Annotated in this window: 221 protein-coding genes, 2 tRNA genes and 3 pseudogenes (2 of these 226 running past the window's edge); 120 read left to right on the plus strand and 106 right to left on the minus strand. The window is 60.6% G+C overall.

Features of this window, described 5'->3' with window-relative positions; genetic code table 11:
* From pcaF to pcaC, 7 genes are all read left to right on the plus strand, one after another.
* A protein-coding gene (gene pcaF, locus LOY52_RS06370) for a 3-oxoadipyl-CoA thiolase (RefSeq protein ID WP_258678757.1) crosses the window boundary here: on the plus strand, positions 1-1,138 show its 3' portion. 68 nt of this gene lie to the left of the window's left edge; 1,138 of the gene's 1,206 nt are visible here — the last part of the coding sequence; its start codon lies beyond the left edge, outside the window; its stop codon occupies positions 1,136-1,138.
* Between the two features lie 37 nt (positions 1,139-1,175).
* Positions 1,176-1,880, plus strand: a complete 705-nt coding sequence (gene pcaH, locus LOY52_RS06375) for a protocatechuate 3,4-dioxygenase subunit beta (protein ID WP_258678760.1) — start codon at positions 1,176-1,178, stop codon at positions 1,878-1,880.
* Position 1,881: 1 nt separating this feature from the next.
* A complete protein-coding gene (gene pcaG, locus LOY52_RS06380; protein ID WP_007963164.1) occupies positions 1,882-2,448 on the plus strand; it encodes a protocatechuate 3,4-dioxygenase subunit alpha in 567 nt (188 codons plus the stop codon).
* Between the two features lie 196 nt (positions 2,449-2,644).
* A complete protein-coding gene (locus tag LOY52_RS06385; protein WP_258678763.1) occupies positions 2,645-3,940 on the plus strand; it encodes an MFS family transporter in 1,296 nt (431 codons plus the stop codon).
* Between the two features lie 46 nt (positions 3,941-3,986).
* Positions 3,987-5,351: a 3-carboxy-cis,cis-muconate cycloisomerase gene (locus tag LOY52_RS06390; RefSeq protein ID WP_258678764.1), complete on the plus strand. Its 1,365-nt coding sequence runs from the start codon at positions 3,987-3,989 to the stop codon at positions 5,349-5,351.
* Positions 5,352-5,363: 12 nt separating this feature from the next.
* Positions 5,364-6,155, plus strand: coding sequence for a 3-oxoadipate enol-lactonase (gene pcaD, locus LOY52_RS06395; protein ID WP_258678766.1), 792 nt, complete (start codon positions 5,364-5,366; stop codon positions 6,153-6,155).
* Between the two features lie 10 nt (positions 6,156-6,165).
* Positions 6,166-6,558 (plus strand): 4-carboxymuconolactone decarboxylase, encoded by a 393-nt coding sequence (gene pcaC / locus LOY52_RS06400; protein WP_003222417.1) that lies wholly within the window; start codon positions 6,166-6,168, stop codon positions 6,556-6,558.
* Positions 6,559-6,664: 106 nt separating this feature from the next.
* Here pcaC and LOY52_RS06405 read toward each other — a convergent pair whose 3' ends face one another.
* From LOY52_RS06405 to emhA, 7 genes are all read right to left on the minus strand, one after another.
* Positions 6,665-7,483, minus strand: coding sequence for a methyltransferase domain-containing protein (locus LOY52_RS06405; RefSeq protein WP_258678768.1), 819 nt, complete (start codon positions 7,481-7,483; stop codon positions 6,665-6,667).
* 22 nt (positions 7,484-7,505) lie between these two features.
* Positions 7,506-7,862 carry a hypothetical protein gene (locus tag LOY52_RS06410; RefSeq protein ID WP_258678773.1) on the minus strand — a complete coding sequence of 119 codons (357 nt, stop codon included), beginning with the start codon at positions 7,860-7,862 and terminating at the stop codon, positions 7,506-7,508.
* A gap of 26 nt (positions 7,863-7,888) precedes the next feature.
* Complete coding sequence (locus tag LOY52_RS06415; protein ID WP_258678775.1) at positions 7,889-9,079, minus strand: FAD/NAD(P)-binding oxidoreductase; 1,191 nt, start codon at positions 9,077-9,079, stop codon at positions 7,889-7,891.
* 188 nt (positions 9,080-9,267) lie between these two features.
* Positions 9,268-10,527 (minus strand): OprD family porin, encoded by a 1,260-nt coding sequence (locus LOY52_RS06420; protein WP_258678776.1) that lies wholly within the window; start codon positions 10,525-10,527, stop codon positions 9,268-9,270.
* Positions 10,528-10,817: 290 nt separating this feature from the next.
* Positions 10,818-12,278, minus strand: a complete 1,461-nt coding sequence (gene emhC, locus LOY52_RS06425; RefSeq protein WP_027614404.1) for an efflux RND transporter outer membrane subunit EmhC — start codon at positions 12,276-12,278, stop codon at positions 10,818-10,820.
* Positions 12,275-15,424, minus strand: a complete 3,150-nt coding sequence (emhB, locus tag LOY52_RS06430) for an efflux RND transporter permease subunit EmhB (protein ID WP_103369022.1) — start codon at positions 15,422-15,424, stop codon at positions 12,275-12,277. Before emhB ends, emhC begins: the two co-directional genes overlap by 4 nt.
* Positions 15,425-15,427: 3 nt before the next feature.
* Entirely contained in the window at positions 15,428-16,582 is a 1,155-nt protein-coding gene (gene emhA, locus LOY52_RS06435; protein ID WP_115988058.1) for an efflux RND transporter periplasmic adaptor subunit EmhA, read from the minus strand.
* A gap of 267 nt (positions 16,583-16,849) precedes the next feature.
* Between emhA and emhR the strand changes: the two genes are divergently transcribed.
* Positions 16,850-17,482: an efflux system transcriptional repressor EmhR gene (gene emhR, locus LOY52_RS06440; RefSeq protein ID WP_202369468.1), complete on the plus strand. Its 633-nt coding sequence runs from the start codon at positions 16,850-16,852 to the stop codon at positions 17,480-17,482.
* A 215-nt stretch (positions 17,483-17,697) separates the two neighbouring features.
* Here the strand turns inward: emhR and LOY52_RS06445 are convergent, their stop codons facing one another.
* Genes LOY52_RS06445 through LOY52_RS06455 form a run of 3 tightly spaced genes read right to left on the minus strand, consistent with a single transcriptional unit; the run spans position 17,698 to position 20,270 of the window.
* Positions 17,698-18,747, minus strand: a complete 1,050-nt coding sequence (locus tag LOY52_RS06445) for an alkene reductase (protein WP_108590686.1) — start codon at positions 18,745-18,747, stop codon at positions 17,698-17,700.
* 30 nt (positions 18,748-18,777) lie between these two features.
* The gene (locus LOY52_RS06450) at positions 18,778-19,944 is read right to left on the minus strand and encodes an MFS transporter (RefSeq protein ID WP_003222434.1); all 1,167 of its coding nucleotides are present in this window, start codon (positions 19,942-19,944) and stop codon (positions 18,778-18,780) included.
* A 5-nt stretch (positions 19,945-19,949) separates the two neighbouring features.
* Positions 19,950-20,270, minus strand: a complete 321-nt coding sequence (locus tag LOY52_RS06455) for a helix-turn-helix transcriptional regulator (RefSeq protein WP_003222436.1) — start codon at positions 20,268-20,270, stop codon at positions 19,950-19,952.
* Positions 20,271-20,439: 169 nt separating this feature from the next.
* On the opposite strand from LOY52_RS06455, the gene LOY52_RS06460 reads away from it, so the two are divergent.
* The gene (locus LOY52_RS06460; RefSeq protein ID WP_258678780.1) at positions 20,440-21,012 is read left to right on the plus strand and encodes an ACP phosphodiesterase; all 573 of its coding nucleotides are present in this window, start codon (positions 20,440-20,442) and stop codon (positions 21,010-21,012) included.
* A gap of 82 nt (positions 21,013-21,094) precedes the next feature.
* Here LOY52_RS06460 and LOY52_RS06465 read toward each other — a convergent pair whose 3' ends face one another.
* Both LOY52_RS06465 and olsB read right to left on the minus strand, forming a co-directional pair.
* Positions 21,095-21,889, minus strand: a complete 795-nt coding sequence (locus LOY52_RS06465; RefSeq protein WP_258678783.1) for a 1-acyl-sn-glycerol-3-phosphate acyltransferase — start codon at positions 21,887-21,889, stop codon at positions 21,095-21,097.
* On the minus strand, positions 21,889-22,644 hold the full coding sequence (gene olsB, locus LOY52_RS06470) for an L-ornithine N(alpha)-acyltransferase (RefSeq protein WP_007963187.1): 756 nt from the start codon (positions 22,642-22,644) through the stop codon (positions 21,889-21,891). The genes LOY52_RS06465 and olsB overlap by 1 nt, the downstream gene beginning before the upstream one ends.
* 153 nt (positions 22,645-22,797) lie before the next feature.
* Between olsB and LOY52_RS06475 the strand changes: the two genes are divergently transcribed.
* The 5 genes from LOY52_RS06475 (at position 22,798) to LOY52_RS06495 (ending at position 27,091) form a co-directional block, all read left to right on the plus strand.
* A complete protein-coding gene (locus LOY52_RS06475; RefSeq protein ID WP_258678784.1) occupies positions 22,798-23,679 on the plus strand; it encodes an acyl-CoA dehydrogenase family protein in 882 nt (293 codons plus the stop codon).
* A 138-nt stretch (positions 23,680-23,817) separates the two neighbouring features.
* On the plus strand, positions 23,818-24,897 hold the full coding sequence (locus LOY52_RS06480) for a serine hydrolase (protein ID WP_258678786.1): 1,080 nt from the start codon (positions 23,818-23,820) through the stop codon (positions 24,895-24,897).
* Positions 24,894-25,199: an amidase gene (locus tag LOY52_RS06485; protein WP_258678788.1), complete on the plus strand. Its 306-nt coding sequence runs from the start codon at positions 24,894-24,896 to the stop codon at positions 25,197-25,199. The genes LOY52_RS06480 and LOY52_RS06485 overlap by 4 nt, the downstream gene beginning before the upstream one ends.
* A 142-nt stretch (positions 25,200-25,341) precedes the next feature.
* Entirely contained in the window at positions 25,342-25,932 is a 591-nt protein-coding gene (locus LOY52_RS06490) for a YceI family protein (RefSeq protein WP_258678790.1), read from the plus strand.
* Between the two features lies 1 nt (position 25,933).
* On the plus strand, positions 25,934-27,091 hold the full coding sequence (locus LOY52_RS06495) for a phosphatidylserine/phosphatidylglycerophosphate/cardiolipin synthase family protein (protein ID WP_258678793.1): 1,158 nt from the start codon (positions 25,934-25,936) through the stop codon (positions 27,089-27,091).
* 104 nt (positions 27,092-27,195) lie between these two features.
* Here LOY52_RS06495 and bglX read toward each other — a convergent pair whose 3' ends face one another.
* Entirely contained in the window at positions 27,196-29,487 is a 2,292-nt protein-coding gene (gene bglX / locus LOY52_RS06500; protein ID WP_258678795.1) for a beta-glucosidase BglX, read from the minus strand.
* Between the two features lie 258 nt (positions 29,488-29,745).
* Between bglX and LOY52_RS06505 the strand changes: the two genes are divergently transcribed.
* The 4 genes from LOY52_RS06505 (at position 29,746) to LOY52_RS06520 (ending at position 33,350) form a co-directional block, all read left to right on the plus strand.
* Positions 29,746-30,354, plus strand: a complete 609-nt coding sequence (locus LOY52_RS06505) for a LemA family protein (protein WP_007963199.1) — start codon at positions 29,746-29,748, stop codon at positions 30,352-30,354.
* A 103-nt stretch (positions 30,355-30,457) separates the two neighbouring features.
* Entirely contained in the window at positions 30,458-31,210 is a 753-nt protein-coding gene (locus LOY52_RS06510; protein ID WP_258678797.1) for a YgcG family protein, read from the plus strand.
* A 33-nt stretch (positions 31,211-31,243) separates the two neighbouring features.
* The gene (locus LOY52_RS06515; protein WP_027614420.1) at positions 31,244-31,861 is read left to right on the plus strand and encodes a TPM domain-containing protein; all 618 of its coding nucleotides are present in this window, start codon (positions 31,244-31,246) and stop codon (positions 31,859-31,861) included.
* 271 nt (positions 31,862-32,132) lie between these two features.
* Positions 32,133-33,350 (plus strand): SAM-dependent methyltransferase, encoded by a 1,218-nt coding sequence (locus LOY52_RS06520; RefSeq protein ID WP_258678798.1) that lies wholly within the window; start codon positions 32,133-32,135, stop codon positions 33,348-33,350.
* A 122-nt stretch (positions 33,351-33,472) separates the two neighbouring features.
* Here LOY52_RS06520 and LOY52_RS06525 read toward each other — a convergent pair whose 3' ends face one another.
* Complete coding sequence (locus tag LOY52_RS06525) at positions 33,473-34,363, minus strand: DMT family transporter (RefSeq protein WP_258678802.1); 891 nt, start codon at positions 34,361-34,363, stop codon at positions 33,473-33,475.
* Positions 34,364-34,688: 325 nt separating this feature from the next.
* Between LOY52_RS06525 and LOY52_RS06530 the strand changes: the two genes are divergently transcribed.
* From LOY52_RS06530 to LOY52_RS06540, 3 genes are all read left to right on the plus strand, one after another.
* Positions 34,689-35,270: a DJ-1/PfpI family protein gene (locus tag LOY52_RS06530; RefSeq protein ID WP_258678804.1), complete on the plus strand. Its 582-nt coding sequence runs from the start codon at positions 34,689-34,691 to the stop codon at positions 35,268-35,270.
* A 13-nt stretch (positions 35,271-35,283) separates the two neighbouring features.
* A complete protein-coding gene (locus tag LOY52_RS06535; protein WP_150370430.1) occupies positions 35,284-35,589 on the plus strand; it encodes a ribbon-helix-helix domain-containing protein in 306 nt (101 codons plus the stop codon).
* Positions 35,590-35,784: 195 nt separating this feature from the next.
* Positions 35,785-36,129 carry a YegP family protein gene (locus LOY52_RS06540; RefSeq protein WP_041070456.1) on the plus strand — a complete coding sequence of 115 codons (345 nt, stop codon included), beginning with the start codon at positions 35,785-35,787 and terminating at the stop codon, positions 36,127-36,129.
* 131 nt (positions 36,130-36,260) lie between these two features.
* Here the strand turns inward: LOY52_RS06540 and LOY52_RS06545 are convergent, their stop codons facing one another.
* Both LOY52_RS06545 and LOY52_RS06550 read right to left on the minus strand, forming a co-directional pair.
* Positions 36,261-37,145, minus strand: coding sequence for a dihydrodipicolinate synthase family protein (locus LOY52_RS06545; RefSeq protein WP_258679830.1), 885 nt, complete (start codon positions 37,143-37,145; stop codon positions 36,261-36,263).
* Positions 37,146-37,167: 22 nt separating this feature from the next.
* Positions 37,168-37,950 carry an aldolase gene (locus tag LOY52_RS06550; protein WP_258678808.1) on the minus strand — a complete coding sequence of 261 codons (783 nt, stop codon included), beginning with the start codon at positions 37,948-37,950 and terminating at the stop codon, positions 37,168-37,170.
* A 106-nt stretch (positions 37,951-38,056) separates the two neighbouring features.
* On the opposite strand from LOY52_RS06550, the gene LOY52_RS06555 reads away from it, so the two are divergent.
* Positions 38,057-38,599: a helix-turn-helix domain-containing protein gene (locus tag LOY52_RS06555; protein WP_258678809.1), complete on the plus strand. Its 543-nt coding sequence runs from the start codon at positions 38,057-38,059 to the stop codon at positions 38,597-38,599.
* A gap of 88 nt (positions 38,600-38,687) precedes the next feature.
* On the opposite strand, the gene LOY52_RS06560 is transcribed toward LOY52_RS06555, so the two are convergent.
* Positions 38,688-39,707: a DUF4917 family protein gene (locus LOY52_RS06560; protein WP_258678812.1), complete on the minus strand. Its 1,020-nt coding sequence runs from the start codon at positions 39,705-39,707 to the stop codon at positions 38,688-38,690.
* Between the two features lie 153 nt (positions 39,708-39,860).
* On the opposite strand from LOY52_RS06560, the gene yiaY reads away from it, so the two are divergent.
* Positions 39,861-41,009, plus strand: a complete 1,149-nt coding sequence (gene yiaY, locus LOY52_RS06565; protein WP_258678813.1) for an L-threonine dehydrogenase — start codon at positions 39,861-39,863, stop codon at positions 41,007-41,009.
* Positions 41,010-41,153: 144 nt separating this feature from the next.
* Here yiaY and LOY52_RS06570 read toward each other — a convergent pair whose 3' ends face one another.
* On the minus strand, positions 41,154-41,642 hold the full coding sequence (locus LOY52_RS06570; RefSeq protein ID WP_258678815.1) for a DMT family transporter: 489 nt from the start codon (positions 41,640-41,642) through the stop codon (positions 41,154-41,156).
* 77 nt (positions 41,643-41,719) lie between these two features.
* On the opposite strand from LOY52_RS06570, the gene LOY52_RS06575 reads away from it, so the two are divergent.
* The 8 genes from LOY52_RS06575 (at position 41,720) to LOY52_RS06610 (ending at position 47,546) form a co-directional block, all read left to right on the plus strand.
* Positions 41,720-42,631: a LysR substrate-binding domain-containing protein gene (locus LOY52_RS06575; RefSeq protein WP_258678818.1), complete on the plus strand. Its 912-nt coding sequence runs from the start codon at positions 41,720-41,722 to the stop codon at positions 42,629-42,631.
* 21 nt (positions 42,632-42,652) lie between these two features.
* On the plus strand, positions 42,653-43,387 hold the full coding sequence (locus tag LOY52_RS06580; protein ID WP_258678822.1) for a hypothetical protein: 735 nt from the start codon (positions 42,653-42,655) through the stop codon (positions 43,385-43,387).
* 37 nt (positions 43,388-43,424) lie between these two features.
* The gene (locus LOY52_RS06585; protein WP_258678824.1) at positions 43,425-44,141 is read left to right on the plus strand and encodes a hypothetical protein; all 717 of its coding nucleotides are present in this window, start codon (positions 43,425-43,427) and stop codon (positions 44,139-44,141) included.
* 4 nt (positions 44,142-44,145) lie between these two features.
* Complete coding sequence (gene fos, locus LOY52_RS06590) at positions 44,146-44,562, plus strand: fosfomycin resistance glutathione transferase (protein ID WP_258678825.1); 417 nt, start codon at positions 44,146-44,148, stop codon at positions 44,560-44,562.
* Positions 44,563-44,622: 60 nt separating this feature from the next.
* Positions 44,623-45,261, plus strand: a complete 639-nt coding sequence (locus tag LOY52_RS06595; protein ID WP_258678827.1) for a LysE family translocator — start codon at positions 44,623-44,625, stop codon at positions 45,259-45,261.
* A 79-nt stretch (positions 45,262-45,340) separates the two neighbouring features.
* Positions 45,341-46,690, plus strand: coding sequence for a bifunctional diguanylate cyclase/phosphodiesterase (locus LOY52_RS06600; protein ID WP_258678831.1), 1,350 nt, complete (start codon positions 45,341-45,343; stop codon positions 46,688-46,690).
* 118 nt (positions 46,691-46,808) lie between these two features.
* Positions 46,809-46,967, plus strand: a complete 159-nt coding sequence (locus LOY52_RS06605; protein WP_003222499.1) for a KGG domain-containing protein — start codon at positions 46,809-46,811, stop codon at positions 46,965-46,967.
* Positions 46,968-47,042: 75 nt separating this feature from the next.
* Positions 47,043-47,546 carry a DUF4142 domain-containing protein gene (locus LOY52_RS06610; protein WP_027614439.1) on the plus strand — a complete coding sequence of 168 codons (504 nt, stop codon included), beginning with the start codon at positions 47,043-47,045 and terminating at the stop codon, positions 47,544-47,546.
* 101 nt (positions 47,547-47,647) lie between these two features.
* Here the strand turns inward: LOY52_RS06610 and LOY52_RS06615 are convergent, their stop codons facing one another.
* Positions 47,648-48,058, minus strand: a complete 411-nt coding sequence (locus LOY52_RS06615; RefSeq protein WP_047598058.1) for a low affinity iron permease family protein — start codon at positions 48,056-48,058, stop codon at positions 47,648-47,650.
* Positions 48,059-48,245: 187 nt separating this feature from the next.
* Between LOY52_RS06615 and tam the strand changes: the two genes are divergently transcribed.
* Positions 48,246-49,016, plus strand: coding sequence for a trans-aconitate 2-methyltransferase (gene tam / locus LOY52_RS06620; protein ID WP_258678833.1), 771 nt, complete (start codon positions 48,246-48,248; stop codon positions 49,014-49,016).
* 126 nt (positions 49,017-49,142) lie between these two features.
* Here the strand turns inward: tam and LOY52_RS06625 are convergent, their stop codons facing one another.
* From LOY52_RS06625 to LOY52_RS27300, 8 genes and pseudogenes are all read right to left on the minus strand, one after another.
* Positions 49,143-49,871 (minus strand): bifunctional 2-polyprenyl-6-hydroxyphenol methylase/3-demethylubiquinol 3-O-methyltransferase UbiG, encoded by a 729-nt coding sequence (locus LOY52_RS06625; protein WP_258678835.1) that lies wholly within the window; start codon positions 49,869-49,871, stop codon positions 49,143-49,145.
* 156 nt (positions 49,872-50,027) lie between these two features.
* A complete protein-coding gene (locus LOY52_RS06630; protein ID WP_247267806.1) occupies positions 50,028-50,435 on the minus strand; it encodes a type II toxin-antitoxin system HicB family antitoxin in 408 nt (135 codons plus the stop codon).
* Between the two features lie 36 nt (positions 50,436-50,471).
* Positions 50,472-50,651 carry a type II toxin-antitoxin system HicA family toxin gene (locus LOY52_RS06635; protein ID WP_007963251.1) on the minus strand — a complete coding sequence of 60 codons (180 nt, stop codon included), beginning with the start codon at positions 50,649-50,651 and terminating at the stop codon, positions 50,472-50,474.
* Positions 50,652-50,915: 264 nt separating this feature from the next.
* Positions 50,916-50,989: transfer RNA gene (locus LOY52_RS06640), tRNA-Gly, on the minus strand.
* 159 nt (positions 50,990-51,148) lie between these two features.
* Positions 51,149-52,033 carry an alpha/beta fold hydrolase gene (locus LOY52_RS06645; RefSeq protein ID WP_258678838.1) on the minus strand — a complete coding sequence of 295 codons (885 nt, stop codon included), beginning with the start codon at positions 52,031-52,033 and terminating at the stop codon, positions 51,149-51,151.
* 316 nt (positions 52,034-52,349) lie between these two features.
* Positions 52,350-53,042 (minus strand): pseudouridine synthase, encoded by a 693-nt coding sequence (locus LOY52_RS06650; protein WP_258678840.1) that lies wholly within the window; start codon positions 53,040-53,042, stop codon positions 52,350-52,352.
* 33 nt (positions 53,043-53,075) lie between these two features.
* Complete coding sequence (locus tag LOY52_RS06655; protein WP_258678841.1) at positions 53,076-53,306, minus strand: cysteine-rich CWC family protein; 231 nt, start codon at positions 53,304-53,306, stop codon at positions 53,076-53,078.
* Positions 53,299-53,421: pseudogene (locus LOY52_RS27300) on the minus strand (GGDEF domain-containing protein); the annotation flags it as partial. The gene LOY52_RS06655 and the pseudogene LOY52_RS27300, both read right to left, overlap by 8 nt.
* 259 nt (positions 53,422-53,680) lie before the next feature.
* Between LOY52_RS27300 and LOY52_RS06660 the strand changes: the two are divergent.
* Both LOY52_RS06660 and LOY52_RS06665 read left to right on the plus strand, forming a co-directional pair.
* Complete coding sequence (locus tag LOY52_RS06660; protein WP_258678843.1) at positions 53,681-53,953, plus strand: hypothetical protein; 273 nt, start codon at positions 53,681-53,683, stop codon at positions 53,951-53,953.
* A gap of 168 nt (positions 53,954-54,121) precedes the next feature.
* A complete protein-coding gene (locus LOY52_RS06665; RefSeq protein WP_007963255.1) occupies positions 54,122-54,520 on the plus strand; it encodes a hypothetical protein in 399 nt (132 codons plus the stop codon).
* 66 nt (positions 54,521-54,586) lie between these two features.
* On the opposite strand, the gene LOY52_RS06670 is transcribed toward LOY52_RS06665, so the two are convergent.
* Positions 54,587-55,699, minus strand: coding sequence for an enoyl-CoA hydratase/isomerase family protein (locus LOY52_RS06670; RefSeq protein ID WP_258678844.1), 1,113 nt, complete (start codon positions 55,697-55,699; stop codon positions 54,587-54,589).
* 132 nt (positions 55,700-55,831) lie between these two features.
* Between LOY52_RS06670 and ung the strand changes: the two genes are divergently transcribed.
* The gene (gene ung / locus LOY52_RS06675) at positions 55,832-56,524 is read left to right on the plus strand and encodes a uracil-DNA glycosylase (RefSeq protein WP_202369438.1); all 693 of its coding nucleotides are present in this window, start codon (positions 55,832-55,834) and stop codon (positions 56,522-56,524) included.
* Positions 56,525-56,651: 127 nt separating this feature from the next.
* Here ung and LOY52_RS06680 read toward each other — a convergent pair whose 3' ends face one another.
* From LOY52_RS06680 to LOY52_RS06700, 5 genes are all read right to left on the minus strand, one after another.
* Positions 56,652-57,686: an AbrB family transcriptional regulator gene (locus LOY52_RS06680; protein WP_007963258.1), complete on the minus strand. Its 1,035-nt coding sequence runs from the start codon at positions 57,684-57,686 to the stop codon at positions 56,652-56,654.
* Positions 57,679-59,193 carry a tripartite tricarboxylate transporter permease gene (locus LOY52_RS06685; RefSeq protein ID WP_258678845.1) on the minus strand — a complete coding sequence of 505 codons (1,515 nt, stop codon included), beginning with the start codon at positions 59,191-59,193 and terminating at the stop codon, positions 57,679-57,681. The genes LOY52_RS06680 and LOY52_RS06685 overlap by 8 nt, the downstream gene beginning before the upstream one ends.
* 1 nt (position 59,194) lies before the next feature.
* Positions 59,195-59,653, minus strand: coding sequence for a tripartite tricarboxylate transporter TctB family protein (locus tag LOY52_RS06690; RefSeq protein ID WP_134785621.1), 459 nt, complete (start codon positions 59,651-59,653; stop codon positions 59,195-59,197).
* A 58-nt stretch (positions 59,654-59,711) separates the two neighbouring features.
* Positions 59,712-60,689 carry a tripartite tricarboxylate transporter substrate binding protein gene (locus tag LOY52_RS06695; protein ID WP_027614454.1) on the minus strand — a complete coding sequence of 326 codons (978 nt, stop codon included), beginning with the start codon at positions 60,687-60,689 and terminating at the stop codon, positions 59,712-59,714.
* A gap of 94 nt (positions 60,690-60,783) precedes the next feature.
* Positions 60,784-62,076 (minus strand): OprD family porin, encoded by a 1,293-nt coding sequence (locus LOY52_RS06700; protein ID WP_258678849.1) that lies wholly within the window; start codon positions 62,074-62,076, stop codon positions 60,784-60,786.
* Positions 62,077-62,312: 236 nt separating this feature from the next.
* Between LOY52_RS06700 and LOY52_RS06705 the strand changes: the two genes are divergently transcribed.
* Together LOY52_RS06705 and LOY52_RS06710 are read left to right on the plus strand one after the other, a co-directional pair.
* Entirely contained in the window at positions 62,313-62,984 is a 672-nt protein-coding gene (locus LOY52_RS06705) for a response regulator (protein ID WP_003222545.1), read from the plus strand.
* On the plus strand, positions 62,977-64,362 hold the full coding sequence (locus LOY52_RS06710; protein ID WP_258678851.1) for a sensor histidine kinase: 1,386 nt from the start codon (positions 62,977-62,979) through the stop codon (positions 64,360-64,362). Before LOY52_RS06705 ends, LOY52_RS06710 begins: the two co-directional genes overlap by 8 nt.
* A 152-nt stretch (positions 64,363-64,514) precedes the next feature.
* Here the strand turns inward: LOY52_RS06710 and LOY52_RS06715 are convergent, their stop codons facing one another.
* Both LOY52_RS06715 and LOY52_RS06720 read right to left on the minus strand, forming a co-directional pair.
* Positions 64,515-65,336 carry an HDOD domain-containing protein gene (locus tag LOY52_RS06715; protein ID WP_258678853.1) on the minus strand — a complete coding sequence of 274 codons (822 nt, stop codon included), beginning with the start codon at positions 65,334-65,336 and terminating at the stop codon, positions 64,515-64,517.
* A 35-nt stretch (positions 65,337-65,371) separates the two neighbouring features.
* Positions 65,372-66,313: a folate-binding protein YgfZ gene (locus LOY52_RS06720; RefSeq protein WP_258678854.1), complete on the minus strand. Its 942-nt coding sequence runs from the start codon at positions 66,311-66,313 to the stop codon at positions 65,372-65,374.
* Positions 66,314-66,462: 149 nt separating this feature from the next.
* Here LOY52_RS06720 and LOY52_RS06725 point away from each other — a divergent pair, with 149 nt between their 5' ends.
* Positions 66,463-66,717, plus strand: coding sequence for a succinate dehydrogenase assembly factor 2 (locus LOY52_RS06725; protein WP_003222550.1), 255 nt, complete (start codon positions 66,463-66,465; stop codon positions 66,715-66,717).
* A complete protein-coding gene (locus tag LOY52_RS06730) occupies positions 66,701-67,153 on the plus strand; it encodes a protein YgfX (protein WP_258678855.1) in 453 nt (150 codons plus the stop codon). The genes LOY52_RS06725 and LOY52_RS06730 overlap by 17 nt, the downstream gene beginning before the upstream one ends.
* On the opposite strand, the gene nadB is transcribed toward LOY52_RS06730, so the two are convergent.
* Positions 67,122-68,738 carry an L-aspartate oxidase gene (nadB, locus tag LOY52_RS06735; RefSeq protein WP_258678857.1) on the minus strand — a complete coding sequence of 539 codons (1,617 nt, stop codon included), beginning with the start codon at positions 68,736-68,738 and terminating at the stop codon, positions 67,122-67,124. The two genes, LOY52_RS06730 and nadB, sit on opposite strands and share 32 nt — an antisense overlap.
* A gap of 558 nt (positions 68,739-69,296) precedes the next feature.
* Here nadB and rpoE point away from each other — a divergent pair.
* The 4 genes from rpoE (at position 69,297) to LOY52_RS06755 (ending at position 73,108) form a co-directional block, all read left to right on the plus strand.
* Positions 69,297-69,878 carry an RNA polymerase sigma factor RpoE gene (gene rpoE / locus LOY52_RS06740; protein ID WP_003172477.1) on the plus strand — a complete coding sequence of 194 codons (582 nt, stop codon included), beginning with the start codon at positions 69,297-69,299 and terminating at the stop codon, positions 69,876-69,878.
* A gap of 30 nt (positions 69,879-69,908) precedes the next feature.
* Positions 69,909-70,496, plus strand: coding sequence for a sigma-E factor negative regulatory protein (locus LOY52_RS06745; protein WP_258678864.1), 588 nt, complete (start codon positions 69,909-69,911; stop codon positions 70,494-70,496).
* Between the two features lie 8 nt (positions 70,497-70,504).
* Positions 70,505-71,467, plus strand: a complete 963-nt coding sequence (locus LOY52_RS06750) for a MucB/RseB C-terminal domain-containing protein (RefSeq protein WP_258678865.1) — start codon at positions 70,505-70,507, stop codon at positions 71,465-71,467.
* 210 nt (positions 71,468-71,677) lie between these two features.
* On the plus strand, positions 71,678-73,108 hold the full coding sequence (locus LOY52_RS06755; protein WP_202369428.1) for a DegQ family serine endoprotease: 1,431 nt from the start codon (positions 71,678-71,680) through the stop codon (positions 73,106-73,108).
* Positions 73,109-73,189: 81 nt separating this feature from the next.
* Here the strand turns inward: LOY52_RS06755 and LOY52_RS06760 are convergent, their stop codons facing one another.
* Positions 73,190-74,623 (minus strand): M48 family metalloprotease, encoded by a 1,434-nt coding sequence (locus LOY52_RS06760; protein WP_258678866.1) that lies wholly within the window; start codon positions 74,621-74,623, stop codon positions 73,190-73,192.
* Between the two features lie 98 nt (positions 74,624-74,721).
* Between LOY52_RS06760 and LOY52_RS06765 the strand changes: the two genes are divergently transcribed.
* Both LOY52_RS06765 and LOY52_RS06770 read left to right on the plus strand, forming a co-directional pair.
* Positions 74,722-74,961: a sulfurtransferase TusA family protein gene (locus tag LOY52_RS06765; protein WP_258678867.1), complete on the plus strand. Its 240-nt coding sequence runs from the start codon at positions 74,722-74,724 to the stop codon at positions 74,959-74,961.
* A 32-nt stretch (positions 74,962-74,993) separates the two neighbouring features.
* Positions 74,994-76,064, plus strand: coding sequence for an AI-2E family transporter (locus tag LOY52_RS06770; protein WP_027614463.1), 1,071 nt, complete (start codon positions 74,994-74,996; stop codon positions 76,062-76,064).
* A gap of 94 nt (positions 76,065-76,158) precedes the next feature.
* Here the strand turns inward: LOY52_RS06770 and LOY52_RS06775 are convergent, their stop codons facing one another.
* Together LOY52_RS06775 and LOY52_RS06780 are read right to left on the minus strand one after the other, a co-directional pair.
* Positions 76,159-76,632, minus strand: a complete 474-nt coding sequence (locus LOY52_RS06775; RefSeq protein ID WP_003222570.1) for a peroxiredoxin — start codon at positions 76,630-76,632, stop codon at positions 76,159-76,161.
* Between the two features lie 10 nt (positions 76,633-76,642).
* Entirely contained in the window at positions 76,643-77,203 is a 561-nt protein-coding gene (locus LOY52_RS06780; RefSeq protein WP_007963284.1) for a glycine cleavage system protein R, read from the minus strand.
* A gap of 325 nt (positions 77,204-77,528) precedes the next feature.
* Here LOY52_RS06780 and dapA point away from each other — a divergent pair, with 325 nt between their 5' ends.
* The 6 genes from dapA to LOY52_RS06810 all read left to right on the plus strand — a co-directional run bounded on the left by dapA (position 77,529) and on the right by LOY52_RS06810 (position 81,984).
* Positions 77,529-78,407 (plus strand): 4-hydroxy-tetrahydrodipicolinate synthase, encoded by an 879-nt coding sequence (gene dapA / locus LOY52_RS06785; RefSeq protein ID WP_007963285.1) that lies wholly within the window; start codon positions 77,529-77,531, stop codon positions 78,405-78,407.
* 17 nt (positions 78,408-78,424) lie between these two features.
* Positions 78,425-79,540: an outer membrane protein assembly factor BamC gene (bamC, locus tag LOY52_RS06790; RefSeq protein WP_258678869.1), complete on the plus strand. Its 1,116-nt coding sequence runs from the start codon at positions 78,425-78,427 to the stop codon at positions 79,538-79,540.
* Between the two features lie 4 nt (positions 79,541-79,544).
* Positions 79,545-80,306 (plus strand): MBL fold metallo-hydrolase, encoded by a 762-nt coding sequence (locus LOY52_RS06795; RefSeq protein WP_047598088.1) that lies wholly within the window; start codon positions 79,545-79,547, stop codon positions 80,304-80,306.
* 28 nt (positions 80,307-80,334) lie between these two features.
* Entirely contained in the window at positions 80,335-81,048 is a 714-nt protein-coding gene (gene purC, locus LOY52_RS06800) for a phosphoribosylaminoimidazolesuccinocarboxamide synthase (protein ID WP_007963288.1), read from the plus strand.
* An 84-nt stretch (positions 81,049-81,132) separates the two neighbouring features.
* A tRNA-Ser gene (locus LOY52_RS06805) sits at positions 81,133-81,222 on the plus strand.
* 498 nt (positions 81,223-81,720) lie between these two features.
* Positions 81,721-81,984, plus strand: coding sequence for a hypothetical protein (locus LOY52_RS06810; protein ID WP_258678870.1), 264 nt, complete (start codon positions 81,721-81,723; stop codon positions 81,982-81,984).
* A 135-nt stretch (positions 81,985-82,119) separates the two neighbouring features.
* On the opposite strand, the pseudogene LOY52_RS06815 reads toward LOY52_RS06810, so the two are convergent.
* A pseudogene (locus LOY52_RS06815) lies at positions 82,120-82,403 on the minus strand (DUF3077 domain-containing protein).
* Between the two features lie 448 nt (positions 82,404-82,851).
* Here LOY52_RS06815 and LOY52_RS06820 point away from each other — a divergent pair.
* A complete protein-coding gene (locus LOY52_RS06820; protein WP_258678871.1) occupies positions 82,852-83,058 on the plus strand; it encodes a type II toxin-antitoxin system HicB family antitoxin in 207 nt (68 codons plus the stop codon).
* Between the two features lie 87 nt (positions 83,059-83,145).
* On the opposite strand, the gene LOY52_RS06825 is transcribed toward LOY52_RS06820, so the two are convergent.
* The gene (locus tag LOY52_RS06825; RefSeq protein WP_258678872.1) at positions 83,146-83,352 is read right to left on the minus strand and encodes a hypothetical protein; all 207 of its coding nucleotides are present in this window, start codon (positions 83,350-83,352) and stop codon (positions 83,146-83,148) included.
* Between the two features lie 153 nt (positions 83,353-83,505).
* A complete protein-coding gene (locus LOY52_RS06830; RefSeq protein ID WP_007963291.1) occupies positions 83,506-83,697 on the minus strand; it encodes a DUF1508 domain-containing protein in 192 nt (63 codons plus the stop codon).
* 277 nt (positions 83,698-83,974) lie between these two features.
* Between LOY52_RS06830 and LOY52_RS06835 the strand changes: the two genes are divergently transcribed.
* From LOY52_RS06835 to LOY52_RS06865, 7 genes are all read left to right on the plus strand, one after another.
* Positions 83,975-84,940: a glycosyltransferase family 2 protein gene (locus LOY52_RS06835; RefSeq protein WP_258678873.1), complete on the plus strand. Its 966-nt coding sequence runs from the start codon at positions 83,975-83,977 to the stop codon at positions 84,938-84,940.
* A 3-nt stretch (positions 84,941-84,943) separates the two neighbouring features.
* The gene (locus LOY52_RS06840; protein WP_258678874.1) at positions 84,944-85,654 is read left to right on the plus strand and encodes a bifunctional 2-polyprenyl-6-hydroxyphenol methylase/3-demethylubiquinol 3-O-methyltransferase UbiG; all 711 of its coding nucleotides are present in this window, start codon (positions 84,944-84,946) and stop codon (positions 85,652-85,654) included.
* On the plus strand, positions 85,651-86,037 hold the full coding sequence (locus tag LOY52_RS06845) for a GtrA family protein (protein WP_258678875.1): 387 nt from the start codon (positions 85,651-85,653) through the stop codon (positions 86,035-86,037). The genes LOY52_RS06840 and LOY52_RS06845 overlap by 4 nt, the downstream gene beginning before the upstream one ends.
* Positions 86,034-88,118: a DUF6311 domain-containing protein gene (locus LOY52_RS06850; protein ID WP_258678877.1), complete on the plus strand. Its 2,085-nt coding sequence runs from the start codon at positions 86,034-86,036 to the stop codon at positions 88,116-88,118. The genes LOY52_RS06845 and LOY52_RS06850 overlap by 4 nt, the downstream gene beginning before the upstream one ends.
* A gap of 88 nt (positions 88,119-88,206) precedes the next feature.
* Positions 88,207-89,127 (plus strand): LysR substrate-binding domain-containing protein, encoded by a 921-nt coding sequence (locus LOY52_RS06855; protein ID WP_027614510.1) that lies wholly within the window; start codon positions 88,207-88,209, stop codon positions 89,125-89,127.
* A gap of 176 nt (positions 89,128-89,303) precedes the next feature.
* Positions 89,304-90,512 (plus strand): low temperature requirement protein A, encoded by a 1,209-nt coding sequence (locus LOY52_RS06860; RefSeq protein ID WP_258678878.1) that lies wholly within the window; start codon positions 89,304-89,306, stop codon positions 90,510-90,512.
* Positions 90,513-90,564: 52 nt separating this feature from the next.
* A complete protein-coding gene (locus LOY52_RS06865; protein ID WP_095138550.1) occupies positions 90,565-90,930 on the plus strand; it encodes a 5-carboxymethyl-2-hydroxymuconate Delta-isomerase in 366 nt (121 codons plus the stop codon).
* A gap of 3 nt (positions 90,931-90,933) precedes the next feature.
* On the opposite strand, the gene LOY52_RS06870 is transcribed toward LOY52_RS06865, so the two are convergent.
* Positions 90,934-91,869 carry a LysR family transcriptional regulator gene (locus tag LOY52_RS06870; RefSeq protein WP_258678879.1) on the minus strand — a complete coding sequence of 312 codons (936 nt, stop codon included), beginning with the start codon at positions 91,867-91,869 and terminating at the stop codon, positions 90,934-90,936.
* A gap of 200 nt (positions 91,870-92,069) precedes the next feature.
* Positions 92,070-93,251: a cyanate transporter gene (locus LOY52_RS06875; protein WP_258678881.1), complete on the minus strand. Its 1,182-nt coding sequence runs from the start codon at positions 93,249-93,251 to the stop codon at positions 92,070-92,072.
* 346 nt (positions 93,252-93,597) lie between these two features.
* Here LOY52_RS06875 and rnd point away from each other — a divergent pair, with 346 nt between their 5' ends.
* The 3 genes from rnd to LOY52_RS06890 all read left to right on the plus strand — a co-directional run bounded on the left by rnd (position 93,598) and on the right by LOY52_RS06890 (position 96,072).
* A complete protein-coding gene (gene rnd / locus LOY52_RS06880) occupies positions 93,598-94,731 on the plus strand; it encodes a ribonuclease D (protein ID WP_258678882.1) in 1,134 nt (377 codons plus the stop codon).
* A complete protein-coding gene (locus tag LOY52_RS06885; protein ID WP_047598109.1) occupies positions 94,728-95,021 on the plus strand; it encodes a YcgL domain-containing protein in 294 nt (97 codons plus the stop codon). The genes rnd and LOY52_RS06885 overlap by 4 nt, the downstream gene beginning before the upstream one ends.
* A gap of 118 nt (positions 95,022-95,139) precedes the next feature.
* The gene (locus LOY52_RS06890; protein WP_003222601.1) at positions 95,140-96,072 is read left to right on the plus strand and encodes a D-2-hydroxyacid dehydrogenase; all 933 of its coding nucleotides are present in this window, start codon (positions 95,140-95,142) and stop codon (positions 96,070-96,072) included.
* A gap of 124 nt (positions 96,073-96,196) precedes the next feature.
* On the opposite strand, the gene LOY52_RS06895 is transcribed toward LOY52_RS06890, so the two are convergent.
* Positions 96,197-96,790 carry a nitroreductase family protein gene (locus tag LOY52_RS06895; RefSeq protein ID WP_041070340.1) on the minus strand — a complete coding sequence of 198 codons (594 nt, stop codon included), beginning with the start codon at positions 96,788-96,790 and terminating at the stop codon, positions 96,197-96,199.
* A 165-nt stretch (positions 96,791-96,955) separates the two neighbouring features.
* On the opposite strand from LOY52_RS06895, the gene LOY52_RS06900 reads away from it, so the two are divergent.
* Both LOY52_RS06900 and LOY52_RS06905 read left to right on the plus strand, forming a co-directional pair.
* A complete protein-coding gene (locus tag LOY52_RS06900) occupies positions 96,956-97,405 on the plus strand; it encodes a YcgN family cysteine cluster protein (RefSeq protein ID WP_027614519.1) in 450 nt (149 codons plus the stop codon).
* 36 nt (positions 97,406-97,441) lie between these two features.
* Complete coding sequence (locus LOY52_RS06905; RefSeq protein WP_258678883.1) at positions 97,442-98,671, plus strand: hypothetical protein; 1,230 nt, start codon at positions 97,442-97,444, stop codon at positions 98,669-98,671.
* Between the two features lie 87 nt (positions 98,672-98,758).
* Here LOY52_RS06905 and LOY52_RS06910 read toward each other — a convergent pair whose 3' ends face one another.
* The 4 genes from LOY52_RS06910 to LOY52_RS06925 form a co-directional block, all read right to left on the minus strand.
* A complete protein-coding gene (locus tag LOY52_RS06910) occupies positions 98,759-99,136 on the minus strand; it encodes a DUF2892 domain-containing protein (protein ID WP_047598116.1) in 378 nt (125 codons plus the stop codon).
* Positions 99,137-99,218: 82 nt separating this feature from the next.
* Positions 99,219-99,689 (minus strand): RNA methyltransferase, encoded by a 471-nt coding sequence (locus LOY52_RS06915; protein ID WP_007911337.1) that lies wholly within the window; start codon positions 99,687-99,689, stop codon positions 99,219-99,221.
* Between the two features lie 131 nt (positions 99,690-99,820).
* Complete coding sequence (locus tag LOY52_RS06920) at positions 99,821-100,192, minus strand: YajD family HNH nuclease (protein ID WP_003222612.1); 372 nt, start codon at positions 100,190-100,192, stop codon at positions 99,821-99,823.
* Between the two features lie 49 nt (positions 100,193-100,241).
* Positions 100,242-100,928 (minus strand): spermidine synthase, encoded by a 687-nt coding sequence (locus tag LOY52_RS06925; protein ID WP_258678884.1) that lies wholly within the window; start codon positions 100,926-100,928, stop codon positions 100,242-100,244.
* An 80-nt stretch (positions 100,929-101,008) separates the two neighbouring features.
* Between LOY52_RS06925 and LOY52_RS06930 the strand changes: the two genes are divergently transcribed.
* Complete coding sequence (locus LOY52_RS06930; protein ID WP_003222617.1) at positions 101,009-101,293, plus strand: hypothetical protein; 285 nt, start codon at positions 101,009-101,011, stop codon at positions 101,291-101,293.
* Here LOY52_RS06930 and LOY52_RS06935 read toward each other — a convergent pair.
* Positions 101,290-101,763: a cyclic nucleotide-binding domain-containing protein gene (locus LOY52_RS06935; RefSeq protein WP_258678885.1), complete on the minus strand. Its 474-nt coding sequence runs from the start codon at positions 101,761-101,763 to the stop codon at positions 101,290-101,292. The genes LOY52_RS06930 and LOY52_RS06935 overlap by 4 nt on opposite strands.
* A gap of 192 nt (positions 101,764-101,955) precedes the next feature.
* Positions 101,956-104,010 carry a S9 family peptidase gene (locus tag LOY52_RS06940; RefSeq protein WP_258678886.1) on the minus strand — a complete coding sequence of 685 codons (2,055 nt, stop codon included), beginning with the start codon at positions 104,008-104,010 and terminating at the stop codon, positions 101,956-101,958.
* Positions 104,011-104,246: 236 nt separating this feature from the next.
* On the opposite strand from LOY52_RS06940, the gene LOY52_RS06945 reads away from it, so the two are divergent.
* From LOY52_RS06945 to LOY52_RS06955, 3 genes are read left to right on the plus strand one after another with little or no spacing between them, the layout of a single operon-like run.
* Positions 104,247-104,744, plus strand: coding sequence for a hypothetical protein (locus LOY52_RS06945; protein WP_064586450.1), 498 nt, complete (start codon positions 104,247-104,249; stop codon positions 104,742-104,744).
* Positions 104,745-104,760: 16 nt separating this feature from the next.
* Positions 104,761-105,537 (plus strand): class II glutamine amidotransferase, encoded by a 777-nt coding sequence (locus tag LOY52_RS06950; RefSeq protein WP_007969599.1) that lies wholly within the window; start codon positions 104,761-104,763, stop codon positions 105,535-105,537.
* A gap of 14 nt (positions 105,538-105,551) precedes the next feature.
* Positions 105,552-106,094 (plus strand): DUF2937 family protein, encoded by a 543-nt coding sequence (locus LOY52_RS06955; RefSeq protein WP_258678887.1) that lies wholly within the window; start codon positions 105,552-105,554, stop codon positions 106,092-106,094.
* A gap of 152 nt (positions 106,095-106,246) precedes the next feature.
* Here the strand turns inward: LOY52_RS06955 and LOY52_RS06960 are convergent, their stop codons facing one another.
* Positions 106,247-107,161 (minus strand): LysR family transcriptional regulator, encoded by a 915-nt coding sequence (locus tag LOY52_RS06960; RefSeq protein ID WP_202369410.1) that lies wholly within the window; start codon positions 107,159-107,161, stop codon positions 106,247-106,249.
* A gap of 158 nt (positions 107,162-107,319) precedes the next feature.
* On the opposite strand from LOY52_RS06960, the gene LOY52_RS06965 reads away from it, so the two are divergent.
* The 4 genes from LOY52_RS06965 (at position 107,320) to LOY52_RS06980 (ending at position 111,037) form a co-directional block, all read left to right on the plus strand.
* Positions 107,320-108,606, plus strand: a complete 1,287-nt coding sequence (locus LOY52_RS06965; RefSeq protein ID WP_007969604.1) for an MFS transporter — start codon at positions 107,320-107,322, stop codon at positions 108,604-108,606.
* Positions 108,607-108,669: 63 nt separating this feature from the next.
* The gene (locus LOY52_RS06970) at positions 108,670-109,422 is read left to right on the plus strand and encodes a 5-oxoprolinase subunit PxpA (RefSeq protein ID WP_258678888.1); all 753 of its coding nucleotides are present in this window, start codon (positions 108,670-108,672) and stop codon (positions 109,420-109,422) included.
* On the plus strand, positions 109,419-110,123 hold the full coding sequence (pxpB, locus tag LOY52_RS06975) for a 5-oxoprolinase subunit PxpB (RefSeq protein WP_258678889.1): 705 nt from the start codon (positions 109,419-109,421) through the stop codon (positions 110,121-110,123). Before LOY52_RS06970 ends, pxpB begins: the two co-directional genes overlap by 4 nt.
* Positions 110,120-111,037: a biotin-dependent carboxyltransferase family protein gene (locus tag LOY52_RS06980; protein ID WP_258678890.1), complete on the plus strand. Its 918-nt coding sequence runs from the start codon at positions 110,120-110,122 to the stop codon at positions 111,035-111,037. The genes pxpB and LOY52_RS06980 overlap by 4 nt, the downstream gene beginning before the upstream one ends.
* An 88-nt stretch (positions 111,038-111,125) precedes the next feature.
* Here LOY52_RS06980 and LOY52_RS06985 read toward each other — a convergent pair.
* Both LOY52_RS06985 and LOY52_RS06990 read right to left on the minus strand, forming a co-directional pair.
* A pseudogene (locus tag LOY52_RS06985) lies at positions 111,126-112,303 on the minus strand (vWA domain-containing protein).
* 12 nt (positions 112,304-112,315) lie between these two features.
* Positions 112,316-113,161 (minus strand): MoxR family ATPase, encoded by an 846-nt coding sequence (locus tag LOY52_RS06990; protein WP_003222636.1) that lies wholly within the window; start codon positions 113,159-113,161, stop codon positions 112,316-112,318.
* A 202-nt stretch (positions 113,162-113,363) separates the two neighbouring features.
* Here LOY52_RS06990 and LOY52_RS06995 point away from each other — a divergent pair, with 202 nt between their 5' ends.
* Both LOY52_RS06995 and LOY52_RS07000 read left to right on the plus strand, forming a co-directional pair.
* Entirely contained in the window at positions 113,364-113,594 is a 231-nt protein-coding gene (locus LOY52_RS06995) for a DUF4160 domain-containing protein (RefSeq protein ID WP_097086717.1), read from the plus strand.
* Positions 113,582-114,079, plus strand: coding sequence for a helix-turn-helix domain-containing protein (locus LOY52_RS07000; RefSeq protein WP_041070304.1), 498 nt, complete (start codon positions 113,582-113,584; stop codon positions 114,077-114,079). The genes LOY52_RS06995 and LOY52_RS07000 overlap by 13 nt, the downstream gene beginning before the upstream one ends.
* On the opposite strand, the gene LOY52_RS07005 is transcribed toward LOY52_RS07000, so the two are convergent.
* Positions 114,076-115,152, minus strand: a complete 1,077-nt coding sequence (locus LOY52_RS07005; protein WP_258678891.1) for a DUF748 domain-containing protein — start codon at positions 115,150-115,152, stop codon at positions 114,076-114,078. The genes LOY52_RS07000 and LOY52_RS07005 overlap by 4 nt on opposite strands.
* A gap of 127 nt (positions 115,153-115,279) precedes the next feature.
* On the opposite strand from LOY52_RS07005, the gene cysK reads away from it, so the two are divergent.
* Positions 115,280-116,254: a cysteine synthase A gene (gene cysK / locus LOY52_RS07010; protein ID WP_041070300.1), complete on the plus strand. Its 975-nt coding sequence runs from the start codon at positions 115,280-115,282 to the stop codon at positions 116,252-116,254.
* Between the two features lie 184 nt (positions 116,255-116,438).
* Complete coding sequence (locus LOY52_RS07015) at positions 116,439-117,377, plus strand: aspartyl/asparaginyl beta-hydroxylase domain-containing protein (RefSeq protein WP_007969614.1); 939 nt, start codon at positions 116,439-116,441, stop codon at positions 117,375-117,377.
* 260 nt (positions 117,378-117,637) lie between these two features.
* Here LOY52_RS07015 and LOY52_RS07020 read toward each other — a convergent pair whose 3' ends face one another.
* A complete protein-coding gene (locus LOY52_RS07020) occupies positions 117,638-118,162 on the minus strand; it encodes a hypothetical protein (RefSeq protein WP_309474939.1) in 525 nt (174 codons plus the stop codon).
* A gap of 472 nt (positions 118,163-118,634) precedes the next feature.
* Between LOY52_RS07020 and LOY52_RS07025 the strand changes: the two genes are divergently transcribed.
* A complete protein-coding gene (locus LOY52_RS07025; protein ID WP_258678893.1) occupies positions 118,635-119,498 on the plus strand; it encodes a DMT family transporter in 864 nt (287 codons plus the stop codon).
* 130 nt (positions 119,499-119,628) lie between these two features.
* On the opposite strand, the gene LOY52_RS07030 is transcribed toward LOY52_RS07025, so the two are convergent.
* A complete protein-coding gene (locus LOY52_RS07030; RefSeq protein ID WP_115988002.1) occupies positions 119,629-120,537 on the minus strand; it encodes a DMT family transporter in 909 nt (302 codons plus the stop codon).
* A gap of 85 nt (positions 120,538-120,622) precedes the next feature.
* Positions 120,623-122,248, minus strand: coding sequence for a methyl-accepting chemotaxis protein (locus LOY52_RS07035; protein WP_258678894.1), 1,626 nt, complete (start codon positions 122,246-122,248; stop codon positions 120,623-120,625).
* A 409-nt stretch (positions 122,249-122,657) separates the two neighbouring features.
* Here LOY52_RS07035 and aceK point away from each other — a divergent pair, with 409 nt between their 5' ends.
* From aceK to LOY52_RS07060, 5 genes are all read left to right on the plus strand, one after another.
* Positions 122,658-124,379 carry a bifunctional isocitrate dehydrogenase kinase/phosphatase gene (gene aceK / locus LOY52_RS07040; protein WP_095138571.1) on the plus strand — a complete coding sequence of 574 codons (1,722 nt, stop codon included), beginning with the start codon at positions 122,658-122,660 and terminating at the stop codon, positions 124,377-124,379.
* A 171-nt stretch (positions 124,380-124,550) separates the two neighbouring features.
* Positions 124,551-128,462 (plus strand): ATP-dependent RNA helicase HrpA, encoded by a 3,912-nt coding sequence (gene hrpA / locus LOY52_RS07045; protein WP_258678895.1) that lies wholly within the window; start codon positions 124,551-124,553, stop codon positions 128,460-128,462.
* A gap of 333 nt (positions 128,463-128,795) precedes the next feature.
* Entirely contained in the window at positions 128,796-129,917 is a 1,122-nt protein-coding gene (locus tag LOY52_RS07050) for a beta-ketoacyl-ACP synthase III (protein ID WP_258678896.1), read from the plus strand.
* A 106-nt stretch (positions 129,918-130,023) separates the two neighbouring features.
* Positions 130,024-130,638 (plus strand): RNA polymerase sigma factor, encoded by a 615-nt coding sequence (locus tag LOY52_RS07055; RefSeq protein WP_258678897.1) that lies wholly within the window; start codon positions 130,024-130,026, stop codon positions 130,636-130,638.
* Positions 130,632-130,871: an anti-sigma factor gene (locus LOY52_RS07060; RefSeq protein ID WP_123586865.1), complete on the plus strand. Its 240-nt coding sequence runs from the start codon at positions 130,632-130,634 to the stop codon at positions 130,869-130,871. The genes LOY52_RS07055 and LOY52_RS07060 overlap by 7 nt, the downstream gene beginning before the upstream one ends.
* A 168-nt stretch (positions 130,872-131,039) precedes the next feature.
* Here LOY52_RS07060 and LOY52_RS07065 read toward each other — a convergent pair whose 3' ends face one another.
* Complete coding sequence (locus tag LOY52_RS07065; protein WP_007966005.1) at positions 131,040-132,362, minus strand: putative porin; 1,323 nt, start codon at positions 132,360-132,362, stop codon at positions 131,040-131,042.
* A 279-nt stretch (positions 132,363-132,641) separates the two neighbouring features.
* Here LOY52_RS07065 and LOY52_RS07070 point away from each other — a divergent pair, with 279 nt between their 5' ends.
* Positions 132,642-133,766, plus strand: coding sequence for a GNAT family N-acetyltransferase (locus tag LOY52_RS07070; protein WP_258678898.1), 1,125 nt, complete (start codon positions 132,642-132,644; stop codon positions 133,764-133,766).
* A 119-nt stretch (positions 133,767-133,885) separates the two neighbouring features.
* On the opposite strand, the gene LOY52_RS07075 is transcribed toward LOY52_RS07070, so the two are convergent.
* The 7 genes from LOY52_RS07075 to LOY52_RS07105 form a co-directional block, all read right to left on the minus strand.
* Positions 133,886-134,224: a hypothetical protein gene (locus tag LOY52_RS07075; protein ID WP_258678899.1), complete on the minus strand. Its 339-nt coding sequence runs from the start codon at positions 134,222-134,224 to the stop codon at positions 133,886-133,888.
* A gap of 164 nt (positions 134,225-134,388) precedes the next feature.
* Positions 134,389-134,661: a hypothetical protein gene (locus LOY52_RS07080; RefSeq protein ID WP_258678900.1), complete on the minus strand. Its 273-nt coding sequence runs from the start codon at positions 134,659-134,661 to the stop codon at positions 134,389-134,391.
* 188 nt (positions 134,662-134,849) lie between these two features.
* Positions 134,850-135,545, minus strand: a complete 696-nt coding sequence (gene aqpZ, locus LOY52_RS07085) for an aquaporin Z (RefSeq protein ID WP_258678901.1) — start codon at positions 135,543-135,545, stop codon at positions 134,850-134,852.
* A gap of 348 nt (positions 135,546-135,893) precedes the next feature.
* On the minus strand, positions 135,894-137,726 hold the full coding sequence (locus tag LOY52_RS07090; RefSeq protein ID WP_258678902.1) for an ABC transporter ATP-binding protein: 1,833 nt from the start codon (positions 137,724-137,726) through the stop codon (positions 135,894-135,896).
* Between the two features lie 88 nt (positions 137,727-137,814).
* Positions 137,815-138,378 carry a peptidylprolyl isomerase gene (locus LOY52_RS07095; protein ID WP_007966001.1) on the minus strand — a complete coding sequence of 188 codons (564 nt, stop codon included), beginning with the start codon at positions 138,376-138,378 and terminating at the stop codon, positions 137,815-137,817.
* A 3-nt stretch (positions 138,379-138,381) separates the two neighbouring features.
* Positions 138,382-139,185 (minus strand): alpha/beta fold hydrolase, encoded by an 804-nt coding sequence (locus LOY52_RS07100; protein ID WP_258678903.1) that lies wholly within the window; start codon positions 139,183-139,185, stop codon positions 138,382-138,384.
* Positions 139,186-139,199: 14 nt separating this feature from the next.
* Positions 139,200-140,123, minus strand: coding sequence for a LysR family transcriptional regulator (locus tag LOY52_RS07105; RefSeq protein ID WP_027614550.1), 924 nt, complete (start codon positions 140,121-140,123; stop codon positions 139,200-139,202).
* A gap of 49 nt (positions 140,124-140,172) precedes the next feature.
* Here LOY52_RS07105 and LOY52_RS07110 point away from each other — a divergent pair, with 49 nt between their 5' ends.
* The 3 genes from LOY52_RS07110 (at position 140,173) to LOY52_RS07120 (ending at position 142,521) form a co-directional block, all read left to right on the plus strand.
* Positions 140,173-140,487, plus strand: coding sequence for a 3-phosphoglycerate kinase (locus LOY52_RS07110; protein WP_258678904.1), 315 nt, complete (start codon positions 140,173-140,175; stop codon positions 140,485-140,487).
* 229 nt (positions 140,488-140,716) lie between these two features.
* Positions 140,717-141,316 (plus strand): FMN-dependent NADH-azoreductase, encoded by a 600-nt coding sequence (locus LOY52_RS07115; RefSeq protein ID WP_096796629.1) that lies wholly within the window; start codon positions 140,717-140,719, stop codon positions 141,314-141,316.
* A gap of 347 nt (positions 141,317-141,663) precedes the next feature.
* Positions 141,664-142,521 (plus strand): carboxylate/amino acid/amine transporter, encoded by an 858-nt coding sequence (locus tag LOY52_RS07120; protein ID WP_258678905.1) that lies wholly within the window; start codon positions 141,664-141,666, stop codon positions 142,519-142,521.
* 110 nt (positions 142,522-142,631) lie between these two features.
* Here LOY52_RS07120 and LOY52_RS07125 read toward each other — a convergent pair whose 3' ends face one another.
* The gene (locus tag LOY52_RS07125) at positions 142,632-143,930 is read right to left on the minus strand and encodes a mechanosensitive ion channel family protein (RefSeq protein ID WP_258678906.1); all 1,299 of its coding nucleotides are present in this window, start codon (positions 143,928-143,930) and stop codon (positions 142,632-142,634) included.
* 191 nt (positions 143,931-144,121) lie between these two features.
* Between LOY52_RS07125 and LOY52_RS07130 the strand changes: the two genes are divergently transcribed.
* Positions 144,122-145,462, plus strand: coding sequence for a DEAD/DEAH box helicase (locus LOY52_RS07130; protein WP_007962527.1), 1,341 nt, complete (start codon positions 144,122-144,124; stop codon positions 145,460-145,462).
* 62 nt (positions 145,463-145,524) lie between these two features.
* Here the strand turns inward: LOY52_RS07130 and LOY52_RS07135 are convergent, their stop codons facing one another.
* The 4 genes from LOY52_RS07135 to LOY52_RS07150 form a co-directional block, all read right to left on the minus strand.
* The gene (locus LOY52_RS07135; RefSeq protein ID WP_258678907.1) at positions 145,525-146,124 is read right to left on the minus strand and encodes a hypothetical protein; all 600 of its coding nucleotides are present in this window, start codon (positions 146,122-146,124) and stop codon (positions 145,525-145,527) included.
* Between the two features lie 12 nt (positions 146,125-146,136).
* The gene (locus LOY52_RS07140) at positions 146,137-146,721 is read right to left on the minus strand and encodes a papain-like cysteine protease family protein (protein ID WP_258678908.1); all 585 of its coding nucleotides are present in this window, start codon (positions 146,719-146,721) and stop codon (positions 146,137-146,139) included.
* 262 nt (positions 146,722-146,983) lie between these two features.
* A complete protein-coding gene (locus LOY52_RS07145; protein WP_041070242.1) occupies positions 146,984-147,259 on the minus strand; it encodes a hypothetical protein in 276 nt (91 codons plus the stop codon).
* Positions 147,260-147,364: 105 nt separating this feature from the next.
* Complete coding sequence (locus tag LOY52_RS07150; RefSeq protein ID WP_258678909.1) at positions 147,365-148,099, minus strand: thioredoxin family protein; 735 nt, start codon at positions 148,097-148,099, stop codon at positions 147,365-147,367.
* Positions 148,100-148,275: 176 nt separating this feature from the next.
* Here LOY52_RS07150 and LOY52_RS07155 point away from each other — a divergent pair, with 176 nt between their 5' ends.
* Complete coding sequence (locus tag LOY52_RS07155; protein ID WP_258678910.1) at positions 148,276-148,668, plus strand: transcriptional regulator; 393 nt, start codon at positions 148,276-148,278, stop codon at positions 148,666-148,668.
* A gap of 78 nt (positions 148,669-148,746) precedes the next feature.
* On the opposite strand, the gene LOY52_RS07160 is transcribed toward LOY52_RS07155, so the two are convergent.
* From LOY52_RS07160 to LOY52_RS07170, 3 genes are all read right to left on the minus strand, one after another.
* Complete coding sequence (locus LOY52_RS07160; RefSeq protein WP_258678911.1) at positions 148,747-149,616, minus strand: DUF6279 family lipoprotein; 870 nt, start codon at positions 149,614-149,616, stop codon at positions 148,747-148,749.
* 71 nt (positions 149,617-149,687) lie between these two features.
* Positions 149,688-150,404 carry a TorF family putative porin gene (locus LOY52_RS07165; RefSeq protein WP_258678912.1) on the minus strand — a complete coding sequence of 239 codons (717 nt, stop codon included), beginning with the start codon at positions 150,402-150,404 and terminating at the stop codon, positions 149,688-149,690.
* Positions 150,405-150,610: 206 nt separating this feature from the next.
* The gene (locus tag LOY52_RS07170; RefSeq protein WP_016985943.1) at positions 150,611-150,799 is read right to left on the minus strand and encodes a hypothetical protein; all 189 of its coding nucleotides are present in this window, start codon (positions 150,797-150,799) and stop codon (positions 150,611-150,613) included.
* A gap of 350 nt (positions 150,800-151,149) precedes the next feature.
* Here LOY52_RS07170 and LOY52_RS07175 point away from each other — a divergent pair, with 350 nt between their 5' ends.
* The 3 genes from LOY52_RS07175 (at position 151,150) to LOY52_RS07185 (ending at position 153,668) form a co-directional block, all read left to right on the plus strand.
* Positions 151,150-151,986, plus strand: a complete 837-nt coding sequence (locus tag LOY52_RS07175) for a S1 RNA-binding domain-containing protein (protein ID WP_258678913.1) — start codon at positions 151,150-151,152, stop codon at positions 151,984-151,986.
* Positions 151,987-152,089: 103 nt separating this feature from the next.
* Complete coding sequence (locus tag LOY52_RS07180) at positions 152,090-152,488, plus strand: DUF2177 family protein (RefSeq protein WP_258678914.1); 399 nt, start codon at positions 152,090-152,092, stop codon at positions 152,486-152,488.
* Between the two features lie 247 nt (positions 152,489-152,735).
* Positions 152,736-153,668 (plus strand): DMT family transporter, encoded by a 933-nt coding sequence (locus LOY52_RS07185; RefSeq protein WP_139056010.1) that lies wholly within the window; start codon positions 152,736-152,738, stop codon positions 153,666-153,668.
* On the opposite strand, the gene LOY52_RS07190 is transcribed toward LOY52_RS07185, so the two are convergent.
* Positions 153,613-154,794 carry an MFS transporter gene (locus LOY52_RS07190; protein WP_258678915.1) on the minus strand — a complete coding sequence of 394 codons (1,182 nt, stop codon included), beginning with the start codon at positions 154,792-154,794 and terminating at the stop codon, positions 153,613-153,615. The genes LOY52_RS07185 and LOY52_RS07190 overlap by 56 nt on opposite strands.
* A 104-nt stretch (positions 154,795-154,898) precedes the next feature.
* Between LOY52_RS07190 and ptrR the strand changes: the two genes are divergently transcribed.
* The gene (gene ptrR, locus LOY52_RS07195; RefSeq protein ID WP_027614570.1) at positions 154,899-155,792 is read left to right on the plus strand and encodes a putrescine utilization regulator PtrR; all 894 of its coding nucleotides are present in this window, start codon (positions 154,899-154,901) and stop codon (positions 155,790-155,792) included.
* A gap of 142 nt (positions 155,793-155,934) precedes the next feature.
* Entirely contained in the window at positions 155,935-156,063 is a 129-nt protein-coding gene (locus LOY52_RS27305; RefSeq protein ID WP_309474940.1) for a PA1414 family protein, read from the plus strand.
* Between the two features lie 96 nt (positions 156,064-156,159).
* Here LOY52_RS27305 and LOY52_RS07200 read toward each other — a convergent pair whose 3' ends face one another.
* From LOY52_RS07200 to speB, 6 genes are all read right to left on the minus strand, one after another.
* Complete coding sequence (locus LOY52_RS07200; RefSeq protein WP_258678916.1) at positions 156,160-156,408, minus strand: acyl carrier protein; 249 nt, start codon at positions 156,406-156,408, stop codon at positions 156,160-156,162.
* A gap of 42 nt (positions 156,409-156,450) precedes the next feature.
* The gene (locus LOY52_RS07205; RefSeq protein ID WP_258678917.1) at positions 156,451-157,176 is read right to left on the minus strand and encodes an MBL fold metallo-hydrolase; all 726 of its coding nucleotides are present in this window, start codon (positions 157,174-157,176) and stop codon (positions 156,451-156,453) included.
* An 85-nt stretch (positions 157,177-157,261) separates the two neighbouring features.
* Positions 157,262-158,641, minus strand: coding sequence for a sodium:solute symporter (locus LOY52_RS07210; RefSeq protein WP_047598203.1), 1,380 nt, complete (start codon positions 158,639-158,641; stop codon positions 157,262-157,264).
* A gap of 162 nt (positions 158,642-158,803) precedes the next feature.
* Positions 158,804-160,306 carry a cytosine permease gene (locus LOY52_RS07215; protein WP_258678918.1) on the minus strand — a complete coding sequence of 501 codons (1,503 nt, stop codon included), beginning with the start codon at positions 160,304-160,306 and terminating at the stop codon, positions 158,804-158,806.
* Between the two features lie 55 nt (positions 160,307-160,361).
* The gene (locus LOY52_RS07220) at positions 160,362-160,784 is read right to left on the minus strand and encodes a nuclear transport factor 2 family protein (protein ID WP_027614575.1); all 423 of its coding nucleotides are present in this window, start codon (positions 160,782-160,784) and stop codon (positions 160,362-160,364) included.
* 10 nt (positions 160,785-160,794) lie between these two features.
* The gene (gene speB, locus LOY52_RS07225) at positions 160,795-161,745 is read right to left on the minus strand and encodes an agmatinase (RefSeq protein WP_003222717.1); all 951 of its coding nucleotides are present in this window, start codon (positions 161,743-161,745) and stop codon (positions 160,795-160,797) included.
* A gap of 304 nt (positions 161,746-162,049) precedes the next feature.
* On the opposite strand from speB, the gene LOY52_RS07230 reads away from it, so the two are divergent.
* Both LOY52_RS07230 and LOY52_RS07235 read left to right on the plus strand, forming a co-directional pair.
* The gene (locus LOY52_RS07230; RefSeq protein ID WP_007956593.1) at positions 162,050-162,943 is read left to right on the plus strand and encodes a LysR family transcriptional regulator; all 894 of its coding nucleotides are present in this window, start codon (positions 162,050-162,052) and stop codon (positions 162,941-162,943) included.
* A gap of 5 nt (positions 162,944-162,948) precedes the next feature.
* Entirely contained in the window at positions 162,949-163,542 is a 594-nt protein-coding gene (locus LOY52_RS07235; RefSeq protein WP_258678919.1) for a tRNA-uridine aminocarboxypropyltransferase, read from the plus strand.
* Between the two features lie 148 nt (positions 163,543-163,690).
* On the opposite strand, the gene LOY52_RS07240 is transcribed toward LOY52_RS07235, so the two are convergent.
* The 3 genes from LOY52_RS07240 to LOY52_RS07250 form a co-directional block, all read right to left on the minus strand.
* The gene (locus LOY52_RS07240) at positions 163,691-165,052 is read right to left on the minus strand and encodes an HlyD family type I secretion periplasmic adaptor subunit (RefSeq protein ID WP_134785702.1); all 1,362 of its coding nucleotides are present in this window, start codon (positions 165,050-165,052) and stop codon (positions 163,691-163,693) included.
* 173 nt (positions 165,053-165,225) lie between these two features.
* Complete coding sequence (locus LOY52_RS07245) at positions 165,226-167,388, minus strand: type I secretion system permease/ATPase (protein WP_258678920.1); 2,163 nt, start codon at positions 167,386-167,388, stop codon at positions 165,226-165,228.
* Positions 167,389-167,528: 140 nt separating this feature from the next.
* Positions 167,529-168,887, minus strand: coding sequence for a TolC family outer membrane protein (locus LOY52_RS07250; protein WP_007962570.1), 1,359 nt, complete (start codon positions 168,885-168,887; stop codon positions 167,529-167,531).
* A 532-nt stretch (positions 168,888-169,419) separates the two neighbouring features.
* On the opposite strand from LOY52_RS07250, the gene LOY52_RS07255 reads away from it, so the two are divergent.
* A complete protein-coding gene (locus LOY52_RS07255) occupies positions 169,420-178,026 on the plus strand; it encodes a retention module-containing protein (protein ID WP_258678921.1) in 8,607 nt (2,868 codons plus the stop codon).
* Positions 178,027-178,409: 383 nt separating this feature from the next.
* On the opposite strand, the gene LOY52_RS07260 is transcribed toward LOY52_RS07255, so the two are convergent.
* Positions 178,410-178,805 (minus strand): YbaN family protein, encoded by a 396-nt coding sequence (locus tag LOY52_RS07260; RefSeq protein WP_258678922.1) that lies wholly within the window; start codon positions 178,803-178,805, stop codon positions 178,410-178,412.
* A gap of 10 nt (positions 178,806-178,815) precedes the next feature.
* Positions 178,816-179,403: a YecA family protein gene (locus LOY52_RS07265; RefSeq protein ID WP_007962155.1), complete on the minus strand. Its 588-nt coding sequence runs from the start codon at positions 179,401-179,403 to the stop codon at positions 178,816-178,818.
* A gap of 390 nt (positions 179,404-179,793) precedes the next feature.
* Here LOY52_RS07265 and recQ point away from each other — a divergent pair, with 390 nt between their 5' ends.
* From recQ to LOY52_RS07280, 3 genes are all read left to right on the plus strand, one after another.
* Positions 179,794-181,923, plus strand: a complete 2,130-nt coding sequence (gene recQ / locus LOY52_RS07270) for a DNA helicase RecQ (RefSeq protein WP_258678923.1) — start codon at positions 179,794-179,796, stop codon at positions 181,921-181,923.
* Positions 181,924-182,056: 133 nt separating this feature from the next.
* The gene (locus tag LOY52_RS07275) at positions 182,057-182,491 is read left to right on the plus strand and encodes a MarR family transcriptional regulator (RefSeq protein ID WP_027613988.1); all 435 of its coding nucleotides are present in this window, start codon (positions 182,057-182,059) and stop codon (positions 182,489-182,491) included.
* A 128-nt stretch (positions 182,492-182,619) separates the two neighbouring features.
* Entirely contained in the window at positions 182,620-184,386 is a 1,767-nt protein-coding gene (locus LOY52_RS07280; protein WP_258678924.1) for a FimV/HubP family polar landmark protein, read from the plus strand.
* A 142-nt stretch (positions 184,387-184,528) separates the two neighbouring features.
* Here the strand turns inward: LOY52_RS07280 and LOY52_RS07285 are convergent, their stop codons facing one another.
* Positions 184,529-186,730, minus strand: a complete 2,202-nt coding sequence (locus LOY52_RS07285; protein WP_258678925.1) for a patatin-like phospholipase family protein — start codon at positions 186,728-186,730, stop codon at positions 184,529-184,531.
* Positions 186,731-186,801: 71 nt separating this feature from the next.
* On the opposite strand from LOY52_RS07285, the gene LOY52_RS07290 reads away from it, so the two are divergent.
* A complete protein-coding gene (locus LOY52_RS07290) occupies positions 186,802-187,089 on the plus strand; it encodes a SelT/SelW/SelH family protein (RefSeq protein WP_258678926.1) in 288 nt (95 codons plus the stop codon).
* Here the strand turns inward: LOY52_RS07290 and LOY52_RS07295 are convergent.
* Together LOY52_RS07295 and LOY52_RS07300 are read right to left on the minus strand one after the other, a co-directional pair.
* On the minus strand, positions 187,083-187,976 hold the full coding sequence (locus tag LOY52_RS07295; RefSeq protein ID WP_258678927.1) for a DMT family transporter: 894 nt from the start codon (positions 187,974-187,976) through the stop codon (positions 187,083-187,085). The two genes, LOY52_RS07290 and LOY52_RS07295, sit on opposite strands and share 7 nt — an antisense overlap.
* Before the next feature lie 150 nt (positions 187,977-188,126).
* Positions 188,127-188,891 (minus strand): AraC family transcriptional regulator, encoded by a 765-nt coding sequence (locus LOY52_RS07300; protein ID WP_258678928.1) that lies wholly within the window; start codon positions 188,889-188,891, stop codon positions 188,127-188,129.
* 136 nt (positions 188,892-189,027) lie between these two features.
* Between LOY52_RS07300 and LOY52_RS07305 the strand changes: the two genes are divergently transcribed.
* Positions 189,028-189,843, plus strand: coding sequence for a UDP-2,3-diacylglucosamine diphosphatase (locus tag LOY52_RS07305; protein ID WP_007966031.1), 816 nt, complete (start codon positions 189,028-189,030; stop codon positions 189,841-189,843).
* Positions 189,844-189,965: 122 nt separating this feature from the next.
* Here LOY52_RS07305 and LOY52_RS07310 read toward each other — a convergent pair whose 3' ends face one another.
* Positions 189,966-190,556 (minus strand): HD domain-containing protein, encoded by a 591-nt coding sequence (locus LOY52_RS07310; protein WP_258678929.1) that lies wholly within the window; start codon positions 190,554-190,556, stop codon positions 189,966-189,968.
* Between the two features lie 26 nt (positions 190,557-190,582).
* Complete coding sequence (locus LOY52_RS07315) at positions 190,583-190,894, minus strand: DUF962 domain-containing protein (RefSeq protein ID WP_003222750.1); 312 nt, start codon at positions 190,892-190,894, stop codon at positions 190,583-190,585.
* A gap of 164 nt (positions 190,895-191,058) precedes the next feature.
* On the opposite strand from LOY52_RS07315, the gene LOY52_RS07320 reads away from it, so the two are divergent.
* Positions 191,059-192,114, plus strand: a complete 1,056-nt coding sequence (locus LOY52_RS07320) for an AraC family transcriptional regulator (protein WP_258678930.1) — start codon at positions 191,059-191,061, stop codon at positions 192,112-192,114.
* Here the strand turns inward: LOY52_RS07320 and LOY52_RS07325 are convergent.
* A complete protein-coding gene (locus LOY52_RS07325; RefSeq protein WP_123589074.1) occupies positions 192,071-193,525 on the minus strand; it encodes a TrkH family potassium uptake protein in 1,455 nt (484 codons plus the stop codon). The two genes, LOY52_RS07320 and LOY52_RS07325, sit on opposite strands and share 44 nt — an antisense overlap.
* A gap of 121 nt (positions 193,526-193,646) precedes the next feature.
* Between LOY52_RS07325 and LOY52_RS07330 the strand changes: the two genes are divergently transcribed.
* On the plus strand, positions 193,647-194,213 hold the full coding sequence (locus LOY52_RS07330; protein WP_258678931.1) for a nitroreductase family protein: 567 nt from the start codon (positions 193,647-193,649) through the stop codon (positions 194,211-194,213).
* 110 nt (positions 194,214-194,323) lie between these two features.
* Here LOY52_RS07330 and LOY52_RS07335 read toward each other — a convergent pair whose 3' ends face one another.
* The 6 genes from LOY52_RS07335 to LOY52_RS07360 form a co-directional block, all read right to left on the minus strand.
* Positions 194,324-195,664, minus strand: coding sequence for a cell wall metabolism sensor histidine kinase WalK (locus LOY52_RS07335; RefSeq protein WP_258678932.1), 1,341 nt, complete (start codon positions 195,662-195,664; stop codon positions 194,324-194,326).
* A gap of 168 nt (positions 195,665-195,832) precedes the next feature.
* Positions 195,833-196,282, minus strand: coding sequence for a Spy/CpxP family protein refolding chaperone (locus tag LOY52_RS07340; RefSeq protein WP_041073072.1), 450 nt, complete (start codon positions 196,280-196,282; stop codon positions 195,833-195,835).
* A gap of 245 nt (positions 196,283-196,527) precedes the next feature.
* On the minus strand, positions 196,528-197,205 hold the full coding sequence (locus tag LOY52_RS07345; protein ID WP_007966021.1) for a response regulator transcription factor: 678 nt from the start codon (positions 197,203-197,205) through the stop codon (positions 196,528-196,530).
* A gap of 7 nt (positions 197,206-197,212) precedes the next feature.
* Positions 197,213-197,623 (minus strand): translation initiation factor 2, encoded by a 411-nt coding sequence (locus LOY52_RS07350; RefSeq protein ID WP_027613976.1) that lies wholly within the window; start codon positions 197,621-197,623, stop codon positions 197,213-197,215.
* Positions 197,624-197,879: 256 nt separating this feature from the next.
* The gene (locus LOY52_RS07355; protein WP_007966019.1) at positions 197,880-198,179 is read right to left on the minus strand and encodes a YciI family protein; all 300 of its coding nucleotides are present in this window, start codon (positions 198,177-198,179) and stop codon (positions 197,880-197,882) included.
* Position 198,180: 1 nt separating this feature from the next.
* Entirely contained in the window at positions 198,181-198,777 is a 597-nt protein-coding gene (locus LOY52_RS07360) for a septation protein A (protein ID WP_258678933.1), read from the minus strand.
* A gap of 87 nt (positions 198,778-198,864) precedes the next feature.
* Between LOY52_RS07360 and LOY52_RS07365 the strand changes: the two genes are divergently transcribed.
* From LOY52_RS07365 to rluB, 6 genes are all read left to right on the plus strand, one after another.
* Positions 198,865-199,728: a PHP domain-containing protein gene (locus LOY52_RS07365; protein ID WP_003222765.1), complete on the plus strand. Its 864-nt coding sequence runs from the start codon at positions 198,865-198,867 to the stop codon at positions 199,726-199,728.
* Positions 199,729-199,741: 13 nt separating this feature from the next.
* The gene (locus tag LOY52_RS07370) at positions 199,742-200,371 is read left to right on the plus strand and encodes an L-threonylcarbamoyladenylate synthase (RefSeq protein ID WP_007966016.1); all 630 of its coding nucleotides are present in this window, start codon (positions 199,742-199,744) and stop codon (positions 200,369-200,371) included.
* A gap of 123 nt (positions 200,372-200,494) precedes the next feature.
* On the plus strand, positions 200,495-201,193 hold the full coding sequence (locus LOY52_RS07375) for a ScpA family protein (RefSeq protein ID WP_171061841.1): 699 nt from the start codon (positions 200,495-200,497) through the stop codon (positions 201,191-201,193).
* An 11-nt stretch (positions 201,194-201,204) separates the two neighbouring features.
* The gene (scpB, locus tag LOY52_RS07380; RefSeq protein WP_258678934.1) at positions 201,205-202,182 is read left to right on the plus strand and encodes an SMC-Scp complex subunit ScpB; all 978 of its coding nucleotides are present in this window, start codon (positions 201,205-201,207) and stop codon (positions 202,180-202,182) included.
* A gap of 103 nt (positions 202,183-202,285) precedes the next feature.
* Complete coding sequence (locus LOY52_RS07385) at positions 202,286-202,477, plus strand: DUF1289 domain-containing protein (RefSeq protein WP_047292462.1); 192 nt, start codon at positions 202,286-202,288, stop codon at positions 202,475-202,477.
* 142 nt (positions 202,478-202,619) lie between these two features.
* Positions 202,620-203,840, plus strand: a complete 1,221-nt coding sequence (gene rluB / locus LOY52_RS07390; RefSeq protein ID WP_258678935.1) for a 23S rRNA pseudouridine(2605) synthase RluB — start codon at positions 202,620-202,622, stop codon at positions 203,838-203,840.
* A 347-nt stretch (positions 203,841-204,187) separates the two neighbouring features.
* Here the strand turns inward: rluB and LOY52_RS07395 are convergent, their stop codons facing one another.
* Both LOY52_RS07395 and LOY52_RS07400 read right to left on the minus strand, forming a co-directional pair.
* Positions 204,188-205,153 carry a leucyl aminopeptidase gene (locus tag LOY52_RS07395; protein WP_258678936.1) on the minus strand — a complete coding sequence of 322 codons (966 nt, stop codon included), beginning with the start codon at positions 205,151-205,153 and terminating at the stop codon, positions 204,188-204,190.
* 71 nt (positions 205,154-205,224) lie between these two features.
* Positions 205,225-205,362 (minus strand): hypothetical protein, encoded by a 138-nt coding sequence (locus LOY52_RS07400; RefSeq protein ID WP_003222780.1) that lies wholly within the window; start codon positions 205,360-205,362, stop codon positions 205,225-205,227.
* An 893-nt stretch (positions 205,363-206,255) separates the two neighbouring features.
* Between LOY52_RS07400 and LOY52_RS07405 the strand changes: the two genes are divergently transcribed.
* On the plus strand, positions 206,256-207,674 hold the full coding sequence (locus tag LOY52_RS07405; protein ID WP_258678937.1) for an amino acid permease: 1,419 nt from the start codon (positions 206,256-206,258) through the stop codon (positions 207,672-207,674).
* Positions 207,675-207,856: 182 nt separating this feature from the next.
* Positions 207,857-208,270, plus strand: a complete 414-nt coding sequence (arfB, locus tag LOY52_RS07410; RefSeq protein WP_258678938.1) for an alternative ribosome rescue aminoacyl-tRNA hydrolase ArfB — start codon at positions 207,857-207,859, stop codon at positions 208,268-208,270.
* Here the strand turns inward: arfB and LOY52_RS07415 are convergent.
* The 6 genes from LOY52_RS07415 to phhA all read right to left on the minus strand — a co-directional run bounded on the left by LOY52_RS07415 (position 208,267) and on the right by phhA (position 212,686).
* Complete coding sequence (locus tag LOY52_RS07415; protein ID WP_258678939.1) at positions 208,267-209,454, minus strand: MFS transporter; 1,188 nt, start codon at positions 209,452-209,454, stop codon at positions 208,267-208,269. The two genes, arfB and LOY52_RS07415, sit on opposite strands and share 4 nt — an antisense overlap.
* A 115-nt stretch (positions 209,455-209,569) precedes the next feature.
* Entirely contained in the window at positions 209,570-209,752 is a 183-nt protein-coding gene (locus LOY52_RS07420; RefSeq protein WP_003222790.1) for a hypothetical protein, read from the minus strand.
* A gap of 69 nt (positions 209,753-209,821) precedes the next feature.
* Complete coding sequence (locus LOY52_RS07425; protein ID WP_258678940.1) at positions 209,822-209,953, minus strand: hypothetical protein; 132 nt, start codon at positions 209,951-209,953, stop codon at positions 209,822-209,824.
* A gap of 273 nt (positions 209,954-210,226) precedes the next feature.
* A complete protein-coding gene (locus LOY52_RS07430; protein WP_258678941.1) occupies positions 210,227-211,420 on the minus strand; it encodes an amino acid aminotransferase in 1,194 nt (397 codons plus the stop codon).
* On the minus strand, positions 211,420-211,776 hold the full coding sequence (locus LOY52_RS07435; RefSeq protein WP_003222798.1) for a 4a-hydroxytetrahydrobiopterin dehydratase: 357 nt from the start codon (positions 211,774-211,776) through the stop codon (positions 211,420-211,422). The genes LOY52_RS07430 and LOY52_RS07435 overlap by 1 nt, the downstream gene beginning before the upstream one ends.
* Positions 211,777-211,894: 118 nt before the next feature.
* Entirely contained in the window at positions 211,895-212,686 is a 792-nt protein-coding gene (gene phhA / locus LOY52_RS07440) for a phenylalanine 4-monooxygenase (protein WP_007965510.1), read from the minus strand.
* Between the two features lie 384 nt (positions 212,687-213,070).
* Between phhA and LOY52_RS07445 the strand changes: the two genes are divergently transcribed.
* From LOY52_RS07445 to LOY52_RS07485, 9 genes are all read left to right on the plus strand, one after another.
* The gene (locus LOY52_RS07445; protein ID WP_258678942.1) at positions 213,071-214,633 is read left to right on the plus strand and encodes a sigma-54-dependent transcriptional regulator; all 1,563 of its coding nucleotides are present in this window, start codon (positions 213,071-213,073) and stop codon (positions 214,631-214,633) included.
* Between the two features lie 271 nt (positions 214,634-214,904).
* A complete protein-coding gene (locus tag LOY52_RS07450; protein WP_007965507.1) occupies positions 214,905-215,645 on the plus strand; it encodes a flagellar basal body rod protein FlgF in 741 nt (246 codons plus the stop codon).
* A gap of 45 nt (positions 215,646-215,690) precedes the next feature.
* A complete protein-coding gene (gene flgG / locus LOY52_RS07455) occupies positions 215,691-216,476 on the plus strand; it encodes a flagellar basal-body rod protein FlgG (RefSeq protein WP_003222804.1) in 786 nt (261 codons plus the stop codon).
* A 52-nt stretch (positions 216,477-216,528) separates the two neighbouring features.
* Positions 216,529-217,224 (plus strand): flagellar basal body L-ring protein FlgH, encoded by a 696-nt coding sequence (gene flgH / locus LOY52_RS07460; RefSeq protein ID WP_007965503.1) that lies wholly within the window; start codon positions 216,529-216,531, stop codon positions 217,222-217,224.
* A 27-nt stretch (positions 217,225-217,251) separates the two neighbouring features.
* Complete coding sequence (locus LOY52_RS07465) at positions 217,252-218,340, plus strand: flagellar basal body P-ring protein FlgI (protein ID WP_150113624.1); 1,089 nt, start codon at positions 217,252-217,254, stop codon at positions 218,338-218,340.
* Between the two features lie 11 nt (positions 218,341-218,351).
* Positions 218,352-219,635 carry a flagellar assembly peptidoglycan hydrolase FlgJ gene (gene flgJ, locus LOY52_RS07470; RefSeq protein ID WP_258678943.1) on the plus strand — a complete coding sequence of 428 codons (1,284 nt, stop codon included), beginning with the start codon at positions 218,352-218,354 and terminating at the stop codon, positions 219,633-219,635.
* 21 nt (positions 219,636-219,656) lie between these two features.
* Positions 219,657-221,702, plus strand: coding sequence for a flagellar hook-associated protein FlgK (flgK, locus tag LOY52_RS07475; protein WP_258678944.1), 2,046 nt, complete (start codon positions 219,657-219,659; stop codon positions 221,700-221,702).
* 13 nt (positions 221,703-221,715) lie between these two features.
* Entirely contained in the window at positions 221,716-223,287 is a 1,572-nt protein-coding gene (locus LOY52_RS07480; RefSeq protein ID WP_145593092.1) for a flagellar hook-associated protein 3, read from the plus strand.
* A gap of 108 nt (positions 223,288-223,395) precedes the next feature.
* Positions 223,396-224,412: the 5' end (the start) of a glycosyltransferase gene (locus tag LOY52_RS07485; protein ID WP_258678945.1), read on the plus strand. 2,586 nt of this gene lie beyond the right edge of the window; 1,017 of the gene's 3,603 nt are visible here — the first part of the coding sequence; it begins with the start codon at positions 223,396-223,398; the stop codon falls past the right edge of the window.

A 224,412-nucleotide genomic window follows, 5' to 3' on the forward strand; every position in this document is an offset into this window, starting at 1 on the left:
CGCCGTGCGCGCCGACGATCTGGCCGCCGTGCCGATCAAGGCATTGATGGAACGCAATCCCTCGGTGGACTGGAACGCGATCGACGAAGTGTTCCTCGGCTGCGCCAACCAGGCTGGCGAAGACAACCGCAACGTGGCGCGCATGGCGCTGCTGCTGGCGGGCTTGCCGGACAGCGTGCCGGGCGTGACCCTCAACCGTCTCTGTGCCTCGGGCATGGACGCGATCGGCACTGCGTTCCGTGCCATTGCCAGTGGCGAGATGGAGCTGGCGATTGCCGGCGGTGTCGAGTCGATGTCCCGCGCGCCGTTCGTGATGGGCAAGGCGGACGCAGCGTTCTCGCGCAACATGAAGCTGGAAGACACCACCATCGGCTGGCGTTTCATCAACCCGTTGATGAAAGCTCAGTACGGCGTCGACGCGATGCCGCAAACCGCCGACAACGTCGCTGACGACTATAAAGTGTCGCGCGCCGATCAGGACGCTTTCGCCCTGCGCAGTCAGCAACGCACGGCCGCCGCGCAGGCTGCGGGTTACTTCGCCGAAGAAATCGTCGAAGTGCGGATTGCCCACAAGAAGGGCGAAACCGTGATCAGCCAGGACGAGCATCCACGCGCCGACACCACGCTTGAAGCGCTGACCAAACTCAAACCGGTCAACGGCCCGGACAAGACCGTCACCGCCGGCAACGCGTCCGGCGTCAACGACGGTGCTGCCGCGCTGATTCTCGCGTCGGCGGAAGCGGTGAAAAAACACGGCCTGACAGCACGGGCCAAAGTGCTGGGTATGGCCAGCGCCGGCGTTGCGCCACGGGTGATGGGCATCGGCCCGGTGCCGGCGGTGCGCAAACTGATCGAGCGTCTCGGCGTGGCGGTCAGCGATTTCGATGTGATCGAACTCAACGAAGCCTTCGCCAGCCAGGGCCTGGCAGTGCTGCGTGAATTGGGTCTGGCCGACGATGCGTCGCAGGTCAACCCGAACGGTGGCGCGATTGCCTTGGGTCACCCGTTGGGCATGAGCGGGGCGCGGTTGGTACTGACTGCGTTGCATCAGCTGGAAAAGACCGGCGGCAAGAAAGGTCTGGCGACCATGTGCGTCGGCGTCGGGCAGGGTCTGGCCCTGGCCATCGAACGCGTCTGACGCAGCGCGTCGACTGATAAGAACAGAGGAAAGCGAAATGACTGACAAGCCTGGCTACCGTCGTCCGCAGGAAGGCACCCAGCCTGAATACCTGCACCCGACGTATCAATCCACCAACCTGCGCTCGCCGTCCAAGCCGTTGGTGTTTCTGCCGCATTCGTTGTCGGAGATCACCGGCCCGACCATCGGTGCCGAACGCGTCGCCGAGAAAGACAACGACCTGACTGCTCAGCACGACGGCGAGCCGTTGGGCGAGCGCATCATCATTCACGGCCGTGTGCTCGACGAAAACGGTTTGCCGGTGCCGGGGATTCTGGTGGAGATCTGGCAGGCCAACGCCGCCGGCCGCTACAACCACAAGCGCGACCTGCACGACGCACCGCTGGACCCGAACTTCACTGGCACCGGCCGCACCGTGACCGACGCCGACGGCTGGTATCAGTTCCAGACCATCAAGCCCGGCGCCTATCCGTGGGGCAACCACCACAACGCGTGGCGCCCGGCGCACATCCATTTCTCGCTGTTCGGGCCGAGCATTCTCACCCGTCTGGTGACGCAGATGTATTTCCCCGGCGACCCGCTGCTGGCCTACGACCCGATCTACAACTGCGTGCCGGACACCACCGCCAAGGAACGTCTGATCGCCGCTTTCGATCTGGAAAAAACCATTCCGTCCTACGCCCTCGGCTATCGCTGGGACATCGTCTTGCGCGGCCGCGACGCCACGCCGATGGAGAAATAAGATGACGCTGACTGCCACCACGTCCCATACCGTCGGGCCGTACTACCACATCGGCCTGACCTGGCTGAACCGCGAAAACCTCACCGTCGAACAAACCCTCGGCGAGCGCGTGGCGATCACCGGCCAAGTCGTTGACGGCAACGGCGATGTGGTCAACGACGCGATGCTCGAAGTCTGGCAGGCCAACGCCGCCGGCAAGTACGCGCACCCGGAAGACGAGCAGGACAAACCGCTGGACCCGCATTTCGAAGGTTTTGGCCGGGTGCCGGTGGACGCCGAAGGGCGCTTCCGTTTCACCACGATTAAACCGGGCACGGTCGAAGGCCTGAAGGGCTCGACCCAGGCGCCGCATCTGGTGGTGCTGGTGTTTGCCCGTGGTCTGGTCAAGCACTTGCTGACACGCATCTACTTCGAAGGCGATCCGGCGAACGTCAATGATCCGCTGCTGGAATGTGTGCCGGCCGAGCGCCGCGGGACGTTGCTGGCGAAGCCGGATGCGGCGGGTGTTTATCAGTGGAATGTGATTTTGCAGGGCACTGAGGCGGAGACGGTGTTCTTCGATTACTGAAGTTCGCCCCAATCCCCTGTGGGAGCGAGCCTGATCGCGAAAGCGGTGGGTCAGCCAACGTAAATGTCGTCTGGCACTCCCTCTTCGCGAGCAGGCTCGCTCCCACAGGGGAGAACTATGTTGCAGATGGAACTGTGGAACGGGACTGTTGCGAAGTGTGTCTAGACTCTCACCTGTCCCTTCAGAGTAAAAAACAATGACAACTACCACCGCTCATTACACCGGCGAGGAGCGCAGCAAGCGTATCTTCGCCATTGTCGGTGCCTCGTCCGGCAACCTGGTCGAATGGTTCGACTTCTACGTCTACGCCTTCTGCGCGATCTATTTCGCCCCGGCGTTTTTCCCCTCCGACAACCCCACGGTGCAACTGGTCAACACGGCCGGGGTGTTCGCTGCCGGGTTCCTGATGCGCCCGATTGGCGGCTGGATTTTCGGGCGGCTGGCGGACAAGAAGGGCCGCAAGACCTCGATGATGATCTCGGTGCTGATGATGTGTTTCGGCTCCCTGCTCATCGCCTGTCTGCCGACTTACGCCAGCATCGGCGTCTGGGCACCGCTGCTGTTGCTGTTCGCGCGGCTGTTGCAAGGCCTGTCAGTGGGCGGCGAGTACGGCACCACCGCCACCTACATGAGTGAAGTCGCGCTCAAGGGCCAGCGCGGCTTTTTCGCCTCGTTCCAGTACGTGACGCTTATTGGCGGGCAACTGCTGGCGGTGTCGCTGGTGGTGATCCTGCAACAGTTCCTCAGTGAAGATGAACTGCGTGCTTACGGCTGGCGGATTCCGTTTGTGGTCGGTGCGGTGGCGGCGGTGATTTCGCTGTTCCTGCGTCGCTCCCTGAAAGAAACCACCAGCAAGGAAATGCGCGAGAACAAGGACGCCGGCAGCATCCGCGCGCTGTTCCGTGATCACAAAGCCGCGTTCATCACCGTACTCGGTTACACCGCCGGTGGCTCGCTGATTTTCTACACCTTCACCACGTACATGCAGAAGTACCTGGTGAACACCGCCGGCATGCACGCCAAGACCGCCAGCTACATCATGACCGGCGCGCTGTTCCTGTATATGTGCATGCAGCCGCTGTTCGGCATGCTCGCCGACAAGATCGGCCGGCGTAATTCGATGCTCTGGTTCGGCGCGCTCGGCACGCTGTTCACGGTGCCGATCCTGCTGAGCCTGAAAAGCGTCAGCAGCCCGATTCTGGCCTTTGTGCTGATCACTGTGGCGCTGGCGATTGTCAGTTTCTACACCTCGATCAGCGGCCTGGTGAAAGCCGAGATGTTCCCGCCGGAAGTCCGCGCCCTCGGCGTCGGTCTGGCCTATGCAGTGGCCAACGCGATCTTCGGCGGTTCGGCGGAATACGTGGCCCTGAGCCTCAAGGCCGGGGGTATGGAAAACGCGTTCTACTGGTACGTCACGGTGATGATGGCGGTGGCGTTCCTGTTCAGCCTGCGCCTGCCGAAACAGGCGGCGTACTTGCACCACGATCTGTAAACCGATGAGCGCGAGCCGCGATGGCCCGCGCCGGCAAGGACTGTTTATGACTCAGCGACCGGGCAATCAATTGTTCGATGCCTACTTCACGGCCCGCGACATGCGCGAGGTGTTCTGCGATCAGGGCCGGGTGCAGGCGATGCTCGATTTCGAAGCGGCGCTGGCCCGGGCCGAAGCGCGGGTCGGGGTGATTCCGGCGTCCGCCGTCGCGCCGATTGCCGCCGCTTGTAATGCCGGTCTGTATGACTTCGCGGCGCTGGGCGAGGCGATTGCCACGGCCGGTAACTCGGCGATTCCACTGGTCAAGGCGTTGGGCAAGCAGATCGCCGCAAGCAGTGCCGAGGCCGAGCGCTATGTGCATCTGGGCGCTACCAGTCAGGACGTGATGGATTCCGGGCTGGTCCTGCAATTGCGGCAGGCGCTGGAGCTGATTGAATGCGATCTGGCAGCGCTTGCCGACTCGCTCGCCACCCAGGCCAGACGTCATGCGGCGACGCCATTGGCCGGGCGCACCTGGCTGCAGCACGCCACGCCCGTCACCCTCGGGATGAAGATCGCCGGTTGGCTCGGCGCGGTGAGCCGCAGCCGTCAGCGTCTGCGCGAACTCAAGCCGCGGCTGCTGGTGCTGCAATTCGGCGGTGCTTCCGGCACCCTCGCGGCGCTCGGCGAGCAAGCGCTGCCGATCGCGCAGGCGTTGGCCGAAGAGCTGCAACTGACTTTGCCTGAGCAACCGTGGCACACCCAGCGTGATCGCATCGTCGAGTTCGGCGCGGTACTCGGTTTGATCGCCGGCAGCCTTGGCAAGCTCGGGCGCGACGTCAGTCTGTTGATGCAGACCGAAGCGGCGGAAGTGTTCGAGCCGTCGGCGCCGGGCAAGGGCGGTTCGTCGACCATGCCGCACAAGCGCAATCCGGTCGGCGCGGCGGTGTTGATCGGCGCGGCGACGCGGGTGCCGGGGCTGGTTTCGACGTTGTTCAGCGCCATGCCTCAGGAGCATGAACGCAGCCTCGGGCTGTGGCATGCCGAATGGGAAACCCTGCCGGACATCTGCTGCCTGGTGTCCGGTACGCTGCAACAGGCGCGCCTGCTGGCCGATGGTCTGGAAGTCGACGCCGAGCGCATGGCGCGCAATCTGCAATTGACTCAAGGGCTGGTGCTGGCCGAAGCGGTGAGCATCGTCCTCGCGCAACGGGTCGGCCGCGACACCGCGCATCACTTGCTTGAACAGTGCTGCAAACGCGCGGTGGCCGAACAGCGCCACCTGCGTGCGGTACTCGGCGACGAGCCGCAAGTGACTGCCGAACTGAGCAGCACCGAACTCGATCATCTGCTCGACCCCGCGCATTACCTCGGCCAGGCGCAAGTCTGGGTCGAGCGCGCAGTGGCCGAACATAACGCATTGTCTGTCTGATAGGAGAGGGCTGTGGCTTTCGTTCAACTCGCCGATGGCGAACTGCATTACGTTATTGAAGGCCCGGTCGACGCACCGGTGCTGGTGCTGTCCAACTCGCTGGGCACCGACCTGCACATGTGGGACGCGCAGATGCCGGCGTTCACCGAGCACTTCCGGGTGCTGCGTTTCGACACCCGTGGTCACGGCCAGTCATTGGTGACACCGGGGCCATACAGCATCGAGCAACTGGGCCGCGACGTGCTCGGCTTGCTCGATGCGCTGCACATCGAGCGTGCGCATTTTTGCGGACTGTCGATGGGTGGCTTGATCGGCCAGTGGCTGGGGATCAATGCCGGTCATCATCTGCACAAACTGATTGTGTGCAACACCGCCGCGAAGATCGGCGATCCGTCGGTGTGGAACCCGCGTATTGAAACCGTGCTGCGTGACGGTCCGGCAGCGATGGTCGCCCTGCGTGATGCGTCGATTGCCCGTTGGTTTACCCCGGACTTTTCCGCGGCCAATCCGGCCGCGGCGAAGAAGATCACCGACATGCTCGCGGCGACGTCGCCTGAAGGTTATGCGGCCAATTGCGCGGCGGTGCGTGATGCCGACTTCCGTGAACAACTGGCCTCGATCAACCTGCCGCTGCTGGTCATCGCGGGTACCGAAGATGCGGTAACGCCACCGTCTGGTGGGCATTTCATTCAGGAGCATGTGCGCGGCGCCGAGTACGCCGAGTTCTATGCCGCGCACCTGTCCAACGTGCAGGCCGGTGCCGCTTTCAGTGATCGTGTGTTGGCGTTTCTGAACGCTCAGTGAGGGAAAGTTTGTGGACGAGAAACAACGTTACGACGAAGGCCTGCAAGTCCGCCGTGCAGTATTGGGCGATGCTCACGTCGATCGCAGCCTGAATGCGCTGACCGAGTTCAACTCGGAATTCCAGGAGATGATCACGCGTCACGCCTGGGGGGATATCTGGACCCGCCCGGGCCTGCCACGGCACACGCGCAGCCTGATCACCATCGCCATGCTGATCGGGATGAACCGCGAGGCCGAACTGAAATTGCATCTGCGTGCGGCGGCCAACAACGGTGTGAGCCGGGGCGAGATCAAGGAAGTGATCATGCAGAGTGCGATTTATTGCGGGATCCCGGCGGCGAATGCGACGTTTCATCTGGCGGAGTCGGTGTGGGATGAGCTTGGGGTTGAATCCCGGGAGTAAGCATCAGAATCAAAAGATCGCAGCCTGCGGCAGCTCCTACAGAGAAATGCATTCCAAAGTAGGAGCTGCCGAAGGCTCGGGCCGCGATCGGACGATCTTTTGATCTTCAAACCTTGGCCACAATGAAAATCCGCTTGAACGGAAACAGTGTCTGCCCGTTTTTCTCCGGCGGATAATGCTTATGCACCCGCATCAGGTAGTGGTAGATAAACCGCGCCTGCTCCTGTGACGTCAGTGCCTGCATCACCGGCCGCAGCGCCGAGACCTTCACCCAGTCGTACACCGGCGACTTGCCGTCAACCACTTGCAGTTGCTCGGTTTCCCAGATATCCAGCGACGTGGTCAGCGGCGCCAGCACGCGGTAGTAGTCCTCCAATGCCAACAACGGCCGCGCCGCCATGCGCCGGCGCAGTTCTGCTGTGCCGATGGGGGCGTGTCCCGGGCCGGCATCGTCGAGGGTGTCGAGCATCAGTCGATACCACAAGGCATCGCGCCAGTCCGGCATGTGCGCCGCCAGACAGCCACCGGGGTTCAGATGCCCCAGCAGGCGCGGCAGCAGGTGTTGATGATCGCCAATGAAATGCAGCACCGCTGCGGCGAGCAGCAGGTCGGCCGGTTGTCCGGGTTGCCAGTCGAGCAGGTCGCATTCTTGCCAGCGGGCGTTGATCGGCAGACATCGAGCCTGATCAAGCATCTGCCGCGAGCTGTCGACACCGAGCAACTGCGCACGCGGCCAGCGCTCGGCCAGCAACTGCGTGGCAATGCCGGTGCCGCAGCCCAGGTCATAAATGTGTTTGGGGTCGTGCAGATCGACGCGGTCGAGCAATTCGTTGACCGGGCGCTGCCTGAGACGGGAAAACTGCTGGTACGCCTTGGCGTCCCAGTGGGTGCAGGCGTTCCCTGCCGTTTCGAGTTTGGCGCTCATGAGGAGGTCCTCTCTGGCGGATTTACAGTTGTCGTCCAATGACGTTGAGGGTTTTCAGGACAACGGCCACGCCTTTGCGTGTGTCCTCTTCATTCATCAGTTTGAGCAACGCCAGAGTGCCCGGCGCCGCTGACTGTGCCGATACTTCGGCTTTGGCTACGCGCACTGCATTACTGACTGTCCAGGTGGCGGCAGTGCCGCTCTCGAACAATTGCGCGAGTTTTTCCACCATGGCCGCGTCGAGCAGATCGGCGATGTCGGAAACCAGGGAAAGCAGGTCGACAATATTCTCCAGGCGTCCGCCATCGATTAACGGCTGCAGTTTCGCCATCAGCGCAGTGAACCCGGGCGTGGCTGACATTTCCTCGGGCATGTTCATGAGCAATCACTCCTCCCTGTGCAGGGTCAAAGCATTCCCCGGGCCACCGCCCAGTAAAGACCGCGATTGAAACCGTTTCTGAGCAGACCGCCCAATTTGGTCGGGGGTGTCGGCAATACATCGTGGGCGTAGTCGTACCACAGTGGCATCCCGGCATTCAGGCCCATTTGGGCTACCGCCTGTACCCGACCGTCGTATACCGAGTTGGGTGCGCCAAGACGGATCTGGGCCGTGATGTTGTTGGCGATCACCGGCGCCTGGTTATGACAGGCGCCACCGGCCTTGCTGACCGGCAGGTCGACGGTGTCGCCGATCACGTAGACATTCTCCAGGCCGTAGACCTGCAGCGTTTCGTGATTGGTCGGCAGCCATCCTTCATCATTGGCGGCTTGTGAGAGGCCGCATTCACGCACCACCCCGACGGCCTGGATTGGCGGAGTAGCCATCAGGATATCGAAGGGTTGCGCGTCGCCCTCGGCTGAGTGGGCGACTTTTGCATCGGGATCCACATGGCTCAAGGTGAAGCCGCGCTGAAAATGAATGTTTTTCCGGGCAAAAATGCTCGGCAGGATTTCACCCGTGGGACGCTGCAAGAACAGACAGTTGCGCAATAGCTGGGCAACCGTCGGGTAGGTGTAGATGATTTCCACTTGCTCGCGAACACCCCGGCGACGCAACAGATCATCCAGCATCAATGTCGTTTCCACGGGCGCGATTCCGCATTGGTGCGGGACGTTCGGTGTCTGCGGGAAGGACACGGTAATGAAAATCCGGCCTTTTACGATGGTGTTCAGGCGTTGCGCCAGCTGCCGGGCAGGAAGGTATTGATAGAAGTGGTCGCCAGCTTCTTGCAGACCCTCGATGCGTTCCGGCGCCGGCACGCAGCCGGTGGCGATCACCAGAAAATCATAGTCGAAGCGCTTGCCGGTACGGGTGCGCAATTGCTGCCCGGAAAAGTCGAAACGGGTGACTTCTTCGACATGGAAACTGATTTCCGGACGCAACAGTGAGCGTTCCGGACGTTTGAGTTCCTCTTCGAAGAACTGGCTGAACGCCACGTACATGAACGCAGGTTTGTAGTAATGATCGGGGGAACTGGACAGTAATGTGATCGAGACGTCGCCGCGTAGAACTTCGGGATACAGCTTGCCGACCAGTTGATTGGCCAGCATGGTTCCACCTACACCGCCACCGACGATAACTATTCGCTTGCTCATACCTGACCTCCGTGGCCAAGGCAGCTTCGCGTACAGCATCCGGAGATAACGGAAGAAAACTAAGGGCTCCTACAGCAGGCTGGAGAATTTACACACTCTGTTGACTGTATCTGCGCCTCGACAAATCGCCAGTCCGGGCTGACCAGTGGTTGATGCCGGCGCCGCTTGTGCAGCGCCGGCGTACGGGTTCAGAGCAGGCTGATCGGATAACTGATGATCAGGCGGTTCTCGTCAAACTCGTTGTTGCTGAAGTCGCGGCGCATGGTCGAGTTGCGCCAGCGCACGTTGAGGTCGCGCAGGGTGCCGCTCTGCACGGTGTAGCCCAGTTCCGATTCGCGGCCCCACTCCTTGCCGTCGGTGATGGTTCCGGTGTGCACGTTGTCGCCGCTGATGTAGCGGTTCATCAGGGTCAGGCCGGGGATGCCCAGGGCGGCGAAGTTGTAGTCGTGACGCACCTGCCAGGAGCGTTCCTGAGCGTTGTCGTAGCTGGAGTTGTAACTGTCGTTGGCCAGCGTGCCGCCGCTGGTGCCGTTGACGCGCATCCAGGCGCTGTCGCCGGTGAGTTTCTGCAGGCCGACGTAGAAGGTGTTGCCGCCGTAGCGGGCCGAGAACATCGCCGACCAGGTCTTGTTGTCGAGTTCGCCGGCGCGGGCGCTACCGTCGTCCTTGCCGTAGAAGAAGCCGAGGTTGGCGCCCAGCGTCCAGTCACCGAGTGGCTGGCTGTGAATCAGGTTGACGTATTGCTGGCTGTAGATGTCCTTGAGTTCGGCGTTCCACAGACCGATCTGCGTGCGTTTTTCGTTGAACTGGTATTCACCGCCCTGAAAGTTGAAGCGATCGGAGGTGAACGCCGCTTTGCCGAACATCGACATGTCGCTCATGCTGCTGTCGTCGCGCGGGCTGTTGGCGCGGAACTGGCCACCGTAGAGGGTCAGCCCGTTGATTTCCTTCGAAGTGATCTGCCCGCCACGGAAGGTTTGCGGCAGCGAACGGCCGTCATCCGAGCGCAGGATCGGCAGCACCGGCATCCATTCGCCAACCTTGATTTCGGTCTGCGACAGCTTGGCCTTGAACGCGACGTTGGTGCGGCCGAAGTTGTCCGCCGGACGGCCGTCGTGATCCAGCGGCAGCAGTTGCGTGCCACCGGTGCCTTTGCCGCCATCGAGCTTTACCGAGTACAGGCCGAGCACGTCCATGCCGAAGCCGACGGTGCCCTGGGTAAAGCCGGATTTGGCGTCGAGAATGAAGTTCTGCGTCCACTCTTCAGCCTTGCCCTGAGCCTTGGTCGGATTGGTGAAGTTGCGGTTGATGTAGAAGTTGCGCAGGTTCAGGTTGGCGCTGGCGCCTTCGATAAAACCGGCTTCTTCGGCTGCGGCGGGGAGGGCGGCGCCGGTCAGGGCCAGGGCGATCAGGCCGGGAAGGGCGTACGGCGCAGTTGGATGAGTCATCGCAGGGTCTCTTGTTATTTTTTTAGGTCGAACGGAGCCGTTGCCGCCATTTTCGGGGCGGGCACGAGCTTGCAGAATCAGGGATGAAGCGGCGGCGATCAGCCGGACGGGACAGGGCGCGGGAGCATGGTGTCGAACCTGTTGTTATTGGTTTTGTGGAGCGAATGGTGCGGGGGGCGATGTGCGGGATTCAATCGGGGAAAGCAGGTTTTGGGCGATTATCGAACAGCAAAAGATCGCAGGCAACAAAAAGCCCGCCAAATGGCGGGCTCCTTGTGTTCACCGGATGATCAGAACAGCTTCATCTTCGGTGCTTCTTCTTTCAGCGGTTCGTTCTGCGCGGTCTGCGCATTCCAGCCACCACCCAGGGCCTTGTACAGGTTGACCGCACTGGTCAGCTGCGCGAGGCGGTCGGTGATCAGCGCCTGTTGCGCACTGAACAGCTGACGCTGGGCGTCGAGGAAGGTCAGGTTGCTGTCGACACCGATGCGGTAACGACGCTCGGCCAGGCGGTAGTAATCCTGGTTGGCCGCGACGAAGTCACGCTGCGCCTGCAGCTGCTCGGTGTAGGTCTGGCGCGCGGCCAGGCCGTCGGCGACTTCCTGGAAGGCGGTTTGAATCGACTTCTCGTAGTTCGCCACGCCAATGTCCTTCTGGATCTTGGCGTAGTCGAGGCTGGCGCGCAGGCTGCCGGCGTTGAAGATCGGCAGGTTGATCTGCGGCTGGAACAGCCAGGTACCCGAGCCGCCCTTGAACAGACCGGACAGGTCCGGGCTCAGGCTGCCCGCGTTGGCGGTCAGGCTGATGCTCGGGAAGAACGCTGCACGGGCGGCGCCGATGTTGGCGTTGGCCGCTTTCAGGTTGTACTCGGCTTGCAGGATGTCCGGACGACGCTGCAGCAGGTCCGAAGGCAGACCGGCCGGTACATCGCTGAGCAGGTCATCCGACAGCGGTTTGGCCGCTTGCAGATTGGCCGGGATGCCGGTGCCGAGCAGCAGCGTCAGGCTGTTTTCGTCCTGAGCCACCTGACGGGTGTACTTGGCCAGTTGCGCCCGGGCGTTTTCCACCGAGGTGCGCGACTGCGCCAGGTCCAGCGCCGAGGCCACACCGACTTCGTTGCTGCGGCTGGTCAGCTTGTAGCTTTCTTCAAAGGCACCGAGGGTGTCTTGCGTCAGCTTGAGCAGTTCCTTGTCGGCCTGCCAGGTCATGTAGGCGTTGGCCACACTGGCCACCAGACTGATCTGGGTGCTGCGGCGCGCTTCTTCGGTGGCGAAATATTGTTGCAGCGCTTGTTCGCTCAGGCTGCGCACCCGACCGAACAGGTCGAGTTCGTAGGCGCTGATGCCGACGGTCGCGGTATAGGAGCTGCTGATGTTCGCTTCACCGGTCTGCGACGCACGGGCCGGAACCCGCTGACGGCTGCCGCTGGCATTGGCCGAAACCGCCGGGAACAGGTCGGCACGCTGGATGCGGTATTGAGCCGCATAAGCGTCGATGTTCAGCGCCGCGACACGCAGGTCGCGGTTGTTTTCCAGCGACACCTGGATCAGCTGTTGCAGGGCCGGGTCATGGAAAAACTGCTTCCAGCCCTGCTCGGCAGCGGCTTGCGCCGGAGCCTGGGCCGGCGAGTACGCCGGGCCCTGCGGGTACTGGCCCGCGACCGGTGCTTCAGGCTGCTGATAATCGGGGATCAGCGAGCAACCGCTCAGCACGAAGGCGGCGACTGCGATGGAGAGTAGCGACTTGCTCATTGGCCAGCCTCTTTAGGAGTTTCAGTCGTCTCGTCCGGGTCGGCGATTTTACGCTGGCCGATGGACGAAACCGTGACGAAGAACAGTGGGACCCAGAAGATCGCCAGGATCGTGGCCGTGAGCATACCGCCAATCACGCCAGTACCGATCGCGTGCTGGCTACCCGAACCGGCACCAGTGGAGATTGCCAAAGGTACTACACCGAGGACGAACGCCAGCGAGGTCATGATGATCGGTCGCAGACGCATGCGGCACGCTTCGATCGCCGCATCGCGCAGACTGCGCCCTTGTTCATGCAGCTCTTTGGCGAACTCGACGATCAGAATGGCGTTTTTAGCCGCAAGACCGATGGTCGTCAACAGGCCCACCTGGAAGTACACGTCGTTGGACAGACCGCGCAGGCTGGTGGCCATCAACGCACCGATGATCCCCAGCGGTACCACGAGCATGACCGCGATCGGAATCGACCAGCTTTCATACAGCGCCGCCAGACACAGGAACACCATCAGCAGCGACAGGGCGTACAGCGCTGGCGCCTGCGAACCCGACAGACGTTCCTCGTAGGACAGACCGGTCCAGGAGATACCGACACCGGCCGGCAGCTTCTTGGCAATCGCTTCGACTTCGGCCATCGCTTCACCGGTGGAGTAACCCGGCGCCGGAGAACCGAGCACTTCCATCGCTTCGACGCCGTTGTAACGGGCCAGTTTCGGCGAACCGTAGATCCACTCGCCCTTGGCGAACGCGGAGAACGGCACCATGGTCCCGGCGCTGTTGCGCACGTACCACTTCTTCAGGTCTTCCGGGCTCATGCGCGCCCCGGCCTGACCTTGCACGTAAACCTTCTTCACCCGACCACGGTCGATGAAGTCGTTGACGTAGCTACTACCGAAGGAGATCGACAGGGTGCTGTTGATATCGGAGAGGCTCAGACCCAAGGCCTGGGCTTTCTCATCGTCGATTTCCAGATGGTATTGCGGCTCGTCGTTCAGACCGTTCGGACGCACCTGGTAGAGCACCTTGCTCTGCGCGGCCATGCCGAGGAACTGGTTACGGGCTTCCATCAGTTTTTCGTGACCGATGCCGGCGCGATCCTGCAGGAACACGTCGAAACCGGTGGCGTTACCCAGCTCCAGTACCGCCGGCGGGGCGAATGCAAACACCATCGCATCGCGGAAACTGAAGAAGTGTTGCTGCGCACGCTGTGCCAGGGCAAACACGCTGTTGCCCGCATCACGCTCGTGCCATGGCTTGAGCATGATGAACGCCAGACCCGAGCTCTGACCACGACCGGCGAAGTTGAAGCCGTTCACGGTGAACACCGAGGACACCGCGCCCGCTTCTTTATCCAGCAGGTAGGTACGCATCTCGTCGATCACGACTTGAGTACGTTCGGCACTGGAACCGGCCGGGGTTTGCACCTGGGCGAACAGTACGCCCTGGTCTTCTTCCGGCAGGAACGCGGTTGGAATGCGGGTGAACAGCCAGATCATGCCGACGACGATCAGCAGGTACGCCAGCAGGTAAGGGGCTTTGCGCGACAGCATGTTGCCGACACCGCGCTCGTAACTCCTGACACCGCGATCGAAATTGCGGTTGAACCAGCCGAAGAAACCTTTTTTCGGCGTGCCATGGTCACCCTTGGCAATCGGCTTGAGCATGGTTGCGCAGAGCGCCGGGGTGAAGATCAGTGCAACCATTACCGACAGGGCCATGGCCGAGACGATGGTGATCGAGAACTGCTTGTAGATCACACCGGTGGAGCCGCTGAAGAACGCCATCGGCAACAGTACCGCCGACAGCACCAGGGCGATACCGACCAGGGCACCCTGGATCTGGCCCATGGACTTCTTGGTCGCTTCCTTCGGTGACAGGCCTTCTTCGGCCATCACCCGCTCGACGTTTTCCACCACGACGATGGCGTCGTCCACCAGCAAGCCGATGGCCAACACCATACCGAACATGGTCAGGGTGTTGATGCTGAAACCGGCGGCGGCAAGGATGCCGAACGTGCCGAGCAATACCACCGGCACGGTCATCGTGGTGATGACGGTGGCGCGGAAGTTCTGCAGGAACAGGAACATCACCAGGAACACCAGCACGATCGCTTCGACCAGGGTTTCAACCACACCCTTGATCGACTCGGTCACAACCGGAGTGGTGTCATACGGGAACACCACTTCCATGCCTTGCGGGAAGAACGGCTTGAGGTCGTCAATCGTCTTGCGCAGCGCTTTGGCGGTGTCGAGGGCGTTGGCACCGTTGGCCAGTTTTACCGCCAGACCGGACGCCGGGCTACCGTTGAACTGCGCAGAAATACTCGAGTTTTCACCGCCCAGACCCACATCGGCCACGTCGCCGACACGGACCTGGGAACCGTCCTGATTGACCTTCAGCAGGATCGCCTTGAACTGCTCGGCAGTCTGCAGACGGGTCTTGCCGATGATCGTGGCGTTCAGTTGCTGGCCAGGCAGCGCCGGCAAACCGCCGAGCTGACCGGAAGACACCTGAACGTTCTGCGCCGAGATCGCGGCGCTGACATCAGACGGCGTCAGGTTGTACTTGTTCAGCTTGGCCGGATCGAGCCAGATGCGCATCGCGTACTGGGCACCGAAGACCTGGAAGTCACCGACACCGGCGGTCCGCGAGATCGGGTCCTGCATGTTCGACACGATGTAGTTGGACAGGTCGTCCTTGGTCATGCTGCCGTCACGCGACACCACGCCGATCACCAACAGGAAGTTCTTCACTGCCTTGGTGACGCGGATACCCTGTTGCTGCACTTCCTGCGGCAGCAGCGGGGTGGCCAGGTTCAGCTTGTTCTGAACCTGAACCTGCGCGGTGTCGGAGTTGGTGCCTTGCTCGAAGGTCGCGGTGATGGTCATGCTGCCGTCGGAGTTACTTTCCGAGGACACATAACGCAGGTTGTCGATCCCGTTGAGTTGCTGTTCGATCACCTGGACCACGGTGTCCTGCACGGTTTGCGCCGAAGCGCCCGGGTAGGTCACGGAGATCGCGATGGCCGGCGGTGCAATGCTCGGGTACTGGTTGATCGGCAATTTCAGGATCGAGAGTGCCCCGACCAACATGATCACCAGGGCAATTACCCAGGCGAAAATCGGACGGTCGATAAAAAATTTCGACATGAGTTACTCCCCTTTGCCGCCAGCGGCTTTGTCAGCTGCTTGAGCGGGGGCCGGGTTCTTGGCTACGTTGGTCGCTTCGGTCGGGTTGACCTGGGCACCTGGGCGAACGTATTGCAGACCTTCGGTGATCAGACGATCGCCGGCTTTCAGGCCATCTTCGATCAGCCACTGGCTGCCGACGGTACGGCTGGCCTTGAGCTGACGCAGTTCAACCTTGTTGTCCGGGCCGACGACCAGTGCGGTCGGGGTGCCCTTGAGGTCACGGGTCACGCCTTGTTGCGGCGCCAGAATGGCCGCGGCGTTTACCCCGGCCTGCAACTGGGCGCGGACGAACATGCCGGGCAGCAGGGTGTGATCCGGGTTCGGGAACACGGCGCGCAAGGTCACGGAACCGGTAGTCGGATCAACCGATACTTCGGAGAATTCCAGCTTACCGTCGAGCTTGTACTGGCTGCCGTCCTCAAGGGTCAGCTTGACCGCTGCCGAGTTGTCACCGGCCTTCTGCAGACGACCGCTTTCCAGCTCGCGACGCAGTTCCAGCAGCTCAACCGAGGACTGGGTAACGTCGACGTAGATCGGGTCCAGTTGCTGGATCGTCGCCATCGCGTCAGCCTGACCATTGCTGACCAGTGCGCCTTCGGTCACCGAGGAACGGCCGATACGGCCGGAGATCGGCGCGTAGACCTTGGTGTATTTCACGTTGATCTGCGCGCTCTGCAAAGACGCTTCCGATTCCATGCGATTGGCCACGGCGGTGTCGTATTCCTGGCGGCTCACAGCCTGCTCGTCGACCAGTTGCTTGTAGCGGTCGGAGATCGACTTGGTCGAACGCAGGCTGGCTTCGGCGCTTTTCAGGGTCGCTTCATAGACTGCCGGATCGATCTGATACAGCTGCTGGCCGGCTTTGACGTCGCCGCCTTCCTTGAACAGACGCTTGAGAATGATGCCGTTGACCTGCGGTCGAACTTCAGCGATGCGGTACGCACTGGTGCGCCCCGGCAATTCCGACGTGAGGGTGAACGCTTGTGGTTGCAGGGTGACGACGCCGACCTGAGGAGGCGGAGCGGCTGGGGCCGCTTCTTCCTTTTTACATCCGCTGAGCAGCGATGCCAGGGCGACGGCAGTGACCAGAGCGGTAACAGCTGGCTTGAATTGCATGAAGATCCTCGGGTCAGGCGCGCACATTGCGCACAAGAAGTGTGAAAGGGTAAAAAAATCGGGTCGAGTGGATAAGTAGCTTGCTAAGGAATATACTTACGTTCATGGTTGTTTGTAAATAGCTTGGCGTCGTACCCACCCTGTTACAAAATGCGTCGCAAGGTTTGAAATTGTAGGCCGGGGAGCCGATTCGTGAGAGATCAGCCCCCTCTTTATTCAGCGGATATTCAGCCATCCCTGAAACATCCCGTTTGAGGTTTTACTGCCATGGTCCGTCGTACCAAAGAGGAAGCTCAGGAAACGCGCAGCCAGATTCTCGAAGCGGCCGAGAAAGCGTTTTATGAAAGGGGCGTGGCCCGCACGACCCTGGCGGATATCGCGACGCTGGCCGGTGTCACGCGCGGTGCCATCTATTGGCATTTCAGCAACAAGGCCGATCTGGTGCAGGCGATGCTCGACAGCTTGCAAGAACCGCTGGACGAATTGGCCAAGGCCAGCGAGAGCGAGGACGAACTCGACCCGTTGGGGTGCATGCGCAAGCTGTTGATCCATCTGTTCCATCAGGTTGCCCTGGATCCGAAGACCCGTCGCATTAACGAGATTCTGTTTCACAAGTGCGAATTCACCGATGAAATGTGCGATCTGCGCCAGCAGCGCCGCACGGCCAGTCTCGATTGCAACCTGCGCATCGGCCTGACCTTGCGTAATGCGGTAAATCGCGGCCAGTTGCCGGAAGATCTCGACACTGCCCGGGCGGCCATCAGCATTCATGCGTATATCGATGGCCTCCTGTATGGATGGCTATTGGCGCCAGACAGCTTCGAACTGCATGCCGAAGCCGAGCGCTGGGTCGAGACGGGGCTGGATATGCTGCGCCTGAGCCCCAGCCTGCGCAAATGAAACAAAATGCGTAATTGGCACAGGTTATGTCAATCGGCCTGCTTTTTTATACACCCGAATCGCGAGTTTAAACGTAGCGAGCTACGGATTTTGTAGGGATTTTGTGTCTTCCCTGTGAACGAATGTTAGCGGCCCCATACCGGGTGCCCAAGAAAAAGCCCCGGCTCTTGCGAGTCGGGGCTTTTGCGTTTCTGCTGCTTCGTACTGAATAACGCTTACAGCGTCGGGTAGTCGATGTAACCGACCGGGCCCTTGCCGTAGAACAGCTCAGGACGTGCATCGTTCAGCGGCGCATCGGCCTTCAGACGTGCTGGCAGATCCGGGTTGGCAATGAACGGTACGCCGAACGCCACCGCGTCAGCCTTGCCCTCTGCCAGCCAGGCGTTCGCGCTGTCCTTGGTGAAACGTTCGTTGGCGATGTACGCGCCGCCGAAGGCTTCTTTCAGCTGTGGGCCGAGGCTGTCGGCGCCTTCTTTCTCGCGGGAGCAGATGAAGGCGATGCCGCGCTTGCCCAGCTCGCGAGCCACATAAGTGAAAGTCTCGGCCAGATTGTCGTCGCCCATGTCGTGGGAATCGGCGCGCGGTGCCAGGTGCACGCCGACACGGCCGGCGCCCCAGACGTCGATCGCTGCGTCAGTCACTTCCAGCAGCAGACGTGCACGGTTCTCCAGGGAGCCGCCGTAGTTGTCGGTGCGCTGGTTGGTGCTGCTTTGCAGGAACTGGTCGAGCAGGTAGCCGTTGGCGCCGTGGATTTCCACGCCGTCGAAACCGGCGGCTTTGGCGTTTTCGGCACCGGTGCGGTAGGCCTCGACGATCTCGGCGATTTCAGCGGTTTCCAGAGCACGTGGGGTCGGATAGTCGGCCAGTGGACGAACCAGGCTGACGTGACCCTTAGGCTGGATGGCGCTCGGGGCGACCGGGGTTTCGCCGTTCAGGTACGACGGGTGCGAGATGCGGCCGACGTGCCACAGTTGCAGGACAATCTTGCCGCCGGCAGCGTGCACGGCCTTGGTCACGTTGGTCCAGCCGCGAACCTGGTCGTTGGACCAGATGCCCGGGGTGTCCGGGTAGCCGACGCCCATCGGCGTCACCGAAGTGGCTTCGGACAGAATCAGGCCGGCGGAGGCACGTTGCACGTAGTACTCGGCCATCAGCGCGTTCGGTACGCGGCCTTCATCGGCGCGGCAGCGGGTCAGCGGGGCCATGATGATGCGGTTGGACAGCTCGAGGTCGCCCAGTTTGATCGGATCGAAAATAGTTGCCATGTGTACAACCCTCGTCAGTTAAGTGGTTAATCAGTGGGTAGCAGGGGCCAGGCCGGCATCGCCGTTCTGACGGAAAGTGATCAGGGTCACCAGCAGCGCGAGCACGGCCAGCGCGGCGGCGGCCAGGGGCACACTGGTCAGGCCGAAACCGTGGGCGATGACGCTGCCGCCGACCCAGGCGCCCAGGGCGTTGCCGATGTTGAAGGCGCCGATGTTCAGGGTCGACACCAGGTTCGGGGCCGCCTTGCCGAAGGTCACCACGTTGACTTGCAGCGCCGGGACGGCGGCAAAGGAGGCGGTGGCCCAGAGGAACAGGGTGATTTCCGTCGGGATCAGCGCAACGCTGGTCCAGCTCAGCACGGTGGAAACCACCGCCATCGCCACGAACACGCCGATCAGGGTGGCGCCGAGACGCTTGTCCGCCAGCTTGCCGCCGATGATGTTGCCCACCGTCAGACCGAGGCCAATCAGCAGCAGGGTCCAGGTCACGCCTTTTGGCGAGACACCGGTGACATCGCCGAGCAGCGGCGCGACATAGGTGAAGAGGGTGAACATCGACGCGGCGAACAGCGCGGTCATGCTCAGCGACAGCCAGATGCCGGCGCCTTTGAGGGCGGCGAGTTCGGCTCGCATGTCGAGTTTTTCCTCGTCACGCTTGGCGGGCAGGAAGCGGATCAGACCGATCAGCGCCACTACACCAATCACGGTCACCGCCCAGAAGGTCGAGCGCCAGCCGGCTTCCTGACCCAGCGCCGTGCCCAGCGGTACACCGAGCACGTTGGCCAGGGTCAGGCCGGTGAACATCAGCGCCACGGCCGACGCCCGTTTGTTCGGCGCCACCAGCCCGGCAGCTACCACAGAACCGATACCGAAGAACGCACCATGGCACAGCGCCGTGACGACACGGGCAAACATCAGCACGTTGTAGTCACTGGCGATGGCACACAGCAGGTTACCGACGATAAAAATGCCCATCAGCGCTACCAGTGCGGCCTTGCGCGGCAGTCTGGCGGTGGCCAGAGCCATGAATGGCGCACCGATGGCCACGCCCAGGGCGTAACCGGTCACCAGCCAGCCGGCGCCGGGAATCGACACACCGAGGTCGGCCGCCACATCGGGCAGCAGGCCCATGATGACGAACTCGGTGGTGCCGATGGCGAAGGCGCTCAAGGCCAGGATGAGTAGCGAGAGGGGCATTTGAATCAATTCCTTGTGGGAGCGCTGAGCTCTTTGACGATGGCGTCGAGGAACGCCTGGATCACGTCCTCGTTGCGTTTGAAGAAGTGCCACTGGCCGGCTTTCTGGCTGCTGATCAGACCTGCGCGTTGCAGGGTCGCCAGGTGGGCGGAGACGGTCGACTGCGACAGGCCGCAGCGTTGATCGATCTGCCCGGCGCAGATGCCGTACTCGTGGTTGTGAATCTGCTCAGGAAACTGGGCTTTGGGGTCTTTCAGCCAGATGAGAATGTCTCGCCGTACTGGGTGTGCCAGGGCTTTTATTATTTCGTCGAGGTCGAGGTTCATGGCTTTATGCTCGTGATGTGTAGCGCTATATCGCGATGAGGCGAACTTTAAATCGGTATTTCGCGATATACAAATATGAATTTGATCTGACGACCGCATAAATCGGTATATCGGGTTATAACGATACGTGTGCTGTAACGATGAAAGCGCGCAGTGCTAAGCTGCGCCCATGAACTATCTCGCACATTTACACCTCGGAGGCCAGCGCCCCGAGCAATTACTCGGCAGTCTGTATGGCGATTTCGTCAAAGGACGCCTGCAAGGGCAGTTTGCACCGCAGATTGAAGCGGCGATTCAGCTGCATCGGCGGATTGATGTATTCACCGATCGCCACCCCTTGGTGGACATCGCGCTCGGGCGTTTCACCGAGACCCGGCGGCGTTACGCGGGGATTGTCCTTGATGTGTTTTTCGACCATTGCCTGGCCCGCGACTGGACGCTGTACGCCGATCAACCGCTGCAGCAGTTCACCCGTGAGGTATACCGGGTGCTGTCGACAGAGCAGCAATTGCCCGAGCGCCTGGCGAAAATTGCACCGCACATGGTTGCCAATGACTGGCTGGGGTCGTATCAGGAGTTTGAAGTGCTGGAGCAGGTGCTGCGCGGGATCTCGCGGCGTCTGACAAGGCCTGAGGAGTTGGCGGGGGCGATGCACGAATTGCGGCGGTTGTATGAGCCGCTGAGTGAGGACTTCCGTTTGTTCTACCCCCAGCTTCAGGATTATGCGGCTTCACAGGGATAGGCAAGATCAAAAGATCGCAGCCTTCGGCAGCTCCTACAGGGGATCGGTGTAGGAGCTGCCGAAGGCTGCGATCTTTTGCTATTCAGGCAGCGATCAATTCGCCGGCGCGACGTGGTTCGGCTGGTTTGGCGATATCACCAAACAACGCCTTCTGCACCGCCTGCTGCGCTTCGAACGCCAGCGCCGCACGTTCGCGGCCCTGACAGGCGATCGGCTTGAGCAGATGCACTTCGACATCGCCGCAATCATTGCTGAACAGACGCATCAGATGCGACAGCAGATCATCGTCACCAATGAACGGCGCCAACGCGTCGATTTCGCCATTGCGCAGATAACGGATCGCCACCGGTTGCAGCATCACCTGCGAATCGATGGCCGCCGACAGCAGGCGACCATGAAAGGTGCGCAGCGAGCGGCCATCGGTGGTGGTGCCTTCCGGGAACATCAGCAACGGATGTTGCGTTTGCAAGTGACGGGTCATCTGTTTGCGGATCAACTGGCTGTCGCCTGAACCGCGACGGATGAACAGACTGCCAGCCTTGGCCGCCAGCCAACCGGCTACCGGCCAGGTGCGCACTTCGGCCTTGGACAGAAACGACAGCGGCGTGAGCATGCCCAGCAGCGGAATGTCAGTCCATGACACATGATTGCTGACCCACAGCATCGGCTGCTTCGGCAGGTCGCCGTGCACGGTCACGCGAAAGGGCAGGGCATTGCTCAAACGCGCCATGAAAAACCGCGACCAGCGCTGCCGACGTTGCATCGAGTGCGCCAGGCCCAGACGTTCGAACACGCCGAAGACGCTGGCCATGGTCAAGCCCAGCGCCACCACCAGCAGCACCCGCGCGATCCGCGCGTACACGCGCAACCGGCTCATCACACGGCCGCCTTGAAGTGCTTGGCGTAGCGCGGGCAGAGTTCGTCGCGCTTGAGCAGGATGAACACGTCGGCGACCTGGAAATCTTCGTCCCAGCAAGGCTCGCCGCAGATCTTAGCGCCCAGGCGCATGTAGGCCTTGAGCAGCGGTGGCATTTCGGCGATCACGTTCGATGGAATATCCAGCGACGGCAGTGGATTTTTCGGCTCGGCGCGCAGGTGTTCGGTGCACAGATAACGTTCGCGCAGACGCTGCATGATTGCGTGGGCCTGTACGCCGCCGTCCTGCATCGGAATGCTTGCGCAACCCATCAGATAGCTGTAGCCGCCCTGATTCAACACTTCGGCCAGTTCACCCCAGAGCACGGCGATGGTGCCGCCGTTGCGGTAGGCCGGGTCGACGCAGGTGCGGCCGATTTCGAGGATCGGGCCTTGCAGATGGGCGAGGCCGTGCAGGCTGAATTCTTCTTCGCTGTAGAACTTGCCCAAGCTGCTGGCGGCGGTGTGATCGAGCAAACGAGTAGTGGCGACCAGACGTCCGGTGTTCAGGTCACGCACGCCGATGTGGCTGCAGTGAACATCATAGTCATCCATGTCCAGACCCAGTTCCGCGCCTTTCAGCTTGGCGTTGAACTCGCCGCTGAATACGCTGAAGCGCAAGGCCTGGGCTTGCTGCAAGGCCTCGGCGCCGATCAGGCGTTCGGCTTGCAGGCGGCGTTCATTGCCGGTGTCGCTGATGCGGGCGATCTGAGTCATTTGAATCTCCGTACGGGCCTTGAACCCGTCGTGGGTTGCAGCCGATCGACTTTCTTTATGCAGCCATGTTGTGCAAAGTCAGGCTATGTAGCCCCGGTGTCATCACCGTGAACGTTTGGTGATGCTTGTATGACAGCCCACAAGGAGCCTCTTATGCCCTGGCCCAGCTTGCTCGAAAGCCATGAACGCCTGCCCGCCGTGACTGATCTGGCGGAAGGTTTCGCCACCTTGCTGCATCAACTGGGCAACGTGACGCCGTTCGAACTGGCGGTGGCCGGAGGGCGGCGGATGGCGACGCCGGGGCTGGCATTTCTGGTGGGGTATCAGGCGGCGTTGCGCATGCTCTGGCCGAGCGCGCCGCCGAGTCTTGGCGCGTTGTGTGCGACCGAGCAGCGCAGCCTGCGCCCGGCGGACATGCAGACGCGTCTCAGTGATTTGCGCTTGAGCGGGCGCAAGGATTTCGTCACCGCCGGGGATGCAGCGGACTGGCTGCTCATCGCCGCGCGCAGTGAAGAACCCGGTGAAACGCCGCGCCTGAGTCTGGCGGTGGTCTATCCCGGTGAGCCCGGCGTGCGCGTGGAAAAACTCCCGGCACTGCCGCTGATGCCGGACATCAGTCACGGTCGGCTGCATCTGGACGGCGCATTGTGCGAGTTGCTCGCGGGGGATGGCTGGGACGCTTATGTAAAGCCGTTTCGCACCCTGGAGGATGTCTACGTGCTGAGCGCGATGACCGCGTGGTTGTATGGCGTCGGTCAGGACAGCGGCTGGTCGCAGCCGCTGCTGTTGCGCTTGCTGGCGCTGTTGGCCGGATGCGCGGAAGCGAGTCGCCAACCGCCGAACAATCCGGCCGGGCATGTGCTGTTGGGCGGGTTGTTTGAGCAGTTTGATGCGTTCAAGCCCGAGATCGATCAAGCGTTGAGCGCGGGTAATCCGGAGTGGGCGCAGATGTGGCAGCGTGATCAGGGAGTGATGCAGTTGGCAGCCGGCGCGCGGGCCAAGCGCCTGGCCAAAGCCCTGCACATTTCCCTGTAGGAGCTGCCGTAGGCTGCGATCTTTTTGATCTTTAAAAGCACAAGCAAAAGATCGCAGCCTGCGGCAGCTCCTACAGTGATCGGCATATTGTCATTTGTCTGGGCCATGATTTTTGCATCCTTCGGTTGAGACTTTTCCATGTGCAAAGGCCTGTCCCTGTTTCTGCTGCTGATCAGCTTCACGGTCCAGGCCGGGCAATGGCCCGGTGAGCAATGGCCGACTGGCGCAAAAATCAGCGGCGCAGCGGTCGAGGCATTAGAGACCTACGCCTTCCCACCCCGCGACGACAGCACCCGCCAAGGCATCCGCACTGATGCGCTGCTGATCATCCGCGACGGTCAGTTGATCTACGAACGCTACGCCGGCCCGACCCGTGCCGAGACCCCGCACCTGACCTGGTCGATCAGCAAAAGCCTGATGGCCACGGTACTCGGCGTGGCGTATGGCGAAGGCCTGTTCAAACTGGATGATCCGGTTTCGAAGTTTTATCCGGCGCTGGAAAAACATCCGGCGATCACCGTGGCGGATCTGCTGCACTGGGCTTCCGGGCTGGACTGGCAGGAAGACTACGAATACGCCCCGCTGAAATCCTCGGTGGTGGCGATGCTCTACACCCGTGGGCATCGCGACATGCCTGGGTTCACCGCCGATCACGATGCCTACGCGCCACCGGGGCAGGCGTTCCGTTACTCCAGTGGCGACAGCAATCTGCTGGCGGCGGCGCTGAAAAACATGGTTGGCCCGCAGCGTTATCCCAACTATCCATGGACCGCGTTGTTCGAGCCGCTGGGCATCCGCCACGCCGTGTGGGAAACCGATGCCGGCGGCACCTTTGTCGCGTCCTCTTATGCCTATCTCACGGCGCGGGATCTGGCGCGGGTCGGCCTGCTGATGGCCCGCGACGGGCGCTGGAATGATCGACAGTTGTTACCCAAGGATTGGGTCGCCTTCAACCGCGAGCCTTTTGCCGGCTATAAGGCGCATCAGGACGAAGCGGTACCCGGCGGCCAGTGGTGGCTCAATCGTCCGGCGGATGGCGCCGCCGCGCCGTGGCCCGACGCGCCGCCCGACACCTTCGCCGCCCTCGGCCACTGGGGCCAGGCGCTGTATGTGATCCCCAGCGAAAAACTGGTGATCGTGCGCTACGCCGATGATCGCGACGGCAGCTATCGCCATAACGAACTGCTCAAACGCGTGATCCAGGCGGTGCAGCCATGAGGTTGTTCAAGCGGGTGTTGCTGCTGGCGCTGATCGTGCTGCTGGGCTGGATCTGGCTCGAACGGGAAAACCTGTGGGCGTTCCCCGACATCATCAGCGCGTACACGGCCAAGGAATATTGTTCGTGTCGCTACGTGATGAATAACGATGCCGAATACTGCCGGGGTTATGTGAAACAGTGGCTGCCGACCAGCGAATTCAGCGATGACAGCGCGAGCAAAACCATCACCGTCAGCGGCATGGGCCGCAGTAATCGTGCGCAGTGGTTGAGCGAACGGCAGGGCTGCCGTTTACAGCCTTGAAAGATCGCAGCCTGCGGCAGCTCCTACAGGTTTTGCATTCCATGTAGGAGCTGCCGAAGGCTGCGATCTTTTGATCTTGATGTTGCAATAACTTTGTGGGCGGTTAAGGTTCGTGCAGGTTTATCGCCCGCACGAGTGTTCAATGTTCAACCGCTCCCTCTATAAAGCCTTCGCCAGTCTGCTGCTGGCCGCGGCCGCGTTGCCGGCGCAGGCCAACTGGTATCTGGATGGCGAGTCGTCGCGGCTGTCGTTCGTCAGCACGAAAAATGCCCACGTTTCCGAGGTGCAGCGCTTCCTGGTGTTGCACGGCAAGGTCGATCCGGATGGCCGCGCTGAAGTCGAAGTTGAGCTGGATTCGATCAACAGCGGCATCCCGCTGCGCGACGAGCGCATGCGCAAGGAGCTGTTCCAGATCGAGCAATTCCCCGAGGCGACCATCAGCACCCAAATCGACCTGCGCCCGATCAACGATCTGGCCCCCGGTGCGCAGCTGGAATTGCGGCTGCCGCTGACCGTCAACCTGCACGGCAAGCAACATGAATACCCGGCAGAGTTGCTGGCCACCCGTCTCGATGACCGACGTTTTCAAGTGGTGACCCTGGAACCGCTGGTGATCAACGCCGAGGATTTCGACCTGGTGCCGGGCCTGGAAACTCTGCGTAATCTGGCCGGCTTGTCGGCCATCAGTCTGTCGGTGCCGGTGGGTGCGGTGCTGATTTTCACGGCGCGCTGACATGCGCGGCGCGGTGTTTCCGTGGCGTGACGGCAACCGGTTCGAACTGTTGATCGACGGCCCGCAATTCTTCCCGCGCATGCTGGTGGAGATTGCCCGCGCCGAGGAGCAGGTCGAACTGGAACTGTATCTGGTGGAGGCGGGCGCTTGTGCCGAGGCCGTGGTTCAGGCGCTGGTCCAGGCTGCCGAGCGCGGCGTGCGGGTACGCTGCCTGTTCGATGACTACGGCAGTCTCGCGTTTACCCTGCACCTGCGTCAGCGCCTGACCAAAGCCGGGGTCGAACTGCGTTTCTACAATCGCCTGAACTGGCGGCGCTGGGTCGGCAACTTCTATCGCGATCACCGCAAATTGCTGCTGGTCGATCAGCGTCTGGCGGTGGTCGGTGGCACCGGTGTCACCGATGAGTTCTGGACGCCGGGGCAGGACAGCAGCGAATGGCACGAAGTGATGGTGGAAATCAGCGGCCCGCTGGTGCTCGACTGGCAAGTGCTGTTCGACCGCCAATGGATCGCCAACCGCCATCGCCGGGCGTGGAAACCGTCGGCGCATGTCGGCCTGCCACGCTTGCCCAAGGTTCCGGACATGGGCGAGGGCATGGGCCGTGTGGCCTATGCCGATGCCCGTCAGCATCGCGACATTCTGCAGTCGCTGTTTCGTGCACTGAACAGCGGGCAGAAACGCATCTGGATGGCCACCCCGTATTTCCTGCCGACCTGGAACATCCGCCGCTCGCTGCGCAAGGCCGCTGCCCGTGGTGTCGACGTGCGGTTATTGCTGACCGGGCCGCGCACCGATCACCCGTCGGTACGTTACGCCGGCCATCGTTACTACCCGCGCCTGCTCAAGGCCGGGGTGCAGATCTTCGAATATCAGCCGTGCTTCCTGCACCTGAAAATGGTCCTGGTGGACGAGTGGGTGAGCATCGGTTCGTGCAACTTCGATCACTGGAACCTGCGCTTCAATCTGGAGGCGAACCTGGAAGCGCTGGACCCGTCGTTGACGGCAGCGGTGGTGCAGAGTTTCGAGAAGGATTTCGGCCTGAGTCAGCAGGTCAGTCTGGAAGAGTGGCAGCGCCGGCCGTTGTGGCGGCGAGTGAAGCAGCGGATCTGGGGGTGGGTGGATCGGCTGGTGGTCAACATTCTCGACAGACGCGGATAAGGCAAAAGCAAGATCAAAAGATCGCAGCCTGCGGCAGCTCCTACAGGGTGCACACCCTCCCAATGTAGGAGCTGCCGCAGGCTGCGATCTTTTGCTTTTAACGGTTACAGCAACTCAAAGCTCTGCTGCGTCACATCCTGCGAATCCAGGCCGATCTGCACGTTGAACTTGCCAGGCTCGGCCGCGTACTTGAGCTGGGCGTTGTAGAACTTCAGGTCATCCTCGGTGATGGTGAAGTGCACGACTTTCTGTTCGCCGGCCTTGAGCATGACTTTCTGGAAGTTCTTCAGTTCTTTCACCGGGCGAATCATCGAACCGGCGACGTCCTGGATGTACAGCTGCACCACGGTTTCGCCGTCACGTTTGCCGGTATTTTTCAGGGTGACACTGGCATCGAGCTTGCCGGTCTTGTTCAGCGTGGTTGACGACAGCGCCATGTCGCTCAGCGTGAACCGGGTGTAGCTCAGGCCGTAACCGAACGGGAACAGGGGACCGGTGGTGTCATCGAAATACTGCGAGGTGTAGTTGCCCGGTTTGCCCGGCGTGAACGGCCGGCCAATGCTCAGGTGGTTGTAGTAGGTCGGGATCTGGCCCACGGAACGCGGGAAGGTCACCGGCAGTTTGCCCGAAGGGTTGTAGTCGCCGAACAGCACGTCGGCGATGGCGTTACCGCCCTCGGTGCCGCTGAACCAGGTTTCCAGAATCGCATCAGCCGACTGGTTCTCTTCGAGGATGGTCAGCGGACGGCCGTTCATCAGTACCAGTACCAGTGGTTTGCCGGTGGCTTTCAGGGCACGGATCAGCTCGCGCTGATTTTCCGGGATGTTCAGGTCGGTGCGGCTGGAGGATTCGTGGGACATGCCACGGGACTCGCCAACGGCGGCGACGATCACGTCAGCGTCCTTGGCTGCTTTCACCGCTTCGTCGATCAGCACGTTGGCCGGGCGCGGATCATCGACCACTTCCGGGGCGTCGAAGTTGAGGAAGTTCAGGTAATCCAGAACCTTCTTGTCGCTGGTGATGTTCGCGCCACGGGCGTAGATCAGATTCGCCTTGTCGCCGATCACTGAGCTCATACCGTCGAACAGCGTCACCGACTGCGCAGGTTTACCCGCAGCGGCCCAACTGCCCATCATGTCGATCGGAGCCTTGGCCAATGGGCCGACCAGCGCGACTTTCGCGTCTTTCTTCAGCGGCAGGGTGTCGTTCTGATTCTTCAGCAGCACCAGGCTGCGCCGCGCGACGTCACGCGCTTCGGCGCGGTGCAGACGGCTTTCGGCGTAGGTGTCGGCCGGATCATCCTCGGCCTTGCCGATGCGCAGGTACGGATCCTTGAACAGGCCCATGTCGTACTTGGCGGCGAGCACTTCGCGCACCGCGTTGTCGATGTCTTTCTGTTCAATTTCGCCGGACTTGAGCAGCCCCGGCAGCTCTTTGCCGTACAGGGTGTCGTTCATGCTCATGTCGATGCCGGCCTTGATCGCCAGCTTCGCCGCTTCGCGACCGTCGGCGGCCACGCCATGCTTGATCAGTTCGAAGATCGCCCCGTGGTCGCTGACCGCCAGGCCCTTGAAGCCCCAGTCCTTGCGCAACAGGTCGTTCATCAGCCAGGTGTTGGCGGTGGCCGGAATGCCGTTGATCGAGTTCAACGCCACCATCACCCCACCGGCACCGGCGTCGATCGCCGCGCGGTACGGTGGCAGATAGTCCTGGTACATCTTCACCGGGCTCATGTCGACGACGTTATAGTCGCGACCGCCCTCGACCGCGCCATACAGGGCGAAGTGCTTGACGCTGGCCATGATGCTGTCAGCCGCGCTCGGCGTGTCGCCCTGATAGGCCTTGACCATCACTTTGGCAATGCGCGAGGTCAGGTAGGTGTCTTCACCGAAGCCTTCGGAACTGCGGCCCCAGCGCGGATCGCGGGAGATATCGACCATCGGCGCGAAGGTGATGTCGAGGCTGTCGGCCGCAGCTTCCTTGGCGGCAACGCGCCCGGACTGGCCGATGGCGTCCATGTCCCAGCTCGACGCCAGGGCCAGCGGAATCGGGAAAATCGTACGGTGACCATGGATCACGTCGTACGCGAAAAACATCGGAATCTTCAGGCGACTGCGCATCGCCGCGTCCTGCATCGGACGGTTTTCCGGGCGGGTGATCGAGTTGAACGTACCGCCAATGTTGCCGGCGGCGATCTCTTTGCGGATCAACTCACGGGGCATTTCCGGGCCGATGCTGATCAGGCGCAACTGGCCGATCTTTTCATCGAGGGTCATTTGTTTCATCAGATTGCTGATGAACGCGTCCTTGTTTTCCAGGGGTACCGGGGTCGTGGCGGCCAATACTTGATGACTGGCCAGGCTGACGAACAGGCCCAGCAAACACAGCTTCTTCATGAATATTTTTCTCAAGGGCCCAAGCGGCAATGCAATGCCGGCCAGCCAAAAGTTAGGGAGCGACTATTGTTGTTCGGGTGCAGGCTCAAAATGACCGAGCCAAAAACGCCCGCCGACACTCGGCTGCGTTTGCGCAGGGCCTCTTTTTAGCCCATCGGCCCGTTGCAATCCAGTGGCGCGGCCGATTATGCCCCAACCGCTGATGCAGAAGGTTTCACGGTCGGTTTTTTATGAAATACGCCAGGGAGCATCACTTTGATGAATGTCAGTCCAACCTACCGCTCGCGTCTGCAGGTCGCCACGCTGCTGGTGCTTGCCACGTTGTTGACCGCGTGCGGCATCAACAATATCCCGACCCTCGACGAACAGGCCAAGGCGGCGTGGGGCCAGGTCCAGAACCAGTACCAGCGCCGTGCCGACCTGATCCCCAATCTGGTGGAGACCGTCAGAGGCTACGCCAAACATGAAGAGGCGACCCTGACCGCAGTGGTCGAGGCCCGGGCCAAGGCGACGTCGATCCAGGTCGATGCCAGCACCCTCGACAACCCGGAAAAACTCAAGCAGTTTCAGCAGGCACAGGATCAGTTGAGCGGCGCGCTCAGCCGTTTGATGGTGGTCTCCGAGCGCTACCCGGACCTCAAGGCCAACCAGAACTTTCTGGCCCTGCAATCGCAGCTCGAAGGCACGGAAAACCGGATTGCCGTGGCGCGGCGCGATTTCATTCTGGCGGTGCAGAAGTACAACACCGAGATCCGCACCTTCCCCGGTCGCCTCTGGCACAGCGTGATGTACAGCGACCTGCCGATCCGCGAAACCTTCGAAGCCACCACCCCCGGCGCGGAAAAGGCCCCGGAAGTGAAGTTCTGACAACCCCCTGTAGGAGCTGCCGCAGGCTGCGATCTTTTGCTTTTAAAGATCAATAGATCGCAGCCTGCGGCAGCTCCTGCACAGGGAACGGTGGAGGGTTTTCATGCGTGTGTTGAAGATAGGCCTGGTGCTGATGCTGTGGCTGTTCGCCCTCAGCGCCCGGGCCGAGTTGACGTTCCCGGCGCTGAGCGGGCGGGTGGTGGACGAGGCGCAGATGCTCGAGTCGTCGGTGCGCGCCCAGTTGAGCCAGCAATTGCAGGCTCACGAGCAGGCCACCGGCGAGCAGTTGGTGGTGGTCACGGTGCCTGATCTGCAGGGCACCACCATCGAGGATTACGGCGTGCAACTGGGCCGGCACTGGGGCATCGGCCAGAAAGACAAGAACAACGGCGCGCTGCTGATCGTTGCCCGGGACGAGCGCAAACTGCGCATCGAAGTCGGTTACGGGCTGGAGGATCGGCTGACCGATGCACAGACCTCGGTGATCATCCATCAAGTGATCACTCCGGCGTTCAAGTCCGGCAATTTCAGCAAGGGCATCAGCGACGGCGTGGCGGCGATGCTGGTGGTGCTCGGCGGCAATCCGCTGGACGAACCGTCGACGGTGTATGAGTCGAGCGGCGATCCGCAGAGCGATTTTGTCTCGCGTCATCCGCTGTTGTTCGTTTTTCTGGTGGTGTTGTTCATCCTGACCGTGTTTGTCTGCCAGATGCTCGGTATCCTTCCCGCCGGCCGTGGTGGCTCCGGCGGCGGGGGCGGTTTCGGCGGCGGTGGATTTGGCGGCGGCGGTGGAGGCGGGGGCTTCAGCGGCGGCGGGGGCAGTTTCGGCGGCGGTGGTTCGTCCGGCGGCTGGTGAACACACAACAATAATGATCAGGCACTTTTCGACATGGCATTACTGACTGAACACGAACAACGCAAAGTCGCCGAGGCGATTGCCCGGGTCGAGCGCGACACCGACGCCGAACTGGTCACCGTGCTGGCGGCCCGCGCCGACGACTACGCGTACATCCCTCTGCTGTGGGCCAGCCTGCTGGCGCTGCTGGTACCGGGTATCGTTCATTACCTGACTGGCTGGCTGACGATGCACAGCCTGTTGCTGGTGCAGTGGGGACTGTTCATCGTCCTGTGCCTGCTGTTTCGCTTGCCGAAAATCACCACCCACCTGATCCCGCGCCGCGTGCGCCACTGGCGCGCATCGAACCTGGCGCGGCGGCAGTTCCTCGAACAGAACCTGCACCACACCGTCGGCAGCACCGGGATGCTGATCTTTGTCTGCGAGGCCGAGCGCTACGTGGAGATTCTGGTGGACGAGGGGATTTCCCGGCGGCTGGATAACAAGAGCTGGGACGCGATTGTCGCCGCGTTCACCGAGCAGGTGCGGCAGGGGCGCACGCTTGAGGGCTTTGTGACCTGCATCGAGGCCTGCGGTGAATTGCTCAAGGTGCACGTGCCGGTGACACAGGTGAGGAATGAATTGCCCAATCGGTTGATTGTGTTGGGTTGAGTCTCTGGGCGCAGTCATTCCCTGTGGCGAGGGAGCTTGCTCCCGCTGGGGCGCAAAGCGGCCCTGAAACCGGTAAACGCGGTCTGTCTGGTTCAAGTAATCGCCTGTTTTAACGACTGCTGCGCAGCCGAGCGGGAGCAAGCTCCCTCGCCACAAAAGACCCAGTGCATTAGGTTCTTGTGCCGTTGGGTAAATAAGAGCGTGTCCCCAACCGCCATCCCCCCTAAAATACCGGCCATTCCCGATTTCGCCTGCCCGAGGCCGCTTGTCCATGTCCGTTACTGCCCCTTCCACCAAACCCACGCCAGACCACCACGCCCAGTTCATCGAGCTGCTGCAAACCAGCCTCGAACACAACGGGTTCATCAAACTGGTGCTGGCCAAGTACGTGGGTGAAGAGGCGGATCTGCAGCGGATCATCATCAAAGCGGTGACGGTCAAGGCGCAGCCCAACCTGTCGTTCGTCTATCGCTACAAGACCCGTGACATCACCAAGAATCTGCCGCTGAGCGAAGGCGTGGCGGTGATTGCCGAGCTGTTGCCGGCCGCGTTCAAGAATGCGCATTTGCTGACCGTGACCGACGAAGCCCAGCTCGAATACAGCAAAAAGGGCAAGAGTTCGCTGTTCAAGAGCAAACCTCAGCAATTACGTGAAGCACCGTCCGCCGAGCACAACCGTGAGAAAAACCGTTTTCTGGACTTGAGCCGGCCGTTCCTCAAGGACCTGGGCGTGACCAACGCGCAGCACGAGCTGATCCCGGCGATGTCGCGCAAGTGGAAGCAGATCAACAAGTTCATCGAAGTCTTCAGCCACGCCCTGACCTCGTCACCGCTGGCGCTGGACAAACCGGTGCGGGTGGCGGATTTCGGTTCGGGCAAGGGCTACCTGACGTTCGCCATCCACGATTACCTGCGCAACACGCTCAAGGCCGAAGGCGAAGTCACCGGCGTCGAGCTGCGCGAAGAAATGGTCAACCTGTGCAACGCCGCCGCGGCGAAACTGGAGCACCCGGGCCTGGTGTTCAAGTGCGGTGACGTGCGCAGCGTGGCGCCGAGCGAACTGGACGTGATGATCGCCCTGCATGCCTGCGACATCGCCACCGACTACGCGATTCACACCGGCATCCGCTCGGGCGCGTCGATCATCATGTGCTCGCCGTGCTGCCACAAACAGATCCGCCTGCAGATCCAGAGCCCGGCGTTGCTCAAGCCGATGCTGCAATACGGCCTGCACCTGGGCCAACAGGCGGAAATGGTCACCGACAGCCTGCGCGCGCTGTTCCTCGAAGCCTGCGGTTACGAGACCAAAGTGTTCGAGTTCATCTCGCTGGAGCACACCAACAAGAACAAGATGATTCTCGCGGTGAAACGCGCCGAGCCGGCGGAGCCGGCTCAGTTGCTGGTGAAGATTCAGGAGCTCAAGGATTTCTACAACATCAGCGAGCACTGTCTGGAAACCCTGCTGCGCGCCGACGGCTTCCTTGCCTGATACCCTGATACTGATCCAGCACGAAACCCTGTAGGAGCTGCGGCACGCTGCGATCTTTTGATCTTTGAAGACAACATCAAAAGATCGCAGCGTGCCGCAGCTCCTACAGAGCTATGCGTGCGTCATGCAGTGGCTGGCTGGGCAGGGCGCACGGCGGTCTTGCGCCCGAGCATCACCGTCGCGATCACCCCGCAGGCAAACACCCAGGTGATCGGCTCGACATGTTCACCAAAGAACAGCGCCGAGAACGCGATGGTGAAAAAGATCTGCAGCAACTGGATCTGACTGACCCGCGCAATCCCGCCCATCGCCAGCCCGGCGTACCAGGCGAAGAAGCCGAGAAACTGCGAGAACAGCGCCACGTAGCCGAACGCCCACCAGGTTTTGGCTGACACCGCGCCGTGATGTTGCAGCGCCAGGTACAGCACCGGGCCGATCAGCAGCGGCGTCGACAGCACCAGCGCCCAGCAGATCACCTGCCAGCCGCCCATTTCCTTGGCCAACCGGCCCCCCTCGGCATAACCCAGACCACCGACGGCAATCGCGCCGAGCATCAGCAAGTCCCCGGCCTGAATGCTCCCGGCTCCGGTGTACAACGCGTAGCCGAGCACCAGCGCACTGCCCAGCGCGGCGCAGACCCAGAAGGCTTTTGACGGGCGTTCATGGGACAACCAGGCGGCATACAGCGCCACGCACAGCGGCTGCAAACCGTTGACCAGGGCGCCGTGGGACGCCGGCAAGGTCTGCATGGCCCACGCCGACAGCACCGGGAAGCCAAGAATCACCCCGGCGATCACCAGGCTCAGGCCTTTGATCTGCTGCCAGCTCGGCCACTTCTCGCGCCGCCACAGCAACAGCGCCGCCGCTGGAATTGCTGCGAACAGCGCCCGGCCAAGGCCGTTGAGCAACGGATGCAGTTCCTGCACCACGATCCGGGTGAAGGGCAGGGTCAGGCTGAAAATCACAACCCCGAGCAGGCCGAGGGCCATGCCGGTGTTTTCGCGCGAGGACATGATGAGAACCAGAATAGAAGGTGGCAGGGGATTGCCTTAATCAAGCCATAAACCGGGGCGCTCGGGCTGGTACAGCCAGGCACAGAGTTATCCATACAGTTGGATCTCCTGTGGCGAGGGAGCTTGCTCCCGCTGGGCAGCGAAGCGGCCCCCGCTTTTTTCAGGAAAACTGTGCAAACAGGTTTTGCGCCTGCTGCGCAGTCGAGCGGGAGCAAGCTCCCTCGCCACAATGGCGGGGAGGCGTAGTAGCCGGTTGTTACCCGCCCGAAACAATAAGGTCTACCTTGAATACTCCTGCAAGCCCATTCCCAGAGGAGTCCTCCCCATGGCCGCGAAAAAAATCCTGATGCTGGTCGGCGATTACGTCGAAGACTACGAAGTGATGGTGCCGTTCCAGGCCCTGCAAATGGTCGGTCACACTGTGCACGCGGTGTGCCCGGACAAGGCTGCGGGCAAGACTGTGCGCACCGCGATCCATGACTTCGAAGGCGACCAGACTTACAGCGAGAAACCGGGTCACCTGTTCGCCCTTAACTTTGATTTCGCCAAGGTTGCCGAGGCCGATTACGACGCGCTGCTGATCCCCGGCGGACGAGCGCCGGAATATCTGCGCCTGAACCAGAAAGTCCTGGAACTGGTGCGCGCCTTCGACAAGGCCGGCAAGCCGATTGCCGCGGTCTGCCACGGCGCGCAATTGCTGGCAGCAGCGGGCGTTCTCGAAGGGCGCGAATGCAGCGCCTATCCGGCCTGCGCCCCGGAAGTGCGACTGGCCGGTGGCACGTTCATCGATATCCCGGTGACCGACGGCCACGTTCAAGGCAATCTGGCGACTGCGCCAGCCTGGCCGGCGCATCCGAACTGGCTGGCCGGTTTCCTCGGCCTGCTCGGCACCAAGATCACCCTGTAACGAGGATCCGCCGATGTGCGAGCTCTACGTCAAGGCCGACCCGATTCTCTACGAATCCCGCTCGCGCTCGCTGCGCATCTGCGGCGTGGTGACGACGCTGCGCCTGGAAAACCAGTTCTGGGACATCCTCAGCGAAATCGCCGAAGTCGATGGCATGACCACCAATCAACTGATTGCCAAGCTGTATGAAGAGGTGATGGATTATCGCGGGGAGGTGGTGAATTTTGCCTCGTTCCTGCGGGTGAGTTGCACGCGGTATCTGAGTCAGCGGCGGGTGAGTGCGCCGGAGTTGTCGGTGGTGCGGGCGGGGGTGAAATAGCCAACACCGCGGTGACGCCTCCGCGAGCAGGCTCGCTCCCACATTGGTTACCGAGTGCTCACCTATTTTTGTGATCACTGGAGATCTACTGTGGGAGCGAGCTTGCTCGCGAAGAGGCCATTACAGGCGACAGAAATCCTTGGCTGGTCTTTACTCACTGGCGCAAAACCTTTCAACCGCCAAGGAGAAACGAGCATGTCCGGATGGTACGAAGTGAGCAAAAGCAGCAACGGCCAGTTCAGGTTTGTACTGAAGGCCGCCAACGCTGAAACCATTCTCACCAGCGAGCTCTACACCACCCGCGCGGCTGCCGACAGCGGCATTGCTTCGGTGCAGACCAATAGCCCGCTGGATGAACGCTATGAGAAAAAGACCACCAAGGATGGTCATCCTTACTTCAACCTCAAGGCCGCCAACCACCAGATCATCGGCAGCAGCGAGTCCTATTCCAACGACGCCGCGTGTGCCAAAGGCATCGCCAGCGTCAAGGCCAACGGGCCGAGCAAAGTGATCAAGGACAAGACCTTGCCGGTGCTCTGAACCCGGCACATCCCTCTGCAGGAGCTGCGGCACGCTGCGATCTTTTGATCTTGATGGTAAAGATCAGGATCAAAAGATCGCAGCCTCGTTTCACTCGACAGCTCCTACAGGGTTTTTTGTGTTGCCTGAGATCAGCGCAGGGTTTTCAGGAGGGTTTGCAGCTGCGTTTGAGCCGTCTCGCTCAGTGGGAATACCGGTAGTCGTGGAGCGCCGACTTCCAGCCCGGTTTCACGCAATCCAGCCTTGATCGTCGCCGGCAAACCGCCCTTGAGGATGAAGTCCAGCAGCGGCAACTGGCGATAGAACAGTTCGCGCGCCCGTTCCAGATCACCGGCCAGCGACGCCGCGTACAGATCCAGATTCAGCTGCGGGATCAGGTTCGGCGCGGCGGTGCACCAACCCTTCGCCCCGGCGGCAAACGCTTCCAGCGCCAGCGGATTGCAGCCGTTGTAGAACGGCACCTGACCGTCGCCCAACAGTTGCAGCTTGTGCATGCGCTGAATGTCGCCGGTGCTCTCCTTGACCATGGTCACGTTTTCCACGCCGTTGACGATGCGCAGAATCAGTTCGACCGACATGTCAGTACCGCTGGTGGCCGGGTTGTTGTAGAGCATGATCGGCACGCCGATGTTGTCGCCGATGGCGCGGTAGTGCGCGAGGATTTCCGCTTCAGTCAGCTTCCAGTACGACGCCGGCAGCACCATCACCACGTCAGCGCCGTGGGCTTCAGCGAAGCGTGCGCGACGCACGGCTTTGGCGGTGGTCAGATCGGAGACGCTGACGATGGTCGGCACCCGTTTGGCCACGTGTTTGATGCTGAACTCGGCGACCTGATCCCATTCGGCGTCGCTCAGATAGGCGCCTTCGCCGGTGCTGCCCAGCGGGGCGATGGCATGGACGCCGCTGTCGATCAGGCGATCGATCGATTGGCCGAGGGCCGGCAGATCCAGGCCTTCGCCGTGGGTGCCGAACGGGGTGATGGTGTAGCCGATGATGCCGTGAATATTGGACATGATGAGTCTCCGGGAAAAGCTGAAATCAGTTCAGGCAATCGGCGTGTTGCCGCAGGTTCTGCCGGGCGTAGTAGTTGAAGGCGGCGGCGTGGCGTTTGGGTTTCGATACCCAGTCATGGGCCTCGCGCCCCAGTTCCGGGATGATCGGCTTGATCGTCCCGGCGGCCATCGCCAGCAGCTGCAGTTTGGCGGCGCGCTCGATCAGTTGGGCGATGACACAGGCCTCTTCGATCGTGCTGCCGGTCGACAGCTGACCGTGGTGCGAGAGCAGAATTGCGCGCTTGTCGCCCAGCGCACCGGCGATCAGTTCACCTTCTTCGTTGCCCACCGGCACGCCCGGCCAGCCTTCGAGAAACGCGCAGTCGTCGTACAGCGGGCACAGGTCCATGTGGGAAATTTCCAACGGCACTTCCAGCATCGACAGCGCCGCAATGTGCGTCGGGTGGGTGTGGATGATGCAGTTCACGTCCGGCCGGACGCGGTACACCCAGCTGTGGAAACGGTTGGCCGGGTTGGCCATGCCGTGGCCTTCGAGCACTTCCAGGTCTTCGTTGACCAGCAGCAGATTGCTCGCGGTGATTTCATCGAAACCCAGGCCCAGTTGCTGAGTGTAATAGGTCCCCGGTTGTGGGCCGCGAGCGGTGATCTGTCCGGCCAGACCGGAGTCATGACCGCTCTCGAACAGGATCCGGCAGGTCAGCGCCAGCTTTTGCCGGTCAGTCCACGTATTATCCGCCAGGGTGTTTTGCATCCGGGTCAACGCTTGCTTGACCAGTTGCTCTTTGGGTAGTGCTAATGTCTTGGCCATGTCGGTGTCCTTTGGGTGATTGCAAATGACACGAAAGAGCCTATATGACACAAAGTGTCATAAGCAAGTATAAATCGTCGTTTCCTTGATGGAATAACTGCTGCGCATGTCTATCCGTTTGAAATTGTTGAGAAAAAAACTTGGCGTAACGCTTGAGGCGCTGGCGGAAAAATCCGGCATGACCAAGAGTTATCTGTCGAAGGTCGAGCGCGGGCTGAACACCCCGTCGATTGCGGCCGCGCTGAAATTGGCGAAGGCGCTGAATGTGAAGGTCGAGGAATTGTTCTCCGAAGACAACGTCAGCCTCGACAGCTACAGCCTGGTGCGCAGCCACGAACGCCAGTCACTGGCGGCCAACGATCAGAGCCCGGGGTATGCGGTGCTGGCGCATCAGGTCAGCGAACGCAACCTGCTGCCGTTCATCATCTACCCGCCGTGCGAATTCACCGACAAGACCTTCAAGGAGCATTTGGGCGAGGAGTTTCTGTTCGTCCACGAAGGGCAGGTGGAAGTGGATTTCATGAACGAGCGGGTGCTGCTCGAACGTGGTGATGCGCTGCACTTCAACGCGCAGAAGCCGCACCGGATCAGGTCGGTGGGCGAGGTGCAGGCGCAGTTGCTGGTGGTGGTGCACAGCAGCGAAGAATGAACCTGGAAATCAAAAGATCGCAGCCTGCGGCAGCTCCTACACTGATCTCTGTAGGAGCTGCCGCAGGCTGCGATCTTTTGATCTTGCTTCAAACCTCGACGGGCACCGACAACTTCGGATTACCCAACGCATGCGTCCTCGCATCAAAAAACCGCAACGCAATCCCGGTGCCCTCGAACACCTTGGCGTAATGCCGTTTCTGATGCTGAATGAACGCCGCACTGCGCGGATAAATCGAGATCGCCACGCTCGCCGGTTTCGCCAGACGCAGCGCCCTGACGATGTGAGCATCCTGCTCGCCCAAGGCATGACCGAAGATGCACAGGTTCTGCGCGTGTCCCAATAACTGCTCATAACAGAACGACAGATAATCCGAACTGCGGATGGTCTTGAGCTTGTCTGCGCTCGGCCCTTCGTTGACGAACAGCGGCACGTCGTCGAGGGTCTTGATCGTGTTGTTGATCGCAAAACTGCCGAGCAGGGTGCCCTCGGTCGAGGTCAGTTTGCGCGCGGTGCCGTCCTGATTGCGCACCAGGTGCAGACCGCCGTGCAGGTACAGCAGACGCGGTTTGGCGCTGCTGCTTGCGCTCAGATCGAAACTGGCATCGGGACCGTTGAACAGGTCGTCGATCGCCTCGCTGCGGTGCTGGATCGCCCAGTAGCTGAGCAGGTCGTAATTGGTGGTGAACACCGTGCGATAACGCGCCAGTTCTTCATTGAGCGTGGCCAGAGTCGAGGCCTGCACCAGGCGCCAGGGAATGTGCACGGCGTGTACGGTGTTGATCAGCGCTTCCTTGATCGCGTAGTAGCGATTGCGCGGTGCCGCCGAGCTGACCGCCAGCGCCTTGTTGACCCGGCTGGTGGTTTTCAGCGCACCGAGCACCTGCTCGAAGCTGCGCGTCTGCATCGCGTCGAACACGCTCAGTTCCGACGGGCTCAGCGGTTTCTCCTCCACGGTGCGCGCGTTTTCGAACAGCGAGTCGTAGCCGAAATCGTCCCACACCGCGCGGCTGGCGCCATTGCCCACCAGCAGACCGTTGAAGTCGGCGGTGGCGCGCAGGGCGCTCCAGTCTTCGAGGGTGGCATCGACGTCCAGAAAATCGGTCATTGCGTGGGCAGTCTCAAAACAAGGGGCGGATGGACGGCGACTTTATCACGAGCGGGCATTGAGCCAGATCAACATCGGTGGTGACCGATCGGTCGATCCTGTGCACATCCGCCGGATCGGAGCAGTCGATTCGGCCCCAGTCAGGAGACGCGCATGAGCAGCACCTTTTTCATTCCGGCGGTAAACATCATGGGCAACGGATGCCTCGACGAAGCCATGGTCGCGATTCGCAACTACGGCTTTCGCAAGGCGCTGATCGTCACCGACGCGGGGCTGGCCAAAGCCGGCGTGGCGACCATGCTTGCCGAAAAACTGGCGATGCAGGACATCGATTCGGTGATCTTCGATGGCGCCAAACCGAACCCGAACATTGCCAACGTCGAGTCCGGGTTGGCGTTGCTCAAGGACAGTCGCTGCGATTTCGTGGTGTCGCTGGGCGGCGGTTCGCCCCATGACTGCGCCAAGGGCATTGCCCTCTGTGCGACCAACGGCGGGCAGATCCGCGACTACGAAGGCGTCGATCAATCGAGCAAGCCGCAACTGCCGCTGATCGCCATTAACACCACCGCCGGCACCGCCAGCGAGATGACCCGTTTCTGCATCATCACCGACGAGTCGCGCCACGTGAAAATGGCCATCGTCGACCGCAACGTCACGCCGCTGCTGTCGGTCAACGACCCGGCCCTGATGGTCGCCATGCCGAAAAGCCTGACTGCCGCCACCGGCATGGACGCGCTGACCCACGCCATCGAGGCCTATGTGTCGACCGCGGCCAACCCGATCACCGACGCCTGCGCGCTGAAGGCCATGACCCTGATCAGCAACAACCTGCGCCTGGCCGTGCGTGACGGCAGCGATCTCGCCGCGCGGGAGGACATGGCTTACGCGCAGTTCCTCGCCGGCATGGCGTTCAACAACGCATCGCTCGGCTACGTGCATGCGATGGCCCACCAGTTGGGCGGTTTCTACGACTTGCCCCATGGCGTGTGCAACGCCGTGCTGCTGCCGCATGTGCAGACCTTCAACGCGTTGATCTGTGCCGAACGCCTGACTGACGTCGCTCACGCCATGGGTGCGGACATCCGTGGTTTCAGCCCGGAAGAGGGCGCTCAGGCGGCGATCAACGCGATCCGTTGTCTGGCCAAAGACGTCGAGATTCCGGGTGGCCTGCGTGAACTCGGCGCCAAGCTCAGTGACATCCCGGTGCTTGCCACCAACGCGCTGAAAGATGCATGCGGCCTGACCAACCCACGGGCGGCGGATCAGCGGCAGATCGAGGAGATTTTCCGTAACGCGTTTTGAGATGCGCCGTCCTGGTATTTTCAGCAGAGCTCACTGGCCCCTTCGCGAGCAGGCTCGCTCCCACAGTTGAAATGCGATCATTGTGGGAGCGAGCCTGCTCGCGAAGACGGACTCGTCAACACCACAAAACCATGAGCTCTCAGATCAGCCAACCGCTGCTACATTCCGCTCAAACACCCCACCAAACTGAATCAACACCACCCCGCCAATCAGCAACAACGCCCCCAGCGCGCGCGATAACGTCAGCTGTTTCTCCACCAGTCCGAACAGCCCGAAGTGATCGAGCAGCATCGACGCAATCACCTGCCCGGCCAACGCCAGCGCCACAAATCCCGACGCGCCGAGCTTCGGCAGCAACATCACCGCCAGCGCCACAAAACACACGCCGAACGCACCGCCAGCCCACATCCACAACGGTGCCTTGCTGATAAACCCCAGCGACGGCAGCGGCAGGCGCAACGCCAGAATCACCGGCAACAGCACCAACACACTCACCAGCAACGAGGCAAAAGTTGCCCATAGCGGATGGCCGAGCCCCCGCGCCAGGTTGCTGTTGATCGCACTTTGAAACGGCACCACCGCCCCGGCAAACGCGGCCAGCAGCAACAAACCGGCCCACTGCAACGTACTCATGATCACTCTCCAACAGGTTTTGCTGGACTCTACGGTATTCGTCGCGCAGATTTAAATTCCGTTTTGTCATCCAGAACATGCACAAGATGAATGAACTGCGCCGTATCGATCTCAACCTGCTGGTGGTCCTAGACGCCTTGCTCAGCGAGCAACACGTCACCCGCGCCGCCGAGCGGCTACACCTGAGTCAACCGGCGGTCAGCCATGCGCTGGCGCGTCTGCGCGACTTGCTCGGCGATCCGCTGCTGGTGCGCGCCGGTTCGACGCTGGTGCCCACGGCGCGGGCGCTGGAGCTGGTTGCGCCACTGGCCGAAGCGTTGGCCCAGGTGCAATCGCTGTTGGCGCCGAACACTTTCGATCCGGCCACTGCGCGGCGGACCTTTCGCGTGGCGATGTCCGACTACGGCGCGGCCATCATCCTGCCCGGGCTGATCCGCACCTTGCGCCGAGAGGCGCCGGGCATCGACCTGCAAATCAGCCATGCCAGCCGCGAAGGCATGCTGGAGGGTGTGCTCAACGGTGACATCGATTTGGCCGCCGGGGTGTTTCCGGAAATGCCCAACGAGTTGCGTAGCAGCGTGCTGTTCGAAGAGCGCTATGTCTGCCTGCTGGATCGCCGCAGCTTGCCGGCCGACGGCGTACTGGATTTGCCGACCTACCTGTCGCGCCCGCACGTTCTGTTGGAAATGCGCGGCAGCGGCACCCCGGAAATCGAACGGGCGCTGACCTCATTGCGCGAACGCCGCCGCGTCGCCATCAGCCTGCCGCACTGGAACGTCGCGCCGCAGTTGATCAGCGGTACGGATCTGATTCTCACGGTGTCGTCGCGCAGCGTGCGCGAGATTGATCAACAGGAGCTGATTGTGCTGCCGCCACCGTTCGAGATTGCGCCGTTCACGTTTGTGCTGGCGTGGCATAAGCGCCGGGGTGGGGATCAGGCGTTGAACTGGTTGAATCGCCGGATTGAGGAGGGGATAGTGCGCGGCTGAAACGTTATCAAGGAGTGGGATGTGACAGTGAAGTCTGGATGGATCGGGTGGGTGGCCCTGAGTGGGTGGTTGATGGCGGGGCAGGTGTTGGCCGAGTGCACGCCGCCAGCGGTGACAGGACAGTGGGATTTTTCGGTCTGCAAGGATTGGCCTGTCGATCCGCCCCTGACGATCAATGCGATAGCAAAGTTTGATCCGGATCCGGTGTACGCCCATGGCGACAGAATTGGCACTTACGATCTGGATTTATCCCTCTCGTCAGCCGACAACTTGAAACCGCTCGCTACTCATCATCGATCGTCCGCATTCCAGACTGACGCCTTCGCGCTGGAGAGCCTGGAACTGGACACTGCGCGCTACAAACTCACTTCTAACCTTCGTGCCTTTGGCGTCCGGGCAATTTTCAAAGGATCTTCGCGCGTCAATCCTCTGGATGAAACCCAGCTGTCGCTCTATGTGAAAGAAGGCGGCAAACTGCGTTCGGTACTGGATCGGCTGCTGGTTTACAGCTTCAGCGGCGAGTGGGATGGCAATTGCGCAGGCGAACGTGCGACCACTGTCAGCACGATCGAGATAGGTAAAACCAGCTCTCACGGATTTGCCGATCTGATCGTCAAATCGGTCACCACCAGCGTGAGTGGCGAGGGGTCGCCGGACAATTGCGAAATGAAGACCACGAGCAATAAACCGGTGCTGACCACTCTGCACTACGACGGACAATCCTACGTTTTGCCAAACGGTTTCCAAGGCACATAACCCGCCAGCCAGACACGACACTTATCAAGGAAGAACCATGCTTAACCCCACCAGACTCCTGATCGCCCTCGGTTTCCTGGCCATCACCACCCAAGCCCACGCCGCCTGCACCACCAAGCGTTTCGACGGCAAATCCATGTCACGCTGCAACGTCTGGCCGGCGTTCCCGAGTCAGGCGATTTCGGTCAAATCCACCTATCTGGCCGATTCTGGCGGCGACGATGCCGGGGCGTTCGATCTGGAGCTGGCGCTGCTCAATGCGAGCAACGCCAAACCGATCGCCACCTACCGTAAGCCGGGGGCCTACAACTCCGATGCCGTGCGTCTGGATGATGTACGCATCGATACGGCGCGCTACCGATTGACGCCGGATATCCGCGCTTTTGGTCTGCGCGCGAAGTTCGTCCACAGTTTCCAGGCCATTCCCTACGAGAAAACCGATTTGGCGCTGTATGTGCGCGAGGGCGACGAGTTGCGTCCGGTGCTTGAAGGCCTGGTGGTCTTCAAGGACAACGGTGAGTTCGTGAATGACTGCGAGGGCTACAGCAAGAAAATCCGCCGGACGCTCGAGATCGCTCCGACGAGCCACAATGGTTTCGCCGATCTGATCGTCACCACCAGCGGCAGCAAGATGAAAAACACCCGGTCCGGCAGTCAGTGCGTTTCGACAAACACCGACCTGAAGAAAAAACAGATCACCCTGACGTACGATGGCCAGCAGTACAACGTTCCTGAAGACCTCAGAGGTTACTGACCCCATGCTTACCGGCCTCAACCACCTGACCCTCGCTGTCAGCGATTTGCCCCGCAGCCTGGCGTTCTATCGCGATGTATTGAGTCTGCGCGTCGAAGCCACATGGGATGCCGGTGCCTACCTGACGCTGCCGGGGCTGTGGTTGTGTCTGTCGCTGGATGCGCAACGCACTTCTGAGCCGTCCGTCGACTACACCCATTACGCTTTCAGCCTCGCTGAAGCGGATTTCCCGTTATTCGTGCAGAAGCTAAAAGCGGCGAATGTGCGGGAGTGGCGTGACAACCGCAGCGAAGGTGCGTCGTTCTACTTTCTCGATCCCGATGGCCACAAGCTTGAGGCTCACGTCGGCGATCTGGCTTCGCGACTGACAGCCTGTCGGTTGAAACCGTACTCGGGCATGCGTTTTTACGACGCGTCGTGATCAGACACATTGGGCTGATATAGACTGGCCATCATTTGTACTGGCGCCAGCAGGTTTTTCATGACTCCATCGCTGCTAATGGCCGTTCTGGCCTCGGGTTTCATCTACGGCATCACGCCTGGGCCGGGCGTTCTGGCAGTGTTCGGCATTGGCGCGGCGCATGGGCGACGGGCCGGGGCGGGATTTCTCTGCGGGCATTTGCTTGGCGATGTGGTCTGGTGCAGCACCGCGCTGATCGCCATCGTCGGCGCCCGGGAAATCGGCAGCACCGCGTTCGATGTCCTCGGCGTGCTCAGCGGCTTGTACCTGTTCTGGCTCGGCTGGCGTGCAGTGCGGACCAAACGGCGCAGCGATGATCAGCCGCAAGGCGCAGCGCGTCAGCCGTTCTGGCACGGCATCCTGTTCGGCCTGACCAATCCCAAGGCGTACCCGGTGGCGGTGGCGACGTTTACCGCGCTGCTGTCGAGTCGCGCCGAACTGCTCAACTGGTCGATGCTGCCGGCGCTGATCGCCCTGAGCTTCTTCGGCGGGTTGCTGGCTTACGCTATCTTGATCGGCGTTGTCGGCGCCCGACGGGTACGCACGCTGTATCAGCGTCACGAGCTGATGATCACTCGATTGTGCGGGGTGATGTTCATCGGTTTTGCCATCAATGCGCTGGTGCATGCGCTGCCGGGATTGCTGCCGAACAAGGCTTGAAGTTGTGTGCAGGGATGCGTGAACAAAGGGTCAGGGATGGTTGAACAGTGCTGCATTGTCCGGACACCCACGCTGAACCATGGAAAGCCGAAATTCCGCGCCGTTGACGAGTTATATGGACCTGTTGCTCGATGCCGTCTGTGCGGTGGACAGGCAGGGCCGTTTCGTTTTTGTCAGCGCCGCCTGCGAGCGTATTTTCGGTTATACGCCTGACGAGTTGATCGGCCGGTCGATGATCGAGCTGGTGCATCCCGCAGACCGCCAGCGCACCCTCGCCGCCGCCCGCGACATCATGGGCGGCGAACCCAAGCACAATTTCGAAAACCGTTACGTGCGCAAGGATGGCCGCATCGTCAACATCCTCTGGTCGGCACGCTGGTCGGAGGTCGATCAGCTGCGCATCGCCGTGGCCCGCGACATCACCGAGCGCAAGCAGGCGGAATCGCGTCAGGCTGCGCTGTATGCGATTTCCGAAGCGGCGCATGTCGCCGAAGACTTGCTGGCGCTGTTCAAACGCATCCACCTGATCATCGGCGAATGGTTGCCGGCGCTGAATTTCTCCGTGGCGCTGTACGACGAGCACTGTGCGCAGCTGAGTTTTCCTTATCACGTCGATGACCACGAATTGCAGCCCGAGCAACCGGGCACCGTCACCGGGCGTTTGTGTGCGGAGGTCATCCGCAGCGGTCAGCCTATTCTGCTGACGCCGGACAGCCCCGACGCCTCGCCCGACTTCGCGGCGCTGGTGGCGGGGCAGGATTCACCGTGCTGGCTCGGTGTGCCGCTGAATTCGAAGAACGGCACCATCGGTGCGCTGATTGTCAAAAGCCTGCCGGGCGGCGAGCGTTACACCGAGCAGGACAAGGAACTGCTGCAATACGTCTGCGCCCAGGTCGCCACCGCTATCGAGCGCCAGCAGCTGCACGCGCGGCTCAAACGCATGGCGCAGTACGATCAACTGACCCAGTTGCCCAATCGCGGGTTGCTCAAAGACCGTCTCAAGGCTGCGCTGGCCGCTGCCCGCGAAACCTCGGGAAATATGGCGCTGCTGTACGTCGATCTGGATCGCTTCAAACAGGTCAACGACACCTTTGGCCATGCGGTCGGCGACATGCTGCTGCAAACGGTGGCGAGTCGGCTCAAGGGCTGCGTACGCGACACTGATACCGTGGCGCGCATCGGTGGCGACGAATTCGTGGTGCTGTTGCACAGCGTTCACGCCGCTGAAGACGCCGACAGCGTGGCCGGAAAAATTCGCCAGGTGCTGATGCAGCCGATGCGGCTGGACGGTCACAACCTGTGCATCGAGCCGAGCATCGGCGTGGCCCGTTATCCCGAACATGGCCGCGAAGAGCAACAACTGTTCCGGCACGCCGACCAGGCGATGTACGCCGCCAAGCGCCTCAATCATCGGGTAGTGGATAGCTGAACCAGTGCGCGCCGTTCGTCGCGGCGCGGGCAACTTTTCTAAACCTTTGGCAGTCCGGCAATTCTCAATCTAGGCGGGCATCTGCTCGCCAACGATCAACACCAAGAGGAAGAGAATCATGCCTAATTCAAGAAACTCGAACTCGGGAAACTTCGCCAACGATCGAACCAAGGCGTCTGAAGCCGGTCGCAAAGGTGGGAAAACCACCACCACGACAGTCGACAAAGAGCCTGCGAAAACCGAAATGGGCCGCAAGCCAGCTCAGAAGTCGAAGTAGTCGGTGAGGTAGTTTTGATTGAGAGGCGGGGGCGCAAGCCCCCGCTTGAATTTGCAGAGATAGGAGGGCGCGACCATGAGCCGGATGGCCACCCAGATACGTCGTTTCAGTTTTGCCACACTGTTGGGATTGTTCGCGGGCACAGCATTCGCCCAGTCGCCTGCCGACTTCATCAACGATGCGTCCGCCAAAGGCATGGCCGACATTGAAGCCAGCCGGCTGGCGCACCAGAAATCCGAATCCAAAGAGGTCAAGGATTACACCATCGTCGTGATCAATGACCGCACCACGGCCAACCAGCATCTGGCGAAGATCGCGAAGAAACTCGATCTGCCGGTCGCACCCCGTGAAGAAATCGCCGACAAGGCCAAGACCATGATCCCTCAGGTCAAGGACGGTGAAACCTTCGACCAGGCCTACGCCGCGAGCCAGGTGAAGGCGACCGAAGAGGCCATCCAGCAGATCCAGCAGGAAGCGCAGTCGACCGACGTGCCGGAAATCAAGGCATTTGCCGACGAGACGCTGCCAAAACTGCAAAGCCATCTGGAAATGGCGCGGGCGCTGCAAGCCAGCCGCTGATACCACCTGCAAATCAAAAGATCGCAGCCTGCGGCAGCTCCTTACATAGAACGGTGTAGGAGCTGCCGCAGGCTGCGATCTTTTGCTTTGTTCAACTTTACTTAGCAGTCATTCAAATCCTGCTTCGGCTTGCTCTTCTCTCCCAGCCCCTCAAGGTTGAACACCTCGCTTTCCCCCAGGCTGCGGTAATGCTTGCGCAGCGCCTCGAGTTGTTTGAGATCCAGCGACTCCAGCCCGAGCATCGCGTTCTGCGCTTCCTTATTCACCCGCAACAACTCATCGAGCTTCAGATGCAGGATGTCGGTATCACGGTTCTGCGTGTTCTGAATCAGGAACACCATCAGAAAAGTGATGATCGTGGTCGAGGTATTGATGATCAGTTGCCAGGTGTCATTGAAATCAAAAATCGGCCCACTCAACCCCCACAGAAAAATCAGGATCAATGCGCCCATGAAGGTTTTCGGGCTACCGGCCCAGAGGGCCAGGGTCTGGGAGATTTTGGCGAATTTCATTGCGGTGTTCCTTATTGGGAGAGCTTGAAATTCAGACATCCGGGGCGTGATGAAAATTCTACTTACAAATGACTCCTGCCAATAATTGTGAAAGCGGAGACATCCCTTGCAATAAGCCTCTCTGGAACTGCGCGCAGCGCTGCCTGTATTGTGACGAACCGCAAGAATGTCCCGACAGGAGAACGCAATGAGTTGGTCCGCCAGACAATACGTCGCTTTCGAAGATGAACGCACCCGCCCGGCCCGTGATCTGCTGGCGGCGATTCCCATGGTTCAGGCGCGATCGGTGGTTGATATCGGTTGTGGCCCGGGTAACTCCACCGAACTGCTGGTGCAGCGTTTTGAGCAGGCGCAGGTCCGAGGGCTGGACAGCTCGGCGGACATGATTGACGCGGCGCGCAAGCGGCTGCCGCAGTTACAGTTCGAAGTCGCGCAAATCGATAGTTGGGCGGATCAAGGCCCGTTCGATGTGATCTTCGCCAATGCAGTGCTGCAATGGGTGCCGGATCACGCGACGTTGCTGCCGGCGTTGGCGGGTAAGCTTTCGGACGGTGGCAGTCTGGCGATCCAGATGCCGGACAACCTCAACGAGCCTTCCCATCGACTGATGCGCGAAGTCGCCGCCAATGGCCCATGGGCCGCGAAACTCGCCGGCGCCGCCGGGCAGCGCACCGACATGGCGAGTGCCAGCGAATACTTCTCGATGTTGCGTCCGCACTGTTCGCGGGTCGATGTGTGGCGTACTACCTATCACCATCAATTGTCAGGTGGAGCGGCGGGGGTGGTGGAGTGGTTCAAGGGCAGTGGCTTGATTCCGTTTTTGAATCCGCTGACTGAAGAGGAGCGGGCGCAATATCTGACGCAGTATCTGGCGGCGGTTGCCGAGGCTTATCCGGCGTTGTCGGATGGTTCGGTGCTGTTGCCGTTTCCTCGGCTGTTCATCGTCGCGACTCGGTAACGGCAAACACCAATTCTGTGGCGAGGGAGCTTGCTCCCGCTGGACTGCGAAGCAGGCCCAGGTTCTTCGGGGCGCTTCGCGTCCCAGCGGGAGCAAGCTCCCTCGCCACAATGTATATGCCGCGAGCTAGCGCTGCACCGCCACCAACATCATCATCGGCCGCTCCCGCTCTTCAGCCAGCGCTGGTTGCGCGGCCACCTCTGCATCGCTCGGGCCCCATTCGTTGACATGGCGAATGGCAAAGCCCGCCGCGATCAACGAATTCAACAGGGTGCCAATCGTGCGGTGCTGCTTGATCACCCCGTCGGCCAGCCAGTGGGTCACTCGCTCGCCTTCCATCTGATAACTGTCCAGCGGCCAGCGCTTGCGACCGTCGCTGTCGACCAGCCAGCCCGGATTGCGCGGTGCCATGAAGATCGGGTGCTCGATGGAGAACACAAAATGCGAGCCCGGTTTCAACGCCGCGTACAGACGAGCGAACAGCCCTGGCAGATCCTTGATGTAATGCAGCGCCAGTGAACTGTAGGCGAGATCGAAACTGCAGGCCGGCAAGTCGAGATGTTCAAGGTCGGTGCGTTCATAACTGATGTTCACCGCCGCAGTGGTTTCGCGCGCGCGCTCCAGCATCTTTTCCGAGACATCCAGCCCCAGCACATTGGCGGCGCCATGTTCACTGGCCCAACGGCTGAACCAGCCATAGCCGCAGCCGAGGTCGACCACATTCAAGTCGTGCATTGATGGCAGCAATGCCTTGAGCGCCGGCCACTCCGGCGCGGCATCGAGGCCACCGATGGAGCGGTTCATCTGGCTGTAACCCTGGAAAAACTCCGGGTCGTCGTAAATGTTTTGCGTCATGCGTGAGTTGCTCTTTTGAGTTTGGTCATCAGCGGCACGGCGGCCGCGCCATGGAGTCCCTCGAAAGTCAAAACGCGTATTCGTCGATGGCCGCGCATGGGGAGGGTTGTGGATGATGGGTGATGGGGAAATCCTGGCGGAGAGCCGGGTTTGCATTCAACCTTGCTGCAAGACCTTCAACGCTGCCGAAGCCAGAAACCCCGAACGACTTTTCTCTTCCGGGTGATGAAGCACATATTCATCAATGCGGTTGAGCAGATGGCCGGGCAGCGTGATGTTGAGTTTCTGCGCCTTGCCCAGGTATTTGGTAACGTCGATATCAACCACAGCCCAGGCACAACCGGCATACTGCGGGTTCACTACGTGCACGCCAAGCTTGCTGGCTGGCGGGATCGGCGAACCGTCCTCTGCCAGAATTTCGAAATGACCCTCAATGGCTTCGCGAGCCATTGCGACGGCATCATCCAGATCATCGCCGGCAGAAAAACAGCCGGGAATATCCGGCACTTCCACTCCCCAAGCGTGTTCTTCATCACCTATTGAAATTGCGATCGGGTAAAGCATGTTCGTGGTCCTCCTGGGCGCTGTTGGCGGAGTAAGTCAGAGCAGCGCCTGTTTCAAAATGCTGATGGCCGTTTTCTTTAGCAGGTCTTTCTTCGGGTGCGGCACCGTCACCAGTCCAGGCTTGATGGGATGTTTAAAGTGATGATGACTGCCTTTGACCCGCACCAGATACCAGCCGTCTGCGACGAGTTGACCGATTAAAAAGCGGCTATTCACCACACCTCCTTGTGGTGTGCTTGGTGGGTACTATAACTACTGATTTTTTTTGATCAACACCATAACCACCGAGCGGTCATCGTCTTTTAATTGGCTCGCTGGCAAGGTCCAGTCTAGGCTGGGCTTCGCGTTGGGATGATGGGTGTGTTGCAGGCCTTTACGGGGCAATGGGGACAAATCCCGGACACAAAAAAACCGGCCCTGTAGGCCGGTTTTTTCTGTTCCTGCATCCCCCGTGATAACACGACGTGGGACCTGATTGAGTGGAGCGGGTAGAGGGAATCGAACCCTCAACTAAAGCTTGGGAAGCTTTCGTTTTGCCACTAAACTATACCCGCTCAGAGCGGCTGACTTTGTACCAGAGTCGGGCGCAGATTTGAAGTTTTTCTTTTGCTCGCAGCGCGTTACAGCATTGAAAACGGTCATTCGCGGGCGAATCTGCAGGACAGTCCATGCTGGTTTTTCAGCCCCACAGACTCGCTCGCGACGACGCTTTTTCAAATGGCCAATGCATGGTGATCCTGGACGAACGCGTAACGCGTTCGGCTCGACTGCGTTGAGGGTTTCAGGAAACCAAGCAAGGCGTTCTGGCTATCGCGGCACGCAGCCTTGTGTTCCATGTCGAGGAAGTGGCCGGTGGCCTGCAGCGTGGTGAAGGTGCTGTGCGCCACGTGGTTGCCGAATATCCGGGCGTCTTTAGCGGCGGTGTATTCATCCCATTCGCCGTTGAGAAACAGCACCGGCACGTTGATCTTCTTCGCCGCATTCAAATAGCACTGGCGATCGCTGTGCAGCACGTCACTGATGTGGAAGTGCATCTGCCCGTATTCGTGCTCGGCCAGGCTGCTGACGTGGCGATAGTTGAAGCGCTTGAACAGTGACGGCAGGTGTTTGCCGATAGTGCTGTTGACCAGGTGCCCGACGCGATCGCCGTCGCGCTGGCCGAGGTAATCGACACCGCGCTCCAGGTAATCAAGCATGTGTGCGTTGATCACCGGCGAGAACGAGCTGATCACGGCTTTCTCGATACGCCGCGGCTGGTGTGACAGGGCAACCAGTGTCGCCGCACCACCCCAGGAAAACGACAGCACGTGTTCGGCGCCGAAGTGGTCGATCAGCTCCAGCAGGATCTGCCCTTCGACTTCCTTGGTCAGATGTTTCTCGTGACGGTTGTGGATTTTCGATTTGCCCGCGTAGGGCTGGTCGTAGCAAACCACGTTGAATTGCGGGTGCAGGTTTTTCACAGTCTGTGCAAACGACGCAGTCGTGGCCATCGAGCCGTTGACCAGGATGATGGTCTTTTCTGCGGCGTCTGCGCGATAGAACTCCGTGTAAACCCGATACTGACCCTGTATATCCAGCACAGCGATTTCTGGCCTCATGTCATAAGACTCCTGGCAAGCAAGCGGGTATGCGCGCAAATAGAGATTGCACGAGCTTTGTGACAGGTAGGCATACGCCTGGAATTTGCTTGGCCCATGTCGATCCATGACTGCGGTCGACGGGTGTTGTTATTGGCGGGCAGTCTGCCGGCTGAGGCGCAACCCAAGGGGCTGACGACCGGCAAAAAGTTTCTTGGATGTATGGTGTGACTAATCGGTCACAATTTGGCCGACGTCCTGATTCAAGCAGTGGGAGAGGGATCGCGCAAGTGCCGTTGGTAAATTGTTCGACAACTTCTGCTGAGCGGTCGCCGGCTTAGAACAAATGGATCTCTTCGGTGCGCAAAGCGCGGTACTCGCCCGGTTTTAGCGCGTTATCCAGCGACAGCGGGCCGATGGATTCGCGATGCAGGCGCAAGACTTTGTTGTTGAAGTGACCAAACATGCGCTTCACCTGATGGTAGCGACCCTCGACGATGCTCAGACGCGCCGCTCTTGGGCCGAGCACTTCGAGTTGCGCCGGTTGCGTGGTCAGGTTTTCGAAGGCGAAGTAGATGCCATCGGCAAATGTGAGCGCGTATTGCGGCCCGATCTCCTGTTCGGTCTCGACGTAATAGACCTTCGGCAGTTTGGTCTGCGGTTGGGTCAGGCGTCGCGACCAGCTGCCATCGTTGGTGATCAACATCAGTCCGGTGGTGTTGAAGTCGAGGCGACCGGCGATGTGCAGGTCGTCCTTGTCCGGTTCATCGATCAGGTCAAGCACCGTCGGGTGCTGCGGATCGCGAGTGGCGCTGACGCACCCCGGCGGCTTGTGCAGCATGAAGTAGCGTGCCGGTTTGCCGAGTTGCAGGACTTCTTCGTCGACTTCGACGCGGCTGAACTCCAGCACTTCGCTGTGCGGGTCGCTGACGACTTTTCCGTCGATCCGCACGCGCTTTTCCACCAGCAACAGGCGAACCTGCTGACGGTTATAGCGGGGCAGGTTGCTGAGGAAACGGTCGACGCGCATGGTCTGGAATCGGCGGATAAAGGGCCGCGTATCTTACGGGATCGGTCGCGCCGCTGCTTGCAGTTGCGCTTCGACCTGAGCGCAGCGCGGGCATAGGCAGGATTGATTGCGCAGTTCGGCCGGCAGGGCTTCGAGCACTGAGGGGTCGATGCTCACGCCAAAGCACCAGCAGGCCTGGTCGGCAGTGCGCGGGTCGGCCAGGGTGCAGTCGTTGCGCGCGCCACAGGCCGGGCAGAGGTCGGGTTTAGTGTCGGATTCAGGCATAGGACGAGTAAGGCATTTCCACGCAATTGCGGTTACGGCCAGTTTGTCTGGCCTGCTACTTCGCATGATCGGCCCGAGACAGCAGGGTATGCAAGGTGTCATCAGCATGTACGGTGATGGGCACCGATGTATTCCTGGACATTACGCAGGCTAACTGTGGGAGCGAGCCTGCTCGCGAAAGCGGTGGGTCAGCCAACGTAAATGTCGTCTGACACTCCTTCTTCGCGAGCAGGCTCGCTCCCACAGGGGGGCAGTGTGACTGACACCGCTGATCTGAAGCTTTTGCGCGCTCGGCACTTGCCCCGGAGCTGACAGTCAAAAACTGTGTCGGCTGCGCTGTCCTGCTGCGGCCGCAGGTCTTTCAGGAGGCCGTCATGATTACTTCCAAACGGTTGCGCCGGGTGCTGCTGGGAGCGGTGCTCGGCCTGGGTCTGTCCGGATGTTATTACTACGCCGGTCCTTACGATGCTTACCCTGCCACTTATTACTATCCAGGCTACTACTCGCCTTATTACTACGGCGGATATTACGGACCGCGTTACTACGGCGGTGCTCATTATTACTACGGCGGCTACGGCTATCGCGGCGGCTACGGACGCGGTTATCACAGCGGCGGCTCACGGTGGGCACCACTGATCGGCGGCTGAATGACAGTGTTTTCCAAATGAACAGGATTTCATCAATCACATGTTTCAACTTGTTACGGAAGCGCACCAGATTCGGAAAACGCTGTCAGATGTTTCGTCAGTCACCGAATAAACGACTGATGCCTGCCAGCGTCGCTGGTGCGGCTACCCGCGGTCCAGGAGGCCGCCATGTATCGACGAATTCTTCTACTTGCTGCGATGATGTTTTCCGTTGCCGGTTGCGCTCCCTACTCCTACGCAGACAGTTATTACAGCTCAGAGGTCTACACCTCACCCGCTCCGGCGTACTACAACACTGGCGGCACCTATTACAGCGGCGGCAGCACCTACTACTCGGCCCCGCGCTACTACCAGGCGGCCCCGCGTTACTACCAACCGGCTCCGCGTTACTACTCGGCGCCGCGTTACTACCAGCCAGCGCCACGCTACTACGAGAGCCGCCGCTGGCACGACAACGATCGCGGGCGCTGGGACGGGCACCGCGGTGGTGGTTGGGATCGTGACCGGGGTGGCCGTGATCATCACGGTAACCGGGGTGACCACGGCGGGCGAGGCGGTCGCTGGTAATCATCCGCAAACAAAAAAGCGGCGCATTGAGCGCCGCTTTTTTTGTGCCTGCGATTTGCCGGGCATTCAGTATTGCGTCAGATCCGCCAACGGATGCCGACCTTCCCAGACCTTGTGAAAATGCGCCTCGACCACCGCGTCCGGGACGTTATTGATGTCCGGCCAATGCCAGTGCGGTTTCTGATCCTTGTCGATCAGCCGTGCCCGCACCCCTTCGCTGAATTCCGGGTGCCGGCAGCAATTGAGGCTCAGGGTGTATTCCATCTGAAACACTTCGGCCAGCGACAGATAGCGGGCGCGGAGGATCTGTTCCCAGACCAGATGCGCGGTCAGCGGCGAGCCTTCGCTCATGGTTTTCGCGGCGCGAGCGAGCAGCGGATCACTGCTGTCGCGTTGCAGGCTGATGGCCTTCCAGGCGCAGGTGACGTCGCTGACGTCGAGCAGTTCATCGATCTGCTGGCGGCGCGGCAGCCATTGCGCCTCGGGCATCTGCCCGACGGCTTCCTGTTGCAGGGCCTTGAGCAGACTATTGAGTTGCATGTCGGTCTGTTCCTGCCAGTTGAGTTGCAGCAGGCCTTCGATCAGTTGCGGTTGCTGCTCTTCAAGCAGAAAGCGGTCGGCCAGATCCAGATCGATGGCATCACGACCGTTCATGTGCGCGCCGGTCAGTCCAAGAAACAAGCCGAGCTTGCCCGGCAACCGTGAGAGAAACCAACTGGCGCCGACGTCCGGATACAGACCGATGGTGATCTCCGGCATCGCCAGGCGACTGCTCGGCGTGACGATCCGCATGCTCGCGCCTTGCAACAGGCCCATGCCGCCGCCGAGCACGTAACCGTGGCCCCAGCAAATCAGCGGTTTGGGGTAGGTGTGCAGACTGTAGTCCAATCGATACTCGGCGGCGAAAAACTGCGCCGCCAGTGGCGGGACTTCACCGGGGTGGGCCCGGCAGGCCTCCACCAGACTGCGCACTTCGCCGCCGGCGCAGAACGCCTTGGCGCCATTGCCGCGCAGCAGCACGCAGACAATTTGTGGGTCCTTGGCCCAGGCGTTCAGTTTGTCGCTCAGCGCATTGATCATCGGCAAGGACAGCGCGTTGAGCGACTTTTCAGCATCCAGGCTGGCGATCCCGAGGCGGGCGCCGTCGGTGCCGGTGAGTTCTTCGAAGTGCAGATTCATCGTGACCTCGATCGGGAAATTGAGCGTTCAGTATGATCGCTGTGTGGGAAAGTGCCGGATCTGTGTCAGATCAATTGACAAGCGTGGTCGGCTTTCCTAGGGTTCGCCCCATTGTTTTTGCCGGGTATGACCATGACTGCTGACGACCGTATCAAACTCGAACCGAGCTGGAAGGAGGCACTGCGTGCTGAATTCGACCAGCCTTACATGGCAGAGTTGCGCAATTTTCTGCAGCAGGAGCGGGCGGCCGGCAAGGAAATCTACCCGCCGGGCCCGCTGATTTTCAACGCGCTGAATTCGACGCCGCTGGATAAAGTCAAAGTGGTGATTCTCGGCCAGGACCCGTATCACGGCCCGGGCCAGGCCCATGGCTTGTGCTTCTCGGTGCAACCGGGCGTGCCGGCGCCGCCGTCGCTGGTCAACATCTACAAAGAGTTGAAGCGCGACCTGAACATCGACATTCCCGACCACGGCTACCTGCAGAGCTGGGCCGATCAGGGCGTGTTGATGCTCAACACCACCATGACTGTCGAGCGCGCCAATGCCAACGCGCACAAGGATAAGGGCTGGCAGTTCTTCACCGACCGGATCATTGAGGTGGTCAGCGAACGGCAGCCGCATCTGGTGTTCATGCTGTGGGGTGCGCACGCGCAGAGTAAGCAGAAACTGATCGATGCGACCAAGCACCTGGTGCTGACGTCGGTGCATCCATCGCCGTTGTCGGCTTATCGTGGATTCCTCGGCTGCGGGCATTTCAGCCGGACCAACAAGTTTCTCGAGCAGAATGGTGAGGCGCCGATCGAGTGGCGTCTGCCGCCGGTTTGATGAGTTGAATGGGCGGGCCCCTTCGCGAGCAGGCTCGCTCCCACAGGTTCCTGTGGTTGCCACAGATTGTGTGAACACCTCAAAACCCTGTGGGAGCGAGCCTGCTCGCGAAAAGGGCGGCGCGGTATTACTCGGGATTACGGTTCCAATACTTGAACAACGGCTCTGCCAGAAACAGTACAAACAGCAGTCGCATCACCTGCATCGCCGTCACCAGCGGCACCGACAGTTGCAGGGTCTCCGCCGTCAGGCTCATCTCGGCAATGCCGCCCGGCATCATGCCCAATGTCAGCGAGCGCAGATCCAGATGGGTCAGTGCACTCAAACCCAAAGCCGCCAATGTCGCGATCAACATGGTCAGCGCCGTGCCGATCAGCGTACGACCCATGAATGACGGCGCGCGACGAAAGAACTGTCGATTGAAGTGACAGCCCAGCCCGCTGCCGATCAGCCACTGGCCGATCTGACTGCCACCGTCCGGCAGACCGATGTGCAAATCCCAGGCAATGCTCACCGTGGCACTGACCAGCAACGGTCCGAACAGCCACGGATTGGGTTGACGTAAACGCTGCCAGAGCCAGGCGAGCAGGGCGCCCGTAGGAAACAGAATCGCCAGCCAGCGCCAATCGACGTTGCCGGCGTGGGAAATCGGTGTGCCATCGCCCAGCAGATACTTGAACGCGGCCGGCACGCACAGCACCACCACCAGCACCCGCAGACTCTGCCCCGCCGCGACATGGCTGAGCAGCGCGCCATTGCGCGCGCCGAGGTTGACCATCTCCCCGGAGCCGCCGGGCATGCTTGAGAAAAACGCCGTGGCGCGATCTTCGCCAGTGCGGCGCATCAACCATACGCCGACCACCGCCGACAGGCTGGTGACCAGTGCGCCGAAGAAAATCAGGCCGAAGTGACTCAGCACCTGCTCCATCACCACCGGGGTGAAGTGCAGGCCGATGCCGATGCCGACAATCCATTGGCCGCATTTGCGCCCGCCGGGGATTTCCGTGAGTTGCCACGGGGTCAGGCAGCGCACGAGGATGATCGCCAGTAACGAGCCGACCATCCATGGCAGTGGCCAGCCGATCTGGCTGGCGATAAAACCGCCAAGCAGACCGACCAGCGGGGTCGCCCACCAGCTTCGGAGGGAAGACCGATCAGACATCGGCGATGGCGCGTTGCGCCGCCGAACGCTTGCGCCAGATGCGCAGCAGCGGCAGCAGCAACATGATTGCAGTCAGGATCCACACGCCGAAGGTGATCGGGCTCGACCAGAGGATTTCCAGCGCACCGTTGGAGATCGACAGCGCACGACGCAGGTTCTGCTCCATCAGCCCGCCGAGAATGAAGCCCAGCAGCACCGGCGACAACGGGAAATCCAGTTTGCGCAGGATGTAGCCGAAGATGCCGATGCCGACCATCAGGAACAGGTCGAAGGTGGTCGCATGCACGGCGTAGACGCCGATCCCGGTGATGATCGCGATCACCGGCACCAGTGCCCAGTTCGGCACGGCGAGGATGCGGGTGAAGATGCGGATCATCGGGATGTTGAGGATCACCAGCATGATGTTGGCGATGAACAGCGAAGCGATCAGGCCCCAGACGATGTCCGGTTGCTGTTGGAACAACAGCGGCCCCGGGGTGATGTTGTACAGCGACAGCGCGCCGATCATCACGGCGGTGGTGCCCGAACCGGGTACGCCGAGGGTCAGCATCGGCACCAGCGCGCCACACGCCGAAGCACCGATCGCGGTCTCCGGAGCAGCGAGGCCACGGGCGTCACCCTGACCGAATTTGCCGCCGGTACCGGCGATGCGTTTTTCGGTCATGTAGGCCACGGCACTGGCGAGCGTTGCGCCGGCACCCGGCAACACGCCCATGATGAAACCCAGCAGGCCGCAACGGATGTTCACCACGACCACCGACGCCGCTTCCTTGAAGTTGAACATCATGCGCCCGGTGGCTTTCACCGCTTCCTGGCCGCGATGGGTTTTTTCCAGCAGCAGGAGGATTTCACTGACCGAGAACAGACCCAGCACCAACACCACGAACTGAATGCCGTCGGTCAGGTGAATGTTGTCGCCGGTGAAGCGATAAACACCGCTGTTGGCGTCGATGCCGACGGTCGACAGAAACAGGCCGATCAGCGCCGCAATAAACGTCTTCAGCGGTCGATCGCCGGCCATGCCGCCGAGGCAGACAATCGCGAACACCATCAACACGAAGTATTCCGCCGGGCCGAAGGCAATCGCCCATTTCGCCAGCAGCGGGGCGAACAGCACCATGCCGCAGGTGGCGATGAACGCACCGATGAACGAACTCCATGCCGACAGCGACAGCGCCACACCGGCCAGACCCTGGCGCGCCATCGGATAACCGTCGAGGGTGGTCATCACGGTGGAGGCTTCGCCCGGAATGTTCAGCAGGATCGAGCTGATCCGCCCGCCGTATTCGCAGCCCAGATACACCGCCGCCAGCAGAATCAATGCCGACTCCGGCGGCAGGCCGAGGGCGAAGGCGATCGGAATCAGCAGGGCCACGCCATTGATCGGACCCAGGCCCGGCAACAGCCCGACCACGGTGCCGATCAGCGTGCCGGTCAGGGCCGTGACCAGGTTGTACGGGCTCAGCGCGACGCCGAAGCCCTGACCCAAATAACCGAGAGTATCCATATCAGTTCTCCAGAACGTCGAGCAGGCCCAGAGGCAGTGGAACGTCCATCAGACGGTCGAACAGCAGGTACAGACCGATGGCCATCAACGTTGTCACCACAATGCTCGGCAGCCAGCGACCGCCATACAGGCGCGCCATCGGAATGCCGATCAGGATGCTGCTGAGGATGAAGCCCAGCGGTTCGAACAGGCCGGCGAAGACCAGCAGCAACAGCACGCAGATGCCGATCTTGGTCAGGGTTTGGCGATCCAGCGGTGGCTCGTCTTCGCTGTGTTTGATCGGTGCCGGGCGGAACACCATGTACAGCAGCGCCAGGCCCATCAGGCCGAGCATCAGCAGGGGAAAGGCGCGCGGGCCGACCGGTTCGTAAGAAAAAGCCGCTTGATACGGCCACGCCATCAGCGCCAGGCCGACGCAGGCCAGCAATAGCACCGAGGCGAAAATGCGTTGTAAGAGCATGGGAAACTCCTGTGCCGAGGCCTCGATGCGCGAGGCCGCAGCCGCTAGACAGAGGCGATCACTGAATCAGGCCGAACTCTTTGGCCAGCACTTTGTAGTCCGCGACCTGCTTCTTCACGTAGGTGTCCAGCTCCGGGCCGGTCATGGCGAACGGAAACAGTTCACGCTGATCGCGCAGCTTGGCGAACTCATCGGAGGCCAGCAGTTTGTCGAAGGCGTCTTTCCACCAGGCGTAGTCTTCGTCGCTGACTTTTGGCCCAAGGTAGAAACCACGCACCACCGGCCAGACGATGTCGTAGCCCTGTTCGCGAGCGGTCGGGATGTCTTTCATTTCCGGCTCGTCGATGCGCTTGTCGGCGAACACCGCCAGCAGACGCATGTCACCGCTCTGGATGTGCGGCATGGAGTCGGAGATGTCGGTGCTGCCGACCTGGATGTGACCGCCGAGCAGCGCCGTGGCGATTTCGCCGCCGCCTTCTAGGGCGACGTAACGCAGGTCACGCGGGTTGATCCCGGCAGCCTTGGCGATCAGTGCGGTCTGCATCCAGTCCTGGCTGCCGACGGTGCCGCCGGAGCCGATGACCACGGAGCTCGGATCTTTCTTCAGGGCTTTGACCAGATCGTCGAGGGTCTTGTAAGGCGAGTCGCTTTTCACCGCGATGGCGCCATAGCTGGTGCCGACGGCGGCCAACCAGCGCACATTGGTTTCATCGAAACGGCCGAACTTGCCTTGCGCCAGGTTCAACAACGAACCGCTGGACCATGCCACCAGCGTACCGGCATCGGCCGGGCGCTGGGCGACGACCGCGTTGTACGCCACCGCGCCGACACCGCCGGGCATGTAGGTCACGCGCATCGGTTTGGTCAGCAGTTTTTCGTTGACCAGCGCGCTCTGCGCCAGTTTGCAGGTCAGGTCGAAACCACCGCCGGGGGAGGCCGGGGCGATGCATTCCGGACGTTTCGGTTCGGCCATCAATTGGCCGGCGAACAGCATGACGCCAGCGGCCAGAGCAACTTTACGCAGTGACAAATTCATTGGTTTCTCCACGGTTTCTTGTTGTAGGGCTTTTTTGTAGGAGCTGCCGCAGGCTGCGATCTTTTGAACTTCAGCACTCCGGCATTTCAATCAATTACCAAAGGGCAACGCTATAGCTCACCAGCAGACGCACTTCATCGGCATCGCGAGCGGAGTAGTTGGAACGGTAAGTGGCATTACGCAAACGCACCGCAACGTCCTTCAGGGCGCCGCTTTGTACTACATATTTGATCTCGGTGTTGCGCTCCCACTCCTTGCCTTTTTCGCCATTCTTGAGCTTGATGTTGTCACCGCTCAGGTAACGACTCATGAACGACAGGCCAGGAATGCCGAGGCGCGCGAAGTCGAAATCGTAACGCGCTTGCCAGGAGCGTTCTTCGGCACCGGCGAAGTCGTTGATCTGCACGAAGTTGACCAGGTACGGGTCGCTGCCATCGACATACGGGAACGCGCTGTCGCCGGACATGTGCTGATAACCGGCGCTGAACTTGTGGCCGCTCAGGGCGTAGCTGACCAGACCGTTGAGCGAGCGGTTGTCGATCTCGCCACCACGGGCCGCGCCCTGATCGTCACTGACCGCAAAGCGCAGGTCGGTGGCGAAGGTGCCCGGGCCCATCGGCCGCGAGGCGACCAGACCGAAGAAGTGCTGGTTATAGACTTCGTCGAGCTGGGCGAAGTGGTAACTGCCGGTGATCTTGTCGGTGAACTTGTAGTCCACGCCGGCAAAATCGAAATGCTTGCCGGCCACGGTGCCCGCGAAGCGGCTGTTCTTGTTGTTGAGGGCAATGTCCTCGAAATCGGTGCTGTCGCGATCCTTGGCTTTCTCCAGACGCCCACCGGTGAAGGTCAGGTTCTTGATTTCTTTGGAGGTCAGCAACCCCCCCTCAAACGTCTGCGGCAGGATGCGCCCGTCGTTGGGTTTGAGGATCGGCAGTTCGGGAATCAGACTGCCGATTTTCAGTTCGGTGGCGGAGATTTTCACTTTGCCGGTCAGGCCGACTTTCGAGTATTCGTTGGCGGCGCGCCCGTCATCGTGGGTCGGCAACAGGCCGGTGCCGGTACGATCCGGGCTCGAGTCAAGTTTGACGCCCAACATGCCCAGCGCATCGACACCGAACCCCACGGTGCCGTCGGTGTAACCCGATTGCAGGTTGAGCATGAAACCCTGCGCCCATTCATCACGCTTGCTTTGCTGGGCACTGGTGCCGTCGCGAAAGTCGCGGTTGAAGTACATGTTGCGGGTTTCGAAGGTGGCGGAACTGTCTTTGATGAAGTCGGCGTAGCTCAGCGGCGAGAAACCGGCGAGGGCAGCGGTGCTGGCGAGGGTGGCGTGGCGCAAACGAGAAGGACGAACAGGCGTAGAAGCCTTGGTCTGCAAGGACGGCATGCGGGTGTACTCCGTTTATTGTTCTTATTGGTCGAAAACGCTTCGAGGCGTTTTTCGTATCGCTGTGTGGCAGCAGCGACGGCAGTCGAAACTGTCCGAGACCGGACTCTAACGGGCTAACCTTTCACTAACCTTTCAGCTGGATTTCGCGGGTTTCGGGCTTCACAGCGGCGGTTGCGGCTGTAAACTCCGCGGCAAAGAGTGGCGTCGGCCATCCCTGAATGAGGTAGAGATCCATGCGTGTTCTGCTCGTCGAAGACCATTTGCAACTGGCCGAAAGCGTCGCCCAGGCGCTCAAGAGCACCGGTCTGACCGTGGACGTGTTGCACGATGGCGTGGCCGCCGACCTGGCGCTGGGCAGCGAGGAATACGCGATGGCGATCCTCGATGTCGGCCTGCCGCGCATGGACGGTTTCGAGGTGCTGGCGCGCCTGCGCGCACGCGGCAAGAATCTGCCGGTGTTGATGCTGACGGCGCGCAGCGATGTGAAGGACCGTGTACACGGCTTGAATCTCGGCGCTGACGATTACCTGGCCAAACCGTTCGAACTGACCGAGCTCGAAGCACGGGTCAAAGCCCTGTTGCGGCGCAGTGTGCTCGGTGGTGAGCGTCAGCAGCGCTGCGGCGTGCTGGCCTACGATCTCGACACCCGGCGCTTCAGCCTCGGCGAAGAATTACTCACTTTGACCTCCCGTGAGCAAGCGGTGCTCGAAGCGTTGATCGCCCGCCCGGGCCGGGTGATGAGCAAGGAGCAACTCGCCGCACAGGTGTTCGGTCTCGACGAAGAAGCCAGCCCCGATGCCATCGAAATCTACGTGCATCGCCTGCGCAAAAAACTCGACGGCCAACCGGTGGCGATCGTGACCTTCCGCGGCCTCGGCTACTTGCTGGAAAGCCGCGATGCATAAGCCCAGCAGCCTGCGCTGGCGGTTGCTGTGGAACCTCGCGTTGTTGCTGGTGGTGTTGATGCTCGCCAGTGGTCTGAGCGCGTACTGGAACGGGCGCGAAGCTGCCGACACGGCTTATGACCGAACCCTGCTGGCCTCGGCGCGAACCATTGCCGCCGGCCTGTCTCAGCGCGACGGCACGCTCAGCGCCGACGTGCCCTACGTGGCGCTGGACACCTTCGCTTACGACAGCGCCGGGCGGATTTACTACCAGGTCAACGACATCCACCAGAAGCTGATTTCCGGCTACGAAAACCTGCCTGGACCACCAGCCGGTACGCCAAGAACTGACGATTATCCAGCGCTCGCGCGCTTTTATAACGCGACCTATCGCGGGCAGAACGTGCGCGTGGTCAGCCTGCTCAAAGCGGTCACCGAGCCGAACATGAATGGCATGGCGGAAATCCGCGTCGCCGAAACCGACGAGGCGCGGGTCAGCATGGCCCGCAGTCTGGCGGCCGACACGCTGCTGCGTCTGGGCATGCTCGCGATCGGCGCCTTGTTGTTGGTGTGGTTTGCGGTGAGTGCCGCGCTGCGCCCGCTGGAGCGTTTGCGCACGGCGGTGGAGGAGCGTCAGCCCGATGATTTGCGGCCACTGCCGCTGGTGGAAGTGCAACATGAATTGTGGCCGCTGGTGCGCGCACTCAATCACTTCACCGAACGCTTGCGCGGGCAGTTCGAGCGGCAAGCGCAGTTCATCGCCGATGCTGCACACGAACTGCGCACGCCATTGGCGGCGTTGAAGGCGCGGCTGGAACTGGGGCTGCGTTCGACTGAAGCGGAAACCTGGCGCAGCACGCTGGAATCCTCTGCGCAAAGCACCGACCGGCTGACCCATCTGGCCAATCAACTGCTGTCGATGGCACGGGTGGAAAACGGTGCCCGGGCGATAGCCGAGGGTGGTGCGCAGTTGCTCGATCTGAGTCAGTTGGCCCGCGAACTGGGCATGGCCATGGCGCCCTTGGCCCATGCGCGCGGAGTCGCGCTGGCTCTGGAGGCGGATGAGCCGGTGTGGCTGCGCGGTGAGCCGACGTTGCTCAATGAGCTGCTGAGCAATCTGGTGGACAACGCACTCGCGCATACGCCACCGGGCGGCAACGTGATTCTGCGGGTCGCGGCGCCCGCAGTGCTTGAGGTCGAAGATGACGGGCCGGGGATTCCGCTGGAAGAGCGTGATCGGGTGTTTGAACGCTTTTATCGGCGCAATCAGCAGGTCGCGGGGTCAGGGTTGGGTCTGGCGATTGTCGGAGAGATCTGCCGGGCGCATCTGGCGCAGATCACCTTGCACGATGGTGAGCAGGCCGGTTTGAAGGTTCGGGTGAGTTTTATTGCCGGATAGCAGCCGAGATGGCTTTTGTGGCGAGGGAGCTTGCTCCCGCTCGGCTGCGCAGCAGTCGTGATCCCTGAGTGCACGGCTTGCCTGATGAAGGGAGGCCGCCTGGTTTTGGGGCCGCTTCGCAGCCCAGCGGGAGCAAGCTCCCTCGCCACAGGTCAGTAAAACATCGTCCGCGATTCTTCCAGATCCGCGCACAACTCCTTGTTCTCCGGATCGATCCCAAGCTTTCTGAACGCCGGCACGCTGAGCGGATCAATCCGCGCAAACGGATGCTCGGTGTCCTTGTGGCAATACAGGCTCGCCACCTGCACCAGATCGACGTAATCGAGGTGCGCCGAGTCGCGTTTGAAATCCAGGTACAGCCCCGGTAACGCCACCAGTTGCTCGGGAAATTCCCAGACCCGCAACAGCTTGTCGCCCAGCAGCGGATGAATGTGGTCGATCACATGGTTGAGGCTGACCGGGTCTGACAGCAGTTCGTAGTGATCTTCGGCGTATGTGAGGATCGGCAATACGCCGATCTGATGCACCAGCCCGCCCAACGCCGCCTGATCAGGTTTGAGTTGGGTGTGACGGCGGCACAGGGCGTAGCTTACGCCAGCGATCTCCAGGCTCTTGCGCCAGACTTCGCGCATCTTCTGTTCGACCACCTCGGAGCGGGCGTGGAAGATCTGCTCCATCACCAGCCCAATCGCCAGGTTACTGCTGTAGTTCACCCCCAGCCGGGTGATCGCGGTGTGCAGGTCGGTAACTTCCTGGGTCGCGCGCAGCAACGGGCTGTTAACCACTTTGATCAGGCGCGCCGACAGCGCCGTGTCGCGGCCAATCACTTTGCTCAGGTCGCTTACGCTGATCTCCGGGTCTTCGGCGGCCTTGCGAATTTGCAGGGCCACTTCCGGTAACGTTGGCAGAACCAGGTCATCGTTATCGATGGCCTCAACCAAATCCTGTTGGACCTTATCCGCCAGCTCGCTCATGTAGATTCTCTAGGGTGTTGCAACAAAAGCTGCGATCAGCGCTGGATTTCGCGGTCGCGATCCAGTTCGTAGGGCAGGTCGAGCAAATGCAGGGCTGGCCCTTCGAGGGCGCCCAGGTGCAGATCACCCGCTTCGGCAGCTTCGGCCTGCAACACCGCCAGCAGTTCAATCTTTTCTGCGGCGCGGGCGGCAATCACCACTTCGCCGATGGCGCTGCTGTGGCTTGGGGCGAACAGCGGGGTGCCCGGCTCCGGCAGTTCGCTCGCGTCCAGTTGCACGCGATAGAGACGACGCTTGAGCTTGCCCAAGTACTGCATGCGCGCGACGATTTCCTGGCCGGTGTAGCAACCTTTCTTGAAACTCACGCCACCGACGGCCTGCAGGTTGAGCATCTGCGGGATGAACAACTCGCGGGTGGTCGGCATGACCTGACCGATACCGGCGCGAATCTGCCCCAGCAGCCATTGGTTCAATTCGCCTTCAGGCAGGGCGGCGGACAGTTTGGCCTTGATGGCATCGGCTTGATCGGCCGGTACCCAGAGTTCGGCGCGATCCGGCGAGACGCGAATCGCGATCAGGCCTGCGTTGCGCACCACGCTGTCGGTTTCGCCTGGCAGGTTCAGACCCAGGCTGGCCAACGCGGCGTCGTCGTGCTCCAGGCCAAAACGCACCCAGGCGGCGCTTTCGTCGGTCAATTTGGATTTGGAGAACACCGCGTACTTTTTCAGGTCCGCCAGTTGTGGCTCCAGCAGTTCGCTGGCCATCGCCAGCAGCACGCCGTCACCTTCGAGCAGAATGCGGAAGCTCGACTGCATCCGGCCTTTTTGCGTGCAGCGCGCGCCCAGGCTGGCCTGGCTGTCGCTGAGGTAATTGATGTTGCAGGTCAATTGGCCTTGCAGGAATTTGCCGGCATCCACGCCGCGAACCGCGAGTACGCCTTCATGAGACAGGGTGCAGAAAAAAGCAGAATCGGCCATGGGTCATCGCAGGGTAAAAAGTCTGGGGCACATCATAAGGGCGCGTTGTTGAAATGGGTAGTTGATAAAGGATCGGTGGTGCCCGACCAAAGCCGACTGTGCGACCCGCGCCGGGGCTGTATACTGCGCGCCTATTTGAGGAGGGCTCCATGGTCGAACAAGTTGAACTCAATCGCCTCTTCTGGCACAGCCGCCGCGGCATGCTGGAACTTGACGTGCTGCTGGTGCCGTTCGTGAAAGAGGTCTATCCGCACCTCAACCAGGTCGATCGCGATTTGTATGTCCGTCTGCTGACCTGTGAGGATCAGGACATGTTCGGCTGGTTCATGGAGCGCAGCGAATCCGAAGACCCGGAGCTGCAGCGCATGGTCCGAATGATTCTGGACCGTGTTCAGCCCAAGTAACACGTTCGAATGCCGCTGGCATGCCTCACGGCAGTTGCTGGCGGCGTATCTGTTGACCCAGGCGTTCGCGCTGGGTGTTTTGTTTCTCCTGTCGATTCCACTCTGGGCCTGTCTGCTGGGGGCTTTCGCCTGTCTGCTGCACGCCGCGTGGGTATTGCCACGGCAGGTTCTGCTGAAGCATCCGCAGGCTTTTTGCCGATTGCGCCGCGACGCCGATGGCTGGCAATTGTGGAATCAGGCGGGCGGCTGGCAAGCAGTCCAGCTGCGCCCTGACAGCCTGGCGTTGCCGTTGATCGTGGTGCTGCGCTTTCGTCTGCGCGGGGAGCGGCGGGTGCGCTCGATCTGTGTGCCGCGAGACTCGCAGGCAGCGGATGTACACCGACGCCTGCGAGTGCGGCTCAAGTTCAGCCGGCGTAGGTGGGCGGCACCAGAATAGTGTCGAGCGCCTCGGGCAGCAGGTTCGGGTAGTCGAGGGTGTAATGCAGACCGCGACTTTCCTTGCGCTCCATGGCTGAGCAGATCATCAGTTCGGCGACTTGCGCCAGATTACGCAGCTCGATCAGGTCGCGGCTGACTTTATAGTTGCTGTAGAACTCGTCGATCTCGTCCAGCAACAGGCGCACGCGGTGCTGCGCTCGTTGCAGGCGCTTGTTGGTGCGCACGATGCCGACGTAGTCCCACATGAAGCGGCGCAGCTCGTCCCAGTTGTGGGCGATGATCACGTCTTCGTCGGAATCGGTGACCTGGCTGGCGTCCCACTCGGGCAGGGCGGTTGGCGCGGTGACGTCATCCAGTTGCGCAAGAATGTCCGCTGCCGCCGAGCGGGCATAGACGAAGCATTCGAGCAGCGAGTTGCTGGCCATGCGGTTGGCGCCGTGCAGGCCGGTGAAGCTGGTTTCGCCGATGGCGTACAGCCCCGGCACGTCGGTGCGACCGTGCTGGTCAACCATCACCCCGCCACAGGTGTAGTGCGCCGCCGGTACGACCGGGATCGGCTGCTTGGTGATGTCGATGCCGAAGCCCAGACAGCGCTCGTAAACCGTCGGAAAGTGGCTTTTGATGAAGGCTTCAGGCTTGTGGCTGATGTCGAGATACACGCAGTCGACGCCCAGCCGCTTCATTTCATGGTCGATGGCGCGGGCGACGATGTCGCGTGGCGCCAGTTCGGCACGTTTGTCGAAGCGCGGCATGAACCGCTCGCCGTTGGGCAGCTTCAGGTGCGCGCCTTCACCACGCAGGGCTTCTGTGATCAGGAAGCTCTTGGCCTGCGGGTGATACAGGCACGTAGGGTGGAACTGGTTGAATTCCAGGTTCGCCACCCGGCAGCCCGAGCGCCAGGCCATGGCGATGCCGTCACCGCAGGCACCGTCGGGGTTGCTGGTATAGAGGTAGACCTTGGCCGCGCCGCCAGACGCGAGGATCACGAAGCGTGCGCCGTAGGTGTCGACTTCGCCGGTCGCGCGATTCAGCACATAGGCGCCGAGGCAGCGCTCGCCATTCATGCCGAGACGGCGTTCGGTGATCAGATCAACGGCAACTCGCTGCTCCAGCAGTTCGATGTTGCTGCGTTCTTTGGCTTGGGCGAGGAGGGTGGTGAAAATCGCTGCGCCGGTCGCGTCAGCGGCGTGGATGATGCGCCGATGGCTGTGCCCGCCTTCGCGGGTCAGGTGGAATTCGAAACCGCCGTCTTCGGTGCCGGACTGTTCGTCGCGGGTGAACGGCACGCCCTGGTCGATCAGCCACTGGATGGCTTCGCGGCTGTGCTCGACGGTGAAGCGCACCGCGTCTTCATGGCACAGACCGCCGCCGGCGTTCAGGGTGTCGTCGACGTGGGATTCGACAGTATCGGTATCGTCCAGCACGGCAGCGACGCCGCCCTGGGCCCAATAAGTCGAGCCGTTGGCCAGATCACCTTTGCTCAATACGGCAATGCGCAAATGACCCGGCAGGGTCAGCGCGAGACTCAAACCGGCAGCGCCGCTGCCAATCACCAGAACATCGTGTTGAAACTGTTGGCTCATTTCAGGATTCCGCTCAAAGCGACCCGGATCGGGGTTGGCGCAAGACAGCTGGATCGGCGAGTCAAGACAGCCACACAGCCCACTAGTATATAGAGGGGGGGAGCGGCACAATAGCCGGGCTCGTATGGCATTGTGAAACTACTGTGACGACAAAAGCTTGACGCCTCGTCGGACGTTTTTTTCTGTCGTTTTGGGAAAAGGCGACTGTATCGAGGATGAAACAGGCTTTTTCAGCACACGGTTGATCAATGTCGCTTCAGCGCGGCTATAAATAATTGGAACTTTTGCCAGAGGCCCAAGATCAATAGTCAGTTGCCAGAAGCACGGGACAGTGTCGGCTTCAATGCGGAACCTGCGATTGGGTTTTTGCCGGCGAACCGATGACAAGATTATTCGCGCAGCCGGTTTATCCCGCGCTGCGTTTTTCGTGCGTGCCAAATCAGAGCCCGCAGGAAACTTGCCTGGAGGGGGAGAACTTTTGCGAAAAGCCCGAGTCTATGTTTGCAAGTCTGGTCGTTTAGTTATGCAAGCCTCCTCCATGCTTATCGAGGAGTGTTCATGCTAACCCAGGAAGAGGATCAGCAGCTGGTCGAGCGCGTTCAGCGTGGCGACAAGCGAGCTTTCGATCTGCTGGTGCTGAAATATCAGCACAAAATTCTCGGGTTGATCGTGCGTTTCGTGCACGACACCCATGAAGCCCAGGATGTGGCTCAGGAAGCCTTTATCAAGGCCTACCGAGCGCTAGGAAACTTTCGCGGAGACAGCGCGTTCTATACGTGGCTTTACCGCATTGCCATCAACACGGCAAAGAACTATCTGGTTTCACGCGGCCGCCGGCCGCCGGATAGCGATGTAAGTTCTGAAGATGCAGAGTTCTACGATGGCGATCACGGCCTGAAGGATCTCGAATCACCGGAACGCGCATTGCTGCGGGATGAGATCGAAGGCACCGTCCATCGAACCATTCAGCAACTGCCAGAGGATTTACGTACGGCTTTAACTTTACGTGAATTCGATGGTCTGAGTTACGAGGACATTGCGAGCGTCATGCAGTGTCCGGTGGGTACCGTGCGCTCCCGGATTTTCCGCGCCCGGGAGGCCATCGATAAAGCCCTGCAGCCGTTGTTGCAGGAAAACTGAGACAGCGGCGACAGCCAAGAGAGGAACGCCATGAGTCGTGAAGCCCTGCAGGAATCGCTGTCCGCAGTGATGGATAACGAAGCGGACGAACTGGAATTGCGTCGAGTGATCAATGCACTGGACGATGTTGAAACCCGTGAGACCTGGGCTCGTTATCAGATCGCTCGGGCAGCCATGCACAAGGATCTGCTGCTTCCGCGTCTGGACATTGCTGCGGCAGTTTCTGCTGCGCTGGAAGACGAAACGGCTCCAGCCAAAGTATCCCGCGGCCCTTGGCGCAATCTCGGTCGTCTGGCCGTTGCGGCTTCGGTGACCGTTGCAGTACTGGCCGGTGTGCGCCTGTACAACCAGGACGAAATCGCTGGCGTCGAGCTGGCCCAGCAGTCCAATCAGCCTTCGCTGGTTGCGCCGCAGGTCAAAGGCCCGGCTGTATTGGCTGGCTACAAGGAAAGCTCGGAAACCACTGGCCCGATGGCCAATGGCGTCCTGCAGGGTCAGCCAGGCTGGCACGATCAGCGTCTGCCAGGTTATCTGCGTCAGCATGCCCAGCAGGCTGCATTGAAAGGTAGTGAAAGCGCTCTGCCTTATGCGCGTGCAGCAAGCATGGAAAACCGTTAAGGAGGATCATGCGCGCCATACCTCTACTTTCGCTTCTGCTTGGCGGCTGGTTCATTGTTCCAGCCCATGCCGACGAGGCCCAGGACTGGCTGATCCGCCTAGGTCAGGCCGAGCAGCAGCAAAGCTTCCAAGGCACTTTCGTATACGAGCGTAACGGTAGTTTTTCTACCCACAATATCTGGCATCGTGTCCAGAACGGTCAGGTCCGCGAGCGTTTGCTTCAGCTCGACGGCTCGGCTCAGGAAGTCGTGCGTGTTGATGGGCATACTCAATGCGTCAGCGGCACTCTGATTGCGGGGTTGGGAGATTCTCCCAACTCGACCGCTCGTTCGCTTGATCCCCAAAAGCTGAAAAACTGGTATGAGCTTGCCGTCATCGGCAAGTCGCGCGTGGCTGGGCGTGATGCAGTTATTGTATCTCTGACGCCTCGCGACCAGCATCGCTATGGTTTCGAACTGCATCTGGATAAACAGACCGGGTTGCCACTGAAGTCCTTGTTGCTCAACGACAAGGGGCAGCTACTTGAACGTTTCCAGTTCACCAGCCTCGACACCGCTGATGTCCCCTCGGACAAAGACCTGCAAGCTGGCGCCGAGTGCAAGGCCGTTACTATTGATAGTGACAAGGCGTCTGCCGAGAAAACGGCTCAGGTCTGGCATTCCGACTGGCTGCCTCCGGGTTTCGTGCTGACCAGCAGTACTTCACACAAGGATTCGGAAACCAAGACTCAAGTCAGCAGCCTGATGTATGGCGACGGGCTGGCGCGGTTTTCGGTATTTCTTGAGCCGTTGAACGGTGCAACAGTGACCGATACCCGCACGCAGTTGGGGCCGACTGTCGCTGTTTCCCGCCGCCTCACCACGCCTGAGGGCGAGATGATGGTGACGGTGGTCGGCGAGATTCCAATCGGCACGGCCGAGAGGATTGCCCTTTCGATGCGCAACGATGGCGCTGCAACCAGCAAGCAGTGAGCTGATTTCAGTCATTTCCACTTCTTCTTCGAGACGTAGATGAAATGTTTGCTCAGCATTTTCATTTGCAAATCACCCGAAAGTTTTTTATAGGTCAGAGCCTCACGGCTCTGGCCTTGTCTGTTGTTCCCGGAACAAAAATACCGGCCCGCGGTTCCCGGTGTTCCTTGCTCCATATCGCTTAACCCTGCTCGTCGTAACGGGAGCTGTATGTCGATACTTAGCTTGAAGTCTTATCTCTCCATTTTCGCCACCGTACTGGTGCTGGGTCAGGCGGTTCCCGCTGCCCAGGCGGCCGACCTGCCGGATTTCACCCAACTGGTTGAACAGGCCTCGCCTGCAGTGGTGAACATCAGTACCACGCAGAAGCTGCCGGACCGCAAGGTGAACCAGCAGATGCCTGACCTGGAAGGCTTGCCGCCGATGTTGCGCGAGTTCTTCGAGCGCGGCATGCCGCCTCAGCAGCGCTCGCCGCGCGGCGATCGTCAGCGTGAAGCGCAATCGCTGGGTTCGGGCTTCATCATTTCCTCGGATGGCTACATCCTGACCAATAACCATGTGATTGCCGATGCCGACGAAATCCTTGTGCGTCTGGCTGATCGCAGTGAAATGAAAGCCAAGCTGATCGGTACCGACCCTCGCTCCGACGTGGCCCTGCTGAAAATCGATGGCAAGGATCTGCCGGTGCTCAAGCTTGGCAAGTCCCAGGACCTGAAGGCGGGTCAGTGGGTTGTGGCGATCGGTTCGCCGTTCGGCTTTGACCACACCGTGACCCAAGGCATTGTCAGCGCCGTCGGCCGTAGCCTGCCCAACGAAAACTACGTGCCGTTTATCCAGACCGACGTGCCCATCAACCCGGGTAACTCCGGTGGCCCGCTGTTCAACCTGAACGGTGAAGTGGTCGGGATCAACTCGCAGATCTACACCCGCTCCGGTGGCTTCATGGGCGTGTCGTTCGCCATCCCGATCGATGTGGCGATGGACGTTTCCAATCAGCTGAAAAGCGGTGGCAAAGTCAGCCGCGGCTGGCTGGGCGTGGTCATCCAGGAAGTGAACAAGGATCTGGCAGAGTCGTTCGGTCTTGATAAGCCGGCCGGTGCGCTGGTTGCACAGATTCAGGATGACGGTCCGGCAGCCAAGGGCGGCCTGCAAGTGGGTGACGTGATCTTGAGCATGAACGGTCAGCCGATCGTCATGTCCGCCGACCTGCCACATCTGGTGGGTGCGCTGAAAGCGGGCGCCAAGGCCAACCTCGAAGTGATCCGTGACGGCAAGCGCAAGAATGTCGAGCTGACCGTCGGCGCGATTCCGGACGAGGACAAAGAGCTGGCAGCACTGCCGAAATCCGGTGCAGAAAGCAGCAGCAACCGCCTCGGTGTGTCGGTGATCGAGCTGACCGCCGAGCAGAAGAAAACCTATGATCTCAAGGGGGGGGTGGTCATCAAGGATGTTCAGGATGGTCCTGCCGCACTGATCGGTCTACAGCCGGGTGACGTGATCACTCACCTGAACAATCAGGCCATCGGCTCCACCAAGGAGTTCGCCGAGATCGCCAAGGCGCTGCCAAAGAATCGTTCGGTGTCGATGCGCGTTCTGCGTGAAGGTCGCGCGAGCTTCATCACCTTCAAACTGGCTGAATAATCCGCTAGCGGTGAAATGAAAAAACCGCCTCGAATGAGGCGGTTTTTTTGTGCCTGAAACATTTGCCTCGTTGAGGAACACTCAGCCCATCATGTCCTTGATCATGCGCTCCTGCTCCATCAGCTCGCGCTGGCGCGCATCGATCCGCGAGGACAGCGGGAAGTTGCTGCCCGCCTTGCGCTTGGCAAAATCGAGCTGCTGGATTGCCTGACGATAATCGCCCACCAGCGCGAAGTATTCGGCACGAGCCTGATGCAGACCGATGATATTGCCGGACAGGCCGCGAGTTTCAGCGACCTGATACCACACGTCCGGATCGTTCGGACGGGATTTAAGCAAGCTGTCGAGGGCTTTCTCGGCGTCGGCGGTGCGATTCTGTTTCAGCAACAGATCGACCCGAACCTGATTCAGTGGGTAGTTGCCCGGATACTGGGTGAGCATCCGGTCAACCCGGGTTTGCGCATCCGGCAGGCGGTTGTTGGTGATATCCAGGTCGATCTGTGCAAGGTTGTAGATGATCTCGTTGGGTGACTTGGCCAGCAGCTGTTTGAGATTCTCTCTGGCGTCATTGAGCTGGCCGCCCTTGATCTGGGCGATCGCCAGGCCGTAGCGCGCCACGTCGTTTTTCGGATTCTCATCCAGTTGTGCGCGGAAGCGTTTGGCGCCCAGTCCCGGGGTTTCTTCGTAGATCAGCTGAACGCGGGCGCGGATCAGTTGATAGCGCATGCTGTCTTCGATGCCGCCCGCTGGCGCTTGTTCTGCACGGTTACGGGTGTCGGCGATACGCGATTCGGTCACCGGGTGAGTCAGCAGAAATTCTGGTGGCTTGGCGTCGAAGCGATACTGGCGCATCAGGCGTTCGAACATGGTCGGCATCGAGCGTGGGTCGTATCCGGCCTTTTCCAGGTTGAGGATGCCGATACGGTCGGCTTCCTGCTCGTTCTGGCGCGAGAAGGTACGCTGCGACTGAATGGCTGCGGCCTGAGTACCGGCGATGGTCGCGATCCCGGCATCACCGCCACCGGCAGCGGCAATCACGATCCCCGCCAGCAGCGCCGCCATCATTGGCACCTGCATCCGCTGCGAAGCTTCTACCCCGCGCGCGAAGTGGCGCTGTGACAAGTGCGCCAGTTCGTGGGCCAGTACCGAGGCGTATTCGCCTTCGGTCTGCGCGTTGAGGAACAGGCCGCCGTTGACCCCGACCACGCCACCCGGCGCCGCGAAGGCGTTGAGTTGCGGGCTGTTGATCAGGATGAATTCCAGGCGACGATCGGTGACCTGGCTGGTTTCCACCAGCTTGTAGACGCTGGATTCGACGTAGTCTTTGAGCTGCGGATCGTTGAGCTGTGCAACCTGACTGCGCAACATGGCCAGCCAGGCGCGGCCCAACTGGTATTCCTGTTGCGGAGAGACAATGGCAGAACTGGCGTCGCCAAGTGACGGCAGATCGTCGGCAAAGCCCGGTGAGGCGAGCAGGCAAGCGAGCGTCAGCAGGGTAGGGCGCAGAAATGTCATGCACAAAGCCTTAGAAGACAAAGACCTTACTGTAGCCGGACACCGGGCTTGCGACCAGATATTCTAGGCGCCTCAACCACCTGAACCGGAGTGACGCAATGACTGACGCTGTAGCCCATGACTGTGAATTGGACGCCAGTGGCCTGAATTGCCCGTTGCCGTTGCTCAAGGCCAAGATGGAACTCAACAGGCTGCCTAGCGGCGCGGTGCTCAAGGTGATCGCCACGGACGCGGGGTCGCAGCGCGACTTCCGCACCTTTGCCCGTCTGGCCGGTCATACGCTGCTGCGCGAAGAAGACGAAGCAGGCGTCTACCGTTACTGGTTGAAAAAAGCCTGAAGCCGACAGCGTAAAAGACCTAAGGATTATTGATGTTCAAAGTGTTACGCGACTGGATTCAGCGCTATTTTTCCGATGAAGAAGCGGTGGTGCTGGCGGTGCTGCTGTTTCTCGCCTTCACCGCAGTGCTCACGCTCGGTGGCATGCTCGCTCCGGTATTGGCCGGGATGGTGCTGGCGTATCTGATGCAGGGGCTGGTACTCGCCCTGGAGCGTATGCGCGTGCCTGGCGCGGCGGCGGTGGGGCTGGTGTTTGCGCTGTTCATGGGCGTGTTGCTGGTGTTCATCGTGGTGGTGCTGCCGCTGCTGTGGCATCAGTTGATCACACTGTTCAACGAGCTGCCGGGGATGCTCGCCAAATGGCAGTCGCTGCTGCTGTTGCTGCCCGAGCGTTATCCGCATCTGGTTTCTGACGAGCAGGTACTGCAGGCCATCGAAGCGGCGCGTGGCGAAATCGGCAAGTTCGGGCAATGGGCGCTGACCTTCTCGCTGTCGAGCCTGCCGCTGCTGGTCAACATCATGATCTATCTGGTGCTGGTACCGATTCTGGTGTTTTTCTTCCTCAAGGATCGGGCCATGATCGGCGAGTGGGTGCGCGGCTATCTGCCCCGTGAGCGAGCGCTGATCACCCGCGTGGCGCAGGAAATGAACCGGCAGATCGCCAACTACATTCGTGGCAAGGTCATCGAGATCGTGATCTGTGGGGGGGTGACCTACATCGCGTTCGTCGCGCTCGGCCTCAACTATGCGGCGCTGTTGGCATTGCTGGTCGGGGTGTCGGTGGTGGTGCCATACGTCGGCGCGGTGGTGGTGACCGTGCCGGTGTTGCTGATTGCGTTGTTCCAGTGGGGCTGGAGCGATCAGTTCATCTATCTGATGGCGGTCTACGGGATCATTCAGACCCTGGATGGCAACGTGCTGGTGCCGCTGCTGTTTTCCGAGGCGGTCAACCTGCACCCGGTGGCCATCATCTGCGCGGTGCTGTTGTTTGGCGGATTGTGGGGCTTCTGGGGCGTGTTCTTCGCGATTCCGCTGGCGACGCTGTTCAAGGCCGTGCTGGATGCGTGGCCGCGCAAGGAGCCCGTTGTGGCTCCGTTGCTATAAAAGCAAAAGATCGCAGCCTGCGGCAGCTCCTACAGGGAAACGCATTCCAATTGTAGGAGCTGCCGCAGGCTGCGATCTTTTGATCTTTTGATCTTCAGGCCTTGTTCAGCGCCTGAGCCGCAGCCAGCACCGCATCCACATGCCCCGGCACTTTCACGCCGCGCCATTCCTGGCGCAGTACACCGTTCTTGTCGATCAGGAACGTGCTGCGATCAACGCCCAGATATTCCTTGCCATACAGTTTCTTCAGCTTGATCACGTCGAACAGCTGGCAGACGGCTTCGTCCTTGTCGCTGATCAGCTCGAAAGGGAATTCCTGCTTGCACTTGAAGTTCTCGTGGGATTTCAGGCTGTCGCGGGAAATACCGAAGATTTCCGTGTTGGCAGCCTGGAACGCCGCGTACTGGTCGCGAAAACCCTGGCCTTCGGTGGTGCAGCCGGGGGTGCTGTCCTTCGGATAGAAGTAGATCACCACTTGCTTGCCCTTCAGGGCGGACAAGCTGACGGTCTGCCCGCTGGTGGCAGGTGCTTCGAAATCCGCAACCGGTTGGTCGATGACAACGGCCATGAAAGCTTCCTTACATTGGGTTTTGTGGGCGCCAAGGTTCGATCAGCGCGTCCAGGTTCATTGCGTCGGCGAAGTCCAGGAACTGGTCGCGCAGCCAACTGATCTGGGTGCCGGCCGGCAGCGTTACGGTGAACGTGGCGTTGAGCATGGTGCCGCCAGTCTGCGGGGCCTGATAGGTATCGCAGGTCAGGTTTTCCAGCTCGACGTTGTGATCCATGAAGAACTGGCACAGCTCGTTGATGATGTCCGGGCGATACGCCGAGCTGACATAAGCCACGTACGGCAGGGCCTGTGGACGATTTTCCAGGGCCGCACTGCGCACCACGTTGACGGTAAATGCGTGGCGCTTGGCTAGGGTCGGCAGGCTGCCTTCGAGGCGGGCCAGGGCGTCCCAGCTGCCGGAGATTTCCAGCACCAGGGCGCTGCATTCGCCATGGCGAGTCAGGCGGGAGGTGACGACGGCGCAGCGATTTTCATGGCTGGCGCGGCACAGGACGTTAGTCAGCTCCATGGGGTTGGCGCCAAGGGCACTGATGACAAGGAATTGTTCGCGAACTGTGGGGGTGGACATGCAGCATTCCTAAAGCGATGAGCGGTCGGTAGGTCGATGGGCGTTGGCCGTCGGGATGCGTCTGCGCGTGCCGATTCAGAAAGCCCCGGGCCACGGCTCGCAATTCGCTCCAATAATAGTGGAGCGTGCAGCAGCGACGCTGGAACGGGACCTGGGAGGCCGAAAAGGGAGGCTGGAACCCGGCGTACAAGCTGATCTGTACCGATCAAAGTCTGAAGGGTAGCGAAAACCGACGCCAAGGGGAATGGCGGCGCAGTACTTCGCTTGTGCAAGCATCTTGGCGCCAGTACCATTACCGCTCTCTTTTTCCGGCAGGAGCGTTTTCATGATTCGGGGCAGTATGGTGGCACTGGTCACACCCATGGATGCACAAGGGCGTCTTGACTGGGACAGCCTCCGAAAACTCGTGGACTTCCACCTTGAAAACGGTACCCACGCCATTGTCGCGGTCGGTACTACCGGCGAATCGGCGACCCTTGATGTAGAAGAGCACATCGCCGTCATCAAAGCAGTGGTCAAGCAGGTTGCAGGCCGCATCCCGGTGATCGCCGGTACCGGCGCCAACTCGACCCGCGAAGCCGTCGAGCTGACCCGCAATGCCAAGGAAGCCGGCGCCGACGCCTGCCTGCTGGTTGTGCCGTACTACAACAAGCCGACCCAGGAAGGCCTGTACCAGCACTTCAAGCACATTGCCGAAGCCGTCGACATTCCACAGATTCTCTACAACGTTCCCGGCCGCACCTCCTGCGACATGCAGGCCGAGACCGTGATTCGCCTGTCCACCGTGCCGAACATCATCGGCATCAAGGAAGCCACCGGCGACCTGAAACGCGCCAAAGCCATCATCGACGGCGTGAGCAAGGACTTCATCGTGCTGTCCGGCGATGATCCGACCGCGGTCGAGCTGATCCTGCTGGGTGGCAAAGGCAACATCTCCGTAACGGCCAACGTCGCCCCGCGCGAAATGGCTGACCTGTGCGAGGCTGCGCTGAATGGCGACGCCGAGACCGCACGGGCGATCAACGAAAAATTGATGCCGCTGCACAAGGACCTGTTCATCGAAGCCAACCCGATACCGGTGAAGTGGGCTTTGGTTGAAATGGGCCTGATGCACGAAGGCATCCGCCTGCCGCTGACCTGGCTGAGCGCTCCTTGTCATGAAACGCTTCGCACGGCCCTGCGCCAGTGCAGCGTCCTGGTTTAATTGAGGAAGTACAACGCATGAAGCGAATGGCCGGACTTTCCGCACTTGCCTTGATTATCTCCAGCACCAGTGGCTGCGGATGGGTCTGGGGCCCGGAAGGTTATTTCCGTGACCGTGGTAGCGATTACCTGGAAGCGCAACAGACTGCACCGATGCAACTGCCACCGAATGTCAGCACCTCCAAGCGTCTGGATCCGCTGTTGCCGATCCCGCGCAACGTGGCTGATGACACGGCGAAGGGCGAATACGTGGTGCCGCGCCCGCAACCGCTGACGGCGGTTGCCGAGGCGACCGACTACTCGCTGCAGAAGAGCGGCGACTCGCGTTGGGTCGTGGCCCAGCACCCACCGGCCGAAGTCTGGCCAGTGGCGGTGCAGTTCTTCCAGGACAACGGTTTCCGTCTGGATGAACAGCGTCCGCAAACCGGCGAATTCACCACCACCTGGCAGCACTCCGACGAACTGTCCGCTGCTGTGGCCAAGCGCCTGAGCGCCGCCGGCGTCGGTACCGACAGCGAAACCCGCGTGCGGGTGCGTATCGAGCCAGGCGTGCAGCGCAACACCAGTGAAATCTACGTGGTCAGCGCCGAGCGTCCTGCCGGCAGCACCGCCGACGTCGACTTCACCAACCGTTCGGTCAACACTGGCCTGGACGCAGCGCTGGTCGACGACATGCTCGCGAGCATGAGCCGGATCTCCGAGAAGGGTGGTTCGGTGTCGATGCTGGCTTCGCGTGACTTCGATACCCCGAGCCGTGTCAGCCTCAGCGAAGACGGCAGCGGCAACCCGGTATTGAACGTCGGTCCCGACCTGGATCGTGCCTGGTCGAGCGTCGGTCGTGCACTGGAGCAAGGTCAGTGGCGCGTTGAGGACATCAACCGCAGCCTGGGCCTGTACTACATCAACCTGGCCGAAAAAGCCGAGAAGAAAGACGACAAGCCCGGTTTCTTCAGCAGCCTGTTCGGCAGTGCGCCGACCAAGGAAGAAGTTGAAGCCCGTGCCGAGCGTTATCAGGTTCGCCTGAGCAAGGTCGGTGAGAACGTTCAGGTGACCGTCGAGAAGAACATCAACACCGTAGCGCCTGCCGATGTGGCGCGCAAAGTGTTGAGCGTGATTCAGGACAACCTGGGCTGATCACATGCGCTTTGCCGTTCTCGGCAGCGGTAGCCAAGGGAACGGCACGCTGATCGCCAGCGCTGATACGTATGTGCTGGTGGATTGTGGTTTTTCCCTGCGGGAAACCGAAAAACGCCTGTTGCGCCTGGGTGTTCACCCGGCGCAACTGAGCGCGATACTCGTAACCCACGAACATGCCGACCACGTGCATGGCGTGGGTTTGCTGTCTCGGCGCTACAATCTACCGGTCTACCTCAGTCGCGGCACACTGCGCGGGATGCGCAAACCGATCGAACCGGCAGGTTTTCTGGCCGGCGGCGAGCAGCTGCAGATCGGCGCTCTGAACATCGGGGTCATTGCCGTGGCCCATGATGCGCAAGAGCCGACCCAGTACGTATTCAGTGATAACGAGCAGCGGCGCTTCGGCCTGCTGACCGACCTGGGTTCCTACTGCGAGCGGGTGCTGGACGGCTATCGGGATCTCGATGCGTTGATGATCGAGTCCAACCACTGCCGCGACATGCTGGCCCGTGGTCACTATCCGTACTTTCTCAAGCAACGGGTGGGCGGCGAGCTGGGACATTTGAACAACCATCAGGCGGCATTCCTGGTGGCCGAGTTGGGGTGGCAGGGCTTGCAGCATCTGGTTCTCGCCCACCTGAGCAGCAAGAACAACCTGCCGCAGCTGGCCCGGCAATGTTTTGTCGACACCCTCGGGTGCGACCCGGACTGGCTGCAACTGGCCGATCAAGATTCAGGGCTCGACTGGCGCCATATCGCCTAGCCCATCTACTTAGCAAGCGGAGCCCATCATGGAAAAACGTGAAGAACTCTACCGCGGCAAAGCCAAATCGGTTTACAAGACCGACGACGCTGACCGCTTGATCCTGCTGTTTCGCAACGACACCTCGGCGTTCGACGGCAAGCGCATCGAGCAGCTCGACCGCAAAGGCATGGTGAACAACAAGTTCAACGCTTTCATCATGCAGAAACTCGAAGCGGCCGGCATTCCGACCCAATTCGACAAACTGCTGGGCGACAACGAGTGCCTGGTGAAGAAGCTGGACATGATCCCGGTCGAGTGCGTCGTACGTAACTACGCCGCTGGCAGCCTGGTAAAACGTCTGGGCGTCGAAGAGGGCATGAAGCTCAATCCGTACACCTTCGAACTGTTCCTGAAGGACGACGCCAAGGGCGACCCGTTCATCAACGAATCCCACGTCGTGGCATTCGGCTGGGGCACCGCCGAGCAACTGGCGCGCATGAAAGAACTGTCGCTCAAGGTCAACGAAGTCTTGAGCAAACTGTTCGACGACGCAGGCCTGCTGCTGGTGGACTTCAAGCTTGAATTCGGCGTGTTCAGCGACGGCTCGATCGTCCTCGGCGACGAGTTCAGCCCGGACGGCTGCCGTCTGTGGGACAAGGACACCAAGAAGAAGATGGACAAAGACCGCTTCCGTCAGGGCCTCGGTGACGTCATCGAAGCCTACGAAGAAGTCGCCAATCGTCTGGGTGTACCGCTTTAATCGACGCAAGCATCTGATAGCACGAAGAAATTTTGCGAAAGAGGGTTTGCTTTCGGCAAAAGTGTTGTTATGATGCGCGCCGTTGGAGAGATGCCAGAGTGGCCGAATGGGACGGATTCGAAATCCGTTGTACCTTCACCGGTACCTAGGGTTCGAATCCCTATCTCTCCGCCATTACATAGAAAAAGCCCCGTAGCTGAAGAGCTACGGGGCTTTTTTGTTTTTCAGATTTATTAATCTGTGCCTATTTTTACCAGAGATTGGTTCAGATCGCCCTTAGAAAACTTTGTCAGCTAAGCTTTTGAAGTGATGTTGTCGGGCTATTACAACGTGACAATCGGAGGGGAGCATGAGAAGGGTGCTGGCGGTAGCAGCTGTAGCATTAGGGGTGGCAATGTCAGGGAATGTGCTTGCGCGTGGTAGCAGTCATGGTGGGCAGTCGTACAAATCCAGTTATTCTTTCGGGAGTCGTTCCGATCATTCCGTAACTGGTTACACACGACGCAATGGGACATATGTCCAGCCTTCCCATGCTAAAAATCCAGACTCCACGAAAAACAATAACTACAGTACGAAGGGAAATGTGAATCCCTACACTGGTAAATATGGCACTAAACCTCGTGACGGCGAGTAAACGAGAGATATTGTCTGGCATTAGTTATGAGGCTGGCTATGAAAGCATTTTCTACTGTCGTAATGCTCGTTTCGATGCTGGGTAGCGCGTTTGTTTTCGCTGATACATTTGACGACTACGCGTGCACAGATGACTGCTCAGGGCATCAGGCGGGATATAACTGGGCCGAAGAAAATGAAATTGACGATGAGTACTCCTGCAATACACCGTCACAATCCTTCAATGAGGGTTGTCAGTCATTTGTCGAAGGTGGCAGCGGAGTTATATCTTCCTCTTCTGATGATGAAGACGAAGCATATTGAATGCTGTGATGGTGTTTTTAGCAAACTATGGTCCCAATAGAAGTCCAGGCTTGGGTTTTAGGCGTGCGCTAATATCTTTCGGTTTGAGAGCCCAGCCCCGTCGTTGCTGGGCTTTTTCGTATAGGTCGTCAACCACTATTTTTCAGCGTTGGCCGTCGCCCACCCTGGCCTTGGCATGACCGTTTCCACCACATCATCAATCAGTGCCTTGCTCATGGCGGTCAGGTAATAGGCTGCCCAAGCATAACGGTCAGAATCCCTTATGCTTCTGCAAAGGACTTGGCGAGCGCTAATAAATCAGAGGCTTGTGACAGAGCTTCGCTGATTGGGACGCCAGCGCTGACGTGGAACAGTGGGTTGTCTGAACAGAAGATGAAAGGGGTCAGACCGATGGTTTTTTCTTCTGGGATTTCGGTCATTTTCCATCTCCGTTGATTGAGATGATCAAATCTTTTTTGTATCGGGAAACAGCTGCATTGTGAAACTCCTTGACGTGAGGGAGCTGCCACTTTCGTTTCCAAGCGAATGGTGGCAGCTGTACGCAGGTTGGAAACCGGGAGTCAAGGAGACCGGCACGCCCGACCCGAGGGCGTGCCACGCACAGCTGCCATAGCACAAACTTGCGTTCGAAAAAGAACACTAGCGTTTGTGAGAGGTGATTGCGTGACTCGTCGGGTTTCCAAGCCCGATCGCTGGCTGTGCAGCGATGCTTGGAGACTATCCCGCCGAAATGCATGCCAACAGAGGCCGAACGAAAAATGCACGTAGTGTATGTTCGCACGCAAGTCGCGGATTTTGCCTACAACCTCGCTCAGAGTCACTCGATTATTCTGGCGACCGTTCTGGTTGTACAAGCAGGAATATGTCATGAGATTGATGAGCTACAACGGCTATGTCGCCCGGTATGAGTACAGCAACGCAGACGGCTTGTTCGTTGGTCATATCTCAGGAATAAAGGGCATAGTGGGATTTCATGGCGATTCGGTTAACGAGCTTCTTGCAGCATTTGAAGAAGCTGTCACTGATTATCTCAATACTCTTGAGGCATGTAGCGGGATGGAATCTCAATCCTGAGCTTCATTCATAGAAAAAGCCCTGCAGGAGTCAGCCTACAGGGCTTTTTTGTATCTGCGGGCTCTACCAAACATCCGCCTCAGTCACTCACGGCTGCGGATGCCCGAGCTTCTGTTTGATCAGGTCATACACTTCCTTGTGCGTCGAGTTGCGCAGGGTGTTGTCCTGGCAAGCCGAGGCCAGGAAGGTTTTCACTTCGTCCTTGGCGTGCGGATAGAGGCTGGCGACGTAGTCGGCTTCATGCGCCTGGGTACAGTTGAAGTGCTTGTCGTCTTTCGCTTTGTCTCTAGCCATGATGCGGCTCCTTTTGAGTTTGAACGTCATTTGGCGAAACAGGGCTGGATGGCCCCGTACGCTGAAGAGCGTAGGGGCGCAAAAGTGCTTTGCCAGTGCTTCAGACGAAAAAGGAAGAGGCTGTAGGACGCGGCGCCATGCCTGGTGGCGCGGTCAGATTTCCTTCACCGGCGTCTCCCCCTGCACACCCTTGATCAACTCGATCACATGTAAACAGTCGGCCTTGTTTACATAGGATTCGCCACTGGCAATCGTCTCGTGGTTCCCCGCCCGCAGCCTCCAGCGCCATTGGCCTTTGCCGGTGCTCGGGGTGCCTCGGGATTGCCTGTAGATCTCGAAATACATTCAGTTCGCTCCTTGCGATGGTGTTTGCGCCAACCTGCGTGGCGCATCGTCGCAAGCCTAGCGGAGCGAGTTTTTTTCGCTATCGGGCATTTGTTTCCAATCGTTGGCAGATGTTTCTGAAGAGCGCGGGCTAGAGCGCACGCATCGGCGTCTGGATTGGCCAAAATGGCGTCATTTGCACCTTGCAAGGCTATCGACGCTACTGCTTAATACGGGACGGCTCATGGCGTTGAAAATGTTTCGACGACCGACAAACATTATAAAAAAGAGCATTCCCTTGACTGAGCATGGAACGGCACAGGCCACACGGGTCACGTTATCGCTGGTTGTCCCGGTTTTTAACGAGGAAGACAGTCTTGAAGCGTTCATTCAGCGCATCGATGAAGTCTTCCAGCACCAGGCGTCGATTGTTCTGGAGCTGGTGTTCATCAATGACGGCAGTACGGATGCCACACTTGAGCGGCTGCTGGATCGTCAGCGGCACGACTCGCGGCTGCGCATCGTCGATCTGAGCCGCAACTTCGGCAAAGAGGCGGCGTTATCCGCCGGCTTGCAGATCGCCACCGGGCAGATTGTGGTGCCTATCGATGCCGATCTGCAGGACCCGCCCGAAGTCATTCTGCAAATGATCGAGCGTTGGCGCGAAGGGTATGAGGTGGTGCTCGGTCACCGCATCAGCCGCCGTAGCGACACCTGGGCCAAACAGACGTCGGCGCATTGGTTCTACCGTCTGCACAACAAGATCGCCGAGCAACCGCTGCCGGAAAACGTCGGCGATTTCCGCTTGATGGACCGTTGTGTGGTCGATGCCTTGCTGACCTTGCCCGAGTCCCGGCGCTTCATGAAGGGCCTGTTCGCCTGGGTCGGATTTCGTACCACCCATGTTGATTACGAGCGGCCCGAGCGTGTGGCGGGGCAGAGCAAGTTCAACGGCTGGCGGCTGTGGAATTTTGCCCTGGAGGGCATCACCAGTTTCAGTACCGAACCGCTGCGGATCTGGACTTACATCGGCGCGGTGGTTTCGCTGGTATCTTTTGCCTTTGCCATTTTTATCGTGGTGCGCACGCTGATCCACGGCGTCGACATGCCCGGTTATGCCTCGCTGATGGTGGCCGTGACGTTCCTCGGTGGCCTGCAATTGATTGGCATCGGCGTACTCGGCGAGTACCTCGGCCGCACTTATATCGAATCCAAACGCCGGCCGGTTTTTCTGGTGCGTCGCGTCTACGATCCCAAGGACTGAAACATGGATCTCAAGGAAACCGACATCCTCGGCGACAGCATCGGCGAGCATTGGTATTACTGCTCCAAAGCGGCGGCGACTCGTCGTCTGCTCGGTGATGCGCCGATCACACGGATTCTCGACGTGGGCGCCGGGTCGGGGTTTTTCTCGCACCATTTATTGACCCAAACCGCGGCGCAGGAAGCGTGGTGCGTCGACATCAGTTACCCCGCCGATTCCCATGCGAGCACTGCCGGCAAACCGGTGCATTATCGCCGTGATATCGACGCCATCGATGCGGACCTGGTGCTGCTCATGGACGTGCTGGAGCATGTCGACGACGACCTCGGTCTGCTCAAGGCTTACGTTGACAAGGTACCGTCCGGCAGCCGTTTCCTGATGACCGTACCGGCGTTTCAGTTCCTGTGGAGCGGTCACGACGACTTCCTCGAACACAAGCGCCGCTACACCCTGCCGCAGTTTGAAACCCTGGCCCGTGACGCCGGTTTGACGGTGCAGCGCGGTGCCTACTATTTCGGAGCGGTGTTTCCGATCGCCGCGGCGTTGCGTTTGCTGCCCAAAGGGCCGCAGGCCGCAGCACCGCAGTCGCAGCTCAAGCGTCATCATCCGCTGGTCAACGGCGTGCTCAAGACCCTCTGCAGCCTTGAACTGCCGCTGATGGGCATCAATCGTCTGGCCGGTCTGAGCGTGTTTGTGCTGGCGCGTAAACCGTGACCTCTGCCGACAGATCGGCGTTGATCCAGCGCGGCTTGCGGTTTGCCGTGACCGGTCTGTTCGTCACCGCGCTGCATGCACTGGTGGCGGTGCTGTTCATCAATTTCGTCGCGCCGCACCCGCCACTCGCCAACGGTGTGGCGTTTGCCGTGGCGACGGTTGTGTCCTATGTGATCAACACCACCTGGAGTTTTTCGGCCCGTTTGCATGGCAAAACCCTGCTGCGCTTCATGCTGGTGTCCTGCGGCGGCTTTTTCCTGGCGATGTTCGTCGCGTGGGCCGCGCAGATCGCCGGGCTTCATTACTTGCTGGGTATCGGCGCCGTAGCGCTGATCATTCCGGCGTTCACCTTTGTGTTGCATAACTTCTGGACGTATCGATGAGGGGCTTGAACAAGCACCCGGCCTTGGCGCTGTTGCCGATCCTGCTGGGTGCGCTGGCGTTTTTTCTGGTGATCGGCCCGCGTGCCGTCGACCCGCAAAACATTGCCTGGCTCCGGGACGGTGATCCGGCGACGCATTACCTGGGCTGGGTATTTTTTCGCCATTCACCCTGGACTTTTCCCCTCGGGCTGAACCCGTCCTATGGGATGGAACTGGGCAGCTCGATCATTTTTTCCGATTCCAATCCGCTGCTGGCGCTGCTGTTCAAACCATTCAATGGCTGGTTGCCGGAGACGTTCCAGTATTTCGGTTTATGGCTGCTGGCGTGTTTCATTCTGCAGGCCTGGTTTGCCTGGAAGCTGCTCGGCTTGATCACCGACAACCCCGTATTGCGCCTGCTCGGCGCCGGGCTCCTGGTGTTTTCGCCGCCAATGTTTCTGCGTACCGGTGGACATCTTTCGCTGGTCGGGCACTTCCTGATTCTCGCGGCGTTGTATCTGGCACTGCACCCGGCACTCGAGCGCCGACGTTTGGCGTGGGGAGCATTGCTCGCCGTGACGGCATTGGTGCACGCTTACCTGTTGGGCATGGTGGCGCTGATCTGGGTCGCGGATCTGTTTGGCAAGTTGTGGGCTGGCAAGCTGACGCGCCGTCAGGTCCTTATCGAGCTGGGCGGCTTGTTCGCGCTGGTGAGCGTGTGCTGCTGGCAGGCGGGTTATTTCAGTATTACCGATGGCGCGGCGGGCGGCGGTTTCGGCTTTTATCGAATGAACCTGTTGTCGCTGGTGGATCCAGACGGATGGTCGTTTGTCTTGCCAGGTATTCCCAAGGGCGCAGGCGATTACGAAGGTTTCAACTACCTGGGGCTGGGCGTCCTGTTGCTGGTGCCGCTGGCCGCTATCGGCTGGTACAAAAGTGGTATCTCGTTGAAGGCTTTGTTGTGCAGTCGCCCGTTCCTGTTGTTGGCGTTCATCGGATTGACCCTGTTCGCCCTGTCGAACCAGATCGGATTCGGCCTGCAGACGTTCGGCTATCCGCTGCCGAAATTCGTGCTGCGTGCAGCGAGTATTTTTCGCGCTTCGGGCCGGATGTTCTGGCCGGTGTTCTACGCCATCGTGATACTGCTCACCTACCTGGTGGTGCGCGGTTATCGGCCGCGTATTGCCATGGGGCTGCTGGCGCTGGCGTTGGTGGTACAAGTCGCCGACACCCGGATTGCCTGGGCAGGTTTGCGGGCGGCGAGAATGCTGCCCGAATCTTCGGTCTGGGTCAGCCCGATGCATGATCCGTTCTGGGCCAGTGCGGCGGCGCACTACAAGAACATCCGCGCCGTAACACCGAAAAATCAGCCTGATCAGTGGCAGGCGATTGCCGATTTTGCCGGCACTCATGGGTTGAAAACCGACGCGGCTTACCTGGGGCGTACGAGTCCCAAGGCGCTGGACAAGCTGTTGCGCACGACGCAAAGCCAACTCGCCAGCGGCCAGTACGACAGCGATTCGCTGTACATCCTCGATGACGACGCGCTGGAGCTGGCGGTCAAGAGCATTCACAGCGACACCGATCTGTTGACCCGGGTCGACGACTTTGTCGTGCTGGCCCCGGGCTGGAAACACTGTAATGACTGTCTGGCGATGGTCGATCAGGGGCGAGCGCTGTCGTCGATACCCTTGAGCCAGCCGGGACTGGTGCAGACGTTCAACCGCAGCACCCGGCAACTGGTCAAAGGCTGGTCCACCCCGGAAGCCTGGGGCACCTGGAGTGATGGACAGGATGCAGAACTGCGACTGCGCGTCGCTCCCGGGTCGCATGCACTGGTGATTGATGCCCTGGCCTTTGCCATGCCGCCGAACCTCAGCCAGCGGGTGATCGTCAGCATCAATGGCGTAGAGGCGTTGTCGACGCGTCTGACTGAGGTGCAGGGCAATCGGCTGGAAATACCGCTCAGCGCAGCGCAGGTCGCTGAGGAATATCTGAATGTCCGAGTGCATCTGCCCGATGCAGTCAGCCCGAAAACACTAGGCTTCAATGACGATGCGCGAGTCATGGGGCTGGGGTTGAAAACCCTGACGGTGCAGTGAAATTGTCGAACAAACCGCCAATCGTCTGATAGACGTCAGTCCCAAGGACTTCATACACTGCCGGCAGTCTGGGGAGCGGGGGCAATGGATGAATCGAAATGAATTACGCAAGGCCGACATCAACCTGATGGTGGTGTTCGAGACCTTGATGCTCGAACGCAACGTGACCCGGGCGGCGGAGAAGCTGTTTCTCGGCCAGCCGACCATCAGTTCGGCGCTCAATCGCTTGCGCGCGATGTTCAATGATCCGCTGTTCATTCGCGTCGGCCATCGCATGGAGCCGACGGCCCGGGCCGAAGAACTGTTCAAGTACCTGTCGCCAGCGCTCGACTCACTGTCGGTGGCGCTGAGCCTGACTCACGATTTCGACCCGGCCGTGAGCAACATGACGTTCCGCATCGGCCTGTCCGATGACGTCGAATTCGGCCTGCTGCCACCGTTGCTGCGGGCGCTACGCCAAGAGGCACCGAGCGTGGTGTTCGTGGTGCAACACGTCGACTACTGGCGCATCCCCGACCTGCTGGCCGCCGGCGACATCACCGTCGGTATCAGCCAGACCCGGGGCTTGCCGGCCAATGCCAAGCGCAAATTGCTGCGGCATATCCAGCCGAGCATCCTGCGCGCCGATGCCTCGGACTCGCCGCTGACCCTCGATGAATACTGTTCACGTCCACACGTACTGGTATCGCATACGGCCAACATCAGCGGCTATGCCGATGAGTGGCTGGCGGAAATCGGCCGCACCCGGCATGTGGTGTTGTCGGTGCCGCAATACAGTGCGCTGCCGGCATTGCTGGCCGGCACCGACCTGATCGCCAGCCTGCCGGACTATACCGCCGAAGCCATGGCTGCCTCCGGGCTGCTGTTCAAGGAACCGTTCCCGTTCAAGACGCCGATGCTGGATCTGTCGATGGTCTGGCTCAGCCACGTCGACAGCGACCCGGCCGAGCGCTGGCTGCGGTCGCGGCTGGAAGCGTTCATGAGCGAACGGCCACTGACCGCGCCCTGAATCCCACCACAAATCTCCCCTGTGGGAGCGAGCCTGCTCGCGAAAGCGTTGTGTCAGACACTATTGATGTCGCCTGACCCGACGTCTTCGCGAGCAGGCTCGCTCCCACAGGGTTTGCGTTCGTCTGGTCGGGCTGCTTTGCTCAATGGCAGTAACCTTGGCGGAGGCCTGTCTCCATGAGCATTTCCCGTTCGTTGCTGCGTGGGCGCGGCAGTCTCGACAGTGGCAAGGTCGGCATGGTCGAACTGTTTTTCGATCTGGTGTTCGTGTTCGCCGTGACTCAGCTCTCGCATTCGCTGCTTTCGCAGTTGTCGATTCTGGGCGCGGTGCAGGTGGCGCTGTTGATGGTCGCGGTGTGGTGGGTGTGGATTTTCACTTCGTGGATCACCAACTGGCTCGACCCGGAAAAACTGCCGATCCGCCTCGGCCTGTTCGGGCTGATGATCGCCGGTCTGTTGCTGTCGTCCTCGATCCCCAAGGCTTTCACCGAGCGCGGGCTGATGTTTGCCTCGGCGTTCGTGTTCATGCAGGTCGGGCGCACGCTGTTCGCGATCTGGGCGGTGCGTGGCGAGTCGCTGAGCATGACCCGCAATTTCCAGCGGATTCTGGCGTGGTTGATGTTCTCCGGCGTGTTCTGGATCGCCGGGGCCTTTCTTGACGGGCAGCAACGTCTGCTGTGTTGGGCGCTGGCGCTGCTGATCGAGCTGATCTCGCCTTCGCTGTATTTCTGGGTGCCGGGGCTGGGGCGTTCGTCATTGAGTGACTGGAACGTCGAAGGCAATCACATGGCCGAGCGTTGCGCGTTGTTCGTGATCATCGCCCTGGGCGAATCGTTGCTGGTGACCGGCGCGACGTTCGCCGAACTGACGCTGAGCGCCACCGGGGTCATGGCGTTTCTGGTGGCGGTGCTGGGCAGCATCGGCATGTGGTGGGTGTACTTCGACAGCGGCGCCGAGCGCGCGCATCACCGCATCGCGCATTCGAGCGATCCGGGGCGTCAGGCGCGCATCGCCTACACCTACCTGCACGTGCTGATCGTTGCCGGGGTGATCGTCAGTGCGGTGGCCGACGAACTGGTGCTGGTGCACCCGGATCACGCCAGTGACGCCGGGATCCTGGTGATCGTGGGCGGGCCATGGCTGTTTCTGTTGGGCAATGCGCTGTTCAAGTGGGTCATGTCCGACCGACCGCTGCCGCCGTTGTCGCATCTGGCGGGGCTGATGTTGCTGACGCTGGCGCTGCCGCTGGCGTTGAATCACTGGTTTTCGGCGCTGGTGCTCGGGGCTTTGACCACGGCGATCGTGGTGCTGGTGGCGCTGTGGGAAAGCCTGGCATTGCGTCAGACGTCGGCCTCGATAACCCCGGAAAAACCCGCAGGAGAGTAGGGCAGCGCTGTGGTATATGTACGACCTTTCTGCCGACTGACTGGAGCACCCCATGCCACACCTGCACATGGAATACACCGCCAACCTGCCGCAGTTGAACGCTGATGTGGCGTTGATCCGGCTCAACAACGCCCTGGTGGGTTCCGGTCAGTTCGCTGCGGAGTTTGATATCAAAAGCCGGGCGGTGAAGGTCGAGACCTTCAAGGTCGGTACCGGCATGGGTGAGCGCGCTTTTGTCCATGTGAAGCTGGCGCTGCTCAGCGGTCGTTCGCCACAGATCAAGAAGCAGCTCTCGGACAGCCTGCTGGCGGTGTTGCAGGATCTGTGCGAGTGGCCGGCCGGGGTCGAAGTGCAGTTGTGCGTGGAGTTGCTCGATATCGACCGCGATTCCTACACCAAGACCGCCATCGGCGTGTAGGACTCAGGCTGCTTCCAGCTCACTGCACACCTTGATCACCTGCTCGCGCAGCCAGACGTTGGCGCTGTCCTGATCAGCGTTCTGGCTCCACTGCATGTCGAGGGTGAATCCCGGCAAGCCGTTCGGCGCCTCGCAGTGATTGAACACTGCGTCGTTGGTCAGCAGGCGTTGTATGCGCCGGGGCAGGGTGAGGATGAAGTCGGTCCCGGTAATCATCTTCAATGCCGCGCTGTAGCTGCTGGAGCGCGCGACGATCTGCCGTTTCTGCGCCTGACGCGCCAGCCAGCCATCGACCATGTTGGTGGTGGACGTCCACGGCGTCGGGAACACATGGCGCCGCTCGGTGAAGGCCTGCAGGCTCAGGCGCGGTTCCAGCGGCGTGGCGCGTTTGTCGAAGACACAGACCAGATCGTCCTCCAGCAGCATTCGCGATTTAAGGTCGGTATGGCTGCGGTGGAAGTTGGGGCCAAAACAGATCACCAGGTCGAGGCTGCCGTCGCGCAGTTCGTCGGCGGGCACATCGGTCTCGAACTTGTGCATGTTGACCACCACCGGCAAATCGTCGAAGTCGAAACGCTTCAACAGCCGTGGCAGCACCAATTGCTCGAAGTATTCCGGGGCGCAGATATTGAAGGTCACCGCTTGCCGGGTCGGATCGAAGGCCGGGGCACCGGCGTGGCACAGGTTGATGCTTTCGAGAATCTTCTGCACATGGCCGTACATGGTGCCGGCCTTGTAGGTGGGACGCATGCCCGTGCGGGTGTTGATGAACAACTCGTCTTCGAAACTGGTGCGCAATTTTTTCAGGCAATAGCTGACAGTGGACTGGCTGACGCACAGCGTCTCCGAGACATCCGTGACGCTGCTTTGCTCATACACGGCGATAAACACCATGAGGTCCTGCATGTCGAGCTTTCGAAGCAAGTTACTGTTCAGCATCCGTTCCGTCCCGCTGTGCTCCTTGCGCTGAATCCGCGCAAACGTGTGCGCATGATCGTAGCGGAACGATGGTGCCAGGACAAAGCCTTGTAGGACGTTTCAATGTCGCCAGTGGGACAGAAACTTTTAGCAACACGACGTCGGCAAATAAACCGCAAAAAGATGGCAAGAGGCCTCTAGCCCGGCGCCGGCATTCGGCTTCAACGGATGTGTCGGGCGTACTGCCGAGGGTCGAAGCGCAGCACGATCAGCAGCATCACCACCATCACTGCGGTCAGCGACCACCAGGCCCATTCGAAGCTGCCGAGCCGGTCGCGGATGATTCCGGCGAGCAGCGGCGAAAGCCCGGCGATCAAATAGCCGATGCCTTGCACGAACGCGGTCAGGCTGCCGGCGCGCTGCGGGCTGTCGAGGTGATCGAGGGAGACGATCAGACTCATGGGGAAGAGGCCGCCAATCCCCAGCCCCAACAGGCATGGCCACAACAGGCTGAGGTGTTGCGGGCTGAGGATCAATCCGCAGAAGCCGCCGATGATCAGCAGCAGCAACGCTGCCAGGACGGCACGGCGATCACGGCTGCGATTGGCGATGGCCGGCGTCAGCAGCCCGGAAATCACCTCCATGGCGGTCAGAAAACCCAGCAGTAGCCCGGCCTGCTGTTCGCTCCAGCCTTGCTCCACGTAGTACGGCGCCAGCCACGCGAGTACGCAGGTGTAGGACGCCGTGCCGAGGCCGAAGAAGAGGGCGAGCAGCCAGGCGCGGGAATTACGCGTGAAGGACTCTTTTCCTACAGGCGTGATCTGGAGGGATGACGGGATCGACTGTGTCCACCAGACCAGCAACGCGAGCAAGGCCAGTGCCGCCCAGATTGCCAGCCCGATGCGCCAGCTGCCGGTCTGCCCCAGCACCAGCGGCGAAAATGAGGCGGCCAGCGCGGCGCCGCCCATGATCGATGTGACATACAGGCCCATGCACAGCGCCACATGGTCGGGGAAGCGTGACTTGATCAGCACCGGCATCAGCGCCTGAATCAGGGCGATACCCATCCCGGCCAGCACCGCGCTGCCAATCAACTGCGGTGCCGAATCGAGCACCAGCCGCGACAGCGTCGCCAGGCCGATGATCAACAACGACAGGATCACCGTGCGTTGCTCGCCCAGGCGCCGGCTGATGCCGATACCGAAAAACATCGCCAGCCCCATCGCCATCACTGGCAGCATGGTCAGCAGCGAAGCCACGCTGAAACTCAGCGGGATATCGCCACGAATCGCCGACAACAACGGCCCGACGGCGGCCATGGAGGGACGCAGGTTGAGCGCGACGAGGATGATCCCGAACATCAGCCAGACAGCGGGGCGGGTGGTGGCGCGGACATTTTCCATCGGCAGACTCTGGATTGCGGAGGCTGACGATTAGGCGGCGCAGCGCACGTATCGGCAAATCAGATTTCCCGAGCATTATTTAAAAACTAAATATGACTCTCCCCACTTTAGGAGCTGCCGCAGGCTGCGATCTTTTGATCTTGTTTTTCAAGACCAAGATCAAGATCAAAAGATCGCAGCCTTCGGCAGCTCCTACACAAGGTAAGCCCGGATTCCTCTTGCTGATCACGCTGTAAGACTATTCTTTCTCTTTGGCAGGACATTTCGTTACAGCTCTGGCCCAGCGCAGGCGCGTAAAACGCCGGCGGCGATATATACTGCGCGCCATTCTTCAAGGGAGAGCCGTGTGGCCATCGATATTCACTGGATTCGCGACAACGAAAGCCTCGCGCAGTTTTGCGCCGAGTGGCAGCAACTGCCGTTCGTTGCCCTCGACACCGAATTCATGCGGGTCGACACCTTCTACCCGATTGCCGGTTTGCTGCAGGTCGGTGACGGCAAACGCGCCTACCTGATCGATCCGCTGACCATTGACGCCTGGCAACCGTTGGCGGCGTTGCTGGAAAACCCGGCGGTGCTCAAAGTCCTGCACGCCTGCAGCGAAGACCTCGAAGTGTTGCTGCGCCTGACCGGCAGCCTGCCGGCGCCGCTGTTCGACACACAATTGGCAGCGGCCTACCTGAACCTCGGGTTCTCGATGGGCTATTCGCGGCTGGTGCAGGAAGTGCTGGGCATTGAGTTGCCGAAGGGCGAAACCCGTTCCGACTGGTTGCAGCGTCCACTTTCCGACACACAAATCAGCTATGCCGCCGAAGACGCGGTGCATCTTGCGGAAGTTTTCGTACAGCTGCGGCCGAAACTGTCCGACGACAAGTTCGCCTGGGTGCTGGAGGACGGCGCCGAACTGGTCGCCAACCTGCGCCGCGAGACCGACCCGTACGAGGTATATCGCGAAGCCAAACTGGCGTGGAAACTGTCCCGTGCGCAACTGGCTGTGCTGCGTGAGCTGTGCGCCTGGCGTGAAAAAGAAGCGCGTGCCCGTGATCTGCCGCGCAACCGCATCATCCGTGAACATTCGCTGTGGCCGCTGGCCCGCACGCAACCGGACAACCTCGCGGCGCTGGGCAAGATCGAAGACATGCATCCGCGTACCGTGCGTCAGGACGGGCAATTTCTGCTTGATCTGATCAAGCGCTCTGGCAGTGTGGGGCCTGATCAATGGCCGCCGGCGGTGCCGGAACCATTGCCGGTCGAAGCCGCTGCGTTGATCAAGCAACTGCGCGCCCTCGGCCAGGTCGAAGCCGAACGCCTGGGCATCGCCCCGGAACTGATGCTGCGCAAGAAAACCCTCGAAGCGCTGGTCAAAAGCGGCTTCCCCGAGGGCCCATATCAATTGCCTGAGTCGCTGCGTGGCTGGCGCCGCGAACTCATGGGCCAGAAGCTGCTCGACAGCCTGGCCATCGTCGGAGAACAGCCTTGAAACGTATTTGCTCCATTTACCAAAGCTCCAAGCGAAGCGGGATGTACCTTTATGTGCTCAAGAGCGATGCTCTGGAGCGCGTGCCGGAACCCCTGATGCTGGCGTTCGGCAAGCCGAAACATTCCTTCGATCTGGTGCTGTCGCCTGAGCGCAAGCTGGCCAGCGAGGACATCGTCGTGGTCCTGGAAAACCTCGACAAGCAGGGCTATCACCTGCAGATGCCACCGGCCGAGGACGAGTACATCGAACACCTGCCCGAAGAATTGCTGCGACGCAACGACCCGGTCTGATCTGCGAGGCCCTGTTCTGGGCCTCTTGCCACCCTGGAACTGATTTTACGGCGACGACCGCCACGAAGGAGCACGGCTCTTTCGGCGGTTGCCTGCACGGTTTGCGAAAGGTTTGAAGATGCGCGTTCTGATTGCTGAACACGACCACGCGGTGTACGCCCGGCTGCTGCGTCAGGCGGCCCCCGAACTCGAAGTGCTGACCAGTGGCGACTCTGCCGAACTGGCCCGTCAGGCTGCCGATTGCCCGGTGTGGCTGGGGCAGCCGGATCTGCTGGCGACCCTGCTGCGTCAGGGCCATCAGCCGCAATGGCTGCAATCGACCTGGGCCGGCATCACGCCGCTGCTCGCCGACGGCTTGCGCCGCGATTACCGCCTGACCCGCGCGGTGGGGATCTTCGGTCAGGTGATGGCCGAATACGTGCTGACCTACATGCTCGGCCACGAGCGGGAAGTGCTGGCGCGGCTGGTCAGCCAGGTCGAGCGCAAGTGGGACAACCGCACCGGCCAGAGCCTGGTCGGGCGCAAGGTGCTGATCGTCGGCACCGGCGACATCGGCCAGAGCGTTGCGCAGTTTCTGTTGCCGTTCGGCGTCGAGTTGTACGGCATCGCCAGCAGCGCGCGCGAGCAGGCGCCGTTCGTCGAAGTCGGCTCGATGGCGGATCTGCCACGGCTGGTGGGCGCGGTCGATTACGTGGTCAACCTGCTGCCGAATACCGAACACACCCACGACATTTACGACGCGGCACTGTTCAAGCAATTCAAGCCGACCGGTTTGTTCATCAACGTCGGACGCGGCGTGGCGGTGGTCGATGCGGATCTGGTGGAAGCCCTGAAGGAAGGGCATCTGGCCGGTGCGGTGATCGACGTTTGCCGTCAGGAGCCGTTGCCACAACGCCATCCGTTCTGGACTGCCTGGGGCCTGCTGCTGACCGGGCACAGCTCGGCACCGACGTCGCCGGCGTTGATGGTGCAGTTGTTTGTCGAGAACCTGAAGGCGTATCAGGCGGGAGAAGCATTGCGCGGGGAAGTGGATTTCAACCGCGGTTACTGAATGTTCGCGGAATAAACTGTGGGAGCGAGCCTGCTCGCGAAGGGGGAGTGTCAGCCAACATCATCGTTGTCTGACACACCGCTTTCGCGAGCAGGCTCGCTCCCACATTTGTTTTTGTGCTGGCTTAGAGGGTGAAGTTGCCTTCTGCGGCCAGCTCGCTCAGCGGACGACGCGGGCTCGGCTCTTCACGGGCCTGCAGATACTCGGCCAGAGTTGCCTTGTCACCCAGCTTGCCGACAGCGACCGCCGCATGCAGTGCATAACCTTCAGGAATATTCAGCTCCTTGCGGGCCAGCTCCTGATCGAAACCGGCCATGCCGTGGGTGTGCCAGCCGCTGATGCTCGCTTGCAGCGCCAGGTGGCCCCAGGCCGAACCGGTGTCGAAGGTGTGCCACAGCGCCGGGGTTTCTTCGCTGGCACCGGGGGCGGTGAAGGTGGTTTTCGAAATCACGATCACCAGCGCCGAAGCGTGTTGCGCCCAACTGCGGTTGAATTCATTCAGCAGGCCCAGGAAGCGCTCCCAGTTCGGCGTGTCACGGCGCGCATACAGAAAGCGCCATGGCTGCGAGTTGTACGCCGACGGCGCCCAGCGTGCGGCTTCGAAAAAGCTCAGCAGGGTTTCTTCCGGAATCGCTTCGCCGGTGAAGGCGCGGGGCGACCAGCGGTCGGTGAACTGCGGGTGAATGGCGTAATCGGCAACGCGAGGGTTGGCACTCATCGAAAGATTCCTTGCTGTGTTTGAGTCATGAATTCGTGGCAAAACCCTACTGGGCGGCGATTCGGCTGACAAGCGCGATTTACCGACAGTCGCCAGCGCTTGGCCCGAAAGGTCTTGGGCACTAGACTGGCGGCCTTTTCACCACCTGATGTTGATGCTTGAGCCATGGCCGCCAAAGTCGAACCGTTCTGGAAACGCAAAACCCTCGAGCAACTGGATCACGAGGAATGGGAATCGCTGTGCGACGGCTGCGGTCTGTGCTGCCTGCAGAAACTCGAAGATGAAGAAGACAACAGCGTCTATTACACGCGCATCGCCTGCAAACTGCTGGACCTGAAGACCTGCCAGTGCAGCGACTACCCGAATCGCATCAAGTTTGTCCCGGACTGTATCCAGCTCACTCCGGGCCAGGCCGAAGAATTCAAATGGCTGCCGCCGACCTGCGGTTACCGGTTGGTCAGCGAGGGCAAGGATCTGCCGCTGTGGCACCACTTGGTATGCGGCGACCGTGACGCCGTGCATCACGAACGGATTTCCCAGTCCGGGCGCATGCTCGCCGAAGGCAGCGTGCCGGAAGACGACTGGGAAGATCACCTGATTTTCCGCGCCGGTTAAGTACCCAGGGTTTCCAGGATTCAACAAGGAGTGTGTATGGCTGGGGGATTGCTGCGGGCATCGCTGATCGGCTTGCTGGCGCTAAGCGCGCCAGTGTGGGCGGCAAAGAAAGTCGATCTGGATTACCACGTGCGCCTGTTGCCGCAAAGCGATCAGGCCGAAGTACGCCTGACCCTGGCCAAAGGCGAAGCGGTGCGCAGCCTCGACTTCGACCTCGGCGACGGCAGCCACTACAGCGACTTCAAGGCCGACGGCCAATGGCTGCTGACCCCGGGTAAACAAGCCCGTGGCGTGTGGCGACCTGCGAGCGAAAAGGCCAGCCTGACTTACCGCGTACGCATCAGCCACGGCCGTAAGAGCGGCACGTTCGACACGCGCATGACGCCGAGTTGGGCGTTGATGCGTGGCGACGAATTGGTGCCTCCTGCAAAACTCGATCAACAGGACGGCACCGAACTGGTCGCGCGCCTGCAATTCGAATTGCCTGAAGGCTGGAAAAGCGTCGAAACCGCCTGGCCGCGCATCGGCAAGAACAAATTCCGCATCGACAATCCCTCACGCCTGTTCGATCGCCCGACCGGCTGGATGCTCGCCGGTCATCTCGGCAGCCGCCGCACGCGCCTGGGCGAAACCGAAGTCACCGTGGCCTCACCGCAAGGGCAGGGCATGCGTCGCATGGATGTGCTGACCTTGCTGACGTTCGTCTGGCCGCAGGTGCAAGCGGTCTATCCCCGGCATCCGAAAAAACTGCTGATTGTCGGCGCCAACGACCCGATGTGGCGCGGCAGCCTCGGTGCGCATGAGTCAATTTACCTGAATACGCGTTTGCCGCTGGTCAGCGAGAGCGGCAGCAGTGCGCTGGTACGTGAGCTGGCGCAGGTGTTCGGGCGGATCAATGACAAGCAGCGCAGCGACTGGATCAGCGAAGGCTTTGCCGAGTACTACGCGATCGAACTGCTGCGGCGCGCCGGGGGCATGAGCGATGAGCGCTATCAGGCGTTGCAGGCGAAGTTGACCCGGGACAGTCAGAAAGTCACGACCCTGCGCGGCGAACAGATCAGTCCGGCGCAGCTTGCAAAAGCGGTAATTGTCTTGCAGGAACTGGATCGCGAGATTCGTCTGAAGACGCGCAACAAACGTTCGCTGGATGATGTGTTGCGCGGGGCGATGCATTTGGGGACGGTGAGTACTAAAGAGTTTGTGCAACTGGCTGAGAGCGTGCTCGGCGAGACCTCTAAAGTCCTTGATACCGAGTTACTGCAATAAAGATCAAAAGATCGCAGCCTGCGGCAGCTCCTACAGGGGAAACGCATTCCACATGCAGGAGCTGCCGCAGGCTGCGATCTTTTGTTTTTAAACCCCGGCCTTCGGCGATTTCACCGAATCATTGCCGGTCACGGTGGCAGTGCTGGTCGCCGCCTCGGCATTGGCCTTGAGCTGACTCAGTTCTTCACCGGCGCGCTCGATCTTCGCCCGCACGTTGTTGATATCTTGACGGCTTTTTTCCAGCAGGCTTTTCACCGAGCTGTGCCCAGTGATGCCACGGGCCATCGCCACGCCGCCAATTGCCACCTGAATCAGACCGAACACGCCGCCACGGCGCAGGCCCTTGCCGACCATGATCACGCCACCGGCCAGCGAGCCGATGCGCTCCCAGCCCTGGACGTTCTGCTCGGTCGGGCTCTGGAACGGGGTGGAATCGATACGTTGGACGCGTTTGAGTTCGGTCATGATCTGTCTCCCAGGCAATGTGCAATAGATAGATAAGCTGACTGCCGCAGCGGCCGGCTCGTTCCATCGAATGTGCGACGTTTCAGCGGAATTTCGGCCCGGAGCGGGTATTCAGGCCCTTGGCCATGCGGTCGTAGAGCACGACGTTGACCGTGGCGGCGAGGTTCATGCAGCCGGTGGTCGGGATGTACACGACGTCTTCGCACCAGTCGCGGATCTCTTTATCCAGCGAGCCGTCTTCCGGGCCGAAGATGTAAAGGGCGCGATCCGGATGGGTGTATTCGGGCAGCGGGCGGGCGCCTTCGACCAGTTCCACGGCGACCGGGACGCAGTTGAGCGGGAGGATCTTTTTCAGGTCGTCGATGCCGATCAGCGGAATGTCGTAGTGCACGCGCTTGGTGTCGGTGACGAAATCGGCGGCGCGCTCATAGCGCTTGCCGGTGTAGAACACCGACGCCACGCCGTAACAGCCTGCGGCGCGCATCACCGAACCGACGTTCTCCGGTGATTTGGGGTTGTACAAACCAATGCAGCTGTAACGTTTGTCTGCCACGAGCGGGGTGCCTTCGGGAAAAAGAGGGCGATTATACGAGGATAAGATCAAAAGATCGCAGCCTTCGGCAGCTCCTACAATTGAATGGCGTACACCCTGTAGGAGCTGCCGAAGGCTGCGATCTTTTGCTTTTAATCTTCTTTTTTCATCAGCCCGGCGAGGGCAGCAAACGGGTTATGCGTGGCCTTGGCGATTTTCGGCGTGCTCAGCGAGCCGTCGCCGAAGTATTGCTGGTCGGTGTAGCGCGAGTGTTCGTTGTCGTGGCAGTACAGGCACAACAGCTCCCAGTTCGAGCCGTCCTGCGGGTTGTTGTCGTGGTTGTGGTCGCGGTGGTGCACGGTCAGTTCGCTCAGGCGCTTGCCGGAAAACTCACGGGCGCAGCGGCCGCAGACGTGCGGGTACATTTTCAGGGCCTTGTCGCGGTAGCCCATTTCCTTGTCGCGCTGGTTGTCGGCAAGGATGCGATCGAGCTTCGACGTGTTGGTCGGGGTGGACGAACTCATGGGTTCACCTTTGTAAAAAGACTGATGACGGTTATGTGCAGAGTTTAGCTCAGCCCTTGAGCTTCTCGGCAATCCAGATCGTGTGGCGGGTGCCCTTGTTGCCGTGAGCGAAGACCTGGACCTCTTCGGCCTTGAAACCGGCCTTCTTCAATTTGTCGGAAAACTGCCGGTCAGCGCTGGCCGACCACACCGCCAGCACGCCCTTGGGCCGAAGGGCCTTGGCGCAGGCGTTGAGGCCAGCGGCGGAGTACAGCCAGCTGTTGGCCTTCTGGGTCAGGCCTTCGGGGCCGTTGTCGACGTCGAGCATGATCGCGTCGAAGCCGTTCGGCTCGCTTTGCAGGACCTTGGCCACGTCGTCCAGACGGATCACCGTGCGCGGGTCGAGCAACGGTCGCCCGGATTTTTCACCGAGCGGCCCACGGTTCCACTCGACCACGCCGGGCACCAGTTCGGCGACCACCACTTCGGCACCCTTGCCCAGATGCTTGAGCGCCGAGGCGAGAGTGAAACCCATGCCCAGACCGCCAATCAATACTCGCGAATTCGGCCGGCCGGCGACCTTGCGGCAAGGGATCTCGGCCAGCGCATCTTCCGAACCGTGCATGCGCGTGTTCATCAATTGCCCGCCGTCGCCACCCTGGATCTTGATGACGAAATCCTCGCCATACTCGAACAGGCACAGGGCACCGCCGTTGTCAGGGATCGGCGTGGTGTCGAGCAGAACGAAACGTTTCATGGAAATCTCTACAAGGGGGAAGGCAAGCAGGCCCGTTGGGAGTAGCCTGAGCGCAGACTAAAGGCCAAACGGAGCCCTTGATGAAGCGCACCATTCTAACGGTCATTGCCCTGGCCGCGCTCTCGATTACTGCAGTGCAGGCGCAGCAGACCATTCCGGTCAGCCCGACGCCGCAACCCGGCTCGCCGGGAACCGCCACGCCGACCCCGTATCCGCAAATCACCCCGATCAGCGCACCGAAGGCCGGTGCCGGCAGTGGCAGCCCGCCGCTGGTGCCGATCGAAATGCCCAGCCCGCCGAGCAAGGATCAACCGGTGCCGGGCATCGAGCCGAGCGGCACCAAGGTCAAATCCCCCGGCGGTTAAACCTGTTGCGCCGCCAGTTGGCCGTCGGCCATGCGCAGACGTTTGGAGAGGGACACGGCGAGGGCACGGATGATTTTCGCGGCGATCTTCGGCGTGTCGTTGAGCATTTTTTCCAGCGAGTCCTTGCCCAGGTTGAGCAGTTGGCAGTTGCTCGCCGCGATGCAGGTCGCCGAGCGGCGCTCACCATCGAGCACGGCCATTTCGCCAAACGCCCGCCCGCTGCGCAGGGTGGCCATGGTGATGACCTGGCCGTCGGGGCCCGTCTTCTGTACGGCGACCTGACCGGTGTGGAGGATGCACATGAAACTGCCGGCATCGCCCTCACGGAAAATTGCTTCGCCCTCAGCCACGGTGCTGATGCTGAAGTAGCCCGAGGCCGCGGCGAAGTCCGCCAGTTGCAATTGATCGAACAGGCCACAATCCATCAGCCAGTCGCGAATTTCGTTGTTCAGCAGGGTGGGTTCTGACATGTCATTGCGGTCTTTTTGTTTTCACATTTTCAAGGCACTACACGGTCCCCTGTAGGAGCTGCCGAAGGCTGCGATCTTTTGATTTTGAAAGACAAGATCAAAAGATCGCAGCCTGCGGCAGCTCCTACAGGGATCTGTGGTGTATCGGCCCTTTGGGTCTGGAGTTAAGACCCAAGTGACCGACGGAGTTCCTCAGGCCAGGCCCAAAACCTTGAACACAAATGCATATTCGAGCGCTACGTCACGTAATCCCTGATAACGCCCGCTCATTCCGCCATGCCCGGCACCGAGTTCGGTCTTGAGCAGCAGCAGGTTGTCGTCGGTCTTGGTCGCGCGCAGTTTCGCCACCCATTTGGCCGCTTCCCAGTACTGCACGCGACTGTCGTTGTAGCCGGCGATCACCAGGGTTGCCGGATAATCCTGCGCGGTGACGTTTTCGTACGGTGCGTAGGCCTTGATCCGCTCGTAGACGTCCGGCTCTTCGGGGTTGCCCCACTCGTCGTACTCGGTGACGGTCAGCGGCAAGTCCGGATCGAGCATGGTGTTGAGTACGTCGACGAACGGCACTTCGGCAATCGCCACGCCGAACAGATCCGGACGCTGGTTCAGCACCGCACCAATCAACAAGCCGCCAGCGCTGCCGCCGCTGATTGCCAGTTTCTCGGCGGTGGTGATGCCGTTGAGGATCAGGAATTCGGCGCAGGCAATGAAGTCGCTGAAGGTGTTGTGCTTGTGTTCCTGCTTGCCGGCGCGATACCACGCCTCGCCCAGCTCACCGCCGCCACGCACGTGGGCGATGGCGAAGGCCATGCCGCGATCCAGCAGGCTCAGGCGTGCGTGGGAGAACCACGGGTCGAGGCTGGAGCCGTAGGCGCCATAACCGTACAGATACAGCGGCACCGGTTTGCCGACCATTTCGCGTTTCATCACCAGACTGATCGGCACCTGCGTACCGTCCGGCGCGGTGGCCCACAGGCGCTGACTGACGTAGGCGTCGGCATCGAACGGGCCGAGCACCGGGGTTTCCTTCAGGACGGTTTGCTCGCCGCTGGCCAGCAGCAATTGGCGCACCTGCGCCGGACGGTTCAACGCCTCGTAACGCAGACGAATGCGGTCGCTCTCGAACTCCAGACTGTTCTGCACGTAGAGGCTGTAAGCCGCGTCCGGCAATTGCACGCGATACGGCGTCTGGCCTTGCGGGTGAACTTCGATGATCGGCAAACCGCCTTCGCGCAGGCTCAGGGTCATGGCCGCGGTGTTCAGCGTCACGCCGTCAAGCATCACCGTGTCGCTGTGCGGGATCAGGTTCTGCCAGTCGGCTTCGCTCGGTACCACACCGGTGTCCGGCGCCTGATACAGGGCGAAATTGATGCCGTCACGGTTGGTGCGGAAGAACCAGGTCCACACGCCATCCAGCGCGCCGTGGTCGACATCGTATTCGTGATCCTCGACCCGTGGCGCCAGGCAAGTGAAGGGCAGGTGCGGCTGATGCGCGTCCAGCGCCCAGACTTCGCTGGTGGTTTTGCTGCCCAGGGTCAGCAGCAATTGCTGCTCGGAACTGGAGCGGTAGCAATGCAGGAAGAAGCGTCCGTCCGGCTCGTGGAATACCTCTTCGGCAGCGGTGCCATCGAGGCGATAGCGAAACAGCTTGTGCGGGCGGTGAGTGTCGTCGAGCACGCCGAAGAACAGCGTCAGGCTGTCGTTGGCCCAGGTCATGCTGCCGTCGCAGTCCTGAAATTCCAGTTCGCTGACCTTGTCATTGGCCAGTTCCTTGACGAACAGCGTGTAGATCTCGTCGCCCGAGGCGTCGACGCTGTAGGCTAGACGCTGGTGGTCCGGGCTGATGCTGAACGCGCCGAGCGAGAAGAAACCGCCATTGGCCAGCACGTTCGGGTCGAGCAGCAGTTGCTCGCGGCTTTCGTCGAGGGTCAGGCTGTCGTCGGCCGGACGCGGGCAACGGTAATGGCGGGCGTATTCGTCACCCGCCGTGGTGCGCGTGTAATACAGGTACGGGCCCCAGGGCGAGGGCAGGGACAGGTCGGTTTCGAGGATCCGGCCCTTGATCTCTTCGAACAGGCTCTCGCGCAGGACGGCCTGATCGGCGGTCTGTGCTTCCTGATAGGCGTTTTCGGCCTTGAGGTAGTCGAGCACCGCGTCGGTGTCGCGTTCCTGCAGCCAGGCATACGGGTCAGCACCGGCAGCCTTGCGGGCGATCGGGGCGCGGATGACGTGGGCGGATTCGGGCATGGAAGGCTCTCGGACAGTATTCGGAATAATGGTGTTCGCGGTTGTTGAAACCGCCTCAGCCCCTGTGGGAGCGAGCCTGCTCGCGAAAGCGTTCTGTCAGATGACATTTGTTTCACTGACCCGGCGCTTTCGCGAGCAGGCTCACTCCCACAGGGTATGCTGCGGGCCGTCTGGCATTGGGACAAGCCTGACGGGCGAAAAGTCGTTACTATAAGCGCCTCTTTGCCTGCCTTGCCATGGACACCATGACCGAGAACGACTATCTGATCGCCTGGGGCCTCTACGCCTTTGCCGCTGTGGGCTGCCTGTTGGTATGGATGCGCCTGACCCGCTGGATGTGGCGCTGGCTGCGCGAGCCGCTGCGGGTGCTGATGGCAGTGTTGCTGTTCAGCCCGACCATCATTGACCCGGTGAAAGCCAAGGTCGCGCCGTCGATCGCCATCACCGCGCTGGATCTGGCCTTCAAGGTCGGCAACAACGCCTGGCGGGCGATTTCCGATCTGTTCATGTACGGCATGATTGCGTTCGGCATCTACCTGATTTTCGTGCTGATCCGCTTCCCGATCGAACGCGCCTCGCGCGCCCGACGCGAGCAGGCCGAGGCCGCCAAAGCGGCGGCGCGTGCCGATGATCGCGACGACGATCAGCCGTTCGGCGCTGCCGGTGATGACCGCTACGGTCGCCCGCCGGTGCCGAACAATCCGCAGCGCATGCGCGTCGAGCCGCGTCTGTAACCACGAGAGTCAGCACATGTGTGAACTACTGGGCATGAGTGCCAACGTGCCGACAGATATCGTGTTCAGCTTCACCGGCCTGATGCAGCGCGGCGGGCGTACCGGCCCGCACCGCGACGGTTGGGGCATCGCCTTCTATGAAGGTCGTGGCTTGCGCCTGTTTCAGGATCCGGCCGCGAGCAGTGAGTCGGAAGTCGCCAACCTGGTCCAGCGCTATCCGATCAAGAGCGAGGTGGTCATCGGCCATATTCGCCAGGCCAATGTCGGCAAGGTCTGCCTGTCCAACACCCACCCGTTCGTCCGCGAACTGTGGGGGCGCAACTGGTGTTTTGCGCACAACGGCCAGCTCGCCGATTTCACCCCGATCAAGAGTTTCTACCGCCCGGTGGGCGATACCGACAGCGAAGCGGCGTTCTGCGATCTGCTCAACCGCGTGCGTGCAGCCTTCCCCGAACCGGTCGATATAGAAGTGCTGCTGCCGGATCTGGTCGCCGCGTGTGCCGAATACCGCAGCAAAGGCGTGTTCAACTGCCTGCTCAGCGACGGCGACTGGCTGTTCTGCTATTGCTCGACCAAACTGGCACAGATCACCCGGCGCGCACCGTTCGGCCCGGCGCGGCTCAAGGATGTCGATGTGATCGTCGATTTCCAGGCGGAAACCACGCCCAACGACGTAGTCACGGTGATCGCTACCGAGCCTTTGACCGAAAACGAAACCTGGACCCGTTACCAACCGGGCCAATGGAGCCTGTGGCGACGCGGCGAATGCGTCAGCCAGGGCACGACCGAATAAAGGATCTCTCCTCGATGTTGCTCAGTTATCTACGGCTGGTGTTGTTTGCGGCGGGCCTGTTGATCGGTGTCCAGGTGCCGGGTTTCATCAACGATTACGCCAAACGCGTCGAAGCCCATCTGATCGAAGCGCAGACCGCTCTGCGCGGATTTCAGGGCACCGCCGAGCAGTTCTTCAAGGGCGACTTGCAAGCGCTGGTCGCGCATTACCGCGCCAGTGACGACCCGGTATTTCGCAGCGATGCCGACAGCCTGAGCACCTTGCTCAACCGCCAGGTTGCGCTGGATAAACAGTTCCAGGCGATGCAGGGCCCGTGGTACATCCGCTTCCTGCAAGTGGTGCTGGCCGCCGACCCGGACATTCGCAAGGAAACCTGGAACGGCTACAGCTACCAGATCCTGCTGACCCCGGAAGCGATGATCTGGGGCATGAGCGGCGCGTTGCTGCTGTCGTTCGGCATCGAGTGCCTGATTCGTCTGATTGACTGGGTGGTGCTCGGCGGCCGGCGCTTGCGCCAGAGCCGGCCGATTGAAGACCGCGACGTGCGCGGGTTGTAAGTCTGGCCAAATACTTGTGGCGAGGGAGCTTGCTCCCGCCCGGCTGCGCAGCAGTCGTAAACCTTTGAACTCAATTGTCCTGAATGATTGGTATGTCTGGTTTTGGGCCTGCTTCGCAGTCCAGCGGGAGCAAGCTCCCTCGCCACAGGGTGTCAGGAACTCAAGGTGATGTACTTTTCACCGACCTTGCGCGCATACCCCTCCAGCACCTGCTGACACAACGTCACCATCTCCTCGACCCACTCAACGCCAACCCGCCACGACACCACCACCTGCAGATTCGGCGGTCGCTGGTCGATGTCGAGCAAGGTCAGTTCACCCCGCGCCAGTTCCTCGGCCACCAGCACCGGCGGCAGCACGCCAATACCAAAGCCATCGCGCAACAACCGGGTAATCGCCGACACCGAATTCACGCAGTTCAGGCGCGGCGCCAACACACCGTTGGCCTGCATCAATGCCAGCAGATCCTGATGCGGTCGGGAGTTTTTCGAGTAGGTGATGATTCGTTCCTGCGCCAGTTCGCCGAGGTCGGCGTACTCGCGGTTGTAGATCGAATTGCTCGCAACGATCCAGCCCAGCGGATGGCTGGCCAGCTCGAGGCTGCGCACGCTTTCGTGGCGCACCAGATCGGTTTGCAGAACGATGTCGAGAAAGCCTTTTTGCAGCTGATCGCAGAGATTCAGCGAGGTATCCGCCACCAGCTCGATTTCTACCCGTGGATACAGATCGGTCATCTGCGCCACCAAGGGGCTGAGCCAGGTGTGGATCACCGTGTCCATCACGCCGATGCGCACCCGTCCGACCTTGCTCGAACGGGTCTCGATCGATTGCTTGAGCGCCGACATCGTATCGAGCATCTGCTCGGCATAGTCCAGCACTTTCAGGCCTTCGGGTGTCAGGCTGACACCGCGTGAATCGCGCAGAAACAGCTTCACCCCCAGCTCGCCTTCGAGCACCGCGATGCGGCTGGAAATCGACGCCTGAGTGGTGAACAGCTTGTCGGCGGTCAGGCGAAAACTCTTCAGCCGGGCGACCCAGACAAAGGTCTCGAGAAACTTCAGGTTCATGGCAACGGCTCGGGTGACAAATTTTTCTTATGCCTAAGGCGGGTTTTTATTCGTTGGACGCAGCAGGGCCGGGCGACGAAAAATCGGCGCATCCGGTTCCCACGATAGGCGTCGTCGGAACTTCGAACAAGACCAATAAAAGCCTGCGGAGACTTGCCATGCGTGCGCCCGACACCCTCGACCTCCCCAAGAGCACGGCCCGCCCCGGCCCGTTCGACTGGTATCGCAACATCAATCAGCAAGAGCGTCGCACCTTCTGGAGCTGCAAGATCGGCTATGGCCTGGATGGCATGGACACGCAGATGCTCAGCTTCGTGGTACCGACCCTGATCGCCATGTGGGGCATCACCACCGGACAGGCCGGGCTGATTCACACCAGCACCCTGATCGCTTCGGCCATTGGTGGCTGGGTGGCGGGGATTCTCTCCGACCGCATCGGCCGCGTGCGCACTCTGCAACTGACGGTGCTGTGGTTCGCCTTCTTCACGTTCCTCTGCGGTTTTGCGCAGAACTACGAACAGCTGCTGATCGCCCGTACCCTGATGGGCTTCGGTTTCGGCGGCGAGTGGACTGCCGGCGCGGTGCTGATCGGTGAAGTGATCCGCGCCAAGGATCGCGGCAAAGCGGTGGGCATGGTGCAGAGCGGTTGGGCCTTGGGCTGGGGGCTGACGGCGATTCTCTATGCGCTGCTGTTCTCGGTGTTGCCGCCGGAGGATGCCTGGCGTGCGCTGTTCATTCTCGGCATCGTCCCGGCAATTTTCGTGATCTTCGTGCGGCGGCTGGTGAAAGACCCGGAGATCTATCGCGAAGCCAAGGCGGCGCAAACTCCGCAGAATCCGGCGAAGTTCTACGAGATCTTCGCCCCGGGCATGCTGTTCACCACGTTCCGTGCGTCACTACTGACTACCGGTGCGCTCGGCGGTTACTACGCGATCACCTCGTGGCTGCCGACCTTCCTGAAGAACGAGCGCGGCTTGAGTGTGCTCGGCACTGGCGGGTATCTGGCGATGGTGATCGTCGGGTCCTACGTCGGCTATGTGATCAGCGCCTATCTGACCGATCTGCTGGGACGGAAAAAGAACTTCATTCTGTTCGCGGTCGGTTCGTTCACCATCGTTCTGCTGTACACGCAGATGCCGGTGAGCAACGGCGTGATGCTGTGGCTGGGCTTTCCGCTGGGCTTCTTTGCCTCGGGGATTTTCAGCGGCATGGGCGCGTTTCTCACCGAGCTGTTTCCGACGCGGATTCGCGGCTCGGGGCAGGGCTTCTGCTACAACATCGGTCGGGCGCTGGCGGCATTGTTTCCGCTGTTGATTGGCCTGCTCAGCCAGAAAGTCCCGTTGAGCGTGGGTATCGGTGCGTTTGCTGCGGTGTCCTACGGCGTGGTGATTCTTGCGGCGTTGAGCCTGCCGGAGACCCGTGGCAAGCAACTGGATGCACAGTAACTGATAACCTGCCGGGCAAGCGTCCTACAGATAAAAAGACAAGAAGCTACAGGAGTGTTCACCGTGAGCCGCCTGCTATTGAATTGCGACATCGGCGAGAGTTTCGGCAGCTGGACCATGGGTCTGGACGCCGAGGTCATGCCCTTCATCGACTGCGCCAACGTTGCCTGCGGGTTCCACGCCGGCGACCCAAGCATCATGCGCAAGACCGTCAGCCTGGCCCTGAGCCACGGCGTGCAGATCGGCGCGCACCCGGCCTATCAGGATCTGGTCGGTTTCGGCCGGCGCTCCATGGCCTATTCCGTCGAGGAACTGCAAGACATCCTGCATTACCAGATCGGCGCGCTCGACGGCATTTGCCGCGCGCAGGGTGGGCGAGTCAGCTACGTCAAACCCCACGGCGCGATGTACAACGACATGATGGCCAACCCGGCACAGTTGCGGGCGGTGATTCAGGCCGTGGCGGCTTACGATCGCAGCTTGCCGTTGATGCTGATGGCCACCCGCGACAATTCGGCGGCGCAGCAGCTCGGTGACGAATACGGCGTGACCCTGTGGTTCGAAGCCTTCGCTGATCGTGCCTACGACAGCGCAGGGCGACTGGTTTCGCGGCAACTGCCGGGTGCGGTGCATCACGAGCCAGAAAAAATCATCGAACAGGCCCTGACCATCGCCCGTGGCGGTGACCTCGTCGCCAGTGACGGCAGCGCGCTGCACCTGCAGGCCAACACCTTGTGCGTGCATGGCGACAACGCCAGTTCGGTGGCCGCCGTGCAGCGCATTCGCGAGGCCCTGAATCAGCAGAGCGCGCCATGAACCCAAGGATTGAAGTGGTGGCCCTGGACTGCCTGATGCTGCGCCTGTTCGATGAAATCGCCGAAACCAACATGCAGTGGATGCTCGCCGCCAGTGAGCGCTTACGCGCGGTGTTTGGCGCGCAGTTGATCGACCTGGTGCCGTCCTACACCACGCTGATGGTGCATTACGACCTGACATTATTGAATCCGGGCCAGGCCCGTGAATTGATCACTGAAGCGTTGATCGACCTGTCGCCGAATGCGCGCACCAGCGGCCAGTGCCATGTGTTGCCGGTCTGGTACGACTTGAGAGTCGGCCCTGAACTGAGCCTGCTGGCGCAGCGCAGCGGGTTGGCGGTGGAGGAGGTGATCCGCCGTCACAGCGCTCGCGAATATCAGGTATTCGCCCTCGGCTTCGCGCCGGGATTTGCCTTCATGGGGCTGGTGGAGGAGGTACTGGCAGCGCCCCGTCTGGACACCCCACGCAAGAAAGTCGCGGCTGGCAGCGTCGGTATCGCCGAGCGGCAGACCGCCGCTTATCCGGTGGTGTCCCCCGGCGGCTGGAATCTGATCGGTCGCACCCCGGCGAAACTGTTCGACCGTCATCGCGACGGCTATAGCCTGATGCAGCCCGGCGACACCGTGCGTTTCGAAGCGGTGAGCCACGCCGAGTTCGTCAACTTGGGCGGCGATGACACGCCACTGGAGGCGCTGGCATGAGCCGACTGACGATTGAAGCCAGTACGCCACTGTGTTTGCTGCAAGACGCCGGGCGTTTTGGCGTGCGCCATTTGGGCGTGACCCAGGGCGGTGCCGCAGATTGGAGTTCGATGAGTTGGGGCAATTGGTTGCTCGGCAATGCGCTGGATCTGCCGGTGATCGAAATCACCCTCGGCGGGTTTGCCGTGGTGGCGCAGGAAGATTGCCTGCTGGCGCTGGCCGGGGCGGATCTTGGTGCGCAGATCGATGGGCAGGCGCTGGCGCCGTGGCGCAGTTTCAAACTGGGCAAGGGCCAGACATTGAGGTTCACACAACCGTTGCTCGGTGCCCGGGCTTACCTGGCGGCGCCCGGTGGTTTCGACGCGCCGCAGGTGCTGGGCAGCAGTGCCACGGTGGTGCGTGAAGAACTCGGTGGATTGGATGGTATGGGGTTACCGCTGACCAAGGGCGCGACATTGAGTTATCGCGGTGCGGTTCTGCAGGTGCGTGAAGTGCCGCTGGCGCATCGACCTGATCTGCGCCTCAATGCGCCGCTGGATCTGGTGCTCGGTGCACAGATCGGTCAGTTCAGCGGGCAGAGTCTGTTCGATGTGTTCAACAGTCCATGGACGCTGGACAGTCGCGCTGACCGCATGGGCATTCGACTGTTGGGCAAGGCGTTGCAGTATCAGGGCCGGCCGATGATTTCCGAGGGCATTCCGCTGGGCGCGGTGCAGGTGCCGCCGGACGGGCAGCCGATCGTGTTACTCAATGATCGGCAGACCATTGGCGGCTATCCACGGTTGGGCGCGTTGACGCCGTTGGCGTTGGCGCGGCTGGCGCAGTGTCTGCCGGGGGCGCAGGTGCAGTTAAGGCCGGTGGTGCAGGAGGTGGCGCACCGGGAGCATGTCGAGTATTTGCAGCGCTTTGATTGAAGAGCAAAAGATCGCAGCCTGCGGCAGCTCCTACATGGAAACGCGAAATTTTCTGTAGGAGCTGCCGAAGGCTGCGATCTTTGGCTTTTTATTTGGACAAAAACCGCATCCCTTCTTCCAACCCGCGCAGGGTCAGCGGATACATCTGATCTTCGATCAAATCACGCACGATATTGGTCGACGAGGTATAGCCCCAGGTGTCCTTCGGATACGGATTGATCCAGATGAGCTTCTTGTACTTCTCCATGAAGCGCTGCATCCACAGGTAGCCCGGCTCTTCGTTCCAGTGCTCGACGCTGCCGCCGGCCTGGGTGATTTCGTAGGGCGCCATGGCGGCGTCGCCGATGAAGATCACTTTGTAGTCGGCACCGTACTTGTGCAGCAAATCCTGCGTCGAGAAGCGCTCGGACGTGCGGCGCATGTTGTTCTTCCACACCGACTCATAAATGAAGTTGTGGAAGTAGAAGTACTCCAGATGCTTGAACTCGGTTTTGCAGGCCGAGAACAGTTCCTCGCAGATTTTCACGTGCGCATCCATCGAGCCGCCGATGTCGAACAGCAGCAACAACTTCACCGTGTTGCGCCGTTCCGGGCGCATCTGGATATTCAGCAGGCCAGCGTCCTTGGCGGTGTGGTCGATGGTGCCGTCGATATCCAGCTCTTCCGCCGCACCCTGCCGGGCGAATTTACGCAGACGCCGCAAAGCAACCTTGATGTTGCGCGTGCCCAGCTCCACCGAATCGTCGAGGTTCTTGTACTCGCGCTGATCCCAGACCTTGACCGCTTTGCCCTGACGCTTGCCGGCGTCGCCGACGCGGATGCCTTCCGGGTTGAACCCCCGGAGCCGAACGGGCTGGTGCCGCCGGTGCCGATCCATTTGTTGCCGCCGGCGTGGCGTTCCTTCTGTTCTTCCAGACGTTTCTTGAATTCTTCGATCAGTTTGTCCAGGCCGCCGAGGGACTGGATCTGCGCGCGTTCCTCGTCGGTCAGCGAACGCTCGAATTCCTTGCGCAACCAATCTTCGGGAATCAGCGCCTGCAAGTGATCGTCGAGTTTTTCCAGTCCGTTGAAGTAGGCGCCAAACGCGCGGTCGAACTTGTCGAAATGCCGTTCGTCCTTGACCAGAATCGCCCGCGACAAGTAGTAGAACTCGTCCATGTCGGCAAAGGTCACGCGCTGCTTCAGCGCGTTGATCAGGTCGAGCAGCTCGCGCACCGACACCGGCACCTTGGCGGCACGCATTTCATTGAACAGGTTGAGCAACATGGCATCAGCCTCTTAGCGAGAACCGCGACGGCTCATGAACGCCAGGCGCTCAAGCAACTGCACGTCCTGCTCGTTCTTCACCAACGCACCGGCCAGCGGCGGAATGGCCTTGGTCGGATCGCGCTCGCGCAACACCGCTTCGCCGATGTTGTCGGCCATCAGCAGCTTCAGCCAGTCGACCAGTTCCGAGGTCGACGGCTTCTTCTTCAGGCCCGGCACCTTGCGCACGTCGAAGAACACGTCCAGCGCTTCGCTGACCAGGTCCTTCTTGATGTCCGGGTAGTGCACGTCGACGATTTTCTGCAGGGTGCTGCGATCCGGGAAGGCGATGTAGTGGAAGAAGCAGCGGCGCAGGAAGGCGTCCGGCAGCTCTTTCTCGTTGTTCGAGGTAATGATGATGATCGGACGTTTCTTGGCCTTGATGGTCTCGTCGATCTCGTAAACGTAGAACTCCATCTTGTCGAGTTCTTGCAGCAAGTCGTTGGGGAACTCGATGTCGGCCTTGTCGATTTCGTCGATCAGCAGAATCACCCGCTCCTCTGACTCGAATGCCTCCCAGAGCTTGCCCTTCTTCAGGTAGTTGCGCACGTCGTGGACTTTTTCGTTGCCCAGTTGCGAGTCGCGCAGACGGCTGACCGCATCGTACTCGTACAGGCCCTGATGGGCCTTGGTGGTGGACTTGATGTGCCAGGTGATCAGCTTGGCGCCGAACGATTCGGCCAGTTGCTCGGCGAGCATGGTCTTGCCGGTGCCGGGTTCGCCCTTGACCAGCAGTGGCCGCTCCAGGGTGATGGCGGCATTGACCGCCAGCTTCAGGTCATCGGTGGCGACGTAGGCCTGGGTGCCTTCGAACTTCATCTGCTAATCCTCGAACGGTAACGCCGACCTGCGCGAGCAGGGCGGGGGCGAAAAAATCGGATGCCCCGACTATAACGCGCAGCCCGGTCGACTGTGAACGCAGACGGCTTATTCAGTCTCTGAATGGAGCGTCACATGTTGACTCGGTTTCGGCCAGAGGCCAGTATTCAGGTATCGCCGATTTGGCGATAGCCTGTCGGGCATGACGACTAAATACCGATTTCGCGACAAATACCGCATTCAGTTACGTGAGAAGGATCACCCGCCACCCCATGTCCACTTGATCGGTGGCGGAGTGGACGTGATGCTGAGCCTTGAAACCGTCGAAGTCATGACGGGCAAGGCACCGCCGCTGATTATCAAGGAAGCGCTGGCTTGGGTTGCGGCTCATCAAGTGCAACTGCTGGAGGACTGGAAACGATGTTACCCATGAAAAGGCCTCGTCTGACGGCTGTGCAGGCACTGTCAGGTTTTCGATTGAAACTGACCTTTATTGATGGTCAGGATCTGACCCTTGACCTGAGCCGAGACATCCACGCTTATCCAGGTCTGCAACCATTGCTTGATCCCGAAGTGTTTGCGGCTGCGACCCTTGACGACAATGGCTGGACGGTCGAATGGCTTGAGCCCGATATACAGATTGGCGCAGACACGCTTTATATGGATGCGCTGGCCCAAAACACTGTCGATGAAAACACTCGGATTTTCATCGATTGGCGTGCACGTACCGGACTCTCACTGAATCAGGCAGCCGAGGCGCTGGGTGTCAGTGCCCGCAGCATCAGCCGATACAGTAATGGGCGGGAGGCGGTGCCAAGGTCATTAGCCTTGGCTTGTCTTGGTTGGGACTCATTGCAGCAAAAGTCCACGCTGGCGGCTGAAGAATCTGGTCGATATGTCGTTAATCGTAAGAATTAGCCCGCATCCGGCTTCGGCCGCTCATACCGCGCATTGAAAGCCTGAATGAAGCCATTGCGCAAAATCTGCAAAAACGCTTCGAACGCGCTGATGTTTTGCTGATGCACGTTGCCACTGAGTTCGACCTTGGTGGCGAACTGATTTTTGGCCTGGTTCTTCAGCACGGTTTCCGTGCCGCCGACGATGGCCTCCCAGACGGAGCGAAAGATGCTCTTGTCCTTGTTCTCCACGTCCTGCTGCCAGTTGAACACTTCGACGTCGCGCAGCAGCGGTTTGATGTAGCCGCTGACTTGGGCTTTTTTCGCCTGGGCTTCGATCACTACGTCACCATGCCCGGCGTTGAAGTCGAACTTGCCATAGGCCGAGGCGAAGTCGTTCATGCTCTTGAGTTCGATGTCGCGGGCACGCAGGCGGAACTGGAAGTCCTCGAAATTGCTCAGAGGATCGAAAGTGGCCGTGGTTTCCAGGGGGGCGTGGCCGAGCAGCTTGGCCTTGCCTTCGAAGCGGGCATCGCGCTTGCCCTGTTTGTCGACCACGTTGGTCAGGTTGTAGATGCTCGCCTCGACGTTGCTGGCGTTCATATTGACCGGCGGTTTGGAGTTGAAATTGCGGAAAGTGATCTTGCCGTCGTGGATCTGCACCTCGTCGAGAGTGATCGGCAGCAACTTGCCCAGTTGCGCCCGCCAGTCGGTGCCTTTACCGGTCTGCGAGTTCTGCTTGTTGGGGCCGCCATCGACGAAGTTGATCTCGGGATTGAAGAACTGCACCTGTGCCACCACCGCATGGTCGTACCACAGCGAGTGCCAGCTGACCGCCAGATCGATCACGGGCGCGTTGACGAACGGCACCGGTACCTTGCCGTCGACCTTGACGATTTTCAGGCCATTGATCCGGTAGGCACCACGCCACAGGGCCAGATCGACGTCGGTGACCTGGCCGCGGTAATCACCCATGTCGGCCAGTTTGCCGTTCAGATAATCGCGCACCACGTAGGGCAGGGCGATGTGCAGGGCGATCAGCAGCACAACGACGACGGCAACAATCCCTATTGGCCAGCTATAACGACGCTTCATGGCAACAATTCCCTAACGATGTAAGCGATTGACTGTGGCGCGGCGCAGACGTTCGACCCGACTGGACTGCGCCCGGCAACAGGCATACCTTGAAAGGCTGAATTCAACGCTGCATAAGGACCCAGCCATGAGCCGTATTTTCGCTGACAATGCCCATTCCATCGGCAACACGCCGCTGGTGCAGATCAACCGCATCGCGCCGCGTGGCGTGACCATTCTGGCCAAGATCGAGGGGCGCAACCCCGGTTATTCGGTCAAGTGCCGGATCGGCGCGAACATGATCTGGGACGCCGAAAGCAGCGGCAAACTCAAGCCGGGCATGACCATCGTCGAACCGACGTCGGGCAATACCGGCATCGGTCTGGCCTTCGTTGCCGCCGCCCGTGGCTACAAATTGATGCTGACCATGCCGGCGTCGATGAGTATCGAGCGGCGCAAGGTGCTCAAGGCCCTCGGCGCAGAACTGGTCTTGACGGAACCGGCCAAGGGCATGAAAGGCGCGATCGAGAAGGCTGCCGAAATTGTTGCCAGCGACACCGGCAAATACTTCATGCCGTCGCAGTTCGATAACCCGGCCAACCCGGCGATCCACGAAAAAACCACCGGCCCGGAAATCTGGAACGACACCGATGGCGCCGTCGATGTGCTGGTGGCTGGCGTCGGGACCGGCGGAACCATCACCGGCGTTTCGCGGTATATCAAGAATACCCAGGGCAAACCGATTCTGTCGGTGGCAGTGGAGCCGGTGTCTTCGCCGGTCATCAGCCAGGCGCTGGCGGGTGAAGAGATCAAGCCGAGCCCACACAAGATTCAAGGGATTGGCGCCGGTTTCGTGCCGAAGAACCTCGATCTGTCGATGGTCGACCGGGTTGAACAAGTCACCGACGACGAATCCAAGGCCATGGCGCTGCGTCTGATGCAGGAAGAAGGGATTTTGTGCGGTATCTCTTGCGGCGCGGCTATGGCCGTGGCAGTGCGTTTAGCCGAGAAGCCGGAAATGCAGGGCAAGACCATCGTGGTGATTCTGCCGGACTCCGGTGAGCGCTATTTGTCGAGCATGTTGTTCAGTGATCTGTTCACCGAGCAGGAGAATCAGCAGTAGTCGAATTGACTCAGATCAGCCGGGGTTCAGGATCGTTATGCTAATAAATGCTTTGTTGCGCAATTCTTAACACTGAATCTTGGGTTCAGCGGGTTTTTCCCGAGGCCGGTAGTGTTTATCATGGCCGGCTGCCATGCCGGCTAAAGGGCATTGCGCAGCGTTGTCTTTATTCAAGGAGTCGTTGATGACCTTTTCGTTAGCCGCCAAGGTGTTGGTGTTGCTGCTGTTTGTGGGCAGCATCCTCTATGTGCATTTGCGCGGCAAGGCGCGTCTGCCGGTACTGCGTCAGTTCGTCAACCACTCGGCGCTGTTCGCCCCGTACAACGCGCTGATGTACCTGTTCTCCGGCGTTCCGTCCAAGCCGTATCTGGATCGCAGCAAGTTTCCGGAACTGGATGTGCTGCGCGATAACTGGGAAACCATTCGCGACGAGGCCATGCACCTGTTCGACGAGGGCTACATCCGCGCCGCCGAGAAGAACAATGACGCCGGTTTCGGCTCGTTCTTCAAGAAAGGCTGGAAACGTTTCTACCTCAAGTGGTACGACAAACCGCTGCCGTCGGCCGAAACCCTGTGCCCGAAGACCGTGGCGCTGGTCAGTGCGATCCCTAACGTCAAAGGCGCGATGTTCGCGCTATTGCCGGGTGGCAGCCATCTGAACCCGCACCGTGACCCGTTTGCCGGCTCGCTGCGTTATCACTTGGGCCTGTCGACACCGAACTCCGACGATTGCCGGATCTTCGTTGATGGTCAGGTCTACGCCTGGCGCGACGGTGAAGACGTGATGTTCGACGAGACCTACGTGCACTGGGTCAAGAACGAAACCGAACAAACCCGCGTCATCCTGTTCTGCGATGTCGAACGCCCGCTGAGCAACCGCCTGATGACCCGTATCAACCGCGCCATCAGCGCCTGGCTGGGACGCGCCACCGCCCCGCAGAACCTTGATGACGAACGTGTCGGCGGCATCAACCAGGCCTACGCCTGGAGCAAGAACTTCAGCGACCGGTTCAGCGGCGTGGTCAAACAGTGGAAGCGCCGCAATCCCAAGGCCTACCGCATCCTGCGTCCGATTCTGGCGGTGTTGGTGCTGACGTTGCTGGGGTATTGGCTGTTTGGTTGAAGCCGGATGTTGAAATAAAAAAACCGCTCCTGGTGAGCGGTTTTTTGTTTGTCGATAAGTCTAAAGTCGGCCAGCGGCGAGTACATTTGGCTCTTCGCTTTCAGTGCCCGTTATCAGTAACTGCAGCAGACGCCTCTGACTCGCAGTAAGCATTATCTCGCCGGATTTTTTGCCGAGAGGAAGTATGTCTTTTCTGGAGGAAGGCTTTTTTGTTGATTTGCTCATTTCTCCACCAGTGTTGATCGTTAATTGAACAGTTTTCACCATACTAGGTTATCCAGGGTTTTGACAAGGCGGCCATCAGCGTCGAAGCCGAAGCCAAGCTCTTGATAGTGGGAAATCGCGCCCTTTAAAGGTTCTTGGATCTCGAGAACCTTGCTACCAATGAGTTGGGCGTATTGTTCAATCACAATCATCGCCAGTGCCCCAATACGTCTTTTCAACGGATGGGATTCGTAGGGGCGCCCCTCCAGACGCACAATTCGTATTCTGTTTTTGCTGGCATTCGGATTTGCGAAACACAGCCCGCAAAGTTCCTCTTCAAACCAGATAGCGATGTCCAGAGATAAGGGCTCTCGACCTTTCCATTCAATGACCTCATTCCAGCAAAAGTGCTGGTCTCTCCAGAGAGTTGATGCCTGTAGTGCTTGTTGGTCGATAGGTTCGAAACGTACTTTCGACAAATCGATGGCAGTCGGACCATGGTGTTCCAACTGAAGTTGTAGTTGAAGGATAACGATAGCAGCCTGCTTCCTAGCCTCTGACCGATACAACTGATACCGCAAATTCGTCCGTTCCCTTGGCATGTGATCCCGAGCATTCCCTGTCTCCCCATCAATGGGCGTAGCCGTTGCTCATCAGCCTATGCGCCCGCCATCGAGCTGTCCCTGCTGGCCCTTTGTCCAAATCGTTGCAATCCATGTCCCGCGCTGGTTATAGTCGGCGCTCGTGAACCCAGTGATTCACTTTTTAAACCCTTCAAAAAAGATCAGCCCCAATGCCTGTATCCCTCAGCAAAGCGGTAGTCGATTCAGCGGTCAACGCTGGCGTCGTGCCGTGCGGGAATCAGCAGCCAGGGCAGATCAGTCATTACCCTCCACCTGTCAGTAGCACGCCGGTGTGCGCCGTCGTATCACCGCCGGGCGTTGGCGTTTCGGGCTGATCGGCATTCTCTGCCGACCCCTGCGCCCGCCAGAAAAACCTACTGAATTTCAGCCTCGGCTGAGTTGGCTATTTGCCTGACTACAGGTGGTATTCATGTTTGTCCTTTCGAAAAAATCCGTGCTCGCGGCGACGTCCACGAGCCTGTTCGTTCTGCTGTGGAGCAGCGGGGCGATCTTCTCCAAATGGGGGCTGGCCCACGCTTCGCCGTTTGCCTTTTTGCTGATGCGCTTTGTGATCGCGCTGTGCGGGCTGCTGCTGTTGACGCCGCTGCTCAAGTTGAAGCTGCCCAAGGGCGGTCGGCCGATGCTGTTTGCGATTGCAACGGGCGTGGTGCTGTTGGGGGCGTATCAGATTTTCTATCTGCTGGCCCTGAATACCAAAGTCACGCCGGGGGTGATGGCGACCATCATGGGCGTACAGCCGATCCTCACCGTGGTGTTGATGGAGCGCCAGCGCTCGGCGAGCCGGATGTTCGGTCTGGCGCTGGGGCTGGCCGGGCTTATCATGGTGGTTTACCAGGGGATCGGACTGGCAGGGATGTCCTGGGCAGGGATGCTGTTCGGTCTGTTGGCGCTGGCGAGCATGACGGTTGGCTCGATCATGCAGAAGCGCATCACCGACAATCCCCTCGGCACATTGCCGGTGCAGTATCTGGCTGGACTGTTGTTGTGCGGGATATTTGTGCCATTTCAGCCGTTCCACTTTGAACAGAGCACAGGTTTTATCGTGCCGGTGTTGTGGATGGGACTGGTGGTGTCGGTACTGGCGACGCTGTTGCTCTATCGCCTGATCGCCCGGGGCAATCTGGTGAATGTCACCAGTCTGTTCTATCTGGTGCCGGCGGTGACGGCGGTGATGGATTACCTGATTTTCGGCAATCGTCTGGCGGCGTTGAGTGTGCTGGGGATGCTGTTGATCATTGTTGGGCTGGCGTTTGTGTTCCGTAAATCCAGCTGATCTGTAAACCGATGGCGGCTGTTCGGCCGCCATCGCGAGCAGGCTCGCTCCCACAGGGATTTATGCTGTTGCCCAGATCCAGTGTGGGAGCGGGCTTGCTCGCGAAGGCTGACTTGTTAACGCCGCAAAATCAGCGGACTGTTGCGGCAGCGGGCTTCACCACCGCCGGCTTCAACACCAGCCACAACGCCAGCGCAATCAACACGCCGCCATACAGGTGCGCCATCGACAGCGGTTCATCCAGCAACAATGCGCCCCACAACACGCCGAACGCCGGAATCATGAAGGTCACGGTCATCGATTTGACCGGGCCGATGGAGCTGAGCAGGCGGAAATAGATGATGTAGGCGAACGCCGTGCAGCCCAGACCCAGGCCCAGCAGCGACAGCCAGACATTCCACCCACCCCAGCTTGCCGGAGGGGCGGTGATCACGCTGTAGCCGAACAGTGGCAACAGAAACAGCGAGGCGCCGAGCATGCTGCCCACGGCCGAGAGACGACTGTCGAGCCCGCCGCTGTGATCCAGCCAGCGCCGCGTGAGGAACCCGGCGAAGCCGTAGCAAGTGGTAGCGAGCAGGCAGGCGAGGGCGCCCATCAGCAATTGCAGATCGAAAGCCACAGGACCTGCGCGCGTCAGCACGCCGACACCGAACAGGCCGAGAAACACACCCGTCAGCTTCGCAACAGTGAGTTTTTCGCTGAAAAACAGCCCGCCAATCAATACGCCCATCAACGGTGTGGTGGCGTTGAAGATCGCCGAGTAACCGGCCGGCAACACTTGCGCCGCCACCGAATACAGCGTCGCCGGAATCCCGGAGTTGATCACCCCCAGCAACATCACGGTTTTCAGTTTGCCCTTGAAATCCCAACTGATGCGCATCAGCCCGAGAATCACCAGCAAGCCCACGGCCGCAATCGACACCCGAAAGAACGCGGTCGGAATCGTGCCGATCACCGGCGCAATGATGCGCATGAACAGGAAGCTCGCGCCCCAGATGGCTGCCAGTGACAGCATGCGGAAAATATCGACAGCGCTCACGATGGCACTCCTTCCTTGATCGGGACGAGAGTGTTGCTGAGCGCCCTGTCGATGGCAACCGTCAATCGGGCATTTAATTTTTCATTCAGAGCACGAAGCGCGTGACCAGGCCGTTGAGGTCGATCGCCAGCCGTGACAGTTCCTGACTGGCAGCGGACGTTTGGGTAGCGCCGGCGGCAGTCTGGGTCGAGAGGTCACGAATGGTCACCAGATTCTGATCAACCTCGCGCGCCACCAGCGCTTGCTGCTCGGCCGCGCTAGCGATCACCAGGTTGCGCTGGTTGATCTGCGCAATCGACGCGGTGATTTTCTCCAGCGCCTGACCGGCACTGTTGGCCCGGCGCAACGTGTGGCTGGCCTGCTCGGCACTGTTTTGCAACGCGCCGACAGTGGCACCGGTGCCTTGCTGGATGCTGCTGATCATCAGCTCGATTTCTTCGGTGGAGTTCTGCGTGCGTTGCGCCAGGGAGCGCACTTCATCGGCGACCACCGCAAAGCCGCGTCCGGCCTCACCGGCGCGCGCCGCTTCGATGGCGGCGTTGAGCGCCAGCAGGTTGGTTTGCCCGGCGATGCCGCGAATCACCTCCAGCACCTTGCTGATGTCCTGAGCCTGAGTGGCGAGGCCTTCGGCCTGTTCCGACGCACCCAGCACCGCGCTGACCAGTTCCTGAATCGAGCTGATGGTCTCGCTGACCTGCACATGCCCGTGTTTGCTGTCCTCGTTCGAGGCCTCGGAGGCCTCGGCGCTGGACACCGCGTTGGCCGCAACTTCATCCACCGCGGTGCTCATCTCGGTGACGGCGGTGGCGGCCTGGTCGATCTGATCGTTCTGCTGTTGCAGGCCACGGGTGCTTTGCTCCATCACCGAGCTCATTTCTTCGGCGGCGGAGGCCAGTTGCTGCGCCGATTCGCTGATGCCACGGATGGTCGAGCGCAGGTTGTTCTGCATCTCGGCGAGGGCGCTGAGCAACTGCGCCGCCTCATCGCGACCATGATCGGCAATCTGGCCGCTGAGGTCGCCGGCGGCAATTTTTTGCGCGACGGACAGGGCCTGATTGATCGGTGCGGTGATGCTGCGGGTCAGCAGCCAGGCCAGCAGCAGGGTAGCGATCAGGGCGACAACGATGATCGTCGCGACAATCCACAGCGCCTGCTGATAAACCCCGGCAGCAGCTTCGGCGGCGCTGTCGGCGCCTTGCTGGTTGAAGCTGATCATCTGCTCCAGCGCCTTGTCGAGGATCCTGCCCTGTGGCGCCAGTTCATTGTTCAAGCGGGCATAGGCCTGTTCACCTTGCCCGGCGTCGATCTGAGCGATGATCTGGTCCAGGATGCTCATGTACTTGGCGACGTCGCTATTCAAACCGTCGAGCATCGCCCGTTCCGCATCGCTGGCCAGCAGAGCGGTGTGGTCCTTCAGGCGCTTGGACAATTCTTCGCGCTGCACCTTGATGAGGCCTTTGCTTGTGTCGCGTACCGCCGGCTGGGTGCTGGTGATCAGGCGCAGGGATTCGAGGCGGATGTTGGCGATGTTCGCCGCCGCATCGTGAATGCTCTCGATGCTGGGCATCCACGATTCCTCGATCACCGTTGCGCTCTCACGCAGATTTTTCATCTGGCCCAGGCCGAACAGACCGACCACCACCAGCAGGGCGGCCAATACGGCAAAACTCAAACTGGCGCGCAAACCGATGCGCAGATTGCGGATAGACATCAATGTGCTCCTTGATCTATGAGGAAGAGGTCGTCCTCGTGGGCCGAGGATCTTGTTGTGAGGCGGGTACTGGCGGGCTGTATATCAAAGTGCCACTATTTTGGTAAGACCAATCTGTGGGCAGTTCTTCTATTGGATCGACAGGGGGGATCACAGCGGTAAAACCGCGAGCCAGAGCGGCGGGTCGGTTATTGGATCCGAACCCCAGGGAATTCGCGGGCTGGCGCGAGGAGGCCGATGAGACTGAGAGGGCGGATAATTGACCGAACGGTCGACTCAAAAAACTTTGCTAAAAACTGTGTCGCTGTACAACCCTGCCGCGCTTTTGGCAGAAATTGCACTTCTCCTGCGCATGCATCCGTGGCTAAGCTCAGGCACAGATTTCCACTTGCACGCCGAGGTCTCCTCTATGCCGCAGCAATGGCCAGCCACCGACATCGCCCGCATGATCCTCGATGGCTTTGACGATTACCGCGAGCATTTCCGGCGGATCACCGACGGTGCGCGCGAGCGCTTCGAGCAGGCGCGCTGGCAGGAGACGCAGACCGCGTCGGCGGCGCGGATCAATCTCTACGAAGAAAAGGTCGGCGAAACCATCGCCCGCCTGCGCGAGCATTTCGACGACGAGACGCTGATGAATGTCGGCAGCTGGCCGTTGGTGAAAAGCGCCTACATCAGCGTCATTGATCTGCGCTTCGACGATGAACTGTCCGAGACCTGGTACAACTCGATTTTCTGCGGGCTGTTCAGTCACGACCTGATCAGCGACGGCTGCATGTTCATCCACACCACCCGGCCAAGCCTGCGCCGCGCCCGGGCTGCGCAAACCCGCACCTACAAGCCGCAAGGGCAGTTGTCATCGATGCTCGCCAGCATCTTTGCCGACTATCGCTTCAGCGAGGACTACGCCGATTTGCCGGGCGACCTGCAGCGCCTCGAGTCGCAACTGCGCGAGAACCTGCCGGACTGGGTGTGCAAGGACCCGGAGCTGAGCGTCGAGTTGTTTTCCTCGGTGCTGTACCGCAACAAGGGCGCGTATCTGGTCGGGCGCATCTATACCCGCGACGAGCAGTGGCCGCTGGTGATTCCATTGCTGCACCGCGAGGGCCGCGGGATTCAGATCGACGCGCTGATCACCGACGAAGCTGATGTGTCGATCATCTTCTCCTTCACCCGTTCGTATTTCATGGTCGATGTGCCGGTGCCGGCGGAGTTCATCGGCTTCCTGCGGCGCATCCTGCCGGGTAAACACATCGCCGAGCTGTACACCTCGATCGGTTTCTACAAGCACGGAAAATCCGAGTTTTACCGGGCATTGATCAATCATCTGGCCAACACCGACGACCAGTTCATCATGGCCCCCGGCGTGCGCGGCATGGTCATGAGTGTGTTTACCCTGCCGGGCTTCAACACCGTGTTCAAGATCATCAAGGATCGTTTCTCACCGTCGAAAAACGTCGACCGGGCGACGGTGATCGAAAAATACCGTCTGGTGAAAAGCGTCGACCGGGTCGGGCGCATGGCCGATACCCAGGAGTTCGCCGATTTTCGTTTTCCGCTGAGCAAGTTCGATCCGGCGTGTCTGGAAGAGCTGCTCGAGGTCGCGCCGTCGACGGTCTCGGTCGAGGGCGACACGGTGCTGATCCGCCACTGCTGGACCGAGCGCCGGATGACCCCGCTCAACCTCTACCTGGAAAACGCCAATGAAGCGCAGGTGCGCGAGGCACTGGAGGATTACGGCCTGGCGATCAAACAACTGGCGGCGGCCAACATCTTTCCCGGCGACATGTTGCTGAAAAACTTCGGCGTCACTCGCCACGGGCGCGTGGTGTTCTACGACTACGACGAGATCTGTTTTCTGACCGAAGCCAACTTCCGCCACATCCCCGCGCCGCGTACCCCCGAGGACGAAATGGCCTCCGAGCCGTGGTACTCGATCGGGCCGCTGGACGTATTCCCGGAAGAGTTTCCGCCGTTCCTGTTCGCCGATGCCGGGCAGCGCAAATTGTTCGATCAACTGCATGGCGAGTTGTATAACGCCGATTACTGGAAGGGTTTGCAGGAGGCGATTCGCGCCGGCAAAGTCATCGATGTCTTCCCCTACCGCCGTAAAGGCCTCGACAACGAATAACTCCCCCCTGTAGGAGCTGCCGCAGGCTGCGATCTTTTGATTTTGCTTTTAAAAAAACAACATCAAAAGATCGCAGCCTTCGGCAGCTCCCACAGGGTAAGCAGGTCAATCGAGGGCAAAATCTGCGACAATCGCCCCCCTGCATAAACAGACGACCGAATTGCGTACCCGATGACCGACGAATCGCCCTCCATCGACAAACTGCTGAAAAACCTCGATCACGCCATGCTCGCCGACCGTCACCGGCTGCGGCGGCAGTTGCTTGAGCTGCGCAAGAAACCCGACGAGGCCAAACTGGCCCAGTGGGTGGCGCGCATGCAGGCGTCCTGCGATCAGGTGCTGGCGCGCCGTGCCAGCCTGCCGGTGATTCGTTACGACGACAGCCTGCCGATTGCCGCCAAGCGCGACGAAATCAAGGCAGCGCTGGAGAAGCATCAGGTGCTGATCATCGCTGGCGAAACCGGCTCGGGTAAAACCACCCAGTTGCCGAAGATCTGCCTGGAAATCGGTCGCGGCCAGCATGGCTTGATCGGCCACACCCAGCCACGCCGAATCGCTGCGCGCAGTGTCGCCAGCCGGGTCGCCGAAGAACTCGGCACACCGCTCGGTTCGCTGGTCGGCTATCAGGTGCGCTTCGAAGATCAGAGCGATTCCAACACCCTGATCAAGCTGATGACCGACGGCATCCTGCTGGCGGAAACCCAGAACGACCGCTACCTCGAGCGCTACGACACGATCATCGTCGACGAAGCCCACGAACGCAGCCTGAACATCGACTTTCTGCTCGGTTACCTGAAAACCCTGCTGCCGCGTCGCCCGGATCTGAAAGTCATCATCACCTCGGCGACCATCGATCTGGAGCGCTTCTCCAGGCATTTCGACGATGCGCCGATTGTCGAGGTGTCCGGTCGCACCTTCCCGGTGGACACCTGGTATCGCCCGCTGACCCTGGAGCAGGATGAAGAGGGCAACCGTGTCGAAGACGACCTGACCGTGGATCAGGCGATCCTCGCCACCCTCGACGAAATTGCCGCCTACGAGCGCAGCGAACGCCGCAGTCCCGGCGATGTGCTGGTGTTCCTGCCCGGCGAGCGCGAGATCCGCGATGCCGCCGACATGCTGCGCAAGGCCCAGCTCAAACACACCGAAATCCTGCCGCTGTACGCGCGCCTGTCGCCGGCCGAACAGCAGCGGATTTTCCAGTCGCATCCGGGGCGGCGCGTGGTGTTGGCAACCAACGTTGCCGAGACCTCGCTGACCGTGCCGGGCATCCGTTACGTGATCGACAGCGGCACCGCGCGCATCAGTCGCTACAGCTATCGCGCCAAGGTTCAGCGCCTGCCGATCGAAGCGATCTCCCAGGCCAGCGCCAATCAGCGTAAAGGTCGCTGCGGCCGGGTCGAGCCGGGGATCTGCGTGCGCCTGTACAGCGAGGAAGATTTCCTCGGTCGCCCGGAATTCACCGATCCGGAAATTCTGCGCACCAACCTTGCCGCCGTGATCTTGCAGATGCTGCATTTGCGCCTCGGCGAAATCACTGCGTTCCCGTTCATCGAACCGCCCGATGGCAAGGCGATCAGCGACGGTTTCAACCTGCTGCAAGAACTCTCGGCGGTGGACCGCAATAGTCAGCTGACCCCGCTCGGGCGCCAGTTGGCGCGCTTGCCGGTCGATCCGCGCATGGGCCGCATGTTGCTGGAAGCGGCAAAACTCGGCAGCCTGCAGGAAGTACTGATCGTCGCCAGCGCGATGTCGATTCAGGATCCGCGCGAGCGTCCGCCGGAGCGTCAGCAAGCAGCCGATCAGGCCCACGCACAATGGAAAGACAGCGATTCGGACTTCGCCGGGCTGGTCAATCTGTGGCGTGGTTTTGAAGAGCAGCGCCAGGCGCTGACCGCCAGTCCGCTGCGTAACTGGTGCCGGAAGAATTTCCTCAATTATCTGCGTCTGCGCGAGTGGCGTGACTCTCATCGCCAGTTGAGCCTGATCTGCCGCGACATGCAGTTGAGCCTCAACAAGGAACCGGCGGATTACCCGAAACTGCACAAAGCAGTATTGGTCGGCCTGCTCAGCCAGATCGGTCAGAAAACCGAGGACGGCGATTACCTTGGCGCCCGTCAGCGGCGTTTCTGGATTCACCCGTCGTCGGGCATCGGCAAGAAACGTCCGCAGTGGCTGATGACCGCCGAACTGGTGGAAACCACCAAACTTTACGCGCGGATGGTCGCCAAGATCGATGCCGACTGGATCGAGCCGCTGGCCGGGCATCTGATCAAGAAAAACCATTTCGAACCGCACTGGGAGAAGAAGCGCGGCCAGGTCGTGGCCTACGAGCAGATCACCCTGTTCGGGCTGATCGTGGTCGGTCGCCGCCCGGTGCATTACGGCCCGGTGGATCCGGTGGTCTCGCGTGAGCTGTTTATCCGCGAAGGTCTGGTGCGCGGCGAGATTCAGTCGAAAGCCAAGTGCCTGACCGCCAACAAGCAGTTGCTCGAGCAGCTCGACGAACTGGAGGCCAAGGCCCGGCGCCGCGACATTCTCGCTGACGAAGAAACCCTGTACGCGTTCTACGATGCGCGCTTGCCGGCGGAGATTCACCAGACCGCGACCTTCGACAGCTGGTATCGGGTCAACAGCCAGAAAGACCCGCAACTGCTGATCATGCGCGAAGAAGACGTACTGGCTCGCGAGGCCAGTGAAGTCACCGCGCGCGACTACCCGGACACGCTGCACATCGGTGATCTGGAACTGGCGCTCAGTTATCACTTCGAACCCAATCACCCGCGCGACGGCGTGACCCTGCGCGTGCCGGCACCGCTGCTGCCGATGCTGCCGCCGGAACGTCTGGAATGGCTGGTGCCGGGGCTGATCGAGGCCAAGTGCATTGCGCTGGTGCGCAATCTGCCGAAAGCCTTGCGCAAGAACTTCGTGCCGGTGCCGGACTTCATCAAGGCGGCGTTGCAGCGCATGACCTTCGCCGAGGGCTCGCTGCCGCAAGCGCTCGGTCGCGAGTTGCTGCGCATGACCGGCGCACGCGTCAGCGATGAAGCATGGGCGGAAGCGGCGCAGCAGGTCGAAAGCCATCTGCGGATGAACCTGGAAATCGTCGACGGCCAGGGCAAGTTCCTCGGCGAGGGCCGCGATCTGGCCGAGCTTACCGCGCGTTTTGCCGAAGCCAGCCAGGCGGCTTTGGCGGTGCCGCAGAGTGCGAAAAGTCAGCAACCGGTGGAGGCCAAGGTCTTCGCCCCGGTGGCGGAAAAGACGCAGCAGAAGATTGCCGGATTGTCGATGACGGTCTATCCGGCGCTGGTGGAAGAGGGCGGCACAGTCAAGGAAGGGCGGTTCTCGACCCCGGCCGAAGCCGAGTTCCAGCATCGTCGCGCCTTACAGCGGCTGCTGCTGCAGCAACTGGCCGAGCCGGCGAAGTTCCTGCGCAGCAAACTGCCGGGTATCACCGAGTTGGGCCTGCTGTATCGCGAGCTGGGCCGAGTGGATGCGCTGGTCGAAGACATTCTGCTCGCCAGTCTCGACAGCTGCATTCTGGAAGGCGAAGACCCGTTGCCGCGTGACGGCGCCGGGCTCGCCGCATTGGCTGAACGCAAACGCGGCAGCTGGACCGAACACGCCGAGCGCGTGGCGCGGCTGACGCTGGAGATTCTCAAGCTGTGGCACGGCCTGCAAAAACGCTTCAAGGGCAAGATCGATCTGGCGCAGGCTGTGGCGCTGAATGACATCAAACAGCAAATCAGCCATCTGGTATATCCGGGTTTCGTCCGGGAAACGCCGATGCAATGGCTCAAGGAATTGCCGCGCTATCTGAAGGCGGTCGAGCAGCGTTTCGAGAAGCTCGGTGCGCAGGTGCAGAAGGATCGAGTGTGGAGCGGCGAACTCGCCGGTCTCTGGGCGCAATACCAGACTCGTGCCGCCAAGCATGCCCAGGAAGGCAAACGCGATCCGCAGCTTGAGTTGTACCGCTGGTGGCTGGAGGAATACCGGGTGTCGCTGTTCGCCCAGCAGTTGGGGACGAAAGCACCGATCTCGGACAAACGGCTGAGCAAGCAGTGGAGTCAGGTCGAGGCCTGATCCCCAACTCCGCATCGCCCCTGTAGGAGCTGCCGCAGGCTCGGGCCGCGATCGGACGATCTTTTGATTTTGCTTTTTAAAAGATCAAGATCAAAAGATCGCAGCCTGCGGCAGCTCCTACAGGGAGTGCGTTTTGCGGGAGAAGGCGCCAAAAGCCAAGGTTTATGGCAAACTTCGCGACCATAAATGCCGGTTTCGCGACCCAGAGCCTTCGGCGAAGTCACGGGCGGCAAGAAAAGATGCCAGGTCAGCGTCCCCGGACGGGAATAGACCCTTTGTGTGTTGGTACGTCGGTGCCAGCGCTTTCTGCCTGAACAGATTAGAGAAACGACCATGCATAACGTCGTCATCAGCGGCACCGGCCTGTACACCCCGGCCAACAGCATCTCCAACGAAGAGCTGGTGCAGTCTTTCAATACCTACGTCGCGCAGTTCAACGCCGACAACGCCGACGCCATCGCCAGCGGTAAAGTCCAGGCACTGACCGAATCCAGCGCCGCGTTCATCGAAAAGGCGTCGGGCATCAAGAGCCGCTTTGTCATGGACAAGGACGGCATTCTCGATCCGCAACGCATGGCCCCGCGTCTGCCGGAGCGTTCCAACGACGAATGGTCGGTGCTGTGCCAGATGGCCATCGGCGCCGCTGAACAGGCGCTGCAACGTGCCGGCAAGACCGCCGCCGACATCGACGGTGTGATCGTTGCCTGCTCCAATCTGCAACGCGCCTACCCGGCCATCGCCATCGAAGTCCAGGAAGCACTGGGCATTCAGGGTTTCGGTTTCGACATGAACGTCGCCTGCTCCTCAGCGACCTTCGGCATTCAGGCCGCAGCCAACAGCGTGCAACTGGGCCAGGCCCGGGCGATCCTGATGGTCAACCCGGAAGTCTGCACCGGTCACCTGAACTTCCGCGACCGCGACAGCCACTTCATCTTCGGTGACGCGGCGACGGCGGTGATCATCGAGCGCGCTGACCTGGCGACGTCCAAGTACCAGTTCGACGTGGTCAGCACCAAACTGCTGACCAAGTTCTCCAACAACATCCGCAACAACTTCGGCTTCCTCAACCGCGCCGCGGAAGAGGGCATCGGTACCCGCGACAAGCTATTCGTGCAGGAAGGCCGCAAGGTGTTCAAGGACGTCTGCCCGATGGTTGCCGAGCTGATCGGCGAACACCTGGAAGAGAACAAGCTCAACGTTGGCGACGTCAAGCGCTTCTGGCTGCACCAGGCCAACCTGAGCATGAACCACCTGATCGTGCGCAAGCTGCTGGGCCGTGAAGCCTCCGAAGAAGAAGCACCGGTGATTCTCGACACCTACGCCAACACCAGCTCTGCCGGCTCGGTGATTGCCTTCCACAAATATCAGGACGATCTGGCCAGTGGATCGCTGGCGGTATTGAGCTCGTTCGGCGCCGGTTACTCGATCGGCAGCGTGATTCTGCGCAAGCGCTGAGTGCGCCTGAAAAGATCGCAGCCTGCGGCAGCTCCTACACTGATCTCTGTAGGAGCTGCCGCAGGCTGCGATCTTTTGCTTTCGACCATCTGAAAACGAGGCGTGCATGGCCGCAACGGACGACACCCAACTGCTCGAACGCCTGCTCGCCGGTGAGCAAAATGCTTTCAAGGAACTGGTCAGCACCTACCAGAGCGCCATGCGCGCCGTGGCGTATGCCATCGTCGGCCAGCGCCATGTTGAAGAGGTGGTGCAGGATGCCTGGCTCTCCGTGGTGCGCCATATCGGTAGCTTCGAAGGACGTTCCAGTCTCAAGACCTGGCTGCTGACCATCACCGCCAACTCGGCCAAGAGCCGCTACAAACAAAACCGCCGCGAAGTGTTGATGGATGATCTGCCGTCACCCCACGGTATCATCGATGACGATCGCTTTTCTCCCGGTGACGGCCATTGGCTGGTGGCGCCGTTCGCCTGGCATCAGGACACCCCGGAAGCCTTGCTCACCGAAAGCGAATTGCGTGATTGCCTTGAGCACACTTTGCTCAGTCTGTCGGAACTGCAAAGCAGCGTGTTGCTGCTGCGCGAACGCCAGGGCCTGGAGCTGGAAGAGATCTGTAATCTTCTGGAGATCTCGCTCTCCAATGTCCGTGTGCTGCTGCATCGTGCGCGGCTGAAAGTCTTCGCCACGGTGGAGCATTTTGAGGAGACTGGCGAATGCTGACCTGCAAGGAACAAGTAGCGCGCTCCAGCGATTATCTCGATGGCCAATTGAGCTTTCGCGAGAAACTGTTGGTGCGCCATCACCTGATGTTCTGCCCCAACTGTCGACGCTTCATTCGTCAGATGCGTTTGATGCAGGCTACGTTGAAGGCGATGCCGGAGAAGCCGCAAGAGGGTGTGGACGCGCTGGCCGAACGCCTGGCCGAGCAACGCCGCAAGGATAATCTCCTGTAGGAGCTGCCGCAGGCTGCGATCTTTTGATCTTGTTTTGAAGATCAAAAGATCGCAGCCTGCGGCAGCTCCTACAGGTTTTTTGCATTCTGCAGAAATAGCCCGACGCGGGAGGAAACGAACGGATGATGGGGATCGTCCCGCCCGTGTCAGGCTAGAGGGTGACGCGTTTTAGAACTTCGCTTCCGCATCCAGCTGCAGGGTGTTGGTGTCTGCGTCACGCTGGGTACGGCTGGAGAAGTCGGCCTTGGTCAGGAAGTACGTGGCGCCGATGGCGAAGTTCTTGTCGATGTCGTAACCGACCTTGAACTTGTGTCCACGGGAACCGGTGGTGCCGTTGGCGAAGTCGGAGTCGGTAAACGCGCCGACCACGGCATCACGCTGTACGTCACGATAGTTATAGTCCAGGTTCAGACCGAAGACTTTCGACTTGGCGCCGACCAGCCACGCGGTATCGGCGTCGGTCACGGCATCGTTGTTCTTCACGTACTGGCCGTAGAACGACAACGGCATTGGCAGGCCACCGATGTCGATCTGGCTGAAGCCTTCGTACAAGCGGAACTCGTTGTTGGCCGAGTTGCCGTTGACCGACAGCGCGCACGGTGTGGACGTTCCGGTGCAGCGGCTGTCTTCGTCGTTCTGGTAGGCGTAGACGCTGCCGCCCAGGGTCAGTTTCAGGTTGTCGGTGATCGCGAAGCGGCTACCCAACTGGCCAGCAGTCAGGCGCAGGTCGTGACGGAATTGCACGCCTTCACCATCGACGTTGTCCTTGAGGGTGTAGTTACCCAGGCTGCCGAACAGTTCGGCGCTGCTGCCCAGTGGGTATTTGTAGGTAACGGCCAGACCTTCCGGGTTGATGTCGCTATCCCAGATCACGTCACCCATGCTGACCCACGGTTGCAGCATCTTGCCGCCGATCACGTGCAGGTTCTTGATCGCGTCCGGGTGGTAGTCGATGTAACCCAGGTCCAGCCAGATCTGCTTCTTGTCGAAGTAGTTGTCCATGTCCTGATTGGTCGAGCGGGCATCGTCGCCGCCGCCGGTGGCGATACGAATACCGGTGTCCACTTGCGGGTTGATCTCGGTGTAAGCACCCAGACGTGCGCGGATACGCTGGCGATCCTTGTCACGGCCACCGTTGTTGGATTCGCCGTCGATCTTCACGGTCTCCTGACGAATACGCACGTCACCCTTGAACTGGGTCTTGGCGGCCCAGGCGAGTTTCTGGTCGAAGGAGCTCAGCTCGTTGGTTTTCTTCGCGGTTGCCGCGATTTGCTCGTTGGTCTCTTGCTGCGCCTGCTGCGCGATTTGCTGAGCCTTCTGATCCTTGGCCAGTTCAGTTTGCAGTTCGATGTACTGCGCCTGGGAAATGGAACCGTTGGCCTTGAGCATGTCGAGCAGTTTGGCGTCGACTGCAGCACTGGCCGGAACGCTCATGGCCAGCAACAGGCCACCGCACAGGGCCGCCGCAGTTTTCGTGGAAGCAAGACGCATGGCAATCTCCGAAGATGAGAGGGGATGGCTGAACCATCCTGGGCACACCGACGCGCACGTCGGAAAACAGTGTCCGGGTAGAACCCGGCGCTCTAAAAACAGGAGCGAGTATCGCGATGGTTTATGACAGAGCAGTGGCTAAGTGATGTCATGTCGATGACGATACAAAGTCCTCGTGAACTATTGAGTTAGAGCACTGTCGCCCGAATGAGCGTGTGCAATGGATGCCGATCAGCGATACTCGCGGGGCTTTGACGCCAAGATGTGGAGAGCCAGTTGATGCCGTTGCAACGTCTGCAAAACCTGTCAGAAATCGTCCCGGCGACATGGGACGCGCTGGTGCCCGAAAACCAGCCGTTTTTGCGCCATGCGTTCCTCAGCGCACTGGAAGACAGCGGTAGCGTCGGACCCCATACCGGCTGGCAGCCCGAGCATCTGCTGCACGTCGAAGACGATCGGCTGATCGCGGCGTTGCCCAGTTACCGCAAGTGGCATTCCTACGGCGAGTACGTGTTCGATCACGGCTGGGCCGATGCCTGTGCCCGCGCCGGCATCGATTACTATCCCAAGCTGCTGACGGCGGTGCCGTTCAGTCCGGTCAGCGGGCCACGTTTGCTGGCCGCCCGGGTCGAGGACGGTTTCGAGCTGCTCAAGAGCCTGCCGGGTTATCTGGAAATCGAAGGGCTTTCCAGCGCGCACATCAACTTCACCGACCCGTTCACCGATGCCGCGATGGTCGAACAGCCGGGCTGGCTGCAGCGCATCGGCTGTCAGTATCACTGGCAGAATCGCGGTTACCGGGACTTCCAGGATTTTCTCGACGTGCTCAGCTCGCGCAAGCGCAAGCAGATGCGTAAAGAGCGCGAGCAAGTGGCGGGGCAAGGCTTCGAGTTCGAATGGCTGGAGGGGCGCGAGCTGGACGAATCGCAATGGGATTTTGTCTACGCCTGCTACGCCAATACTTATGCCGTGCGCCGACAGGCGCCGTACCTGACGCGGGAGTTTTTCAGTCTGCTGGCTGCGCGGATGCCAGAGGCAATTCGGGTGGTCTTCGCCAGGCACGGTTCACGTCCGGTGGCGATGGCGTTCAGTCTGGTTGGGGGCGACAGCTTCTACGGACGCTATTGGGGCTGTCTGGCCGAGTTCGACCGGCTGCACTTCGAGACGTGTTTCTATCAGGGCATGGACTATGCGATTGCGCAGGGGTATCAGCGCTTTGATGCGGGAGCTCAGGGGGAACATAAACTGATTCGCGGTTTTGAACCGGTGATCACCCACTCGTGGCACTACCTGCGTCATCCGGGTCTGAAGGCCGCAGTAAAAGACTTTTTGCAGCAGGAACGTGCGGGGGTGTTGGCTTATGCAGCAGAGGCGGTCACGGCTCTTCCTTATAAACAGACTTGATGTATTCACCGGGGGGCGATGGCACGAATTGCAAGGTGACAGCACAAGACCCGAATGATTCGGGCCTTGTGCTTTCCACTTTAGGTGTGCCCCGCTATTAAACAGGCCAAGACAAGAAGTTAGAAACCTGCACCGGCAAAGCAATTCGCCAGGCCCTTCTCGGCGGCCACTTTGTCAAACTCTTCGATAGTGGCAATCGACGAGTAATAATAAATCATCAGGCTGGGTTTTTTGGCAATTCTGCAAGTGTATACATTGGCCGGTCGCTCGCATTGCGTAACGCCGGTACCGCCATTTACCGAGCACTTTATCTCCGGGCGTACTTCAGACAACGCTTCAGCGATGTTGAATCCAATAGGGCTGTCACTGTCCACGGTTGGCGACAGCATCGCCGAGGCGAAACCCGAATAAGTGGCAGCGATGAATAAGGACAGGATAATGGTTTTGTAGTTTTTCATTTTCGTTGACTCGATTTTTAGTGTTGTTCTATGCGAATTGGTTTGGTAGTGCGTGACGTGCGTGATCGCCGGAGTTTCCGTTATTGGAAGCTGCCGACATCAAAGCGCGACTCTGCTCGAAGTGGCAGTGTGCGCCTGATACAACCCGTGTCGATCAGCGACTGTCACCACTCCCAATGGGTGGCGTTATCTTTGTCCAGCCAGACTTTGCAGTTCTTTAAACCCAATGTCTTGGCGGAATCGGTATTCATGAATTCTTCGGCGGTGTTCGCTTCATGATAAAAGCGTTTGAACTTCCAGATGTAATGCTTGAAGTCGTCGCTGTACTGCTGGCAGCGATAAACATTGGTGGTTCCGTTTTCGGCAGCGAACGCGCTGCTCTGCATCAGGCCAGTAGTCAGTGCAAGGGCAATCATGCTCTTGATCAAAGTATTCATGTCTCAGTCCTTGAGAAGCTAATGTTTTCGTGGGTTGGTAAAGTTGCTGGGGTTCACGCTTTTAAAGTAATGCGGATGTTCGGGAATGTCAGCGATTTCGCTGTTTCAGGATGTTTGATGTTGCTGGGGAGTTAGTTGAAAAGCCGCATCGCCAGTTATAGCGATGCGGCTTTTAAGTTGAGCGGTATTCAGTTCTTTTCAGCGCTTAGCGAGCGATAGATGACGCCGCCAATCACTGCGCCCATCAAAGGTGCGACCCAGAACATCCACAACTGCGCAATCGCCCAGCCGCCGACCATCAGCGCCGGCCCGGTGCTACGCGCGGGGTTGACCGAAGTGTTGGTGACCGGAATCGAGATCAGGTGAATCAGGGTCAGACCCAGGCCGATGGCAATCGGTGCGAGGCCCGCCGGGGCGCGTTTGTCGGTGGCGCCGAGGATGATGATCACGAACATCCCGGTCATCACCAGTTCGGTGACAAAGCCTGCCGCCATCGAGTATTTGCCCGGTGAATGCTCACCGTAACCGTTGGAGGCCAGGCCGGCGGCGATATCGAAGCCTTCCTTGCCGCTGGCGATGTAGTAGAGCAGCGCGGCGGCGAGTATCGCGCCGAGCACCTGGGCGACGATGTAGGCGGGTAGCTCCCTGGCCGGAAACCGCCCGCCGACCAACAACCCGACTGACACCGCGGGATTGAGGTTACAGCCGCTGATGTGGCCAATGGCGAACGCCATGGTCAGCACCGTCAGACCAAACGCCAGGGCCACCCCCAGCACCCCGATGCCCAGAGGCGAAGACGCGGCGAGCACCGCACTGCCACAACCACCCAGAACCAGCCAGAACGTACCCAACAACTCAGTAACTGAACGTTTGAACAGAGACATGAGAGAGTCCTTGATAGGCGTGCTATCGAGACTGTATCGAGTTGTGCTTCCTTGCGATTTACGACAGGTTCACTGCTGGAACCTTGGCTGAGTACAGCACGCTTTGGATGGATTTCCAGCAGCCATGAAAAAACCGCCAGGGCCCGTGTTTGGCGGGCCGGGGCGGTTTTCTGGCGGGCAGGCATTGTGTGGCGAGGGAGCTTGCTCCCGCTGGACAGCGAAGGTGTCCCAAAACTATCTGCACCGGTAGTGTCAGACTCGCACAGTTGGCGGGCTTTGCGCCTGCTGCGCAGCCGAGCGGGAGCAAGCTCCCTCGCCACAAAAGCTCACAAAATCAGGTATTTGTGATCAATCGATCCCGACAAATCCCCCGGTCTGATGTGCCCACAACCGCGCATACAATCCGCCATGCGCCAGCAGCTCGGCGTGGGTGCCGCTCTCGGCGATCTTGCCGTTTTCCAGCACCACCAGCCGATCCATACGGGCGATGGTCGAGAGGCGGTGAGCAATGGCGATCACGGTTTTGCCTTGCATCAGGGTTTCCAGGCTTTCCTGAATCGCCGCTTCGACCTCCGAGTCGAGTGCAGAGGTCGCTTCGTCCATGATCAGGATCGGCGCGTCCTTGAGCAGCACCCGGGCAATCGCGATGCGCTGACGCTGGCCGCCGGACAGTTTCACCCCGCGTTCGCCGACGTGCGCGTCGAAACCGGTGCGGCCCTCAGCGTCCGACAGCAGCGGAATGAACTCGTCGGCGCGGGCCTTGTGCACCGCGTCCCAGAGTTCGGCGTCGGTGGCGTCAGGCTTGCCGTACAGCAAGTTGTCGCGGATCGAGCGATGCAGCAGGGAGGTGTCCTGCGTAATCATGCCGATCCGTGCGCGCAGGCTTTCCTGGCCGACTTCGGCGATGTTCTGCCCATCGATCAGGATGCGTCCGCCCTCTACGTCATACAGGCGCAGCAGCAGGTTGACCAAGGTCGATTTACCGGCGCCGGACGGCCCGATCAGGCCGATTTTCTCGCCGGGTTTAATGTTCAGGTTGAGGTCGCCGATGATGCCTTTCTTCTTGCCGTAGTGAAAATCCACATGCTCGAAACGCACTTCGCCACGGGCCACGGCCAGCGGTTTGGCCTGTTCGCGATCGGTAACGCTGACCGGTTGCGAGATGGTCTGCAGACCGTCCTGGACCATGCCGATGTTCTCGAAAATGCCGGTGACCACCCACATGATCCAGCCGGACATGTTGACGATGCGGATCACCAGACCGGTGGCCAGGGCGATCGCGCCGACGGTGATCAGCGACTGCGTCCACAGCCACAGCGCCAGTGCGGTGGTGCCGACGATCAGCAGGCCGTTCATGGTGGTGATCGCCACGTCCATGCTGGTCACCACGCGTCCGGCCATCTGTGCCTTGACTGTCTGTTCTTCGATGGCTTCCCTGGCGTAATGCTGTTCGAAATTGGTGTGGGCGAACAGCTTCAGGGTGGCGATGTTGGTGTAGCCGTCGACGATCCGCCCCATGAGTTTCGAGCGCGCGTCGGAAGCTTCCACCGAACGCTCTTTCACCCGTGGCACGAAGTAATACAGCGCGCCAATGTAGGCGGCGATCCACGTCAGCAGCGGGATCATCAGGCGCCAGTCGGCTTCGGCGAACAGCACCAGCGAACTGATCGCGTAGATCACCACGTGCCACAGCGCATCCACCGCTTGCACTGCTGAATCGCGCAGCGAGTTGCCGGTCTGCATGATGCGCTGGGCGATACGCCCGGCGAAGTCGTTCTGGAAGAAATTCAGGCTCTGCTTGAGCACGTAGCTGTGGTTCTGCCAGCGGATCATGCTGGTCATGCCGGGGCTCAGGGTCTGGTGCACCAGCAGGTCGTGCAGGCCGAAAAAGATCGGCCGCAGTACCAGGGCGACCACCACCATCCACGTCAGTTCGAGGGCATGGTCGCTGAAAAAATTCGGGTTGGGCGTGCCCTGGGCCAGGTCGATGATGCGGCTCAGGTAACTGAACAGCGCCACTTCGATCAACGCGGCAAACAGGCCGACGACGAGCAGGGCGGCAAAGCTCGGCCAGACCTGCTTGAGGTAATAGGTGTAGAAGGGCCAGACACGATCCGGCGGGGAGGCCGTGGGGGCGTCGCGGAATATGTCGATCAGTTGTTCGAAACGGCGATAGAGCATCAGATAACCGCCCGGATCCCGGGCTCTCCTTTTATCGGTGTGAGCGGCGTGGCGTCAGGCCAGCGCCGCTCGAAACGCCCTGTACAGCTTAGTCGATGACTTTGGCCGACTTGATGATCACAGGGTCGACAGGCACGTTTTGCATGCCTTGTTTGGTAGTGGTCTGCGAGTTGACGATGATGTCGACCACGTCCATGCCTTTTACCACTTTGGCGAATACCGCGTAGCCGGCGTCACGGCCCGGATCGAGGAAGGCGTTGTCGGCCACGTTGATGAAGAACTGGCTGGTAGCCGAATCAGGGTTGGAGGTGCGTGCCATCGACAGGGTGCCACGAACGTTATGCAAGCCATTGCTGGCTTCGTTCTTGATCGGCGCCTTGGTGTCTTTCTGCTGCATCTGTGGCGTGAAGCCGCCGCCCTGAGCCATGAAGCCTGGGATCACGCGGTGGAAAATGGTGTTGGTGTAAAAGCCGCTGTTGACGTAATCCAGAAAGTTTTTGGTACTGATCGGCGCCTTGACCGGATCCAGTTCGATTTCGATCTGGCCGTTGGTGGTGTCCAGCAGCACGTGCGGCGCTTTGGCCGGGGTGGCAGCCATCAGGTTGGCAGCAAACAGCACGGTGCCGGCGGCGAGGGCGAGTTTTTTCAGCATGGGTCAGTGATCCTGAGATTGAGTATCGGCTGTGGCAAGGAACTCCAGCAGCGTTTGGTTAAAGCGTTCGGGTTGATCGAGCGGGGTGGCGTGGCGCGAATCGGCGATGACCACCAGCCGCGCATCGGGCAGCAGTTTTACATAGGTTTCTTTCAGTGCCGCCGGTGTGTAGTCACGGTCGGCAGTGACGATGAGGGTTGGACAGGTCACCCGGGAAAGTCGTTCCTGAACGCCCCAGCCAACGATCGCATCGAAGCTGGCGAGATAAGCACGTTTGTCGTTTTTTGCCCAGCGTTCGGCCATTTTCTGCCGCAGATCAGCTTGTTCAGGCTTGGGAAAAAGTTTGCCGCCCAGCGCCTTGCCGATGGTCGCCAGACTCAGCACACGCATCAGGCTCCAGCGCTTGAACCACTGCCAGTAGTCGTCGCGGCTGCGGAGTTTGACCTCGGGGGCGCTGTTGACGATGGTCAGGCTTTTCAGCATTTGCGGCTGATCGACGCCGAACTGAAAGCCGATCATCCCGCCCATCGACAGCCCGACGTAATGCACCGGGCCGAGTTTCAGGTGTTCGATCAACGCCAGCAGATCGGCGCTGAACCCGGCGATGCTGTAGCGCTCGCGAGGTTTGTCCGAGCGACCGTGACCACGTATATCCGGAACGATCACCCGGTAGTGCGCCGACAGCGCCGGGATCTGCATTTCCCAGTCCAGGGTGCTCGAACCCAGTCCGTGAACCAGCAGCAACGGGGTGCCGTGGCCATATTCCTCATAGTGCAGGTTGCAACCTTCATGTTCGAAATAGGCCATCGGTGAACTCCGTGTCAGGCTTGCTCAGGGGCGGCGAACGGTGCGTCCAGCGGCAAAGTGTCGAAGGTACGCAACAGTTCGATGAGGATTTGCGTTGCCGGGCCCAGCGGTTTGTCCTTGTTCGAATACAGATAGAAGCTCGGGTTGCGGCTGCCGCCCTGATCCAACGGTAGCAGCTTGAGCGTGCCTTCCTTCAATTCCCGTTCGATCATGTGTCGTGGCAGCCAGGCAAAGCCCAGGCCGCTGCTGACGAACGTGGCCGCCGTGGCGAGGCTGCCGACTGTCCAGCGCTGTTCGGCGCCGAGCCAGCCGACGTCGCGCGGCTGCTGGCGCCCAGAGTCGCGGATCACCACCTGCATCTGGGTTTCCAGGTCCTGGAAGCTCAGTTCGCGATTGAGCCGATGCAGCGCGTGATCCGGGTGGGCGACCGCGACAAATTCGACGTCGCTCAATTCAGCGCCGAGGTAGCCGGGGATGCTCAGGCCGGTGATCGCCAGATCGGCCACGCCCTCGAGCAAGACCTCTTCGACCCCGGACAACACCTCCTCGCGCAGACGCACGCGGCAGCCGCGACTCTGCGGCATGAAGGCGGTCAGCGCCCGCACGATGCGTGCGCTTGGGTAAGCCGCATCGACCACCAGCCGCACCTCGGCTTCCCAACCTTGCTCCATGTGGTGGGCGAGGTCTTCCAGTTGGCTGGCCTGTTTCACCAGTTGTCGCGAGCGGCGCAGCAGTACGCCGCCGGCTTCGGTGAGCACCGCTTTACGTCCGTCGATGCGCAGCAACGGCACGCCGAGCTGGTCCTGCATGCGGGCGACGGTGTAACTCACCGACGATTGCGAACGGTGCAGAACCTCGGCGGCCTGGGCGAAACCACCATGGTCGACCACGGCCTGCAATGTTCGCCATTGATCAAGGGTCACGCGGGGCGCTTTCATCAATAGCTCCTCTTGTCCTAAGCTGGCCGTCCCTCATGGAGACTGGCGAATGAAAAAATTCTGTTGTGTGGTGCTCGCGTTGCTGCCGCTGACTGCGTTTGCTTACCCGATCGATGTGCAGAAGAACCTCAATGGCTTGAAGATCGACTACGAGACTTTCGACACCGACAAAGACATCGGCTCCATCCGGGTCGCCAACTACGGTGATGTCGACGCGAGCTGCAAAGTCGCTTTCAACAATGGCCCGGAAGTACCGCGTACGCGCAACATCGAAGTCCCGGCCCGCAAGCATACGAATGCCACGGCCAAGTTCTCCCGCGAGATCATCAGGCTGCGCATCGATTTGAGCTGCAGCCCGAAATAACGGTCAATCCCTGTGGGAGCGAGCCTGCTCGCGAAGGCGTCGTGTCAGGCGATACCTTCTCTGACTGGTGCACCGCCTTCGCGAGCAGGCTCGCTCCCACAAGGTACAAACTGCATCTAAACGAATTATTCGATCTTTTGCAGCAATTATTTGCGCTTTTTCATCGATACAACCCTGTTTAACCTTCACTCCATCGACCTACAACATTCTCGGATGGAGACTACACACCATGTCCCGCGTTCTGATCATCGAAAGCAGTGCCCGCCAGCAAGATTCGGTTTCCCGTCAGCTGACCCAGACCTTCATCGGTCAGTGGAAAGCGGCGCATCCCAACGATCAGATCACCGTGCGTGACCTCGCCGTGAATCCCGTTCCACACCTGGACGCCAACCTGCTGGGCGGCTGGATGAAGCCTGCCGAGCAGCGCAATGCCAGCGAACAATCGTCGCTGGAGCGCTCCAACGAATTGACCGACGAATTGCTCGCCGCCGACGTACTGGTGATGGCTGCGCCGATGTACAACTTCGCGATCCCGAGCACCCTCAAGGCCTGGCTCGACCACGTGCTGCGTGCTGGCGTGACTTTCAAGTACACCGAAACCGGCCCGCAAGGCCTGCTCAGCGGCAAACGTGCCTACGTGCTCACCGCTCGCGGCGGGATCTATGCCGGCGGCCCGGCCGATCATCAGGAACCGTACCTGCGTCAGGTAATGGGTTTCATCGGCATCCATGACGTGACCTTCATTCACGCCGAAGGCATGAACCTGGGCGGTGACTTCCAGGAGAAGGGCCTGAATCAGGCCAACGCCAAACTGTCCCAGGTCGCTTGATATGTTAATCGCCAGATAATCGCCGCTTGTTTAAGTGACCTGGCGCAACCCCTTCAAGGCTCTACGCGCATCGAACCTCCCTTTGCACTTGTTGCTCCTGAGTGCTGTAGCCCGATTGAACGCTTTAGCGAGATCGGGCTTTTTTTTGCCTGGGATTTTTTGAACGACATAAAACTCCTTGTGGGAGCGAGCCTGCTCGCGAAAGCGGTGCATCAGACAAGTATCTGCCGTCTGGCACTCTGCCTTCGCGAGCAGGCTCGCTCCCACAGGGGAATTTTGTGTTTAGGGCTATTCGCAGTGAGACCGGAAAACCGCTATCGTCGCCGCCATTCAAATTAGGGGCGAGCATGGGCTATCTACTTTTTGTCACGCTGATCCAGGCGTTTTCCTTCAGTCTGATCGGCGAATACCTCGCCGGGCACGTCGACAGCTACTTCGCGGTGCTGGTGCGTGTGGTGCTGGCCGGGCTGGTGTTCATTCCGCTGACCCGCTGGCGCTCGGTGGAACCGGCGTTTATGCGCGGCATGCTGCTGATCGGCGCGTTGCAGTTCGGCATCACCTACGTCTGCCTGTACCTGAGCTTCCGCGTGCTGACGGTGCCGGAGGTGTTGCTCTTCACCATCCTCACGCCGCTGCACGTGACGCTGATCGAAGATGCGCTGAACCGCCGCTTCAATCCGTGGGCGCTGATTGCGGCGCTGGTCGCGGTGGGCGGCGCGGCGGTGATTCGTTTCGACAGCATCAGTCCGGATTTCTTCATGGGCTTCCTGCTGCTGCAACTGGCCAACTTCACCTACGCGGCAGGGCAGGTGCTGTACAAACATCTGGTGGCGAAACACCCGAGCGATCTGCCGCATTACCGGCGTTTCGGCTTCTTCTACCTCGGCGCGTTGGCGGTGGTATTGCCGGCATTTCTGCTGTTCGGCAAAGCCAACTTCCTGCCGGAAGCACCCCTGCAATGGGGCGTGTTGCTGTTCCTCGGACTGGTCTCGACCGCGTTGGGCATGTACTGGTGGAACAAGGGCGCGTGCATGGTCAACGGCGGCACGCTGGCGGTGATGAACAACCTGCATGTGCCGGTGGGCTTGCTGCTGAATCTGCTGATCTGGAATCAGCATGAGGAGTTGGGAAGGCTGTTGCTTGGCGGGAGTGTCATCCTGGCGGCCGTATGGATCAGCCGGTTAGGTATCAAAAGCACCGCATAACCCTTGTAGGAGCTGCCGCAGGCTGCGATCTTTTGCCTTTGATGTTTTGAGGATCAAAAGATCGTCCGAACGCGGCCCGAGCCTTCGGCAGCTCCTACATGAATTGTGGGTTACATCAGGTGTTTTTGCGGTTCCGGAATGTGCGCCGAACCGAGCACCGCCGGCAGCAACCCGGTACGCAAATCCCCGCCACTCGGCTGCTGATACAGGCTCAAGCCAAACTCCGGCAGCACCGCTAGCAGATAGTCGAAAATATCCCCCTGAATCCGCTCGTAGTCGGCCCACACCGTGGTGGTCGTGAAGCAGTAGATTTCCAGTGGAATGCCCTGCGCCGTGGTCTGCATCTGCCGGACCATGCAGGTCATGTTCGGCTGCACCTCCGGGTGACTTTTCAGATACGCCAGCGCATAGGCGCGGAAGGTGCCGATGTTGGTCATGCGCCGACGGTTGGCTGACATCGCCGCCACGTTACCCTGCGCCTCGTTCCACGCCTTGAGCTCGGCTTTCTTGCGGCCCATGTAGCCGGTCAGCAGGTGCACCTGGGAGAGCTTTTCCTCTTCATCGTCGCGGATGAAGCGCACGCCGCTGGCATCGATGAACAGGCTGCGCTTGATCCGCCGCCCGCCGGACTGTTGCATGCCGCGCCAGTTGCGGAACGATTCGGACATCAGGCGCCAGGTCGGGATCGAGACGATGGTCTTGTCGAAATTCTGCACCTTGACCGTGTGCAGGGTGATGTCGACCACGTCGCCATCGGCGCCGACTTGCGGCATTTCGATCCAGTCGCCGACCCGCAGCATGTCATTGCTGGTCAGCTGCACGCTGGCAACGAACGACAGCAGGGTGTCCTTGTAGACCAACAGGATCACCGCCGACATCGCACCCAGACCGGAGAGCAGCAACAGTGGCGAACGATCGATCAACGTGGCGACGATGATGATCGCGCCAAACACGTACAAGACCATTTTCGCCAGTTGCACGTAGCCCTTGATCGAGCGGGTGCGGGCGTGTTCGGTGCGCGCGTAGATGTCCAGCAGCGCATTGAGCAGGGCACTGACCGACAGCAGCAGGAACAGGATGGTGAAGGACAGTGCCACGTTGCCGAGAAAGGTCATCGCGGTTTTGCTCAGTTCCGGTACCAGGTGCAGGCCGAACTGGATCACCAGCGACGGCGTCATCTGCGCCAGACGTTGAAACACCTTGTTGTGGCGAAAGTCGTTGATCCAGTGCAGGGCCGGCTGGCGCCCGAGCATGCGGCTGGCATGCAGGATCAGATAGCGCGCCACTCGTCCGAGGACCAGCGCGATCAGCAATAGCAGCATCAGCGCCAGGCCGGATTGCAGGAACGGGTGCTGTTCGAGGGCACCCCAGAGGTCTTGGGCATTGAGCCAGAGCTGTTTGAAATCCATGTGAGCAACGATTCTTCTGTAAGACGCGATGGGCGATTAGAGCATTTAAGACGCTGTGTATTACCGTTGGAGACAAATCGAGCAACAAAAAAGCCACTGATTACGCCCGTTTGCATAAAGAAACTCGGCCTGAGCGCTCGAAACCGGTAACCTATGCAGCTGTTTTTTTGCATATCTTCGAGGTAGCACCCGTGTTTTCCCAATTCGCCCTGAACGAACGCCTGCTCAAAGCCGTGGCCGAGCTGAAATTTGTCGAGCCAACGCCTGTGCAAGCAGCGGCCATTCCGCTGGCGCTCCAGGGGCGTGACCTGCGGGTGACGGCGCAAACCGGTAGCGGCAAGACCGCCGCTTTTGTCCTGCCGATCCTCAATCGCCTGATCGGCCCGGCGAAGATCCGCGTCAGCATCAAGACCCTGATCCTGCTGCCGACCCGCGAACTGGCCCAGCAGACCCTGAAGGAAGTCGAGCGCTTTTCGCAGTTCACCTTCATCAAGTCCGGCCTGATCACCGGCGGTGAAGACTTCAAGGTGCAGGCCGCCATGCTGCGCAAGGTGCCGGACATCCTGATCGGCACGCCGGGCCGCATGATCGAGCAACTCAACGCCGGCAACCTCGACCTCAAAGAAGTCGAAGTGCTGGTGCTCGACGAAGCCGACCGCATGCTCGACATGGGTTTCGCTGAAGACGTGCAACGTCTGGTCGACGAATGCCCGAACCGTCAGCAGACCATGCTGTTCTCCGCCACCACCGGCGGTTCCGGCCTGCGCGAGATGATCGCCAAGGTGCTGAACAACCCTGAGCACCTGCAGCTCAACGCGGTCAGCCAGCTGAACTCGACCACCCGTCAGCAGATCATCACTGCCGACCACAATCAGCACAAAGAACAGATCGTCAACTGGCTGCTGGCCAACGAGACCTACCAGAAGGCCATCGTCTTCACCAACACCCGGGCCATGGCCGATCGCATCTACGGCCGCCTCGTGGCTCAGGAATACAAGGCGTTCGTGCTGCACGGCGAGAAAGACCAGAAGGATCGCAAACTGGCGATCGACCGTCTGAAGCAGGGCGGCGTGAAGATTCTGGTAGCGACCGACGTCGCGGCCCGTGGTCTGGACGTTGATGGCCTGGATCTGGTGATCAACTTCGACATGCCACGCAGCGGCGACGAATACGTGCACCGCATCGGTCGTACCGGCCGTGCCGGTAACGACGGTCTGGCGATCTCGCTGATCTGCCACGGCGACTGGAACCTGATGTCGAGCATCGAGCGCTACCTGAAGCAGAGCTTCGAGCGTCGCACCATCAAGGAAGTCAAAGGCACCTACGGCGGGCCGAAAAAGGTCAAGGCCTCGGGTAAAGCCGTCGGCGTGAAGAAGAAAAAGACCGACGCCAAGGGCGACAAGAAAAAAACCGCCGCCAAGACCCCGACCAAGCGTAAGAGCGCCAACCGTCCAAAGCCGGATTCGCTGGTGAGCAGCGACGGCATGGCCCCGCTCAAGCGTCGCAAGCCCGCAGAGCCAGCGGCTGAATAAGTCGTCTCAAGCGGCCAATAAAAAACCCGGACAGTGTCCGGGTTTTTTATGCGCAGGGTTTGTCAGTTCCCCAACTGTCCGCTGGTGTCTGCGTCAAAGCGCTGTTTGGCGCGATCTGCCGCCGGTTTGAGCAGCGCGAGCAGCGCGGCTTCGCTGTACAGCCGCGAGCCCCCGAGTTCCTTCGGCGTTGGCTCGATAGGGATCAGTACATCTTCACCGTCAGCGTGCAGCCAAATCGCCACGACGTGCAGTGCCGAGACAAACAACACGCGCAATTCAACGCTCTTGCCCTGCAATTGCGGCGCCTGTTCCGCCAGTTTCAACGCGCCCACGGTGTCGGCGGCCCGGGTGCCGTGGTTCAGCGAAGCGAACTCGACATGGCCACGCACCTCGGCCAGTTGCGCATCGGCAATGCTTACGCCGTCGGCAAACACCAGGTAATGCCAGTCGCCGATTCGTGCGTCTTTCAAACCCTTGCCCAGGCTCAAGTCATCCAGCGTCAGCGAGTAGCCGCGATAGGCTTCGCTGAGGCTGACTTTGGCCGGTGTCGCGTTGGCGAACTGGCGGCTGATGCCGAAGCCCTGGTTTTGCAGCGCGGCTTGCAGCACCGGACGCAAAGTCTGTACGCCGTTGGAAGGCGCCTTTGGATAAGTCAGTTGCATGATGTCGCCCTCCTAGTTTTTCGCGGTGAAATAAGTGTGAGTCCAGTTGCCGCCGCCGTTGTACGAACCCGGGAATGAGTTCAGCGCGCGGGTCGAGTAACCGTAGATCGAGTCGGCGACCAGCACATAGTTGCCGTTGGTGCCGTAGATCGCCAGGAAGTGCGCGCCCCCCCCGTACCAGGCACAGCGCAGGCCGACCGGGCGGCCCATGTTGATCTGTTTCTGAATGGCGGACATCTGCAGCGAACCCTGATTCATCCCGTTATAGCTGCGGGTGGTCTGCAGGGCCGAATCCAGATAGCCGTAGACATTGCACGGCCCCGGCTGGCTGCAGCAATTGCGGTCCAGTTGGGTGCTGGCGACGCCGCACTGAGTCCAGGACCCGGTGCCATAGTAGTTGCCGACCGAAGCGGAAACGGCAGCCCAGCACCAGTTGGTCTGGGTCTGTTTCTGCATGCTGAAGTTGAGGTTGGCAGCGGCCAGTGCCGCGGTTTGCGCAGTGGCTTCAACCTCCACCAGTTGCGGGTCGAGCAGATGGCCGACAAGGCACCTTGGCAGGCTCTCGCCGGTAAACGATGTTGCTTGATGGGTTAACATTTTTTCAGTCCTCCATGAATGAAAACAAGCGTCCAGCTTGTGATTGTGTTGCGGTATTGCCGAGCGATCGGTGGATAACGGTTTTCATCTGCGATGAACGGTGCCGATCTCCTTGCTCGAGGTAACCTTAGTCTGGATATGCGTTTATGCAAGAAAATAAATGCACAAATGCATTTTTAAGATCAAAAGATCGCAGCCTTCGGCAGCTCCTACAGGGTTCGATGTAGGAGCTGCCGCAGGCTGCGATCTTTTGATCTTGCTTTTAGCCCTCGGCTTTTTTCTCAGCCGTCCCCAATTCCTTCAAGCGCTGATCAATCAACTGGCACTTGTCCGGCAGATCGGCGCTGGCCGTACCCAAGTCCATTTTCTGCAACTCGGCATTGATTTCCTTGGCCTTGGCCGGATTCTGTTCGGTGAGCTTGGCCACTTCCTTGGCCAGTTGTTCACGTTTGGCGGTGGCCTCTTCTGGCGTGCAGGCCCAGACAGGCAGGGCGCAGGCGAGGGTGGCGGCGAGGGTGAGCTTGAGCAGGGTTTTCATGGGGGCAGGCCTCCGTTCCGGTTAAGGCGGGTTAACCGGTGGAGGGCTGGATGACATAAAAAGTTCAGAGTTGTGGCAGTCAGCAAGGCTTGCCCCACAGGTTTATCAGCTGCCATGACAGCAACTGGATTTTGTTTCTCTCTCATATCGGTCGTGGTGTCGTACCCATTCCATGATCTCGTCCTCATTGCGGCCCTTGGGCGTGAGGTCGAGATAGTTGTAGGCCCCTACCAACATATCCAGCCCACGGGCATAAGTTGAATAGGTATGGAAAATCTCCCCGGATTCATTGAGATAAAACACACTTAGCCCCGGCATTTCTTCCTCGGCGCTGTCAGTTTTTTCGTAGTTGTAGGTAGCCTTTCCGGCCTCGGTGTCCTCGGCTCTGGCGCAAACGCCAAAGTCGTAGTTGAAATCGGAACCGTCTGACGACACCCAGTCGAATTTCCAGCCCATGCGTTGCCTGAAGGCCTGGAACTGCTCGAACGGTGCGTGGGAAACCGCCACCACCGCAATATCGTGATGCGCCAGATGCTGGTTCGCGCCGTCGATGTGGTCGGACAGGAACGAGCAGCCCTGACACCCTTCTTCCCAGTCCTTGGCGAACATGAAGTGGTAAACGATCAATTGACTGTGTTGGCCGAACAGGTCGGCCAGTTTCAGCTCGCCGTTCGGGCCGTGGAAGCGGTAGTCCTTGTCGACTTTGACCCAGGGCAATGCGCGGCGTTTGGCGCTCAAGCGGTCGCGCTCACGGGTGAAGGCCTTTTCGTCGGCCAGATGCTGTTTGCGCGCAGCGAGCCATTCTTCGCGCGATACCACCGGATGATTCTCGACGTTCATGATGATTTCTCCTGCGGGGGTTGAAACCGTCTTTGTCAGACTAGTCGTTTAACCCTCGATCAATTCGACAGACCGCCGGTCGGTCGCCGCGGAAAATGCAGCTGAACGGCTGCGGTGCGTCCGGGTCACAACCTATGACAGCGCCCCAAATCACGCGCACCGGAGGTTGAATCAGGATGACGACTTATAACTGGGATTTGATAGAACGCTTGCTGCATGAAGTACAGAACAGTGCAGGCGAAAGTTTTGCGCCGCGAAAATATGCCGAGGATTATGCGGCGCAGAAAGCCAGTGCAGGCGAGCTGATCGAGAATCTGGATCACCTGAAAACGGTGGCCTGCGAATATGAAGGCTTGTTGCTTGATCGTGGATTTATCGAACCGCGTCCGGATCATATGGGCAGCACCGGCAACAATTTCATTCTGACCCCGCGTGGTTCCAGCCTTTTGAGCCTGATCGACAGCAGCATTCCCGGCAATGATCATCCACGGCAGGTGCTGGATGAGCAGGAGGATGCGCTGGATGAAGCGACATTTGATGTCGTGGCTTCAAAGGCGCAGATTGCCTGAAAGTAAAAGATCGCAGCCTTCGGCAGCGCCTACATATAACCCTGTAGGAGCTGCCGAAGGCTGCGATCTTTTGATCTTCTATTCCTGCTTTGCTGCCTTCAGGCATTTCAAATCATTGAAGTCCTTGCGCACACCCTCGATCTTCTTCAACAACCGCTGACGCTGCTGCGGCGTACTCTCGGCCATCAGATCCACCGCCAGCGAGCGCGCTTGCGCTTCGGTGTTGGCGTAGGCCTTCTGGTAATCAGGCGTCCATAAACGCTCACGATTGACCAGAAGTGTCTCGATCCGTTGTGGGAATTCCGGACTTTTACGCTGGGCAACGGCGTTACTGAACTGTTGCTGCCAGTGCGCGCGGTTGGCGATCCATTGGGTGTTCTGATCACCCAGCGCGGTCGACCAGGCCATCACCCGTTGTTCCTGAGTGGCGCTCAACGGGCCAAGCCAATCGGTCAGGCGCTTGTCCATGCGCGCGCCGCGCTCGGCGATCTGCTGCGCCAGCGGCGGTTTGACGTATTCCTTTTCCCGTTTGCGCAAATCCTTGGCGAACGCATCGTTCATCTCGGCGACTTGCTTGTCGTCCAGCCCTTGCAGCAGCTCGATGGCCGACGGTGTGATCTGGCGTGCGGTTTCGGCAATGGCTTTTTTCGCTTCCTCGGTTCGTGCTTGCAGCGCAGCGTCGGTCACCTGATTGCTTTCTACCATCGCCTGCAAGCGATCCAGCCAGTCGAGGTAGCCCGGCAATTGTGTGGTGCAATGCCAATTCAGATGCTCTTTGAGCCGTTCGTTGAACCAGTCCTTTTGCTCGCCGTTCATGCCCAGGTAGTCGCCAAGCGTCCACGGAATGATCACGTCGAGGTTGCGGTAGGCCAGGCCGACGCGACTGCAGGCGCCGAGGGCGAGGGTGAAGATCAGCAGGGTGGCGAAGTGTTTGAACCAGCGAGACATGAGCGAATCCTTGCGAGAGCCTGACGTCTGATTCTCATGTGAACGCAGGAAGCTCCCGGCAGTTCAGCCGATCAATAGAACGCGCGTTCGGCCTTCAGTGTCACCAGGCCGTCGCACTCGCTGTTTTGCCCGGAGTAAGCTGAGCAATCGCTGCCGCTGAGGTTGGAATTGCTATAGATCAGATCGAGATCGACGCCCATGAACGGTCGGGAAAATTTCACCGACCAATCGGTAAAACTGCTGACATAACCACCGTCCACCGACACCGGCGTATTCAGTTGGTGGGTGGTGTATTTCATGCTGATCCCGATGCCGAACGGCTGATTGCCGCCGAGATCGGCGAACAGCGTGTTGTTCTGTTTGTCCGGGTCGTTGCTGAAGGCCACGCCGAAACGACTGCCGAGCAGGGTCAGGCCGCCGAACAGTTCCTGGCTGTCGAGGGTGTCTACTTTGGGATAGCTGTAATGGATCATCCCGACTTCGTAGCCGAGCGACTGATCGAAAGGTTGTTTGAAGCCGACGTAGGAGTCGATTTCGAGGTTCTTGCCAGGTGTGAGGCCCATGCTCGGAGCATACTGGCCGACATACAGGCCGCTGTCGTGGCTCAGATCGAGGCCGCCGTGAAACGAGCCGACTGCCGCCGGTTTGACCAGCCCTTGGGCCATGCTGCGGCTGGGCGTGGTGCCGAGTTTGAGGTCGAAGTCGCCGAGTTCACGCTGGAAAATCTGCGCATGCGCGGACGAGCAGACCAGCAGGCCTACAAGCAATAAACGGGAAGATTTGAGCATGCGTCACTCCATGAACAGCGAGGGCAGGGCTTGAACCTGCTGAAACGCTTAATCCAGACGCGTGCAAGGATACCGGCGAATGCTCGGCAATGATGGCCGTTCGTCGATTTTTAAAGATTGATTAAACAGATTGGAGGGAATTGCGCGGGTGCCAGTCCAGACGCTTCGAAGCTCAAAGCGTCTCAGGACGGGTGTATTACCGGGTATTACTTCTTGCCCAGGCTGATCTGCTTGGACGGACCGAACGTCTGGCCGCTGACGCCTTTGGCAATTTGCTGGATTTCGCCGCCGGACTTGAGGAACGCTGCGATCTGATCGTTGATCGATTCGCTGGTTTCAACGGCTGGAGCTGGCTTTGCTTTGCTGGTGGATGCTTTTACACGCATGGCGGCCATTAACCTGTAGAAAAGTAACTCGGCCAAGCATCGTACAGGAATAACTTGACAATTGCTTGATAAATATCCCCCGGAATAACTGAGCGCGTGGGTGGAGTATTCTCGATTAATTATCCGAAATATTCTCCTAAGCCACTGTTTTAAATAAGAACGTTTATTGGTCATTAGCGGAAATATTTGCCGTGAAACGGCGCCGCAGGCTCCGCGCTGATCTGACGAATGGCGAACCGCCCGCGCCAAACCTAGGAAAATCAAGGTGTCCGCAGATTTTCTTCGGCAGGCTGCTCACCCAGCGAACGAGACCGGCAAAACCGGGTAGAATGCCGCCCACGCAATGAGGGTTCTGGAAAATGGCTTTAGTCGGGCGTTACAACAGTTTGCAAGTGGTTAAACACACTAACTTCGGTTTATATCTGGACGGCGGTGCCGACGGCGAAATTCTTTTGCCCAACCGTTATATCCCTAAAGATATTCCCAGCGAAGATGAAGACTGGCTCAACGTTTTTATTTATCTGGACAGTGAAGACAAACTTCTCGCTACCACTGAAAAACCAAAAGTTCAGGTCGGTGAATTTGCCAGCCTGAAAGTAGTTGAAGTCAACAGCATTGGCGTGTTCCTCGATTGGGGGCTGCCCAAAGATCTGTTACTGCCGTATTCCGAAGAAAAGCGGCAGATGACCGCTGGCGAGTACTGCGTGGTGCACGTCTATCTGGACAAACACACCCGCCGCATCACCGCGACCGCGCGACTGGATCGCTACCTCGACAAGACGCCGGCCAACTACAGCGCCGGTCAGGAAGTTGATCTGCTGGTGGCCGAAGCCACCGACATGGGCTTCAAGGCGATCATCAACAACAAGCACTGGGGCTTGATCCACAAGAATGAGATCTTCAAGTTCATGCGTTCGGGCATGCGCGAGAAGGGCTTCATCAAGGAAGTGCGTGCCGATGGCAAGATCAGCCTCAGCCTGCAACCGGTTGGCCAGGAAGCGGCAAGCAGCCTGAGTTCGAAGATTCTTGGCAAGTTGCGCGAAAGCAACGGCACGCTGGCCATCAGTGACAAGAGCGATCCGGCGCTGATCAGCAGCATGTTCGGTGTCAGCAAGGGCAACTTCAAGAAGGCCATCGGTTCGCTGTACAAGGAAGGCAAGATCGTCATTCATGCCGATCGCATTGAACTAACCTGAGCCACCGCCGGCCCCGTGTAGGAGCTGCCGCGAGCTGCGATCTTTTGCCTTTTGAAGATCAACAGATCGCAGCCTTCGGCAGCTCCTACACGAGGGTTCGCAGATGAAGAAAGCGTTGATTGCCTATGGCGCCACACTGCTGGCGTTTCTGTTGCTCGACGGTATCTGGCTCGGCGTGCTGATGGCGCCAACCTACCGCGAGCTGCTCGGTTCGCTGATGCTCGAAAAACCGCTGCTGGTTCCGGCAGCGGTTTTTTATTGCCTGTATGTTTTTGGTTGCGTGCAGTTTGTGGTGTTGCCGGCGCTGAGCTGGCAACGGGCGGCAAAGATGGGCGCGATGTTGGGGCTGGTGGCGTATGGCACGTATGACCTGACCAATTGGGCGACATTGCGCGGGTGGTCGGTGCAGGTGAGTTTGCTGGATTGGGCGTGGGGGACGTTTGCCACTGCTGTGGCTTGTAGCGTCGGTTTTTTGTTGGCGAGGCGGTTGGGCAAGGTCTGATTCGAAATGTAGGTAAGCAATGCCGGCCTCTTCGCGAGCAGGCTCGCTCCCACAGGGGAACGCACTCCAAAGTGGGAGCTGGCTTGCCAGCGAATGGCGGCGCAGCCGACAACCATTCACCGCTGACGTTACTGACGCAGACAAAGTCTTTTTCAGACGGCTTTTTCTGCCTGACTGATTGATAATCCCCGACACAGATTTTCGACCAGTGGATGGCTGCCATGTTGTGTGTGTTCGAGGTGTTGAGGTGAGTGTCGAGCGGCGCAATGCCGATGGGTTTGCCTTGCAGGTGATGATCGGCCTCTGCCTGATCTGGGGCGTGCAGCAAGTTATGATCAAGTGGGCCGCGCCCGACATCGCGCCGGTGATGCAGGCGGCCGGGCGTTCGGGTATTTCCGCGTTGCTGGTGGGTTTGCTGCTGTGCTGGAAGGGTGGTTGGGATCAGGTCGGCAACACCTGGCGCGGCGGACTGCTGGCCGGTGCGTTGTTCGGTCTGGAGTTCTTCTTCATCGCCGAAGGCCTGCAGCTGACCACTGCCGCGCACATGTCGGTGTTCCTTTACACCGCGCCGATTTTCACCGCGCTGGGCGTGCATTTCCTGCTGGCGAGCGAGCGCCTGCGCCCGCTGCAATGGCTGGGTATTCTGCTCGCTTTCGTCGGCATCGCGATAGCCTTCGCCGGTGGTGTGTCGTGGGACAACCTCGACCGGCGCATGCTGCTGGGCGATGCATTTGGTGTCATCGCCGGCGCTTGCTGGGGCGCGACCACCGTGGTGGTGCGCGCTTCACGGCTGTCGGAAGCGCCGGTAACCTTGACCCTGTTCTATCAACTGATCGTCGGCTTCGTCGGTCTGCTGTTGATCGCACTGTTCAGCGGCCAGATCAGCCACGTCAGCCTGACCAGCGTGGCGGTGGCCAGCGTGCTGTTCCAGGGCCTGGTGGTGTCGTTCTTCAGTTACCTGACCTGGTTCTGGCTGCTGCGCCGCTATCTGGCGGCTAACCTTGCGGTGTTTTCGTTCATGACGCCGCTGTTCGGCGTCACGTTCGGCGTGGTGCTGCTCGGTGAAGAATTGAGCGTGAACTTCGTCATCGGCGCGGTGCTGGTGTTGCTTGGCATCACCTTTGTCAGCGCGGAGCAGTGGGTGCGTCGGCGTTTGCGCAAAGCCCTCGGCCAACGCTGACCGATTGCAGCGCAAGCCCGCCGGCAATCAGCAGACCGCTGCCGGCAATGATCAGCGCCGGTTGCAGACCACCGCTGAAATGGCTGCTCAGCGCCGCCAGCAACGGCCCGCTGAGCTGGCCAACGGCGAAGCATGCGGTCAGCAGTCCGGCGTTGCGCTGAGTTGTGTGCGGCGCCAGTTCTCGCGAGCGTTGCATCACCAGTTGCATGCAAGCGAGAAACGGCATGCCGCACAACATCACCCCCAGCGCCAGGCCATAAGCACTGCCCAACAGACAGGCGAACACCCCAAGCGCCTGCAACCACAGCGTGGCGGTCAGCCAGTGCCGCGTGGTGTTCGGATCATGGCGACGCAGGCTCACCAACAGCACGCCAATCGCCGCACCAAGACCGAAGCACGGCCAGAACAGGTCGGCCTGCCATTGCCCGTGAAATTGCGCGTTGGCCATTTGCGAGAGAAACGTGGCCGGGATGATGTAACCCACGCCATATAACGCATACACCGCCGCCAGACGCGGGATGCCGCGATTCGAATGGTTGACGTTGAGGGTGGCGACCGGTGTGTGCACGCCCGGTTGCGGCAGGATCCGCAAGATCCCCAGCAACATCACCAGCGCCACGGCGGCATAGATCAGCCACAAGGTGGCAGAGGTCTGGTTCAGCAGATGTGAGAACAGTGCCAGCAGACCGGTCAGAAAAATTCCCAGTCCGGGACCGGCAAATACCAGTGCCCCCAGCCGTGGCCGGCCTGCCGCCGCTGCCAGGGGCTGACTCAGCGCTGTAATCATCACCAGCACCCAGGCACTCGCCACGCCGGTGCCAAAGCGCAGCAACAGGTGCGCCCAGAAACTGTTGGCCCAGAACGACGCCAGGGTCAGCAGCACGCACAGCCACAAACCGCCATGCAACCGGCGCTGCACTTGCGGTGGACGATGGGCGAACATCGCGTCCACCGCGCCCAGCAGGTAACCGAGGTAGTTGGCCGCAGCAATCAGACCGGCGGCCGTCAGGTCGACCTGGCCTTCGCTGAGCAGGTGCGGCAATTGCGGGGTGAGGGCGAAACGCCCGATGCCCATAGCCATCATCAGGGCAACGAAACAGGCGGATAAGCGAATCAGTGGCGACATGGTCGGGGTTCCTTTGAAGGAGCAATGACCGTCAGGCTAGAAGCGATTGACTTTCTTTAAAATTGAATAATAGTGAGTAACTTGTTCTGTTATGGAGAAAGGTCGTGGAGTTCAGCCAGTTGCGGATCTTTCAGGCGGTGGCCGAGGAAGGTTCGATCACCCGCGCCGCCGAGCGTCTGCACCGGGTGCCGTCCAATCTGTCGACCCGGCTCAAACAGCTGGAAGAGCAATTGGGCGTCGAACTTTTCGTTCGTGAGCGTCAGCGTTTGCAGTTGTCGCCTGCGGGAAAAGTCCTGCTGGACTACACCGGCAAGCTATTCGCCCTGCGCGATCAGGCCAGTGCGGCGGTGATGGGCGGGCAACCGGCCGGGGATTTTGTCCTTGGCACGCTGTACAGCACCGCGGCAATCCATTTGCCGGCGCTGTTGGCGCGCTATCACAAGCAATACCCGGCGGTGAATCTGCAAGTGCAGTCCGGGCCCAGCGGCGAGTTGCTCGAAGGTCTGGTCTCCGGACGTCTCGATGCGGCGCTGGTGGACGGCCCGCCGCAACTCGCCGGGATCGACGGCGTACCGCTGTGCGACGAGCGTCTGGTGCTGATCAGCGAAGCCGACCACCCGCCGATCCGCAGCGCCAAGGAGGTCGAGGGCAGGGCGGTGTTCACCTTCCGCCATGGTTGCGCCTATCGCGCACGGCTGGAGGCCTGGTTTGTCCATTATCAGGCGGCGATGGGCCGGGCGATGGAGATCGAGTCCTATCAGGGCATGCTGGCCTGCGTGATTGCCGGCAGCGGTGTGGCATTGATGTCGGAGTCGATGCTCGCCAGTCTGCCGGGGCGCGAAAGCGTTGCGGTGCACCCGTTGGCCGAACCGTTTGCCAGTGCGACAACATGGCTCATGTGGCGCAAGGGCATGGTCGGGGCCAACCTCAATGCCTGGATTGAACAGCAGCAAGCGCTCTATCCCGTGGCATCGAGTGAAACCCGGCAGACGGCGTGAACCAACCGATGGTAATTCTGTTCAATTCAGTAACAGATCATTGCGGATTTGGCCGAGCATTGCGTAGGACTTCGGACTATTATCAGTGCGAAGCGGCCTCAGAATTCCGGCCGCTCAGCACTACCCTGAAGGGGGCATGACGATGAAAGAGAAAATTCAGAACTGGCTGCACGATTTGGGTGTTGCCCTCGGCTTGATCGAACCGCCTCTGCAACCCGTACCGATCCGCACCGATGACGAACAGCGCCGGCCTCAGCCTCGCCGGCGGTAGTGCCTGATTAAAGATCAAAAGATCGCAGCCTTCGGCAGCTCCTACAGGAAATCCATTCCCATGTAGGAGCTGCCGAAGGCTGCGATCTTTTGCTTTTCAGTGCCGTCCAATCTCCAGCAAAAACCGGCTCAAGTCATTCGCGGTCCTCGCGGTCTTGAGTATGTGATCCTCTTCGGCAGTAAACGCCGTCAGGCCGAATTCATCTTCCAGATGAAAGATCAGATCTTCGATATCCGCCTTCTCCAGCCCTAATTGCACCAGGCTGGTGTCGTCGTTGAATTCGCGGGATTCCAGCAGGCGCCGAATGTATCGGTGCACCGCAGCACGCACGGCAGCTCTTCTCATGGCAGAGGTTTTCGTGGTTGTTTCGACTGATTACAGCAGGCCTCAAGCGTGCCCGCGCAGCCATTCGTCAATCATCGAGCGCAAATGCGCGCCGGAAAAACTGCCGAAATGCCCGCCATGCACCGTGCGGATCGGCAGCGCCTGCAAGCGCCGCAGGCTGGTGGCGTAATCCTGCAGATTGGAGTGGTAGGCGTCTTCGATCAGCGGCCCGTCGTAGATGATGTCGCCGCTGAACAGGGTTTCGGTGGCCGCTTCATACAGGCTGATCCCGCCCGGCGAATGCCCCGGCGTGTGCAGCACCTGCAAGGTGCGATTGCCCAGATCCAGCACATCGCCATCCTCGACAAACCCGGTGGCCGGCGCTGCCTTGACCCGGTATTCGGCGTAGCACAGCGGGCAGTCCGGGTGCGCCTCGAACATGTCGTCGCCGACGAAGGCCCGGCTCAGGTCGTTCTCACCGTCCGGCGCGGCGAGGATGTCGGCCTCGGCGCGATGCACCAGGCGCTCGGCGAATTCGTGATGCCCGGCAATGTGATCGAAGTGGCAATGACTGGCCACCGCCACCAATGGCCGCTCGGTAATCCACGGCAACTGTTCGCGCAGGCTGACCAGCCCTGAACCGCTATCGAGCAACACGTCTTTGTCGCGGCCCTGCACGTGCCACAAATTGCAGCGATAGAACGGGCGGATGTACGGCTCGTGGATCAACCGGATGCCATCGCTCAAACTCAAAACTTCGAACCATTGATCGCGAGAAACAATCTTCATCAATCATTTTCTCCAGACGAAAAAAACGGGTGTGGCAACCGACGCCACACCCGTCGAAGAAAGCATCAAGTCGTTACATCAGAGCTTAGATCGCACTCGCCACCGTCGCCGGGCGAGGGGAGACCAGGCTGACCACCACAAAACTCACCAGACCTACCGCAAGGCTGTAGTAGATCGGGGTATTGGCGTCCAGACCGTCCTTGAACATGAACAGCAGCGCGGTGGCGAAACCCAGACCCATGCTGGCGATGGCGCCGGCGGTGGTCGCGCGTTTCCAGAAGATCGCACCGATCAGCGGAATCAGCATGCCGCCCACTAACAGGTTGTAAGCAAGGGTCAGGGCGCTGATCACGTCATTCACCACCAGCGCGATACCCAGCACCACGACACCGGTGAGCAGGGTGAACAGGCGGTTGATCGCCAGGCTCGACTGTTTGCCGCCACGCAGTTTCGGCAGCAGGTCTTCGGTCAGCGTGGTGGCAGCAGCCAGCAGGCCGGCGCTGGCGGTGGACATCATCGCCGCCAGAGCAGCAGCGATCACCAGACCACGGATGCCGTCCGGCAGCGACAGTTTGACGATGGCGGCGAAGGCGTTGTTGACGTTGTCCAGATCCGGGATCAGCACGTGCGCGGCCATGCCGATCAGCGCACAGGCCAGCCCGTAGAGGATGCAGTAGATACCGGCGATGCTGCCGGCGTACTGGGCGACTTTGGCGGTCTTGACGGTGAACACCCGTTGCCAGATGTCCTGACCGATCAGGATGCCGAAGAAGTAGATCATGAAGTAGGTGATGATCGTGTCCCAGCCGATGGTGGTGAAGTTGAACGCCGCTGCCGGCAGCTTCAGCACCAGTTCGTCCCAGCCGCCGACGCGGTACAGGCAGATCGGCAACAGGATGAACATCAGGCCCACGGTCTTGATGATGAACTGGACGATGTCGGTCAGGGTCAGCGACCACATGCCGCCGATCGCCGAGTAGATCACCACCACGCCACCGCCGAGCAATACCGAGATCCAGAAGGGCAGACCGAACAGCACTTGCAGCACGGTGCCGATGGCGAGGATCGAGGTCACGCCGATCATCAATGCGTAGGCCAGCATGATCGCCGCGCTCGCCGAGCGGGCCATCGGGTTATAGCGTTTTTCCAGGACCTGGGTAACGGTGTAGATCTTCAGTTTCAGCAGCGGTTTGGCGAGGAACAGGTTCAGCGCGACGATGCCGCAACCCAGTGCCGCGCACAGCCAGAAACCGGAGATGCCATGCACGTAGCCCAGACGCACGGTGCCGACGGTGGACGCACCACCGAGCACGGTCGCGGCCATGGTGCCCATGTACAGGCTCGGGCCCAGGTTACGCCCGGCGACCAGAAAATCCTCGTTGGTTTTGGCCTTGCGCATGCCGTAGTAGCCGAGCAACAGCATGCCGGCGGCGTAGATGAGGACGACGAATAAATCCAAAGCCATGATGGCGTGTCTCCGATTGTCTTTTTTATGGTGAAACAAATTTGGTTCGGGGTGCTGCTCACTGTGGGAGCGAGCCTGCTCGCGAAGGCGTCGGCACATTCAACAAAGAATTGACTGACAGATTGCTTTCGCGAGCAGGCTCGCTCCCACAGGGGATTTGCGTCAGGCGGCCTGACGCAGTTCAGGTTTTGCTAACACTTGGCTGCGTGCATCCTGCGGCCCGAACACCTCCCGCGGTTCCGGGAACAGGCTCAGCAGCGTCAGGTACACCACCGACGCCAGGCCCAGGGTGACCGGCAGGCTGATGTCGATCCCGCCGGCCATCTCGCCCAGCGGGCCGACGAATTGTCCCGGCAGGTTGACGAAGCACAGGCCGACCGCCGCGCTCGGGATCCATGCACCCAGGCCACGCCAGTTCCAGCCGTGGCTGAACCAGTAGCGTCCGCCTTGCTCGCCACGGGTGAACACCTGCAGGTCATCCGGGCAGTAGAAGCCGCGGCGCACCAAGAGGCCGATGATCATGATCACCATCCACGGGGTGGTGCAGGTGATGATCAGCACGGCGAAGGTCGACACGCTCTGCACCAGGTTCGCCGCAAAGCGCCCGATGAAGATGAAGGCAATCGACAGCACGCCGATCAGCAGCGTCGCCTTGACCCGCGACAGCACTCGCGGGAACACGCTGGACATGTCCAGCCCGGTGCCATACAGCGAGGTGGTGCCGGTGGACATGCCGCCGATCACCGCAATCAGGCACACCGGCAGGAAGAACCAGCTCGGCGATACCGCCAGCAGGCCGCCCACATAGTTGTTTGCCGCGATGTAGTCCGGCGCCTTGATCGCGACGATCGTCGCGGTGCTCAAGCCGAACAGGAACGGGATGAACGTGGCGATCTGCGACAGCACCACAGCGGCCATGATGCGCTGCTTGGAGGTGTCACGGGGGATGTAGCGCGACCAGTCGCCGAGGAACGCACCGAAGGAAATCGGGTTGCTCATCGCCACCAGCGCCGCGCCGATGAATGCGGCCCAGAAACCCGGTTGACCGAGGTTCACCGTGCCGGCGTAGTTGACATCGAAAGGACCGGCGAAGGCGAAGATGCCCAGCAGAAACAACAGGCTGGCGCTCCACACCGCGATCTTGTTCACCCACAGCAGAAAGCGGAAGCCGTAGATGCACACGGTCAGCACCAGAATCGCGAACAAGCCGTAGGCCAGGCCCAGGGTCAAGTCGGTTTCCGGCAGACCGATCAGGCGTTTCGCTCCGCCGATCAACGCATCCCCCGAACTCCACACCGAGAGCGAGAAAAACGCGATGGCGGTCAACAGTGACAGGAACGAACCGACGATCCGCCCGTGCACGCCGAAGTGCGCCCCGGAGGACACGGCATTGTTGGTGCCGTTGAGCGGGCCGAAAAGGCCCATTGGTGCGAGGATCAGCGAGCCGAGCAGCACGCCCAGCACGATCGCCCAGACACCGGCCTGAAACGACAGACCGAACAGCACCGGGAAACTGCCGAGCACGGCGGTGGCAAAGGTATTGGAACCGCCGAAGATCATCCGGAACAAGTCCGTCGGGCCTGCGGTGCGTTCGTGATCCGGGATCTGCTCGACCCCGTGGGTTTCAATTTGCGTAAGGCTTTGGTCGTTGTTGTTGTTATTCATGATCTGCTCCGATCATAAAGGCGCGCTCATCGTGCGTGAGCGTCACCTGTCTTGGCTAAGGGGATGGCAGCCCTTCCGGCATTGCGGACAAATGTTCGTGGCAGGCCAGCCAATGGCCTTGTTGTTCTAGGCTCGACGCTTGTTTCTTGAAAACAATCGTCTCGCGCTCCTGGCTGAAGTGTTGCTCCCCTTGCATGCGCAGCTCGGTGGCCACGTCATGGATAAACACCGCCACGTCACCTTGCAGGCTGACGAAGGCGTTGCTCGAAGTGCACGACAGCACTTCAAAGCCGTCCTCGGCGCGCCAGCTGTCCCACAAGGCCTGATAGGCATCGCGCGACAGCAACGGCTGTTCGAGGGTGTAAAACACGAAACTTGCATCGGCGCTGAACGCGCCGAAATAAGCTTCGCGATCGTTGCGAGCGAAGGCGGACACCAGATCGGCAGCCGCTTTCAACACCTGATCACGTTCGTTCATGGCCGAACCCTCAGCGGTGGACCACGCCCGGCAGTACGCAGAGCATTTCGTACAGCAGGTTGGCGGCCAGCAGCGAGGTGTTGCCGGTGGTGTCGTAGGCGGGCGAGACTTCTACCAGATCGCAGCCGATCAGGTCGAGGCCCTGGCAGCCGCGAACGATTTCAATCGCCTGAATGGTCGTCAGACCACCGATTTCCGGGGTGCCGGTGCCTGGCGCCCAGGCCGGGTCGATACCGTCGATGTCAAAGCTCAGGTACACCGGGCCGCCGCCGACTTTCTCGCGCACTTCGGCCATCAGCGGCGCCAGCGACTTGTGCCAGCACTCTTCGGCTTGTACGACACGGAATCCCTGATCGCGGCTCCAGTTGAAGTCGTCAGCGGTGTAGCCCTGCGCGCGCAGACCAATCTGCACCACGCGGTCGCAATCCAGAAGACCTTCTTCGACGGCACGACGGAAGGTCGTGCCGTGAGCGATCTTCTCGCCGAACATGTGATCGTTGACGTCAGCGTGGGCATCGATGTGCACCAGACCGACCTTGCCGTGCTTCTTATGAATCGCCCGCAGGATCGGCAGGGTGATGGTGTGGTCGCCACCCAGGGTCATCGGGATCACGTTGTGCTCGAGGATGTTGTCGTAGGCTTCTTCGATGATGCGCACGGCGTCGAGCAGGTTGAAGGTGTTGATCGCCACGTCACCGATGTCGGCGACCGACAGCGAGTCGAACGGCGCGGCGCCGGTGGCCATGTTGTACGGGCGGATCATCACCGATTCGGTGCGGATGTCGCGCGGCCCGAAGCGGGTGCCGGGGCGCAGCGAAGTACCGATGTCCAGTGGCACGCCAACGAAGGCAGCGTCCAGGCCGGCAGCGGTCGGTACATGGGGGAGTCGGAGCATGGTGGCGATGCCGCCGAAGCGCGGCATTTCGTTGCCGCCCAGTGGTTGGTGAAGAATCTTGTCCACGGGTAGGGCCTCATCGTCTTTGTTTTATTTATGTCGGCGCACCGTTGAGCACAGGTTCGGACGCCGCTGTGGGGCCGATTCTGCGAAATGTAGTGCGGGGGAAGAATCGCTACGGGCAAAAACTTAGTTCAGATTTTTCTAAACTAATGGTCAGGCCCGGGATAGACTTCTTGCCAAGTGAAACACTCCTGTAGGAGCTGCCGAAGGCTGCGATCTTTTGATCTTGATCTTGAAAACAAAGATTAAAAGATCGCAGCCTTCGGCAGCTCCTACAGGGTGAAATCAATGGTGTTTGGAGAGCCGCATGGCCAACGCTTTACCCGACCTGAAACTATTGCGCATCTTCGTCAGCGTGGTTCGCCATCAGGGTTTTGCGAACGCGCAGCAGGAACTCAACCTGTCGACCTCGGCGATCAGCACTTACATGAGCCAGCTCGAAGCCGCGCTCGGTCTGGTGCTGTGCCATCGCGGGCGCGGCGGGTTCAGCCTGACCAGCAAGGGCGAGCTGTTCCATCAGGAAACCCTGCGCCTGCTCGCCGAGCTGGAAGGTTTCGAGCAATACGCCGCGGCGCTCAAGGGCGAATTGCGCGGCACGCTGAACCTCGGGGTGATCGACTCCACCGTCAGCGACAAGGCCTTGCCGTTCGCCGAAGCCATCGGTGCCTACAGTCAGGAACACCCGGCGGTGCATTTGCACCTGTCGGTGATGAGCCCCTACGAACTGCAACTCGGCGTGCAGGACAACCGCCTCGATCTGGCCATCGGCGCGTTCTCCACGCGCATGAGCGGTCTGGTGTACATGCCGCTGTACCGCGAGCAACACTGGCTGTATTGCAGCAGCCGCCATCCGTTATTCAACGAACGGCGGATTCCTGAGCAGGTCATCACCCAGCAGCGCATGGTCGGCCGTGGTTACTGGAGTCAGGCAGAGCTGGCGCGTCACGGTTTCAAGCACAGCGCGGCGACCGTGGAAAGTATGGAGGCGCAGCTGATTCTGGTGCTGTCCGGCGCCTACATCGGTTACCTGCCGGAGCACTACGCCCAGGCCTGGGCCGATAAAGGAGACTTGCGCGTGTTGTTGCCGGCGACCTTCGGTTATCAGGCACCATTCTCGATGATCATGCGCCGCGGTCGCAGCCGCGAACCGTTGATCCAGACCTTCCGTGATTTGCTCAAAGCACAGCTCAATCAGGCATAAGAACCATGTCCAGACCCCAGTGCCCGCGCTGCCTGCGCCCACAAACCCATTGCCTGTGCCCGCTGATCCCCAGCCTCGACAGCCGCACCCGCGTTCTGCTGTTGCAGCATCCGAGCGAGGTCAATCACGCGCTCAATACCGCACGATTGGCGGCGCTGGGGTTGACCAATACCGAGCTGATCGTGGGTGAGGTGTTCGAGGATTTGCCGGCGTTGTTGAACCGGTCGGGGTATCAGGCGCGGTTGCTGTTTCCCGCTGACGATGCGCAGCCGCTGCAGGCTTACCGCGAATCCGATGAGCCGCTGCTGTTGGTGGTGCCGGACGGCACCTGGCGCAAGGCGCGCAAGATGCTCCATCTCAATCCGTTGCTGGCGGCGTTGCCACGGGTGACACTGGCCGCAGGCGGGGTGTCGCGCTACCGGTTGCGCAAGGCCCCGGGGCCGGGGGCGTTGTCGACGATCGAGGCGATTGTGCAGGCGCTGGAAACTCTGGAAGCACCGACGACGTTTGCGCCGTTGCTCAAGCCGTTCGAGGCGTTGATCGAGGGGCAGATTGCGGCGATGGGGGAGGAGGTCTACCAGCGCAATCATGCGAAATAATGGTTGTTGAAACGGGCCTCTTCGCGAGCAGGCTCGCTCCCACATTTGATCGCAGGTGTGCACAAATTATGTGCTCAGCTCAAATTCCCTGTGGGAGCGAGCCTGCTCGCGAAGGCGCCAGATCAATCACCACAAACCTCAACAATTTCTACCGCTCACGCATCGCCTCCGTCCGGGCCTTGAGCACCGGTTTAAGCAGGTAGTCCAGCACACTTTTCTCCCCGGTAATGATGTCCACCGTCGCCACCATCCCCGGGATGATCAGCAGCGGTTTCACATCCCCGCCCAAGTGGTTTTTATCGGTGCGCACCTGAATCAGGTAGAAGCTGTTGCCCTTGTCATCGGTGATGGTGTCGGCGCCGATCAGCTCCAGTTTTGCGCTCAGCCCGCCGTAGATCGTGTAGTCGTAGGCACTGAACTTGACCATGGCTTTCTGGCCCGGATGCAGGAACGCGACGTCTTGCGGACGGACCTTGGCTTCGATCAGCAGGTTGTCTTCCAGCGGCACGATTTCCACCATGTCGCTGCCCGGCTGCACCACGCCGCCGATGGTGTTGACCTTGAGTTGCTTGATCACCCCGTGCACCGGTGAGGTCACGGTGGTGCGGCTGACGCGGTCGTCGATGGCGATGCTCGACGCGGTGATTTTCGACAGGTCGGTGCGTTTCTGATTGAGGTCCTTGGCGGCGTCGGAACGGAAGGTCTGTTCCGACTCGTCGATCTTGCTCTTGATCTCGTTGATTGCCGATTCCGCCCTTGGGATGGCGAGGGTTGTTGCGTTCAGTGAACCGCGAATTTCCACCGCGCTGCGTTTCAGCCGCAGGATCTCCACCGGCGACACCGCACCCGTGCCGACCAGTGGCGCCGACATGTTCATCTCTTGCTGCAGCAGCGCCAGGCTGGAGCTGTACTGGCCTTGTTTGGAGCGGAATTCCGCCAGCTCCTGAGTCTTCTGCCGCAGCTGTTCGGTGAGGGTGCGTTGCTCGCTGGCCAGACGCCGTTGGCGCTGGTCGTAGAGTGCCCGTTCGTCTTCGGCGACCTGTGGCGCCTTGGCGATCACCTCGTCAGACAGCTTGAACGGACGGCCCTCGGCTTCGGCGGAAAGGCGTTCGACTTGCGCGGTCAGGGCGTAACGGTCGGCCTCGCTCTCACCCTTGTTCGACAGAAACCGCGTGTCATCCAGGCGCAGCAATTTGTCGCCCTTGTTCACCATTTGCCCTTCACGGACAAAAATCTCAGTGACGATCCCGCCCTCCAGGTTCTGGATCACCTGAACCTTGCTCGACGGAATTGCCTTGCCTTCGCCCATGGTCACTTCTTCAAGTACGGCGAACTTGGCCCAGACCAGCGCACTGATCAGCAACGCTGCCGCCAGCCACACGGTGATCCGCGACCAGCGCGGCGAATCCTGCAACGAAGCGCCGGCGGTTTCCGGCATGAACTCGGCTTCGGCGCTTTTGCCGAAACTGTCGAAGTAGCCGCGTGATTTGCTATCTGAAGATGCAGCCATGGGGCGATACCCCTCACTCAAGAGAAACAGGTCAACACAATCCTTGTGGCGAGGGAGCTTGCTCCCGCTTGGGTGCGCAGCGCCCACAAGATCTTTGGGGCTGCTTCGCAACCCAGCGGGAGCAAGCTCCCTCGCCACAGACAGTAGGTGGCCGCAGGTTTATGTTGCATCGACTAGACCGCCGCCGAGCCGACGCGGCCCTTGCGCAGTGCATCGATGACCGCTTCTTTCGGGCCGTCGGCGACGACCCGGCCGTTGTCCAGTACCAGCAGCCGGTCCACCAGACTCAACATCGAGGTGCGGTGGGTGACCAGCAGCAGGGTCTTGCCTTGCACCCAGCCGTGGAGCTTCTGGCGCAGCAGGTCTTCGCTGCTGTTGTCCATGGCGCTGGTGGGTTCATCGAGCAGCATGATCGGTGGGTCGAGCAGCAAGGCCCGGGCCAGCAGCACGGCCTGGCGTTGGCCACCGGAGAGCAACTGTCCGCGCTCGCCCACCGGCCGGTCGAAACCTTGCGGATGCTGGCGCGCCAGCTCGGTGACGCCGGTCAGTTCGGCGACTTCGAGCATGCGCGAATCGCTGATGTAGCGGGCGCCGAGGGTCAGGTTGTCGCGCAGGCTGCCGGCCAAAAGCGGCAGGTCGTGGGCGACATAACCGATCTGCTGGCGCAGGTCGGCGACATCCAGCTGCCGCAGGTCGAGACCGTCAAGCAGCAACTGGCCTTCTTCGGGCTCATAGAAACCCATCACCAGCCGCGCCAGGGTGCTTTTGCCGGAACCGCTGCGGCCAATGATGCCGATCCGCTCGCCGGGTTTCATGCTGAAGCTGATGTTGCTCAGCGCCGGCGCATTCTGGCCGTTGTAGTGAAAGGTCACGCCGCTGACGTCCAGCGCACCTTGCAATTGCGTGCGTTCCAGCGGCCGCTGCTTGCCATCGCGCTCCTGTGGCAGGCCCATCAGCGCGTCGGTGCTTTTCATGGTCAGTTGCGCTTGCTGGTAGCGCGTGATCAGTCCGGCGATCTGCCCCAGCGGCGCGAGCACCCGGCTGCCGAGCATGTAGCTGGCCACCAGCGCACCGACGCTGAGGTTGCCGGCGATGATGCTGTAGACCCCGGCGACAATCGTCGCCATCCCGGAAAACTGCTGAATGAACAGCGTGCCGTTGGTTGCCAGCGCCGAGAGGTTGCGCGCATGGCTGTCGAGGCGGGTGAGGGCGCCGTGGGTGCTTTCCCATTTGTGCTGGCGCTCGCTTTCGGCGCTGCAGGCCTTCAGGGTTTCCAGGCCGCCGAGGGTTTCGATCAGCAGCGCCTGCCGTTCGGCACCGAGGCTCAGGCTTTTCTGCACGGTGTCGCGCAGGCGCACCTGAATCGCCAGGGCAAAAATGATCGTGAGCGGAAACGCCAGCAGCGGAATCACCACCAGCCAGCCGCCGAGCAGGCCGATCACCACCAGCATCAACACCACGAACGGCAGGTCGATCAGGCTGGTCAGGGTCACCGCCGTGAGGAATTCGCGCAGGCCCTGAAAGTCATGAATGCTCTGGGCAAAACCGCCGATGGTCGCCGGCCGCGCCTTCATCGCCATGCCGGTGATGCGCTCGAACAAAGTCGCGGAAAGGATCACATCGGTTTTCTTGCCGGCGGTATCGAGCAGATGCGCGCGCACCACCCGCAGCACCAGTTCGAAACCGGTGCCGATCAGCAGGCCGATCGCCAACACCCACAGGGTCGAAGTGGCCTGATTCGGCACCACGCGGTCGTAGGTCTGCATGACGAACAGCGGCACCATCAGGCCTAAAAGGTTGATCAGAAAACTGGCGAGGATCGCGTCGCTGTACAGCCATTTCGACAGCTTGAGGGTGTCGCGAAACCAGGCGTGGACCCGCGGCACCAGCGGTGAACGCAAGTCTTCGAGTTCGTGGCGCGGACGGGCGAACAAGGCCTGACCGCTGTAGTGTTCGGCGAGTTCTTCGCGCTCGACCCATTGCTCGCCGCCATCGGCTTCGCTGGGCAGGATCAGCGCCTTGCCGTCATCGGCGAACCGTCGCAGCACGGCGGTACGGCCGTCCTTGAGCAGCAACAGGATCGGCAGATTCAGCGGTGAGATGTCTTTCAGTTCACGCCGTAACAAACGCGCCTGCAAACCGGCCCGGGCTGCGGCGCGGGGCAGCAGGTCCAGGCTCAGGCGTTGCTTGTTCAGGGGCAGCCCGGCACTCAGGCTGGCGCGACTGACCGTCGCGCCGTGGAGCTTGCAGAGGATCAACAGACCGTCGAGCAACGGGTCATCGAAGCTCAGCCGCGGATCGTTCCCGGAGTGTCCGCCTTCGGCCATGCTGGTCATATTGATCGCCCCTGTTGAACGGACTCGACTATCGACACATCTCCCCTGTAGGAGCTGCCGAAGGCTGCGATCTTTTGATTTTGCTTTTGCAGATCAAGATCAAAAGATCGCAGCCTTCGGCAGCTCCTACAGGGGTTACCTCATTTCAGCTCGGGCAGGCGCGCTTCATTTTTCACCTCGGTTGCGGCGATCGCATCGGCCGGCAGCACCACCCGTTGCTTGCTCAGCAACTGGCCCATGTTCGCCAGCACGCGGTACATCGAATATTCCTCGGTGTAGCGGATTTCGGTGTAGCGGCGGTTGGCGTTGTAGAGCTCGTTTTCACTGTCGAGCAAGTCGAGAAGGGTGCGTTGGCCGAGGCCGAACTGATCCTGATACGCCGCGCGCACACGCTTGGTGGTCTCGGCGTATTCGCGGGCGGTCGGGGTCTGCTTGTTCGCGTTGACCATGGCGTTCCATGCCAGGTGGATGTTCTCGTTCAACTGGCGCAGGGCGTTGTTGCGGATGTCCATCGCCTGATTGATCTGGTGCGCATCGGAGGCCAGACGAGCCTTGTCGCTGCCACCACGGAACAGGTTGTAATTCATGATCACGCCGACGCGCCATTCGTTATCGTGGCCTTCATCCCCCTGTACGTTGTTGTTCGCACCCACCGCCGCCTCGGCGTCGAAACGCGGGTAGAACGGCGACTTGGCGACTTCGTACTGGCTCTCGGCCGACTGCACGTCCGCCTGCGCAGATTTCAGGTAAGGGTTGTTCTCGACCATGCTCTGCTGGGCTTCCGGCAGGCTGGTGGGGATTTCGCCGCGAGTCGACGGTGGCGCTTCCAGTTCATCGGGCATGCGCCCGACCACGGCGTAGAAGTTCGATTCGGCGTCGGCCAGATCGACTTCAGCGGTGTCGAGGTTGTTCTGCGCCAGCGCCTTACGGGCGACCGACTGATCGGAGTCGGCGGTGCTGCCGATGCCGCGCTGGGTGCGCAGGCCGATCTGATCGTTGACGCGCAAGTGCGCTTGCAGGTTGTTCCTGGCCAGCGTCACCAGTTCACGGCGCTTGAGCACTTCGAGGTAGACCTCGATGGTGCGCAGCGCCAGATCCTGAGCGGTGCCTTGCGCGTAATAGGCGCGCGAGTTGGACACGCCCTTGGTGCGCTCGACCTCGTTGGCGGTGTTGAAGCCGTCGAAGATCATTTGCCGCAGCCGTAGCTCGGACTGGGTGTAATTGAGGATTTCGGTGTGGTGATTACCGAAAGCCCGGGTATTGGTGTTGTCGCTGTAACCGCGCCCGTAAGCGGCATTCAAATCGACGGACGGATAGAAGCCACCCTTGGCGACTTTCACCTGTTCATCGGCCGACAGTTTGGCGTCCACGCGCGAGGCGAGGTCCGGGTGGGTGGCGATGGTGCTTTGAATGGCTTCGGTCAGATTCATGGCCTGGGCTTGGGAAGTGCAAGCCATGGCCAGCAAAACCGCGCTGCAGAGGGGGGTTAGTACGCGCATGGGGTGCATCTCCCTGATCCTGATGGTGCGTTACTGTCGCCAAATATTTGACGATATTTTGAGGTGTAAGCGTTTCACTCTTGTAACAACAGAGCTAAGAACATCCTGAAGCGTAGCTAAGAAAAAATTTTCATAAGGCTTATGCCGAAAAAAACTTATGCGCTTGGCGAAAACCGGCACATTGTTCAGGGCGAAAGCCTTTGTTTCATGCGCTTTAGGGAGCACAAAAAGGCTTGAGGAAAGTTCCATTCACTTTGCGACATACGGCGAAGTACTGCTGAAGGGGAGGGACGCGTAGCGGCAGATGAGCGACAGATTTTTGTCACTCGGGTGATTCACCACCGTTACGTAGCGCTAGTGGGTTTGCTGCATCGATCAGGAGTCCGAAGTGTTTGAAAGCACTGAAGTTTCCTCGTTTGCCCAACCTGCGAAACGAACTGTCGAGGTGCGAGCGTCGCCCCGACAACCCGATTGAGCCATGGGCTGCTTCGCGAACCAGTGCCGACGGTGGTCGGCAGCGGAGGAATTTCACATGGCAACGCTCATCGGGATCGTCACTAAAGTCATTGGTCAGGTTTTTGCGCAGGGCACCGACGGCACTCGCCGCGCCCTGGTCGAGGGCGACCGCTTGTTTGCCGGCGATCAAGTGATCACCGGCGCAGAAGGTGCCGTCGCCATTCATCTGCAAAATGGCCACGAGTTGACCCTGGGCCGCGACAGCAGCATGACCATGTCCGGGCAGCTGCTGGCCAATCAGGCGGTGCACATTGATTCCCCTGAAGCGCTGACGCCGAGCGAAGCGCAACTGACCGATGTCGAGCAGATTCAGAAAGCCATCGCCGCCGGCGAAGACCCGACCAAAGCGGCAGAGGCCACCGCGGCCGGCCCGAATGCACCGGGCGGCGCGCCAGGTGAGTTGGGTGGCGGCCACAGTTTTGTCCTGCTGACGGAAGTCGGTGGGCGCGTGGATCCGGTGATTGGCTTCCCGACCGCCGGTTTCAATGGCATTCCCGAGTTTCCCGAAGAGCGGCATAACGCAGTCATCGACAATGGCGACAACACGCCGATCGTGCCGCCGCCGGTCAACAACCTGGTAACCCTCAGTGGCCTCGCCGTGCCTGGCGGTGAGCTGACCCTCAATGAAGCCAACCTGCCTGCCGGCTCCTCGGCCAACCCCGTCGCGCTGACCCAGAGCGGCAGCTTCACGGTGTCGGCGCCGGACGGTCTGAGCAGCCTGAACATCGGCGGTATCAACGTGATCAGCGGTGGTGTGGCGGCCGGTTTCCCGCAGTCGATCACCACACAACTGGGCAATACCCTGACCATCACCGGGTATAACGCCAGCACCGGCGTGGTCAGCTACAGCTACACCCTCAACGGCAACGACGCCCATCCGGCCGGTGACGGCGCCAACAGCCTCAGCGAACATTTCACCGTGACCGCAGGCGATAGCAATGGCGACAGCGCCACCGGCTCGCTCGACGTCAACATCATTGATGACGTGCCCAAAGCGGCGAATGACAGCAACGCCAACACCGCCTCGGAAACCCTGCTAACCCTCACCGGCAACGTCCTTACCAACGACGTGCAAGGTGCCGACCGTGTGCCCACCGGGCCCGTCACTGCCGGCACTTTCACCGGTACTTTCGGCACGCTAGTGTTGAATGCCAATGGCACATACACCTACACCCTCAACACCAGCGACGCAGACTTCAAAGCGCTGCACGGTGGCGGCAATGGCACCGAGACTTTCACCTACACCCTCACCGATTCGGACGGCGATACCAGTACCGCGAATCTGGTTTTGCAGATTCACAACAACGACGATCCGGTGGTCATCAGCGGCCTGGACGTAAACGGCGGCGAGCTGACGGTTTATGAAAAAAACCTCAGCAGCGGCAGCGAGCCGGATTCCAGTGCGCTGACCCAGAGCGGCACGTTCACCATCACCGCACTGGATGGCGTCACCACGCTGACCGTCGGCGGCATTGCCGTGGTCACCAACGGCGTAGCCGCAGGCTTCCCGCAATCGGTGACTACACCGCTGGGCAGCACGCTGACCATCACTGGTTTCAATGCGACCACCGGGGTGGTGAGTTACAGCTACACCCTCGATCACAACGATGCGCATCCGACCGGCAACGGTGCCAATACCTTGCCTGAGCAATTTGCTGTCACCGTGGTGGACGACAACGGCACCACCGCTAATGCGACCCTCGACGTCAATGTGGTCGACGACCTGCCTAAAGCGGTGAACGACAGCAACGCCAACACCGCGTCGGAAACCAATCTGACTCTCACCGGCAACGTCCTGACCAACGACGTGCAAGGCGCCGACCGCGTACCCACCGGCCCAGTGACTGCCGGTACTTTCACCGGCACCTACGGCACTCTGGAACTGCACACCGACGGCACCTACACCTACACGCTCAACCCCACCGACGCCGACTTCAAAAACCTGCACGGCGGCGGCAACGGCACCGAGACTTTCACTTACACCATCACCGATTCCGACGGCGATGCCAGCACCGCCAACCTCGTTTTGCAGATCCACAACAACGACGATCCGGTGGTCATCAGTGGCCTGGATGTGAACGGCGGCGAGCTGACGGTTTACGAAAAAAACCTCGGCACCGGCAGCGCGCCGGACGCTAATGCACTGACCCAAAGCGGCACCTTCACCATCACCGCTCTGGACGGCGTCACCACACTGACCGTCGGCGGCATAGCCGTGGTCACCAATGGCGTGGCCGCGGGCTTCCCGCAATCGGTCACTACACCGCTCGGCAGCACGCTGACCATCACCGGTTTCAACGCGGCCACCGGTGTTGTGAGTTACAGCTACACGCTGGATCACAACGACGCCCACCCCACCGCCAACGGCGCAAACAACCTGCCCGAGCAATTCGCCGTAACGGTAGTGGACGACAACGGCACCACCGCCAACGCGACCCTCGATGTGAACATCATCGATGACCTGCCAAAAGCCGCGAACGACAGCAACGCCAATACCGCGTCAGAGACCAATCTGACCCTCACCGGCAATGTGCTGACCAACGACGTGCAAGGCGCCGACCGCGTACCGACCGGCCCAGTGACTGCCGGGACTTTCACCGGCACCTACGGCACCCTGGAACTGCACACCGACGGCACCTACACCTACACGCTGAACACCACCGACGCCGACTTCAAAAACCTGCACGGTGGCGGCAATGGCACCGAAACCTTCACCTACACCATCACCGATTCGGACGGCGATACCAGCACCGCCAACCTCGTCCTGCAGATCCACAACAACGACGATCCCGTGATCATCAACGGGCTCGACGTCAATGGCGGTGAACTCACCGTCTACGAGAAAAATCTCACTGACGGCAGCGCACCGGATTCCACTGCGTTGACCCAAAGCGGCACGTTCACCATCACTGCGCTGGACGGCGTGACGACCCTGACCGTCGGTGGCATCGCCGTGGTCACCAACGGTGTAGCCGCAGGCTTCCCGCAATCGGTGACCACACCGCTCGGCAGTACGCTGACCATCACCGGTTTCAACGCCACCACCGGTGTCGTCAGCTACAGCTACACCCTGGTTGACAACGAAGCACACCCAACCGCCAACGGCGCCAACAATCTGCCTGAACAGTTCGCCGTCACCGTGGTGGACGACAACGGCACCACCGCCAACGCCACCCTCGACGTCAACATCATCGACGACCTGCCAAAAGCGCTGAACGACAGCAACGCCAATACTGCGTCGGAAAGCCAGTTGACCCTGACCGGCAACGTCCTGACCAACGATGTGCAAGGCGCCGACCGCGTGCCCACCGGCCCGGTCACCGCCGGTACTTTCACTGGCACCTATGGCACGCTGGAACTGCACACCGACGGCACCTATACCTACACGCTGAACACCAACGACGCCGACTTCAAAAACCTGCACGGCGGCGGCAATGGCACGGAAAATTTCACCTATACCATCACTGACTCGGACGGCGATACGAGCACCGCCAACCTCGTCCTGCAGATCCACAATAACGACGATCCGGTGACCCTCAACGGTCTCGACGTGAATGGTGGCGAACTCACGGTCTACGAAAAAAATCTCAGCGACGGCACCAGTCCCGATACGTCGGCGCTGACTCAGAGCGGCACCTTCACCGTGACCGCGCTCGACGGTTTGCAAACCCTGACCGTGGGCGGCATCAACGTCGTCACCGGTGGTGTGGCCGCGGGTTTCCCGCAATCGATCGTCACGCCGCTGGGCAGCACGCTGACCATCACCGGCTACAACCCGGCGACTGGCGTGGTCAGCTACAGCTACACACTGGTCGATAACGAAACCCATCCGAACGGCAACGGCGCCAACAGCATCACCGAGAACTTCAACGTGGTGGCGACTGACACTGACGGCAGCACCGCCAGCGGCCAGATCAATGTCAACATCATCGATGACCTGCCCAGTGCTCATCCAGATGCGGCGTCGGTGGCGGAGGGCGGCACCGTCAGCGGCAATGTGCTCGACAATGACATCGGCGGCGCCGACGGCCCGGCGGTGACTGGCGCGGTGGTCGGTGTGCGCGCCGGCTCCGACACCTCGACCTCGGCCATCGGCGGCCTCAACAGCAACATCAATGGCACTTACGGTTACCTGACGCTGGACACCAACGGCAACGCGGTCTATCACAGCAACCCCAATGCCGTGAACGGCCCCGGTGCGGTGGATGTGTTCACCTACACCGTGCGCGATTCCGATGGCGATGAAAGCACCACCACCATCACCATCGATGTCGCCAACAGCAAGCTGTATGCGACCAGCGACACCGACGTCACCGTCTACGAAAAAGCCCTCGACCTGACCAAGGACGGCGCCGATCTGGCCCCGGGTACGGTCATCGGCAGCGATCCGACCAACACTGGCGAAACCGCCTCCGGCACACTGGTCGGTTCGGTCACCGGTGCGGTCGGCGCCATCAGCTATGCGCTGGTCGGCAGTGCCACCGGCAACTTCGGGCAGATCGTGCTCAACCCCAACGGCACTTACACCTACACCCTGACCTCGCCCGCGACCACCACACCGCATGCCGACGACGGGGCCAATACCCTGACTGAAACCTTCACCTATCAGGCCACCGATTCGCTGGGCAATGTGGTCACCAGCACCATCGTCGTCAGCATCGTCGATGACGTGCCCAAGGCGATGAACGACAGTAACGCCACCAGCGCCTCGGAAACCCAGTTGACCCTGACCGGCAACGTGCTGACTAACGACGTGCAAGGCGCGGACGTGGTCACCACCGGACCGAATGCCGGGCCGATCACCGCCGGTACCTTCACCGGGACTTACGGCACGCTGGTGCTCAATGCCAACGGCACTTACACCTACACGCTCAACCCGGCTGATGCCGATTTCAAGGCGCTGCACGGTGGTGGAAACGGTACCGAGACATTCACCTACACGCTCACCGATGCCGACGGCGATACCAGCACCGCCAACCTGGTGCTGAACATCCACAACAACGACGATCCGGTGGTGCTCAACGGCCTTGACGTCAATGGCGGCGAACTCAGCGTCTACGAAAAAAACCTCAGTGACGGCACCAGCCCCGATACTCCGGCGCTGACCCAGAGCGGTACCTTCACCGTCACTGCCCTGGATGGCCTGCAAACCCTCACCGTCGGTGGTATTGCCGTCGTGACCAACGGGGTCGCCGCAGGCTTCCCGCAATCGGTGGTGTCGCCGCTGGGCAGCACGTTCACCGTCACCGGTTACAACCCGGCGACCGGCGTGGTCAGCTACAGCTACACGCTGGTGGACAACGAAAACCACCCGACCGGTAACGGCGCCAACAGCCTCACCGAAAACTTCAACGTGGTGGCGACTGACACCGATGGCAGCACCGCCAGCGGCCAGATCAACGTCAACATCATCGATGACCTGCCGACCGCCAGGGCCGACACCGGCTCGGTGGCGGAGGGCGGTACGGTCAACCTCAGCGTGCTCGGCAATGACGTCACCGGTGCCGATGGCGCAGCGGCGGGCGGGGCAGTGGTCGGCGTGCGTGCTGGCAGCAATACCGCGACTTCGGCCATCGGCGGCCTCAACAGCAACATCAACGGCACCTACGGCTACCTGACCCTCGACGCGGCAGGCAACGCCATCTACCACAGCAACCCGAACTCGGTGAGCCCGCCGGGCGCCACCGACACCTTCACCTACACCATCCGCGACGGTGACGGCGACGAAAGCACCACTACCATCACCATCAATGTCGCCGACAGCAAACTGGTGGCCTCGGTCGATCAGGACGTGACGGTCTACGAAAAAGCCCTCGACCTGACCAAGGACGGCCAGGACCTGGCCCCCGGCACGGTCACCGGCAGCGATCCGAGCAACACCGGCGAAACCGCCACCGGCACCCTGGTCGGCGCGGTCACCGGTGGCAGCGGGGCGCTCACCTACACCCTGGTCGGCAGCGCTGCCGGCACCTACGGGCAGATCCAGCTCAACGCCGACGGCACCTACACTTACACCCTGACCTCGGCGCCGAAAACCACGCCGAACGCCAACGACGGCGCCAATACCCTGAGCGAAAGCTTCACCTACAAAGCTACCGATGCACTGGGCAACAGCACCACCAGCACGATCGTGGTCAATATCGTCGACGACGTGCCCAAAGCCGTGCCGTCGGATCGCTCGGTGGCGGCGGTGGAGATCGATTCCAACCTGCTGATCGTCCTCGACATCTCCGGCAGTATGGCCGACGCCTCCGGTGTGCCGGGGCTGTCACGGCTGGCGCTGGCCAAGCAGGCCATCAGTGCCTTGCTCGATAAATACGATGACCTCGGTGATGTGAAGGTGCAGCTCGTCACCTTCAGCAGTAATGCCACTGACCGGACTTCGGTGTGGGTGGATGTCGCGACGGCCAAGTCCATACTCGCCGGCCTCACCGCCGGTGGCGGTACCAACTACGACGCTGCCGTGGCGGTGATGCAGACCGCGTTCAACACCTCGGGCAAACTCACCGGGGCGCAGAACGTCGGCTACTTCTTCTCCGACGGCAAGCCCAACGAAGGCGACATCAATGCCGCTGATGAGGCAGCGCTGAAAAACTTCCTCGATGCCAATAACATCAAGAACTACGCCATCGGTCTGGGCAGCGGCGTGAGCAACGCCAACCTCGATCCGCTGGCCTATGACGGCATCAGCCACACCAACACCAACGCGGTGGTGGTCACCGATCTCAATCAGCTCAACTCGGTGCTGTCGGGCACCGTTGAAGGCGCCCCGGTCACCGGTTCGCTGCTGGGCGAGGGCGGTACCTTCGGCGCCGATGGCGGCTTCATCAAATCCATCGTGGTCGACGGCACCACCTACACCTATGACCCGCGCGCCAACAGCGGCCAGGGTTCGTTGACTGCATCCGGCGGCACCAACCACGGCACGTTCAACACCGTGAACAACACGATCAGCATCGCCACCAACAACAGCGGCACGCTGGTGATCAACCTCGACACCGGTGACTACAGCTACACCTCGCAAAAAACCACAACCACGGTGATCACCGAGAATATCGGCTTCACCCTCAGCGACAACGACGGCGACCTCGCCAGCTCGACGCTGACCGTGAAAGTCATCCCCAACTCGCCACCGGTGGCGACGGACGACCACGTCATCACCAACGTGCTGTCGAGCAACATCACCGTGCCGGGCGAACTGTTGCTGGCCAACGACACCGATCCGGACGGTGACACGCTCAACGCTTCGCCGACCAGCTTCAACACCGGTTGGGTGGCCAAGGGTGCGGACTTCACCGGTACCGGTGCGATCAACTTCGCCGGCACCGGCAACACCGCCGCCAACCAGGCCCTGGCCGACGTGCGCAACGCGTTCGCCGCCAACACCGCCGCGATGACCGCCGTGCTGGTGGTCAGCGGTTACCTCGGTGCGGTAACCAACGCCAATGCCAACGATGAAGACCTGATCACCGTCAAACTGAAACAGGGCGAAACGCTGAACCTGGATCACAACCTCGCGGCCGGCCATGTCACGATGGAGTACTCGGTCAACGGCGGCGCGTTCGTCAGCATCGCCGACGGCGGCACCATCACTGCCGGTGCCGATGGCACCTACCAGATCCACGTGACCAACATCAGCAACACCAGCGGCAGCAATCCGACGGCAGCGGAAAACTATCAACTGACCATGACGGTCAACTACGCCGGCGCCCACGACGTGACGCCGGATTTCCACGGCACCTACACCGCCAATGACAACCATGGCGGCAGCGACACGGCCAACGTCAGCATCACCTATCAGGATGGCCACACCCTCACCGGCACTGCCGGGGATGACATTCTGGTGGCGGGCACCGGCAACAACATCCTCAATGGCGGCGACGGCAACGACGTACTGACCGCCGGGTCCGGCAATAACGAGATGCACGGCGGCCCGGGCAACGACTTGCTCTACAGCGGCCCGGGCAACGACATTCTCGACGGCGGCACCGGCATCGACACGCTCAGCTATGCCCATGCCACCGCCGGGGTCACGGTCAACCTCGGTCTGCTCGGTGCGCAAAACACCCTCGGCGCCGGCACCGACACGATCAGTAATATCGAGAATCTGGTCGGCTCGAACTTCAACGACACCCTGACTGGCGACAACAATAACAACGTGATCAACGGCGGCCTGGGTAACGACACCCTCAACGGTGGCGGTGGAGATGACCTGCTGATCGGCGGCATGGGCAACAACACCCTGACTGGCGGGGCCGGCGCGGACACCTTCCAGTACCTCAAGGGCAACAGTGGCCACGACACCATCACCGACTTCACCCCCGGCACCGACAAGCTCGACCTGTCGCAACTGCTGCAAGGTGAAAACGGCACCACGGCGTCGCTCGACGATTACCTGCACTTCACCGTCACCGGCAGCGGCGCCTCGGTGCTCACCAGCATCGACGTCAGCGCCCTGGCCGGCGCCACGCCGAACCAGACCATCGACCTGGCCGGCGTCAACCTCGCCAGCCACTACGGCGTGACCCCGGGAGCGGGAGGGGTGGTGGCCGGCGGGCACGACACGGCGACGATCATCAGCGGGATGCTCAATGATCATTCACTGAAGGTGGACACGGTGTGATCAAGGCCTGAAACGACAAAACCCGCCGCTCCGGTAAATCGGAACGGCGGGTTTTTTCTGCCTGACGGAATGTGTTGCCTGTGAGTCAGCCTTCGCGAGCAAGTCGAATCAAGGGGGGGCAATGCTCACCTGCCTCGAACGGAATGCACCCAATCCCCTGTAGGAGCTGCCGCAGGCTGCGATCTTTTGCCGTTGCTCTTCTCGGCTTCCATCAAGATCAAAAGGTCGCAGCCTCGTTGCACTCGACAGCTCCTACAGAGGTAATCCTCAACTGAATGCACTCAGTCAAATTGTGGGAGCCAGCCTGCTAGCGGTCGCGGTCGATCAATCAACATCAGGACGTGTTCGTTCGGCGAAGCCAACGGCCACAGTCCTTGAAGAACTCAGGATTTGCGCAACGTCTTCTGCCGCAAGATATAAACCGTCACCAACACCGCACTGGTCAACATGAATCCCCGTGCCCACGGCAGTGGCACCAGGTAACAGGAGAACAGAATGCTCGCCCACATCAATCCGATCGCGTAGACCTTGCCCTTGAGCGGTATGCCGTTGCCGTCGAGGTAGTCGCGGATCCATGGCCCGAGCCGGGGATGCTCGACCAGCCAGTGATAGAAACGCGGAGAGCTGCGCGCGAAGCAGGCTGCGGCGAGCAGCAGGAAAGGGGTGGTGGGCAGAACAGGCAGGAAAATCCCGATCACCCCCAATGCCACGCTGAACCAGCCGACGGCCAGCAGCAAGTAGCGCAACATCAGGGGGCGGTTGCCTATGGGGTTGTCCATAGGCTGTGTCTTAGTGGTGACGTGGCTTGAGGATCGCCGGTTTTTCGTCCGGGGCCTGGCACAGCAGGTACAGCGCGGTCAGGGCTTCCGGGATCTGCACGATCATGTCGTCCATCAGGTTGGCGTCCTTGGCGATGTCTTCGAACTCTGGCTGCTCGTCGAACAGGCCCGAACCGACCATGATCGGCAGGAGCATTTCGCTGACTTCTTCTTCGGCGGTCTCGAACCAGGCGGCTTCGCGCAGGAACACGCCTTCCATGAAGCCGATGCACCAGCCGCGCAGCTCGGAGTCGTCCGGCTCGTCGCCCAGGTCCAGATCGCACGGCAGTTCGAATTCTTCGTCGGACGCCAGTTGACGGGCGATGTGCGCCTTGAGGCCGATCAGGGTGGCTTCGATCTCTTCGCGCTGGGCCTCGCTGCTGTAATGCGGCTCTTCGGCGAACAGGGCGTCGATCCATTCACGCTCGGGTACGTCTTCTGCACAGATCGACAGGGCGGTCAGGTAACCGTGGGCGGCCACGTAATCCAGCGCCTCTTCGTGCAGCTCGTCGGCGTCGAGAAAGACTTGCAGGCGGGTTAGTTGCTCAGCGAAGGACATTACGGGGCTACCTTGGGGGAATAAACAATGCGGGAATTCTAGGCCTTCTTGCGCGCTCAAGCCAGCCGCATGGCAGATTTGCCCCGCCACGGCCTGCAGATCCACCGAGGATCCCTGTAGGAGCTGCCGAAGGCTGCGATCTTTTGACCTTGATCTTGAAAAACAAAATCAAAAGATCGCAGCCTTCGGCAGCTCCTACAGGGGGAGGTGCAGGAATGAGTCTTCTCAGCGGCACCCCTCGTCGGGGAGGCCTCGGGTATACTGCCGCGTTTTGCGCTCCCTGCTCGTATTGCGGTGGTCTGGCAATGCGCTCTTACGTTTTGTTTAAGCAGCTGTGGCTGTCCTGAACCAGCCTGAGCAGGGATGTTTCGGTAGATTTCTGGAGTTTTTATGCTCGAACAGGCTCAACGCGTCCTCAAGGACATCTTCGGCTACGACAGTTTCCGTGGCCGTCAGGGTGCAATCATTGAGCGCGTGGCCAGCGGCGGTGATGCGCTGGTGCTGATGCCTACCGGTGGCGGCAAGTCCCTGTGCTTCCAGGTCCCGGCGCTGCTGCGCGACGGCCTGGCGGTGGTGGTGTCGCCGTTGATCGCCTTGATGGACGATCAGGTCGCCACGCTCGAAGAGCTGGGCGTGGCTGCCGCCGCGCTCAACTCCACCTTGAGCGCCGAACAGCAGCGCGATCTGGCGGCGCGGATCAAGCGCGGCGAAGTGAAGATGCTGTATCTGGCACCCGAGCGTCTGGTGCAGCCGCGCATGCTGTCATTTCTGCAGGGCTTGAACATTGCCCTGTTCGCCATCGACGAGGCGCACTGCGTGTCGCAATGGGGCCATGATTTCCGCCCGGAATACCTGCAACTGGGCCAGTTGGCGGAAATGTTCCCCGACGTACCGCGCATCGCCTTGACTGCCACCGCCGACAAGCGTACCCGCGAAGAAATCGTCACCCGCCTGCACCTGCAGAACGCCGAGCGCTTCCTGTCGAGCTTCGACCGACCGAACATCTTCTACCGCATTGTGCCCAAGGAGCAGCCGCGCAAGCAGTTGCTGGCGTTCCTCGCCGAGCGGCGCAGCGATGCCGGCATCGTCTACTGCCTGTCGCGCAAGAAAGTCGAGGAAGTCGCCGCGTTCCTCAGCGAGCAGGGCTTCCCGGCGCTGCCGTATCACGCCGGGCTGCCCAACGATTTGCGCGCCTATCACCAGAAGCGCTTCCTCAACGAGGAGGGCCTGATCATGGTCGCCACCGTGGCGTTCGGCATGGGCATCGACAAGCCCAACGTACGCTTCGTCGCGCACCTCGATCTGCCGAAATCCCTTGAGGCCTACTATCAGGAAACCGGTCGCGGCGGCCGTGATGGCCTGCCGGCGGACGCGTGGATGGCTTACGGTCTGCAAGACGTGGTGATGCTCAAGCAGATGCTGCAGAACTCCGAGGGCGACGAGCGCCACAAGCGTCTGGAACAGCACAAGCTCGACGCGATGCTCTCGCTCTGCGAAGAAACCCGCTGCCGCCGGCAGACGCTGCTGGCGTATTTTGACGAAGACATGCCCGAGCCGTGCGGCCACTGCGACAACTGCGTCGACGGCGTGCAGACCTGGGACGCCACCGAGCCGGCGCGCCAGGCGCTGTCGGCGATCTATCGCACCGGCCAGCGCTATGGCGTCGGCCATCTGGTGGACGTGTTGCTGGGCAAGGACAACGAAAAGGTTCGCAGTTTCGGCCATCAGCACCTGTCGGTGTACGGCGTCGGCAAGGCGCTGAGCGAGAGCGAATGGCGCTCGCTGTTCCGGCAACTGGTGGCCCGTGGTCTGGCCGACGTCGATCACGAGGGCTATGGCGGTTTGCGCTTGAGCGACACCTGTCGGCCGTTGCTCAAGGGCGAGGTGACGCTGGAACTGCGCCGCGACCTCAAACCGCAGGTCACCGCCAAGACCGCCAGCAAGAGCCCGGCCAGCCAACTGGTGCGTGGCGAAGAGCGCGAACAGTGGGAAGCCCTGCGTGCGCTGCGACGCAAACTCGCCGAGGAGCATGGCGTGCCGCCGTACGTCATCTTCCCCGACTCGACCCTGCTGGAAATGCTCCGCAGCCAGCCGACCTCGCTGGCCGACATGGCGCGGGTCAGCGGCGTTGGTGCGCGCAAGCTGGAACGTTACGGCGAAGCCTTCCTCGAAGTGCTCGGCGGCGAGGCCGAGGCGCCGAAAGTGGTGGCCGATGTGCGCCACGAACTGATCACCCTGGCCCGCGCCGGCATGACCCCGATGCAAATCGCCGGGCAGTTGCAGTGCTCGGAAAAGAACGTCTACACGATGCTCGCCGAGGCCATCGGCAAACAGCAGTTGTCGCTGGAGCAGGCGCTCGACCTGCCTGAAGAACTGATGGGCGAAGTGCAGGACGCGTTCCTCGGCGGCGAGGGCGAGTTGCCGTCGGTCGCTGAAGTGGCCGAGCTGTTCGCCGGTCGGGTTCCGGAAGGCGTTCTTTACTGCGTAAGGGCTGCGCTGCAATCGGAATTCGAAATGTAAGACGGCGATTGCGCCAACCGTAAGGCAGTTGTAACGATTCAGTACAGGTCGGCTCTTGCCTATAGCCAAATGTCATGCTTAGCTGACTAATAATTAGTTTTTCTCTATTTGTCAGTCTACTCATGAGTGTTTTATGCCGTTAACCGATCAACACCGCTTTGGCATGCAACTGGCCCAGATGTCCCGTGGCTGGCGTGCCGAACTGGACCGCCGGCTGGCCGGTCTGGGTTTGTCCCAGGCCCGCTGGCTGGTGCTGCTGCATCTGGCGCGTTTCGAAGACGCGCCGACCCAACGTGAGCTGGCGCAAAGCGTCGGTGTCGAAGGGCCGACCCTCGCGCGCTTGCTCGACAGCCTGGAAAGCCAGGGCCTGGTGCAACGTCAGTCGGTGATGGAAGATCGCCGGGCGAAAAAAATCGTGCTCTGCGCCCCGGCGCTGCCGCTGATCGAACAAATCGAAACCATTGCCACACAGTTGCGTCACGAATTGTTCGAAGGCGTCGACGAGGCGGATTTGAAGGTGTGCATGCGCGTTCACGGGCACATTCTGGGCAACCTGGAAAAATCTTGAGGCATAAACTGCACAGAGGTTTTTTGAGGGATCGCGCTGAGCAGACTATAAGAACTACTGGGCAATATCGTGTTCGTACCGGATGTGCGAACGCATAGAAACCGGTTTTGCTTATTTAAGGGATGCTCATGCTCGCAAGTCGGCACGTGGTACTGCGCGGTGGCGCCAGATGGCTGCTGGTCGCTGGTGTATTCAGCTATTCGACCTGGTCGATGGCGCTGGGGCTGGGGGACATTACCGTCCACTCGGCCCTCAATCAGCCGCTCAAGGCCGACATCGCGCTGGTGGATGCCGCGGGCCTCAGTGCCGGCGACCTCTCGGCCAGCCTGGCCACGGCTGATGAATTCGGCCGGGCCGGGGTCGAGCGGGTGTTCTTCCTCAATGACCTCAAGTTCACCCCGATCCTGCATGGCAATCGCCAGATGATCCGGGTGACCTCGCGCAAACCGGTCAATGAACCCTTTCTGAATTTTCTGGTGCAGCTCGATCAGCCCAATGGCCGCTTGTTGCGCGAGTACACGCTGCTGATCGATCCGCCCGGATCGCCGAGCATCGTGCCGGCCACCGACGAGCCCGATCCACGCCCGCAATCCTCTGAATTCCCCACCGTCGAGCCCGCCACGGCGGCGCCTCAGGCTGCTCAGGGCAAGCGCGACGCCGCCCCTTCAGCGCCACCCGCTCCGGCGGCGCCAGCCAACGATGCCGTGGCCGAGCAATTGGCGGCCAGCGTGTTACTCAATCAGCAGCTGCAAAAGACCGTCGAGGAACTCAACGCCAGACTGCAGGCGCAGGATGTGCAGATTGCCGACGGCAAAAAGCAGATCAGTGATCTGCAAACGCGTTTGAGCGAACTGCAACAGCCGCCGGCACCGGCCCTCACGCCGCCAACTCCCGCGCCAGTCATCACCGCGCCTGAAGCTGCCGACGATGGCCTCAACTGGCCGCTGCTCGGTGGCTTGCTGATGCTGCTGGGATTATTGGGTGCCGGGCTGTTCGTACGACGTCGGCGGCAACTGGTGGAGGGCGCGGCGCCACTGGCAGCTCTGCCGGCAGATCGGCAAACAGATCCTGAAGAGCCGCCAACCACTCAATCGGCGAGCATCCGCGCAGCCACCGAACACCGTGAAGAACCGGCGGCCGGCGATGTGCTGGAGGCGGTGGGGATCTATCTGGCTTATGGTCGTTTGAGTGAGGCGGTCGGGTTGTTGCGCAATGCCATGGACAAGGAGCCCGAGCGCACCGAGTTGGGTGTGCAATTGCTCGAAGTGTTGGGGCGCCAAGGCGACAGCGCAGCTTATGAACAACAGGAAAACCGCCTGCGTGATGCCGGGGTGGATCCTCAGCAACTGTCTGCGATCCGTGAGCGGCATCCAAAATTGACCGGCGCTGCGCCGATAACCCCGGCAGTGCCGATGGTCGCTGCTCCAGCGGTGGCGCCTGCAACACCGCCGCCCGAGGATGATTTCGAATTGAATCTGGGTGAGCTGTCGATGGCTTCCAGTTGGGATCTTGAGGACAGTCGCTCAGCACCTGAGCAGCCCGTAGAACGGTCTGCATCGAACTCCGATCTTGAAATCCTGCCAGCGGACTTCGAGTTGCCCGAAACCGGGGCCAGCGAAGAGACGGAGCTGGAGTGGATCCCCGAACCGGATGCGCAGCCGCTGGACGATGACTTTCTCAACGAGTTCGGTGATCCTGAGCAATCGCTGGTGCTGGAACCGCTGGAGCTTGGGGGCACTGAGCCGGAACACGGTTCTGAGAAGCTCGAACAGGCGCAGACTTGCATTGATGACGGGGATATCGACAGCGCTATTGCCTTGCTCAATGAGTTGCTCAAGGAGGGGGACGAACCCCTCAAGCAAACGGCGCGGACGTTACTCGCGGGTATTCGCTGATGGTTGAGTCACCGGTATTGTGCGGTGACTGGACTATCGCCTTCGCGAGCAAGCTAGCTCCCACAGTTGGAATGCGTTCCATTGTGGGAGCGAGCTTGCTCGCGAAGGCGTCAGGGCCGACAACATCGATCCACCTGAATGATCAGAACGTCTGCCCCAGATTCAAATAAACCGCCTGCTCATTCGCATCATTCAAGCCATAGGTGAAGTTCAGCGGTCCCAACGGCGTATCGAAGCCGATAAACACGCTGGCGGCATTGATGTAGCCGCTGTCGAATTCATTGTCGTTGTTCCACGCCCGCCCACGTTCCAGCGAAGCCCCGGCATACAGCGGGAAGTCCAGCGGCAGATAGGAACGCGGCGTCAGCCGGCGGTAGTACACCGCGCGCATCAGGCTGACGTTTTGCCCTGAAATCGAATCCTCGCGAAAACCGGATAACTGCCGTGCACCGCCGAGCAGGAAGCTCGACGTCACCACGTTGGCATCGTCCAGCGTTCGGCCATAACGGCCGCCGAGAATCAGCGTATCCGGGCCATGGCTCATGGCTTTATCGAGCTTGAATTCCCATTGCCGGTAGCGCGTGTCCGAACCCAGGCCCGGTTCGAATTGCATCAGGGTCAGGCTGACGTCCTTGCCCTCGTGGGGGAAGTAGACGTTGTCCAGCGAGTCGAACGAGTATTTCAGTGAGTAGAAACCTTCAGTGAAGTTTTCCCTCGGCAGATCCTGATCGCCGATCCGCACATCCGCTTTGCCCCAAGCCTCACCGACCCCGAGACGGATTTCGCCATTGTTGCCGATCTGCCGGCCGAAATTGAGGCCGAAACCATAGCGCTCGACGCGGTATTGGGCGATCGGATCGTTGTCGAGTATTGAATCGACGTTCTGCGCTTCAAACGCAGCATACGGGGCGACGAAGTAGCGTGAACCGACGTCCAGCGGTTGATAGAACTCGGTATACAGTTCCTGCTTGTCACCGATCTGCGCGCGGGTCAGCCATTCCGCGCCGAGGCGGTTGATGCCGTTGATGCGGTAACTGGCGCCGAGGTTGAAGGCGCTGTCACCGCGCATGTCGTCCGACAGATTAAGGCCGACCCGCAGATAATCGGTGCCGCTGCGTTTGCCCCGGGCGCTGATCACCAGCGTGTGATCCTGGCCCTTGTGCACCACGCGGTACTGCACCTGTTCGAAGTAGTCGAGGCCGTACAGCGTGCCCATGTCCGAATGCAGCCGACCAAGGTCCAGCGGTTCGCCGATCGGCTGACGAATGTAATAGCGAATCACGTCGTCGCCGACTTTCGAATCGTTCTCGACCCTGATCGCGGTGATGATCGGCGTGCGCTGGCCCGGGGCGCGGGCCGCATTGAGTTCGGCGTCCTGGGATTCCTGAGGTTTGAGCTGAGCGAGGCGGGCGTCGAGAATCCGCGTGGCGCGGTAACCGGCGTCGATCATTTCCTGGGCCTTGCCGAAATCGGTCACGCCGAATGCCGCCAGCGCAGGCTGGATCAGCACGTCGCTGGGTTTGAGGGCGGCCAGTTGCTCTTCGGAGTTGCGCCGGGTCATCAGGGTGATCGACTGGTTCAGCACATCAACCACGGTGGTCAGTTGCTTGCGGTTGCGCAGCGGGGTGCCGATGTCGACCACGATCGCCACATCAACGCCCATCTCCCGCGCGACGTCGAGCGGGATGTTATCGGTCATGCCGCCGTCCACCAGCAGCCGCCCGTCGAGTTCGACTGGGGCGAACACCGCCGGGATCGACATGCTGGCGCGGATCACCTGCGGCAGGTGGCCTTTGCGGAACACCACTTTTTCGCCATTGGCGATGTCGGTGGCCACGGCTCGGAAGGGAATCGGCAGTTTGTCGAAGTCGCGGGTGTCACTGGTGTGCGCCAACAGGCTCTCCAGCATCAGCGCCAGGTTCTGGCCCTGAATCACCCCCAGCGGCAGGCCGAGGCTACCGTCATCGCGAAAACTCAGTTGCTGTTTCACCAGAAAATCGCGGTCGTCCTGCTTGCGGCGAAACGGCACGTCCTCGCGTGGCGGCGCGTCGGACAGTGCCTGCTGCCAGTCGATGTTCAGCGCGAGTTTTTCCAGTTCGTCGATTTTGTAGCCCGAGGCATACAGGCCGCCAACCACCGCGCCCATGCTGGTGCCAGCAATCGCGTCGATCTTGATCCCTTGTTCCTCGAGGGCCTTGAGCACACCGATGTGCGCCAGGCCACGAGCGGCACCGCCGGACAGCACCAGGCCGACTTTCGGACGTGGCGCTTCGGCGGCATGCACGGTGACATTAGCAAAGAGGGGCAGAAAGCCAAGCAGCAGACAGAACAGCAAACGGCGCATGGTGAGTCTCGGGGCAAGCGATAAAGCCGGCTATTATAGCGGCGCCCTCTGTCTCAGGAGTTTCAGCGAACATGTCTGCTGCAAAACCGGAAATCGTCATCACTTATTGCACCCAATGCCAGTGGCTGCTGCGCGCCGCGTGGCTGGCACAGGAACTGCTCAGCACCTTCGGCGACGACCTCGGCAAGGTCTCGCTGGTGCCGGGCACCGGCGGGGTGTTTCACATCAGCTGCGACGATGTGCAGATCTGGGAACGCAAGGCCGACGGCGGTTTTCCCGAGGCCAAGGTGCTCAAGCAGCGAGTGCGCGATCAGATCGATCCTGCGCGCGACCTCGGCCACAACGATCGCTCTCAGTGAGACGCGGCTTCGGCGGCGACGGTTTTCTTGTCGGCGCTGCCTGACATCCGCGCCGAGACCACGATGGCGATGATGATCAGCGCGCCACCGATCAGCATGCGCACGGTCGGGTTTTCATCGAACAGCAGCCAGGCGACGGTGATGCCGTAAACCGGCTCCATGGCGAACACCACGGCGGCGGTGCGCGCCTTGATCACCGCGAGGCTGGCGACGAACAGGCTGTGGGCGACCCCGGTGCAGAACACTCCAAGCAGGCCGATCCACAGCCAGTCCATCGCGCGTACTTCGCTCAGTTGCGGGGCAGCGACCGGCAGCAGACACAGCGCCACCACCACGTTCTGGCACAACGCGGCCTGCACCGCCGGGATGCGTCCGGAACTGGCACGGTTGGTCAGCGACAGCAGGGCGAACAGCAAGCCCGACAGCACCGCCCAGAGCAATCCGGTGGTGGCGCCGCTGGCCAGATCGAACGCCGGAGTTACCAGCACCAGACCGACGCTGACCAGCACCACCAGCACGATTTCATTGGCGCGGATGCGTTCGCGGAAGATCAGCCCTTCGAGAATCACCGTGAACGCCGGGAAGCTGGCAAAGCCCAGCGTCGCAATCGCCACGCCGGCGACTTTTACCGCGATGAAAAAACTCACCCAGTGCCCGGCCAGCAACACGCCGCTGAGCACCAGGCGCCGCCAGTCGACCGCCTGCAGCTTCTGCCAGCCGTACTGGCTGGCGAAGCGGGCGAAAAAGGCCAGGGCGAGCACGGCAAACGCTGCACGTCCGAAGACGATCACCGCCGGCGAGGCAGCCGCGAGTTTGCCGAACACACCGGTCAGGCCGAACATCAGAGCGCCGATATGCAGGGCGCCGAGGGCGGTACGCGGAGTCATTGCAATCCTTAATCCGAACACAGATTCAATGTAGGAGCTGCCGCAGGCTGCGATCTTTTGATCTTGAAAAGTCACAAGATCGCAGCCTGCGGCAGCTCCTACAGGTGAAGCACATTGAAGCGTTTTACGGCGCAGAAGTCTGTCGGCGAACTAGCGTTTTTTGTCGCTGGAATCGCGGCGCAACTGGCCGGGTGAGGCGCCGAACTCTCGCAGCACGGCGGCCGAGAAGGCACTTTGCGAGCTGTAGCCGACCCGACTGGCAATTTCGCCGATCGGCAACGCGGTCTCGCGCAACAGACCAACCGCCTTGTGCAGCCGTCGGCGGCGAATGTAGTCCATCGGCGTCTGCCCGCATTCCGCCATGAACCGTGCGTGCAGCCGGGCGCTGGACAAGCCGGCGACCTGCGCCAGATCGGCCACTTGCAGCGGGTAGGCGGCGTATTGCTCGATGTGCGCATCCAGCGCCGCATACGGCAGGCGCCGCGCCGAGAGTTCGGCAGGTCTGGCGTGATTCAGGCTGGCCAGCAGCAACACCGCGCCTTGCTGGGCGATCAGCGGATCCGTGACCGGGCTGTTCGCCAGCCAGTTGACCAATTGGCTTTGCCCGGCATCAAGTGACAATCGCGCAGGCTGGTCGAGCAAGCGCTGACTGGCGTCGGCGTGCTCGCCCAGCGAATCGTTCAGCCATGGCCCGTCCGGCACGTCCAGCACCAGACAACGGCTGCCATCGGGGCTGCCGCAAGCGTGATGCGCGCCGCCGGGAACCACCACGAAACTCTGCTGGCGTACCTGGCTGCCCTGACCCTCGACTTCGAAATCCAGCGCGCCGGACAGGCCGAACACCAGTTGCGCGTGGTCGTGACTGTGGACGATCAGGTCGTGGGTGTATTGGCGCAGAGTGAGGATCGGGCGCATGGCAGAGGTCTCCGAAGTGAGCGCCAGTCTACACCGGGCCGACGGGCTCGCGCGCTGTCACACGACTGACGCCTGCCTGTCATGGTCGATTCACCCGGCGCGTGCACAGTGGCGAAAACATCGCAGAGGGTTGCCCATGACCAGCGCCGAGCTTGCCAAACCCAGCCGCAAACAACGGGTGCGTACTTTGTGGATTTCCGACGTGCACCTGGGCACGCGGGATTGCCAGGCCGAGCACTTGTCGCAGTTTCTCAAGGGCTACCACGCCGACAAGATCTACCTGGTCGGTGACATCATCGACGGCTGGAAGCTGCGCGGCGGCATGTACTGGCCGCAGGCGCACACCAACGTGATCCGCCGCCTGCTGACCATGAGCAAGCGCGGCACCGAGGTGATCTACGTCACCGGCAACCACGACGAATTCCTGCGCCGCTATTCGAAGCTGATTCTCGGCAACATCCAGTTGGTCGACGAGGCTGTGCATGTCACGGCGGATGGCCGGCACCTGCTGGTGATCCATGGCGACCAGTTCGACGTGATCACCCGTTATCACCGCTGGCTGGCCTTCCTCGGTGACTCGGCCTACGAATTTACCCTGACCCTCAATCGCTGGCTCAATCACTGGCGAGCGCGTTATGGCTACGGCTACTGGTCGTTGTCGGCGTACCTGAAACACAAGGTGAAGACGGCGGTGAGTTTCATCAGCGACTTCGAAGAAGCCATCGCCCACGAATGCGTTAAGCGCGAATTGCACGGCGTGGTCTGCGGGCACATTCACCATGCCGAGATCCGCAAGGTGGGGGAGGTGGACTACCTCAACTGCGGCGATTGGGTGGAGTCGTGCACGGCGTTGATCGAGCACTGGGATGGCACGATCGAGCTGTATCGCTTGGCGGATGCGCAGGCGCGGGAGGCGCAGCTCAAGGCGGCCAAGGTTGCCGAGATCGCCTGAACGACACAGATCCCCTGTGGGAGCGAGCCTGCTCGCGAAAGCGTTACATCAGGCAAAGCAGCGTTGCCTGACACTACGCATTCGCGAGCAGGCTCGCTCCCACATTTTGAGTTGTGGTGTTCTCAGGCCGGGCTGTGTTCTTCCATCGCCGCCTTGTAGATCGAGTGCTTGGGCTGCGCAAACAGCCGCTCCAGCATCGGCTCGAAGAAGCTCAGCGGCAGGGTTTCATAGGCCGGGTCGAACGCCGCTGCATCGTACCTGGCGCAGAACTCCGCCGTAGCCTGATACTGCGGATGCGCGGCGAATTGCTCGCGCAGGTGCCGATCCATGCCCAGGTGATGGAAGAAGTAGTAGCCCTGAAAGACCCCGTGCTTCTCGACCATCCACAGGTTCTCGGCGCTGACGAACGGCTTGAGAATCGCCGCCGCGATGTCCGGGTGGTTGTAGGAGCCGAGGGTGTCGCCGATGTCATGCAGCAGCGCACAGACCACGTATTCCTCGTCACGCCCGTCGCGATAGGCACGGGTCGCGGTTTGCAGCGAATGGGTCAGGCGATCCACCGGGAAGCCGCCGAAATCGCCTTCGAGCAACTTCAGGTGCGCGACAATCCGTGACGGCAGTTGCCGGGCGTAAGCGCTGAAGTCCGCGGCGATGATCGCCCAGTCTTCTTCGGTGCCGTCCTGCATGTGGGTGAAGCGCGCATTGGCGTTCATCGGCAAGCCTCCAAGTGGGTCGGGTTTCAGAACGCCACGCGGCCGAGGATCATGTCGCGGTACATGACGAAATCACCGAGCAGGCTATACAGCGGATGCTGGAAAGTCGCCGGACGGTTCTTTTCAAAGAAGAAGTGGCCAACCCAGGCAAAGCTGTAACCGGCCAGCGGCAGGGCCAGTAACAGCAGCCACGCGCCTTTGGCGATGGTCATGGCCAGAATGAAAATCACCAGCGTGGTGCCGATGAAATGCAATCGTCGGCAGGTACTGTTGGCGTGTTCGCTGAGGTAATACGGGTAGAACTCGGCGAAAGTGTTGAATTGCTTGATGTTTTCCACGACTGCGATCTCTGTGGTTATTGTTCTGACGGCAAGTTGTTCGGCGGGTAGCTTATTTGAGTCTAGAGTGAACACTGGCATCAGCCAGTGACAATGGGCGCCACTTTAGTATCCTTCGCAAATCGGGTCGTCACATGCGATCCATCATGTAAAAGAATAACGCCATGAGCGAACGAACGACTTCTGCAAGCTGGGCGATGGGGATTGTCAAAGCATTGGAGATGGACGGCCTGGATTGCCGGGTACTGTTCAAGCAGCTGGGGCTCGATTACGCCGCCCTGGATGATCCGGATGCGCGCTTCCCGCAAGATTCCATGACCCGCCTCTGGCAACGGGCGGTCGAGCTGTCCGGCAACCCGGCGATCGGCCTGAACATGGGCAAAGTAGTGCGTCCGGCCTCATTCCACGTTGCCGGCTACGCCTTGATGTCGAGCAACACCCTGGCCGAAGGCTTTCAACGCCTGGTGCGTTATCAGCGGATTATCGCCGAGAGCGCCGACCTGAGTTTTCGTCTGCTCGAAGAAGGCTATGCGCTGATTCTGACGGTGCATGGCGATCACCTGCCGCCGACCCGGCAGAGCGCCGAAGCCTCGCTGGCCTGTGCGCTGGGCCTGTGCGGCTGGTTGACCGGACGCACCCTGCACCCGGTCAAAGTGCTGTTTCAGGGTGACGAGCCCGCCGACCTGCAACCTTACCGACAAGCCTTTCATGCGCCACTGATGTTCAACGCGCCGTACGATGCGCTGATTTTCGAACGCGCCGACATGGAGGCGCCACTGCCCACCGCCAACGAAGCCATGGCGCTGTTGCACGACCGGTTTGCCGGAGAATATCTGGCACGGTTTTCCGAAAGCCGCGTGACCCACAAGGCGCGCCAGGTGTTGTGCCGTTTACTGCCGCAGGGCGAACCCAAGCGCGATACCGTGGCGCAGACCCTGCACCTGTCCCAGCGCACCTTGCAGCGCCGTTTGCAGGAGGAGGGCACCAGTTTTCAACAGTTGCTCGACGACACTCGTCGCGAACTGGCCGAGCAGTATCTGGCGCAGCCGAACATGACCTTGCTGGAGATTGCCTATCTGCTGGGTTTTGCCGATCCAAGCAACTTCTTCCGTGCGTTTCGCCGCTGGTTCGACACCACGCCCGGCGATTACCGGACGCGGCTGTTGCAGGCGCCGGTCAGTGACGCCAAAAGGCCGGAATACACAGCACAAACACCGTAATGATCTCCAGTCGGCCGAGCAGCATGCCGAACGACAGGATCCACTTCGCGGCATCCGGCAAGGTGGCAAAGTTGCCCGCCGGGCCGATGGTCTCGCCCAGGCCCGGGCCGACGCCGGACACGGTGCTGGCAGCGCCGGTCAACGCGGTCATCCAGTCCACGCCGAGCAGCGACAGCAGCAGGGCGATCACGCAAATCGTGATCGCGAAGAAGAACGAAAAAGTCAGAATCGAACGCACGATCTCTTCGTCGAGACGGTGACCGTTGTACTTCTGCTTGATCACCGCGCGCGGGTGAATCAACTGGTTAAGGTTGGCCTTGAGCAGGATGTAGGCCACCTGAAAGCGGAATATCTTGATCCCGCCCGCCGTCGAGCCGGAGCAGCCCCCGACAAAGCCCAGATAGAAAAACAGCATCAGCGAGAAATTGCCCCACAGGCTGTAGTCGCCGAGGGCGAAACCGGTGGTGGTGACCACCGAGGTCACGTTCAGCGCCACGTGCCGCAGCGCTTCCAGCCAATGCAGCTTGGTGGTCCACCAATACCAGGTGCCGAGCACCAGCCAGGTCACCAGCAACATGCCGAGCAAACCCTGCACTTGCTGATCCTTGATCAGCGCCTTGCGATTGCCGCGCATGGTCGCGACGTACAGGGTGAACGGCAGGCTGCCGAGGATCATGATCACCACCGCCACCCAGTGCACCGCCGGTTGCGTCCACTTCGCCAGTGACTGGTCGGAGGTGGAGAAACCGCCGGTGGAAATCGCCGACATCGCGTGGTTGATCGCATCGAACGGGCTCATCCCGGCCCACCAGAACGCCAGGCTGCCGAGGATGGTGATGCCGACGTAGGCCGCCACAATCAGGCGCGCCACCATGTGCGAGCGCGGCATGACCTTTTCCGAGCGGTCGGACGATTCGGTCTGGAACAGGCGCATGCCACCGATGCGCAGCAACGGCAGAATCGCCACCGCCATGCCGATGAAGCCGATGCCGCCGAGCCAGTGCAGCAGCGAGCGCCACATCAGGATGCCCGGCGACATGGTGTCCAGCCCGCTGAGCACGGTCGAGCCGGTGGCGGTGATGCCGGACATGCTCTCGAAGAACGAGTCGGTGTAGCTGATGTGCTGGGTCAGCAAAAACGGCAGCGCGGCGAAAATGCACACCACCAGCCAGCTGCTGACGGTCAGCAGATACATGTCGCGCGGGCGCAGGTGGATGTGTTCGGGGCGGCCGGGGATTACCAGTGCAAGGCCGGCGACGAAGGTAATCATGCTCGCCCAGAGAAACGACGGCAGATCGCCGGTGCGCTCGAAAATCACCAGGGTGGCCATGGGCACAACCATGGCGATGGCCAGGGTGATCAGGAAGATGCCGATGATGAAACCAATGATCCGTAAGGTCGGCAACGCCATGAAGTCCGCTCGGGCTGATGTAGGAAGGGCGCCATTCTACCCGTGGGGCAGGGCATGTAAACCGGCACCCTGTTGCCGGATACCGCTAGAATAGCCGCACATTTTTCTCAGGAGGTGGCCGATGCAGGCTCTCGACGCTTTGCTCAACCGTGTTTCCGTTCCACGCCTGGTCGAACCGGCCCCTACCGCCGAGCAGCGCGAAGCCCTGTTTGGCGCAGCCCTGCGCGCGCCGGATCACGGCCACTTGCAGCCGTACCGTTTCCTCACCGTCGAAGGCGCGGCACGCGAGCAGATGGGCGAGTTGCTGGCCGAAGCGGCGCAGATGCAGGAAGGCGAAGTCACTGAAGCGATGATCGACAAGGCGCGCAACGGCCCGCTGCGGGCGCCGCTGGTGGTCGTGGTGATCGCGAAACTGCAGGATCACGTCAAGTACCCGAAGGCCGAGCAGTTGCTGGCGGCTGGGTGTGCGGCTCACGGGATTCTGCTGGCGGCGTATGCGCAGGGGATTGGTGCGGTGTGGCGTACTGGTGATCTGGCGTATTCGAAACATGTGGCCCAAGGGTTGGGGCTGGCAGAGGGCGAAGAGGTGATCGCGTTCCTGTATCTCGGCACGCCGCAGAAGGAGCCGCGTGTGGCCGAGAAGGTTGATCTGGCCGAATTCGTCAGCGCCTGGCCGGGCAAGGCCTGACACCACCGATCAAATGTAGGAGTGAGCCTGCTCGCGATAGCGGTGGATCAGTCAATGAATTTTTGTCTGATCCACCGCTATCGCGAGCAGGCTCACTCCTACAGGTTTGATCAGGGTTGCACGACGGCGCCCGGCACCAACGGCAATTCCAGACTGGCGACAAACCCGCCGTCAGGATGATTGGCCAGCAGCAGACTCCCGCCATGCCGCTCCGCCGCGCGTCTGGCAATCGCCAGGCCCAGGCCATGTCCCGGCGCCGTCTGCCCCGGCGCCCGGTAGAACGGCTCGCCCAACTGGCTCAGATGCTCGGCCTGCACGCCCGGCCCATGGTCGCGCACGCTCACCACAATCCGCTCGCCCTGACGTGTGGCCTGCATTTCGATTGCCTGCCCCACTGGGTTGAAGCGTTGGGCGTTGCGCAGCAGGTTGTCGACGGCGCGCTCAATCATGGTTGGCCAGCCGGTCATACTCAGTTGCGGTTCCGCATCCAGGCGCACGGTCTGCTCCGGCGAGCCAAGTTGCGCGTCCTTCTGCAGTGTGCCGAGCAGCGCATTCAGGTCTACTTCTTCAGCACTGGCGTTGTCGGCATCGACACGCGCCAGCACCAGAATTTCGCTGATCAGCGCTTCGAGGCGATCACATTCGCGGGTCAGGCGTGGCCAGAGCTTTTCCCGTTCTTCAGGATTGGCCCGTTCCGCCAGTGCCAGCGCAATCCGCAGTCGCGCCAGAGGTGAGCGCAGTTCGTGGGACACATCGCGCAGCAACTGACGCTGACTGCCGATCAGGCTTTGCAGGCGCGCGCCCATGCGGTTGAAGTCATTGGCCAGCACGCCGAACTCATCGCGGCGGTTGGCCAGTTTCGCCAGGCTGTTCTGTTGATAGGTGGTCTGTCCCAGATCATGCACCGCGCCGCGCAAACGGCTGAGCGGGCGGGTGATGGAGAAGGTCACCAGCAGGCTGAACAGGGTCAGCACCACCAGCGCAATGCCCAGCGCACTCAGCGGCCAGAGCAGGCTTTCGCGGTGCCAGGCGTCGAGTTCCGGGTGCGGGATGCGGAAGATGAACAGGTAGGTGTCGCCGGTTTTTTCGCTGGTAAATTCGTCGGTCAGCCGGCGCCAGGGCAGGCGTCGGTCATCGTTGTTCTGTCGTGCTTCGAAGGCGGCGGCCCGGCGCGGGAAAGTGCCGCGCACCACCGGGTCGCCGCTTTCGTTCAGCACCTGCACATCGATGTGATATTGGCGCTTGCGTTGTTCGAGGATGTCCTGCGCGGCGTCTTCGCCCTGGGCTTCGTAGGTTTGCGTCCATTCGGCGGCCAAAGTGTTGAGGCCCGGATGGCGGCTGAGAATCCACGCGTCCTGGTTGAGCATGTGCCCGAGCAGGATCGATAACCCCGCCACCAGAGCGATGGCCAGCCAGAAACTCGCGAGAATACGCCAGAACAATGAACGCACAGAAAACCCTCGGAACAGACACAAAACCTCTGTAGGAGCTGCCGCAGGCTGCGATCTTTTGATTTTGTTTCAAGATCAAGATCAGAAGATCGCAGCCTGCGGCAGCTCCTACAGATTCGGATGTAAACAGGCCCGACGGGGTTAGCCGTCGGGCCTGTGATTAGAACATTATTGCGCTTTTTGCGGTTGCTGCGCTTTCCACGCCTTGAACTCGGCCCATTCGGCGCGGCGTTCAGCCTGTTTCTTCTGGATCTCGTCGAACTTCTTCTGTTGATCCGGTTTCAGCAGGTTGCGTACGTCAGCTTCGGCTTTCTTGTGGTTGGCGGCCATCTCGTCTTTCATGGCTTTCTGGTCAGCCGGTGAGAGTTTTTCCAGGTATTTCTCAACTACCTGGCGACGCTCGTGCATCTGCTCGCCCATGATCTTGCGGATCTGATCGCGCTGTTCGCGGGTCAGGTCGAGTTGGCTGTACGGGCCTTTGCCGTGTTCGCCGTGCATCTGACCGCCGTGGCGTGGGCCGTCGAGCGGGCCACCCATCGGGCCACCATCCTGTGGCATGGCCATGGCGACGGTTGGCAGAGCGGCAGCGAACATCAGAGCGATAAGAGTCTTGCGCATGGTGTATCTCCTTGTCTCGTTCCCGGTACGTTCCGGATGAGTTCAGATTACGGAGATCAAGGTCAGCGGCGGTCAGCGCTGCGTAAAGCTTGGGTAAAGACGCTTTGTTTCCAGCCTTACACATATCCCCTGTAGGAGCTGCGGCACGCTGCGATCTTCTGATCTTCAAAAGCAAAGATCGCAGCCTTCGGCAGCTCCTACAGGGGGGCGTCGTTGTGTTGGACGACCTCGTCGCGGTGGTTGGATCAGAGGCTGTAGTAGTAACCACGGCTGCGCAGGGCGACGATCCGCGGGCGGCCGTCGGGGTGGGGGCCGATCTTCTTGCGCAGGTTGCTGACGTGCATGTCGAGGCTGCGGTCGTACAGGGTCAGCTTGCGGCCGAGGGCCAGTTGCGCCAGTTCCTGTTTGTCCAGCGGTTCGCCGGGCTGCTTGAGCAGCGCTTCGAGCAAACGGCTTTCGGAAACGGTGAGGGTCAGTTCTTTCTCGTCGATGCTGACCACGCCACGCACCGGGCTGAAGCTCAGGTCGCCCAGTTCGAGCTGGGTCGACACGGCGGCCGGGTGACTGCGGCGCAGCACGGCGCGCAGGCGCGCGGTGAGTTCACGCGGATCGCAGGGTTTGGCCAGGTAATCGTCGGCGCCCAGCTCCAGACCGAGAATGCGATCCAGCGGTTCGCCCCGGGCCGAGAGCATCAGCACCGGCAAATCGGCGTGTTCGCTGCGCAATTGCTTGAGCAGCTCCAGACCGCTGCCGTCGGGCAGCATCACGTCCAGCACCACCGCCGCCGGGGCGGATTCGGCCAACGCCTTGCGCGCGCTCTGGCCATCGTGGCAGGCGCGTACCTGGAAGCCTTCCTGGCTCAGCCAGCTACTCAGGAGTTCGCACAACTCCTGGTCATCATCAATCAGTAACAGCTCGCTCATGACTCACTCAATTTAGCCATTGCCGACGTTTTCGGCTTGCTCCACTGGCAAAGATACCGCACAGCAGCGCCAATAGCGCTACCCCGGCGCCCGTGACGAACCATTGCTGCTGTTCGGTCAACAGACGCGGCAAGGGACTGGCCTGGGCTTCCTTGAGTTGCAGCTTCAGGCGCTGATTCTCCTGGCGCAACCGGGCAAGCTGGGCGCTTTCGCGGGTGTTGTCGGCATTTTGCAGTTGTTTGCTCAGTTCTTCCCGCTGCTGCTCGCTGGCCTTCAGGCGCTGCTGCAGTTCGGTAATCTGACTGCCGGCACTTAACGACAATGGCGTGGAGCTGCCGCTTTCGGTGGTTTCCTCACCATGGGCGGGCGCCATGATCGACAACGTGACCCACATCAGACACAACGGACCTTTGCGCATTGCGATTCCTGCTTGCAAATGGATATTGGGCAGGTTGTCGGCAGGCAAACGAGAATAATGAGCGATTGAGAACGGTGAGAATAAGGAAGGTTCAGTGCCAGAGGCAATGCAGAGTTGAGGCACCTGTTGAAACTGTGGCGAGGGAGCTTGCTCCCGCTGGACTGCGCAGCAGTCCCATTGCCTTTGAAAAGCGGGGCCGCTGCGCGACCCAGCGGGAGCAAGCTCCCTCGCCACAAAGTCCCTCGATATTCCTTGGTTACGGCAAAACTTGCTTGAACGGCTTGACGATCACATTGGCGTACACGCCGGCGGCGATGTACGGATCGGCGTCGGCCCAGGCCTGGGCGGCGCTCAGGGAGTCGAATTCGGCGACGATCAGGCTGCCGGTGAAACCTGCAGCGCCCGGATCATTGCTGTCGACCGCCGGGTGCGGGCCGGCCAGTACGATGCGGCCTTCGCCCTTGAGCACTTGCAGGCGTTCGAGGTGGGCCGGGCGCGCGGCGAGGCGGGCTTCGAGCGAGTTGGCGACGTCGGTGGCAATGATGGCGTAGAGCATGTCAGTCCTCGGTTTTCGGCGTTGTGGTATCGGCGTCATGCAGATGGCGAGACAGGTAGATGCCCTGACCGACCAGGAACAGCACGGTCATGCCCAGGCTGCCGAACACCTTGAAGTCGACCCAGATGCTCTGGAAGGTGAATGCCACGAACAGGTTGGCAGCACCGCAGAACAGGAAAAAGGCGATCCAGGCGATGTTCAGGCGGGTCCAGACCGGATCCGGCAGGGTCAGCGCGTGGCCCATTATGCGTTTGATCAGCAGGCGGTCACCGATGAAGTGACTACCGATGAAGGCCAGGGCGAACAGCCAGTTGACCACCGGGGCTTTCCATTTGAGGAAGGTCTCGCTGTGGAACGCGAGGGTCAGGCTGCCGAAAACCAGACAGGCGATCAGGGTCAGCCACTGGCTCTTTTCCAGCTTGCGCTGTTTGATGAAAAGCGCGCCGTAGACCACCAGGGAGCTGATGATCAGCATCGCGGTGGCGCTGTAAATACCGCCTACAGTCACTTCATGGCCGGCAACGTCGACGACCCGCGGATCAAGTTTGTAAACGATGAAAAACAGCAGAAGCGGGATGAAATCGATGAATTGTTTCACAGTGAGAGCCAGAAGCTGGATGTGGCGGCATAATAACAAACATATGGGCGCGCGATAGCGCCAGCTGATTTGAGGTTACAACTCCCCGTGAATGTTGATTTGCACTGCCACAGCACGGCCTCCGATGGCGCCCTGGCGCCTGCGGTTCTGGTTGCGCGTGCGTTCGAAAACGGCGTGCGAGTCCTGGCGTTGACCGATCACGACACCCTCGAAGGCCTCGCCGAAGCACGCAGCGCCGCCGAAGAACTGGGCATGCAACTGGTCAATGGCGTCGAACTGTCCTGCACCTGGGGCGGGGCGACCATCCATGTGCTGGGCTACGGTTTCGACGTCAACGCCGCGCCATTGGTCGAGGCCATCGCCAGATTGCACGATGGCCGCTGGCTGCGGTCGGAAGAAATAAGCCGCAAGCTTGGCCTCAAAGGTATGCCCGGTGCCCTCGAAGGCGCCCGGCAGATCCAGCAGGAGCTGGGTGACAGCGGCAACGCCCCGGCCCGTCCGCATTTCGCCGACTGGATGGTGCGCGAAGGTTTTGTAAAGGATCGCGCCGAAGCATTCCGCAAATGGCTCGGCGCCGGCAAGCTGGGTGACGTCAAACAGCACTGGCCGACCCTGGAAGACACTGTCGGCACCCTGCGCGCCGCCGGGGCGTGGGTCAGTCTGGCGCATCCATGGCACTACGATTTCACCCGCAGCAAGCGCCGAAAGCTGATTGCCGACTATATTCAAGCGGGCGGGCATGCAATCGAAGTGGTCAATGGCCATCAGCCTGCGGAACAGGTCGGCAGCCTGGCAATCCTTGCCCGCGAGTTCGGTCTGCTGGTCAGCGCCGGCAGTGATTTCCATGGCCCTGGAGGCTGGTCCGAGATTGGCCAGTACCGGCCGGTTCCCGAGGACCTTCCACCCCTGTGGTGTCGGTTCAAACATGACACAGATATTGCCGCCGTCTGAACAGGTAGAAAACGTGAGTCAATTTTTCCAGATCCATCCGGAAAACCCGCAAGCGCGCCTGATCAAACAGGCGGTCGAGATCATCCGCAAAGGCGGGGTGGTGATTTATCCCACGGACTCTTCCTACGCCATCGGTTGCCAGATCGGCGACAAGACCGCGATCGAGCGCGTGCGCCGTCTGCGTCAGCTCGACGAGAAGCACAACTTCGCGCTGATCTGCAGTGACCTGTCGCAACTGGGCAACTACGCCAAGATCGACACCGGCACCTTCCGCATTCTCAAGGCGCATCTGCCGGGGCCTTACACTTTTATCCTCAACGCCACCCGTGAAGTGCCACGGCTGTTGCTGCATCCGAAAAAACGCACCATCGGCCTGCGGGTGCCTAGCCATCCGATTGCCCTGGCGTTGCTGGCCGAACTCGGCGAGCCGCTGATGAGCGTGACCCTGATCATGCCCGGCGATGAAGATCCGCTCAGTGACCCGTACGAAATGCGTCAATTGCTTGAACATCAGGTGGACCTGATCATTGACGGCGGTTTCGGCGGGATCAAGGCGTCTACCGTGATTGACCTGACCGGCGACGACCCGGAAGTGATCCGCGTCGGTTGCGGCGACCCCGCGCCGTTCATGGTCGAGGCCTGAATGTCCGCAGTGGAAACCGTTGTCGATCCGCAGGCCGGCGCCCAGCAGGAATTGCCGTTTGCCATGGTCTATGGCCAGGCGGTCACGGAAATGCCGCTGGACCTGTACATCCCGCCGGATGCGCTGGAAGTGTTTCTCGAAGCCTTTGAAGGCCCGCTTGACCTGCTGCTGTACCTGATCCGCAAACAGAACATCAACATTCTCGACATCCCGGTGGCGGAAATCACCCGTCAGTACATGGGCTATGTCGAGTTGATGCAGTCGGTGCGTCTGGAGCTGGCCGCCGAGTACCTGGTGATGGCGGCGATGTTGGCCGAGATCAAGTCGCGGATGCTCCTGCCACGCGCCGAAACCGTCGAAGACGAAGAGGACGACCCGCGCGCCGAACTGATCCGCCGCTTGCAGGAATACGAGCGCTTCAAGGCTGCCGCCGAAGGCATCGACGGTCTGAGCCGGGTCGGGCGCGACGTGGTGGTGCCCAAGCTCGACGCCCCCGAAGCCCGGGCGCGCAAGCTGCTGCCGGACGTCGCGCTGGAAGAGATTTTGATGTCCATGGCCGAGGTGCTGCGCCGGGGCGACATGTTCGAAAGCCATCAGGTCAGCCGCGAGGCGTTATCGACCCGCGAGCGCATGAGCGATGTGCTTGAACGGCTCAAGGGCGGTGGTTTTGTGCCATTCGTCGAGCTGTTCACTGCCGAGGAAGGTCGCCTCGGTGTGGTGGTGACCTTTATGGCAATCCTTGAGCTGGTCAAGGAATCCTTGGTCGAGCTGGTGCAGAATGAGCCGTTCGCCGCGATCCACGTGCGAGCCCGAGCCGAATAACGAGTCGAAACATGAACCTGACTGAACCCCGCGAGCTGGCGCCCCTGCTTGAAGCCTTTCTGTTGGCCTCGGGAAAACCGCAATCGCTTGAACGTCTCTACGAACTGTTCGAAGAGGGCGAGCGCCCCGAACCGCCGGTCTTCAAGAAAGCCCTCAGCCTGCTGGCCAAGTCCTGCGAGGGCCGCGCGTTCGAGCTTAAGGAAGTGGCCTCCGGCTACCGCTTGCAGATCCGCGAGAAGTTTTCGCCGTGGGTCGGCCGCTTGTGGGAAGAACGTCCGCAACGCTATTCCCGGGCGCTGCTGGAAACCATGGCGCTGATCGCCTATCGCCAGCCGATCACCCGCGGCGAGATCGAGGACGTGCGGGGCGTGGCGGTCAACACCAACATCGTCAAGACGCTGATCGAGCGCGAGTGGATCCGCATCGTCGGTTACCGCGACGTACCGGGCAAACCGGCGATGTTCGCCACCACCAAGGCGTTTCTCGATCATTTCAACCTGAAGAACCTCGAAGATCTGCCACCGCTGGCTGAGCTGCGCGAGATGGAAACCGAGCCAGTCCTCGATTTTGACGACGCACCAGTGCCGCAGGGCGTGCAGGAACGGGCCGACGCCAGCGGCGAACCGGAAGAACCGAAGGAAGAAACCAGTTTCCATACGCTGTTGCTGGAGCTGGACAGCATGGAAGAGGGGATCAAGACCGACTTCGATGACTTGTTGCGCGATGCCGCTGATGGCGAAGCGTCGACGACTGAGCCTGAAACCGAGAGCGTCGAGCCGACGAGTGAAGTTGAACCTGAGGCCGAGCCTGAAGCCGAACCGGAAGAGGACGTGCTGGGCGTTGCCGAAGCCCGGGAAAAGCTTCTGGCCGCCGTCGCCGCCCTCGAACAACCGGCACCAGCGTCCGAGTCCGAGTTGAGCGAAGAAGAAGCCGAGGCGCGTGCCCTGGCCGAAGCCATCGAAGCCGAACGCCGCGAGTTCGAAGACTGAGGCGCGCCGAAAAGATTGCAGCCTGCGGCAGCTCCTACATTGGAATGCAGTCCCTGTAGGAGCTGCCGAAGGCTGCGATCTTTTGATCTTCAAGGGAGACCCCATGAGTTCCACCAAAGACCCGTGCATCAGCCTGTGCAAGTTCAGCGACGACATCTGCCTCGGCTGTGGCCGCAGCAAGCGCGAGATCCGTGCCTGGAAGAAACTCGACAAGGACGACAAGCGCACAGTGCTGGCCGAAGCCGCGCTGCGCCTGATCAAGCTCGGTGGTGCCGGTCGGCGGAAAAAGAAATAAGTCGCCAACCATCAGCTAGTCTCTGATGCGCGATGGCGCACATCCGCGTATGATTCGCGACCCTTCGGCGATCCCTTCGCCCGAAAACCAGATTTCAATGCTTCAGGCGCCGCCTGAACAGACCACACCGGGAGGTGCCCAGATGAGTGACATCAATCAGCAAGACGACCAGGAAATCGGCCCAGCAGGCGAAAAACTGCAGAAGGTTCTCGCCCGTATCGGCGTCGGCTCGCGCCGTGACGTCGAAGCCTGGATCAGCCAGGGCCGGATCAAGGTCAATGGCAAAGACGCCACCCTCGGCCTGCGCGTCGACATGCACGACGCCATCACCATCGATGGCAAGGTGATCAAGCGCGAAGAGGCTGCCGAGTCGGTACGCCGCGTGATCATGTACAACAAGCCCGATGGCGAGATCTGCACCCGTGACGACCCGGAAGGCCGTCCGACCGTGTTCGACAAGCTGCCGCGTCCGAAAGAAGGCCGCTGGATCAACATCGGTCGTCTCGACATCAACACCACTGGTCTGCTGATGTTCACCACCGACGGTGAACTGGCCAACCGTCTGATGCACCCGTCCTACGAGATGGACCGTGAGTACGCCGTGCGTGTACGCGGTGAAGTCGACGACGAAATGATCGAGCGTCTGAAGGCCGGCGTGGTGCTGGAAGACGGCCCGGCGCGTTTCACCGACATTCAGCAGGCACCGGGCGGCGAAGGCTTCAACCACTGGTATCACTGCGTGGTGATGGAAGGCCGTAACCGTGAGGTTCGTCGTCTGTGGGAATCCCAGGGCCTGGTGGTCAGCCGTCTGAAGCGCGTGCGTTTCGGTCCGGTGTTCCTCAACTCCGACCTGCCGATGGGCCGCTGGCGCGAAATGAGCCAGTACGAAGTCGACGTGCTCAGCGCCGAAGTCGGCCTGACCCCGGTGGCGATGCCGCAACTCAACGCCAAGAGCAAGGACAGGCTGGAGCGTATGCAGCGTAAATCGTCGCGGCCGATGGCCAAGACCGAGCGCGTGCGTACCTTGCGTCCAGCCGCTGGCGCGCCGACCGGTCCGCGTCCGAGCCGTGAGCCGCAGATCGAAGGCGAGCGTCCGGGCCGCAAGCCAGTGGCCCGTGATGGCGAGCGCGCACCGCGTCCGGCCAACGGTCGTACCGAGCGTGGCGAAGGTCGTGCGCCTGCCGGTCGTGGTACGCCGGTAGCGGATCGTCCTGCCGACACCAGCAACAAGCGTCCAGCCAAGCCTGCACCGAAGCGTCCGGGCATCAAGCTGGTCGACGGTGACAAGCCGTCGGGCAAGCGCCGTGGCGCACCGGCCGGTTCCGGCCAGCGTCCGGGTTTTGGTCGCAAGAAGCCGGAATAAGGCAAGCTTCGAGCTAAAACAAAAACGCCAACCGCAGGGTTGGCGTTTTTTTTCGTCTGGCAGAAGTTATGTAGCGACTGATTCGGCCTCTTCGCGAGCAGGCTCGCTCCCACATTGGAAATGCGTCAAACACAAATCCGCTGTGGGGGCGAGCCTGCTCGCGAAGGCGTCAGTCGCCTGAAACACACAGCATCCGTCTGGATTATTGGCTGGGTTGCGCGCTGTTCCTGTAGGAGCTGCGGCACGCTGCGATCTTTTGATCTTCAAAAGCAAGATCAAAAGATCGCAGCTTCGTTTCACTCGACAGCTCCTACAGGGCGCAGTGGCTTCAAAACAGAAATTTTTGCTTAGAAGACAAAGCGACCATCAAATACTGGCTTGTCATCCAGCGCCAACACGCCGCCCGAGAAGATCAGGTCCAAATGATGGCTGCCCTTGGCTCCACCGCCCAGGCCCAGGTGCAGACCGCAATGCCGTTCTTCGAATCCGGCATTGCGCGCATACAGATCTTTTACCCCTTCGTTGGTGCCAATCCCCAGTTCCTCGATGCGCCGGTTCGACGGGTTGGCGTCCAGGTACTTGTTGAAATCATGCTCCAGCCCCGGCACATCGGTGGCGATGCGGCTGATGGTCGAGTTCTCGATCCACAGTTCCAGTGGCGACTCCAGCACGCCGTACTTGCGTGCAAACGGGATGGTGCTGAGGAACGTGCCCTTGAATTTCACATGGCCGTTGATGGCTTCGCTATGGGTGGCGATTTCGCCGGGGGCCAGGTCGAAGTTGCCGACGCCGTTGATGTCGGTCCACTTCTTGATGCTGCTCAGCGGCGTTTCAAACCAGGAACCGTGGTCGTCCTTGAAGCTCAGCGTCGTCGCTTGGGACATGCGCTGGATCAAGTGGCTGTTGAGCCCGGCGATACGCTGCGGGGTGACGCTGAAGGTGTCGTAGAAATAGTCGCCGTAATCCTTGAACAGCAGCGACTTCTTCCAGTTTTCCGCCATCACGCCTTGCAAGGCGCGAACGAACTCCGGGCCGTCGGGGCGCGGGTTGGGCAGGGTGGAAGAGTCGTAGAAGAAAATGTACAGATCGCTGTCGGCAATCGCTGTAGTCAGCGTTGCGGTGCTTTCCAGGTCCAGGCGTCTGGCGCTGAAGGTGAAGCGGGGATGATCGCCGGCCTGTTCGGCGATGGCGCCGGTCAGGGCTTCGTAATCGGCGGTATGGCCGAGCAGTACCTTCGCCGAGTCGAGCCCGGCAAGGGCAGGGTGATGTTCGAGGTAGTAAAGGAAATGCGAGATCGCGCGGGGCTTATCCATGAGTCCTCCCTGACTGACCGTGAAGAAAGCGGCAGGCACGACCGGCCGGATCGTGCCTGCCCGGGGATGTCTTACAGAGGCCACATCGCCGTGCCGAACGGAACCACGGCGTCGGCTTGCATCATTTCCACGGCGGCCTCATGGGTTGGTGCTTCAAACCATTCGTCCAGTTGCAGTTCGGTATCCAAGTCTTTTTCCAGTGCTTGCATGGTCGATCTCCTAGATGACTTTCGCGGTTATGACTGGCCGGTCGAGTTGGCCGGCAAGACGTGAAGAACCTAGTTCAGGGTGTTTTGTAATGCAAAAAATTATTTATTTAAAATTTAAATAAACTTTTTATTCTGTTTTTAACCGGCGGATTTCTTATTTGAAAACAAAAAACTAAGCGGCAACTTTCATTAGCAAGCTTGCTACCGTCAATTTGCAGACGTCCTACAGAATTTTCCGAAATGGAAAATCTGCGTTACGCCTCGTAAAGAAAAGTTTACGAAAACACCGGTAAAGCCCAGTGGATTTACCCCTGTGCCGCCGCTGTAAGGAAAACCTGCCGAAGCCCGGCTGCAAAGGTGTCGCGCAGGGCTCTGGCGCGCTTGTTTCAGCGCTCTTTGCAGGGTGAGATGCGCCTCATGCCTGTCGTGCAGGCGCATAACAAGAAGGAGGCGCAATGAACGCCGAGATTGATCTTCACTTCTCTCCGTGGGGCGGTTTTTCGCTCGTCCCCGTCGATGGCCTGCAAAGGCCTGACCCAATTTTTGCAGCCGCCCGGACATCTCGAGGCGGACCCACGCAATCCCGGCAAGCGCCACGCTGATCCAGTGGGGTCTGGCAGCAGGGGGTTAGCGGTGTACAATGCGCCGCGTTTTAACTGTGACCCTCTGCGTAATCGCGTAAACCTCAAGGTTATCCGCCTTGTTCACTCCGCCGCGTCACAAGCGTGTCGGGTTCGATTTCGTCACAGATAAAAACAAACAGGTGACGCATGACCGTTGTAAAAAAGCTGAATTCCTGGTGCTTGCGCTGGGGTTTGATCGAGGTTGTCTGAAATCGCAACCTTGCAACAACGTCTACTGAACATCATCAAACCTTGCGTGGGACCTTTTTCATGAGTGGACAAAACTCGCAATCAGGCGAGCTGAAACGCGGCCTGAAAAATCGCCATATTCAACTGATCGCCCTCGGTGGCGCGATCGGTACCGGATTGTTCCTCGGCTCGGCCGGGGTCCTGAAATCCGCTGGCCCGTCGATGATCCTCGGCTACGCCATCTGCGGCTTCATCGCCTTCATGATCATGCGCCAGCTCGGCGAGATGATTGTCGAAGAGCCGGTGGCCGGTTCCTTCAGCCACTTCGCGCACAAGTACTGGGGCGGTTTTGCCGGCTTCCTGTCGGGCTGGAACTGCTGGATTCTGTACATTCTGGTGGGCATGTCGGAGCTGACCGCGGTCGGCAAGTACATCCACTACTGGGCGCCGGATATTCCGACCTGGGTCACCGCCGCTGCATTCTTCGTGCTGATCAACGCGATCAACCTGGCCAACGTCAAAGTCTTCGGTGAAGCCGAGTTCTGGTTCGCGATCATCAAGGTCGTGGCGATTGTCGGCATGATTGCGCTGGGCAGCTACCTGCTGGTCAGCGGCCATGGCGGCCCGCAGGCCTCGGTCAGCAACCTGTGGTCGCACGGCGGGTTCTTCCCCAACGGCGTCAGCGGTCTGGTGATGGCGATGGCGATCATCATGTTCTCCTTCGGTGGCCTGGAAATGCTCGGTTTCACCGCCGCTGAAGCCGACAAGCCGAAAACCGTGATCCCGAAAGCGATCAACCAGGTGATCTACCGCATCCTGATTTTCTACATCGGCGCGCTGGTGATCCTGCTGTCGCTGACCCCGTGGGACAGCCTGCTGGAAACGCTCAACGCTTCCGGCGATTCGTACAGCGGCAGCCCGTTCGTGCAGGTGTTCTCGATGCTCGGCAGCAACACCGCCGCGCACATCCTCAACTTCGTGGTCCTGACCGCAGCGCTGTCGGTGTACAACAGCGGCACCTACTGCAACAGCCGCATGCTGCTGGGCATGGCCGAACAGGGCGATGCGCCGAAAGGTCTGGCGAAGATCGACAAGCGCGGCGTGCCGGTGCGTTCGATCCTCGCATCGGCGGCGGTCACTCTGGTGGCGGTGCTGCTCAATTACCTGATCCCGCAGCAGGCGCTGGAATTGCTGATGTCGCTGGTGGTTGCGACCCTGGTGATCAACTGGGCGATGATCAGCTTCTCGCACTTCAAGTTCCGCCAGCACATGAACAGGACGCAGCAGACGCCGCTGTTCAAGGCGCTGTGGTATCCGTATGGCAACTATGTCTGCCTGGCGTTCGTGGTGTTCATCCTTGGCGTGATGCTGCTGATCCCGGGCATCCAGATCTCGGTGTACGCGATTCCGGTGTGGGTCGTGTTCATGTGGGTCTGCTACGTGATCAAGAACAAGCGTGGGGCGCAGCAGGCGCTGCACGCGGCAAGTGCTTCGAAGTAAGCGCTGAGGCAAAAACGACAAACCCGGCCAATGTGCCGGGTTTTTTATTGCCCCTGTAGGAGCTGCCGAAGGCTGCGATCTTTTGATCTTGATCTTTAAAACAGATCAAAAGATCGCAGCCTTCGGCAGCTCCTACAGGGTTGATGGCGTATCCTGCGGGTTCTGATTACGGATGCTTTTCCATGCTGGTGATTTCCAACAACGTGCATCTGCCGGATGCCGAGATCGAATTGATGGCCATTCGCGCGCAAGGCGCCGGTGGGCAGAACGTCAACAAGGTCTCCAGCGCCGTGCACTTGCGCTTCGACATTCCGGCCTCGTCCTTGCCCGAGTTCTACAAGGAGCGGCTGCTGGCGCTGCGTGACAGTCGCATCACCAGCGATGGCGTGCTAATCATCAAGGCCCAGCAGTACCGCACGCAGGAAGCCAATCGCGCCGATGCGCTGGAGCGTCTGGTCGAGTTGATCCTCAGCGCCACCAAGGTAGAAAAGAAGCGCCGCCCGACCAAGCCGACCCTCGGCTCGAAGAAGCGCCGGCTCGAATCCAAGACCAAGCGCGGCAGCATCAAGGCCGGGCGTGGCAAGGTGGATTTCTAGTCTTCGCGGTACTTCGCCGTGTGCTTGTACAGATACACGCTCAACGCCAGACCGCTCAGTGCAGCGAGGGCGGCGAACAGGAAGATCGAAGCAAAACCGAAACCCGCCGCAATGGCCCCGGCCAATGGCCCGGTGATCCCCAGCGACAAATCGATGAACAACGAATAGGCGCCGACTGCCGCGCCTCGGCTGGAGGCCGGCACCAGATTCACCGCTTCCACGCCCAGCGCCGGGAATACCAGCGAGAAGCCGAAACCACTGAGTGCCGCCCCGGCCAGCGCCCAATGAGCGTCAGGTGCCAGCCACAGCAGCAACAGGCCAAGGGTTTCTACCGACAGGCAGGCAATCGCCACGCGAAAGCCGCCGAGACGGTTGATCAGGTTGCCGAACAGCAGGCGCGCGCCGATGAAGCTGGCGCCGAACAGGCTCAGGCACAGCACCGCGTTGTCCCAATGCCGGGTGGCGTAATACAGGGTGATGAAGGTGGCGATGGTGCCGAAACCGATCGAGCCCAGGGCCAGGCCGCAGCCGTGGGGGAACACGCGGCCGAGCACATGTATGAACGGCAAGCGCTCGCCGGCGACAATCGGCGCCGCGGTTTTCGGCCACGCCAGCAGCAGGCCCAGCGCCGCCAGCAGGATGATGCTGACGCCCATGCTCCACAGTCCCAACTGGCCAACCAGCCACACGCCGAACGGCGCGCCGACCGCCAGCGCACCGTAACTGGCGATGCCGTTCCACGAGATGACTTTGGCGGTGTTCGCCGCGCCAACGCGGCCAATGCCCCAGCCGATCGAACCGGAGCCGACCAGGCTTTCCGCGCTGCCCAGCACCAGACGGCCGATCAACAGGCTGATCAGGCTGAGCATCGGCAGGTTCGGTGTCCAGGCCGAAATCAACATGAACACACCACTCAAACCGCAACCGGCCAGACCGATCATCACCGCGCGCTTGCTGCCCTGGTTGTCGATGATCTTGCCGGCGTACGGACGGCTGAGCAGGGTGGCGAGGTATTGCACGCTGATCACCAGCCCGGCGATCACTGCGCCGAAACCAAGGTCACTGTGGACGTAGCCCGGCAGCACGGCGAGCGGAATGCCGATATTCAGGTAGCCGATAAAGGTGAAGAGGACGATGGAAACGACTTGCAGCGTGACTGCCAGGGGGCGTTGGGGTTGTGACATAGAGGGCGGCATGGGGAACGATCCACGGCAGAGCAGTATTAGATAGGCTGCTTATGATACCGGCGCGAACGAGTCTGGGGCGGGGAAAAGTAAAACTATTTGCCGGAGGGTGGAATCACGGTTTGGCCGGGGCGACCAGTTGCGTGGTGACGAGGGCGGCAAGGGCATTTTCTTCGCTGCCGAAACGGGCGAGCAGGGCAGCCTGTTTTTCCGGGGAGAGACGGTTCCAGATCTCGATCATTTTCTCGGTCGCGCCGATCAGCACGGCAGCTTGGCTTTCAGAGAATTCGTCGGTCATGGCGGGCTCGGTTTCAGGCAGTGTGGAAAGCGCATCTTAGCGCTTTCCACACGGTCTGTACGGCGGGTTTTACTCTTCGTTGTCGGCCTTGCGGCTCTCGACGGCTTCTTTCGGCTCGGGCTGTTGGGCCCCGGCTTGTTGCGTGGTCGTCTGCTCAGGTACGTGCAGGCTTGGGAAGGGGAGATTAGGAATCTCGTGCATGGTTGCGCTCCTCGCTAAGTCTGTTGATAGATCTGGTAGATCCGCGCTTCTTGAAAGCCTGCGCAGGATACAGCAGGAAAAATGACAATCAGACTTTTAATTGAAAATAATGCGACAGATGGCCGCAGGGAGGGGCGAAGTTGGCAGGTCACCGCAGAAACAAATGTGGGAGCGAGCCTGCTCGCGAAGGCGGTATGTCAGGCAACATTTTCGTTGAATGACACTCCGCTTTCGCGAGCAGGCTCGCTCCCACAGGGTTTTGTATTGCAGTGACTATTTGCAGGCGTTGGCGATGGCCTCGGCCAGCAGTGCCAGGCGCGTGGCGTCGATCCCGGCAACGTTGGCCCGGCCCGAGCTGACCATGTACACGCTGTGCTGCTCACGCAGTTGTTTGACCTGCTCCGGTGACAGCCCGGTGTAGGAGAACATCCCGCGTTGCACGCCAATGTGCGCAAAGCGCTCGCGCAGACCGTGTGGTTCCAGTGCTTCGACCAGACCGCTGCGCAATTGGGCAATGCGCAGACGCATGGCTTCCACTTCATCGGCCCAGCGCGCCTTCAGCTCCGGATCGGCGAGGATGGTCGCGACCACCGCTGCGCCGTGATCCGGTGGCGTCGACCACAGGTTACGGGCGATGTTGGCCAGTTGGCTGCGGATGTCGATCAGCTTGTCGGCGGTTTTCGCGCAGACGATCAGCGCACCGGTGCGGTCGCGATACAGGCCGAAGTTCTTTGAGCAGGAACTGGTAATCAGCAGCTCGGGCACTTCGGCGGCGAACAGTCGGGTCGACCATGCGTCCTGCTCCAGCCCATCGCCAAAGCCCTGGTAGGCAAAGTCGATCAGCGGCAGCAGGTCACGGCGGCGCACGACGTCGAGCACGCGCTGCCAGTCGTCATGGTTCAGGTCGAAACCGGTCGGGTTGTGGCAGCAGGCATGCAGCAGTACCACGTCGCCTTGCGGCACTTCGTTGAGTACGGCGAGCATCGCCTCGACGTCGAGGCGGTTGTCGCTGCCCACGTACGGGTAGTGACTGACCTTGACCCCGGCTGCAGCGAAAATCGTCTCGTGGATCGGCCAGGTCGGGTTGCTCAGCCACACGCCTTTGCCCGGCAGGCACTGGGCGATGAAGTCGGCCGCCAGGCGCAGGGCACCGGTGCCACCCGGAGTCTGGGTGGCGCCGGCGCGCTGCTCGGCGATCAGCTTCGAGTCGGCGCCAAGCACCAGCTCATTGATCAGCTTGCCGAACAGCGGGTTACCGTGCCCGCCGATGTAGGTCTTGGTGTCCTGGCTTTCGACCAGTCGCGCCTCGGCGATTTTCACCGCTTCGGGGATCGGCGTCAGGCCCTGGGCATCCTTGTAGACGCCAACGCCCAAGTCGAATTTGCGCGGGTTAATGTCCTGCGCATAAGCCTCCATCAAACCGAGGATCGGGTCGCCGGGTACCCGGCCGATGGCGTCGAAGTGCATTACTTGCGTCCTTCTGCGGTCTTGGCCACTTCGTCAGTGCGCGCAGCCATGATGAAGTCGTTGCGGTGCAGGCCTTTGATCGAGTGGCTCCACCAGGTCACGGTGACTTTGCCCCACTCGGTCAGCAGACCCGGGTGGTGACCTTCGGCCTCGGAGATTTCACCGACGGCGTTGGTGAACGCCAGTGCGTGCTTGAAGTTCTTGAACAGGAAGACTTTCTCCAGCTGCATGATGCTGTCGCGTACTTCGATGTTCCAGTCAGGGATCTGCTTGATCAGGATCGGCAGTTCTTCGTCGCTGACTTGTGGCGCATCGGCGCGGCAGGCTTCGCAGTGGGCTTGGTTCAAAGTGGACATGGTGTGATTCCTGAAATCGAGTGTGTTTTTTTTATAGAAGCTATCGGCCCGTCAATGCCGTCACGCTAAACCAAAGTGACGGCGACTGACAGACTCAATTGTCAGCAAAAGACGCGGATCACGCGGCTTTCGGTTTGGGCGGAAACTTAGGTGCATGCAACCCCAGCTGCATGCCTTGGCGAACCATGGCCATGATGTCTTCATGGGCGACATCGAACAGGCGCTTGAGGTTCGGCAGGACAAAGTACAGCGGCTGCAGGATGTCGATGCGATACGGCGTGCGCATGGCTTCCAGCGGATCGAAGGCCTGATGCTCGGGTTCGTCCGACAGCGAGTAAACGGTCTCCTTCGGCGAGGACAGGATGCCGCCGCCGTAGATGCGTTTGCCTTGTGGGGTATCGACCAGACCGAACTCGATGGTCATCCAGTACAGGCGCGCCAGGTACACGCGCTCTTCCTTGGTGGCCTGCAGGCCGAGCTTGCCGTAGGTGTGAGTGAATTCGGCGAACCACGGGTTGGTCAGCAGCGGGCAGTGGCCGAAGATCTCGTGGAAAATGTCCGGCTCTTGCAGGTAGTCCAGTTCTTCGCGGGTACGAATGAACGTGGCCACCGGAAACTGTTTGCTGGCGAGCAATTCGAAGAAGGTCTGGAAGGGGATCAGTGCCGGGACGCGGGCAACCTGCCAACCGGTGGTCTCACCGAGCACCTTGTTGATCTCACCGAGTTGCGGAATGCGGTCGTGGGGCAGACCGAGTTTTTCGATACCGTCCAGGTATTCCTGGCACGCGCGACCCTCGATCACTTTCAGCTGGCGGGTGATCAGCGTGTTCCACACCGCATGTTCTTCGGCGGGGTAGTCGATAAAACCTTGCGCATCGGGCTCGCGGGCCACGTATTGCGTCTGCTTCATACTGCTCTCCTGCTAGGGGAATTCGTTCTTGTTATGTCCAGCGATGGACTGAGAATTACCCGAGAGTGGGGTGGGATGCAGCAGGTTGAACGAGTTCCTTATAGGAACAATCGCCCTATTTCGTAAAAAAATCGTTACGCTTTGGCCGGTATCGCGCATTTGCGGTGATTTGCAGGTTTGAAAAGGGCCGTGGCTGTCACATAATCTTGACAACTATCTGCGCGCCTCGACAGAAAAGTCTGGCGCTAACACCTGTGGGAGCGAGCCTGCTCGCGAATGCGGTCTGTCAGGCACATCAATGCTGAGTGTGCAGCCGCCTTCGCGAGCAGGCTCGCTCCCACAGGTCTGTGTTCAACCTTATTGCTGGTTTGTCGGGTCATTTATATGCGTATCAAAGTCCACTGCCAGAACCGCATCGGCATCCTGCGCGACATCCTCAACTTGTTGGTGGAGTACGGGATCAACGTGGCGCGCGGCGAGGTCGGCGGTGAGCATGGCAATGCGATCTACCTGCACTGTCCGAACCTGATCAACATACAATTCCAGGCGCTGCGGCCGAAATTTGAGGCGATTGCCGGGGTGTTTGGCGTCAAACGCGTCGGGCTGATGCCCAGCGAGCGTCGGCACATGGAGTTGAACGCGTTGCTCGGCGCGCTCGAATTCCCGGTGCTGTCGATCGACATGGGCGGCTCGATCGTCGCCGCTAACCGCGCGGCGGCGCAGTTGCTCGGGGTGCGGGTGGATGAGGTGCCGGGGATTCCGCTGTCGCGCTATGCCGAGGATTTCGACCTGCCGGAGCTGGTGCGCGCCAACAAGTCGCGAATCAACGGCATGCGGGTCAAGGTCAAGGGCGACATCTTTCTCGCCGACATCGCGCCGCTGCAATCGGAGCACGACGACAGTGAAGCCATGGCCGGTGCGGTACTGACCTTGCACCGCGCCGATCGCGTCGGCGAGCGCATCTATAACGTGCGCAAACAGGAATTGCGCGGCTTCGACAGTATCTTCCAGAGCTCGAAAGTGATGGCCGCGGTCGTGCGTGAGGCGCGACGCATGGCGCCACTGGATGCGCCGCTGTTGATCGAAGGCGAAACCGGCACCGGCAAAGAATTGCTCGCCCGCGCCTGTCACCTCGCCAGTCCGCGTGGGCAGTCGCCGCTGATGGCGCTCAACTGTGCAGGGCTTCCGGAGTCGATGGCCGAGACCGAGCTGTTCGGCTACGGCCCCGGCGCGTTCGAAGGCGCGCGAGCGGAAGGCAAACTCGGCCTGCTGGAGCTGACGGCAGGCGGCACCCTGTTTCTCGATGGCGTCGGCGAAATGAGCCCGCGCTTGCAGGTGAAGCTGCTGCGCTTTCTGCAGGACGGCTGCTTCCGTCGGGTCGGCAGTGATGAAGAGGTGTATCTGGATGTGCGGGTGATCTGCGCGACCCAGGTCGACTTGTCCGAGCTGTGCGCGCGCGGCGAGTTTCGTCAGGATCTATATCACCGCTTGAACGTGCTGTCGCTGCACATCCCGCCGCTGCGCGAATGCCTCGACGGTTTGACCCCGCTGGTCGAACACTTCCTCGATCAGGCCAGCCGCCAGATCGGTTGCTCGCTGCCGAAACTGGCACCGGCGGCGATGGATCGCCTCAGTCACTATCACTGGCCGGGCAACGTGCGGCAGCTGGAGAACGTACTGTTTCAGGCGGTTTCGCTGTGTGACGGCGGCACGGTCAAGGTCGAACACATCCGCCTGCCGGATTACGGCGTGCGTCAGCCGCTTGGCGATTTCTCGCTGGAGGGTGGGCTGGACGAGATCGTCGGACGCTTTGAAAAAGCGGTGCTGGAACGCCTGTATTCCGAGCACCCGAGCAGTCGGCAACTGGGCAAGCGGTTGGGGGTTTCGCATACCACCATTGCTAATAAGTTGCGTGAGTATGAGGTCGGTAAAGACCCTGAAGCTTAAGATCAAAAGATCGCAGCCTTCGGCAGCTCCTACAAGGGAGTGCATTTCAATGTAGGAGCTGCCGAAGGCTGCGATCTTTTGATCCTTTGCCGCCAAGCGGCATAACACCGCCGGTTTTTCGACTTCGATACATTTCAAATTTCCCCGCAAAACTCCGCAAGTCCTTTGTTTATCGGGTCGCAAGCCGCCAGAAAAAAGTTGGTCTGCAAATTGCTTATGGCTCAGCAGTACAGCGGTGGGCGGCAAACGTCCGGCATGCAGAGGAAAGAGTGTGGACAAGTACCTTTATGTGGCAATGACCGGCGCCAGTCAGAACGCACTGGCGCAAAAGGCCCATGCCAACAACCTGGCGAACATCTCCACCAATGGTTTTCAGCGCGACCTGGAGCAGGCGCGTTCGATGCCGGTGTTCGGTGACAGCTTTCCGGCGCGTGCGTTCGCCATGAGCGAGCGGCCCGCCACCGACTTCACCGCCGGTTCGCTGGTGCAGACCGGGCGTGATCTCGACGTCGCCGTGACCGGCAACGGTTTTATTGCCGTGCAGAACCCTAACGGCGGCGAAAGCTACGTGCGCACCGGCAGCCTGAACATCGACGCCCTCGGCGTATTGCGCGCCGGCAACGGCATGCCGGTACTCGGCAACGGCGGTCCGATCGCCGTGCCACCGGAGCAGCAAGTCGAAGTCGGTGAAGACGGCACCATCAGTATTCGTGCGATGGGCGAAGGCCCGCGCGTCATGGCGGAAGTCGACCGGATCAAGCTGGTCAACCCGGACATCAAGAACCTCAACAAAGGTCTCGACGGCTCGATCTACACCAAGGACGGCCAACCGGCGCCGGCCGATGCCAACGTCAAACTGGTGTCGGGTTTCCTTGAGTCGAGCAACGTCAATGCCGTGGAAGAAATGACCTCGGTGCTGGCCCTGGCCAAGCAGTTCGAGTTGCACGTCAAGATGATGAACACCGCCAAAGACGACGACCAGGCCATGGCTCGGGTCTTGCAGATCAGCTAATTATCAGAACGTCGCGCCGTAAAACAGGCGCACGAGGAGAATCGAATGCTTCCGGCTCTATGGGTTGCCAAAACCGGTCTGTCCGCCCAGGACACCAACCTGACCACCATTTCCAACAACCTGGCGAACGTCTCGACCACGGGTTTCAAACGTGACCGTGCCGAGTTCCAGGACCTGCTGTATCAGATCAAGCGTCAGCCAGGCGCCCAGTCGACCCAGGACAGCGAACTGCCGTCGGGTCTGCAACTGGGTACCGGTGTGCGCATCGTCGGCACCCAGAAAAACTTCACCGCCGGCAGCCTGCAAACCACCGAGCAGCCGCTGGACATGGCCATCGACGGACGCGGTTTTTTCCAGATCCTGCAGCCGGACGGCACCACGTCCTATACCCGTGACGGTACTTTCCACCTCGACTCCAACGGCCAGATCGTCAACGCCAGCGGTTTCGCCCTGGAACCGGCCATCGTCATCCCGAACAACGCGCAGAGCTTCACCGTCGGCACCGACGGCACCGTGTCGATCACGGTGCCAGGCAACCCGGCCGCTCAGGTGATCGGCAACCTGCAAACCGCCGACTTTATCAACCCGGCCGGTCTGCAGGCAGTGGGCAACAACCTGTTCCTGGAAACCGCTGCTTCCGGCGCGCCGCAAATCGGCACCCCGGGCCTGAACGGTTTCGGTACCACGCTGCAGAACACCCTGGAAGGTTCCAACGTCAGCACCGTTGAAGAGATGGTCAACATGATCACCACTCAGCGCGCTTACGAGATGAACTCCAAGGTGATCTCCACCGCCGACCAGATGCTCTCGTTCGTAACGCAGAATCTGTAATCAAGTCTATGGGGCGGCCATGAGGTCGCCAGCAACACCGTGAGGTAGGGTCATGAAACGCTTCGTATCTGTTCTGGCATTGGGTGGGGTCGTCTCGCTCGCGGGCTGCGTCGCACCGACGCCCAAGCCCAATGACCCTTACTACGCTCCGGTGTTGCCGCGCACGCCGTTGCCGGCAGCCGCCAATAACGGCTCGATCTATCAGGCCGGCTTCGAGCAGAACCTGTACAGCGACCGCAAGGCGTTCCGGGTCGGTGACATCATCACCATCACCCTGAACGAGAAGACTCAGGCGAGCAAGAACGCCAACTCCCAGGTGGCCAAGAACAGCAAGACCGGCATCGGCCTGACTTCGCTGTTTGGCGGCAGTGGCACCACCAACAACCCGTTGGGTGGCAATGACCTGAGCCTCGACGTCGGCTACAGCGGCGACCGCGCGACCAAGGGCGACAGCAAGGCGGCGCAGGGCAACACCCTGACCGGCTCGATCACCGTGACCGTGGCCGATGTGCTGCCCAATGGCATCATCGCCGTGCGCGGCGAGAAGTGGATGACCCTCAACACCGGCGACGAGCTGGTGCGGATCGCAGGTCTGGTGCGTGCCGATGACATCGCCACTGACAACACCGTGTCGTCGACCCGTGTCGCCGATGCGCGCATCACCTACTCGGGCACCGGTTCGTTTGCCGATGCGAGTCAGCCAGGCTGGTTCGACCGTTTCTTCCTCAGCCCGCTGTTCCCTTTCTAGGTGGCTACGTTGAATCTGAAAAGCTTCATGCTGGCGGCGGCCATGATGTCCGCAGCCTTTGGTGCCCACGCCGAGCGGCTGAAAGATATCGCCAGCATTTCCGGCGTGCGTTCCAACCAGTTGATCGGTTACGGCCTGGTGGTCGGGCTTAACGGCACTGGCGACCAGACGACGCAGACCCCGTTCACCCTGCAGACCTTCAACAACATGCTCTCGCAGTTCGGCATCAAGGTGCCGCCGGGATCGGGCAACGTGCAGTTGAAAAACGTCGCGGCGGTGTCGGTGAGTGCCGATCTGCCGGCGTTCGCCAAACCGGGGCAGCAGGTCGACATCACCGTGTCTTCCATCGGTAACTCCAAGAGCCTGCGCGGCGGCACTTTGTTGCTGACCCCGCTCAAGGGTATCGACGGCAACGTCTACGCCATCGCTCAGGGCAACCTGGTGGTCGGTGGTTTCGATGCCGAAGGTCGCGACGGTTCGAAGATCACCGTCAACGTTCCGTCGGCCGGTCGTATTCCGGGCGGTGCGTCGGTGGAGCGTTCGGTGCCGAGCGGTTTCAACCAGGGCAACAGCCTGACGCTGAACCTCAACCGTTCCGACTTCACCACGGCCAAGCGCATCGTCGACAAGATCAACGACATGCTCGGCCCTGGCGTGGCGCAAGCCATCGACGGTGGCTCGATCCGTGTGACGGCGCCGCTCGATCCGAGCCAGCGCGTCGACTATCTGTCGATCCTCGAAAACCTTGAAGTCGATCCGGGTCAGGCGGTGGCGAAAGTCATCATCAACTCGCGCACCGGCACCATCGTCATCGGCCAGAACGTGAAAGTTTCGCCGGCCGCCGTGACTCACGGCAGCCTGACCGTGACCATCACCGAAGACCCGATCGTCAGCCAGCCGGGTCCGTTGTCCAATGGGCAGACGGCCGTCGTGCCACGTTCGCGGGTCAATGCTCAACAGGAAGCCAAGCCGATGTTCAAGTTCGGCCCGGGCACCACCCTCGACGAAATCGTGCGGGCGGTGAACCAGGTTGGCGCGGCACCGGGTGACCTGATGGCCATTCTCGAAGCACTGAAGCAGGCCGGCGCGTTGCAAGCCGACCTGATCGTGATCTGAGGACGGCGACCATGGATATGCGCAAAGGCAGTCTGGTGGGCACTGGCGATTCGGGTTCGTACTCCGACCTCAATCGTCTGAACCAGCTCAAGGTCGGCGACAAGAACAGCGATGCGAACATGCGCAAGGTGGCGCAGGAATTCGAATCGCTGTTCCTCGGCGAAATGCTCAAGTCGATGCGTTCGGCCACCGAGGCGTTGGGTAAAGACAACCCGATGAACACGCCGGCAGCCAAGCAATATCAGGAAATGTACGACCAGCAACTGGCGGTGTCGCTGTCCCGCGAGGGCGGTGGTATCGGGCTGGCCGACGTGCTGATGAAGCAAATGTCGAGGAACAAACCGCTGGCGCCAGGCGAGGCTGCGGCCGCGTCCGCCGCCAAGCAAGAGGCGGCGAAAGCCGCTGCGGTGCAGACCCCGATTGCCGCCGGCACCACCGGCACCGGCCCGCTGTCGCGGCTCAATGGCGAGCGTCCGTTGTGGGCCTCGCGTTCGCTGCATGCGCCGAACACTCAGTTGGCGCACGCCAACGACATGGAAATGATTAACAAGCGTCGTCTGGCATTGCCGCCGAAGCTGGCCGATCGTTTGCTCGCCGGTCTGGTGCCTTCCGCCACGCCGACTGCCGCCAATGCGTTGCCGCAACGTGCGGCGACCACGGCCGCCACCGGCGCCGGCCCGCTGTACAACGGCGACTGGCTGACCCGTGCCGAAGACGCCAAGGCGTCCGGCGGGCAGATGCAGATTTACGGCCGGGCAATGGCGCAGATTCCGCTGGCACCGGCCAAGCGCGCTTTCAGCTCCGCCGACGAATTCGTCAACACCATGCTGCCGATGGCCAAAGAAGCCGCCGCGCGTATTGGCGTCGATCCGCGTTATCTGGTGGCGCAAGCCGCACTGGAAACCGGCTGGGGCAAATCGGTCATGCGCGCCCAGGATGGCAGCAGCAGCCACAACCTGTTCGGCATCAAGGCCAGCAGCAACTGGACCGGCGATTCGGCCCGGGCAATCACCAGCGAGTTCCGCAACGGGCAGATGGTCAAGGAGACGGCGCAGTTCCGTTCCTATGCCTCGTACAAGGACAGTTTCCACGATCTGGTGACTTTGCTGCAGACCAACAATCGCTATCAAGATGTGGTGAAGTCGGCCGATAACCCAGAACAGTTTGTACGCGAGTTGCAAAAGGCCGGTTACGCGACCGACCCGAACTACGCGACGAAGATTTCGCAGATAGCCAAGCAGATGAACAGTTTCGAAAACTACGCTGCGGCCGGCGTTTCAACGACGCCTCTATAAACACACGGTAAGGTTTGAATCATGAGTTTGCTCAATATCGGGATGTCGGGGTTGTCCGCGAGTTCTTCCTCTCTCGCGACCACAGGTAACAACATTGCCAACGTCGACACCGCCGGGTATTCACGCCAGCAAACCGTGCAGAGCACCAAGTCCTCGCAGCAGTTCGGCAACGTCTTCATCGGTACGGGGACGACCCTGGCCGATGTGCGCCGGGTCTACAACTCTTACCTCGAAAACCAGCTGCATACCGCCACCTCGCTCAATAGCGAAGCGGCTGCGTACGGTGCCCAGGCCACTGCGCTGGATGCCTCGATGTCCGATACCAACACCGGCCTGACCGGTGTGCTGCAGAAGTTCTTCACCACAATGCAGGGCGTGGCGACCTCGGCCACTGACGACACTTCCCGTCAGTCGGTGCTGACTGGTGCGCAGGCGCTGACCAGCCGTTTCAATGCGCTGGCCAAACAGCTGAATGATCAGAACACCACGATCAACGGCAACCTGGGCGACATGACCTCCCAGGTCAACAAATTGGCGACTTCGATTGCCAATCTGAACCAGAAGATCGGCGAAATTTCCACCAGCGGCGGCCAGCCGAACGACCTGCTCGACACCCGTAACGAAGCGGTGCGCCAGCTCTCCGAGCTGACGGGCGCGCAGGTCGTTGAACGCGGTACCAGTTTTGACGTGTATATCGGCACCGGCCAGCCGCTGGTGATCGGCAACACCACCAACACTCTGAGCACCGTCCCGAGCAAGGACGATCCGACGCGCATGGCCATTCAGATGGACCGTGGCTCAAGCGTCATCGACATCACGTCGGCCATGAGCGGCGGCGAAATCGGCGGCCTGCTGACCTATCGCAAGGAAGTGCTCGACCCTTCGCTCAATGAGTTGGGGCGTGTCGCGCTGGTAGTGGCCGATCAGGTCAACAGCCAACAAGCCCAGGGCATCGACAAGAACGGTGACTTCGGCGCAGCGATCTTCAACAACATCAACAGTGCCGCTCTGGTCAGTCAGCGCAGCATTGCGCAGTCTGGCAACAGCGCAGGCTCGGGTAACCTCGATGTCACCATCAAGGACACGGGCAAGCTGACCACCAGCGATTATCAGGTGACCTTCACTAGCGCCACCAACTATTCGGTCAAGCGCTCCGATGGCACCGACATGGGCTCGTTCAGCACCACGACCACGCCACCGCCAGTGATCGACGGCTTCACCCTGGCGCTCAACGGCGGGGCGCTGAGCGCGGGCGACACGTTCAAGGTGACGCCGACCCGTAACGCGGCCAGTTCCATCCAGACCGTACTGACCGATCCGAAGAAAATCGCTGCGGCAGCACCGCTGACCGGCGTGGCCAGTGCCAACAATTCCGGCACCTACACCCAGCCGACCCTGACCGATTCGATCGACATCTACAACCCGGCGTCGCAGACCGAGTTGCAGAATGCGCTCAAATACTCGACGCCGGTCAAGCTGGTGTTCGGTGCAGTCGCCAGTGGCAGCCAGTCGTACAACATGGTCGACGCCAAGGGCAACACCATCGGTTCCGGCACCATCGTGCCGGGGCAGGCCAACACCTTGAACCTCAAGGTCGGCATGGTCGACTCCACCGGTGCTCCGGTGATGGACACCACGGTCACGCCGAACGTGCAGAAGACCTTCACCGTACAGACCACCGTGGGCGCGACACCAAAATCCGGCGAAACCTTCACCATCAACCTGACCGGCGCGGCCTCTTCGGACAACCGCAACGCCCAGGCACTGGTTGGCCTGCAGACCAAGCAGACCGTGGACACCGGCAGCGGCAGCAAAGGCATCAGCCTGACCGACGCCTACAACAAACTGGTGACCAACGTCGGTACCAAGGCAGCCCAGAGCAAGTCCGACAATGACGCCACCTCGGTGATCCTCGATCAGGCCAAGGGCGCGCGCGACTCGCTGTCCCAGGTCAACCTCGATGAAGAGACCGGCAACCTGGTCAAGTATCAGCAGTACTACACAGCGTCTTCGCAGATCATCAAAGCTGCGCAGGAAACTTTCGCCACGCTGATCAACAGTCTTTAAGGAGTCGTAATTCATGCGCATTTCCACCGCCCAGTATTACGCGACGCAAGCTGCTCAATATCAGCGCAACTACAGCAAGACGGTCGCGACCGCCAACGAAGCGAGCAGCCTGCAGCGCATCAACACCGCTGCCGACGATCCGATCGGCGCCGGTCGTCTGCTCAAGCTGGGTCAGCAAAGTGCGATGCTCGACCAGTATCAGGGCAACATCGACACCACCAAGAGCGCGCTGACCGTGCAGGAGTCCACTCTGAACTCCATCACTACAGCTTTGCAGCGCGCCAAGGAAATCGGCCTGGCCGCCAACAACGGCATCGCCACCGATGCTGACCGCAAGGCGTACGCGGCGGAACTGGGCCAGATCCAGCAACAGGTGCTGGGCCTGATGAACTCCAAGGACGCCAACGGCAACTATCTGTTCTCCGGTTCCAAGACCGATACCGCGCCATACTCGCAGAACGTCGACGGCACCTACACCTACAACGGTGATCAGACCCAGATCAATCTGGGCATTGGTGACGGTATGTCGGTCGCGACCAACACTACCGGTTGGGACGCGTTCCAGCAGACCATCAATACCAGCCGCACCCAGACCACCATGACCGCTCCGGCGGTGGATGACGGTCGTGTGGTGCTGTCCAACGGTACGGTCGGCACTGCGGCGACGTACAACGCCAAATTCTCCGGCGGACAGCCGTACACTGTCAGCTTTGTCAGCAGCACCCAGTTGAAGATCACCGATGCCCTGGGCAACGACGTGACGTCCGAAGCCAGCCAGAACGGCGTGATCAGCAACAGCAACGGCACCAACCAGGCGGTCAGCTTCCGCGGCGTCGACTTGAAGTTGAACATCAACCTCAAGGCCGGTGACACCAACCCTGACGCGGTCATCGCCGGTCACAGCTTCCAGCTGTCGGCCACGCCGGATTCGTTCACCACCGCGCGCAGCCCGGGCAACCCGTCGACTGCGGTCATCACCGGCGCCAGCGTGACCGACCAGGCGGCCTACAGCGCGGCCTTCCCGTCGGGCGGCGGCGCGGTGCTGAAGTTCACCAGCGCCACCGATTTCGATCTGTACGCGGCCCCTGTGACCGCTGACAGCAAACCAGTGTCGTCGGGCACCATGGTCGGCACCAACGCTACGGCCGCCGGTGTGACCTTCGCCATTGGCGGTACGCCGGGCGCGGGCGATCAGTTCTCGATCCAGTCCAACAACCACCAGACCCAGAACGTGCTCGACACCCTGGGCCAGATGGTCACGGCGCTGAACCTGCCGATCGATGGTGATCCGGTGGTCAAGCAGCAATTCCAAGGGGCCATGGAGTCGGCGTTGGGCAACCTCGATAGCGCCTCCAACCAGATTGGCGCTGCCGTGACCTCGATCGGTGCTCGTGGACAGTCGCTCGACGACCAGGACACGACTAACCAGAGTCTGATTCAGGCCAACACCATGACTCAGGGTTCGATCCGTGACTCGGATCCGGCCGAGGTGATGACCCGCCTGACGTTGCAACAGACCATGCTGCAAGCCTCGCAATTGGCCTTCAGCAAAATCAGTCAGTTGGGTCTGTTCAACAAGATCTGATGCTGAACGGGCGCGCGAGCCCCCGTTTGCCCAGTTCCTCAGTTTATGTTTTTAGCGGTTTCATGGGCTCGCTTTACCGAGCGGGCTCGTACCGCCTGCGAGCCCGCCGTGAATTCACTTCCTCTCGTCAGCCTTGTCATTCCTGCCTTCAACCCGCGCTTCTTCGAGCGCGCATTGCGCAGCGCCGTCAGCCAGGGTTATGGTCATCTCGAAATCATCGTGTGTGATGACAGTCGTGGTCCTGAAATCGAAGCCATTGTCGCGGCGATAGCCGAGCAGAGCGGGGTTGCCGTGCATTACGTGCGTAACCCGCGCACCCTGGGTATGGTCGGCAATCTGCAAGCCTGCCTGGATCTGGCCCAAGGCGAATTCATCAAGTTTTTGTGTGACGACGATCAGTTGTTCGCCAGCTGTATCGAGCGTCAGGCTGAAGTGTTGGCCAATCGTGACGAAGTCAATCTGGTGCTGGCCCAGCGTCTGTTCTGGGACGCTGACGATATGGTGCTGCCTTCGCGTCTGGAAAATACGCCACTGTCACCGGTCAGTGGGTTGTTCAAGGGGGAGGACCTGCTGGCACTGTTCGAGACGTTCCCGTCGAACCTCCTCGGTGGTTTCAGTAATGCCCTGTTCCGTCGCGCCGACGTTGTCGAATTGCTGCCGGCGCTGACGCAGCCGGACCACTGTTTTGTGGCGAGCCTCGATTTCGCATTGTTCGTGTGTTTGCTGCGACGCGGCAACGCGGTGATCTCCAATCATGTCTTGAGTATCGAGCGCCTGTACCCGGATCGCCTGAGTGGCCAGCAAGTGATGAAGGATGCTTTGGCCATCGAGCAGCAATGGCTGCTGCAAATGCTCAAGGCGCGTAGCGGAGAATCGGCACCCGCGAAGGGGTGGGTGCGTTATGTGCCCATGCCCAAGGCAGATGAGTCGCCCCGGGTCTGGGTGGAGCTGCCGCTGAGCCGCACGCTGGGTACCAAACAAAGTGCGCAGATCTGGCAGGTCGGCGCGGACAGCCAGAGTTTTGCCGAACTCTATGCGCAATGGCTGGAGTGCCGCAGGCTCAGTGACGTGCAAAGCAGATTGCTGCCGGACACGCTGGCGAGCTGGCCGTCCACGCCGCGAATC

Source organism: Pseudomonas sp. B21-051, assembly GCF_024748795.1.
GTDB lineage: Bacteria > Pseudomonadota > Gammaproteobacteria > Pseudomonadales > Pseudomonadaceae > Aquipseudomonas > Aquipseudomonas putida_A.

What these genes read in the sequence shown, in the direction of transcription:
- pcaH (WP_258678760.1), top strand. Translation starts at nt 1,176, where the DNA reads ATGACTGACAAGCCTGGCTACCGTCGTCCGCAGGAAGGCACCCAGCCT.
- pcaG (WP_007963164.1), top strand. Translation starts at nt 1,882, where the DNA reads ATGACGCTGACTGCCACCACGTCCCATACCGTCGGGCCGTACTACCAC.
- LOY52_RS06385 (WP_258678763.1), top strand. Translation starts at nt 2,645, where the DNA reads ATGACAACTACCACCGCTCATTACACCGGCGAGGAGCGCAGCAAGCGT.
- LOY52_RS06390 (WP_258678764.1), top strand. Translation starts at nt 3,987, where the DNA reads ATGACTCAGCGACCGGGCAATCAATTGTTCGATGCCTACTTCACGGCC.
- LOY52_RS06405 (WP_258678768.1), bottom strand. Translation starts at nt 7,483, where the DNA reads ATGAGCGCCAAACTCGAAACGGCAGGGAACGCCTGCACCCACTGGGAC.
- LOY52_RS06410 (WP_258678773.1), bottom strand. Translation starts at nt 7,862, where the DNA reads ATGAACATGCCCGAGGAAATGTCAGCCACGCCCGGGTTCACTGCGCTG.
- LOY52_RS06415 (WP_258678775.1), bottom strand. Translation starts at nt 9,079, where the DNA reads ATGAGCAAGCGAATAGTTATCGTCGGTGGCGGTGTAGGTGGAACCATG.
- LOY52_RS06420 (WP_258678776.1), bottom strand. Translation starts at nt 10,527, where the DNA reads ATGACTCATCCAACTGCGCCGTACGCCCTTCCCGGCCTGATCGCCCTG.
- emhC (WP_027614404.1), bottom strand. Translation starts at nt 12,278, where the DNA reads ATGAGCAAGTCGCTACTCTCCATCGCAGTCGCCGCCTTCGTGCTGAGC.
- emhB (WP_103369022.1), bottom strand. Translation starts at nt 15,424, where the DNA reads ATGTCGAAATTTTTTATCGACCGTCCGATTTTCGCCTGGGTAATTGCC.
- emhA (WP_115988058.1), bottom strand. Translation starts at nt 16,582, where the DNA reads ATGCAATTCAAGCCAGCTGTTACCGCTCTGGTCACTGCCGTCGCCCTG.
- emhR (WP_202369468.1), top strand. Translation starts at nt 16,850, where the DNA reads ATGGTCCGTCGTACCAAAGAGGAAGCTCAGGAAACGCGCAGCCAGATT.
- LOY52_RS06445 (WP_108590686.1), bottom strand. Translation starts at nt 18,747, where the DNA reads ATGGCAACTATTTTCGATCCGATCAAACTGGGCGACCTCGAGCTGTCC.
- LOY52_RS06450 (WP_003222434.1), bottom strand. Translation starts at nt 19,944, where the DNA reads ATGCCCCTCTCGCTACTCATCCTGGCCTTGAGCGCCTTCGCCATCGGC.
- LOY52_RS06455 (WP_003222436.1), bottom strand. Translation starts at nt 20,270, where the DNA reads ATGAACCTCGACCTCGACGAAATAATAAAAGCCCTGGCACACCCAGTA.
- LOY52_RS06460 (WP_258678780.1), top strand. Translation starts at nt 20,440, where the DNA reads ATGAACTATCTCGCACATTTACACCTCGGAGGCCAGCGCCCCGAGCAA.
- LOY52_RS06465 (WP_258678783.1), bottom strand. Translation starts at nt 21,889, where the DNA reads ATGAGCCGGTTGCGCGTGTACGCGCGGATCGCGCGGGTGCTGCTGGTG.
- olsB (WP_007963187.1), bottom strand. Translation starts at nt 22,644, where the DNA reads ATGACTCAGATCGCCCGCATCAGCGACACCGGCAATGAACGCCGCCTG.
- LOY52_RS06475 (WP_258678784.1), top strand. Translation starts at nt 22,798, where the DNA reads ATGCCCTGGCCCAGCTTGCTCGAAAGCCATGAACGCCTGCCCGCCGTG.
- LOY52_RS06480 (WP_258678786.1), top strand. Translation starts at nt 23,818, where the DNA reads ATGTGCAAAGGCCTGTCCCTGTTTCTGCTGCTGATCAGCTTCACGGTC.
- LOY52_RS06485 (WP_258678788.1), top strand. Translation starts at nt 24,894, where the DNA reads ATGAGGTTGTTCAAGCGGGTGTTGCTGCTGGCGCTGATCGTGCTGCTG.
- LOY52_RS06490 (WP_258678790.1), top strand. Translation starts at nt 25,342, where the DNA reads ATGTTCAACCGCTCCCTCTATAAAGCCTTCGCCAGTCTGCTGCTGGCC.
- LOY52_RS06495 (WP_258678793.1), top strand. Translation starts at nt 25,934, where the DNA reads ATGCGCGGCGCGGTGTTTCCGTGGCGTGACGGCAACCGGTTCGAACTG.
- bglX (WP_258678795.1), bottom strand. Translation starts at nt 29,487, where the DNA reads ATGAAGAAGCTGTGTTTGCTGGGCCTGTTCGTCAGCCTGGCCAGTCAT.
- LOY52_RS06505 (WP_007963199.1), top strand. Translation starts at nt 29,746, where the DNA reads ATGAATGTCAGTCCAACCTACCGCTCGCGTCTGCAGGTCGCCACGCTG.
- LOY52_RS06510 (WP_258678797.1), top strand. Translation starts at nt 30,458, where the DNA reads ATGCGTGTGTTGAAGATAGGCCTGGTGCTGATGCTGTGGCTGTTCGCC.
- LOY52_RS06515 (WP_027614420.1), top strand. Translation starts at nt 31,244, where the DNA reads ATGGCATTACTGACTGAACACGAACAACGCAAAGTCGCCGAGGCGATT.
- LOY52_RS06520 (WP_258678798.1), top strand. Translation starts at nt 32,133, where the DNA reads ATGTCCGTTACTGCCCCTTCCACCAAACCCACGCCAGACCACCACGCC.
- LOY52_RS06525 (WP_258678802.1), bottom strand. Translation starts at nt 34,363, where the DNA reads ATGTCCTCGCGCGAAAACACCGGCATGGCCCTCGGCCTGCTCGGGGTT.
- LOY52_RS06530 (WP_258678804.1), top strand. Translation starts at nt 34,689, where the DNA reads ATGGCCGCGAAAAAAATCCTGATGCTGGTCGGCGATTACGTCGAAGAC.
- LOY52_RS06535 (WP_150370430.1), top strand. Translation starts at nt 35,284, where the DNA reads ATGTGCGAGCTCTACGTCAAGGCCGACCCGATTCTCTACGAATCCCGC.
- LOY52_RS06540 (WP_041070456.1), top strand. Translation starts at nt 35,785, where the DNA reads ATGTCCGGATGGTACGAAGTGAGCAAAAGCAGCAACGGCCAGTTCAGG.
- LOY52_RS06550 (WP_258678808.1), bottom strand. Translation starts at nt 37,950, where the DNA reads ATGGCCAAGACATTAGCACTACCCAAAGAGCAACTGGTCAAGCAAGCG.
- LOY52_RS06555 (WP_258678809.1), top strand. Translation starts at nt 38,057, where the DNA reads ATGTCTATCCGTTTGAAATTGTTGAGAAAAAAACTTGGCGTAACGCTT.
- LOY52_RS06560 (WP_258678812.1), bottom strand. Translation starts at nt 39,707, where the DNA reads ATGACCGATTTTCTGGACGTCGATGCCACCCTCGAAGACTGGAGCGCC.
- yiaY (WP_258678813.1), top strand. Translation starts at nt 39,861, where the DNA reads ATGAGCAGCACCTTTTTCATTCCGGCGGTAAACATCATGGGCAACGGA.
- LOY52_RS06570 (WP_258678815.1), bottom strand. Translation starts at nt 41,642, where the DNA reads ATGAGTACGTTGCAGTGGGCCGGTTTGTTGCTGCTGGCCGCGTTTGCC.
- LOY52_RS06575 (WP_258678818.1), top strand. Translation starts at nt 41,720, where the DNA reads ATGCACAAGATGAATGAACTGCGCCGTATCGATCTCAACCTGCTGGTG.
- LOY52_RS06585 (WP_258678824.1), top strand. Translation starts at nt 43,425, where the DNA reads ATGCTTAACCCCACCAGACTCCTGATCGCCCTCGGTTTCCTGGCCATC.
- fos (WP_258678825.1), top strand. Translation starts at nt 44,146, where the DNA reads ATGCTTACCGGCCTCAACCACCTGACCCTCGCTGTCAGCGATTTGCCC.
- LOY52_RS06595 (WP_258678827.1), top strand. Translation starts at nt 44,623, where the DNA reads ATGACTCCATCGCTGCTAATGGCCGTTCTGGCCTCGGGTTTCATCTAC.
- LOY52_RS06600 (WP_258678831.1), top strand. Translation starts at nt 45,341, where the DNA reads ATGGAAAGCCGAAATTCCGCGCCGTTGACGAGTTATATGGACCTGTTG.
- LOY52_RS06605 (WP_003222499.1), top strand. Translation starts at nt 46,809, where the DNA reads ATGCCTAATTCAAGAAACTCGAACTCGGGAAACTTCGCCAACGATCGA.
- LOY52_RS06610 (WP_027614439.1), top strand. Translation starts at nt 47,043, where the DNA reads ATGAGCCGGATGGCCACCCAGATACGTCGTTTCAGTTTTGCCACACTG.
- LOY52_RS06615 (WP_047598058.1), bottom strand. Translation starts at nt 48,058, where the DNA reads ATGAAATTCGCCAAAATCTCCCAGACCCTGGCCCTCTGGGCCGGTAGC.
- tam (WP_258678833.1), top strand. Translation starts at nt 48,246, where the DNA reads ATGAGTTGGTCCGCCAGACAATACGTCGCTTTCGAAGATGAACGCACC.
- LOY52_RS06625 (WP_258678835.1), bottom strand. Translation starts at nt 49,871, where the DNA reads ATGACGCAAAACATTTACGACGACCCGGAGTTTTTCCAGGGTTACAGC.
- LOY52_RS06630 (WP_247267806.1), bottom strand. Translation starts at nt 50,435, where the DNA reads ATGCTTTACCCGATCGCAATTTCAATAGGTGATGAAGAACACGCTTGG.
- LOY52_RS06645 (WP_258678838.1), bottom strand. Translation starts at nt 52,033, where the DNA reads ATGAGGCCAGAAATCGCTGTGCTGGATATACAGGGTCAGTATCGGGTT.
- LOY52_RS06650 (WP_258678840.1), bottom strand. Translation starts at nt 53,042, where the DNA reads ATGCGCGTCGACCGTTTCCTCAGCAACCTGCCCCGCTATAACCGTCAG.
- LOY52_RS06655 (WP_258678841.1), bottom strand. Translation starts at nt 53,306, where the DNA reads ATGCCTGAATCCGACACTAAACCCGACCTCTGCCCGGCCTGTGGCGCG.
- LOY52_RS06660 (WP_258678843.1), top strand. Translation starts at nt 53,681, where the DNA reads ATGATTACTTCCAAACGGTTGCGCCGGGTGCTGCTGGGAGCGGTGCTC.
- LOY52_RS06665 (WP_007963255.1), top strand. Translation starts at nt 54,122, where the DNA reads ATGTATCGACGAATTCTTCTACTTGCTGCGATGATGTTTTCCGTTGCC.
- LOY52_RS06670 (WP_258678844.1), bottom strand. Translation starts at nt 55,699, where the DNA reads ATGAATCTGCACTTCGAAGAACTCACCGGCACCGACGGCGCCCGCCTC.
- ung (WP_202369438.1), top strand. Translation starts at nt 55,832, where the DNA reads ATGACTGCTGACGACCGTATCAAACTCGAACCGAGCTGGAAGGAGGCA.
- LOY52_RS06680 (WP_007963258.1), bottom strand. Translation starts at nt 57,686, where the DNA reads ATGTCTGATCGGTCTTCCCTCCGAAGCTGGTGGGCGACCCCGCTGGTC.
- LOY52_RS06685 (WP_258678845.1), bottom strand. Translation starts at nt 59,193, where the DNA reads ATGGATACTCTCGGTTATTTGGGTCAGGGCTTCGGCGTCGCGCTGAGC.
- LOY52_RS06690 (WP_134785621.1), bottom strand. Translation starts at nt 59,653, where the DNA reads ATGCTCTTACAACGCATTTTCGCCTCGGTGCTATTGCTGGCCTGCGTC.
- LOY52_RS06695 (WP_027614454.1), bottom strand. Translation starts at nt 60,689, where the DNA reads ATGAATTTGTCACTGCGTAAAGTTGCTCTGGCCGCTGGCGTCATGCTG.
- LOY52_RS06700 (WP_258678849.1), bottom strand. Translation starts at nt 62,076, where the DNA reads ATGCCGTCCTTGCAGACCAAGGCTTCTACGCCTGTTCGTCCTTCTCGT.
- LOY52_RS06705 (WP_003222545.1), top strand. Translation starts at nt 62,313, where the DNA reads ATGCGTGTTCTGCTCGTCGAAGACCATTTGCAACTGGCCGAAAGCGTC.
- LOY52_RS06710 (WP_258678851.1), top strand. Translation starts at nt 62,977, where the DNA reads ATGCATAAGCCCAGCAGCCTGCGCTGGCGGTTGCTGTGGAACCTCGCG.
- LOY52_RS06715 (WP_258678853.1), bottom strand. Translation starts at nt 65,336, where the DNA reads ATGAGCGAGCTGGCGGATAAGGTCCAACAGGATTTGGTTGAGGCCATC.
- LOY52_RS06720 (WP_258678854.1), bottom strand. Translation starts at nt 66,313, where the DNA reads ATGGCCGATTCTGCTTTTTTCTGCACCCTGTCTCATGAAGGCGTACTC.
- LOY52_RS06725 (WP_003222550.1), top strand. Translation starts at nt 66,463, where the DNA reads ATGGTCGAACAAGTTGAACTCAATCGCCTCTTCTGGCACAGCCGCCGC.
- nadB (WP_258678857.1), bottom strand. Translation starts at nt 68,738, where the DNA reads ATGAGCCAACAGTTTCAACACGATGTTCTGGTGATTGGCAGCGGCGCT.
- rpoE (WP_003172477.1), top strand. Translation starts at nt 69,297, where the DNA reads ATGCTAACCCAGGAAGAGGATCAGCAGCTGGTCGAGCGCGTTCAGCGT.
- LOY52_RS06745 (WP_258678864.1), top strand. Translation starts at nt 69,909, where the DNA reads ATGAGTCGTGAAGCCCTGCAGGAATCGCTGTCCGCAGTGATGGATAAC.
- LOY52_RS06750 (WP_258678865.1), top strand. Translation starts at nt 70,505, where the DNA reads ATGCGCGCCATACCTCTACTTTCGCTTCTGCTTGGCGGCTGGTTCATT.
- LOY52_RS06755 (WP_202369428.1), top strand. Translation starts at nt 71,678, where the DNA reads ATGTCGATACTTAGCTTGAAGTCTTATCTCTCCATTTTCGCCACCGTA.
- LOY52_RS06760 (WP_258678866.1), bottom strand. Translation starts at nt 74,623, where the DNA reads ATGACATTTCTGCGCCCTACCCTGCTGACGCTCGCTTGCCTGCTCGCC.
- LOY52_RS06765 (WP_258678867.1), top strand. Translation starts at nt 74,722, where the DNA reads ATGACTGACGCTGTAGCCCATGACTGTGAATTGGACGCCAGTGGCCTG.
- LOY52_RS06770 (WP_027614463.1), top strand. Translation starts at nt 74,994, where the DNA reads ATGTTCAAAGTGTTACGCGACTGGATTCAGCGCTATTTTTCCGATGAA.
- LOY52_RS06775 (WP_003222570.1), bottom strand. Translation starts at nt 76,632, where the DNA reads ATGGCCGTTGTCATCGACCAACCGGTTGCGGATTTCGAAGCACCTGCC.
- LOY52_RS06780 (WP_007963284.1), bottom strand. Translation starts at nt 77,203, where the DNA reads ATGTCCACCCCCACAGTTCGCGAACAATTCCTTGTCATCAGTGCCCTT.
- dapA (WP_007963285.1), top strand. Translation starts at nt 77,529, where the DNA reads ATGATTCGGGGCAGTATGGTGGCACTGGTCACACCCATGGATGCACAA.
- bamC (WP_258678869.1), top strand. Translation starts at nt 78,425, where the DNA reads ATGAAGCGAATGGCCGGACTTTCCGCACTTGCCTTGATTATCTCCAGC.
- LOY52_RS06795 (WP_047598088.1), top strand. Translation starts at nt 79,545, where the DNA reads ATGCGCTTTGCCGTTCTCGGCAGCGGTAGCCAAGGGAACGGCACGCTG.
- purC (WP_007963288.1), top strand. Translation starts at nt 80,335, where the DNA reads ATGGAAAAACGTGAAGAACTCTACCGCGGCAAAGCCAAATCGGTTTAC.
- LOY52_RS06810 (WP_258678870.1), top strand. Translation starts at nt 81,721, where the DNA reads ATGAAAGCATTTTCTACTGTCGTAATGCTCGTTTCGATGCTGGGTAGC.
- LOY52_RS06820 (WP_258678871.1), top strand. Translation starts at nt 82,852, where the DNA reads ATGAGATTGATGAGCTACAACGGCTATGTCGCCCGGTATGAGTACAGC.
- LOY52_RS06825 (WP_258678872.1), bottom strand. Translation starts at nt 83,352, where the DNA reads ATGGCTAGAGACAAAGCGAAAGACGACAAGCACTTCAACTGTACCCAG.
- LOY52_RS06830 (WP_007963291.1), bottom strand. Translation starts at nt 83,697, where the DNA reads ATGTATTTCGAGATCTACAGGCAATCCCGAGGCACCCCGAGCACCGGC.
- LOY52_RS06840 (WP_258678874.1), top strand. Translation starts at nt 84,944, where the DNA reads ATGGATCTCAAGGAAACCGACATCCTCGGCGACAGCATCGGCGAGCAT.
- LOY52_RS06850 (WP_258678877.1), top strand. Translation starts at nt 86,034, where the DNA reads ATGAGGGGCTTGAACAAGCACCCGGCCTTGGCGCTGTTGCCGATCCTG.
- LOY52_RS06855 (WP_027614510.1), top strand. Translation starts at nt 88,207, where the DNA reads ATGAATCGAAATGAATTACGCAAGGCCGACATCAACCTGATGGTGGTG.
- LOY52_RS06860 (WP_258678878.1), top strand. Translation starts at nt 89,304, where the DNA reads ATGAGCATTTCCCGTTCGTTGCTGCGTGGGCGCGGCAGTCTCGACAGT.
- LOY52_RS06865 (WP_095138550.1), top strand. Translation starts at nt 90,565, where the DNA reads ATGCCACACCTGCACATGGAATACACCGCCAACCTGCCGCAGTTGAAC.
- LOY52_RS06870 (WP_258678879.1), bottom strand. Translation starts at nt 91,869, where the DNA reads ATGCTGAACAGTAACTTGCTTCGAAAGCTCGACATGCAGGACCTCATG.
- LOY52_RS06875 (WP_258678881.1), bottom strand. Translation starts at nt 93,251, where the DNA reads ATGGAAAATGTCCGCGCCACCACCCGCCCCGCTGTCTGGCTGATGTTC.
- LOY52_RS06890 (WP_003222601.1), top strand. Translation starts at nt 95,140, where the DNA reads ATGCGCGTTCTGATTGCTGAACACGACCACGCGGTGTACGCCCGGCTG.
- LOY52_RS06895 (WP_041070340.1), bottom strand. Translation starts at nt 96,790, where the DNA reads ATGAGTGCCAACCCTCGCGTTGCCGATTACGCCATTCACCCGCAGTTC.
- LOY52_RS06900 (WP_027614519.1), top strand. Translation starts at nt 96,956, where the DNA reads ATGGCCGCCAAAGTCGAACCGTTCTGGAAACGCAAAACCCTCGAGCAA.
- LOY52_RS06905 (WP_258678883.1), top strand. Translation starts at nt 97,442, where the DNA reads ATGGCTGGGGGATTGCTGCGGGCATCGCTGATCGGCTTGCTGGCGCTA.
- LOY52_RS06910 (WP_047598116.1), bottom strand. Translation starts at nt 99,136, where the DNA reads ATGACCGAACTCAAACGCGTCCAACGTATCGATTCCACCCCGTTCCAG.
- LOY52_RS06920 (WP_003222612.1), bottom strand. Translation starts at nt 100,192, where the DNA reads ATGAGTTCGTCCACCCCGACCAACACGTCGAAGCTCGATCGCATCCTT.
- LOY52_RS06925 (WP_258678884.1), bottom strand. Translation starts at nt 100,928, where the DNA reads ATGAAACGTTTCGTTCTGCTCGACACCACGCCGATCCCTGACAACGGC.
- LOY52_RS06930 (WP_003222617.1), top strand. Translation starts at nt 101,009, where the DNA reads ATGAAGCGCACCATTCTAACGGTCATTGCCCTGGCCGCGCTCTCGATT.
- LOY52_RS06935 (WP_258678885.1), bottom strand. Translation starts at nt 101,763, where the DNA reads ATGTCAGAACCCACCCTGCTGAACAACGAAATTCGCGACTGGCTGATG.
- LOY52_RS06940 (WP_258678886.1), bottom strand. Translation starts at nt 104,010, where the DNA reads ATGCCCGAATCCGCCCACGTCATCCGCGCCCCGATCGCCCGCAAGGCT.
- LOY52_RS06945 (WP_064586450.1), top strand. Translation starts at nt 104,247, where the DNA reads ATGGACACCATGACCGAGAACGACTATCTGATCGCCTGGGGCCTCTAC.
- LOY52_RS06950 (WP_007969599.1), top strand. Translation starts at nt 104,761, where the DNA reads ATGTGTGAACTACTGGGCATGAGTGCCAACGTGCCGACAGATATCGTG.
- LOY52_RS06955 (WP_258678887.1), top strand. Translation starts at nt 105,552, where the DNA reads ATGTTGCTCAGTTATCTACGGCTGGTGTTGTTTGCGGCGGGCCTGTTG.
- LOY52_RS06960 (WP_202369410.1), bottom strand. Translation starts at nt 107,161, where the DNA reads ATGAACCTGAAGTTTCTCGAGACCTTTGTCTGGGTCGCCCGGCTGAAG.
- LOY52_RS06965 (WP_007969604.1), top strand. Translation starts at nt 107,320, where the DNA reads ATGCGTGCGCCCGACACCCTCGACCTCCCCAAGAGCACGGCCCGCCCC.
- pxpB (WP_258678889.1), top strand. Translation starts at nt 109,419, where the DNA reads ATGAACCCAAGGATTGAAGTGGTGGCCCTGGACTGCCTGATGCTGCGC.
- LOY52_RS06980 (WP_258678890.1), top strand. Translation starts at nt 110,120, where the DNA reads ATGAGCCGACTGACGATTGAAGCCAGTACGCCACTGTGTTTGCTGCAA.
- LOY52_RS06990 (WP_003222636.1), bottom strand. Translation starts at nt 113,161, where the DNA reads ATGAAGTTCGAAGGCACCCAGGCCTACGTCGCCACCGATGACCTGAAG.
- LOY52_RS06995 (WP_097086717.1), top strand. Translation starts at nt 113,364, where the DNA reads ATGACGACTAAATACCGATTTCGCGACAAATACCGCATTCAGTTACGT.
- LOY52_RS07000 (WP_041070304.1), top strand. Translation starts at nt 113,582, where the DNA reads ATGTTACCCATGAAAAGGCCTCGTCTGACGGCTGTGCAGGCACTGTCA.
- LOY52_RS07005 (WP_258678891.1), bottom strand. Translation starts at nt 115,152, where the DNA reads ATGAAGCGTCGTTATAGCTGGCCAATAGGGATTGTTGCCGTCGTCGTT.
- cysK (WP_041070300.1), top strand. Translation starts at nt 115,280, where the DNA reads ATGAGCCGTATTTTCGCTGACAATGCCCATTCCATCGGCAACACGCCG.
- LOY52_RS07015 (WP_007969614.1), top strand. Translation starts at nt 116,439, where the DNA reads ATGACCTTTTCGTTAGCCGCCAAGGTGTTGGTGTTGCTGCTGTTTGTG.
- LOY52_RS07025 (WP_258678893.1), top strand. Translation starts at nt 118,635, where the DNA reads ATGTTTGTCCTTTCGAAAAAATCCGTGCTCGCGGCGACGTCCACGAGC.
- LOY52_RS07035 (WP_258678894.1), bottom strand. Translation starts at nt 122,248, where the DNA reads ATGTCTATCCGCAATCTGCGCATCGGTTTGCGCGCCAGTTTGAGTTTT.
- aceK (WP_095138571.1), top strand. Translation starts at nt 122,658, where the DNA reads ATGCCGCAGCAATGGCCAGCCACCGACATCGCCCGCATGATCCTCGAT.
- hrpA (WP_258678895.1), top strand. Translation starts at nt 124,551, where the DNA reads ATGACCGACGAATCGCCCTCCATCGACAAACTGCTGAAAAACCTCGAT.
- LOY52_RS07050 (WP_258678896.1), top strand. Translation starts at nt 128,796, where the DNA reads ATGCATAACGTCGTCATCAGCGGCACCGGCCTGTACACCCCGGCCAAC.
- LOY52_RS07055 (WP_258678897.1), top strand. Translation starts at nt 130,024, where the DNA reads ATGGCCGCAACGGACGACACCCAACTGCTCGAACGCCTGCTCGCCGGT.
- LOY52_RS07060 (WP_123586865.1), top strand. Translation starts at nt 130,632, where the DNA reads ATGCTGACCTGCAAGGAACAAGTAGCGCGCTCCAGCGATTATCTCGAT.
- LOY52_RS07065 (WP_007966005.1), bottom strand. Translation starts at nt 132,362, where the DNA reads ATGCGTCTTGCTTCCACGAAAACTGCGGCGGCCCTGTGCGGTGGCCTG.
- LOY52_RS07070 (WP_258678898.1), top strand. Translation starts at nt 132,642, where the DNA reads ATGCCGTTGCAACGTCTGCAAAACCTGTCAGAAATCGTCCCGGCGACA.
- LOY52_RS07075 (WP_258678899.1), bottom strand. Translation starts at nt 134,224, where the DNA reads ATGAAAAACTACAAAACCATTATCCTGTCCTTATTCATCGCTGCCACT.
- LOY52_RS07080 (WP_258678900.1), bottom strand. Translation starts at nt 134,661, where the DNA reads ATGAATACTTTGATCAAGAGCATGATTGCCCTTGCACTGACTACTGGC.
- aqpZ (WP_258678901.1), bottom strand. Translation starts at nt 135,545, where the DNA reads ATGTCTCTGTTCAAACGTTCAGTTACTGAGTTGTTGGGTACGTTCTGG.
- LOY52_RS07090 (WP_258678902.1), bottom strand. Translation starts at nt 137,726, where the DNA reads ATGCTCTATCGCCGTTTCGAACAACTGATCGACATATTCCGCGACGCC.
- LOY52_RS07095 (WP_007966001.1), bottom strand. Translation starts at nt 138,378, where the DNA reads ATGCTGAAAAAACTCGCCCTCGCCGCCGGCACCGTGCTGTTTGCTGCC.
- LOY52_RS07100 (WP_258678903.1), bottom strand. Translation starts at nt 139,185, where the DNA reads ATGGCCTATTTCGAACATGAAGGTTGCAACCTGCACTATGAGGAATAT.
- LOY52_RS07105 (WP_027614550.1), bottom strand. Translation starts at nt 140,123, where the DNA reads ATGAAAGCGCCCCGCGTGACCCTTGATCAATGGCGAACATTGCAGGCC.
- LOY52_RS07110 (WP_258678904.1), top strand. Translation starts at nt 140,173, where the DNA reads ATGAAAAAATTCTGTTGTGTGGTGCTCGCGTTGCTGCCGCTGACTGCG.
- LOY52_RS07115 (WP_096796629.1), top strand. Translation starts at nt 140,717, where the DNA reads ATGTCCCGCGTTCTGATCATCGAAAGCAGTGCCCGCCAGCAAGATTCG.
- LOY52_RS07120 (WP_258678905.1), top strand. Translation starts at nt 141,664, where the DNA reads ATGGGCTATCTACTTTTTGTCACGCTGATCCAGGCGTTTTCCTTCAGT.
- LOY52_RS07125 (WP_258678906.1), bottom strand. Translation starts at nt 143,930, where the DNA reads ATGGATTTCAAACAGCTCTGGCTCAATGCCCAAGACCTCTGGGGTGCC.
- LOY52_RS07135 (WP_258678907.1), bottom strand. Translation starts at nt 146,124, where the DNA reads ATGCAACTGACTTATCCAAAGGCGCCTTCCAACGGCGTACAGACTTTG.
- LOY52_RS07140 (WP_258678908.1), bottom strand. Translation starts at nt 146,721, where the DNA reads ATGTTAACCCATCAAGCAACATCGTTTACCGGCGAGAGCCTGCCAAGG.
- LOY52_RS07145 (WP_041070242.1), bottom strand. Translation starts at nt 147,259, where the DNA reads ATGAAAACCCTGCTCAAGCTCACCCTCGCCGCCACCCTCGCCTGCGCC.
- LOY52_RS07150 (WP_258678909.1), bottom strand. Translation starts at nt 148,099, where the DNA reads ATGAACGTCGAGAATCATCCGGTGGTATCGCGCGAAGAATGGCTCGCT.
- LOY52_RS07155 (WP_258678910.1), top strand. Translation starts at nt 148,276, where the DNA reads ATGACGACTTATAACTGGGATTTGATAGAACGCTTGCTGCATGAAGTA.
- LOY52_RS07160 (WP_258678911.1), bottom strand. Translation starts at nt 149,616, where the DNA reads ATGTCTCGCTGGTTCAAACACTTCGCCACCCTGCTGATCTTCACCCTC.
- LOY52_RS07165 (WP_258678912.1), bottom strand. Translation starts at nt 150,404, where the DNA reads ATGCTCAAATCTTCCCGTTTATTGCTTGTAGGCCTGCTGGTCTGCTCG.
- LOY52_RS07170 (WP_016985943.1), bottom strand. Translation starts at nt 150,799, where the DNA reads ATGGCCGCCATGCGTGTAAAAGCATCCACCAGCAAAGCAAAGCCAGCT.
- LOY52_RS07175 (WP_258678913.1), top strand. Translation starts at nt 151,150, where the DNA reads ATGGCTTTAGTCGGGCGTTACAACAGTTTGCAAGTGGTTAAACACACT.
- LOY52_RS07180 (WP_258678914.1), top strand. Translation starts at nt 152,090, where the DNA reads ATGAAGAAAGCGTTGATTGCCTATGGCGCCACACTGCTGGCGTTTCTG.
- LOY52_RS07190 (WP_258678915.1), bottom strand. Translation starts at nt 154,794, where the DNA reads ATGTCGCCACTGATTCGCTTATCCGCCTGTTTCGTTGCCCTGATGATG.
- LOY52_RS27305 (WP_309474940.1), top strand. Translation starts at nt 155,935, where the DNA reads ATGAAAGAGAAAATTCAGAACTGGCTGCACGATTTGGGTGTTGCCCTC.
- LOY52_RS07200 (WP_258678916.1), bottom strand. Translation starts at nt 156,408, where the DNA reads ATGAGAAGAGCTGCCGTGCGTGCTGCGGTGCACCGATACATTCGGCGC.
- LOY52_RS07205 (WP_258678917.1), bottom strand. Translation starts at nt 157,176, where the DNA reads ATGAAGATTGTTTCTCGCGATCAATGGTTCGAAGTTTTGAGTTTGAGC.
- LOY52_RS07210 (WP_047598203.1), bottom strand. Translation starts at nt 158,641, where the DNA reads ATGGCTTTGGATTTATTCGTCGTCCTCATCTACGCCGCCGGCATGCTG.
- LOY52_RS07215 (WP_258678918.1), bottom strand. Translation starts at nt 160,306, where the DNA reads ATGAATAACAACAACAACGACCAAAGCCTTACGCAAATTGAAACCCAC.
- LOY52_RS07220 (WP_027614575.1), bottom strand. Translation starts at nt 160,784, where the DNA reads ATGAACGAACGTGATCAGGTGTTGAAAGCGGCTGCCGATCTGGTGTCC.
- LOY52_RS07230 (WP_007956593.1), top strand. Translation starts at nt 162,050, where the DNA reads ATGGCCAACGCTTTACCCGACCTGAAACTATTGCGCATCTTCGTCAGC.
- LOY52_RS07235 (WP_258678919.1), top strand. Translation starts at nt 162,949, where the DNA reads ATGTCCAGACCCCAGTGCCCGCGCTGCCTGCGCCCACAAACCCATTGC.
- LOY52_RS07240 (WP_134785702.1), bottom strand. Translation starts at nt 165,052, where the DNA reads ATGGCTGCATCTTCAGATAGCAAATCACGCGGCTACTTCGACAGTTTC.
- LOY52_RS07245 (WP_258678920.1), bottom strand. Translation starts at nt 167,388, where the DNA reads ATGACCAGCATGGCCGAAGGCGGACACTCCGGGAACGATCCGCGGCTG.
- LOY52_RS07250 (WP_007962570.1), bottom strand. Translation starts at nt 168,887, where the DNA reads ATGCGCGTACTAACCCCCCTCTGCAGCGCGGTTTTGCTGGCCATGGCT.
- LOY52_RS07255 (WP_258678921.1), top strand. Translation starts at nt 169,420, where the DNA reads ATGGCAACGCTCATCGGGATCGTCACTAAAGTCATTGGTCAGGTTTTT.
- LOY52_RS07260 (WP_258678922.1), bottom strand. Translation starts at nt 178,805, where the DNA reads ATGGACAACCCCATAGGCAACCGCCCCCTGATGTTGCGCTACTTGCTG.
- LOY52_RS07265 (WP_007962155.1), bottom strand. Translation starts at nt 179,403, where the DNA reads ATGTCCTTCGCTGAGCAACTAACCCGCCTGCAAGTCTTTCTCGACGCC.
- recQ (WP_258678923.1), top strand. Translation starts at nt 179,794, where the DNA reads ATGCTCGAACAGGCTCAACGCGTCCTCAAGGACATCTTCGGCTACGAC.
- LOY52_RS07275 (WP_027613988.1), top strand. Translation starts at nt 182,057, where the DNA reads ATGCCGTTAACCGATCAACACCGCTTTGGCATGCAACTGGCCCAGATG.
- LOY52_RS07280 (WP_258678924.1), top strand. Translation starts at nt 182,620, where the DNA reads ATGCTCGCAAGTCGGCACGTGGTACTGCGCGGTGGCGCCAGATGGCTG.
- LOY52_RS07285 (WP_258678925.1), bottom strand. Translation starts at nt 186,730, where the DNA reads ATGCGCCGTTTGCTGTTCTGTCTGCTGCTTGGCTTTCTGCCCCTCTTT.
- LOY52_RS07290 (WP_258678926.1), top strand. Translation starts at nt 186,802, where the DNA reads ATGTCTGCTGCAAAACCGGAAATCGTCATCACTTATTGCACCCAATGC.
- LOY52_RS07295 (WP_258678927.1), bottom strand. Translation starts at nt 187,976, where the DNA reads ATGACTCCGCGTACCGCCCTCGGCGCCCTGCATATCGGCGCTCTGATG.
- LOY52_RS07300 (WP_258678928.1), bottom strand. Translation starts at nt 188,891, where the DNA reads ATGCGCCCGATCCTCACTCTGCGCCAATACACCCACGACCTGATCGTC.
- LOY52_RS07305 (WP_007966031.1), top strand. Translation starts at nt 189,028, where the DNA reads ATGACCAGCGCCGAGCTTGCCAAACCCAGCCGCAAACAACGGGTGCGT.
- LOY52_RS07310 (WP_258678929.1), bottom strand. Translation starts at nt 190,556, where the DNA reads ATGAACGCCAATGCGCGCTTCACCCACATGCAGGACGGCACCGAAGAA.
- LOY52_RS07320 (WP_258678930.1), top strand. Translation starts at nt 191,059, where the DNA reads ATGAGCGAACGAACGACTTCTGCAAGCTGGGCGATGGGGATTGTCAAA.
- LOY52_RS07325 (WP_123589074.1), bottom strand. Translation starts at nt 193,525, where the DNA reads ATGGCGTTGCCGACCTTACGGATCATTGGTTTCATCATCGGCATCTTC.
- LOY52_RS07330 (WP_258678931.1), top strand. Translation starts at nt 193,647, where the DNA reads ATGCAGGCTCTCGACGCTTTGCTCAACCGTGTTTCCGTTCCACGCCTG.
- LOY52_RS07340 (WP_041073072.1), bottom strand. Translation starts at nt 196,282, where the DNA reads ATGCGCAAGACTCTTATCGCTCTGATGTTCGCTGCCGCTCTGCCAACC.
- LOY52_RS07345 (WP_007966021.1), bottom strand. Translation starts at nt 197,205, where the DNA reads ATGAGCGAGCTGTTACTGATTGATGATGACCAGGAGTTGTGCGAACTC.
- LOY52_RS07350 (WP_027613976.1), bottom strand. Translation starts at nt 197,623, where the DNA reads ATGCGCAAAGGTCCGTTGTGTCTGATGTGGGTCACGTTGTCGATCATG.
- LOY52_RS07355 (WP_007966019.1), bottom strand. Translation starts at nt 198,179, where the DNA reads ATGCTCTACGCCATCATTGCCACCGACGTCGCCAACTCGCTCGAAGCC.
- scpB (WP_258678934.1), top strand. Translation starts at nt 201,205, where the DNA reads ATGAACCTGACTGAACCCCGCGAGCTGGCGCCCCTGCTTGAAGCCTTT.
- LOY52_RS07385 (WP_047292462.1), top strand. Translation starts at nt 202,286, where the DNA reads ATGAGTTCCACCAAAGACCCGTGCATCAGCCTGTGCAAGTTCAGCGAC.
- rluB (WP_258678935.1), top strand. Translation starts at nt 202,620, where the DNA reads ATGAGTGACATCAATCAGCAAGACGACCAGGAAATCGGCCCAGCAGGC.
- LOY52_RS07395 (WP_258678936.1), bottom strand. Translation starts at nt 205,153, where the DNA reads ATGGATAAGCCCCGCGCGATCTCGCATTTCCTTTACTACCTCGAACAT.
- LOY52_RS07400 (WP_003222780.1), bottom strand. Translation starts at nt 205,362, where the DNA reads ATGCAAGCACTGGAAAAAGACTTGGATACCGAACTGCAACTGGACGAA.
- LOY52_RS07405 (WP_258678937.1), top strand. Translation starts at nt 206,256, where the DNA reads ATGAGTGGACAAAACTCGCAATCAGGCGAGCTGAAACGCGGCCTGAAA.
- arfB (WP_258678938.1), top strand. Translation starts at nt 207,857, where the DNA reads ATGCTGGTGATTTCCAACAACGTGCATCTGCCGGATGCCGAGATCGAA.
- LOY52_RS07415 (WP_258678939.1), bottom strand. Translation starts at nt 209,454, where the DNA reads ATGTCACAACCCCAACGCCCCCTGGCAGTCACGCTGCAAGTCGTTTCC.
- LOY52_RS07420 (WP_003222790.1), bottom strand. Translation starts at nt 209,752, where the DNA reads ATGACCGACGAATTCTCTGAAAGCCAAGCTGCCGTGCTGATCGGCGCG.
- LOY52_RS07425 (WP_258678940.1), bottom strand. Translation starts at nt 209,953, where the DNA reads ATGCACGAGATTCCTAATCTCCCCTTCCCAAGCCTGCACGTACCTGAG.
- LOY52_RS07430 (WP_258678941.1), bottom strand. Translation starts at nt 211,420, where the DNA reads ATGCACTTCGACGCCATCGGCCGGGTACCCGGCGACCCGATCCTCGGT.
- LOY52_RS07435 (WP_003222798.1), bottom strand. Translation starts at nt 211,776, where the DNA reads ATGTCCACTTTGAACCAAGCCCACTGCGAAGCCTGCCGCGCCGATGCG.
- phhA (WP_007965510.1), bottom strand. Translation starts at nt 212,686, where the DNA reads ATGAAGCAGACGCAATACGTGGCCCGCGAGCCCGATGCGCAAGGTTTT.
- LOY52_RS07445 (WP_258678942.1), top strand. Translation starts at nt 213,071, where the DNA reads ATGCGTATCAAAGTCCACTGCCAGAACCGCATCGGCATCCTGCGCGAC.
- flgG (WP_003222804.1), top strand. Translation starts at nt 215,691, where the DNA reads ATGCTTCCGGCTCTATGGGTTGCCAAAACCGGTCTGTCCGCCCAGGAC.
- flgH (WP_007965503.1), top strand. Translation starts at nt 216,529, where the DNA reads ATGAAACGCTTCGTATCTGTTCTGGCATTGGGTGGGGTCGTCTCGCTC.
- LOY52_RS07465 (WP_150113624.1), top strand. Translation starts at nt 217,252, where the DNA reads ATGCTGGCGGCGGCCATGATGTCCGCAGCCTTTGGTGCCCACGCCGAG.
- flgJ (WP_258678943.1), top strand. Translation starts at nt 218,352, where the DNA reads ATGGATATGCGCAAAGGCAGTCTGGTGGGCACTGGCGATTCGGGTTCG.
- flgK (WP_258678944.1), top strand. Translation starts at nt 219,657, where the DNA reads ATGAGTTTGCTCAATATCGGGATGTCGGGGTTGTCCGCGAGTTCTTCC.
- LOY52_RS07480 (WP_145593092.1), top strand. Translation starts at nt 221,716, where the DNA reads ATGCGCATTTCCACCGCCCAGTATTACGCGACGCAAGCTGCTCAATAT.